This window comes from Bradyrhizobium sp. CCBAU 45394 (assembly GCF_028128655.1).
GTDB lineage: Bacteria > Pseudomonadota > Alphaproteobacteria > Rhizobiales > Xanthobacteraceae > Bradyrhizobium > Bradyrhizobium diazoefficiens.
Genome location: NZ_LBIX01000017.1, coordinates 224,514 through 436,373, shown reverse-complemented (window position 1 = coordinate 436,373; position 211,860 = coordinate 224,514). Strand labels below are relative to the sequence as shown.

Sequence of the window (211,860 nt, the reverse complement as noted above, 5' to 3'; positions counted from 1 at the left end):
TGTTCCAGGAAGAGAAGCCGCACCTGCGGCCGCTGCCTGTCGCTCCCTTCCGCATCTTCACTGAAATCGTCCGGACCGTCTGCGACGACACCACCGTACGCGTCGACAACAGCTATTACGCCGCGCGGCCCGCGCCCATCGGCAGCCAGGTTGTCGTGCGCATCTACACCACCACGATCGAGATCCGTGATCGCCACACCCGTGCGCTGCTGCGTGTTCATTCCCGGATGGCGCACCCCGGTTCTGTCGTCCTGCTGACCAGCGAACGGCCGTTCAACCCGTCGCGGCAAACCGCCGTGCTGCTGGCGAGCGCCGAGCGCATCGGACCGCAGACCAGGGCCTTGTGCCAGCAGGTGTTCGACACCGAAGGGCGCCCCGGACAGCGTGCGATGTGGGGCATTGTCGGGCTGGGCCGGAAGTATCCGGCGCGGCTGGTCGAGCAGGCCTGCGCGCACGCCATCGACAACCGCATCTACCGCTACAAGCACGTGCGTGCGACCGTCGAGCGGTTGTTCGAACAGGCGATTGAGCAGGTTGGAGTGACGTCACAGCCGGCATCGCCGCTCACGCAGGATCATCCGCTGATTCGTACCCCCGCGGAATACGGCGACCTCTTCAGCCGCGCTGTGCGGCGCGACGCCGACGATAGTGGTCGGCAGGCCGAGGCTCACGACGATCACGCCACGGCAATCCGCGCTCGTGTCGCCTGCGCAACCCCGGCCAGCTCCGGCGCCACGAGCGCTCCCGCTGCACCTTCTCACCCTAAACTGGAGACCCAGCCACATGATGACCATGCCGGAAATTGAGCGTTGCCTGCGACAGCTGCGCCTGTCGGGCGTCCGCGACACGCTGCAGACGCGCGTGCTGCAGGCGCAGGGCGCCAACCAGCCCTTCCTCGAGACCTTCTCCCTGATCCTGCAGGATGAACTGGACCGTCGTCAGTCCCGTCTTATCGAGCGGCGATACCAGCAATCCGGGCTCGACGAAAAGCTGACGCTCGCAGAGTTCGACTGGTCCTTCAATCCCAAACTGCCACGTCAGACCTGCTTCCAGCTCCACACCCTGGCGTTCATTGCCGCTGGCGAGAACGCCCTGCTTGTCGGCAAACCTGGCACCGGGAAGTCGCACATCGCCAAGGCGATTGCCTATCAGGCGATCCTGCAAAGCCACAAGGTCCAGTATCTTGAGACCGACAACTTCTTCCATCGCAACGCCCTGAACTCCCCGGCACAACGCGAGGTCCGGCTGCGAACCATCATCGACTGCGATCTCCTCGTGCTGGACGATCTGTTCCTCGCACGCGCCATCCCCGACGACGCCGGCGCCTTGCTGCAGACCCTGATCCATCAGCGCTACAAACTGCGTCGCAGCGTCATCGTCACCTCCAATCGTATCGTGCAGGATTGGGGGGCATACCTGGGGGACAACACCATGAGCACGACGATCCTCGATCGCCTTATGCATCATTGCCATCTGCTTGAGTTCGACGGACGCAGCTATCGGCTCAAAGAAGCCGCTGAAGCTCTTGCCCGGGAAACAAAGGCAAACTAACAATCACCTTGTCCTGCCTCGCGGGTGGAGGAATTTGACTGACCGCACCCGGAGGAATTTGAAGTGACCCGCGGGGGTTTTGGCCCTAAAGCATTCGTCGCAAGTACAATGGCTCGACGACAGCTGAAGGCACGCTTGAACGTCTTTGGCGCAATTGCGGGGGCGAAAGTCGATCCGCTTGTCATTCGTCGCACGGGTAGCGCCACGGCCGCTTCCATCTATAGCGCCTTTATAGGACGATCTATCGGGGGTAGCGGCGTGGTGGGCGAGATCAGCCCTCCCATCTCCGCAAGCCCCTGCAGATGAAGATCGGCGCCACCAAACTGCAGATCCAGCATCGTCGTCCGCTTGAAGTAGTGCCCGATCTTGCAATCCATGGTCATGCCGATGCCACCATGGAGCTGGATGGCCTGCTGGCCGACAAAACGGCTCGATCGGCCGAGTTGAATCTTGGCGGCTGACATCGCCCGACGGCGCTCCGTCAAATCCTTCTCGCCGAGCATCATGGTCGCAAACATCGTCATGCTCCTGGCTTGCTCCAGCGCCATCAGCATGTCGGCGGCGCGATGCTGGAGCACCTGAAACTTGCTCAACGGCGCGCCGAACTGAATACGCGCCTTGAGAAATTCGACCGTCTGTTCCTGCATCTCCTCCATGGCGCCGACCATCTCGGCGCAGATGGCCGCAATGGCCTGGTGGGCAACCTCCTCGATCAGCGGGAAAGCCGCGCCGGCGGTCCCGATCAGTGCGTCAGAATTGACATGAACGCCCGTTAATGACACAGACGCTGCCCGCAATCCATCCTGAGTCTGGTACCCTCTCCGGCTGACGCCGGGCGCGTCGGCATCAACCAAGAATAGACTTAGGCCTTCCTTGTCGTACTGATCTTCGCCGCCAGATCGGGCCGAGACCAATAGCTTGTCTGCGACGTCGCCGTGGAGAACGACGCACTTTTCACCGTCCAATCTCCACTGTGAGCCCTCGCGTCTGGCTCTGGCGGCGACGTTTGCCAAGTCATGTCGCGAATGCCGCTCCGTATGGGCAAATGCGAGCAAGAGCTTTCCTCCTGCCAACGCCGGTAACAGCAACGCTTTTTGCGTTTCGCTGGCAGCCAGCGTGAGAAAGGTTCCTCCAAGCACCACCGTCGCAAAAAAGGGTTCTAAAAGGAGGCCGCGGCCGAAAGCGTTCATGATGATCATAGCTTCGACCGGGCCTCCGCCAGTGCCGCCGTAGCGTTCCGGGAGCAAGACGCCCAAGATTCCCAAGTCAGCAAGCCGTGCCCATGTTGCGCGGCTCCACCCGTCTCTTTCCAATTGGTAGTGCTTGCGCCGATCAAATGGATACAGTTCGGCAATAAGCCGGCTTAAGGTATCCTTCAGCAAGCGCTGCTCGTCTGTAAGCCGGAAATCCATGATTATCCGCCCTGTCCACCAAAAAGTCCCCTCGCGAGGACGTTGCGTTGAATCTCGTCGGAGCCTCCATAGATCGACATCTTTCGCCAATGAAAGTAAGTCGGCGCCGCTCGAGCTGCCCACTCTGGGGTAACAAAAGGACCATTCCAGCCGTCGCCGGCGAGCTCCCGCCTCTCTTCGTCAACGAACGGCACGGCAAAGTAGCCCGCAAGCTCCATCAGCAGCTCTGTCGTCGCCTGTTGAATCTCCGCACCCTTGATCTTTAACAGCGAAGCTGTGGCATCGGACGCGCCTGTCCTACCTTCGTCTTCCTCGCCGGCCACGAGACGCAACTGCGTCATCTCAAGTGCCTTGAGTTCGACCTCTACTGCGGCCAGTTTCTCGCGAAACCTACGGTCCTCGATTATCGGCTGGCCCATGCGATACTCCGAAGCCGCAAGCTCCTTAATTCGACGTATTCGGGCTTTTGATACACCTACTCGTGCGATGGTCGCTCGTTCGTTTCTGAGCAGGAATTTTGCATAGTCCCACCCACGATCCTGCGCTCCGACGAGCTGGGCGGCGGGAACCCGCACATCATCAAAGAACACTTCATTCACCTCGTGATCGCCCTCCATTGTGATGATAGGGCGAACGGTAATTCCCTTAGATTTCATGTCCACCAGGAGGAGTGAAATTCCATTCTGCTTTTTCTCCCCGCGGGTCGTTCGGACCAGGCAGAACATCCAGTCGGCATAGTGCGCCATGGTCGTCCAGATTTTCTGCCCGTTCAGGACGTATTCATTGCCGTCGAGACGGGCCGCTGTCTTCAGCGCAGCGAGATCGGATCCCGCACCGGGTTCGGAGAACCCCTGGCACCACCAGTCATCCAGGTTTGCAATGCGCGGGAGAAATTTCCGCTTTTGCTCATCTGATCCATGAGCAATAAGTACGGGGCCTATCATGTCGGCGGCAAAGTCCAGGGGGGGAGGGGCTGGAAACGCTTGCATTTCCTCACGAAAAATATAGCGCTCCACTGCAGTCCAGTTGGTGCCACCCCACTCCACCGGCCAGTGCGGGACGGCCCATCCCTTGGCATTAAGTATCCGTTGCCACCGTACGATATCGTCCTTCAAGAGTTGGCGGTCGTTTAGGAGCTTCTGGCTAATGTCCCTCGGCACCGAACTCGAGAGAAAGGCGCGCACTTCGTCGCGGAACGTCAGCTCTTTTGGCGTCAGCTGAAGGTACATTACACGTAAACCTCGGCTCTTGGACATCCAGCCCGCCGCAACTGGTCAGCAGGCCCCGGGTTCGGGCAGACTCCGCCAGCGCTCGAAATTCGCCGAGCGCCTTAGTTTTCGACCCTCATGGATTTCCCGAGATGCTGCCGCATGGTCGGAGACAACGAGCAGGGGCGGCTTGTGGCCTTGTCGAATAGAACAACGGCACATTTGGCCGTCGCGACACAGCGATCCTCTTGGAACATGGCCTGTTCGAGTTCGACAGAGCTGTCTGCAATCTCGCGGACGCGGGTGCCGATCTTGACCTCTCCGGGCCATACCGTTTCGCCGACGAGCTCGATAGCCAGTCGAGAAATCCTGAACAGGCTTTGCCCTTCAATCTTGGGAGCGCGGTCGCCGTACAGCAGCTCAACATAACCTGTCTCGAACAGCATGGCGAATACGGTATTGTTGATATGCCCCAAACGGTCCGTATCCGCGTAACGAAGCTTTTCATCGCTTATCAGCGGATAGCTCTCGCTGCTCGACTGCTGATCCATTTTGATATCCTTTCCCTGTCGTCATATCGATATCTACTTGTACTCGGCTAGAATGAGGCGCCATCAACTGGTCGACACGAGCGGGAGGAGAGCGGCCCGCGTCTCGTCGGGTATGGGGGCGCCGCCCTGCGCGGTTGCATCGACATAAACCCATACGATCGACGCCGACACGCTGGGATCCTCACCGAGGCTGTCTCCGTCACGGTCGATTCGGCCATCGAAGAGCAGGCTGCTCTTTCCAACACGAGCGACTGTGACACTCACATGGAGCAAGTCATCGATTGCGAGGGGGCGGTGAAACGTTAGCTCGACCCGCCGCACGACCCACGCAAAGACACCTGGCTGCGGCTTAAAGAAACCCAGGACGCCTGCGCGACGAAGCATGTCGTTAGCGGCGGACTCGAAATACGCGACGTAGGTTCCGGTATGCACCAATCCCCGCATATCGATGTCTCGATGGTAGACACGGAAACTGCAGTCCGCGATCCGCTCTCTAACCTCTTGATCCATAGCTATTCTCCAGGCGTTTCACTCGTTTGCTATGCGGAGCGCGAACTCGGGCGTCATGCTTCGTGCTCTGCCCACGCCCTTGCAGATTACAAACGTGCAAACAGGAAGCTGAGTACAAGCGTCGGCCCCGCATTCGTCGTCATACTCGATGCTAGCGTGTCGTTGCAAACCGATCTCGCGGTTTTCGGACACGATCAATCAAAGCGACCGAACAGAGCGCGTGGACGTCTATGACCGTTCCGTCTTTGACCCGGTGATACCTGTAGCTTCAGACAGGCGTAATTCAGATTGCGATGTGCTCTTGTCGTGTCGAAATCAATGACGCCAGCTACAAAAAGCTCTTGAGCGAAGAACATAACCACGCACCAGAGATGATACGAGGAGAGACGAATGCAGCATGTGAGCGACGAGCTCGAGTCGAGCGTCCGCTACTATTGCCGATCATTTCCGACGGATTTCTCGCGCGCACGTGGTTCCCATATGTGGGATACGAGCGGACGTCAGTATATCGACCTGTTCTCGGGGGCGGGAGCGCTCAACTATGGGCATAACCCCCAGGAAATCAAACAGCAGTTGTTGGACTATCTTGCCGCCGACGGGATCGTGCATGGGCTTGATCTCCGCACGGAAGCAAAGAACAGCTTTCTGTCCGACTTCAGCAGCTTGATCCTTCATCCGAAGCAGCTTGACTATAGGCTGATGTTCCCAGGGCCGACGGGGACAAATGCTGTCGAGGCGGCTTTGAAGCTTGCGCGCAAGGTGACCGGGAGGGCCAACGTTGCGTGCTTCACAAATGGTTTCCATGGCATGTCCCTGGGTGCGCTCGCCGCCACGGGCTCTACGCGCAAGCGTCGTGGTGCCGGTATTCCCCTTCCCCTCGGAGATCGCTACCCGTATTGCAACTATTTCGGCGCTAAAGTCGACACGATCGATCTGATCTCTACCCTTCTGAGTGACCCCAGCAGCGGATTCGACCCGCCCGCGGCGTTTCTCGTCGAGACCGTTCAGGGCGAGGGAGGCGTGAATGCTGCGGACAATGAGTGGTTGAGACGCCTCGCTGGTCTCGCGAGGAAGCACGGCAGTCTGTTGATCGTGGATGATATCCAGGCGGGGTGTGGTCGAACGGGAAGCTTCTTGAGCTTTGAGCCGGCGGGCATTTATCCAGACATCGTTTGCCTTTCGAAATCAATCAGTGGCTACGGGCTGCCAATGTCCTTGTTGCTGATCAAGCCGAGCCACGATGTGTTCGATCCGGGTGAGCATAACGGAACGTTTCGGGGGCACAACCTTGCGTTCGTCGCGGGCCGAGCGGCGCTCGCATACTGGCGACAGTCGGACTTCTTACAGGGGCTGGATCGCAACATCGCCATCTTGGATGAGTGGCTTTCCGCTGTCATCGAGCGCCTGCCCCCCAGCGCGGCGGAAGCCCGTGGCCGCGGATTGCTGCGAGGCTTGGCATTCGCTAACGAAGGCCTCGCCACTATCGTCGCCAAAAAAGCCTTCCAACACGATGTCATCATTGAGGTGAGCGGTGGTCGGGACCACGTCCTAAAATTCCTGCCGGCGCTCAACATTCCATCAGCGACGCTAACCGAGGCTCTTGGCCGGTTGGAGGAGATTATAGAGCTGGAGTGTCTGGCGAACGTTGGTGCTGCAGAGCCGTTACGCCGGCGGGCCAGCTAGCGTTCGGTCCTTCGGGTCGACAGCAGAACCGACGGACTTGGGTGGGAAATAATGCAGTCGCCGCGTCGACCGACGTCGTGTTGGCCGACCGCGCCGGCAGCCCAGAGGAAAACCTCCAGATGACCAGACAACAAGCAGACCTTCACGATCTTGTTGGGATCGGTTTCGGTCCGGCGAACATCGGTTTGGCCGTCGCCTTAGATGAGATCGGATGGGATGGATCCGCATTGTTTTTGGAACGTCGCACAACGCCAGACTGGCAACCTGGAATGTTGCTCGACGGAGCCGACATACAGCACAACCCGCTGCGGGACTTCGTGACGCCGCGGAACCCTTCGAGCCGGTTTAGTTTTCTCAATTTTCTCAAGTCCGAGAACCGTCTCTTTCAGTTTCTCAATCTGCCTACAGCCTTTCCGCTGCGAAAGGATTATGCGGCTTACGTCAAATGGGTTGCCAATCACTTCACCCATTGCGTGTCGTATCAGTCCGACGTGGTGGATGTTTCGCTGGAGAGCGCCTCCCAGCAGCGGGAAACGCCCGTTGCGGCAGTGCAATTGGCCGACGGTCGTACCATCCGCGCACGAGCGATATCATTCGCGCCGGGCCGAACTCCAGCGATTCCAGATGTGTTTTCTCCGCACCTCGGGGATCGGGTTGTCCACTTTACAGACTATCTCCCCGCTCGGGAGCGATGGCGGCGACAGGGCGCAGTTAGGTCGGTCTGCGTCGTCGGCGGCAGCCAAAGTGCGGTCGAGATCACACTCGATCTGGCGAGCCTCACGCCGCAGATACAGATACTCAACTTGCACCGGGGCTTCGGCTATCAGCTAAAGGATACCAGTCCGTTTACCGAAGAGATCTACTTCCCGGAATTCGTCGATGCATTCTACCACTCCAGCGATTTAAGGCGTCGCGAGCTCTGGGCAGAGTTACGCCGCAGCAATTACGGGTCAGCGGACCAGGACGTTATCGATCAGCTCTACTGCAAGCTCTACGAGCACAACCTGGATGGCCAGCATCAAATATCGCTCCGCACAAACTGCGACATCGTCGCCGTAGGCCAGGCGAACAATGGTGCTTTCAGCTTGACGTTGGAGGATCGTGGAAGCTTCGAGCGGACCAGTCTGTCGGTCGATGCGGTCGTGCTTGCAACAGGCTTTCGAAATCTCGGCTTGCGGGAAAACGAAGAACGATTCCCGCCTCTCTTGCGACAGGTCGCTGCGTCCCTCGGCGATCAGCACGCCGTGCTCTCGTTGTCGCGCGACTATCGAATGATGGATGGATCCCGGCCCCTGCCGATCTTTATCAATGGGCTCTGCGAGTCGAGCCACGGTTTCGGCGATGCCGGCTCATTCAGCCTTCTTTCTCTGCGCTCTCAAATGATTGCCGGCTCGCTCATGGAATATCTGTCTTCGCACGTCCATCCAACGAGTTCTCGCCAACTGCCTGCGGTAGTCGCTGTCGGCTAAAGAGGAGAAAGTCAGGTGTCTGAAAAGAACGGCGTCGAGCGGCTCGTGCGTCGAGGCGCGTCCAGCACTTATACCAACGAGTACAACTGCAATATCCGTCGCCTGTTTCCCTGGACGGAGGTCGCCAATACCAAGCGTCCCCTGACCGAGTTTGGTTGCATGATCGTCACCCTGGAGCCCGGCAAGCAGGTCGATCTCCACGATCACGATGAAGAGGAAACCTTCATCGTCATTGGCGGAAGCGCAACCTTGGAAGTCGATGGCAATACGACGGAACTCTATCCGACCGACGTGGCCTACATCCCAAGAGCGGCCAAACACTCCCTGCGCAACGTGGGGTCGGATCCGTTCGTGATGGTGGATATATACTGGGATCTCGGCGGTAGCGGACAGTAAAATATTGATCAGAGAAAGGGGAAGAAGCGATGCACAACAACGATTGGATCGTCACCGTTCCACCGCCCACGCCAAATGGCGGCCTTCATGTGGGTCACCTCAGCGGTCCCTATCTTGCCGCGGACGCATTCGTGAAGCAGCTGAAACTGCGTGGTGGGAGTTATGCCTATACGACGTTCAGCGACGTGAACCAGTCGTATGTCCGTGTTACCGCAGAGCGCCAGAAGGTGCAGCCGGCCCAGCTCGCGCAACAATGCTCGGACGATATTCACGGGACCATGGCACTGTATCAAGTCGACGTAAGCGAATTCGCGATACCCGATGCCGCTGAATGCGAGCAAGTGCGCCAGTTCTTCCTTGAGCTCTACCGGCGAGGCGTTCTCGTACGAAAGGAGTTTCCGACTTTCTTCTCGCCCGATCGAGGCATGGCTTTGGACGAAGCGGGAGTCTCGGGTTACTGTCCGAAGTGCCTTGACGAGTGCAAATGTGGTATCTGCGAGTCATGCGGCTTCTTATGCGATCCCAATAGTCTCATCGCGCCGCGCGATACTGTAACTGGTAGCCGTCGGTTGCAAGTGCGGATGGTGCCCCTGCTCGTATTCGAGATGGACCGATATCGCGAAAAGATTCGCGAGTTCTACCGGGGTAACGGGCGTTACCGTCCCCGTTTCGGATGGCTCGTGGTCGATGCGCTTGCTGCGCGGCTGCCTGATTTTCCCGTTACGGTTGAAGCTAGTTGGGGCATCCCGATACGGCATGACGAATTCCCCGGCCAAGCCATCAACGCCTGGCCAGAACTGGTCGTTCATCAGTTGCTGGATCACAAGCGTCGCTCGCGGGGTAAAGATGCCTCACCAAAAGTGGTGAACTTCTTGGGGTTCGACAACACCTATTTCTACGCCATCGTTCACGCCGCGCTACTTATCGCTAGCGGAGAGCAAGAATGGTTACCATACGGGTCCATCACAAACGAGTTCTACAATCTCGACCACAGCAAGTTCTCGACGAGTCGAAACCACGTCATTTGGGCGCGCGATCTTGCAACCCGCCACTCGACTGACCTGATCAGGTTTCATACGCTGCTCAATTCTCCTGGGTTCGAAAGAGCTAACTTCAATGAAGCGGAAATGGTTGCGCAGACAGACGCTGCGCTATCACAGCCGTGGCAAGAGGTTTACCAAGCGTATGGCAGGGTTCTGGAAGGTGGCCGCCGAAATGGCGGGGTCTCCATCGAAGTACGTCACGCGGCATCGGCGGCGGTCACCCGAATCCTTGACAGCCTTTCACTGGACCGCTTTCACCTACGGCAAGCGGCCGAAGATCTCCTGCACTTCCTTGGGTACATTCGGGCAGAGCTTTGTGCACCAGGCTCCAGTGCAGATGATCTAGCTTTCGCGCTGAAAGCGTTTGCTCAAGCGGCCTTCCCTATGATGCCAATCGACGCTCAGCGATTGTTCTGGGCGCTTACGGGCAAGGATTTGAATCACTTGGATTTGGCGCCCGAGAGCCACCCCAGACCCATCCCCATTGGACTTTTCCAAGTCCGAGAGACCGAGAATTCAGCGCATCCACGGACGGAGGCTCGCTGCGTCGTCGGCGCGTAGGGGCCGCCGGACGGTTCGCACGAATGAGAGCGGAGAGGGCAGTGACATTCGATTTGGAAGGCGACGCCACCATGGTGCATGAGCCAGCCGAAGCGCAAGTGGTCACCGGTCCTCTCCTCGCCGTCTGCGGCACTGCTGGGCCGCACGCGGCAGACCTCCAAGTTGCTATCGAGCTTGGGCTTCGTGATGAAAACACCTCTGCTCGCACCTTCTACTACAACGACCAGCGCTCCGAGAAACGCGCCCGGGAGGTTGCGAATGAAATTGCGGCCTGCGGGACCAAATACGTTGTTGGTCACTTCAGCACACCAGCCGCGCTTGCTGCCAGTCGCATCTACGGCGATCGGGGGATAGTGTTTTTAGCACCGGGAACATCCGCCCCCGACCTTTGCACGTCAACATCGGCAACGACCGTACAGTTATTCGGAACCGACGACGAGCAGTTGGAGTGCCTCGCGCGGGCAGCGATTGAACTCGGCCGATCAATCCTGCTGCTCAGCCAAGCAGGCACCTATGGAGCTCGCCTGGCAGCGAGCCTCGTGCCGCGGCTCGCGCCATGTTGCCGAAGGGTCACCGCCTTGTACTTCAATGAAGAACCTCCCGGCCGGCTACCCGTGGCTGTCGAGGCGAGTGATGTGTTGGTGATTCTCGGACCGCACGACTTCGCGGCGCGACTGCTTACTGGCGCCCTTAGCGCAGTCGCGCTCGGTGAGATCCTAATGTCCGACGACTGCTTCACGCCCTCTCTGTTCCGGGAGAGTGATCTTGTTTCTCGCTGTTCGGTCGCCTTCCTCGAGAAGCAGTGCGGTATGCTCAGGGATCGGCAAGTAAACGATTTGCGTTACCGAGCACGGTGCCTGCTCGGAAGATCAGCCGGCCCGTACTTCGAGACTAGCTATCTTGCTGCTCGAGCACTCGCCGTTGCTTGGCGAGAAGTCGGGTTTGATGACCCCTTCGCGGTTCTTCGACACATTCTTGGGAACGCTTGGCAGTCGCCCTTTGGACTACTCAGCCTTTCCGAGGAACGGCGCCTTCAAGGGTATCGTTGGAAGATGATTCCCGCCCACGCAATCGGCGAGCCATAAGTCAGTCTCGCGACGGCGATGTCGTCTAGTCGATTGACGGCTGTGATGGCATTCGACACACCAGGAAACAAAACTCAGATGGGTTCAATTCGCTCTTAGGGTGCGTATTTATAAGTTGACAACCTGCGGACACATTTCGCTCGTAAGTATGAGGCGGTGGTGGCGATACACGCGCGTGCAGGTCGGCGACACAAAACGGCGGCGACCGAACGAGCGATATAGGCGTCAAGGTGCGGGAATGAGTTGGAACATTTCGTCGGCCCTGGAAGATATTTGGGACATGATCCCGTTGGAAAGTACGATCGACGAGCTTCGTGGTGTCGCAGTCCAAATCACGAGAAACCTGGGCTTTCAATGGTTCGCTTATCTGCGCATAAGCGGGGGAAACACCGAACTTGTTTCGTCTTATCCAGACTCGCTCGCGCAGCTTTACGTCAGAGACAAGCTCAGTGATGTGGATCCTATTGTTCGACATGCCCGCACCGCGCGCATGCCATTTTTCTGGGGTGACTTGGCCGAAGACTCATGCCGACTGACTCCCGACGATCGATTTACACAAGAAGTTGCTCGGCATGGAATTCGGAACGGTCTCGCCGTCCCTGTCTATGTTGGATACAGCAAATTCGCAGCCATGATCTTTGCCGAAAAAACTGCTGACCGTCCGACTCGATCCGAAATTCAAACCGCGCTTGCTGCCATCCACCTGACTGCATTCCAACTTCACGCGCGGTTCACAATGAGCTCGAGCAGACACAATTCGGCTGCGGGACGTCCACTGACCTTTAGGCAACGGCAGTGTCTGACATGGTCGGCCCGGGGAAAGACAATGTCGGAAACTGGAACGATATTGGGAATATCGGAGCGCACGGTATTATATCATCTCCAAGATGCTCGCTTGCGCTTAGGTGCACAGACCATCACCCAGGCGGTCGTTGAAGCCATGCGGTTTAACCAAATTTCCGATGTATGACGTTCCACTGTGAGTTAGAGTCTCCTCTCTCAAGGCGCGCCATCGCGCGCACGGCCTCAAACGTCGGTGCTGGCGCCTGCGCCAGTCTGCACTTAAGAAAACATCGCGCGTAAACACGCCGAAGATCATGTGGCGTTCACTCGCGCAATTCTCGCCGGCAGGCGGCCGCCGCCTACGATGTACACACCAGCAGAAACGATGGCGATGGATATCCAGTCTGCCATGGAGGGCCATTCGCCGAGCGCGGGGATCGAAAGTATCGCGGTGGCCACTGGCGTCAAAGCGACAAACGCAGCGGCGCGGGTGGCGCCAAGAATGCTCACGGTTCGCCCGTATAGCAGCAGAGCAACGATGGCCGTCAGAACGCCCTGCACTATAGCCTGGAGCGTCAACTCTGCCGCCGGCGCCGACAAGGCCCTCAGCCCGTTGAAGTACAGATAGGGGGGCAGGTAGAGGACCAATGATACGACCGCTGCAATAGCGGCGGCGTGCAAGCCATCAAGCTGCGCCCTGCGCATCGCGATCGTATAGCCGCCCCAGACGAATGCTGCGGCGAGGAAGAGCCCCTGGCCAAGGTTCTGCTGCGTTCCGATGGTGCCGCCATTCCCAAGCACGAGGCAGAGCGCGCCAAGGACGATTAGAGACAGCCCGATCGCCTTGGAAGGGGATGGTGTCTCGCCAAGAAAAACGATCGCAAGCACTGCCACCATTAGAGGAGTTCCGCCGGGATAAAGTGCGCCCGCATGAGCGGCTGGGGCGAACAACAGCCCCACATTGACAAGCAGAACGCAGGGAGCTCCGCATCCGACGACGATCACGGCCAAGCCAGTCCAGCCGAGCCGCTCAAGCGCAAGTCCTCTGCGGATGAGGTACGGCAACAGAATGGCCCCGGCCACAGCAAATCGGATCGCAACGATATCCCAAGGGGTTAAGTGTGTCCGCACGCCAAAACGGGACGCGATAATAAAAGCAGACCAGATAAAGACAGCTGCCAGACCACACAAGATCCCGTAGGCGTTCTCCGATCGCATGAGGCGCTTGTTCTCCTGTCAGAGCCACCGGCTTTTCCGTCGATTTACCCTTTCCCTCTTAACGGCTGGCGCCAGGTACTTCTGGCGGTTTTCGGACGTGATCATGCTTGCAGGGCAAGGGATTGCCTCGCCGGAACGGCCGGTCGTTGCCCTTGGCGGGCTAGTCGCTGACCTGGTGGCGGTCGCCGAACCCACCATTCAGCGCTGTAGCAAAGACACAATTCCACGCGAGCTGCTTGTTGAACGACGATAAGCGTGGTCAAAAGTGTGATCTGATCATAGCGTGCGCGCTGCACGATCGCGGACCGATTGCCGATCGGCAATGCAATCCCGTTCGAAGGAAGCAATCATCAAACGTCTTTCAAGGCTGTCCGAAGTCGTGACAAGGCATGACCGAGCCGTTCGCCCTCCAGCCCAAAGCAAATCCGGATATGTCCCTCGCCAGCCGGACCGAAGGCGCTCCCCGGGGCAACGGCAATGCCATGCTTCTCGACCAACTTCAGCGCGAGTTCGAGGCTGTTTTGAATGCCATCGATGCGGATGAAGGCAAAGAAGCTCCCATCGGGAACAAAGTAGCTTATCCGATCCAGTCCCGAGAACGCTTTCGCCGTTAGCGACCGGCCTGTCGCACAATGCTCAACAAACCCACGCACGAAGGGGTGGTCGGCGATTGCGGCTAGTGCGCCACGCTGGGAGAATGGAGCCACGCCAGAATGGATCACCTCTACTGCGTTCGAGACAGGATCTCGAAGGCCTTTCGGCAAGACCAGCCAACCCACGCGCCATCCCGTCATTGCCCACGTCTTGCTAAAGCTGTTACACACAATGACGCGGTCTTCATCCGAAACGATATCCAGAAGCGACGGCGCCGCGCGTGCGTCGGAATAGACCAGGCGCGAATACACCTCGTCGGAAATCAGCCACACACCGTCGCGCCGGCAAAGTGCAAGGATATCCTCGAGTTCCTCTCGCGTAGCCGTCCATCCGGTAGGATTGTTTGGCGAATTCAAGATGAATGCGCGGTGCCCGGGCAAGGCCGAGGAAAGTTCATCCATATCGAGTGTAAATTTGCCGGACCCGTTCCCACGAAGCGCGATTTGCGTCACCTCTGTTTGCCGCAGTCGAGCTGCATTCAGAATATTGGGCCATACCGGGCCATGTACGAGGACGCGATCGCCAGGGCGGGCCGTAACCGCCAACGCAACGGATATTGCCGCCATTCCTGAAGCGACAACTTGTATCTGCCCTTCCGATACCGCTCGCGCGTGAAGATCCGTCAAATACGAGGCTATCGCATCGCGAAGCTCGGGGAGTCCGCGGACATCGGGATATCGGGTTTCCCCTTCATCGAGCGCACGCTTGAGTGCCGCTCGAGCCGATGCGGGACTGCTGACGTCGCTCTCACCAAAGCAGAGAAACGCGATGTCACGATGCTTCGCCGCAGCTCTGGCAATCTGTATGATTTGTGATCCAGGCACTGAAACGATATCCATCATCGAATCTCCCGTCGTGGTCATCGCAGCAGTTTTGTGGTCACCGGAGCCGCGCATAGTCTGCGCCAGGCACGGAGCCGTGTTCGTCCGAAGCCCTGCAGATCAAGGCTCTACGGCGCCTCGAGCGCTTGCCGAAGGTCGCCTATGATGGTCTCCGGGTCCTCGATACCGACGGAGAGCCGAAGTAATCCGTCCGTGATCTCGTGCGCCTCCCTCTGCTCTCTGGGCACCTTGACGTGAGTCATTGTTGCTGGATGCTGTATCAAGGTGTCCATCGCGCCCAGTGTTGCTGTGACCGTGCAATGGCGCACGTTTCTCAGGACGCGCACCGCCGCTTCGAGACCCCCGGCCACCTCAAGGCTAAGCACGCCGCCGAATGCTCGCATTTGACGCGCGGCGACCTTATGGTCGGGGTGCTCCTCCAGACCAAGGTATCGTACACGACGTATTGCGCTGTGGCCTTCCAGGGCCGTGGCGACGCGCATGGCGTTGTTGCAATGCTGCTCCATGCGCAGGGGGAGCGTCTTGAGCCCCATGTTGAGCAACCAGGCATCAAAAGAACCGGCGCAGCCACCAAGCAGCTTGCGCATCTTCCATACTTCCGTCTTGACGAACGCTCCGTCGCGCCCGATGACGACGCCCGTAAGGGAGTTCGAGTGGCCATTGAGAAATTTCGTCGCGGAATGAACGACGAAATCCGCTCCATGCGCAAACGGTTGTTGGAGATAGGGTGTCCCCAAAGTGCCATCCACCGCGCATTTTGCACCGTACGTATGTGCAATCCGAGCGAGCTGCGCAATGTCGTAACACCGGGCCGTCGCGTTTGTCGGCGTCTCGAGGTAAATGAGACGAACCGGGGAATGCGTCCGAAGCTGCTTTTCGACCCATTCCATGTCGTGTAGGTCGCCGTAGATGATCCGGACGCCGATCGGCGCGAGCATGGCATCCAAGAACTCGGTTGTGGTCCCGTAAATGTTTCCCTGTGTCACGATGTGATCACCGGGTGTCAGGCCCAACGACAGGAATAGTGACGAAACCGCGGCCATTCCGGAACTGAACAGGACCGCCTCCAGTTGCAACGGCTTCCCGTTCTCTGAAAGACCATGGCTTTCGAGCGCCGCGAGCTTTTGTTCAACGAGGGCGGTATTCGGCGTCCCCCAGCGATTGTAGAGATGCGGCCGCTCCTTTAACTCGGCGAATATTTCCATCGCCTCTTCGGGAGGTGGATAGACAAACGTCGATGTCGCATAGATCGGCTGCACATGAGGGGTTGATGTTCGGCTCCCCGGCGCCTGATCCACGCAACATATCGATTGAAAATCGCTCTGCGTCTCGGCCTTCATCTAGCTGTTCCTCCTCACGCTGCCGTCCCGCCTGGCGCCTATGTCCGACAATTCTCACTTGCGATCTCCCAACAACGGCACCGGGAGACAATCTAGCCTAGCGCAACTGACGAGCGAACCGGTCCTGTTGGATTGTACAGGTAGGCAACGAGCGATTGTGCTGCGAAAACGATGCAAAGAGCATCTCAGCGCTCTCGGGTCGGTGTCGCGGTTCGCGAGCAAGGCCCGCGCATCGGAACGGATACACCGGAGGTCGAGATGGACGCTGCGCCTAATCAACAGCGTGTGGATCTAGTTTGCGTGGGCTTCGGCCCCTCCGGCATAGCGATTGCCGCCGCGATCGAAGAATGCGTAGACGAGGCTCATCCCACCCGACTGTCGTCGAGATTCTTCGAGGCAAGAACATCCAGTGCTTGGCACCCGAATTTCATTCTGGCTGGCAGTGACATAAACCATCACTTCCTGCGCGATCTCGCTACGCCGCGCGATCCCCGTAGTCGCTTCACGTTCGTGAATTATTTGAAGGCCAAGGGCCGACTCTATGATTTCGGCCGATTAGGCCGGGCACCAAGCCGTCGGGAATGGTCAGACTACGTCCAGTGGGCGGCTGCGCAGCTGGCGGCATACGTCAGCTATGACGACGCCATCGGAGACGTGAGCCCGCGGTTCGAGGGCAACGAACTAGCCGAGTTCACGGTCGGCGCCCGCTCTGGACGCGTTTCGACGACCAACGTCGTTGTATCGGTCGGTGCAGAGCCGACGATCCCGGCGCCGTTTAAGGCGCTTCTCGGAGATCGCGTGTTCCACACGTCAGAGTACGAGCGGCGTGTCGCCCGCTTACCGCAGACGGTTGGATCCATTGTGGTCATTGGTGCTGGCCAGAGCGCAGGCGAAGCGATCTTTGATTTGCGTCAGCGGTTCCCAAACGCATCGATAGCTGGCATTCAGCGGTCTTCGGGCTTCAAACTCTACGACCTCAGCCAATTCAGCAATGGGGTCTACTGTCCGCCGGAAACAGACTACTTCTTTGGCTTGCCGCCAGAACGAAAAGCTGCCGCGTTCGCCGAGACATTGCGGACCAACTATTCTGGTCTTGATGCTGAAATCTGCTCAGCCCTGTACCAGCAGATCTACGAGGATGCCGTCGCTCAGGCACCGCGCATCACGCTTCTCACGAGACATGCCGTTTCCGAAGTGCGCAGGACGCAATGCGGCATAGACCTGTCGGTAAGGGAAGTGAATAGCGATGCTACCGACGTGATAACGGGCGAGGTAGTCGTCTTGGCGACCGGTTTCCATGTGAATCCCCTACCGGGATTCCTACAGAACGTGCACTCGTTGGTTCGAATGAACGATTGCGGACAGCCCGTCGTGAATCGAGACTATAGTCTCGCGTTGACCAGACCGTCTCGCGCACGAATATATCTGAATGGGCTTTGCGAGCACTCGCACGGAATCGGCGATGGTCAGAGTTTCAGCATGGTCGCCCTTCGAGCCGAGGCGATCGTGAAGTCTGTTCTCGGCGGATCGCAGGTGTCCGAGATTCAGCCCGTTCGTTCAAGTGCACCAAGACTCGTTTCTCTCTGACTCAGCCGCGGCAGCGCAGAAAATGACGTACTCCGGTGCGGTGGGCCGGACCCCTGATCCTGCCTGGCGCGCGGACTAATGATGCGGAGCAATAACGATGGAACAACCCGAATACACGGTCTATGGCCATCACGACTCTGGACACTCGTACAAGGTCTGTCTCTTCCTCGAGCTAGCGCGGCTCCGCTATCAGTACAAGATGATCGACGTCTTTGCGGAGCCGTCGAGCCGTCCCGCTGAATTCCGACGCATCAGCCGATACGGTGAGGTGCCGGTGTTGGTTCATGAAGGCCTGTGCATTAGCCAGTCGAACGCAATCCTATCTTATTTGGCTGAGCAAACGGCCTCATTCGGCGGGACGGACCAGCGGAGCCGCGCAGCGATCAACGAATGGCTATTTTGGGAGATGAGCCGATTGAACCTTGGTGTTGCCAACTTGCGATTTGCCCTTCGGTTCGAAACCGATCCTCCGTCAGATGTGGTGTCGCTCTACAGACGGCGGGCAGAGGATGCGTTGGGGCAGCTCAATATCCACTTGGAGCGTGCCGAATTCCTCGTGGGCTCTTCCTTGACGATTGCCGACATATCCTGCGCGGGCTATCTATTTTGGGCGGACCAGGCGAAGCTAGATCTCTCGGAGTACGCCAACGTCGCGCGTTGGTTGGCGGATATCCGGAGGATCGATCGCTGGCAGCCGCCGGAAGCGATACTGACGTCGGTACCGGCTGAGGCCGGAGCTCGGGCGGATGCAGTATAAGCAATTTGTCCAGGATGCGACGCCCGCTCCGCTATGGTGGACAGGACGACCGCGCATCGAGCAGCTGGATTGCGATCTTGCCCGGAACGTTGACGTCGTCGTGGTAGGGTCGGGCTACACGGGTCTTGCTGCGGCGATAACGTTAGCCCGGCGGGGGCGCCATGTGATCGTGCTGGAAGCGCGCCAAATTGGATTTGGCGCCAGCACACGCAACTCCGGCATGCTTGGACCAAGCTTTCCAAAACCTGGCTTGTCAGGGCTCATCGATGCTTATGGAAACACAGCGGCCCAAGCCCTCATGGATGAGAGTTTGAAGGCCTTGGCGTATACGAGACGATTTATTGAGGATGAAGGAATTGAATGTGGTCTTGCCGAGGTGGGCCGGCTTGTAGCTGCTCTGAGGTCGAAAGACTACGACGACCTGGGATATCAAGCAGCAGTTCTCAAAGAGCGTTTTGGCATTGCGGCGCGCATGATACCCCGTGACGAACAACGCTCGGAGATTGGAAGCGACCTCTATTGCGGGGGCATGCTCCTCGAGCGCGATAGCTCTCTCAATCCCGCCTTGTACCATGACGGATTGGTGAACGTCGCTCTGAAATCTGGCGTATCCTTCGCGCCAGATACGCCCGTGCTTGATATCTCCGCTATGGGCGATACACACCTCGTGACCACGTCTCGTGGGCAAATTCGATCGAGGAATGCAATTATCGCGACGAACGGCTACACCGGTCAAGTGAGCCAATATCTTCGCCGGCGTATCGTGCCGATCAGCAGCGCCTTGATTGCTACAGAACCACTTCCAAGCGGCCAAATGCGCCGTTTGATGCCGGGGCAGCGGCTCATAGAAGAGAAGCGCCGCGTGCTCTATTACTATCGAACGTCACCGGATGGAGCACGCCTCATTTTTGGCGGTCGCGCGGTAAGGCCAGGAGATGGGGCTATCGCGAATAGCCTTGGTCTTTACGCCGCAATGCTGAGGGTATTTCCAGAACTCGCTGGCGTGAGAGCGGAATTCGCTTGGTCGGGCCTCATAGCGTATACCTTTGACCTGTTGCCTCACCTGGGAGAGGTGGCAGGCGTTCACTATGCCCTTGGCTGTTGCGGTTCCGGAATAGGTCGGTCCACCTGGCTTGGCCACAAGATTGCTCTGAAGGTTCTGCAGGATCCGGAAGGGCACACGGCCTACGACAATCTCGAATTCCAGACGCGCCCACTCTACTATGGCGACCCCTGGTTTCTGCGTCCGGCCGTCGCGTGGCAGCGCCTTCGCGACGCGATAGGCATCTAAGAACGGAACGCCCAGGCGGCCCGGACATGTGATACGCCAAGTGGGCCACCTCTCGCCCTTTGATGGATTGAACGGCTGTTACTGAACCGCAGTGATTCTTTGAGCTGCAAGCTCGCGCAACTTCGTGCGCTGCACCTTGGTGCCATTCGGGCCCGAAGTTACAGGGAATGCGTCGATGCAGACAAATGATCGCGGCACCTTGAATTTGGCCAGCCTTTGACTGCAAAAATCCCGCAACGCAGTAGCGCTAAAGCTCTCATCGGGCCGCAGCGTTACGAACGCGACTGCGATCGTGCCGGACGGTCCGGCCACGTCCACCACCTGGCACGCGTCAACCGATGGGTGCTGCTGAACATAAGATTCTATCTCTGCCGGCGCTACGAGATATCCCCCCAAGCGAAGAACGTCTTTCATTCGCCCCATAAATACGACGCCTCCGCCCGGCAAAACTCGACCAAGGTCGCCGGTACGGAAGTAGCCATCCGGCGAAAACGCCTGCTCGGTTGCCTGCTCATCGCCAAAATAGCCAAGCATCAGGCTCGGCCCTTTCACTTCGAGCTCCCCTGGAGTACCAGGTCCCACCAATTTCCCCGTCGAGATGTCGCGGACGCGAACCTGAGCGGTGGGGGCAACCAAAAGGCCGCCAGCCACAGCCCTCGCAGGCAGTTCGGCCCGTATCGGCTGATGCGTGAAGATGGCCTGCATCTCGCTTGATCCATAAATGCCAACGAGACGTACTCCCCTTCGTGAGAGCTGCGATGGGAGATCCGACAGCTCGGGGGAAAAGCTTCCAAAGCCGGCCCACTGAAGCGAGGGGAATGGAATTTGCGCCGCCGATTCTGCGAAGAGACGTGCCAGCATTTCATCCGAGGCGCAGAGTGTCGCGATCTTGTTCGCCCGAATTAGGTCTGCTGCGCCCCTTGCGTCGAAACTTGCCTGCATCACTAAACAAGAACCCGATGCTAAGGCAGCCATTGCTTGGACAAATCCAAAGATTCCGCATAGGGGTAAACACAGCAATTGGACGCTTTCGGGGGAATATGCGGCGGCCTTGGCAACCCACCTTGCATGTGTGACGATCGCCTGTTGGCTATGGAGGACGAACTTTGGAGCGCTGGTCGTACCGGACGTCGTGAAGATATTGGAGCCAAGGGCTGAGCTTCCCAGGTCGGCTGTAACCGGAGGCGCCTTTACAAGTTCGGCGTAAAGCACCGCACGCTTGCCCAGGCTCTCGCGGGCCAGAGATGCGTCGGCCTCACCGTAGAGCACCACCGTCTCGAGAGGCTCTAGTAGGTCGCGATCGATTTCGTGCAGCGTGCTGATGAAATCGAGGCCTCTGAAATCGGGCCATATCACAAGGAGTTTAGAGCCCGATCGCGCGATAATGTCTCCAATTTCGTGACTGCGGAATCGCGGATTGATAGCCACGAGGATTGCGCCAAGCATTGCCGATGCGAAGTGAAGTGCGAGCCATGCCGGCGCGTTGGGCATCCAGATGGCCATCCGGTCGCCCGATCGTACGCCGAGAGCGGATAGGCCGTTTGCAACGCAGGCGCTCTCGTGCAGCAAATCGGCAAAACTCAGCGTTTGACCATTCCACACGACAGCAGGCCGCGAAGCGTATGATTCCACCGCTTGTACAAGGAAATCTCCTAAGGTTATGGAATTGACATCATGTTCGTTCGAGGCGGAGGCGGCGTCGATCATAACCCAATCCCCATGGCCGACGGTCGTCGACGTCAGATGATGCATGCTCGTCGAAGTGCCTATGGCGCTAGTGCTTCGGAGCAGTTATCCGAGCGTGAGCACACAATAGCCATCTCGTTCGATTGCTGCTCGCGCTATTCGGACGCCAAAGTGATTTTGAAATCGCTCAGCTCGGACAGAGTAATTCTGTCGGGAGGTACCATGGTTCAAGGTCAAGCGAGTCAGTCTTCCGTCACTGCGAGCACGCTCAAAGCGAGCGTGTATCGAAAGTGTCCCACGGGGGGCATGGCGGAGTGGCTAGCCGAGAGACATGTGGCGCTTCATGCACACCGACGGAGGTCTGTTAAGAAGCCGCGAGGTTGGCCGTCGCATCAATCGAGGACCGAACGGTCCGCCGCTCTGCCTCGGGAAAGTTTTGCGCGTACCATAGGTACTGCGCAGCATAGGCCCGCCACGGCCGCCAGGACTCGCTACAGGTCGACATCTCCCGGATCGAAATACGCTCTTGGTCAAACGCTAGCGTGTGCTGATTGGCCGTTGGTGGAAATGCATCCGGCTCCCGAAACTGCCGCATTGCGATGTATTCTGCTGTCGCTTCACCAACTTCCGGGATTTCGCGAAGTTGAGCAACCACATCTTCGAGACTTTGCCCCGTCCTAAATGGGTCCCTGCTGCTCGATGCCATCCTCGCCAGCGCTGCAATTGCGGTCGCCTTGGCGCTGGGAATACCGAGCTCGGTAAGTTCGGCCGTCGCAAGTACTTTTGGACGCGGAAATGCTCTTGTCAGGCTCTCTTTGCCCGGTCCGGTCACAGCCAGCGAGGCTCCGTAAGCGTTCACGATCCTTCGGATGTCGGTCCTCGCCCTGGAAGCCGTATTCCCGTCGCCGAGGATCGTCCTAACCGCGAACTCGAACCCGTCCCATGCGCCCGCAACCCGCAGTCCCGGCCATGCCGCCACGAGAGGCGCAAGCAGCGCATCTTGCGCCAGGTGACGCGTGATTGGCTCAGGGTCGGCAGAAAGGTCGAATACGCGCCGCAGGCGCGTGAGGATGGCTGGCAGCGCTGCAAGCCGCGGGAATTGCACGACGGCTTCCAACGCGTGGTCGGCCGACGGCCGAACGGTGATAGATCCGGTTGCCCCATCCAAGTCGATGGTGCGGCAATAGGCAAGCCCGTCAACCAGTTCGATCTCGGGAATTGCGAAGGCCTTTAGATAGCAGAGAAGCGCGGACCAGTCATATGGCGGTCGATAGCTAAGGCGAAGTTTGATTTCAGTGGAGGGCGTAGCCGCCGACGTCGGTGATCTGGTCCGACGCAGAGAGTTAGGAGGGCGCCCGTAGAGCCGCTGAAACACCTCATTAAACTGGCGGACGCTACCGAATCCGGAAGCTAAGGCGACGTCTGTCATCGAAAGCTGCGTGTCATGAATGAGCTGCTTCGCGAGCAAAACTCTTCGCGTTTGCGCGACGGCGATTGGCGATGCTCCGAGGTGCTTGTCGAATAGCCGTCGAAGTTGGCGCTCGCCTACCCCAAGCCGGCTCGCAAGATCGCTCATGCTTGCATGGTCGAGTGCCCCGCCTTCAATCAGTGATAAGGCACGTGAGACCGTGTTCGCAGTTCCCCGCCAAGCGCCGAAGTCCGGGGCAGTTTCAGGGCGACACCGCAGGCACGGACGGAATTTGGCTTCCTGTGCCTCCGCCGCCGAACGAAAGAACGCAACGTTTTCAATCTTGGGGGTACGCGCGGGACAGATGGGCCGACAATATATCCCGGTGGTTCGCACTCCAATAAATAGCCGACCGTCAAACCGGACGTCTCTGGTCGCGAGTGCACGGTAGGATGCGGCGTGATCGAGATCCATAATGCCGCGAATATTGCACGGAACGCAACTCTCGTCTCGCTGTTTTCGGACACTATCAAAAGTGTTACGAAGCTCCTGAATTGCCAATCTCGGAAGACAGTATCGTCGCCTGGCGCCGGTCCGGGGCCGCGCGATCACATTTGAGACAATCGGGTTTGGTTCGAAGCATGGCGGCGAGCACGATCTCGCTGTTCCAAAAGCCCACGTGGAAGGCTTGAAGATGGTTCGGCGCCGCCCTCCCACGAAGCGCCCACCGCGCGTGATCTCAACGACGTCCGGCCAGAAACGCACAGATCGCAACCCCCTGCATAAGTGCTGCGACGGCGTAAAGGTTGGGGGCCGCGCCAAGGGCCCAGTCTGTTCCAGCCGGAAGAAATTCCCGTATCATCCCGAACGTTGCTGGCGCGAACGAGTAGGTGCCCTGCGAAAGGGCCACGATCAGCGCAACTATTCGCGGCACGTCTTCCCGCGCAAACTCAACCTGCGCAATGAGCGGTGGCAAGAATGTGCCATTGCCAAAACCGAGGCCAAATAAAACGACGCCTACAATCAGCAATGGAACGTTTGTACCTTCTGCAATGAGGAAAGCGGTCGAACCGACGATTTGCACGGCGTAGCTGCCACCTGCGACTAGTCGCCTATCGACGTGGACGGGCATCAGCCAGCCGAGCAAGGTTCGACCGAGAATCGCCATGGCTGTAACTAATCCCACCGCCGGCCCCGCATATTGTGTGCCAAGTGGAGGCAGAAGCAGCGAATACAAGTGCGCCGTCAAACCGATCTGCGCGAACAGGCCGACGCTCATGCCGACGGCGAGCGTCAAGAATCTACGATCTCGCCACAGACGCGCCCCGGGTAACGGTTGGGTAGCTTGAACTGGTGCACACCCCGCGGTCTCAACAGGATTGGCTTCGTCTGGCAAGGATACCGCTTGTTGCGGTGCGCGAGACAACACAAGATCAGCAAGAGTCCACGCTGTCAGCACCATGATCAGGCCAATAGCGGTAGCTGCAATCGGGAACCCCACCACGCCGATCGCACCTGCCCACAACGGCGAGAAGATGATTCCGCCGGCGTTCGCGCCGTTGTACGCGGTAGCAAGTGCAGCGGGACGTCGACGAACGAACCAGGGCGAGACCATAGCGTTGACCGCCACTATGCCCATGGTTACCCACCCCGCACCACTTAACACGGTTGCGCTAAAGAGTTGCCATGGTGCTGCCGCTACGGACCATCCAACGACACCAAGACCGAGCGCGAGGGCACCGACCTTCGTTACTGTCGCGATCCCAAAGCGTCGATAGAGCGAAGGTAGATTGGCCGTGACGACGGCTCCAATTAGAAAATGCATCGTAATGGCCACGGACACGAGAGATACGGGCCAGCCGTTTCTTTCGCGTACGGCGTCCAAGAACACCGGCGGACCATAGAAGCCGAAGCCCAGCCCGAATGCGGCGAGCACGAAAGCCGCGCTAACGACGCGCCATCCATGGAAGGTGTCGGAGCGCATTTTGCCAGTTTTCTGATTTCGACTTTGGCCCCATGGACCTTACCTCGAACGCTCCGAGATCGTTAGTCGGTACGAAACTGGCAAGGTTTCGCTTTCGGTCGAAGTATGAAGGTACGCGTCCGGTGACGGCCCTGGTTAGGTCATCTTGAACGGATGGCTGACCGCGCTTATGCGGCCTGAGCGACGTTTTGAGGTCGCCAATTCCAGGGCATGAGTTCGTGGATGCGCTTGGCGGGATGATCCGGTAGGCGCGCCAGCACGTCGGCGAGCCAAGCCTGTGGATCGATGTCGTTGAGCTTGGCGGTTTATGCCGCCCGCCGAACTATGCCGAGTCGGATCGTTTTCCCCAGATTTCTCGCTGACCGGCGTTTGGTCGGTTCGGCATAGTTCGTTCTGTGCCTCCGCTTTCAACAGCGGAGAACAGGAAGATGGAAGTTGAAGAGTACTTGGGCAGAAGCCGGCTGTACCGGCGTCTCAGAAGCGGGCCGCACAGACAGTTTGTCGAGCGCTACGCCACTCGTCTCGTCGAAGAGAGGCTCGTTCGGCACGGCACATGGCGTTGCCTCAACGTGGTTGGCGGGCTCCTGAGTTGGATCGCGGGCCGTCGCTACAAGCTGGTCGATCTCGATGAGCAGGTCGTTGAGCGGTACCTCCGACATCGAGGCGGGAGGCAGTCTATCCAACCCGGTGACCGAGCTGCGCTCAAGCGATGGTTGTCGGTGCTGCGCGAGGAAGGCGCGATCGCGCCGTTGGTGTTACCGCCTCTCACCCCGCACGAACGGATCTTTAAGGAGTTCGATGCCTACCTGCGATCAGAGCGCGGCTTGGCCCCGAGGTCCATCGTCCGCCATCTCCCGGTCATCCGCAGGTTTTTGCACGAGGTGTGCTCCGGCGGCGCCGCCGGCGCCCTGAGCAAGATCAGCCAAGAGGACGTGATCCGCTACGTTGAGCGCCACGCCCAGGATTGGAGCGCGGGAACAGGCAAGGCGATGTGCTGGTCGTTGCGTGCCTTTCTCCGTTGCCTCCACCATCGGGGGCTGAACTCGCGCCCGTTGGCGGATTGCGTTCCATCGATGCGCCGATGGAAGCTCGCAACTCTACCGACCTTTCTGCCTGCCGCTCAGGTGCGGAAGGCTCTCGACAGTTGCGACCGAGAGACGGTGATGGGACGGCGCGACTACGCCATTCTGTTGTTGCTGGCCAAGCTCGGCCTGCGGGCCGACGAGGTCGCGACGCTCACCCTCGACGATATCGACTGGCGCGCCAGCGAGATACTCGTTCGCGCCAAGGGCCGACAGCGGGCACGAATGCCGATACCGCCAGACATTGGCGCGGCTATCGTTGCATATCTGCGCAATGGTCGCCCAAAGTCGTCGTGCCGACGGCTGTTCGTCCGCACACTCGCGCCACACGTCGGCTTTGCTTCCGGATGCGCGATCACCATGATCGCCAAGGCCGCTCTCGATCGCGTTGGAATCGAAGGGTGCGCCCACCGCGGCGCCCATATCTTCCGACACAGTCTCGCTACCGAGCTTCTCCGATCTGGCGCGACCTTGTCGGAGATCGGACAGCTGCTGCGGCACGAGAACCACGACACCACCCGGATTTACGCGAAGGTCGACATCGACGCGCTGAGAACATTGAGCCTGCCCTGGCCGGGAGGCGTGCAATGAGCAATCTGCGCGCCGCACTCGATAAGTACCTGAGCATGCGCAAGGGGTTGGGATACAAGTACGCGCACCAGACCCGTCGGCTCGCCGACTTCGTCGCCTTCATGGAGAAGCGCAAAGCCAGGATCATCACGACGAGGCTGGCAATGGAATGGGCAACGCTGCCGCCCGATCGTCATGCATCCTGGGCGCTGCGATTGAGCGACGTGCGAGGGTTCGCGCGCCATGTCGCCAACTTCGATCCGAGAACGGAGGTACCGGCCGTCGGCATGCTGCCCGGGTGGAAGCGCGCCAAGCCCTATGTCTACAGCGACGCGGAGATCGATGCTTTGCTGGCAGCGGCGCTGGCTCTGCCGCCAGCGGGCGGGCTGCGCCGATGGACCTACCATACCCTGTTCGGGCTGATCGCGGTGACGGGCATGCGTATATCCGAGGCGATGGGCCTGGAGCGTGATGACGTCGAACTCGACGCCGGCGTGCTGACGGTGCGGCTGACCAAGTTCGGCAAGTCGCGGCTCGTGCCATTGCATCCGACGACGAGAACCGCGTTGCGCGACTACGCCCACCGGCGCGACGCACTGCTCGGATCACGCTGCGGCTCGACCTTCTTCGTTGCCGAACAAGGAGGCCGCTTGCTGCACCAGTACGTTCATCGTGTCTTCTGGCGATTGTCCAGAGAGATCGGGCTGCGGCGCCCAGGTGATCGTACCGGGCCACGCGTGCACGACTTCCGTCATCGCTTCGCCATCCGGACGCTGCTCGACTGGTATCGCGAAGGCAAGGACGTCGAGCAACAACTCCCAGTGCTCTCCACTTACCTCGGCCACGCCTGCGTGCGCGATACTTACTGGTATCTCTCGGCTTGCCCCGAGTTGATGGAAGAAGCGGCGCGGCGTCTCGATCGGCGATGGGAGGTGACGCCATGAAGCCCGCCTGCAATGTCGCCACGTTGATCGAGCGCTTCTTCACCGAGCGCCTCATGCGCCAGCGCAATGTTAGCGGCAACACGATCGCCTCCTACAGGGACACGTTCCGGCTGCTGTTCATGTTCGCACAGGTGCGGCTGCGGAAGTCCCCATCCGCCCTGACGCTCGCCGATCTGGATGCAACGTTCATCGGCGCGTTCCTCACCGATCTGGAGGTAACGCGCGGCGCCAGCGCGAAGACGCGTAACCTGCGTCTGACCGCCATCCGATCCTTCTTCAGGTTCGTGTCCTTCGAGGAACCGGCACACAATGCGCTGATCCAGCGCGTGCTCGCCATACCGAGCAAACGCCATGACAAGCGACAGGTGCACTTCCTGACGCGCCCCGAGATCGAGGCGGTTCTCGCCGCGCCCGATCGAACGACGTGGCTTGGTCGCCGCGATCACACCTTGCTGCTGGTCGCGGCCCAGACGGGCTTGCGCCTCTCAGAGCTGACTGGCCTTGACCGGGATGCCGTCCACCTCGGGTCCGGTGCACACGTACGATGCGTCGGTAAAGGGCGGAAGGAGCGGACCACTCCGCTGACCACTCTCGCTCGGTGTGCGCTCCAGGCATGGCTCAAGGAGCCGTTGCGGAAAGGAGCAACAGCGTTGTTCCCGAACGTGCACGGGGGCCGGCTCAGTGCCGATAGCGTGCAGTCCCTGCTGGGAAAGCATGTTCGTGTCGCTCACAAGAGTTGCCCGTCTTTGAAGGCCAAGAGCGTGTCGCCGCACGTGCTGAGGCACAGCGCTGCGATGGAACTGCTGCAAGCCGGCGTCGACTGCTCCGTGATCGCGCTGTGGCTCGGTCATGAATCGGTCGAGACGACGCAGACGTACCTGCATGCCCACCTCGCCCTCAAGGAAGCTGCCTTGGCGAAGCTCAAGCCATATGAGCGCGGCAAGCGAACCCGCTTCCAGCCGAACGACCGCCTGCTCGCCTTCCTCGAGGCGCTCTGAATGACCAGACTATGCCGAATGGAATGGGGCTGCCCTGCACGCGATCGACGGTGCCGGCGTGACAACGGCGTGCCATACCAAATCCGTTCGGCATAGTTCGGCGGGCGGCATAAACCTGTCTATGCCGAGTGCGGCATAGGGCTGTGGCGATAAGGGTGTAGATCGCAGCCGCACGCCGGCCGCCCTCATCGGAGCCGGCGAAGGTCCAATTTCTTCTGCCCACGGCGACCGCTCGTAGCTCGCGCTCGGCAGCATTGTTCGACATGCAAAGCCGTCCGTCATCAAGGAAGCGGCTAAATGCATCCCAGCGGCTGAGGCAGTAATTGATCGCTTTGGTCGTGTCGTTGTTCCTGGAGAGCTTGGCGCGCTGCTCGCGCAACCACGCCTCCAGCTCGACGATCAGGGGGCGGCTACGCTCCTGGCGCACACGCAAACGCTCCTGCGCAGTGATACCGTTGATCTCGCGTTCGATGGCGAACAGAACATCGATGCGCTTGACCGCCTCGGCCGCGATCGGCGCCTTGCTGAGCCGCGCGAGATCAAAGAACTTGCGCCTGCCGTGCGCCCAGCATGCGGCTTCGATGATCGGGCCGCCCTTGCGATTGGCCTCGTAGAGCCTGCCAAAGCCGGCGTAGGCGTCGGCCTGCATCAGTCCGGCATAGCCCGCCAGATGCTGCTCTGGATGCGCACCGCCACGGTCGGGCGAGTAGAAGAACACGGCTCCCGGCGGATCTGGGCCGGCAAACGGACGGTCGTCGCGCACATAGGTCCAGAGCCGGCCGGTCCGGGTCTTGCCCTTGGCCAGGACCGGCACCGTGGTGTCATCCGCGTGGATGCGCGCGGCTGCGAAGACATGGCTCCGGATCGCATCGACCAAAGGCATCAGGGTTGCCGCGGAGGCACCTACCCAGTCCGCGAGCGTCGATACGTCGAGGTCGATGCCTTCACGCTGGTAGACATCGCTCTGACGATGAAGCGGCAGGTGCAGGCCGTACTTGGCGAACAGGACATGGGCCAGCAGCTTGGACCCTGCACGCCCGCGCGCAATCGGATGCGAGGGGGCCGGCGGTTGGCTGATCGCTTCGCAGGCCCGGCAGACGAGCTTCTCGCGCACGTGCTGGATCACCTTCCATTGGCGCGGAACGAGCTCCAGCGTCTCGGTCACGTCCTCGCCGATCTTGCGCAATCGGCTGTCGCCGCAGCATGGGCAGGTCGCAGCCACCGGATAGACAATGCGCTCCCGCGGCAAATGCTCCGGCAGCGGCCGGCGCGCCGGCTTGCGGCGCTCGAACGATGGCACCGCAATCTTCTCGGCTGCCATCTGCGCCGCGGTCTCAGCTTGAGCCGCGTTCTCCTCAAGGTCAGCGAGCTGTAGCTCGAGCTGGTCCAGCAATGCGCCTCGCTCGGAGGACTGTCCGAACTGCTCGTGCCGGAGCTTCTTGATCGTGAGCTTGAGCTTCTCGATCAGCAAGGTCCCCGCCTGGGCCTCGGCTTCCGCGGCCAACCGGGCCGCTCGCTCGGCGCGCAGCATCGTCTGCAGCGTGGTCACATCGTCGGGAAGAGAATCATTGGCGCCCATCGCCGACCAGAGAATCACAAGGCGCGGTCTCTGTCCGGACCGCTGATCGTGCCACCGATTCAAATCCCAGCGATCAGCCAGCCGCCTGCGGTCGCCAGGTCTGTTGTGGCATCCGCCAGTCGATACCCTCCAGCAGGTAGCCAAGCTGGGCTGGGGTGATTGTCACCACGCCATCAGCCGACGACGGCCACAAGAAGCGGCCGCGCTCCAGCCGCTTTGCATAAAGCGACAGGCCCAGTCCATCGTGCCAAAGGATCTTGATCAGCTTGCCGCTCCTGCCACGGAACACATATAGGTCGCCGCCGTGCGGGTCTCGCTTGAAGGGCTTCCTGCACCAGCAAGCCCAGCGAGTTCATGCCGCGGCGCATATCGGTGTGGCCGGTCGCAATCCACACCCGCACGCCCGACGCAATCGGGATCACCGTGGCCGTCCATCTGCCAGTGCCGCCACCGCGGCCTTCAGCGCCGCCGCATCGACCGTGCCAGTGATCCGCATCCGAGCCCCAGCCGCAAACTCGATCTCGATCAACCCGCCGCTGGGCGGCGCGACTGGACAAGGCATCGGCCCTGATTCCGCGACCACTACCGCCGGCACGAAGCCAGGTTGATCGGCGGCATCCTTCGGCTCGGGGCGAAACGACCGTCGCCATCGCAGCAGCAATGAGCGCGAAACGCCATACCGCCGCGCTGTTGCCGCGACCTGGCGCGGCGACTGTAAGCTCTCCAGGACGATCTTGAGCTTCTCATCCTCGGACCAGCGCCGTCGCCGCCCCGTGTCCACCACCTCAAGCCGTTCGACTTGGGCACTGCGCCTATCACTGTTCATAAGGACAGTTCTCAACAACACGCCTCATTCCGCAAGGCGGCCTTCACCGGCTTTCAATTACCCATAACTTTGACCACTCGAGTTGATCCGCTGATCGACGAAATCTTGAATCGAAAGAATCACTTGTGATTCCTTGCTGAGCACCTGATTCGCGAGGGGGTGCTCTATGAGGCTGACATTGAGGGATCGATCGACAAAAGGCTGTTTGCGGTCCTTGGACGGAGAATGTTGGATTGATCGAGAGAGTAGTGGATGCGAGTTTAGGGACGCGCGGCTCGGCGACAGATTCCGCAAACTGCTCACGCAGATTGGAAGCGCCATGGGACAAAGCATTCCGCTCGTCTGCCAGGATTGGGCGAATACCAAGGCAGCCTACCGCTTCTTCTCTAACGACCGGGTCAGCGAAGCGGACATTCTGGCCGGCCATTTCCAATCAACACATGATCGTGCCGCCGCCACTGGAGATCTCGTTCTTGTGCTGCACGATACAACCGAGTTCAGCTATCAACGCGAGAAGTCAGAAGCCATCGGCATCACCAAGAGCATAAACAGTGGACGGGATAAGGCAGGTCGCCTCAGATCGCACACGGTTTGCGGCATCCTGATGCATTCGAGCCTCGCGGTTACAATCGAGGGGGTGCCGCTGGGGTTGGCGGCCGTTAAGTTCTGGACACGGAAGAAATTCAAGGGGACGGCAGCGCTTAAAAAGAAGATCAATCCGACCCGGATTCCCATCGAGAAAAAGGAAAGCGTCCGGTGGTTGGAAAATCTGAGGCAGTCTACGCAACTCTTGGATCATCCGGGACGATGCATCCATATTGGTGATCGTGAGAGTGACATCTACGAACTCTTCTGCGCAGCACAGGAGATCGGAACCCATTTCCTAATCAGGACTTGCGTCGACCGCTTGGCTGGAGACGGGGATCACACCATCGCCGACGAAATGGACGAGGTCGCCGTCAAAGGGCTCCATCGCATCGAAGTCAGAGACAGCAACGGCGATCCCGACCAAGCCGTTCTTGAGATCAGGTATCGCAAGATTCGAGTTCTGCCGCCGATCGGAAAGCAGAAGCGCTATCCCGCTCTGACCCTGACAGTGATCCATGCCGAAGAGCGCGGGGCGCCGAAAAACAGAAAGAAGATCGACTGGAAGCTGATCACTGACCTGCCTGTTGGTTCCCGCACCGACGTCATTGAGAAGCTCGAATGGTATGGTTTGAGGTGGAAGATCGAGGTGTTCCACAAGATCCTCAAATCGGGCTGCAAAGCTGAGGAGTCGAAGCTTAGGACCGCCCAGCGTCTGACCAACCTGATCTCGCTCTTTTGCATCCTGAGTTGGCGGGTCTTCTGGATGACGACGCTCAACCGTTCCGCCCCAGACGCACCACCAACCCTCGCGTTGACTGCGACTGAAATCGGCGTGCTCGATCGCCTCGTCAACGACAAACCAAGAGCAAGACCGAAAACGCTCTCGCACTATCTGATCAAGATTGCCCGGCTCGGCGGTTATCTCGCCCGCGCCAGCGATCCGCCGCCCGGCAATACGGTCATGTGGCGCGGGCTGTCACGCCTCACCGACATCGCGCTCGGCGCCATGGTCGGAGGAGAATTTGTGGGTAATTGAAAGCTTCACCGGACGGATACGTATGAAGTGCATCGTGCCAACGTGTTCTGCAAGGTGCACTTCCGATCTGGAAGCGTGGCTTGATCGCATCGGAGCCGCTCATCGCTATTGATAGCAACCTACCGATTTTCTTTGTCGACGCCGCCGCGCGTCACGTAATGTCGGGCTCGCCTGTTGCAGGTTTTGGTCGAGAATTGGCTAATACCGCGGGGTATCCCCCCAGACGCCACCAACATATCCCGAGCCGTGGTTGCTCAGCCCGTATGCTGGGCGACGCGGTTCATCGCCCGAGGAAACGGAGATGTCTTTCGCCCGCGTATGGCACCGCCGGCTGTTAGATCAAATCTTCCTCAAGCGTAACCTCTACCGCTTGCGCGGAGTTTTGTCTATTTCGCAGCTCTACCGCTTCCCTTTATGGCGTAGTTCGGTCCGAAAGAGGAGCTAGAATGCTGTCGATTGATCCACGGCGTACGTACCGCTTCGAACGTGTCGCTTCAGCTCTCGTACAAGAAGGCTTGGCCTCAGCTGCAATTTCGGTCTATGCGGCCATCGACATACCCGTTGATTGGTCAACGGCGTGAGCCGAGCATGTGGTCTCCTCGACCTTCGCGCTCTCGATCCACCGGACCAACGAAGGATCTCGTTCTACCGCGACACTATGAGCAGCCAACTCCGAAATTCTTTGCTGTTGGCTCCTCAGGTGATCCCTTAGCAACCGATCGCGGGTAATGTACCCGGCATTTACGCCCGGAAGCGAGTGGTTCATCAAAAGATGGATGTCGAGTTCCGAAACACCCGCTGCTTGCGCGAGCGTGCGATAGCTCTGCCGCAAGTCGTTACCCCATTTGGATAGCACATTTCGCTCCTCCTTATGCTCCACGAGATGTCCTTCCTTACTGTCGGCTGGAAATAACCACGACTTCGCTTGCTCGGAATACATGATCCGGCCCCATCGGATCGCGCGGATGATGCATCGGATCATCGGCCGCGATAGCGGAATGTCAAATGCCTTCTCCTTTCCACCTTTGGGCTTCGGGATGCGGATCATCCTCTGTCGCAAATCGATGTGTTCCAACCGGATTTTTTTTAGGGCGGTTGGTCGTGATCCACTCAAGAGCGTCAGAAGGTGAAATTCCCGCCTTACCGGGTTATCCATTGCGTAAAGCTCCTTGAGCCAACCGCTAATATCTTTGGAGCCCATCCCCGTGTTGCGTCGATGCTCCTTATTCCAGTCGATCGCGGAAACCGGGTTCACGGCCGGCAGATCGGTATTGCTTTTCCGCGCGTGGTTGTACACTGCCCGCAGACTGCGCATTGACCCATTGGCAATATAGGAACCGTTTTCCTTCGTTATTTTGTCGTGACGGTCAACAACGAGGTGCGGTTGTCGCCCAAGCCGAGCGAGCGGATTGTCGAGCCAATCCTTGAACAGCCGCTCCATGTGATCTCGATAGTTTTCAATGGTTCCTGAGCTTCGGCCCTTACGTTTCATGTGAGCATCCCGATAGCGCTCCCACGCTTGCCTAAGCGTTATCGAGCCTGGCTTGATCTTCGGAGCCTCACCAGGACGTTCGCCTTTCGCTATCGATCCAAGCGCCTCCTTGGCTTTGCCACGTGCCTGGCGCGTGGTCATGTCACCAAATTCGCCGAGTTTTACCTGCGCGGTGAATTCGCGAACGCCATCACGCCAGAACTCGCCTTGGGCCATGAACGTTTTCCGGCGCTTGCCGATGAGCACAAAAAAGCCCGGTAGTTCGCTATCGCGCACCTTGTATTGCGTCTCCCCCGCACAAAGAAGCGCAATGGTCTTGTCGTTGAGAACCTGCCGCTGATCAGCCACAAATGCCTCCGCACTTTTTTAGTCTGGGTTTAGTCTGGGGAAGTCTCTGATGAGAGTTATCCCGGTGGGACCACGCTGCGGCGCGCTACAGCGCGAAATATCACCATTGATCAATAGCTTGTAGAGAGGGCGGGAGTATGGCAACGTGTCTGAGAAAGCGGTTGAAAAGTCCCGATTCCAGACTACGAATCTGAGGGTCGGACGTTCGAATCGTTCCGGGCGCGCCATTTTCCCACCATTCAGTACAGAACCGCGAACTCTTGCAGAGCTCTCGTATGGATCGGTGCCTATTTGATACCCGATCGGCATCTGAGGTTGGCGCCGACGCCTCAGCGGATCATAGTCTTCCGCTCCGCTCCGTCTCGCCTGGGCACCAGTTCGACCGCCAAAAGGGTTGGCTGGAGCAGGACGGCGAACTCTTCGAGCGGTAGCGGCGGAGAAAAAATATAACCTTGCGCCATGGTGGCGCCGTTTTCGGCCGCGAACCGAAGGTCTTCGGCCGTTTCGACGCCTTCAACGACCGTTTCGAACCCCAATTCGTCCGCAAGTCCGAGCGCCAGGCGAAGAATCGTCTGCTTTTCGCGGTCTCCCGCGACACCCGCCACGAGCGTGCGATCGAGCTTCACGGCGTCGAAGGGGAGCCTCGCCATCGTCGAAAGATTCGAATAGCCGGCTCCGAAATCGTCCATTGCGAAGCGTATGCCCAATTGCCTGAGCAGGCTTATTCTCTCGCGCACGACATCAGGATTGCGCATCGCGACCGACTCTGTGATCTCGATCTCGAGGTTTGGCGGCGGGAAGTCGGCCTCGCGAACGGTCGTGATGATATCCCTGATGAACAGCGGGTCTTCGATTTCCGTCGCCGCGACATTTACGGCGAGCACGAGGTTCGAGCCGGCCCGGATCAAGCCCCCGATTTCGGCGAGCGCGCGCCTGAGCACGAAGCGGTCGATCTCCATGATGAGGCCGATCTCTTCCGCGATCTTGATGAAGCGCTGAGGAGGAATGTCGCCCTCCTTCGGGTGATGCCAGCGCGCCAGCGCCTCCACCCCTAGGATGCGGCCATTCGCGCAGGACACCTTGGGCTGGTAGTGGACGACGAGCTCTTCATTGCGGATCGCCAGGGCGAGATCGGTTTCGAGCGCATGGCGGGCACGCGCGACCTCTGCGAGATCCGGAGTGAAGAACGCGTAGGTATTGCGTCCCGAGCTCTTCGCGACGTACATCGCAAGGTCGGCGCGGATCAGGAGATCGTCATAGGTTGTGCCATGGGTGGGACAGATCGCGATGCCGATGCTGACGCCGATCGTTGCATGGTTGCTCTGGAGCTTGAAGGAAACCTGCAGCGTCTCGATCATCTCGCGGGCACTGAGGCTCGCGGCCTCGACCGTCTGCACCCCAGCGATGATGGCGACGAACTCGTCGCCCCCGACCCGGGCGAGCAGACATTTGCCGGCAGCGCCCTTGGACGTCAGCAAATTGCTCAAGCGCTCGGCCACCATCCTGAGCAGCTCGTCGCCAGCCTTGTGCCCGAAAGTGTCGTTGATGGATTTGAAGCCATCCAGGTCGAGGAAGAACAGCGCTGCGCCCTCTTCCGCGCCGATGAGCGCCGGCGCATCGACGCGCATCTTCTCCCGATTGGGAAGGCGGCTCACCGTGTCGTAGAAAGCGAGCTGGCGAATTCTTTGAGTGCTGGCCCGCAAATGCGTCAGCATTCGCTCGAATGCGAGGCCGAGGCCGCGGACCTCTCCGATGCCCGTTGCGCGGAATTGAACGTCGAGATTGCCACCCGCGATTTCCTGGGCGGTCTTGGCGAGCGCTGAAAGTCCTTTCGTGAGGTGCCTCACGGCGGCCAATAGCGCGACGACCAAGGCACCGAGCGCCAGCGCCGCGGATGCCAGGAACTGCCACATCAGCGAACGCGTATGGGATGCGCCGATCTGGAACATCTGATCGCGTGTCGTCGTCACCAGCGATGCGCTCGCGAACGTACACACCTTGAGCGTCGCCTCGTAATCGACACAGCGCGCGACGTAGTTGCCGTCATCCGAGCGCTGCAGCCCGGTCAAACGCGTCCTGGCGCCGCTGAATCTCACCCCTTCAGGCCCCGCGGAAGACACGATCTCGTTGTCACCCGTGATGATGACCACGCCGGCATTGGCTAGCGAAGTGAAGTTCTCGAGAGTCCGTTCCGTGCGGCCGAGCGGTCGGATGGCGGCAAGCGCGCCGATGAGGTCGCCGAAGTCGTCGAACACGGGCTCGGTCGCGGTGTGCGCTATGGTGTGGCGCTGCGGCAGGCCGAGCGCCGACAATTCACGCAATTTGAACTCATTGATGCCTTCCTCACCCCGCGGGTGCGAGCGGCTATTGTCCTTGAGGATCGCGTTGAGATTGACAGAGAGAGCGGTACTCTCGAGCGCCCGGTTGAGCGCGAGGAGGTCGAGGGGCGTGTTGGCGCCGATCACGCGACCGGTTTCGTCGAAGGCGATCAGCCTTTCGAAGCCGGAGGTCGAAGCAACGATGCTGAGCAGCTCGCGGATAGTCACATCGTTGTTCGAGGCGACCGCCTTGGCGACATCGGCGCGCTGAGCGATCTGACGCAGGCGAGATGCGGTTTCCGCGCCCAGGACCTCGATTCGCGCTCGCGCCAACTGCGCCTCGCCGTCGAGGCGATGAGCGAGCTGGTCTTCTGAGAGTTCACCCAGTGCCCCAGCCTGATGCCTCAGTTGCTGCTGCAGGCGTAGCGCCGTCAAGCCGCCGATGAGGCCGAGCCCGAGGACGCCGGTCGCGAGCACGACGGCAACAAGGCGCATGGCGATAGACGAGGGGAAACTCGGAATCCCGGACGGAACGGCCCAACGACGCCAGCGGGGCGGCGCCCTCGATGCCTCTGCCATATCCGGGTCAGTCGCCACCACCGCCAGCACCCTGAACTTATGGGGGCCGGTCAATGTCGCTCATTGAGGCCCCTTCCAGGCACCAACCTTAGGCGAGTGGAATACCCAAAATCGTCAATTTGATCGTCTATTTGTGGCCGGTTAATTAGCAAATGGTTTTTTTAAACCGTCAGATTTTGTGCTTTTCACTTTCTGTCCGCCACGGATGATTCCAAAAGGCACGGCGTTGCGACAACAGATGGTTTAGGTTTCTTTGCCAGATTGCGCACCTCGTGCTTCGAAGGGGTTTGCCATGGCATTTTCGAGGATAACGGCGGCAATTTTGGGCCTCTGCCTTGCGGGGGTGAATGCCGCTAGCGCCGAAACACGCAGGCTCGACATCGTCGGGACCGGAGACGGCATCGATGTCCTGCGCGTCATCGCCGCGAGCTTCATGCAGCAGGAAGGATCGCCACAGATCGAGGTCCCGCCGAGCATCGGTTCTGGCGGAGGCATCGCGGCCGTGGGGTCCGGCAAGGCGATCTTAGGGCGCGTCGCACGCCGCCTGACCGACGCCGAAGCGGCTTCCGGCATCGTCTACAAGGAGATCGCCCGCCTGCCCTCGGCTTTCATCGTCCATCCCGGCTGTGGAGTGAGTGCCGTCACAAGCGATCAGCTCGTTGCGATCTATTCGGGCCGCCTCGCGAATTGGAAGGAGCTTGGCGGCGCCGATATGCGCATCCGCGTCGTGCGGCGCGAGGACCAGGACAGCACTCTCACCGTGCTACGGGCCAGCATGCCCGGCTGGCATGATCTCGAGATCACCGAGAAATCGAAGACGGCGACGACCACACAGGAAGCGATCGAGACGGTTCGCGATGTTCAAGGCGCGATCGGCTTCGGCCCCTTCTCGCGGCCGTTGGAACAGGGGCTCACAGTGCTTCGCGTGGACGGCCACTATCCGACCGACGCGGATTATCCCTCGAGCGCGGTGCTGGCGCTGATCTATTTAAGCACGTTGCAGGATCCGGACGCCTTGGCCTTTCTACGCTTTGCCGATACCCAGAAGGCGGCCGACGTCATCACCAGCCTCGGTAGTCTGCCCGTCAAGCCGTGAGCCGCCGGCGCTGCTAAGCTCGGCATCGGCTCACAGACCGGGGCGATGAGGCTGCTCCCGGCTTCGCCATAGACGGGTGATCTTGTCCATCAGCGATGGGGTTTGAGAGCTCGGCAGGAAAGGATCGGCGTAGCATTGCGCATTGGCCGAGCGTGCCTTGTTCTTCACGATATCGACGAGACCAACGGGGCCGGCGACGTAGACCGTATCCTCCAGCCCGAGCAGGGGCAGGTAGTGCGATGGGCGCCCAGGCCTGATCGGTAGGGTAGATCCGACCTCCGTCGTCGCAATGACGTCGCGGACACCGTCGTCGATCAGCCACTGCAACGAGGGAAGCATATAGAGGTTATCGGCATCCCGGCTGCCGGCGACGACCGCCATCTCGCGGTTGCGCTGGGTCGAGCGCGCCGAGCGGGCCAGCGCCCAGATCGGGGCCCAGCCTGCTCCGCCGGCGACCAGCACCAGCGGCCCCTGGCCCTGTCGTAGATAGGCCTGTCCGAAGGGGCCTTGCACATGTGCCGCATGGCCGGGCCTGATGGCCTTGCCGATCTGCCCCGACACCGTGCCGTCAGGCAGGCGCCGGATGTGGAAGACGAGTTCGACTTGCTTGAAGGAGCCATCGAGTCTGAAGGTCGGGCTGAACTCGCGCGCAGGATAGCCGGAAAACTTGACGCGCACATATTGGCCCGGCCGAAACTCGAGCGGCGCTGAGGTCGTCAGCACGACTTCGGCGATCTCTGGCGAGAGCTCGTTGATCTCGGTAACGGCGCACGCCCGCTTCATCGGTAGCGGCAATTCTTCGAATTCGATCTCCGCATCGCCTGCGACCGCGGCCTGGCAGGCGAGCACAGTGCGGCCATGGCCCGAGCCGCCGTCATCGACCGAGCCCGAAACGACCGTCACCCGGCAGCTCTGACATTGTCCCGATCTGCAGTCGTGTGGAATGAGGATCGAGCCGCCGAGCGCCGCGTCGATCAGGCTTTCGCCGGCGCGGGCTTCGACGAGCTTGCCGTTGAGGACGAGCCGACAATGAGTCTTCATCGCGAGGCCTCTGGGCGTCGCGAATTTCTGCGAGCAGGCCGCTGCTCGCCGCGCCGGAATGCGATGCGCGGTTGAGGGCGAAGCGATGCTTCAGCGCAGCCGCGCCGTAGTGGCCTCCGGTCGAGCACATCGCTCCCCATGAGACGCCTAGTTCTGCGTGACGACACGCACCGGGCGGTTATGGCTCGCATGCCGCGTCTGTGCATGGTCGAAGACAGCGACCCACATGTAGAGATCGTGGGCTGGCACGAAGGCTTTGTCATATCTGCCATCGCTTTTCATGTTGCGCGTCAGCTCGAGCGTCCAATGTCCGTTGCTCCATTTTGAAACCCCGGTGACATTGGCCCGCTCTCCTTCGTTGTCGCCGGCAATAATCACGCCGGGCAGGATCGTGCCAACGGGAATCCTCGCGTCGGCCTCTGGAGTGTAGGGTTCGCTCTCCCCGTCGAACATGTACCAGCGGCCGTTCTCGTCGTCGCTGCTGTCGGGATTAAGATCGAATTTGCTGAGGGCTGCGACCTGCGCCTTCCAATCCTTGGGAAGCCGCAGAACCGTGACGGGCCCCTTGTCGTTCCTGTGGATGAACTTGAAGTTATACGAATAAAGAGCGCGACCAGGCTTGTTCCAATAGCCGCCTTGGTAGCGGGCATCGTAATTTTGCTCGTCCAAGGTCGGGGCGTAGGGCGGGCCGATATATTGGCTGTCGACACGCCCGAGCATGCCCCCGCGCGACGCCTTCCACTGCCACATGTCTATGTAGCTGGCATCCGTCGTGTAGTGGAAGCCCCGGCCGTTGATCGGCATCGGCTTGCCGGGCAGCGGATTGGCGCCCAGATCCGTCGCGCCTGCGCCGCCGAGCGATGGATTATCCGAGAAAATGACCGCCAGTTTATCCTCGTAGAAGTCGACGGCGTCTTGCAGGCCCGCACGCTCGTCGAGGACGTGCCAGCCGTCCTCTTTCTTGATGATCGGAATGCGGCGCAGGGAGCGCGTGGGATCCTCCCAGCGGAAGGCGAAATAGATCTTCTGCCCGTCGTGCAGGGCGCGCACCTCCACGAGCGATTCGCCCGATCCGCCGAGATTGGCACCCTGCTGCGTGCGGATGAAGACGGGGCGCGCGCGCGACCAGGCGGGATCGCCCATGGCGCCGTCCAGCTTGGGCGCGTCGCTCACCCGCGCGACGACGAGCGTATCGCGCGTCGCCCAGTCGAGCCCGGCGACGCCGCACGCGACTGCCACCCCGATTGCAGCGGCGACGAGAAGAGGCCTCGGCCGCACGGCCTTCGTGATCGCGAGCGGCGCCGGCCGAAACACGCGGAAAATCTGCTGCCAGCCGCCATAGAGAAAATGCGCGACGACATGCGCGAAGATATAGACGAGCGCGACGAAGGCGGCGGTCGAGTGGAGATAGGCCAACCAGCCGCCATAGCCGAGATACATCATCACGCCCGTCCCCGTGAGGAAGATCACGAGCGCATAGACGAACCAGTGCAGGATGATGTTGACGGCTCCCCATTTGAGGCGAGCCGGAGCGCGCATCGCGAGGATCCGCGTCTTCTTGGGGCTGTTGCGCTCGACGAGGCCGCTGCGCGCGAGGTAGGCGACGTAGGCCGTCCCGCAGAAGAAGACGGCGAGTCCCGCGAGGAAGTGCCAGGAAAAGATCTCGCCCTGCGGCAGGACCGGAGCGAGCCATTTCGAGAAGGGGGCGCGCAGCGCGTCCGCTGCGATGCGTATGCCGGTAACGAGGCTTACGACGAATGCGAGCGCGGTCGCCCAATGGAGCGTTATCGTGCCGACATCCGTGCGTGGCGGGCTTTCGCCAGTCTTTGTTTGAGCGAGGCTTCTCTCGGTCAAGGCGTCGGCGTTCGTTCGAGCGGTGACATTGTTCAATTGCATAAAGCTTACCCACGCTAAACCGGCAAAGCTACAGCGTCCGCTTTTCGCTTCCCAGAAAAGCGGGCAGCTGCGAACAAGCTACCTCCGCGATATCATAAGCAAGTTATCAAGTCTGGCGAGATTGCTCGTTTCGCGACAATTCGTCCCCGGTCGGCCGTCCCTTGGACATTCGAGAAGGCGTGAGCATCACGAGGTTTCTGCTGGTGGGCAGTTTTGCTCCCCCTCGGTGACACCCTGCTGGTCGAAGGCGATCAGGCGGCTGTTGGCGATGGCAACGCGGTGGGTGTAGCGCGACAGATCGGCGAGCATGGCCTCGGGCCCGCCGAACGGCCGCTTTGCGTGGACGACCCACTCCGCTTGCGCAGTGGCGCCAGAAAGGCTGCGAGGCATTGAGATTTGGCGAGATGGGCGTGGTCGCCGGCGGATCGCTAAACCACGTCCGTCATAAACTCGGCGGAAGCCGTTGGGGGGCGTAGGTAGCCTCAGTGAGTCGATCCTCCCCAGTAGCTTGAATTTATATAACAATTTCAATTATATACGAGCTCGCGGTTTTGTTCTGAATGGCGCGCCATTTGCGGTGGTAAGTTGTCCCATGCGTCCTATCGATCGTCTGTTCTCCTGCCTCGCCCTGTTCCTTGCAATCGCAGCCGTTCCGGTCGCTCCCGTGCGCGCGGCCGAAACCTGCCCGTTCATCAGCGCCCAGGAGCTCGCCCGTGCGATGCCGGCGCTCAAATGGTCACTGATTTCAAATCAGGACGGTCGCGGCTGCATCTACCAGGCCGGGCGCGGTGACACGATGATGCTGACCGTGTTCCGCAATCCCGACAAGGACCGCGCCGGGGAATTGTACGCGACCTTCGTCAAGACGCTCGGCGAGCGCATGCCGCTGAACGCAGTCGCCGGGATCGGCGACGAAGGCCAGGGCGGAACGAGCGCCGCCGGCGCGCAGCGCCAGGAGGCCTCGGTCGTCGCCTTGTCCGGCGACTACATCCTGCAGATCAGCGTCTATCCGATCGGCCGGCGTGCCGACGATGCGCTACTCGGACCGATCACCGAAGCCGCGCGCGTTGCCATCGGGAATGTAAGCAAGAGCAGCGAGCGGTTCGGCAATTGCGAGTGGCTCACGGCCGCGGATGCCGACGGCTTTCTCGACAAGGGCACGCTGACGGTCCAGCGGACCGGCGCGGGCAGCTGCATGATGTTCGATCGCGAGGCCAACACCATGACCGTCGCGGTAATCGCGATCTCGCGCGACACCGTCGTCAGCATGATGAAGCGCACGGGCCCGTGCAAACACGTGGCGATACCCGAGCTCGGCAGTGAAGCGTTCGGCGAGCATTCCTGCACCAAGGGCAACGGCAACGCCGTCAACATCTATGTCTGGAAGAACGGCAGGCAGGCTTCGATCCTGTTCGCGCCGGTCAAGCCGCATCCTGAGTCCGGCACGGTCGAGCGCCTGAAGGCGGTCGCCGGGCGAGTCTATGGAAAACTGTAACGGCGCCGCGCGACAGCGCCGGCGCCCGCGCCTGTGGCTCGGCTGGATAGAGCGTCAGACTGCGCACAGTGGCACAGCGAAACAACAGTGCCCATCTTCATCGGCCGTGGCGCGCCATTCCGCTTCGTTTGCGATGCCGCCAATCAATTGTGGCCTTTGCTGCGCTTGCCTTGGCCTACGGGATCCTTGCCACAACGTTGGGCCGGTTTTTCTCGAGCCAGGCGACGGCCTCGGGTCCATCGACGACGCACTCGAAGGTTTCCCAGGTCGGGTCCTCCAGGGATTCCGATTGCAGTCGCTTCGCCGCATACTCAACGAGGTCGTGCAAGCCTTCGTATCCACGTCGGTGCTCGAGGGATTCTGCAATCGCCGTGCTGGTCCATCCTCGTCGAGCCAAATCGATGATGCTCGGAGCATCAGCCTCGTTGAACCACGGTGTGGCATCGAACTCGATACAGCGGACATTGTCGGCGGTATGGCACGTGGCGTGAATCATTGGATTCCTCCCTCTAGGCTTTGACCAGGTCCCCCAGCAAGTTCGCGGCCACCATGAGCTTGGCGAGCGTCAGGCCGCCGGCGGCAATCTCCTCGACCGCGCGGCGGATGCGCGTCGCCTCGGGATGAGCCGCAAGCCAGGTCTCCACAGCCTGCTGACCGGATTGGCCGGTTGCCAGCATATCCGCGGTCAGGCGTCTTTCGGCTGCCGCGATCAGTTCGACGGCGCGGTCGATGGCCAGGCGTTCGAAATGATCGCTGACCGGCACGCTGCGCGCGGCGGCGATGATGCGGTCGAGACGGAAATTGGCCTCGGTGGCAAAGAACGTCGCAGTGGCATCGCGGATGCTGCGGCCAGTGCGCTCGGCGACCGTCACGATGTCAGGCGCCGAGACCAGGGCGTCGAGGTCCGCCAATTCGCCGGCGAGGCCGGTCGGGACGCCGGCATCGGTCAGCTCCTGCCGGCGCCTGCCGCGCGCGGCTTGCAGGTCCGGCGGCAGGGCGTCGTCGAGGGAGGCTGCGATCTCGCGGACGGCAGGGCCAAACCGGGCGTTGATCGCGCTCAGCCCATCCTTGAAATCGACATTGCGCACGTACCAGACCATGCGGGAGAGCAGGAGATCCTGGATCGTCGCGTAGAGGCTGAGCTGCAACTGCCCGTCGATACGTGTGTCGAGCGCGTCGATCGCGTCGTTGAGTCGCCTGAGCTCGTAGATCGCGTCCACCGCCACCTGCGCCATGACGATGGTCGAGATATCGGCGTCGGTCTCGTCGGTCAGGCGCACGATGCAGGCCGGGCCCCCGCGGTTGATCACGGCATTGACGAGACTGGTCGCGATGATCTCGCGTCGGAGGCGATGGTGCTCGACCGCGGTCGGGAATTTCTCGAGAACCTCGCGCGGAAAATACAGGGACAGTCTGCGGGCGAGATAAGGATCATCCGGCACGCCGGTGAGGAGCAGGTCTTCGTAGAGTGTCAGCTTGGCGTAGGCGAGCAATACGGCGAGCTCCGGCCGTGTCAGGGCCTGGCCGCGCCTCGTGCGCTCGGCGATCGCTGCATCGTCGGGCAGGAATTCCACGGCACGGCTGAGCAGGTGACGCTGCTCGAGCGACTGCATCAGGCGGGTGAGGAAGCCGGTCTCGGCCACGCCCTTGCGTTCGGCAAGCGAGAGCGCCAGCGTCTGGAGGTAGTTGTTGCGCAGCACCAGCGTGCCGACTTCATCGGTCATCGCGGCGAGCAGGGTGTTGCGGTCAGCCGGGCTGAGGCGTCCCTCGCGCTCGGGGCGCGCCAATGCAATCTTGATGTTGACCTCGACGTCGGAGGTATTCACGCCGGCGGAATTGTCGATCGCGTCGGTGTTGAGCTTGACGCCCGTCTGCGCCGCTTCGATGCGGCCGCGCTGGGTGACGCCGAGATTGGCGCCTTCGCCGATCACCCTGGCGCGAACCTCGGTCCCGGTGATGCGGATCGGATCATTGGCGCGGTCGCCGGCCTGATCGTCGCTCTCCGCCGACGCCCGGATGTAGGTGCCGATGCCGCCGAACCACAGCAAGTCCGCGCGCGCCTTCAGGATCGCCGTCATCACCTCGAACGGTGTGGCCTGCTCCTTGTCGAGATCGAGCAGGGTGCGCACTTCCGGTGCCAGTGGGATCGCCTTGAGCGTGCGCGAGAACACGCCGCCGCCCTGCGAGATCAGCGTCTTGTTGTAGTCCTGCCAGCTCGATCGCGGCAGGTCGAACAGGCGCTTGCGTTCGGCGAAGCTGATCGCGGGATCAGGCGAGGGATCGATGAAGATGTCGCGGTGATCGAATGCCGCCACCAGCTTTGTCGCCGGCGAGAGCAGCATGCCATTGCCGAAAACGTCGCCGGACATGTCGCCGACGCCGACCACGGTGAAAGGCATGGTCTGAATGTCGGTGCCGAGCTCGCGGAAGTGGCGCTTGACCGCTTCCCAGGCGCCGCGCGCCGTGATCCCCATCTTCTTGTGGTCGTAGCCCTGGCTGCCGCCGGAGGCGAAGGCATCGCCGAGCCAATGGTTCTTCTCGGCCGAAATCGCATTGGCGATGTCGGAGAAGGTGGCGGTGCCCTTGTCGGCGGCGACGACGAGGTAGGGGTCGTCGCCGTCATGCCGCACGGTCAAGTCGGGCGGCACGACGACGTCGCCGTCGAGATTGTCGGTGAGTTCGAGCAGCGAGCGAACGAAGATGCGATAGGCTTCGGTGCCCTCCGCGAGCCACGCCTCGCGATCGGAGGGCGGCGGCAGCCGCTTGGGCACGAAGCCGCCCTTGGCGCCGACCGGCACGATCACGGCGTTCTTGACCTGCTGCGCTTTCACCAGGCCGAGGATCTCGGTGCGGAAATCCTGCGGCCGATCGGACCAGCGCAAGCCACCGCGCGCAACCTTGCCGAAGCGCAGGTGAATGCCTTCGACGCGGGTTGAATAGACAAAAATCTCATAGAGTGGTCGGGGAGGGGGCAGGTCCTCGATCTTGCGCGCGTCGAACTTGAAGGAGATCACCGGACGCGGATGTCCGTCCCGGCCGACCTGCCATAAATTGGTGCGGATGGTCGACTGCACCAGATTGGTGAAGCGGCGCAGGATGCGGTCTTCATCGAGCGAGGCGACGGATTTGAGCTGCTCCTCGATCTCGGCAAGCAGAGTTGTCTCGCGCGCCGAACGCTCGCGATCGGTCAGGACGAGGCGCGGATCGCGGCGGGCCTGGAACAGCGCGACGAGGTTGGCTGTGATCGCGGCGTTCTTGCGCAAGGTCTCCCACATATAGTCCTGGGTGAACGGAGCGCGGATCTGGTGCAAATAGCGCGACAGCGCCCGGATGGTCGAGACTTCCCGCCAGCCCAGGGCCGTGCGCAGGATCAGGGCGTTGTATCCGTCGGATTCGGCGCGATCGGTGACCACCGCCATGATTGAGGCTTCCAGGCGATGGCTGAATTCCCGGTTGATCTCGATCGGCTGGCCGTCGCTGGTCTCGATCGTCATGTCGTGCAGCCATACCGGCTCGGGCCTGTTGCCGGGCACGATCTGATAGGTGCGTTCGTCGACCACGCGCAGGCCGTGATTTTCGATCACCGGCACGCGATAGGACAGCGACAGCGGCGCGGCATCCGAGAACACCTTCAGGCCGAAGCGCCTGGGATCGTCCTCCTCGAAGCGGTGAACCGAAATCGTCACCGGGCGGGCCGGGGTGAGCTTCTCGATGGTGGCGATATCGGCGATCGCCTGTTCCGCCGTGGACACCTCGGTATAGCCGCCGGTAAAGGCCTGGGCATAGCGATTGGCGAGCATGCGCGCCCGCATGCCATCGGTCGACGCAGCCAGCGCGGCCTTCAGCTTGTCGGCCCAGGTCGCGGCAATGGCGCTGATCCCGGCTTCCAGCGCGGCGCGCTCGACGGCGGGAGTCTTACCTTCATAACGTCCGATGATGTAGTGGACGCGCGCCAATGCTCCTTCGGGGAAGGATACGTAGGAGGCCGACAGCGTCCCCCGGTAGGCCTGCGCCAGGAAGTTGGCGACGCGCGTGCGCACGTCGGTGTCGTATTTGTCGCGTGGAATGAAGACCAGGATGGAGACGAAGCGATCGAACTTGTCGACCCGGGCCAGCGCCCGGACGCGGGGGCGCTCATAGAGGATCAAAATCTCCATGACGAAATTGAAGAGGGTGTCGACATCGACCTGGAATAGCTCGTCGCGCGGATATTCCTCGAGCATATGCATCAAGGCCTTGCCCGAATGGCTGTTCGGGTCGAAGCCGGCGCGCTGGAGCACCCGTGTCACCTTGTGGCGGATATAGGGGATCTGTCGTGCCGAGCGCGTATACGCGCCCGAGGTGAACAGGCCGACGACACGCAATTCGCCCTCGAGCCGGCCGTCGGGCGCATAGAGCTTGATGCCGACATAATCCATCCGGATGCGGCGATGAACCCGGCTGTTCACATTGGCCTTGATGACGATCAGCAGGGTCGGCTCGCGCATGAACTCGCGAATTTCCGATGTCATCACCACCATTTCGTTGCCGCGGCGCAGGACCTTCGCATCGGGATCGCGCAGGATGCCGAGGCCCTCGGCGGTCGTGATGTCGTCCGACCCATCGCTGTCGGGCGAGAAGCGATATTCGCGCACGCCGAGAAAGGTGAAATTGTCGGCGCATAGCCATTGCAGGAACTGGTTGGCCTCGGCGACCTCGTCGATCGGCAGCGGCGGCGGATTGGACGAGAAAGTCTTGATCGCGTCCTCGACCCGGTCGCGCATGGCGCGCCAGTCGACGACGCAGGCGCGCACGTCGCTCAACGTCCTGGTGAGGCCGTCAATCAGCCTGTCGCGGTCGGCGTCGGCGTCCAGGCGGGTGATGTGGAGGTGAATCAGGCTCTCTCGCGCGCCCTTTGCTCCCTCCGGGAGGGCTTCACCGTAGAAGTGCAGCAGCTTGCCCTGGTCATCGCGCTCCACCGCGATGATGGGATGAGCGACGAGGGTGACTTCGATGCCCTGCTCGGCGATTTCCGCCATAGTGGAATCGAACAGGAAGGGCATGTTGTCGTTGAGAATTTCGAGCACGGAAATCTCGCGCCCATCCGGCATCATCGGATTGACGATGCGGATATCGGCACGACCGGCCGTGCGCCGCTGCACGTGCTCCCAGGCTTGCTCCGCCAGGAGGGCAAGCGAGGAGGCATCGTAGTTGGCGAGATCCTCGCTATTGGTGTAGCCGAACAGAAGCTCGGCAAAGGTCCGGGGCGCCTTGCCCGGCTGCACGCTTTGCGCCGCGTCGTGGATCAGAGTTGCCCGGGCCTTGTCGTCGCGCCATGCCATAGCGTCCTCCATATCCCGGCCGACGAACCGCAAGTGCGGTCAAGCGTTGTTTTTGGAGTGCGTCTCTTCGCGCGCCATCGTCTCGACCGTATTTCAATCGCGTCGGTCTTGCGGCCTTCACGATACTAGCATCCCGAAGCCGCCATGGCGCGCAGAGTTATGAGGCGTGCTTAAGGCCGAAATCGGCGGCGAGCATCGCTGCGCTGCGAGCGCTTGCAAAATCACAAGGAGTTTCAATTGTGTAGGAGTTCGTGGCTTGGTTCTGGATGGCGCGGTCGCCCAGTACTCATCTGCGAACCCGGCCTCGTTTCGGCTGGCCAACACCGCCTTTTCGAGCAAATCTCTACTGCCCGTGATCCCGATCGAGGTGTCGTCGATTCGTCGGAGATCGGGTGGTCGGCTGACGGCAGGCCGGCGGAGCCGACCTGCCGAAACCGAGAAGCCCGCCGCGGCGGTGTTGCCGCCGCGAGAACGGGCGCGATCCTTATTACTTTTTGTCGCCCATGTGGTGCGGCGACGAAGCGGGGCCGCCCGTGTAGTGATGGCCACCGGACGCGCCGTCCTTCGAAACGCCGACCGTCTCCTTCTTGCCCATGTGGTGGGGGACCTCGGTCTTCGGACCACCGCTGTAATGATGGCCGTTCTTTTCCTTGTCGGTGGTCTGCGCCATCGCCGGCACCGCCAACAGGGAAACGATGCCGATCGCAGCCAAGAGCTTCTTCGTGATCATGTCCATTCTCCCGGATTATGGAAACTCCATCATGAAGCCTAGCCGGGCTTTCCGCTTTGAGGAATCGCAAGCAATGAACACTTGATAATCCTGTCGCGACCGCGGCTTTGGTTGACCTGAATCAACTCGCATCAGGCGGCGATCGTCACAATCCATCTAAACGCCAGATCTCAGGAGGACTAACGATGCGAAGCCCCCCGCTTGCGGCAGCTTTGCTGCTCACGATCCTCGGCAATCCCTCGTTCGCGCAATCGCCTGCCGAGCACCAGGGGCATCATCCTGACCAGAAGGAGGCGCCGGCAGCCAAGGCGCCCGCGGCTCCGGAGCCGCCGCGCGGCACCGGACCGTCCCAGGGCATGACCAGCGGCGGCATGATGAACATGATGGGCGGCAACATGCCGATGTCGGACATGATGCGGATGATGGGCATGATGCGACAGTCCGGCGACGGCATGGAGATGATCGATCGCGTGGAGGGGCGGATCGCTTTCCTCCGGACCGAGCTCAAGATCACGGACGCCCAGGCGCCGGCCTGGAACGCGTTTGCAGACGCGCTGCGCGCGAATGCCAAGGCCCTCGGCGAGCTGCGGACCTCGATGATGTCACAGGCCGGCTCCGAGCCTTTGGTAGACCGGCTGACCTGGCAGGAGAAATGGCTGTCCGCGCGGCTCGAAGCTACCCGCGCGATGAAATCCGCGTTGACCAATCTCGTCGGCAGCTTTTCCGATGAGCAGAAGAAGACCGCCGACGAGCTGCTCGCGCCGCAGATGGGCATGATGCCGGCGATGCGGGGCGGAGGCATGATGGGCATGGGAATGCAGCCCGGCAAGCCGATGCAGTGAGGCCCTGCGGGACTCGTGCCGTTGATCTGCGTCAACAATGATGGCAGCCGCGCCTCTAAGCTATCAAGCGCCATAGGAGCGTGCAGATGTCGGTGCAGGATCATTCCGGGTATCGAGAGCGCCCTCGAGAGGGCTTGTCGGTCAAGGCCAAGGCCGGCCTGGTCCTGGTGGGATTTCTGGTCATCGCGGGCGCACTCCTGTTCACCGAGCACAGGGCCCACGTGCTCGGATTGTTGATCTGGCTTCCGCTTCTCGCCTGTCCGCTGATGCACCTCTTCATGCATGGCGGACACGGTCACCACCATGGCGGCGGCCGCCCCAACGATCCAAGGAGCGCGTGATGCACGACACCGCGCCCGCCTACGGTCTCTGGAGCCTCGTCATCGTCAATTCGGTGGTCTTCATCCTGTTCGCCTACAGCTTCTTCAAGCCGCAGACCGCCCGCGACTGGCGCTCCTTCGGCGCCTTCAGCGCATTTTTGGTGGCGCTGTTCGTGGAGATGTACGGCTTCCCGCTCACCATTTACTTCCTTTCGGGATGGCTGCAGTCGCACTACCCGAACGTCGATTGGTTCTCCCATGACGCCGGGCACCTGCTCGAGATGATGTTCGGCTGGAAGACCAATCCGCACGCCGGACCGTTCCACATCCTGAGCTTCATCTTCATCGGCGCGGGCTTCGTCCTGATTTCCGCGGCCTGGAGGGTGCTGTACGATGCCCAGCAGACCCGAAGCCTCGCCACAAGCGGGCCTTACAGCTACGTTCGCCACCCCCAATACGTCGGCTTCATCATGGTGATGTTCGGCTTCCTGCTGCAATGGCCGACGATCCTGACGCTCGCGATGTTCCCGGTGCTGACTGTGATGTACGTCAGGCTGGCTCACACGGAGGAGCAGGATGCCCGAGCAGAATTCGGAGACGCCTATGTCAGATATGCGGCCGATGTGCCGGGATTCATTCCGAAGTTGAGCCGGGTCTTTGGCACTGAGTCCACTGGAGGATATCGGCATGGTTAGCCGGCGGGCGGTCGGCGCTCTGCTCGGAGGCCTCTGGCTGGCCGGTTGCTTGATCGGCATAGCGACCGCTGCGGACACCGACCTCTCAAAAACGGCAGGAGGAGTGACGGTCTACCTGGGCATCGTGCCGGCCGAGATCGTGAAGGGCCTCCCGTCGGGCTCCACCACCGAACGACCGATGCACGGGCGCACCCCAAAGGGGCCGCATGAATATCACGTCGTTGCCGCCGTCTTTGATGCAGCAAGCGGCGCGCGTATTTCTGATGCCGTCGTGACTGCGGAAGTATCAGGATTGGGCTTGTCCGGCGCCAAGAAGAAGCTTGAGCCAATGCAGATCTCGGGCACCACGACCTATGGCGGCTTCTTCGACCTTCCCGGATTTGATCTCTACACCGTGAAGCTCACTGTCGAGCGCACCGGCGCGAGTCCGGCTGCCCTGCAATTCAAGTACGACCATCGCCGGTAGACCGGTCCTTATAGTGCGGAAAAGGGCTGACCGCCTCTGTTTCGATTGGTTACACCGATGTTTGATCTTGTCCTTTCGCAGCTTGACAATCGCGATGACGTGGAGGTCGTCGAGCGCAAGGGAGCCGGTCACCCGGACACGATCTGCGATGCCCTTGCCGAGACGCTGTCCCGCAATCTCTGTCGCGAGTACCTGGGCAGATTCGGCCATGTGCTGCACTACAATGTCGACAAAGCGCTACTGTGCGGCGGCAGGGCAATGCCTACCTTCAACGGCGGAAAGGTGACCGATCCGATCAGAATCCTCCTGGCAGGATGGGCCGTTACCAACGTCGGAAACGAAGCGATTCCAGTCGAGGACATTGCCATCGAGGGCTCAAGGGCCTGGCTGAAGGCCAATCTCCATGCGCTGGACGCCGATCGTCACGTCCGTATCGAGGCCCTGGTTCATCAGGGCTCGCAGGACCTGCAATCGCTGTTCTCTCGGGGGAGCGCAAGGCAAATTCCGCTTGCCAACGATACGTCTTTCGGAGTTGGTCACGCACCGCTCAGTGCGCTCGAACGCCTCGTGCTCGCAATCGAACAGGGAATTCACGGCCGCGATCGCGCGCGTGACCATCCGGCTTGGGGTGAAGACATCAAAATCATGGCTGTCCGAAGCGGAGAGGGCGTCAAGCTGACAATCGCCTGCGCCATGATCGGGCGGTTTCTTAACGACATGGACAGCTATCTGCAACAAAAGGCGGCGCTCGCCGAGTACGTCCGTGAACGCGCAAGCGAGCACGGATTTAGGGATTGCGAGGTGGCCGTCAACGCTGCTGATGATGCGGCGTCCGATAGCATCTATCTGACCGTGACCGGCACCTCAGCGGAGGCTGGCGACGACGGGCAGGTCGGTCGGGGCAATCGCGTCAATGGCCTGATCACACCTTGGCGGCCGATGAGCTTGGAGGCTGCCGCCGGCAAGAACCCCGTTAGCCACGTCGGCAAGATCTACAACATCTTGGCAAAGCGAGTAGCTGAGACATTGGTCAGCGCCATTCCGGAGGTCTCCGCAGCGCAGTGCCTCATCGTCAGCCGGATCGGTGCGCCGGTGTCCATGCCGGATCTCGTTCATCTCAGGCTGGCGACGAAGGACGGCGTTCCCCCGGAGGAGCTAAGAGAGCGAGGTGCGGAGATTGTATCGGATCACCTTGGCAGGATCCCGGAACTGGTCGGCGAGCTCGTCGCCGGAGCAACTCATGTCTACTGAGCGTCTGTTTTGAGAAAACCGAGCGAATTCAGCGAGCTGCCTGATCTAAATCAATCCAGGGGAGCCTCAAAGGCGGAGAGTGACTGCTCACACTGTTTGAGACGCAATGACCCAATCCGTCTTCACAGCCACGGCTCTGACCAAGACCTACGTCTCCGGCGAGGTGGCGGTCCACGCCCTCAACAATGTCGATCTTGAGATCGCTGAGCGAGAAGTTGTCGTGCTGCTCGGCCCCTCCGGCAGCGGCAAGACGACCCTGCTCAACATCATGGGCGGTCTCGACCGGCCGACCAGCGGCAGGCTGTTCTTCCGGGATATCGACCTGACCGATCTCGAAGACCGCGAGCTCACAAAGTATCGCCGCGACCACGTCGGTTTCGTCTTCCAGTTCTACAATCTGGTGCCAAGCCTCACCGCCTACGAAAACGTGGCGTTGGTCACCGAGGTGGCCAAAAATCCGATGCGGCCGGCCGACGCCCTCGCTCTGGTCGGGCTCGAGGAGCGGATGCATCACTTTCCGGCGCAGCTATCCGGCGGCGAGCAGCAGCGCGTGGCTATCGCCCGTGCGATCGCCAAACGCCCGGCGGTGCTGCTCTGCGACGAGCCGACCGGGGCGCTGGATTCGAAGACCGGCATTCGCGTGATCGAAGCGCTGCTCGGCGTCAACCGACAGCTCGGCACCACGACAATTATCATCACGCACAACGCCAGCATCCAGCAAGTCGCCGACAGGGTGCTGTTCTTCGCCGACGGCCGCATCTCCAGGATCCAGAGGAACGAGACCCGTCGCGAAGCGGCCGAACTCATCTGGTGACCGCATGAAGGCACTCGACATCAAGCTGTTCCGGGACGTCAGGCGGATGTGGGCGCAGGTCCTCGCCATCGCGCTGGTCGTCGGAGGCGGCGTCGCCACACTGGTGCTCGCGGTCGGCTCGCATCGTTCTCTGGAAGAGACGCGGATCGCGTACTACGAACGCTACGGCTTCGGCGACGTGTTCGCCCAGGCGAAGCGCGCACCCAGGGCGCTCGCCGACACAATCGCGGACATTCCCGGTGTCGCCGCCGTCGACACGCGCATCGCGAAGCTCGCGCTGCTCGACATCCCCGGATTCTCCGAACCGGCCAGCGGGCAGTTCGTATCCCTACCTGACAACGCCGAGCCGCACCTCAATCGGCTGTACATCCGTTCTGGACGGCTTCCGGAGCCGGGGCGGACAGAGGAGGTCGTCGTCAACGAGCCGTTCGCGCGGGCGCATGGGTTCTCCGAAGGGGCGCGGTTCTCGGCCATTCTGAACGGCAAGAAGCGTGAGCTCGTCATCGTCGGCACGGCCCTGTCCCCCGAGTTCGTTTACACCGTCGGCCCGGGCGACCTGATGCCGGACGACCGCCGCTTCGCCATCGTCTGGATGTCGGAGAAGGCGCTCGCAGGCGTCTACGATCTCGACGGCGCCTTTTCGGCAGTTTCGGTCAAGCTGCAGCCCGGCGCCGCCGAGCGCGAGGTAATCTTGCAGCTGGATGCCTTGCTCGATCCCTACGGCGGCCAGGCGGCCCACGGGCGGAAGGACCAGACCTCGCACGCCTGGCTCGATCATGAACTCGACATGCTCAACAACATGAGCCGCACGCTGCCGCCGATCTTCCTTCTGGTCTCCGCGTTCCTGGTCAATCTCACCCTCAGCCGGCTGGTCGCTCTGGAGCGCGAGCAGATCGGCCTCCTGAAGGCATTGGGCTACACGGACGGCAGCATCGTTCTGCACTATTTCAAGTTCGTCGCCATGATCGTGGCGGCGGGAATCGTCCTGGGCAGCATCGTCGGGACCTTGCTGGGACTGCGCGTCACGGGGCTGTTCGGCGACTTCTTCCACTTCCCGTTCCTGGTGTTCGCGAAGGCGCCGGATCTGTATGTGATCGCCGGCGCGCTCAGCGCGGCCGCTGCGGCAATCGGCGCGTTGCGGGCGCTGCGCGAAGTCGTGAGGCTGGCGCCAGCAGTCGCCATGCAACCGCCGGCCCCTCCGCTGTACCGGCGGCTGCTCCCGGCGAGCATTCAGCTCGACGAAGTCGTGTCGCAGCCGACGCTGATGATGATCCGCAACATCGCGCGACACCCGGTCCGGGCCGCGTTCACGGCGCTTGGGATGGCGCTGGCCACCGCGATCCTGGTCGTCTCGCTGTTTACCCGGGACACGATGGAGCAACTGATCGACGTGACCTACTTCCTCGCCGACCGGCAGGACGCGACCATCGGCTTCGTCGAGAAGCGGGTCGAGAATGTCGTGGAGCAGGTGAACCGGCTGCCCGGCGTTCTCGCCGCCGAGCCGTTCCGCGAGGTGCCCGTCCGGATCCGCCATGGCAACGTCGAGCGCCGGATCACGATCAGCGGCCGGCTCGCCGGTGTCGACCTGAGGCGCATCATCGACGTCGACCTCCGGCCGGTCGCGCTTCCGGAGACCGGCCTCGCGATCTCCGGCATGCTCGGCCACATCCTTGGGGTCGCGGCCGGCGATACCGTCGAGCTCGATCTGCTCGAAGGCGCCCGACGTACCGTCACGATGCCGATCGTGGCGACCGTCGAGGACTATTTCGGCATCAGGGGCATGATGGATATCGACGCACTTCGGCAGGTCATGCGCGAGGCCCCGGTCGTCACCAGCGTCAACCTCAGCCTCGACGAGAACCGGAAGGAGGACTTCTACGCGGCCGTGAAGTCCATGCCGACGGTCGCCGGTGTGGCGCTGCAGCGCGTCTCGCTCGCGAACTTCCGCAAGACCGTCGCGCTACTCATCACCACGATGGCGAGCATCTACACCGGGCTCGCCGCCGTGATCGCGTTCGGCGTCGTCTACAACAACGCCCGGATCTCGCTGTCGGAGCGGGCGCGGGAATTGGCGAGCCTGCGCGTCCTCGGCTTCACGCGCGGCGAGGTTCTGCGCATCCTCCTGCTTGAGCTCGCCATCCTGACGCTGATCGCACAACCGCCCGGATGGGCGATGGGTTACGGGCTCGCGTGGGTCATGAAGACGAACCTGGCCGGAGAACTGATGCGCGTCCGCCTTGTCGTCGAGCATTCGACCTACGTCTTCGCCACGTCCGTGGTGGTGCTGGCCGCTGTCGCCTCCGCGGTGGTCATCCGCGAACGCATCGATAAACTGGACCTCGTGGCGGTCCTCAAGACGCGAGACTAGCCATGTCGGCAAACTGGACCAAACGTATCATCGGTGCTGCGGCTCTGGCCGGGATCGCGGGCGGACTGGCGTGGTTCGCTTGGCCCCGGCCGGTTCTGGTCGATCTCGCGACCGTCGCGAAAGGCCCGATCGAAGTCACGGCGGACGACGACGGCAAGACGCGCGTCCGCCACGTCTACACCGTCTCGGCGCCCATCGCAGGCAAGGTCCTGAGGATTTCGCATCCGTTCGGCGAGCAGGGGCCGTCGCTTCACGTCGGCGACGAGGTCGTCGCCAACCAGACCGTCATCGCCTTGATGCAGCCGACACTGCCGGGCTTCATCGACGTGCGCTCCCGCGACCAGCTTCAGGCGGAAGTTGCGGCCGCGGACGCAGCCATCCAGCAACAGGAAGCCGAGGTACAGCGGATCGGAGCGGCGCTGGACTTTTCCAGGACCGAGTTCCAGCGGGCGCAGACGCTGTTGCGGACGCAGTCCACCTCGGCCCAGGCCTTCGATAAGGCGAAGTTCGACGTGGCCACGAACGAGGCCGCCTTGGCGAGCGCCAAGGCTCAGGTCGACATGCGGCGTGCGGTACGCACCAGCCTGGCTGCCCGGTTGATGGATCCAGCCAACGCTGCCCCGTCGGCGGAGCCGACCTGTTGCGTCCGGGTACTCGCGCCGGCGAGCGGACGGGTGCTGAAGATCGTCCAGGACAGCGAGGCGACGGTCCTGCCAGGGACGCCGCTGGTCGATATCGGCAACCCGCTCGATCTGGAGGTCGTGGCCGACCTGCTCTCGACCGACGCCGTGCAGATCAAGGTTGGCGCGCCCGTCCGGATCGACGGCTGGGGCGGGGCCCCGATCAAGGGCAAGGTCGTGCGCGTGGACCCCGCGGGCTTCCTGAAGGTGTCGGCGCTAGGCATTGAGGAGCAGCGGGTACGGGTGACGATCGATTTCGTGGATCCGCCCGAAGTGTGGTCCCAGCTTGGCCACGACTACCGGGTGGTCGTCCATGTGACCACCTGGAGCGCCACCGATGCATTGACCATCCCGGTGAGCGCCTTGTTCCGAAAAGGTGACCAGTGGGCCGTTTTTGCCGACGAGAATGGGCATGCCCGGCTCGAGCCGGTCCAGATCGGTCACCGCAATAAACACGTGGCTGAGGTGATCTCTGGACTGGCTGTCGGCGATCGGGTCGTAGTGCATCCGAGCGATCGGATTGTGAGTGGCGGGAGAATCGGACAGCGGGAGGTGCCCTGAGCTCGTGCCTTGATACCTCGTGTGGCCGCAGCCGAGCAGTCTCCGTGCTGCAGAAGGCTGGCGCCATCTGCAGTGGGTCGTGTTTGGGTGCGCCATAAGTTGTATGGTCACTTCAATAACATACGAGTTCGCAGTCTTATTCTGGATGGCGCGCCGTTCATCATCAGGCAATCATGCGCTCTTCGGCCGAAACGCGACGACGGATCCGGCCGGCTCTTCCTCGCCCATCGCCGCCTCGATCGCCTTCGCAAGTGCGGCCTGGTCGAACGGCTTTGCCAGGCGCGGCAGGCTGGATCGCGTGTCGCTCGGGAGGTCCGCGTATCCCGTGCTGAGGAGGATGACCGTCTCCGGGCGCTCCGCAGCGATGGCGTTGGCAAGCTGCAGGCCGGTCATGCCGGGCATGGCATAGTCGGTCACGACCAGGTCGATGGTGCGCGTGCGGCGGAGCAAGGCCAGCGCCTCATCGCCCGAGCGCGCCTCGACCACGACGTGCCCGAGATCCTCCAGCATCGCTGCCGTGTTCTCGAGCACCAGGAGGTCGTCGTCGACGACGAGCACGGAAAGCTGCCGGCTGGGCCGGGCTACGGCTGCCGGAGCCGCTATGCGCAGGTCCGGCACCGCGGTCTCCTCGGCGATCGGCAGCCAGATGTCGGCCGTCGTGCCCTCTCCGGGACGGCTCTTCAAGACGAGCCTGCCGCCGGACTGCTCGGCAAGTCCGTGGACCATCGACAGGCCGAGCCCGGTGCCCTTGCCGACGCCCTTGGTCGTGAAGAACGGCTCCTGGGCGTGCTTGAGGATCTCGTCGCTCATGCCGCAGCCCGTGTCGCTCACCGAGAGCGCGACATAGCCGCTGCTCGAAAGGCCGCCTTCGCCCTGCTCCTCGCGTGCGGCGATGGTGATCTGGCCGCCGTCCGGCATCGCATCGCGCGCGTTGACCGCCAGGTTGAGGATCGCCAGTTCGAGCTGGTTCGCGTCGACCTTCACCTTCGGCAGATGCATCGGGAACCGCGTCTCGACACCAATCCCGGCCTCGAATTTCAGCAATGACGTCATGCCGCGCACCAACTCGCGGACATCGACGACCGCCGGCCTGAGATCCTGCTTGCGCGCGAAAGCGAGCATGCGCTGGGTCAGGGAGGCGCCGCGCACCGCGCCCTGCATCGCGTTCTCCACCAGGCGCAGGATCTTCGGATCGTCCGTCGGCAGGCGCTTCTTCAGCAGTTCGAGGCTGCCGAGAACGGCCGCGAGCAGGTTGTTGAAGTCGTGGGCCACGCCGCCGGTGAGCTGGCCGATGGTCTCCATCTTCTGCGACATCATCAGTGCTTCGCGCGCGCGGTCCAGCGCTTCCTGCGCCCGTCTCCGTTCGCTGACGTCGCGCACGATCTTCGCAAAGCCGGCGATTGCGCCGCTGTCGTTCCGGACCGCGACGATCGTTGCCTCCGCCCAGAAGCGGCTGCGGTCCTTGCGCACCCGCCAGCCTTCGATGGCGGACTTCCCCTCCCGCTCGGCTTCAACGAGCGCGCGCGCGGGCGCCCCGGCCGCGCAATCTTCCTCGGTGTGAAAAATGGTGTAGCTCGTCCCGACGATGTCGTCGCCATAGCCCATCAGCCGGCGCGCGCCGAGATTCCAGTTGCCCACGCGCCCGTCCGGATCGAGCATGAAGATCGCGTGGTCTGCGATGCCTTCGACAAGCAGCCGAAAGCGTTCTTCGCTGCGCCTCAGTGCGGCGGCCTCGCGTTGGGCGCGCTCCGCCGATGCCCTGTCATAGACGGCCGCCGCGATGCCGATGCTCAGGATCATGATGGTGATGCCGGCGAGCAGGAACGCGAGCGGCGCCTGACCGACGCCGAGATGGCCTGCCGGCCGGGCCATGGCGCTGGTCGGCAGGAACATGGCGCCTTCCATCGCGGCATAGTGCATGCCGGAGATCGCAAGGCCCATCACCAGGCCCGCGAACAGCCGCTGCACCGCGTTGGTGTTGCGAAAGGCGAGCCAGAGCGCCACGATCGAGGCGCTGATCGCGATCAGGATCGAGAGCACGACCCATCGGGGATCGTATTGGATGAGGGCCGCCATCCGCATCGCGGCCATGCCGGTATAGTGCATGCCGGAGATGCCAAGTCCCATCGCGAAGCCGGATGCGAGCAGCGCCTGCGGGCGTCGTCCGACAACGGCAAAGGCGGCAGCGGCGACGACGATCGGAATGACGAGCGAGAGCAGAGTCAGGAATGGATCGTAGGAGATTTCGATTCCAGGCAGGCTGAAGGCCAGCATGCCGACGAAGTGCATCGACCAGATCCCGCCGCCCATGGCGATCGCCGCGGCGACCAGCCAGGATCGGCGGGCCCTTCCCGAAGCAGCTCGCATTCGGGTCGCCAGGTCCAGCGCCGTATAGGAGGCGAGGGCCGCGATCAGAATCGATAGCGCGACCAGAACGGGATCGTGAGAAGCCGCATGATGATGCATTTCGGCCAACGCTAGCCGAAGTTGCGTTCGGGCTTACGCATGAGGTCCTCCCCGACACCGAAATCGTCAGCGGCACCAAGATGGGCGCCGCAGGCGTCCACGACGTTCGAATCGGCCGCCATGGTGCACGCAATCCTGCGGTGCCGCCACTCTCATGGTGTCATCGCCCCGGCCCGCGGGAACCATCCGTCAGGCCGGCAGCAGACCGGCCGCGCGGTAGCTGTCGATCAAGGTGTCGTAGAGCGACAGATCCGAGCGGCTCCGCGCCAGGAGCTGGGCGCCGCCGATCGCGGCGAAGATCGCCCGGGCGCGCCGCTCGCTCTCCCCGGAACTGCTCGGAGCCGCAGCGGACAGGACCTTGCTCAGCCAGGCGACATTCACGTCGGCAAAGGCCTGCACCTCCCGCTTCACCGCGTCCGGCAGGTCGTCATGCTCGGCAGCCATGAAGCTGCACAGGCACATGCGGTTGCCGTTCTCGAGCGCCTTGCGAAAGACGTCGGGATATCGGTGCAGGCAGCGCAGGGGATCCGGGGTTTCGGCCAGCATGGCTTCGAGCGCCGCCGCGGTGTCCTCCCAGTAGCGTCTTGCGACCGCTGCGCCGAGATCGGCCTTGCTCGGGAAATGATAGTGGATGCTGGCGGCCTTGATGCCGACTTCAGCGGCGAGATCGCGGAAGTTCAGGCCGCCATAGCCGTGCGCCTGTGCGGTGCGTTTGGCGGCCGCCAGGATGGCTTCCCGCGCACTGGAACTCATGTCGGCGCCTCACCGCTTCGTTATCTACCAAGTGACAGATAGGCTTTGACCGCAAGGTTTTGAAGGCTATAGTTGCCTACCAAGTGGCAGGTAGACAAAAACGAAGAGGTTTATCGATGAAGATCCATGATTGGGCCACCGGCCCTTACCCGGCCCGCATCCGCATCGCCATCGCCGAGAAGAATCTGCGGCCGCGCGTCACGTTCGTGTCGGTCAACCTGTGGAAGGGCGAGCACAAGAAACCCGAGTTCCTCGCCAAGAACTACTCGGGCACGCTGCCGGTGCTCGAGCTCGACGACGGAACCTTCATCGGCGAATGCACCGCCATCACCGAATATCTCGACGCGCTCGACGGCGCTCCCGTGCTCACCGGCAGGACGCCGCGCGAAAAGGGCGTGATCCACATGATGAGCAAGCGCGCCGAGCTGGAGCTGCTCGACGCGATCAGCGTGTACTTTCATCACGCAACGCCGGGGCTTGGGCCCGAGGTCGAGATCTATCAGAATGCCGAGTGGGGCCTGCGTCAGCGCGACAAGGCCATCAGAGGCATGCATTACCTCAACGGCATTCTGAAGCAGCAGCCATTCGTCGCCGGCGAGGCCTTCTCGATGGCCGACATCACGGTCATCGGCGGCTTGATCTTTGCGGAGCTCCTGAAGCTGCCGGTGCCTGCGGAGTGCGAGGCACTTCGCGCCTGGTACGCCCGGATGCAAGAGCGCCCCAGCGTCAAGAACCGGGTGACGATGTCGGAGCCGGCCGAAGCGTCCGCCTGACATCGGGTCCGCGCTACCCGCGAATGCCTGCAGAAGCAGGCGGGTCTGAACTTGTCCCATCGATGAAGCTCTCAGTGAAGCGGAGGAATCCCTCGATCCTTGACCGGCTGACGCCGGCCGTGCGCATCTGCACATTGTGGATGGGGCTGCCGCACCATCATTGATCTGAAACAACGATCACCTGCAGCACAGATGCTAGGGTGATTCGCAGGTCACGTCGCAAGGCTCCCCAGGCCGGTCAAGACAATCTCAGCGCGTGATGGAATCCGAGGACTTGATGGGACGACTACTGAATATCGTGACGCCACTGCATACTGCGACCAAGCGCGACTACATGGGGCGCATGAACGACGACAAGATCGGCTGCTCGCTGAAGGCGCGGGAATACGAGGCCGATTATTGGGATGGCGACCGCCGTTTCGGCTATGGCGGCTACCGCTTCATCGACGGGCGCTGGGCTCCGGTCGCCAAGGCGCTGATCGAGACCTATGGCCTGAAGGATGGGTCCAGCGTGCTCGACGTCGGCTGCGGCAAGGGCTTCCTGCTGTACGAGATGCAAAAGATCCTGCCGGGCTTGAAGGTCGTCGGCTTCGATATCTCCAAGCATGGTCTTGCAAATTCGCATGAGCAGGTGAGGCCGTATTTGTTCAACTATCGCGCCCAGGACGTCTATCCCTATGGCGACGACAGTTTCGACCTCGTCATCTCGCTCGGCACTCTGCACAATCTCAGGCTCTACGAGCTCGATGCGGCGCTCAAGGAGATCGAGCGGGTCGGCAAGAACAAATACGTCATGGTCGAGGGCTACCGGACCGTTGCCGAGTTGCACAACCTCGAATGCTGGGCGCTGACGGCGGAGTCCATCCTGCACACCTCCGAATGGATCTGGCTCTACGGGAAGCTCGGTTACACCGGCGATTACGAATTCATCTATTTCGAGTGACCGGGCTCAGCTCATGGACATCAAGACTGCCAAGGCAGCGATTCTCGTCGAGTCCGGCAAGCCGCTGATCGTCGACGAGTTCACCTTGCCCGATACGCTCGAACACGGCCAGGTGCTCGCGCACGTGCACACCTCGAGCATCTGCGGCGCACAGATCAACGAGATCGACGCCGTCAAGGGCGTCGACAAGTTCCTGCCGCACCTTTTGGGGCACGAAGCGCTGGCGACCATCATCGAAACCGGACCCGGCGTCGTCTCGTGCAAGCAGGGCGACACCGTCGTCATGCATTGGCGGCCGGGCAAGGGCATCCAGTCCAATACGCCGGTCTATTCCTGGCACGGCAAGCGCCTCAACGCGGGCTGGGTCACCACCTTCAACGAATATGCCGTGGTGTCGGAAAATCGCGTCACGCCTGTTCCCTCCTCGATCGATCGCACGAGCGCGCCGCTGCTCGGCTGCGCGGTGACGACCGCGCTCGGCGTCGTCAACAACGACGCGCAGGTCGCCATCGGCGAAGCCGTCGTCGTGTTCGGCGTCGGCGGCGTCGGGCTGAACATCGTGCAATTCGCCGCGATGGTCGGCGCCCATCCGGTCGTTGCGATCGACCGCCTCGACAACAAGCTGGAGATGGCGAGGCAGTTCGGCGCCACCCACACCATCAACTCCGAGACGGTGAAGGATGTCGCCGCCGAGGTTCGGTCCATCACGGGGGCTGACGGGCCCGACAAGGTCGTCGAGACCACCGGCGTCAGCCGTTTGATCGAGCTCGCCTACGAGGTCACCGCGAAGAAGGGCCGCTGTATCCTTGTCGGTGTTCCCCGCGACAAGGTCGAGATCTACACGCTGCCGCTACACTTCGAGAAGGTGCTGAAGGGTTCGGAAGGCGGGCAGTGCCAGCCGGCGCGCGACATCCCGCGTCTCGTCCGGCTCGACGAAGCCGGCAAGGTCAGTTACCGCGGGATCGTGACCCACGAGTTCGCGCTCGATGACATCAACGATGCGCTGGATTTGATGCGCAGCGGCACGTCAGGGCGGATCTTGCTAAACATCAGCTGAACGCCGCGGCCGATGTCGATCACACCAACGACTGGTCCTACCCGGTCATCTGGTGGCGAGGCGCGGATGGCGTTGACAAGGTCGTGGCGAGCGCGGGTTGCACCGGCCGCCGGCCGATCATCAGCGACAGCACGGCCGCGACGATCCCCGTTGCGCCCGCGATCATGAAGGCCTGCAGATAGTCTCCCTGCGCCGAGCGCGTGAAGCCGGCGAAGAAGTCGGCGCGTCCATCGGGAAGTCCACGATGCGCCGCAAGTGCACGCTCTTACGCGGCCGTACTGTCGATCGAACGGCGGATCTCCCGCTGCACTTCCGCGCTCGATAGAAACAGATCGTGATTGATGATGCTCCAGCCTTCCTGGGAAGCATCGACCACGCGCACGCCGAGTCGCTGGATGACAGCCTTCTCGGCGGCGCCGACCCTGGTCATTCCACCCGCGATTTGTCCCGACAGAGCCAGAGCGCGATCGTTCGTCGCGGCGATCACGGTGATCTTGCCGGCAAGCGGACCGATGCGGTGGATCGCCGACGTGAACACGTCCATGTCGATATCGGGTGCGGCAAACACGACCGTCCCGATCCTGCTCGTGACGGTGTCGCCGTATCGCGCATAGAGCTGACGCAGGCTCTCGAGCGTCAGCATGGTCCCCATGCTGTGCGCAACGATGTGCACGCGGCCGCCGCCTGACGTCGACACGAGGGAAGAGAGCACGCGTTCGAAATCGTCGCGGGACCACATCGCACTGTCCCGGTCATAGGCATAGTCGAACAATCCTGCCTTGGAGGGCCAGGAGAACACCATAGTCCGGCCGCGGAATTTGATCCCATCGGAGAGATGGGCGGCGTCGAGCGCGGCCGTCTCGAATGTCTGCTTGAAGCCGTGCACATAGATCAGCACGTCTCCTCCCGCGCCGGCCTGCGCAAGGAGATCGCCAATTTCGGCTTGCACCGGTTCGACCTGATCTAGGCGCCAATCGCCCAGTCCGACCGAGGCGAGGGAAAGTCGGCTCTCGTCCGGCGCCACCAGCCTTGCCCGCGCGACCGTCATTGCGGTCGCCCGCTCCGGCCCGAACCAGGGTTTCGTGCGGCCGCCCTTCACGGGCTTTCGTGTGGTGGCGACGAGCAGTGTGGGATCAACGGAAAGGGACGACGCGTCGTAGCGCGCGCCGGTCGCGCCCAAGCCTGCGCATCCGCCCAGCGCGAGAGTGCTGCCTGCCGAGACAAGCCCGCGCAGGAGCGCGCGGCGCGAAAGGGAATGATGAGAGTCGCGTTGTAGAAGATGTCGGACGATCACGCGGAACCTTTGGGAACTATGCCCACCATAGCGCCGCCCCGCCTAGCTCCCTGAACGACAATGGGGGCGAGAAGACGGCGGAGCAGCGTCCTGGCAGGTCGCGTGTCATGGCGTCCGTTCGCCGGTCTGCGAGCGATGCGACGAAGTTCCAACGCCTGGGTGGCGGTTGCCCATCAATGATGAGCCGACACGCCCCTGACGCATTGGGTCAACAGATCAACGGTGGCGAATTGGCCGACATGCGATGCACGGCTTTCGCCAGATCTCTCAGCGCCAGCCGAGCGCAGGCGCAACGTGCGTCAGGATCGCCTCGATCGCATGCGCGCAGTAGGCCACGCCCAGCTGGTTCGGGATCGTCAGCAGCAAGGTGTCAGCCTCCGCGATCGCCTCATCCTGCCGCAGCTGCTCGATCAGCACATCCGGCTCCGCCGCATAGGAGCGGCCGAAGATCGCCCGCGTCTGCGGGTCGATGAAGCCGATCTGGTCTTCGCCTCCGCGCTCCCCGCCGAAATAGGCGCGGTCGCGATCGTTCATCAGCGCGAAGATGCTGCGGCTGACGGACACGCGCGGCTCGCGGGCGTGGCCGGCTTCCTTCCACGCGGCACGATAGGCGCGGATTTGCGCGGCCTGCTGCACATGGAAGGCCTCGCCGGTCTCGTCGTTCTTCAGCGTCGAGCTTTGCAAATTCATGCCGAGCTTCGCCGCCCACACGGCGGTCGCGTTGGAGCCGGCGCCCCACCAGATCCGTTCGCGCAGGCCGGCGGCATGCGGCTCGAGGCGCAGCAGCCCCGGCGGGTTCGGAAACATCGGCTGCGGATTGGGCTCGGCAAAGCCTTCGCCGCGGAGCAGGTCGAGAAAGACCTCGGCATGGCGGCGGCCCATGTCGGCATCGCTCTGGCCGTCGGCCGGCCGGTATCCGAAATAGCGCCAGCCGTCGATCACCTGCTCGGGCGAGCCGCGGCTGATGCCGAGCTGCAGCCGGCCGCCGGCGATGAGATCGGCGGAGCTCGCGTCCTCCACCATGTAGAGCGGGTTCTCGTAGCGCATGTCGATCACGGCGGTGCCGATCTCGATTGTGCTGGTCCTGGCGCCGACCGCGGCAAGCAGCGGAAAGGGCGAGGCCAGCTGGCGCGCGAAGTGATGCACACGGAAATAGGCACCGTCCGCGCCGAGCTGCTCGGCCGCAACCGCAAGCTCGATCGATTGCAGCAGCGTGTCCGCCGCCGAGCGCGTCTGCGACTGCGGCGAGGGCGTCCAGTGTCCGAAGGACAGAAATCCGATCTTTTTCATGGGGGCAACATATGGATGATCGGAAGAGTTTGCGAGACGTCGATCGGAGGAAAGATGGCAATACGGGGTGTGCACCCGTAAGCCCCCTTTGGGGAAACTGATTAGGCGCGGTCTGGACTGCTGCCCGATAGCGGGCCACGAACTCGGATCGCTCAACTTCAATCGGCCACCCGAGAAGCGTCCTCAGATGTCGCAACCGGTCAAATTCAATGCCTTGCGCAAGCCACCAAACGCCTTGAGCCGACAGGGCTCCGCATTGCTTGCGGCCTTTGAGCGCTGGAAGTTGGCAGTTCGCTTGACAGCGGTTGCCTTCGGCTTGGGACGTTCAGCGGTCGCGATCTTTTTCGGATTGTGCCGATGACGGACGATCGGCTCCGGCTCGGACGAGCCAATATGGGCGTCTTCTGGCGGAGCAACGCGGTCTTCCACCGAAGCAGTCTGTGTCGGCGTCGCGCTGCTCACAGCGGCAACGTCGAGGCGGTCAGCCTTCGCAAGGGCGTCGTGTGAAGCAGAAGTGCCCGCGTCCTGCTCGGCAAGCGGCTGCACGATCGCGGCCGCGCGACGCGGTGGCGCTCTCAGCTCCATTGCCGACAGCATTCCTACACTCAACAGGATGAGGAGGCCCAACAACGCCATTCTCAGCATAATGCGCCTCTGACCCAGATTCGTGCCGCTGAAAATTCTCCGCGCCAATGAGGCAACTTGTCGACGGCTGCCGACTCGCGACAAATCATTTGCCGACAGGGTTAACGTCGGTGATGCTCCCGCATGTGCCGGTAATGCCGCCGCTCACGTCGGCTTCCGCGAGCAGTCCGTACTTAGTCACGCGAAAATGGTCTGTCAGTGGCCCCGAGCCGAGCGCCACATGAGCGATCGTCATGTCTGCGGTTTGAGGGAGGCCGGACACCGCCTGACAGATTGGACGACCGCTGCTTTTGACCCGAACCGGACTTCGGTCGGTTTCAACGCGGCGCGAACTCCGGGGGATCACGGCTCCCACGGCGTCCCATAACGGCCGAAATGTGGCGCTTGCCGTGCCCACTCGCCTATTTCTTTCCCCTTCTGCGCCCAGCTTAGAGCGCGTTTCGTATCCACGATTGCCGCAAGCGCTCTTTGTGCTGAAGAGAGTTCGTTGCGTCCGGTGGAGCAAGCGATGCGTACCGAATCGTGCTTTCAGCGCAAGCTGCGCCGCATGCTTGTTGCTGTCGCCATCGTTGGCCCCGTGGCGCTGACGCCCGAAATGAGTGCGGCCGAAGGCTTGCTTGATTTCTTTTTCGGTGGCGGCCAGAAGCAACAGCAGCAGACCTCGTCTTTTGATCCGCAATCACCACCGCCGCGGCCGGTCGTCGTAAGCGCGGGACCTGCCTTCTGCGTGCGCAGTTGCGACGGCAAATATTTTCCGCTGATGCGCGGCGCGGCCTCGCCGGCGCAGATGTGTAAGGCCTTCTGTCCGGCAAGCCCGACCAAAGTTTTCTTCGGCTCCAGCATTGACAGAGCCTATGCCGCAACCGGCGAACGCTACGCCGATAGCGAAAACGCCTTTGCCTATCGGAAGGCGCTGCGCGCCGATTGCACTTGCAACGGCCAAAGCCCCGCCGGTCTTGCATCAGTCGATCTCGCGATGGACGGCTCGTTACGCTCGGGCGACGCGGTCGCCACCGCTGACGGGCTCGTCGCTTATTCCGGCATACGGGTCGGTAACGACCAGAACCCGGATTTCACGCCGCTTCCGGCGGCGACCATCACGCGGAAGCCGGTGCCCGCGCGCGACTAGCGCGTAGATGCGGATTGATGTTGCAATCAATGTCCGACGATCACCTCTTGCAGAGCTTCTTCCGTTGTTGGCCCTTTGCCGACTCGCAGGAGCGTACTGGCCATGTCTGGTTTTGAAGGCAGAACGGACACCGCCTCATTCGCGGGCTAAGGGATCATGTCTGCACGTCCCGGCGGGTCCCGGCTTTCCATGAATGCGCGCCGTGTCGACGAAGCGTGACGTCTCAGGCGTATGCCACCCAGCCGCGGAAGGTGAATCCGGCGTAGAACAGGGTCGGCTCGGAGAAGCCAGCGTTCCGCAGAATTGCCTCATCCTGCGCGGGCGTGAGGATCTCCAGATGGTTGGTGACGGCGTCGCGCGCGGCAGCCGCCTTGTCCGGCTCGACGCCGGATGCGGCCAGGAACGCCGAATATCGCGATAGCCACAGCGGCCGCTCATCGTCGCGATCAGGGATGCTGAAATGAGCGATCACGAAGGGCGCGCCCGGCTTGAGGCGGCGGCGGATTTCGGCGGCAATGCGACGCCGTTCCGCGGCATCGACGAAGTGCAGGGTCAACAGGCACGTGGCGCCGTCGAACGGCCCCTCCGGGGCAGCGTCGACATAGCCCCGGTGGAGATGCGCGCGCGAAGCGAGCGGGCCCAACGTTTGCCGCGCGAGATCGAGCATCGCCGCCGAGGGGTCCACACCGTCGAAGGTCCAGCGCGGCTGCGCCTGCGCAAAGGCTCTCAACTCCAGGCCGCCACCAGCGCCGAGGGCGAGGATTCGCGCGTCTTCACGCGCGCGCTCGGCCAGCAGGATCGCCGCCATGGACAGCATGGAATTGTAGCCGGGAACGAACCGCGGCGGCCCTTCCGTGTATTTCGCCACTGCTTGCGGATCGGAGAACATGGCTTGAATGTCGGTCATGAGGTTGCCTTGCTGAACGGAGCCGATCACGCGTGATGCGCGCTGATGTCGCGGACCTTGCGGGCCCCGAGCCGCTTGCGCAGATCATCGCCCAGCATCGCCAGCGTCACTGCACCGAGGCGCGACAGCAGCAGCGCCTCGGCATCTTGAAAGGTCCGATCCAGGGCGGCATTGACGGCCTGCTCGACGAGACAGCCCGGCGCCTCGGTCCGGTTGCCCATTGCCAGAAGCGGGGGATTGCCGAGCGCGGTGTAGACGTCGCGCAGCGTCACCTTCGACAGGTCGCAGGCCAGCGTCCAGCCGCCGCCATGCCCCTTCTCGGAGCGGACGTAGCCGAGGTCCCTGAGGCCCGCCATGATGCGCCGGATCACCACCGGGTTGGTGTCCATCGCCTTCGCCAGGGTCTCGGACGTGAAGGGGCCAGGCTGCTGCGCCATGTGGAGAAGGACATGGAGCACGCCGGATAGACGGCTGTCTCGTTTCATGTAACTTCATATGTTGCATGATGGCGCCGAGGTCAAGGGGTCTCGGTGTGTGCGGTACGGAGCGAGCGCTCATCGCCCGGCGTGTAGATTGGATTCCAATCGATGGACTGGTTCGACTATCGTTTGGAGCATGATCCGCACAGCGCGTCGAACAGGCGCGAAAAAGCTCGCGCGCGGGACGCTGTGTGAAGCTTGACGATATCGATACGGAGTGGCGCCGGAGGCTTGCTCATCCCAGGCGCCCGACGATGCCATCCTGCTCCTGTCTTGCCCGACGGGTCAACGTCGGCGCAAAGCGCGTAAGCCATTGATCCCGCTCATGCAGGCTACTGTGCATGGGGTTGTTTTCTACATTTTTGTTTTGGGAGTACGAAAGCGCCAGGCCGAACCGGATCTCATCCGGCTCTTGCCTACTTCATCACCCGCAGACCCTTGGTCGTGAACCGCTGCGTCTTGCCGCCGGGGCGCACGGGCCGCCTTGTGCCGGCGGCCTTGCCGGTGCCGGGCGGCTGGTGTGCTGGCACGAGCTGGTCGGGGCGGGAGCCGATCAGGTCGGCGCGGCCCATCGCCTTCAGCGCCTCGCGCAGCACGGGCCAGTTGTCGGGGTCGTGATAGCGCAGGAACGCCTTGTGCAGGCGGCGCTGGCGCAGGCCCTTGATGGCCTCGACCTTGCCGCTGCCGCCATGACGCACGCCGCGCAGCGGATTGACGCCGGTGTGATACATCGCGGTCGCGGTCGCCATCGGTGAGGGCAGGAAGGTCTGCACCTGGTCGGCGCGATAGCGGTTCTTCTTGAGCCAGAGCGCGAGGTTCATCATGTCCTCGTCGGTCGTGCCCGGATGCGCCGCGATGAAATACGGGATCAGGTAATATTTCTTGCCGGCCTGCTCGGCCGCGGCATCGAACATCCGCTTGAACTGGTTGTAGGCGCCGATGCCCGGCTTCATCATCTTGTCGAGCGGGCCGCGCTCGGTATGCTCCGGCGCGATCTTCAGGTAGCCGCCGACGTGATGGGTGACGAGCTCCTTGATGTATTCCGGGCTCTCCACCGCGAGGTCGTAGCGCACGCCGGAGGCGACCATCACCTTCTTGATGCCCTTGGTCTCGCGCACCTTGCGATAGAGCCGGATCAAATCGTCATGCGACGTGTTGAGGTTCGGGCAGATCTCCGGGAAGACGCAGGACGGCCGCCGGCACGCCGCCTCGACCTTCGGGTCCTTGCATGCCATCCGGTACATGTTGGCGGTGGGGCCGCCGATGTCGGAGATCACGCCGGTGAAGCCCGGCGTCTTGTCGCGGATCTTCTCGATCTCGCGCAGAATAGAACCCTCGGAGCGATTCTGGATGATGCGGCCCTCATGCTCGGTGATCGAACAGAAGGTGCAGCCGCCGAAACAGCCGCGCATGATCGTCACGGAGAACTTGATCATGTCCCACGCCGGGATCTTGGCATCGCCGTAGGACGGATGCGGCGCGCGCGCGTAAGGAAGATCGTAGACCGCGTCCATCTCGTCGCTGGTCAGCGGGATCGGCGGCGGATTGAGCCAGAGATCGCGGTCGCCATGACGCTGCACCAGCGGCCGCGCATTGCCGGGATTGCTCTCCCGGTGCAGCACGCGTGACGCACGCGCATAGGCTTCCTTGTCCTGCTCGACCTGCTCCAGCGCCGGCAGGCGAATGACGGTCGCGCCCTTCTGGCGGGTTGCGCCTTCGTCGGCGGAGTCGAGATCGTCGGCGTGCAGCTCGGAATAGTCTTCGGGCACGCGGCGGAACAGTGCGACGCCCCTGATATCGTCGAGCTCGCGCGGTGCCTCGCCGGCGGCAAGACGGTTCGCCACTTCGACGACGGCGCGCTCGGCATTGCCGTAGAGCAGCAGATCTGCCTTGGCGTCGGCCAGCACCGAGCGGCGCACCTTGTCGGACCAGTAGTCGTAGTGCGCGATCCGGCGCAGCGATGCCTCGATGCCGCCGAGCACGACCGGGACGTCCTTGAACGCCTCGCGGCAGCGCTGGGCGTAGACGATGGTGCAGCGGTCCGGCCGCTTGCCGCCTTCGCCGCCTGCCGTGTAGGCATCGTCATGGCGCAGGCGGCGGTCCGCGGTGTAGCGGTTCACCATGGAGTCCATGTTGCCGCCGGTCACGCCGAAAAAGACTTTCGGCTTGCCGAGCGCCTTGAACGGCTCGGCCGAATGCCAGTCCGGCTGCGCGATGATGCCGACCCGGAAGCCTTGCGCCTCCAGCAGCCGGCCGATGATCGCCATGCCGAAACTCGGATGGTCGACATAGGCATCGCCCGTCACCAGCACGATGTCGCAGGCATCCCAGCCGAGCGCGTCCATCTCGGCGCGGCTCATCGGGAGAAACGGCGCCGGCTTGCGCGGGCGGGCCTGGGCCATCAGAGGCTTTTCGGCGGCGATGATCTGGGTGTCCATGGCGCATACGCATAGGACTCCGGAGGCGCGAATACAACCGATCGCTGGGCTGTCTTCGACGATTCCGGTTCCCGCGTGGCGCGCAATTCGGCAACGCCAGTCGCGCGGGCAGCGTCAGCGGACTGTGATGGAGCAATCGCAGATCCGATGCCGGCCGCGGTGAGAACCCGGACGACGGATCGCTCATATGATGGGCAAGGAAGCTTCTGACGGCGGTCAGCTGGCGCCGACTGTTCCGTCGGCCCCGCGTTGCGGTTCATTTGCAGGAACCAACCGCCCCCGCGAACATTCTGATGAAGGCACCGGCGCGAGCTCTGCTCGCGCGCGCCGCGACGATCCCGGCGCCAGTGCCCGCAACCGGATTTTTGCCTTGATGCTCGATTCGGGGCGATGGGGGACTTGTGAGTACGGTCATAGAGAACTTGCTGGCGCGGAAGCAGAAGCTCGTAGAGGAGCTCGAGACGGCGCAAACCATCGAGGACCGCGACAGGATCGAGCATCAGCTCGAGCAGATCAACACCGCGCTGGATTTCCTGGACAGGCCTGGTCCGAAGGACGGGCGGTAGAACCGCTCAATCCACTTTCAGCGCCTCCACCTTCAGAGCCTTGGCGTAGACCACGCCCGAATTGGTGATGTGCGTGGTCATCAGCGCTTCGAAAGCCGCAAACGCGCCGCGCGCGAACAGGTCCAGCAACTTGCGGTGCTCGTCGAAGGACGTGCGGGTGCGCACGTCGATCGGCGAGGTCAGATTGGTGCGCAGCGCCGCGACGCGGCCGGAGACGAGCTGGTAGGATTCGACGAGGTAGCGGTTGCCGCAATGGGTGAACAGCGCCTCGTGGAACGCGGCATCGGCGCGGCCATAGGCGATGTTGTCGCGGGCCGAGACCGCCGGCTCCATCGCCGCGATCGCCTCGCTCATCGTCGCGACCGCACCGTCGCGATCGTGGCGGAAGGCGAGTTCTGCGGCCTTGGGCTCCAGCGCGATCCTGAAAGTGCAGAGCGCGGCGATGTCGTCCGCGCTCGGGGTGAAGACAAAACTGCCGACCTGCGGGCGGATCACCACGAGTCCCTGCGCCTGCAACTGGCCCATCGCCTCGCGCACCGGCGTCCGGCTGACGCCGAAGGAATTCGCCACCATCTCCTCGGAGATCGCAGCGCCGAGCGCGAACTCGCCGTCGATGATCGCCTGCCGCAGCCGCTGCATCACCCGCTGCGACAGCGATTTCGGCGTATCGAGCTTCAATGATCTCATCGGCGCTCCCATCACTGTGCAGTCGGTCAGATCACCTTGCCGGGATTGAGCAGATGATCGGGATCGAGCGCGGCCTTCAGCGTCCGCATCAGCGCGATCTCCGCCTCGCTCCTGGCATGGCCCAGCCATTTCTTCTTCAGCGTGCCGATGCCGTGCTCGGCGGAGACGCTGCCGCCCATCTCGCGCACGAGACCGTAGATGATCGCGTCCATCTCCTCTTTCGGCTGCTGCTCGACGGAAAGCCCGGTGACCCAGGACACCAGGTGCAGATTGCCGTCGCCGATATGGCCGTAATAGACGCTCTCGCAGCCCTTGATGCCATTGGCGAGCGCGGCCTTGCAGCGCGTGACGAACTCGTCCATCTGCGCCACCGCAAGGCCGATGTCGTAGGAGATGTGCGGGCCCAGCACCTGGCCGAACTCGGCGCAGATGTCGCGCACCCGCCAGAAGGCTTGCGTCTGCGCCAGCGATTGCGCGACGGCGGCATCGGCCAAGAGCCCGCGCTTCATCAATTCCTCGAGCCAGCTCTGGAAGCGCGGCGCATCCAGGCTTTCGTCGGTGCCTTGCGCTTCCACCAGCACGTAGAGTCCGTGGCCTGCGGCGACCGGCGGCTTCACGCCGGCGCGCGTCGTGATCACGTCCCAATAATCCGGCCACATCACCTCGAACGCCGACAGCAGCGGGCCGAGCCCGCTGCGCGCGGCGTCCAGCAGTGCGATCACCGCCGCATAATCCTTCAGCGCGCAGAGCGCCGCCATGGTCGAGCGCGGCTTCGGGAACAGTTTCAGCACCGCGCGGGTGATGATGCCGAGCGTGCCTTCCGAGCCGATGAACAGATGCTTCAGGTCGTAGCCCGCATTGTTCTTCATCAGCTTGTTGAGATTGGTGATGATGGTGCCATCAGGCAGCACCACCTCCAGGCCGAGCACCAGCTCGCGCGTCATGCCGTAGCGGATCACGCGGTTGCCGCCGGCATTGGTGGAGAGGTTGCCGCCGATCGCGCACGAGCCGCGCGAGCCGAGGTCGAGCGGAAAGAAGAAGCCGGCCTCGTCCGCGGCCTTCTGGATCGTCTCCAGCGGCGTGCCCGCCTTCACCGTCATCGTCATCGACGCGCGATCGATCTCCTCGATGCCGGTCATGCGCTCCAGCGAAATCGCGACCCAGCCCGCTTCAGGCGAGGCACCGCGGCACAGCCCGGTCAATCCGCCCTGCGGTACGAACGGCAGATGCGCCTTGCGGCAGGTCAGAATCGCATCGGCAACGCCCTGCGCATCGAGCGGACGGATCACCGCCCGCGGCGCTTGCGGCAGGCTCGCGCTCCAGTCGTTGCAATTGCGCGCAGGCACATCGGTGCCGGTCAGCACGGCGGCCGCGCCGAGCTTGTCGCGCAAGGCCGCGAGCAATTGGTCGGGACGCTCCACAGGGGTCACCATGTCCATGCAAGACCTCCTCAAAATCTGGCCGCGTCTGTCGCGCGCCTGCTGCGCGACGGGGATTTGCGTCTGTCTTGTATGTAAGGTACAAGGTGAAAAGTAAAGCAAAAACAAGTCTCCGCTGAGCCCGGAAGATCGTTATGGATCAGAGGCTTAGTCCGAGACCGCAGCAAAGGGTGGTGTGATGATGGAGGCAATTCGCGGGTTCTGGGTGGCGTCGGCGACGCCGCTGGCGACCGACGGTGGCGTGGATCACGCCCGGCTCGCCGCCCACGCCAAGCAACTCTTCAGCAAAGGCGTCGACGGTGTCGTGCTGTTCGGCACCACCGGCGAGGGTACCTCCTTCAACGTCGCCGAACGCGTCGCGACCATCGAAGCCATGCTCAAGGCCGGCGTCGCGCCGGCGCGCATCGGAATCGGCGGTGGATTTCCCGCCATCAGCGACAGCATCGCGCTGACGCGCGCCGTGCTCGGCCTCGGCCTGCGGCACGTGCTGCTGTTGCCGCCTTACTTCGACCGCAGCGTCACGCCCGAGGGTATCGAGGATGCCTTCGCTGCGATCATCGATGGCGTTGCCGACGATCGCCTGCGTGCCTCGCTCTATCACATCCCGCAGATCTCCGGCGTTGCGATTCCGACCACGGTCGCCGCAAGCTTGCGCAAGCGTTACGGCAAGCTGGTTGCAGGCTTGAAAGACTCCAGCGGCGACTTCAAGCAGTTTCAGGCGTTCCGCGCCGCCGCGCCCGAGCTCGCCATCACCGTCGGCAACGAAGCCGACATCGCCCGCGCCATCGCCGCCGGCGGCGCCGGCACCATCTGCGGCATGGCGAATGTTGCGCCGGAGCTGGTCAAGGCGATGATCGACGGCAAGGATGTCGAAGCACGCATGCAGGCCGCGATCGACGTCGTGGTGAAGACGCCATCCTTCCTCGCAACGCTGAAGGCGATCCTTGCGGCGCAGACGGGCGATGCAGCGTGGCTGCGCGTGCGCCCGCCGCTCCTGGCCTTGTCGGACGGCACTGCGTCCAAGCGGAAGCTCGACGAACTGATGGCTCCTGCCGTCGTGTGAAATCCCGCAACGTTGCGACAAGCCGCCGCGGATTTCGCGCGCAGCGTGTCGCGATCGGCGCGAGAGCAATCCTTGATTGCTGTTCCGCGTCCATCCGCGCTTAGAACCATTCAACACTAGAGGGATTCAAGCCCGCCTACGGTTCTCTTCATTCGCAACGGCTGTTAGACGCGCCAGCTTCAATGCTGTGTCTGACTTGGAAGTGAATCGAAAGTGCGTGCTCATCTGGGTGGCCGCGTCAGCGGTCATCGAATTCGTGCCGGCGGGAGCCGTGCAGGTCTTCTCATCGGAGCAGCCGTGCTGCTCGCCGAATATCCCTCCAACACGACGAGCGCGCAGGCGCAATCGGCCCTGCCGCCGGTGACGGTGGAGGCGCCGGCACAGCGGCCGAAGCCGGCGCGTGCATCGGAGGAGACTTCACGCCGCACCCAGACCGCCGCGCGCCAACGCAATCGCAATGCCGCGCCGGCAGCGCCGGCAATATCCGAGCGCGCGGCCGCGGAGGCCGCCGCGCAGCAAGCCGCCAAGCTCGGCTACCGTGCGATGCCGAGTGCGACCACGCTGCGCAGCGGCGCCTCGCCGCTCGATACCTCGCAGGCTGTCAACATCGTTCCCGAGCAGGTGTTGAAGGACCAGCTCCCGCGCAACATCGACGACGCGCTGATCAATATCAGCGGCATCACCCAGACTAACACGCTCGCCGGCAGCCAGGACGCGGTGATCCGCCGCGGCTTCGGAGACAATCGCGACGGCTCGATCATGCGCAATGGCATGCCGCTGGTGCAGGGCCGCAGTTTCAACTCCGCGGTCGAAAGCGTCGAGGTGCTGAAAGGGCCCGCCTCGCTGCTCTACGGCATCATGGACCCCGGCGGCATCGTCAACACCATCAGCAAGCGCCCCGAGCTCTATCAACACGGCTCGGTGACGCTGCTCGGCTCGGCCTTCAGTGCCTCCAAGACCGGCGCCGACGGCCTGCTCGACGTCACCGGTCCGATCGGCGACCAGGGCCTTGCCTATCGCTTCATTGGCTACGGCGTCAGCGAGGATTACTGGCGCAATTTCGGCCGTCACCGCGAGATGCTGGTCGCGCCGTCGCTGGCCTGGTACGGCCAGGACACCACGGTCCAGCTCAACTACGAGCATCGCGAGTTCATCTATCCGTTCGATCGCGGCACCGCATTCAATCCGGTGACGAAAGCGCCGCTGGCAGTTCCAGCCGACCGCCGGCTCGACGAGCCCTTCAACAACACATGGGGCACCTCCGACCTGATGCAGGCGTCGGTCGAGCACCGCTTCAACCAGGATTGGAAGCTCTACGCAGGCTATAGCTACAACACCGAAACCTTCAGCGCCAACCAGCTCCGCATCACCGGCATCAACTTCACGACGGGTGCCGAGACGCGCAGCAATGACGGCACAGGGAGCTCGCTCAGCAATGTCAGCTACGGAACGTCCTACATCTCCGGTGGCTTCTGGCTCGGCAACATGCGCAATGACGTGGTGTTCGGCGGCGACGGCCAGTATCGCACTATCTACCGCGACGTTCTGATCCGGCAGGCAACTCCCGCCTTCAATGTCTACAATCCCGTCTACGGGCTGATCGGGCCGGGGACGACGGCCTCGAACAGCGACAGCGCCCAGACCGACAAGCTCGGCCAATGGTCGTTATTCTTCCAGGACACGCTGCATCTGACCGAACGGTTCGCGCTGGTCGGCGGCGTGCGCTACATGGACTACGACCAGATCGCCGGCCGTGGAAAGCCGTTCGTCACCAACACCAACGTGTCCCAGGACAAGGTGCTTCCGCTCGGCGGCGCCATTTTCAAGCTGACCGACCAGGTCTCGCTTTATGCGAGCTATACCGAGTCACTGAAGCCGAACTCGACCATTGCCCCGATCGGCGTCACGATCGACTCCAACGTCGCGCCAGAAGAAGGCGTGTCATACGAGACTGGCGTGAAGTTCGATCTGAACAAGCGCATCTCCGGTACGCTTGCGCTCTACGATCTCGACAAGAAGAACGTGCAGACGACGAAGACGAACAGCGCTGGCGTGGTGGAGCTCCACACCGTCGGCCGTGCCCACTCGCGCGGCATCGAGTTGGACGTCACCGGCAGGCTCACCGACAGCTGGGCCTTGATCGGCAGCTATGGCTACACCGATGCGCGGGTGACGGCGTCCGAAGATCCGACGCTCTACGGCAAGAAGCTGCAGAACGTCGCGCTGAACACGGCCTCGCTCTATCTGGTCTATGATTTTGGCACAGCCTTGCCGGGTCAGCTCCGGCTCGGTGGCGGCGCGCGCTATGTCGGCGACCGTCCCGGCGATTCGACCAACGCCTTCTTCCTGCCGTCCTATGTCGTCGCGGACATTTTCGCGACTTACGAGACCAAGTACGAGCAGTTCCCGGTCGTCTATCAGTTCAACGTCAAGAACCTGTTCGACACCGTCTACTATCCTTCCGCCGTCAACAATCTGAACGTCGCCATTGGCGATGCTCGCCGTGTCTCTCTGTCCGCGACGGTGAAGTTCTAGCGATGGCAGCGCGGTTGGGGCACACCATCAAGGCCGTCCTGCGCCAGGTCCACTCCATTGCGGGCCTGGCTCTCGCGCTGCTGCTGTCCCTGATCGCGCTGACCGGCGCGATCATGAGTTTTGAGGACGAGATCGTCGACCATCTGAACGCCGGCATCATGCAGGTCTTGCCGCGGTCCACGCCGGCGCTGATGCCGGACGAACTGGTCGCGCGGCTGAAGGCGGCGCAGGCTTTCGGCAAGGTCTCGGCCGTCACTCTGTCGAGCGATCCGGCCGCGGCGGTGCATGTCCGCTTTGGCCGCGATGAGCAGGGCGGGCGGCCGGCTTCGCTCTATCTCGACCCCTACGACGCGCGCGTGCTGGGTTCGCCGCGGGGCGAGGAATTTTTCGCGACCGTGCGCAGGCTGCATCGCTGGTTGCTCATCCCCGGCGATGCCAAAGGCTGGGGGCGCCAGGTCACCGGCGTGGCCGCGCTCGGCCTGATCGTCATGCTGGTTTCGGGTCTCGTGCTGCGCTGGCCGCGCCGTGCCGGCAGCGTGAAGATGTGGCTGAAGCCCAATCTCGGACTCAGCGGACGCGGTCTGCACCGAACGCTGCATGCGGTGATCGGCACCTGGGTTCTTCCGATCTATCTGGTGATGACGCTCACCGGGCTCTGGTACTCGTTCGATTGGTACAAGGACGGCGTCGCCTGGCTGCTGTCACGCCCGCATGTGGCAGCCGCGAAGATGCAGCCCAAGATGCCTGCAAAGGCGCCGCGCGTGGCGGCCGTTTCCGAGCCGGCCCGGCCGATCGGATTCGACCAGGCATGGACTACGTTCCAGCGCGAGGAGGGCGACCGCTTCTCCAGGGCCCTGCTGACGCTGCCCGCCGGCCCCGGCACGGCGATACGGATCCGGTCGTGGGGCAAGGATTCGACGCTCGAGGCCACGCGCGACGAATTCCGCGTTGATGCCGCTACCGGTCAATTGGTCGCCGCGGATCGCTACGCCGACAAGACCTTCGGCGAGAAGATCATCGCGGCCGTGTACGACATCCATCGTGGTGCGATCCTGGGGTGGCCGGGCAAGCTCGCGTTCATGATTGCCGCGGCCTTGATGCCGCTGTTCGCGATCACCGGTCTCCTGCTCTACCTGTCGCGCCGCAGGTTGCGGCGTCCTGCGCAGCCGCCGCTCGGGCGCCTCGTTCCCGGCGAGTGAGCTGCGCCGGAAAGACTAGCCAACTCGCCTGCGATCGTTCAAAAGCCCATGGCCTGTCCTCTCAAGGTTCACGCCATGAAGCTTTCGACCGTCACCCCCGCCGATATCCGCCGCGCGCTGCTGCTGCGCGAGGAGATCGCGCTGCTCGATCTCAGATACGAGGCCGCCTTCGCCACCGGCCATCCGCTGTTCGCGGCCAACATGGCCGCGGACCGGATCGCGATTGAGGCCGAGGTGAGACTGCCGCGCAAGGACCTTGCGGTTGTGCTCTATGATGACGGTGAGGGTTTGGTCGCGGCGGGCGCAGAGCGCCTTGCGGCGCTCGGCTACAGCAATGTCCGTGCGCTCGATGGCGGGCTGAGGGCCTGGCGCGATGCGGGCTATCAGGTGTTCGAGGACGTCAATTCCTATTCGAAAGCGTTCGGCGAGCTGGTCGACGCGCGACGTCACACGCCGTCGTTCAGTGCCGACGAAGTGGCAAAACTGATCGCGGACAAGGCCAACATCGCGATCCTCGACGTCCGCCGCTTCGACGAATATGCGACCATGAACATTCCGGGCTCGGTCAGCGTGCCCGGCGCGGAACTTGTGCTGCGGGCAGGCCAGGCCGCGCCCGATCCCGACACCACCATCATCGTCAATTGTGCCGGCCGCACCCGTTCGATCATCGGCACCCAGTCGCTGATCAATGCCGGCGTGCCCAACAAGGTGCGGGCGTTGCGCAACGGCACCATCGGCTGGACGCTGGCGCGGCATGCGCTCAACCACGGCGCCGACCGGCGCGGCGCGATCGGGCCGTTCGAGGGCGGCCTGGCCAATGCCCGCGACGTCGCCTATCGCGCCGGCGTCCGCCACATCGGCGCAGGCGAGGCGGCGACGCTCGCGGCGCAGACCGATCGCACGCTCTACCGCTTCGACGTGCGCGATGCGGAGGAATACGCGGCCGGCCACCTTCCGGGCTTCCGCCATTATCCCGGCGGCCAGCTTGTCCAGGAGACCGACATGGCCGCACCGGTGCGTGGCGCACGCATCCTCCTGACCGACGACAAGGGCGTCCGCGCTGACATGACGGCATCCTGGCTCGCGCAGATGGGCTGGGAGGTGTACGTGCTCGAAGGCGGCTATGACGGCGCGCTGGAGGTCGGTCCGCCGCTCGTGCTGCCGAAGCCGGATCCGGCGCACCGCTATCGCCGTCCCTATGAGGGGACCGATGTCGCGGAAGGTGCGATGCAGGCCTATCTCGACTGGGAGTATGGCCTCGTCGAACAACTCCGCCGCGATGGAACGCACGGGTTTTATGTGATTTGAGGCGCAGCGGCCGCAAGTGCTTCTCGACGCGAGTGATCCTCTCTCACCGTCACCCTGAGGTGGCCGCTTCTTAGCGGCCCTTGAAGCGCGACGGCCGGGCTGCATCCGGGCCGTTCATCCTTCGAGGCTCGCCCTGCGGTGCATCCGCACCACAGGCCTCGCACCTCAGGATGATGGGGCTGGTAGCGAAATTGCCTCTCCCGCTCCCGCCATCTTCTCCCCGTATCCAACCCCTATTGTGCTGTGCACCGTCCGCGGTTTATGAGCTGCGGCAAAGCCGCCATTCATGGAGATTCTATGCCAGCCCCAGGCCAAAGCCCTGAGCGGAGCGCGAAGGCGCTGCTGCTCGAAGGCGTCAATGACAGTGCCGTGGACCTGTTCCGGAGCGCGGGCTTTGCCAATGTCGAGCGGCTGACCAAGGCGCTGGACGGCGAGGCGCTGCGCCAGGCGCTCAAGGGCGTGTCGTTGCTCGGCATCCGCTCGCGCACCCAGATTACCGACGACGTGCTGGCGGCCGCCGATCAGCTCCTTGCGGTCGGCTGCTTCAGCGTCGGCACCAACCAGGTCGATCTGCTGGCGGCGCGCAAGCGCGGTATTCCCGTCTTCAACGCCCCGTTCTCCAACACGCGCAGCGTCGCCGAACTCGTGATCGGCGAGATCGTGATGCTGCTGCGGCAGATTTTCCCGCGCTCGGTCTCGGCCCATGACGGCGGCTGGGACAAGTCCGCGACCGGCAGCCGCGAGGTGCGCGGCCGCACCCTCGGCATCATCGGCTACGGCAATATCGGCTCGCAGCTCTCGACCCTGGCCGAGGCCATGGGCATGCGGGTGATCTATTACGACCGCACCGACAAGCTCCGCCACGGCAACACCGAGCCGGTCGAGAAGCTCGAGGAGCTGCTGGCGCAGAGCGACGTCGTCAGCCTGCACGTGCCGGAGACGCCGGAGACATCAGGCATGATCGGCGAGAAGGAGCTGCGGGCGATGAAGCCGGGCTCCTTCCTGATCAACAACAGCCGCGGCACCGTGGTCGATCTCGATGCGCTGGCGCGCGCCTTGCGCGACGGTCACATCGCCGGTGCCGCCATCGACGTGTTTCCGGTCGAGCCGTCGTCGAATTCCGATCGTTTCAAGAGCCCGGTGCAGGGCCTCGGCAACGTCATCCTTACCCCGCATATCGGCGGCTCGACCGAGGAGGCGCAGGAGCGCATCGGCGGCGAGGTCGCGCGCAAGCTGGTCGACTATTTCATCACCGGCTCGACCATGGGTGCGGTGAACTTCCCGGAGGTGCAGTTGCATCTGCGTCCCTCCGGCGCGCGCTTCAGCCATGTCCATCGCAACGTGCCGGGCATGCTGCGGCGGCTCAACGAGGTCTTCCTCCAGCGCGACATCAACATCGCGGCGCAATATCTGGAGACCGCCGGCGACCTCGGCTACGTCGTGCTCGATGCCGATCTCGGCGGCCAGGATTCGGGCGAATTGCTCCAGCAGATCCGCGCTCTCGACGGCACGGTCGGCGCAAGGCTGGTATTCGAGCACTAAACGGCCCCACGTTCCGGTTGCATCTTTTGGCAACTGCTCTCACACTGCGCTCGAATTCGACGTGGTCAAAAATCGCGTCGAATTTGAGCTTCAGTTGCGTGAGTGTCCGCCATGGAACGGGACGCCGTACTGATTGATCTCGCGCTTCAGGGCGGCGGTTCGCACGGCGCCTTCGCTTGGGGCGTGCTCGACCGCCTGCTGGAAGAGAGATGGCTCACGATCGCCGCGATCTCCGGAACCTCCGCAGGCGCGATGAATGCGGCGGTGCTGGCGGATGGCTGGACGGCCGGCGGCGCCGAGGGCGCGCGCGAGGCGCTCGAACAATACTGGCGCCGCGTCTCCAGGGCCGCTGCCTTCAGTCCGCTGCAACGCTCGCCGCTCGACCGGCTGATGGGACGCTGGACCCTCGATACGTCGCCCTTCTACATCCTCACCGATCTGATGTCGCGCGTGCTGTCGCCCTACGACCTCAATCCAACCGGCTACAATCCGCTGCGCGCGGTGCTGGCCGAGAGCATCGATTTCGAACGCCTCGTGCGTTCGCCGATCCAGCTGTTCATCACCGCGACGCGGGTGCGCACCGGACGCGGCCGCATCTTCCGCAACGCGGAGATCACGGCGGATGTGCTGCTGGCATCGGCCTGCCTGCCGACCATGTTCCGTGCCATCGAGATCGACGGCGAGCCCTATTGGGACGGCGGCTTCGCCGGCAATCCGACAATCACGCCGCTGGTTCGCGAGAGCGACGCGCACGACACCATCCTCGTCCAGATCAATCCGACCGAGCGGCCGGAGGAACCGCGGACAGCGGCTGAAATCCTCAACAGGCTGAACGAAATCTCGTTCAACTCGCCGCTGATGAAGGAACTGCGGATGATCGCGCTGCTGCGCCAGGCGGCCGACCCCGGCAGCGGCGAAGGCGCGCGCTGGGCGAAGATGCGGACGCACCGGATCAAGAGCGACATGCTGACGAAGTTCGGCGCGTCGTCGAAACTCAACGCGGAATGGGAATTCGTCTCGATGCTGCGCGCCGAAGGGCGCATGGCCGCGGACGCGTTTCTCGCCGAGCATGGGGCCGACATCGGCCGGCAATCGACCGCCGATCTCGACGTCCTCCTGGCGGAGTGCTGAGGCATGGGTCTTCTCGGCCTCCTCGTCGGGCTCGGCCTGCTTGTCCTGTTTGCCTTTCGCGGCTGGAGCGTGCTTCTGCTCGCGCCGTTCGCGGCACTCGTTGCTGCCCTGTTCGGCGGCGAACCGTTGCTTGCGAACCTGACGCAAGTCTTCATGGTGAATGCTGCGGGATTTCTGGCGCAGTTCTTCCCGATCTTTCTGCTTGGTGCCGTCTTCGGCAAGTTGATGGATGACAGCGGCGCGGTGACGTCGGTCGCCGGCTTCATGGCGGAGCGCCTTGGCGAGCGGCGCGTGATCCTGGCGGTCGTTCTCGCCGGCGCGCTGGTCACCTATGGCGGCGTCAGCCTGTTCGTCGCGTTCTTCGTCATCGTTCCCATGGCCCGCTCGCTGTTTCGCGCGGCTTCGATTCCGCGTCGCCTGATCCCGGCCGCGATCGTGCTGGGAACGTCGACCTTCACGATGTCGGCCCTGCCAGGCACGCCGTCGATCCAGAATGCGATCCCGATGCCGTTCTTCGGGACGACGCCGTTCGCCGCACCGGGCCTCGGCATCACCGCCTCCCTCATCATGCTTGGCGCGGGATTGTGGTGGCTGCATCGCGCCGAGGCAGCAGCCCGCCGCGCCGGAGAAGGCTATGGCGACGATGCCGACGGCTTGATCGAGCAGGCCGCCGCCGACGAACTCGTGCGCGAGCGCGCAACGACCGCGCGCGAGTTCGATCCGGCTGAACTACAACACGGTCATCGCAGCGACCGGCCTTCGCCCGTGCTGAACGCCATCGCGCCGCTGGTCGTCGTCGTCACCGTGAATCTGGTGATGTCGCTGGTGGTGCTGCCGCGGCTCGATGTCAGCTATCTCGCCGAGCAGCGTTTTGGCGAAACGTCGCTCGCGGCCGTCGCGGGCGTGTGGTCGGTCGCGGTGGCGCTGGCGACGGCCATCGTCACCACCATCGCACTGAACCGTGCCCGCCTGCCGGCGCTTCGCCGGACCATGGACGCCGGGGCCAATGCGTCGGTGCTGCCTGCGTTCAGTGTCGCCAGCCTCGTCGGATTCGGTGCCGTCGTCGCCTCGCTGCCGGCGTTCACGATCGTGCGCGACTGGGTGCTCGCGATCGAAGGTGGTCCGCTGGTCTCGCTCGCCGTCGCGACCAACATCCTGGCCGCGCTGACCGGGTCGGCATCGGGCGGGCTGACCATCGCGCTCGAAGCGCTCGGCCCGACCTATGTCGAGCTCGCCGCACGCACCGGGATCGAGCTCTCGCTGATGCATCGAGTCGCGGTGATCGGCTCGGGGACGCTGGACATCCTGCCGCACAATGGCGCGGTGGTCAGCCTGCTCGCGATCTGCGGCCTGACGCACCGTGACAGCTATTTCGACATCGTCATGGTCGGCATCGTGACGTCGCTGCTGGCGCTGGTCGCCGTGATCGCGCTGGGCAGCGCGTTCGGATCGTTCTGATCAAAATGCGAACGTGAGCGATTGACGGAACGTTGAAGGTTGCATTCAATGCGGCCAACTGGCCAAATCCAACAAACAGCGAACGCCGGGTGGAAACGATGACGCGAAAGAGAGCGAAGCTGTGCGCATGGCTCGTGGGCGCGGCGGCGGCAATGGGCGCGAGCGGCGCGTCGGCGGTAACGTTGGTGGAGGATGCCGACACGGTCTGCAAGGGGCTCGTCGGCGGCGTCGATGCCGTGAAGATCGATTCTGCGACGTTGCAGGCGCCGTCGCAACTCGCTGTTGCGGAGCGCGGCCCGACACCATCGGGGCGCATCACGCCGGCCAATCCCGGCTTCTGCAAGGTGCTCGGCCATATCGATCCCGTCGATCCCAAGGCGCCGCCGATCAAGTTTCAGGTCAACCTGCCGGTGGAATGGAACGGCCGCTCGGTGCAATATGGCGGCGGCGGCTTCAACGGCGTGTTGATCACCGGCCTTTCGCTGCCGCCGGCCTATCCGTTCGACAAGCCCTCGCCGCTCGCGCGCGGCTTCGTCACCTACGGTACCGATTCCGGCCATGAGTCCAGGCCGGGCGAGCCGCCGCAGGTGTTCGCGCTCAACGACGAAGCCTTCGAGAACTTCGCCCATCGTGCCTACAAAAAGGTTCGCGACGTTGCCGTCGCGCTGATGCAGCGCGCCTACGGCAGGACGCCCGAGAAGATGTACTTCATGGGCTCGTCCGAGGGCGGTCGCGAAGGCCTCACCATGGCGCAGCGCTACCCCGATGATTTCGACGGGATCTTTGCCCGCGTGCCTGTCATCAACTGGGTCGGCCTCCAGCATGCCGGCACGCGTTCGGGCCTCGTGACCATGGGCGACGGCTGGATCAACCCGGCGCAAGTCAAGCTCGTCGGCGATGCCGTGCGCGCGGCGTGCGACAAGGCCGACGGTTCCGTCGATGCGCTGGTGCAGGATCCCGTATCCTGTAAGGCGGCGTTCAAGGTCGAGACGCTGCGCTGTGAGGCCGGCAAGAGCGGCGATCAGTGTCTCACCGATGCGCAGATCAAGGCGGTCAACACGCTGCATGCGACCTACAAATTCCCGTTCGCGCTCGCCAACGGCCTCGACGACTATCCGGGCTGGGGCGTGTCGGGTGAGGACACGCCGGCTGCCGGTCCGACCGGCGGCTGGATCGCGTGGTGGCTCGGCACCGCGCCGCCGGCGCAGCCGCCCGCGCCCAACAACGGCATCGCCTGGATCTACGGCGCCGGCGGCATCCGGTATGTGTTCGCGCGAGATCCCAATCTCGACGTCACGACCTACAAGCCGGAGGCGCACAAGGCGCGGTTGCTCGAGGTCTCCAGCCTGATGGACTCGACCGACCCCGATCTCAGCCGCTTCCGCGCCCGCGGCGGCCGGCTGATCATGCTCGAGCACATGGCCGATTATGCGCAGAATCCCTATGCCGGCATCCGCTATTTCGAAAGCGTCGAGCGCCTGATGGGCTCGGCGACGACAGAGTTGTTCGCAAGGCTCTACACCGCGCCTGGCGTCGACCATGTTGGTTCCGGCGCGCCGGCCAATGTCGACATGCTGAGCGTGCTGGTCGACTGGGTCGAGAACGGCAAGGCGCCCGGCGACCTGGAGGTCACCGAGCAAAAGGTCGAAGGGCCGTTGTTCGCGGTGACGCGGGCGCTGCCGCTGTGCCGCTGGCCGGCCTGGCCGCATTACAAGGCGGGTGCGGTGACGGAGGCGTCGAGCTATTTCTGCGCGCAGTGAGATCAGCGCAAATCCCGCGAGGCCGCTGCGCCTTGGCGGCCTCGCGCCGATGCCTGGGGGTCAGGCCGCCTTGACCTCGATCTTCTTGGCGGGCTTCTGCGCTTCCGCCGTCTTCGGCAGCGTCACTTTAAGCACGCCGTTTCTGAACGACGCTTCGATCTTGTCGGCTTCGACATCCTTGGGGAGGCCGAAGTGGCGTTCAAAGGAACCATAGCGTCGCTCGGAGACGTAATAGTCCTTCTGCTTCTCCTCCCTCTCGAATTTCTTCTCGCCCTTGATGGTGAGCCCGTCATTGGCGACGTTCACCTCGATGTCCTTCTCGTCCATTCCGGGCAATTCGGCCGTGATCTCATAGGCCTTGTCGCTTTCGGTGACATCGACGGCCGGTGTGCTCACGAGCTTCTGTGCCAAATTGCGCTCGAAGCCGGCGAGCGAATGGAACGGGCGGCGCCAGAAATCGTCAGTGCCGAAATCCTCGAACAGCCGATCGACTTCCTTGCGGAGCGCCTCGAACGGTCGCCACGTTTCGCCGCCAAATGCGGGTTCGTTGGTTTTCTTGGTGACGGGGAGCTTGGTTTCGTTTGCCATGATCTCTCTCCTTCAGAGATAGAGCTCGCTCAATGCGCCAAACCTCCATCGGTGCTTACAGCCTGTCCTTGATTTGTCTCAAATTCGGAAGCGCGGCCGCAGTGGCCAGGATGCGAGCTCGGGCATGCAGACATCGGTAAGTATTGCGGACCGTTTTTCGGCGACTGACTCGCATTGATTTGAGTTAACCTCGTCGGCAAACGAGAGTTTGAATGTTCGGCTGGCAACGCCGGAGCATCGATATGAGGCTGCTGAACATCCCTCACAACGCGCTCGTGTTTGTTGGCGACGGCCGCAAGGCCCTGTTCCTGCGCAACGACGGCAATCCGTTGCATCCAAGCCTGAAGATGGAGCAAGTGCACGAGGATGAGAATCCGCCCACGCGTGAGCAGGGCACCGATCGTCCGGGCCGCTTGAATAGCCCAATGGGACAGAGAACCGCGGTCGAGGCCGCCGACTGGCACCATCTCGAGCAGCATCGCTTCGCGCGGCGCGTGGCAGGCGCAATGGAACAGCTCGTTCGCGAGCGCGACGTGAAGGCGCTTGTTGTCGTAGCCCCCCCGCGAACGCTGGCCGATCTGCGCGAAGCCCTTCATGCCGACGTCAAGGCGCGCATCATCGCCGAGGTCCACAAGGATCTCACCAGGCATCCGATCGACGAGATCGCGCAGCATCTGACGGCAGAGCACTGAGGATGTCAACGGAACGGCTCAATGCGCCGGTCCACCCGCCGCCTTCACCCGCCGCGTCAGCAGGACCGCGATCGCGGCGAGCACCAGCACGACGCCGATCACCGCAAAGGTGTCGGAATAGCCCATCACCAGCGCCTGGCGCTTCACGGTCTTGCCGAGCGCGATGATGGCCTGCTCGCGCGCGGCATGGGGGTCTGGCACGCCGTGCGCGATGAAGTAGTCCGTCATCTGCGCGATGCGGCTGCGGACCTCCTCGCGGCCGAGCGTGACCGACTGGCCGATGATGTTGGAGTGGAATTGCTCGCGCTTGGTGATGATGGTGGCAAGCGTCGCCGTGCCGATAGCGCCGCCGAGGTTGCGGAACATGTTGCTGATGCCGGAGGCTGCGGCCGCATCCTGCGGTGCGATGCCGCCCGTCAGCACCGAGGTCAGCGGCGTCAGTACCATCGCCTGCCCCACGGCGCGCACGATGTTCGGGATCCAGAGCTGGTCGCCGGCATAGTCCGGCGACATCGCCGTGTTCATGAAGCAGCTGTAGGCGAAGATCAGAAGGCCGGTGATCGCGATGTAGCGCGTGTCGAAGCGCTGCATCAGTTTCGGGATCAGCGGGATCAGCACGAGCTGCGGCAGGCCGGTCCAGGCCAGCACGTTGCCGATCTGCTCGGCGTTATAGCCCTGCGCCTGGCCGAGATAGGCGGGCAGAATGTAGACCGAGCCGAACAGCGCGAAGCCGACCATGGTCATCGCGAGCGTGCCGAAGCCGAAATTGCGCTGAGCGAGGAGGCGCAGCCGGATCAGCGGCTTTTCGATCGTGAGCTCGATCGTGATGAACAGCGTCAGGCTGACGGCCGCGATCACCGCGAGCTTGACGATGAAGGGCGAGGAGAACCAGTCGTCCTTGTTGCCTTCCTCCAGCACCGCTTGCAGCGCCGACAGTCCGATCGCCATGGTGACGATGCCGGCCCAGTCGCCCTCCTTCAGGAGGCCGAGCTGCATCTTCTGCTTCTCCAGCGTCAGATAGAGCGCCGCCACCATCACCGCGGTCGGGATCACGTTGACGAAGAAGATGGTGCGCCAGCCGTAGGTTTCGGTGAGATAGCCGCCGATGGTCGGGCCGATCGCCGGGGCGAAGGTCACGGACAGCGCAAAGATCGCGAGCCCCACCGGCTGCTGCGGCTTCGGCAGCTTGGTCAGCACCAGCGTGAACGCCATCGGGATCAGCACGCCGCCGGCAAAGCCTTGCAGGCCGCGCATCGCGATCATCGACGGCAGATCGTGCGTGAAGGCGCAGGCGACGGAGAAGGCGGCGAACAGCGACGCGCTCGCCAGCATGTAGCGGCGGAACGAGAACACGCGGCTCAAATAGTCGGTCAGCGGGATCACGATGATCTCGCCGATCAGATACGACGTCGAGATCCAGGAGCCGTTGTCCGCGCCGGTGCCGATGCCACCCTCGATGTTGAGCAGCGAGGCGTTGGTGATCTGGATGTTCAGGATCGCCATGAACGAGCCGATCATGGCGGCGAGCACGGCGATCCAGGTCGCGGCGCTCGCGCGGGCAGGATCGGCGACGGCGCGATCAGGCGTCGCGGCCGGTGCTGCTTGCGTCGAAATTGAAAGGCTGTTTGACATGGCACGACCCTCCGGAGACGAGCTTCGCTTTGGGCGCGGCGGCCGCATTCGCGGCCGGCGCGGTCGAACGTGTTGCAATGGTCGGGATCACGGACATGCCGGGCCGGAGCGCAATCGCGGGTCCATGCGCGGCGTCGAGCGCGATCCTGACCGGGATGCGCTGCACCACCTTGGTGAAATTGCCGGTGGCGTTGTCGGGCGGCAGCAGCGCGAATTCCTGGCCGCTGGCGGGTGCGATGGAATCGACGCGGCCGTGCACGATCTGGCCCGGGAACATGTCGACCTCGATGTCGACGGCCTGTCCCGCCTGCACGTGGGTGAGCTGCGTCTCCTTGAAATTGGCCACGACATAGGCGCCATCAGTCGGCACGATCGACATCAGCTGCGTTCCCGCCTGCACGAACTGGCCGACGCGCAAGGAGCGGTTGCCGACGACGCCGTCGATCGGCGAGATCACGGTGGTGTAGCCGAGGTTCAGCTCGGCCTGGTGCTGCACGGCTTCCGCGCGCGCGGCCGCCGCCTTGGCCTGCACGATCTCGGCCTTGAGCAGGTCGACCTGCTTGAGAGCGGAGGCGAGGTTGGCGGTGTCGCGTTCGAGCGTCGCTTGCGCCGAGGCGATGCGCGATTGCGCCTGCTGCGCATTCTGCACGCTGCCGGAGCCGGTCGCGGCGAGATCGGTGTAGCGCTTGTTGTCCTGAGCGGCGAAGGTGAGGGCGGCCTGGTCGACGTCGAGCGTGGCGCGCGCGGCCTTGATCACCGCCTGCTGAACCTCGAGCTGCGCTTCCTTGCTGGCGATCGTCGCGTTCGCCGCCTGCACATCGGCCCTGGCCTGGTCAAGCGCGACGCGGAAGTCGCGGTCGTCGATCCGGGCCAGCACCTGACCGGCCTTCACATGCTCGTTATCGGCGACCAGGACCCGGTTGAGATAGCCGCTGACCTTCGGCGCGATCGTGGTGTTGTCGGCCTTCACATAGGCGTCATCGGTGGAGACGAGGTACTGGCCGACGGTCCAGTAGTCGTAGCCGTACCAGCTGGCGCCGGCCAGCGCGACGGCTGCGGCTCCCATCAGCAACAGCTTGCGAAAATTGAGCTTTTTCCGGCTTGCCTGGACCGGCGCGGCGGGCAGGACCCCCTCCAGGGCGGTCGTTGGAAGGGCGGTCTGGGCGGCAGCAGTCGGGGTGGTGTGGACGGTCATGGCCGGCTCCCCTGAATTAGGAAACTTGATAATTTCCAAAATGCGACTAGCTTTGGAATTGTCAATGGAATGACAGGCATCATTTAAAGACATGGCTCAGGCAAAATCGGAAAACGAATGCCGCCCCCGCGGGCGGCCGCAACTGCGCAGCGACGCAGAGACGAAGGGAATCGTTCTCGAGGCCGCACGGCAGGCCTTTGCCGGTGACGGCTATGCGGCGACCAGCACCGAGGAGCTGGCGCGCCGCGCCGGCATCTCCACCAAGACGCTCTATCGTCTGTTTCCCGGCAAGGCTGCTTTGTTCGAGGCGATGTGCGCCGACAGGCTCGAGCGGCTGCTCTCCGCGGTCGATCTCCAGGCGAGCGACGAGGTCGACATCGAAAAGGGCCTGCGCGCCGCGCTGCTGGCCTGCGCGGACCTCGCGCTCGATCCGGAAGTCGTGGCGTTGCAGCGCATGGTGCTGCAGGAATCGGCCGCATTCCCGGAGCTTGCAGCCCATTTCTACAAGAACGGCATCTCCCGCACCGTCACGGCGCTTGCCGGCTGGCTGCGTGCCCAGGTGAAGAAGAAGCGCATCGCGCTCGATGACGTCGAGGAGGCCGCCGGGATGCTGATCGGCATGGTCGCGTCGGCGCCGCAGCGTGCGGCGATCTATGGCGGGTTGGCGCTGCCGTCACGCAAGGACATCGAGCGGCGCGTCAAGACCTGCGCGGCACTGTTTCTGGACGGCTGTCGCGCTGCCTAGTCCCGGCAGCCGCCCCTTTGACAATCCGGTCGGCCTCGGCTATCTATTTCGCATGCGAAATAAAGACGCCGCAACGAGGCATCACCGGCTGATCTACCTGCTCAACGTCGCACAACGCCGGTTGCAGCGCTGGATGGCCGCGCAGCCCGAGAGCGAGGTGACGCCGGCGCAGGCGGGGCTGTTGTTCATCCTCGGCAGGCAGGACGGCGTCCTGATGGGAGAGGCAGGCGCGGCGCTCGATATGGGGCCGGCCGGTATTTCGGGCCTCGTCGACCGCACCGCAGCCGCAAGGCTGATCGAGCGGCGGGCCGATCGCGAGGACGGGCGCGCCTGGCGCGTGTGGCTGACGCCGAAGGGGCGTACCGTGCTGGCACAGGCGAAAACCTCGGCCGCGGAGATCAACGCGGCGCTGACGGACGGATTTACCAGCGCCGAGATCGACATCGTCGCGCGCTGGCTGACGAGCATTCAGGACAAGTTTCCAAGAGACCCTTCACGAGACCCTGCAAGAGATCCAGAGGAATAAGAGGAGAGCCCAATGACCGAGCACGTCCGGATCGAGAACAACGGTGGAATTCTCACGCTCACGCTGGCGCGCCCCGACAAGAAGAACGCGCTGACCGATGCGATGTACGGCAAGCTCGCCGATGCAATCGAGTCCGCCGAAATCGATCCGTCCGCCCGCGTGATCCTGATCCGCGGCGAGGGCGACATGTTCACCGCCGGCAACGATGTCGGAGAGTTCGCGGCCGTCGCATCCGGAAAGTCGGAAGGCAGCCGCAACGTCATACGCTTCATCCAGTCGCTGGCGCGCTGCACGCGGCCGCTGGTTGCGGCCGTGCAGGGCCGCGCCGTCGGCGTCGGCACCACGATGCTGCTGCATTGCGATCTCGTCGTGCTCGCCGACAACGCGCAATTGTCCACGCCCTTCGTCAGCCTCGCGCTGGTGCCGGAAGCCGCCTCCAGCCTGCTGATGCCGGCGCGCATCGGCTATGCCCGCGCCTACGAGATGTTTGCGCTGGGTGAGACGGTGCCGGCGAAGGCTGCGCTGGAATGGGGGCTCGCCAACCGCGTTGTGCCGCTCGACAAGCTCGACGCCGAGACCCTCGCGCTGGCGCAGCGTCTCGCCCTCCAGCCGGCCGGCGCGCTCACCGCCACCAAGAAGCTGATGCGTAACGGCGAGGCGCTGGTCGCGCAGATGCAGGCGGAGGGCGAGCAGTTCGCGCAGCGCCTGCGCACCGCGGAGGCGCGTGAGGCGTTCACGGCGTTTGCCGAGCGCCGGGCGCCCGATTTTACGAAAGTCGCGTAAGGAGCGGCGGGCCGCCCGAATGGGTGCAGGCGGAGCCGGCTCAAATCGACTAAAACCTTAACGAAACATTGGCAGGTTGCGATGCAAGGTGGCCACTCGTTGAAGAGTAGGCCCCTTGACCTCATGGCAATGTTTAAGAAATCGGTAAGCTCGCTTCTTCTGACCTTGATGGCCCTGCTTGCGGCCGGCGCGCTGGCCAGCACGGCGATCCAGATGGTCGGGGCCTTCGGCCGTTACAGCGACAGTCTCGAAACCGCGCGGCTTGCCGCCGCCGACAAGACCATCTTCCACGGCGTGCTGTCGCTGCGCAACAATCGCGGCGACGCCCAGAGCGCGCTGCTCGGCGAGGACGAGCCGCGCGCCAAGTTGGGAGCCGCGGAGAAGGCCGAGCAGGCCGGCTATGAATCCATCGCTTCGGCGCTCTCCACGATCGAATTCGACCGGCGCGACGAGCTCGCGAATACGCTGAAGCAGCGCTGGAACGAAGCCGCGCCGCAGTTCGAGTTGTTCTACGACGAAGCCAAGCGTCCGCGGGCCGAGCGCAAGATGGAGCGTACCAATGTCTGGTACGATGCCGTCACCAAGGTCATCGACATCGCGAACCTCGCCTCCACCGCGGTGTCAAACCGCGCCTGGATGAACGATCCCTACATCGCCCGCATGATTCAGGTTCGCCGCTTTGCCTGGCAGGTGCGCGACCGTTATGGGGTCCATTGTTCGTCGCTGCGCTCGAACGTCAACAGCAGCAAGCCGCTCGACGACGTTCAGAAGCGGTCGGTGGCGCAATGGGATGGCACGATCGCCTCTGGCTGGGCGGGGATGGCCGAGTTGCTGGCTGCGCCCGAGGTGACGGCGGAGCTGGTTACGGCAGCGTCGGACGCGAAGGCCAAGACCGACGGCGTCCTGAAGCAGATCGGAGAGCTCACCAGGAATTTTGACGGCAGCGGCAAGCCCGCGATGCCCGCCTCGGAATGGAATGCGCTGTGCCAGTCGCCGTTCGCGTCGATCGTCGCGGTCGCGAACAAGGCGCTGGACCAGTCGATCGCGCGCGCCGAGGCCGTTCAGGCCAAGGCCCTCACCAATCTCGTCGTGCAGTCGCTCGCCTTCCTTGTGGCGCTCGCGGTGACCTTGGCCGGCGTCTATGTGGTGCGCACGCGCCTCATGCGTCCAGTGCGCGCCATTCTGGATGCCATCGCCCGCATCGGCGCGCGAGATTATGCGACACCGGTTCCGCAATCCCGGTATCCCGACGAGTTCGGCACCATGGCGGCTGCGCTCGAGAGCCTGCGCGAGAGCGCCGCGACCGCGGAGCGTCTCGGTCAGGAACGCGAATCGCAGCAGGCGCTCCAGCTTGCCCGCTCCGGCACCGTCGATGCCGCCTGCCGCAGCTTCGACGACACCGTGCAGGCCGTCATTCACGGCGTTGCCGCGTCGGCGCGGGAGCTCGATGCGACGGCGACCGATGTGCGTACGCCGGTCTCGGAATCCAGCAGCCAGACCGCGGCGGTCGCCTCCTCTGCCGAGCAGGCCACCAACAATCTCGAGACCATCGCCGCCGCGACCGAGGAGCTCTCGGCCTCCGTCGGCGAGATTTCGGCGCAGGTGCAGTCGAGCGCGCGCGAGGCCCGCGAAGCCGTGTCGCAGGCCGAGCGGACCAACGCCACGGTCGAGATCCTCGACCAGACCGCAAGCCGCATCGGCGAGGTCGTGAAGATGATCAACGCCATTGCCGGCCAGACCAATCTGCTGGCGCTGAACGCCACCATCGAGGCCGCACGCGCGGGCGAGGCCGGCCGCGGCTTTGCCGTGGTCGCCGGCGAGGTCAAGAGTCTCGCCGCGCAGACCGCGACGGCCACCGAAGAGATCTCCCGCCAGGTCGAGGAGATCCAGGGCGCGACCGGTCAGGCGGTAACCGCCATCCGTTCCATCGGCGGCGCCATCAGCGGCATCGACGAGAAGATGACCGCGATTGCGGCCGCCGTCGAACAGCAGCGGGCGGCCACCACCGAGATCTCGCGCAACTTCCAGCAGGCCGCGCAAGGCACCCGTGAGGTGACCGACACCATCGGCAGCGTCGCCAAGCTCAATCAGGAAACCGGCAACGCCGGCACGGTGCTGTCGGAATCCGTGAAGAAGATGTCGGCAGACGCCGATCGCCTCCGCGTCGCGGTCGAAGGTTTCCTCGGCGCGGTGAAGACCGCGTAACTTTCACATCCCTGTTCCAACGGAACGCGGATCGGCATTGCCGCCGATCCGCGCCCCGAGTACATCTGTCGTGCCGCGCGAGTGCGGCGCTAGATGTGCAGGAATATCAGGGATGGAGAGTTCGATGCCGGTTACGCCCCACCACAAGGCCCAGCGCCCCTATCGCGGCGTGTTCCCGGTCGCGCCCACCATCTTCGACGAGCGCGGCGAGCTCGACCTCGAGGGCCAGCGCCGCTGCATCGATTTCATGATCGATGCAGGCTCGAATGGCCTCTGCATCCTCGCCAATTTCTCCGAGCAGTTCGTGCTCACCGACGCCGAGCGCGAAACCGTGATGCATGCGGTGCTGGAGCATGTCGCGGGCCGGGTTCCCGTCATCGTCACCACGACCCATTTCAGCTCGGCCGTCTGTGCGGCGCGCAGCAAGCAGGCCGAAGCGGCCGGTGCCGCCATGGTGATGGTCATGCCGCCCTATCACGGCGCGACGTTTCGCGTGCCGGAGAAGGGCATCGTCGAATTCTTCAAGGTGCTCTCCGGCGCGATCAATATTCCCATCATGATCCAGGACGCGCCGGTGGCCGGCACGCCGCTGTCGGTCGAGCTGCTCGCCCGGCTGTCGCGCGACTTCGCCAACATCCGCTATTTCAAGATCGAGGTGCCGGGCGCCGCCGCAAAGCTCCGCAGCCTGATCGAGGCGGGCGGCAAGGATATCGAAGGCCCGTGGGACGGCGAGGAGGCGATCACGCTGCTCGCCGATCTTGACGCCGGCGCCACCGGCGCCATAACCGGCGGCGGCTATCCCGACGGCATCCGCCAGATCATCGATCCCTATTTCGCCGGCAAGCGCGAGGAAGCGAAAGCCGCCTATGAGCGCTGGCTGCCGCTGATCAACTACGAGAACCGCCAATGCGGCCTGATCGCCTGCAAGGCCATGATGCAGGCCGGCGGCGTGATCAAATCGGACGCCGTGCGCCATCCGCTCCAGCCGCTGCATCCCGCGACGCGCGCGGGGCTGCTGGAGCTGGCGAAGGAGCGGGATGCCCTGGCGCTGCGGTGGGGGAAGTAGCGGCCAATTCCCCAGTCGTCGTCCCGGCGAAGGCCGGGACCCATACCGCGTGATCTATCGGTGAACGCAGGTGTTGGTACCGCGGGAAGACTTTTACTACTAGCCTTCGCCAAACCCCTCCCTGGGGGTATGGGTCCCGGCCTTCGCCGGGACGACACCGAGTGTGAGGGGCCCTGGCCTGATCCCGCCGGCTTCCATTTGGCGGAAGGCGTCGAATTGGCGCGGCTCGGGCCGTTTCCCGCAGCCCGGCGATGACATATTGTAGGCTCGCCAACGAAGCCCGCGGAGCAGCTCAAGACATCGCGCACCAGTTCTTCAATATGCCGCTGTCCCGAGCCAGGTTGGCGCGAACCGACAGAACAGGGAGGCAGTGCCATGACGATGAGGCCGGATCCCACCTTTCACGCATCGCCCAAGCTTGCGATGGAAGCACCTGCGGAGAACTTTGCCTATACGTTGCTGCTCAGTCCGGATTTCTCAAAGCCGGATGCTCTTGCGGTCATCGACGTCAACCCGGGATCGCCGACCTATGGCCAGATCGTCCACACCGTGACGATGCCCAACAAAGGCGACGAGTTTCATCACTTCGGCTGGAATGCCTGCTCTTCCGCCTTGTCGCCGCTCGCCGGACACGCCTTCATCGAGCGGCGCTATCTCATCATCCCCGGGCTGCGCTCGTCGCGGATCTACATCATCGATACCAAGCCCGATCCGACCAAAGCCAAGATCCACAAGATCATCGAACCAGAGGAAGTCTTCAAGAAGACCGGCTACTCGCGCCCGCACACCATCCATTGCGGGCCGGACGGCATCTATGTCAGCACGCTGGGCGGCGGCGGCAAGGACGGCACCAACGGACCTCCGGGCGTCTTCATCATGGATTGCGAGACGTTCGAGGTCCTTGGACGATGGGAGATCGACCGCGGCCCGCAAACGCTGCATTATGATTTCTGGTGGAATCTGCCGCGCGACTACATGGTGACGAGCGAATGGGCGTTGCCGCCGCAGTTCGAGAACGGGATCGTTCCGGAAGATCTGCTGTCGAACAAATATGGCCATCGTCTCCACTTCTGGGACCTTCGCGCCCGGCGCAATGTGCAAACCATCGACCTCGGCGCCAATCATCAGATGGCGCTGGAGGTGCGGCCCGCGCACGATCCGGTTCGCGAATACGGCTTCGTTGGCGTTGTGGTCGACACCACCAACCTCGAAGCATCGATCTGGACCTGGTGGCGCGAAGGCGGAAAATTCCATGCCGAGAAGACGGCGACGATCCCTCCCGAACCCGCGCCAAAGGAGAAGCTCCCGCCGCTGCTGCAGGGATTTGGCGCCGTGCCGCCGCTGGTGACCGACATCGACCTGTCGATGGATGACCGGTTCCTCTATGTCTCGTGCTGGGGCACGGGTGAAATGCGCCAGTACGATGTGAGTGATCCGCGAAAGCCGAAGCTTGCGGGCTCGGTCCACATCGGCGGCATCGCGCGCCGCACCCCCCATCCGAACGGCAAGGCATTTGCGGCCGGTCCGCAGATGGTCGAGATCAGCCGCGACGGCAGGCGCGTGTACTGGACCAATTCGCTCTATTCCACCTGGGACGATCAGTTCTATCCCGACGGGGTTCCGGGCGTGGAAGTCATGGCCAATGTCGGCGGCAACGGCGGCCTCGAGCTCGACAAGGACTATTTCGTGAGCTTCCCCGACGGATATCGTGCGCACCAGATCAGGCTCGAGGGCGGCGATTGTTCGACGGATTCCTTTTGCTACCCGTCGGTCTAGATGGGGCGCACGCGAGCCCGGCGCTTGGCTGGCTTTGGCTCGCTCTTGTTGCGAGCGGTCTCTACCACGGGGTCAACCCGGGAATGGGATGGCCGCTCGCTGTTTCGGCCGGGCTCATGGACAAGAACCCACGCGCGCTGTTCCGTGCGTTGTGGGCCCTGGCGGCCGGACATCTCCTGGCAACACTTTTCGTGCTGCTGCCATTCGCGTTCCTGCTCGTGCTGGCCGAGTGGCAGCGTTCGATCCAGATCAGTGCGAGCCTTCTCGTCATCGGCTTCGGTGTCTATCGGCTGATCGAGCGGCGCCATCCCCGCGCGCTGGCACGAATTCCGCCAACGCAATTGGCGCTCTGGTCATTCGCCGTTGCCATTGCCCACGGCGCGGCCTTGATGCTCGTGCCGATCTATCTCGGGCTCTGCCAGGCCCTCGAGCTCGATGCCGGCCATGAGGCGGCGGGCGCGCTGATGAAGGCAAGTCTCGGGATGGCGGTGTTGGTGTCCCTGGTGCACGTTGCCGCCATGGTCAGCGCCGGCGGATCTCTGGCGTGGCTGGTCTACCGCTATCTGGGATTGAAGTTCGTCTCGCGCAGCTGGTTCAATCTGGATGCAGTCTGGGCGACCAGCCTCGTTCTGGTTGGCGCGGTGGCGCTCGCCTTCAATCTTGCGAGCTGGCGCTGAGGTCTATCGCGCCAAAGCCCACTCGCCGATGATGCGGAAGCGCGCCTTGGTCTCGGCCTGCCTGAACAGGGCGAGGCGGTCGATCGCCAGCGTGTCGAGACGAAGCGACGCGAACCGCGTCCGCAACATCTCCAGGATCGGTCCGCGGCGCTCTGCATCCAGCCGCCCAGTCAGGGTCATGTGGAAGCGAAATTCTTCCATGACGTAGGGGTAACCCCAGCGGTCGAGATAATCGCGCTGCCGCTCGGTGAGTTTGTCGGGCTTCCGGCGTGCGCGGTCTTCCGCGGTGAGAGCGGCGCGGAAGGAATCGAACTCGCGCGCGCAATCGGCGGCGAGCTGCTGGAGCGCATCGACCGGCTCGGCCGGGATGACGGCGATGAAGCCGCTGATGGTGTCGACGATCGGGCGGATGGCCGGGATCGGCCGCGCCGTTTCGGCGAATGTCGCGCAGGCTGCCATAAGCTCCGCCTCGGTGCTGCCGGGCGTCAGCGCCATCGGCGCCTTCAGCGTGGCGTGGAAGCCGTATTTGCGGGGATCGGCAGAGACGTCACGCCAGTCCGGTGCAACGTGCAGCGCCTCGGGCGGAAACGGCACCTCGTCGCCGGTGTAGGCATCGTAGCCGAGCAGCTTGGCGCCGAAGCGGGTCAGCGCGCTGTCGGCGCCGGCGGCAAAATAGATCGCGTAGCGGGGAAAACCTGTCATCGCCTCAGCATAGCCAATTTATGCCGCGACGACAGCCTCGCGCGGCGCCGCCGCCGCGCTGAGCAGTCGCGTCGCATCGGTGAGATGCACGAGCTTTCCGCCCGATATCACCGCGACGAGCCGCGGCCGCAGCGGCACGGTGTCGTCGACGAGGAGGATGTCGGCGCGGCGTCCTTCGGCGAGGATGCCGCGGTCGGCAAGGCCGGTCGCGCGCGCAGGCTCCGCGGAGACCAGGCTCCAGGCCTCCGTCAGCGGCAACACGCCATCGGCGGCGAGGCGGAACGCGGCGAGCAGTTGCGCGGGATAGTAATAGTCCGACGCCAGCACCGAGCAGAGCCCCTTTGCGATCATGTCGGATGCCCGGGTCCAGCCGGTGTGGCTGCCGCCGCGCACGACGTTCGGCGCGCCGTACACGATGGCATCTCCGTGGCTCGCCGCCGCCCGCGCCGTCTCCTCGTTGATCGGAAACTCGGCGATGTCAGCGCCGAGCTCACGAAATTCCCGGCGCATCGCGGGTGTCGCATCGTCATGCGAGAGCATCCGCACGTCTGCCGCGCGGGCAGAAGCAGCGAGCCGCGACACGGAGGCCGGCACGTCGGCGGCGCGCGCGATCACGCGGTCGACCAGCCCGTCAAAATCCTCGCTGGACAAGCCAGTGCGCTCCACCATGCGGTCGCGCTTGCGCGGCTTGGCCATGTCGGCGACGGTGCCATCCATGTGGTCGTTGAAGGCGAACAGGTCGACGCGGCCCTCGGCGAGCCACTGGCTGATCTCGGCCTCGGCATCGAGATTGTAGGTCTCGTGCCGCAGATGGAAGCGGGTGTCGGCAGCGAATTGCGGACGCTGCCGCTCGATCGCCTCCATCAGGCCGCGCGCATTGTCGGCGCTGCGCAGGCCCGGTTCCCACGAGCAGGTCGTGGCGTGAAACACCGTGGTGATACCGTTGCTGATCGCCTGGCGGTCGCTGTCCGCGAGCGCGACGTCGATCGGGAAGTCCACGCCGGCGCGCGGCATCATCTGCCGCTCGAAGGCATCGCCATGCAGATCGACGATTCCCGGCAACACCAGCAGATTGCGCGCATCGATCGCGAGCCGAGCCCGGCCACGGGCGGCATCGACCCGTGCGATGTCCGTTCCGGCCACGCTGAGTGACGTCTCGACCAACTCGGTGCCGATCAGGGCCCGGCCGCCCTCAAGGAAAATGTCTGTCACGCGACCGCGCTTCGTTTGCTGGCAGGGGAGTGTGCCCGTGCTTCATACGTGGAGAGAAAATCTTCAATCCCGAGCCTGCGGAAATCGGGCAGGGCTTCACGCAATTTGTCGTGATCCCAGTCCCACCAGGCGAGCCGCGCAAGCCGTCCGGCGATCTCTTCCGAGAAGCGCCGCCTTACGATCCGCGCGGGATTGCCGGCGACGATGGTGTAGGCGGGCACGTCCTTGGTGACGATGGCGCCGGCCGCGATCACCGCGCCGGTGCCGATGTTGCGGCCGGGCAGCACGATCGCGCCATGGCCGATCCAGGCGTCGTGGCCGATATGGACGTGATGCTGGCGCCGCCAGTCGAAGAACTCCGTGTCGTCGCTCTCGCCGGGGAAGTAGGCGCTGGAACGATAGGTGAAGTGCGCCTGCGTCGCGCGATGCATCGGATGATTGCCGGGGTTGATACGCGTCATCGCCGCGATCGAGCAGAATTTCCCGATCGTGGTGTAGGTGATCTGCGAATCGTTCACGACATAGGAGTAATCGCCCATCGTCACTTCATGCAGGATCGTGCGCGCGCCGACCTCGGTATAGGCGCCGAGCCGGGTCTCGTGCAGCTTGGCCGAGGGATCGATGGTCGGTTGGACTGAAAGGGCTTTGCCGGCCATGTCGTATCCGAAGCGTGAGGGCGGGCGTTCCTCTTCGAGCGGCTCGATGACAATGTCATGACGCAGCGATGACAGGGGATGAGGTGTGTTGGATCGCCGCACCGCAACGTGCATGTCACACAAGTGTCAAGCGTCGGCGTTAGCGGTGGGTCCCAGCTACTCTGGAGCCCTGCATGCTGGTGGTTGAAGGTCTGACGTGCCGCTTTGGCGCAAAAGCCGCGGTGGACGACGCTTCGTTTCAAATTTCCCCCGGCGGATTCGTCGGCGTGATCGGACGATCCGGCGCCGGCAAGTCCACGCTGCTGCGGACCATCAACCGCCTGGTGACGCCGACGCAGGGCCGCATCCTGTTCGACGGCACCGACGTCACAGCGCTGCGCGGCAAGGAGCTGCGGCAGTGGCGGGCGCGCTCGGCGATGATCTTCCAGCAGTTCAACCTCGTCGGCCGGCTCGATGTTCTCACCAACGTCCTGATGGGGCGCCTCGCGACGATGCCGGCCTGGCGCTCGCTGTCGCAGACCTGGCCCGAACACGACAAGGCGCTGGCAATGTCCGCGCTCGAACAGTTCGATATCGCCGCGCTCGCCGCGCAGCGCGCCGACCAGCTCTCCGGCGGCCAGCAGCAGCGCGTCGCGATCGCCCGCGCGCTGGTGCAGCAGCCCGACATCATTCTCGCCGACGAGCCGATCGCTTCGCTCGACCCGCGCAACACCAAGATCGTGATGGATGCGCTGCTGCGCATCAACAAGCATTTCGGCATCACCGTGCTCTGCAACCTGCATTCGCTCGACTTGGCGCGCAGCTATTGCGACCGCCTGATCGGCATGGCGCAGGGCCGTGTGGTGTTCGACGGCGCACCGTCTGCGCTGACCGATCACGTCGCGCGCGAGCTCTACGATCTCGAAGCCACCGACGTCATGGGCGGCTCGCCCGTGCCGGCGCCCGAGGGCATTCCGGCGCTTGGAACGGCGGCCGCCGCCTGAGCCGCATCGCTTCTGTCGTTGCCAATTTTTGCGTCAACCGACCCCAACCGATGAAGAGGGTATCATGATCACTCGCAGATTAGTTCTTGCCGGCGCCGCCGCGCTCGCATTCATGACCTCGGCCTCCGCCGACGACTGGAAAGCCAAATATCCCGAGCTGACCTTCGCGGTCATTCCGGCGGAAAACGCCTCGGGCGTGACCGAGCGCTGGGCGCCGTTCATGAGCTATCTCTCCAAGGAATTGGGCGTGAAGGTCACGCTGCGCATCGCCAATGACTACGCCGCCGTCATCGAAGGCCAGCGCGCCGGCAACATCCATATCGCCAGCTACGGCTCGGCCTCGTTCGCCCGCGCCCGCCTGACCGGCGTCAAGACCGACGCCTTTGCCAACGATATCAACGCCGACGGCTCGACCGGCTACTATTCGGTGTTCTTCGTCAAGGCGAGCAGCCCCTACAAGAGCATCGACCAGCTCAAGGGCAAGAACCTCGGCCTCGTCGACCCGAACTCGACGTCCGGCAACAACGTGCCGCGCTTCGAGCTCGACAAGATGGGAATCGCGGACGCCGACACCTATTTCAGCAAGGTCGTCTTCACCGGCAGCCATGAGAACGCGATCCTGGCGCTGGCGCAGGGCACGGTCGATGTCGCGGCCAACCAGTGGACCAGCGACGACGATTCGACGCTGGCGCAGATGCTGACCAAGGGCATGCTGAAGAATGCCGACGGCTCGCCGATGAAGAAGGACGATTTCCGCATCATCCACAAGTCGGCGCCGATCATCAACGGCCCCTATGCCTACAACTCCGACCTGCCGGAAGAGGCGAAGGCGGCGATCGCGAAGGCGTTCTTCGACGCTCCGGCCAAGGACAAGGCGGCCTTCGATCGCCTCCAGGACGGCCAGAAGAAGGGTTTTCATCCCGCCACCACCAAGGATTGGGATGGCACGATCGAGCTGATCAAGTTCGTCGATGCACTGCGTAAGAAGAAGGCGTCCTGAGTTTCGGGACGAGCTACTCGAGCCGGGTCGATGGACCCGGCTCTTTCTCTTTGATCGGCCACCTTTCCTGAACAGATGACCCTCGCGGTTTCGATCCTGCCCGAGCAGCAACTGGCTGCGCTGAACACCGCTTACAATCAGGCGGTCGCGCGCAGGCGGCTCCGTCTCTTGCTCGGGGTTGTGGTGTTCGCCGCCGCGCTGCTTCTCGCCGCGATCGGCGCCGAAGTGAACCTGCGCACCTTCTTCACCTATTTCGGCAACTTCGTCAGCTATTTCGATCGCATCCTCACGCTCGACAACGGCCAGCGGGTCTGGACCGATGTCGGCGAGTGGCTTTGGGGCTGGCGCAAATGGTTGAAGATGCTCGGTGAGACGCTGCTGATCAGCTATGTCGGCACGCTGACCGGTGCGACCCTCGCCTTTGTCCTGAACTTCTTCGCGGCGGAAAACACCTCGCCCGCGCCCTGGCTGCGCTTTACGGTGCGGCGTCTGCTCGAATTTGCACGCACCGTCCCGGGCATCGTCTTCGCGCTGATCTTCGTGATCGCCTTCGGGCTCGGGCCGATGGCTGGCGTGCTCGCGATCGCGATCCATTCCACCGGCGCGCTCGGAAAATTGTTCTCGGAGATCGTCGAGAATGCCGACATGAAGCCGGTCGATGGCATCCGCTCCACCGGCGCGAGCTGGCTCTCCTGCATGCGCTTTGCCGTCGTGCCGCAGGTGACCGCGGGCTATGCCAGCTACGCGCTGTTGCGCTTCGAGATCAACGTCCGCGAAGCCTCGGTGATGGGCTTTGTCGGTGCCGGCGGCATCGGCCAGGAGCTCGTCGTCGCCATCCGCAAATTCTATTATTCGGACGTCAGCGCGATCCTGCTCACCATCATCGTCACCGTCTTCGTCATCGACATCAGCACCGGCTGGCTGCGCGGCCGCCTGTTCGGCAGGGAGGCGCGGACGTGACGCGGCGGCAAGAGGTCGACACGCGAGAGCTTCGCGCGCGCTACCCTGACGTGTTCGACCGGCCCGCCTCGGCGCGGCTCGCGATGCCGGCGATGATCGTCGCGGCGTTCGCGGTCCTGGTGTACGGCCTCGTCGATCTCGACTTCTCGCCGTCGCGCTTCGTCGCAGGCCTCAGCCAGCTCGGCTGGATCAGCCTGATGATGATCCCCCCCGATCCCGGCTCCTCGCTGCCGATCTATCTGAAGGCGCTCGGCGAGACGCTGTCGATCGCCCTACTCGGCACGACGCTCGCCGCATTGTTCGCGCTGCCAGTCAGCCTGCTCGCCGCCCGCAACGTGGTGCCGTCAAACATCCTGCGCTTCCCGATCCGCCGTTTCCTCGACTCGATCCGCGGCGTCGATACGCTGATCTGGGCGCTTGTTTGGATCAATGTCGTCGGCCTGGGCCCCTTCGCCGGCGTGCTCGCCATCGCCGTGTCCGATTTCGGCGCCTTCGGCAAGTTGTTCTCGGAGGCGATCGAGGGCGCCGACCAGAAGCAGGTCGAGGGCATCCGCGCCTCCGGCGGCAGCGCACTGCACGAGATCCGCTTCGGCCTGTTGCCGCAGGTCCTGCCCGTGATCGCCGGCCAGGTGCTCTATTTCATCGAGTCCAACACCCGCTCGGCCACCATCATCGGCATCGTCGGCGCCGGCGGCATCGGCCTCCAGCTCGCCGAGCAGATCCGTGTGCTGGAATGGCAGAAGGTGTCGTTCCTGATCCTGATGATCTTGGTCGCGGTCGCCGCGATCGATTTCATCTCGGGCAAGCTCCGTTTCGCGATCATCGGCCGGCGCGCGGTGGCTTAGGTTGTTCGCCTCCCTTCGCCCCTTGTGGGGGGAGGGCGCACTCTCGATGCTGCGCGAGAAGTCTACTCCATCCCCGCGCGCCGCAATCCTTCCAGATAATGCTCGCGGTCCTGCTCCAGCAGCATCGGCAGCTCGCTTGTGATCCAGGCGAGCGAGATGCCCGGCTGGGCGCGGCGCAAGCCTTCCAGCGCGGACGCGGCAAGGGCCGGATCACCCAGCATGCCGGCGGCCGCCGTCAGCACGCGATGTGCGCCGACGAAATCGGCGCGCTGCCGCATCGATTCCCGCGCCATCTGCAAGCTTGCCTCGTAATTGCGGCCGATGAACTGGGCATAGGCGGCGACCCCGCAATAGATCGCCGCGAGCGGATCGCGCGGGCTCAGCCGCAGCGCGCGGCGCGCGGCGGCATCGCCGTCCTGCCATCGTCCCGCGTAGCACAGCGTCACGCCGTAGAAGGCGTGCGCCATCGCGAAATTCGGATTGAGCCTCAAGGTCAGCTCGAACTCCGCCAGCGCGTCGTCGAAGCGGCGGCGGAACAGGTAGGTATAGGCGAGGCCGTGATGAGCCCAGGCGTCCTCGCGATCGGCCTCCACCGCCGCAAGCGCCGCGCGTTCGGCGACCGGCACGGTCGCGGCCATGTCGGCCCAGCCCATATGCGCGCCGAAGATATGGCTGGTCGCGAGCAGGCCCAGCGCCTTGCCATAGGCGGGATCGATCGCGACGGCCTTCTCGAGCAGCCCTTGCGCGGCCGCATTGTCCTCGCGGGTGATGCGCCAGTAATGCGACAATGCGCGCATGACGAGGTCCCAGGCATCCAGGCTGCCCGGCGGCTTCTGCCCGGCGCGAAAGCTCTCGGCCGTATAGAGCTGCGGCTCGATCGCGGCGACGATCGCCTCGGTGATGTCGTCCTGCACGGCGAAGATGTCGGCAAGCTCGCGGTCGTAGCGTTCGGCCCAGAGATGGCTGCCGGTCGAGACGTCGTTGAGCTGGGCCGAGATGCGCACGCGCTCGCCGCTTCGCCGCACGCTGCCTTCGACCACGTAGCGCACGCCGAGCTCGCGCGCGACCTCGTGCATGTGCACGGCGCGGCCCTTGTAGACGAAGGAGGAGTTGCGCGCGACGACGAAGAACCAGCGCAGCTTCGACAGCGCGGTGATGATGTCCTCGCTGATGCCGTCGGAGAAATAGTCCTGCTCGCGGTCACCGCTCATATTGGTGAAGGGCAGCACGGCGATGGCGGGCCGGTCGGGCAGTGCGAGTGCCGTCTGCGGCGCCTGTATCCACCGGCCGGGTTCCGGCGCGGCCGCGGCGAGCTTGGTCTCGACGTCGCCGACGAAACGAAAACCCTTGCGCGCGATGGTTCGGATCAGCGCCTGGCTCGCGCCGTTGTCGCCGACCGCCTTGCGTGCCGCATTGATCCGGCTGGTCAGGGTGGATTCGGAGACGCTGCGCCCGTGCCAGATCTTGTCGATCAGCTCGTCCTTGCTGACCACCCGGTCGCGATTTTCCATGAGATGGACGACGAGGTCGAAAACCTGCGGTTCCACGGAAACGGGAACCTGCTCGCGGCTCAGCTCGCGCCGGTCGGTGTCCAGAAGGTGATCCCGGAACAGAAACTGCACGTCGAAAACTCAGACCTCACGACGACATCGGGGCAATGACAAAGCAAAACGGATTCCGGCCTAAGTCTGTGAGTCCACCGGGAGGCCGCTTGGTTCATCGCGATCGCAAGATGGCTGCCATGCCATTTGCGGGGAGGAATGCGGCCTCGACTGGAATGTGGCGGCTGGGGTCGGCTGTCGCAGGCCAGGTACTCAATCTGATATCGCCGACCGCGCATCCCGTCACCCTGAGGTGGCCGCTTCTTCAGCGGCCCTCGAAGGGCGACGGCCCGCATCCCGGCCTGCCATCCTTCGAGGCTCTCCACGCGACGCGTCGCGTCGCATGGTTCGCACCTCCAGCGACAACCGCTTCGCGGTTGCGCGGGGATGACGGAGCCGATGGTTTGACGCGCGGCGGCGAGACCAATGCAAGACTCCGAATGTGTGATGACCCGGCATTGTCCATTGCCGAACGGCGCGGCCTGCGTAAGCTGCTTCCACACAAAACACCAACCATAAAGAAACGCCCATGCCCGCTCTCCACGCCTCGACCACCGTGCTCGACTCCATGCTGTTCCGCGACGCCTTCGGCACGCCTGAGATGCGCGAGGTGTTTTCCGATGTCGCGCTGGTTGCGCGCTATGCCGAGGTCGAGGTGGCGCTGGCGAAGGCGGAGGCCAAATGCGGCGTGATCCCGCAGGATGCCGCCGACCAGATCGCGGCGCGGACCGACGTTGCCGCGCTCGATTTCGACCTGCTCAGGCAGGAGACCGACATCGTCGGCTATCCGATCCTGCCCTTGGTGCACCAGATGGTGAAGCAATGCGGCGATGCCGGCCGTTACGTGCATTGGGGCGCGACCACGCAGGACATCATGGATACCGCCGTAGTGCTGCAATTGCGTGCCGCGCTCGAGATCGTCGAGCGCGACATCGCGGAGCTGCGAAAGATTCTCGCCGACCTCTCCAGGCGCCATCGCGATACGCCGATGGCGGGGCGCACTCATCTCCAGCAGGCGCTGCCGGTGACCTTCGGCTACAAGACCGCGATCTGGCTAGCGATGTTCGATCGCCACGCCGAGCGTCTGGCGCAATTGAAGCCGCGGGTCCTGGTGGGCCAGTTCGCCGGCGCCGCCGGCACGCTGGCCTCGCTCGGCGACAAGGGCTTTGAGGTGCAGGAGGCGCTGTGCGACGAGCTGAAGCTCGGCGTTCCCGCCTCGACCTGGCACGTCGCGCGCGACGGCTTTGCCGAGGCCGTGAACTTCCTCGCGCTCGTCACCGGCTCGCTCGGCAAGATCGCGCTCGACATCATGATCATGGCCTCGACCGAGTTCGCCGAGGTCTACGAGCCCTTCGTCAAGGGCCGCGGCGCCTCCTCGACCATGCCGCAGAAGCGCAACCCGATCTCCTCGGAACTGATGCTGGCGGCGTCCAAGGCGGTGCGCCAGCATGCGGGCCTGATGCTGGACGCGATGGTGCAGGATTTCGAGCGCGCCACCGGCCCCTGGCACGCCGAGTGGATGGCAATCCCCGAAAGCTTCGTGCTGGCCGCCGGGGCGCTGCACCAGGCGAGGTTCGCGCTCGCGGGACTCATCGTCGACGAGGCGAAGATGAACGACAATCTCGCCATCAGCCGGGGCCTGATTGTGGCCGAAGCGGTCATGATGGGGCTCGCGCCCCAGATCGGGCGGCAGGAGGCGCATGACGTGGTCTATGACGCCTGCCGGCTCGCCAACGAGAAAGGTTTGACGCTGGCGGACGCGCTCTCGTCCGACTCGCGCGTCTCTGCCAGAATCGACCGCGCCACGATCGATGCGCTCACTTCACCGAAAAATTACCTCGGCCTTGCTCCCGCCATGGTCGACCGGGTGCTGAAATCGGCAACGCGTTGAAAACCAAGATGCGTGAAACTGCGTATCTTTCGTCGCCCCCAATACGCTCGTATACTTGTGTCTCGCGATGCTAGACTTAGATTGAGCGAGAGACTTTCGGCAGAGGACCCGGCATGACCGATCAACGCATCACCTCCACTCCTATCGATCCTGCGAAACTCGACCGGCTGGCCGAGGTGGCGGTGAAGGTGGGCCTGGGCTTGCGGCCGGGACAGGATCTGCTCCTGACGGCGCCGGCGATCGCGCTGCCGCTGGTACGCCGGATCGCCGTTCATGCCTACAAGGCCGGCGCCGGTATCGTGACGCCGATCCTGTCGGACGAGGAGATGACGCTGGCGCGTTACCGCCACGGTCACGACAACAGTTTCGATCGCGCCGCCGGCTGGCTCTATGAGGGCATGGCCAAGGCATTCTCCGACAACACCGCGCGGCTCGCCATCGTCGGCGACAATCCGATGCTGCTGTCGGGCGAGGATCCGTCGAAGGTCGCGCGCGCCAGCAAGGCCAACTCGATGGCCTATCAGCCGGCACTGGAAAAGATCGTCAATTTCGACACCAACTGGAACATCATCGCCTATCCGAGCCCATCATGGGCCAAGCAGGTGTTCCCCAACGATCCCGAGGACGTCGCGATCGGCAAGCTCGCGGACGCGATCTTCGCGGCCTCCCGCGTCGATCGCGAGGACGCGATGGCCAATTGGGCGAGCCACAATGCGGTGCTGCGTGAGCGCACCAACTGGCTCAACGGCCAGCGTTTCCGCGCGTTGCAGTACTCAGGCCCGGGCACCGATCTCACCATCGGCCTTGCCGACGGCCATGAATGGGAAGGCGGCGCCTCCCTGTCCAAGAACGGTATCAGCTGCAACGCCAACATCCCGACCGAAGAGGTCTTCACCACGCCGCATTGCCGCCGCGTCTATGGTCATGTCGTGAGCTCGAAGCCGCTGTCCTACCAGGGCACGCTGATCGACAACATCGCGGTGCGCTTCGAGGACGGCAGGATCGTCGACGCGAAGGCCTCGCGCGGCGCCGAGGTGCTGAACAAGGTGCTCGACACCGACGAGGGCGCGCGCCGTCTCGGCGAGGTGGCGCTGGTGCCACATTCCTCGCCGATCTCGCAGAGCGGGCTGTTGTTCTACAACACGCTGTTCGACGAGAACGCGGCCTCGCACATCGCGCTCGGCCAGTGCTATTCGAAATGCTTCGTCAACGGCGCCCAGCTCACGCCGCAGCAGATCGCCGCGCAAGGCGGCAACCAGAGCCTGATCCATATCGACTGGATGATCGGCTCGGCCGAGACCGACATCGACGGCATCCTCGCCGACGGCAGCAAGGTACCCGTGTTCCGCAAGGGCGAGTGGGCGAAGTAAGCCGCTTCACCTCTCCCCGCTGGGGAGAGGTGAACGTCCTCGCAACAGTCTCTCCTGCCCTCATGCCGCCGCGTTGCGCAGCATCGGGTTGTTGTCGATGCTGAAGCGGTTGAACAGCGTCGTGAACGGGCTGCCGTCGGTGGCCCGCACGATGGCGTCGGAAGCAGCCACCGCCTCGTAGAGCGCACCGACCGGATCGTCCGGCTCGGGCAGGTCGAGGCCCTTGCGGATCTGCTCGCGGGCCTCGTTGACCTCATCCTCGTCGTCGAGGGTCGCCTCCAGTGCATCCGCCGCGCGCCGCATTTCCGCGAGGTCGCCGCCCGCGGAGAATTTGAGAATGTCGAGCCAGTAGGGCCGGACGACGACGAGCTGGATAAAGGCCTCGAACGTACCAGCGATAATTCCTGCGCGGCCCTCCGATGAGACGTAGAGCACATTCTGCGACGGCAGCAGCACGAACGCGCCGCCTGAGCCGTCGCTGCCGACCTGCCGGGGGCTTTCGATGCCGTCGATGGTAAACCAGGACTCATCATCCGGCGTGAAGGAGATATCAAGGCTCCCGAGCCGGGCGACGACCTGGCTGTTGGCTGTCAGAACCTCGGGCGTGAGGGGCATCAGCACGGCTCCTTTCAGGTCACTTCGCGCATTTTGTCGCACCCCGGAAAAGATGGGTTCATGTGCGCGAATTTGCAGGGAAATCGCGGCGTTAGCTGCTTCGCACATGCAACTTGCGGCTGATTGTCGAGGCCTGCGTAAGAAAGAATTAAAAGCCGATCACTAGCGTTGCGTACATCATTGGAAACAATCCGGGCCCCGACCCGGCCAAAAACCTATTCTATCCCCTGGGGAAACAGATGTCGCGCGCATTGATTGAAATTAGTAGTTGCAATGTGGATCTCGAGCTGCGGCCGATCGAGCCGTCCTGGATCATCGAGGGCAATCCGGTGTCGCGCTCGCACATCCTGTCCACCAGTGCGGACGGCACCGCCTCGACCATCATCTGGTCCTGCACCGAAGGGCGCTTCAACTGGTACTACGACATCGACGAGACGATCATGATCATGGAAGGATCGATCGTGCTCGAAAGCGACGGCATGCCGCCGAAGCGCTACGGTCCCGGCGACGTCATCTTCTTCCGCGACGGCGCGCATGCCAAATGGCATGTCGAAGGCCACGTCAAGAAGATCGCTTTCTGCCGCAAGACCAATCCGGTGATGATCGGTTTCCTGATCCGCGTCGTCAACAAGCTCAAGCGGATGTTCGTCTCCACCGGCGAGCGCCGTCCCGCCTCGCTGATGGGCGCCGGCTAGCGCACGCCCGGACCAAGACTTTTCGAGGACGCTTCCCAGCGGCTACGACGGAAGAGGGGTCGGGACCAACATCCCGGCCCCTCTCTCGTCATGACGGCAAGTGGAGCCGGTAGATATCGGTCGCGGTCTGCGAGAACAGTGCCGTCTTCTCGGCCTCGCCCAGTGGCGCCGCGATACGCTTGAAGGCGTTGAAGATCACCTGATAGCTGCACTGGCCCTTGTCCGGCGGGAAATTGCTCTCGAACATCGCGCGCCTTGCGCCGAACGCCTCGATGCAGGTCTCGATATAGGGCCGCCAGGCCGCGGCAAGCTCCTCGGAGGACGGTGGGCTCTCGCGCAGATGGAAATCGTAGCCCAGCAGGCACATCGCGAGGCCGCCGAGCTTCACCACCACGTTCTCGCATTTGGCGATCTCGCGGATCGAGGCGCGCCATTGCGGAAACACCTCCTCGCGCCGCCCGGCAAAGCGGCCGACGCCGGCCGGACCGCCGCAATGGTCGAGCACGATCCTGGTGTCGGGGAAGGCGCGCGCGAGCTCGGTCAGCTCGCCGATCTGCGGATGGAACAGCCAGGCATCGAAGCTGAGGTTCAGCGGCGCCAGGCAGGCAAAGCCTTTGCGGAAGGTCGGATCCTGCAACAGTCCCTTCGGCCGGTTGGCGTACATGCCCGCGACGACAGGATCTTGGTCCCAGGCCGAGGAATGCCGGATGCCGCGGAAACGGCCGTTGCCCGCCGCGATCTCGGCTTCCAGCACCGGCTTGGCGGCGTCGCCCAGCAGCAGGTTCACATGGCTGACGATGCCAGCGCAGATCGCGGCCGTGCCGTAAGCACCGCTTGCGCTCATTGCGGCGACGCCGTTGGCGAACTCGACTTCGCCGACCGGCCGGAACGCCTCGGGCCCGTGCGCGCGATACATCGAGCGGCAGTCGACATAGACGGTGGCGACGATGTTGTGGCCGGAGCCGATATCCGCCGCCATCTCCTCGATCAGGTAGCGGTGCCCGCGATTCCACAGGTGATGATGGGGATCGACGATCGGCCGCGAGGGATCGATGATCTCCTCCTGATGCAGCGCGAGCCAGTCCTCGCGCGGCTCGACGAATAGCCCGCTCGTGTTGGCGGGTAGACCGCTTGCAGCCATCGGCGTTCGCTCCCTCTATGTTTTTTGTGGCGGGAGCCTAGCATCTCGTCCTTGCGCCCGGCAGCGCGCGTTGCTCAGAGCACCATAGCAACGGCGGAGGAGGTGCGCTCCCTCTCCCGCTTGCGGGGGAGGGTTGGGGTGGGGGTGTCTCCACAGAGAGATTCCCAGTGTGGAGAGAGCCCCCACCCGCGCCTTCGGCGCGACCTCCCCCGCAAGCGGGAGAGGTTGCAGCGAACCCGTGGCCCGATCGATTCAGTCAAAATCCATTCGACTTAACCCTTGCGTCGCCTCGCCCTCACATCGACCACAAGTCGCCAATCGGCTGCGGGAGCCGGCTTGACCTCGCCGAGCCAATGGAAGGAGTCGTCCGCGATCTCCGTAAAGCTCCAGCGCGTCAGGTCGCCCGCGTCGGTCTTGCCTTCCTGCACGATGTCATCGCCGCGCGGACGGCCGATCTGCTGACGGAACACGCTGCGGCCGGGATCGAACCAGGAGATCCGCCACGCATCGATGGTCGGATCGTAGACCCGCAGCGTCGTGCCGTACCAGTTGCCGGCGATCGGAAAGGCGGGGCTGCCGCTGGGACGGGGAATGATCCAGACGTCCTGGACGGCGCGTCCCTCCAGCACCCAGCCGAAATGGATTTCGCCGGGCACGGTGTGTTTCGTTCCATCAGGGCCGCGGGCGGAGATCTCGGCATCCCAGTCGCCGACGAAGCGGCCGTAAAGCCGGAGCGCCGCGGCGTGCTCCAAGTTCGGTCCATCCGCGTGCAACAATCTTGCAAAGTCCGTCATGTCGATCTCCTGTTGCGGGGAGATCAGCACCAATGGGCGGCAGCCGGCTTGGAGAAAATTGCGCCTCAGACGCCGTCGAGGATGATCACCGTCGGCTTCGACGGCAGCGCATCGCGCGACATGCGGAAGGAGCGCTCGAGGCGCCGGTCGATCTCGAACTGCTGGCCGATCCGGCGCATGAAGTCGTCGAGCGGGGTGGCGAAACGGTGCATCGGCAACACCACGGAGGCGCGCAGCCGCTTGGTGATCTCGGAGATGCCGTCCAGCGACATGGTGTAGGTGCCGTCGATCGGCACCATCACGATGTCGAGCCGCCCGATCTGGGCGAAATGGCTGTCGTCGAGCTTGTGGTGAAGGTGGCCGAGATGGCCGATGCAGAGGCCGGCGACCTCGAAGATGAAGATCGAGTTGCCGTCGCGGATCATGTCGGTGCCGGCATCGTCGCCGAAGTAGCGGCGGATGTCGGTCGTGACGTTGCGGATGAAGGTGTCGCCGATGCGCTCCGACACGATGGCCGGCTTGCCGTTCTCGCCCCAGCCGTGCAGCACATGGGGAATGCGCTTGTCCGGGTATAAGGAGTAATGCGTGCTGTGCGCCCGGTTCATGGTGACGACGTCGGGCAACCGTCCGACCTGATAGGCGCCGCTATAGTCGGTGGCGATGCGCAGGCCGCCGGGCGTGTCGATGAAATAGGTGGAATGGCCGGCATAGGTGATCTCGACCTCGGCCGCGGCTGTCGCCTGCCGGAAGGCGACCGGCATGGCGCGGGGCGCGGTGTTGGCCATCGCCAGGCATTCGCTGCGCTGGGGCTGCTGCTGAGCGAGGGCAGGCGAGAGGAGCGCGCCGAACAGCGCCAGAGCGGCCGAAACAAGTCGCCACATATCCGTCCCCGATGACTTCAGGAGAAAGTCTAACGCGCAATGCAGCGCGGGGCCAATGGGCTTCGATCAACAGCGCGTCAGTATCGCAGCTGTCATCCGCGCCGCTTATTCGCGTCTTGGGCTGAATTTCCAGGTGATGGCGACGAGGCTCGCGGTGATCAGGCCGCTGACGAGGCCGGCGAGGGGGAGAGCGAGCAGCAGCGCAGCGGTGGCGGCCCAGCCGATCGAGGAGAAGGCCTCGGCAAAGGTCGCAAGCCGGGAAGAGGTCTGGCGGCGGCGGAATTGGCTGCGCCGGGCCTGCACCCGGAACCAGAGCTGGATCGCGGTCGCGGAGGCCGCGCTGATGATGATCGCACCGGCACTGACCGCGGCCTGGATCGGCGAGGCAAACGCCAGCGCCGCGACCAGCGGGCAGAAGATGACCGCGATCGCGATCAGCACCACCTCGATCTTGGCGCGGATGACGCTGGACGGTGTCAGCGGCGCGGTCGCGACGAGGTCGGGAGCGTCCTCGCCCGAGATCGTCAGCCAGGCCAGCCCGCCGGCAAGCTGTCCCGCCGCCATCACGATCACGGGCGTGATCAGCGTCAGTGCGGCAGAACTGTCGGCAAAGCTGCGCCAGAGCAGCAGCGCCGGCGGCACCAGATAGAGCAGCTGCATCAGGGTCTGCGAGATCAGCCAGGGATCGCGCCAGAGCAGCGAGAATTCCTTGCGCCGCAGCGCCTGCTGCCGCGATCCGCCGCGGAACGGGCGTTGCTTCGCGCTGCGGCGGCCGGATGTGCCGTATGCCGCGGCATCGATCGCGGTGTCGGCAAAGCGGCCCGAGAAGATCGCCATGACGCCGCCGAGCAGCACCAGCCCGAGCGCGAGAAGCAGCAACAGCGGCTCGCTGTCGCCCAGGGCGGCCCGCGCCGGCCACCACCAGATGCTGTCGACGTCGGGGGCGTGTTCGGCAAAGGTGCCGGAGGTCAGGATGGTGATGCGCGACAGCGTGCCGTAGGACATGATCGCGGCGACCTGGAGCGCGATCACGAAGCCGGCGCCGATGATGGCGGCGAGGATCTGGGCCACGAAGCGCGTCCGCGCCGGACCGATCAAGCGGAACAGCAGGATGGTGACGGCAATCGCGATCGCCGCGGCTGACAGGCCCATCGCGACCACGACGCCGAACGCCGCAAGCCAGCGCGGTCCGCCGCCGATCACCAGCACGTCGATGAAGGGTGTCGAGAACAACAGCGCCAGCACCGTGACGACGAGCGCGATCGCGGCAATGCGCACCGAGAACAGATTGGCCAGCGTCGCCGGCGAGGACATGATCAGATCGAGATCGGCGCGGGCATAAAATACCCGCGTCACCGATTCGATCGCCTGCGACAGCATCAAGGTCCAGGCCAGAAAGATCGTCGCGGTGATCACGATCAGCGAGGATTTGTCGAGCGGCAGGTCGGCGACGCGGCCGATCACGGCCCAGGCCGGCACGTGCAGGAGCGCTGCGAACAGAAGCAGGCCGATGACGGCGACGCGCGTCCGCCTGCGCCGGCCGCCGGTCATCATGGCGAGCCATTCGCGCCAGGCGAGCCGGAGCTCGTGGCGGGCAAACCAGGTCAGCGCGGTCGCCGAGCTCATGCGGCTTCCTGGAGCGTCACCAGCGCGATGAAGAGATCTTCCAGGCTGGTGTCGGCATGGCCGTTCTGCTGGCGCAGCTCAGTGAGCGTGCCTTCGGCGACCAGGCGGCCCGAGGCGATCACGCCGATGCGGTCGGCCATGCGCTCGGCGACCTCGAGGATGTGCGTGGTCATGATCACGGTGCAGCCGGCGTGGACGCGCTCGCTCAACAGCCCCTTCACATGGCGGGCGGAGACGGCGTCCAGCCCCGTCAGCGGCTCGTCGAGGATGATGAGGCGGGGATCGTGCACCAGCGCGCCGGCCAGCGCCACCTTCTGGCGCATGCCCTTGGAAAAGCCCTCGCAGCGCTCGTGCCGGTGCGGCTCGAGCCCGAGCGAGCTGAGCAGCCCCTCGGCGACCGGTTCCGAGGCGGATGGCGCGATGCCCCACAGCCCGGCGACGAATTCGAGGTACTCCAGCGGCGTCAGCTTGTCGTAGATCATGGGCTCGTCGGAGACCCACGCCATCACCTGCTTGGCGGCGACCGGATTTTGGAGCGCATCGATGCCGAAGATCGAGACCGCGCCGGCGTCGGGCCGCAAGAGGCCCGCAACCATGCGCAAAGTGGTGGTCTTGCCAGCGCCGTTGGGGCCGACCAGGGCGTAGAATTCACCGGCGCGAACTGTGAGGTCGAGGCCGTCGACCGCCGGACGGTCAAAACGCTTCGTTAACCCTCGGACTTCGAGCGCCGAGCTGTCCGGCTTCATGACGGCCACACCATCCGGTTTTGCATCGCCCGCGACCATGACCCGAAGATGTTTCGGCGCGGTGAATCGCACTGCCGCAAATTCCGTCATCCGTCTTGGACTAAAGGCAAGTCACCGTTTGTTGACAGCGCTTGGCGGTTCAGGCTGAATTGGTACCGGGACAAATGGCGCTGACGCAGCGAAACGACTGCGTAGCGACTGGACACAAGATGCGACGAGGCGATCGAAGAACCGCCGGTTGCGTCAGGAGGAAGCGCGGCGATGCTGGATTTCGTTCAGCAGCTGGTCAGCGGTGTTGCGCTCGGCTGCGTCTACGGCCTGATCGCGCTCGGCTTCGTGCTGGTCTACAAGGCGACCGAGGTCGTCAACTTCGCCCAGGGCGACCTGATGATGCTGGGCGGCTTCTTCGCCTTCACCTTCATCGGCATGATGGGCCTGAACTACTGGATCGGCTTTGCCGGTGCGGTGGCCGCGATGGCGCTGTTCGGCATGCTGGCCGAACGCGTGGTGGTGCGGCCGATCCTCGGCTATCCGCAATTCTCCATCATCATGGCGACCATTGGGCTCGGCTACTTCCTGCGCTCGATCGCCGGCATGATCTGGGGCACCGATGATCTGAAGATCGAGACGCCGTTCAGCCAGGGCGTGCTGCGGATCGGCTCGCTGGTGCTCGCCTACGACAAGCTCTCGGTGATCGCGGCGACGATGATCCTGTGCACGCTGCTCTGGCTCTTCTTCAACAAGACCACGCTCGGCACCGCGATGCGCGCCAGTTCCGAGAACATGCTGGCGGCCTATTACATGGGCATCCCGGTCAAGCGCGTGGTGTCGATCGTCTGGGCGATCAGCGCGGCGGTCGCGACCTGCGCCGGCGTGCTGCTGGCGCCGATCACCTTCATTCACTCCAATGTCGGCCTCGTGCTCGGCCTCAAGGCATTCCCCGCCGCGGTCCTCGGCGGCTTCGGCTCGATCCCCGGCGCGGTGGTCGGCGGCGTCCTGATCGGCGTGATCGAGAGCATGGCCGGCTTCTATCTGGCCGAGGGCTGGAAGGACGTCGCGCCCTACGTCGTGCTGCTCGCCGTGCTGCTGCTCAAGCCCGAAGGCCTGTTCGGCCTTCACGTCCGCAAGAAGGTCTGAACGCCATGCGCTTCCTGTTCAAGACCGACTACGAAGACGACATCAAGCTGTTCCCGCATTCGGGCTATTTCGTCTCCTACGGCATCCTGCTCGCGCTGCTGCTGGTCGCGCCTTACGTGCTCTCCAGCTATCTGATGAGCCAGCTCGTCTTCGTCTGCATCTATGCAACCGTCGGCGTGGCGCTGCTGATCCTGACCGGCTTTACGGGGCAGGCCTCGCTCGGGCATGCCGCGTTCCTCGCGATCGGCGCCTACACGGCAGCCTATTTGCAGAAATACAACGTGCCGTTCCCGGTCTACTTCCTCGCCGCTGGCCTTCTGACCGGCATCATCGGCGCGATGGTCGGCTTTCCCGCGCTGCGGCTCCAGGGCATCTATCTCGTCATCGCCACCATCTCCTTTGCCCTGATCGTCGAGGAGATCCTGGCGCGCTGGGAGAGCGTCACCAACGGCAACGAGGGCATGCGGGTCAAGACGCTGTCGCTGCTCGGCGTCGCGGTGCCGCGCGACAGCCCGACCTTCTATTTCCTGTGTCTCGCCGTGCTGGTGCTGACCATCGTCGGCACGCTCAATCTGCTGCGCTCGCCGACGGGCCGCGCCTTCGTCGCGATCCGCGACAGCGAGACCGCGGCGCGCAGCATGGGCGTCAACGTCGCGCTCTACAAGGTGAAGTCCTTTGCGATCTCGGCGGCGATCACCGGCTTTGCCGGCGTGCTGTTCGCGCACAAGCTCTCGTTCATCTCGCCGGAGATGTTCACGCTCCAGCTCTCGATCGAGTTCATCATCGTGATCCTGATCGGCGGCAGCTTCAGCCTGCACGGCGCCGTGCTGGGCGCGATCTTCATCGTGATGATCGACCCGTTCCTGACCTATTTGAAGGACGACATGCCCGGCATCATCGCCGGCATTGCCGCCGCTTTCGGCGCCGGCACCCAAGGAGGGGCCGACGTCCAGTCCAAGGTCGCGGCCTTCGCCTCGCTCAACGGTCTGAAGGGCGCGATCTACGGCATCATCATCGTGCTGTTCGTGCTGTTCGAGCCGCTCGGGCTCTACGGCCGCTGGCTCAAGATCAAGCTCTTCTTCCAGCTCTTCCCGCTCTACAAGCGCGCCACCTTCAAGCGGCAGAAGATCTACGTGAAGTCGGAGCGCAACCGATGAGCTATTTTCGCGCCGAGAACCTGTCGCTGCATTTCGGAGGCCTCAAGGCCGTCGATGCGGTGTCGTTCGCGGTGGAGAAGGGCGAGATCCTCTCGATCATCGGGCCCAACGGCGCCGGCAAGAGCTCGATCTTCAACCTGATCTCGCGCATCTACCGGCCGACCTCGGGCCGCATCTTCTTCGAGGACCAGGACATCACCGAGCAGCCGCCTTACGATATCGCAAGACTAGGCATCGCCCGCACCTTCCAGAACATCGAACTGTTCGAGAACGCGACGGTGCTGTCCAACCTCCTGGTCGGGCGCCACCGCCATTCCACCACGCAGCTCTGGCAGGAGCTGCTGTTCCTGCCGAGCGTGCGCGCCAACGAGAAGCTGCATCGCCGCCGGGTCGAGCAGGTGATCGAGTTCCTCGATCTCGAGCCCTACCGCGACAAGCTGATCTCGGGCCTGCCCTACGGCGTGCGCAAGGTGATCGAGCTGGCGCGGGCGCTGTGCTCTGAGCCGAAGCTGATCCTGCTCGACGAGCCGTCCTCCGGCCTCAATGTCGAGGAGACCGACGACATGTCGTTCTGGATCCGTGACATGAAGAACGAGCTTGGCGTCACCGTGCTGATGGTCGAGCACGACATGTCGCTGGTCAACCGCGTCTCCGACCGCGTCATCGCGCTGAACTATGGCCGGGTGCTGGCGATGGGCTCGCCGGCCGAGGTGCAGCAGCACCCTGATGTCGTCGCCGCGTATCTGGGAGCCTGACGCGATGGATGCCGCGGCGACACCGGACATCATCCTGAAGCTTTCCAACATCGAGAGCTATTACGGGCCGATCATGGCGATCCGCGGCATCTCGCTGGAGGTGCCGCGCGGCCGCATCGTCACGCTGCTCGGCGCCAACGGCGCCGGCAAGACCACCGTGCTGAAGACGATCTCCGGCATTCTCGATCCGCAGAAGGGCGCGATCGAGTTCATGGGCAAGCCGATCCAGCGCATGGAGGCCGACCGGATCGTGCGGCTCGGCCTCAGCCACGTGCCGGAGGGGCGGGAGGTGTTCCCGTTCCTGTCCGTGCGCGAGAACCTGATGATGGGCGCCTATCCGCGCAAGGACCGCAGCGGTGTCGCGGAGGATCTGGAGCGCGTCTACGGCTATTTCCCGCGGCTGAAGGAGCGCATCGACCAGCCGGCCGGCCAGCTCTCCGGCGGCGAGCAGCAGATGCTCGCGATCGGCCGCGCGCTGATGAACCGGCCGACCCTGCTGCTGCTCGACGAGCCCTCGCTCGGCCTGTCGCCGCTGCTGGTGAAGGAGATCTTCACCATCATCCGCCGCGTCAACGAGGAGCAGGGCATGTCGATCCTGCTGGTCGAGCAGAACGCCAAGGTGGCGCTGGAAACGGCACATTACGGCTATGTGCTGGAGATCGGCCGTATCGTGATGAACGACACCTGCGACCGCTTGATGCATTCCCAGGACATCCAGGAATTCTACCTTGGCGCCAAGGAAGCGGGCGCTCGGGGCGAACGGCGCTGGAAAAAGAAGAAGACGTGGCGTTAAGGCAAGACTTGGCGTTAGATGGGGTGCCCGTCCGCAAGACATAGACCGCCGGCAAGGCAGGCAGCGGAGGGGAAGCGACAAGGAGGAGACGCGCATGGCCCGACCGGCGGTGCTGACGGTCGCTGATACGATCGCGAAAAGCTTCTTGCGCGCCGCAGAAACGCGGGGCGACAGGCCGGCGATCCGCGAGAAGAAGTTCGGCATCTGGCAGCCGACGAGCTGGCGCGAGTGGCTGGAGATCTCGAAGGAGATCGCCTACGCGCTTCGCGCGATCGGCTTCATGCCCGGCGACGTCGCCTCCATCATCGCCAATGCCGTGCCGGAATGGGTCCATGCCGACATGGGCATCCTGTGCACCGGCGGCGTCTCGTCCGGAATCTATCCGACCGATGCCTCGTCCCAGGTCCAGTATCTCGTCAACGATTCCGGCACGAAGGTGATCTTCGCCGAGGACGAGGAGCAGCTCGACAAGATCCTCACCTGCCGCACACGCTGCCCATCCCTGCAAAGGATCGTCGTGTTCGACATGGAGGGCCTCAGCGGCTTCTCCGACGACATGGTGATGTCGCTCGACGAGTTTCGCGCGCTCGGGCGCAACCATATGGTCGGGCGCGAAGCACTGTGGCAGGAGATGATCGACAGCCGCGGCCCTGAAGATCTCGCGGTGCTCGTCTATACCTCCGGCACGACCGGCCCGCCCAAGGGCGCGATGCACGCCAACCGCAGCGTCACGCACCAGATGCGGCATGCCAACGACTTCATCCCGGCGCGGGAGAACGAAGACCGGCTGATCTTCCTGCCGCTCTGCCATGTCGCCGAGCGCATCGGCGGTTACTACATCTCGGTCGCGCTCGGCTCGGTGATGAATTTTGCCGAAAGCACGGAGACGGTGCCGGACAATCTGCGCGAGGTGCAGCCGACCATCTTCCTTGCGGTGCCGCGCATCTGGGAAAAATTCTATTCCGCCATCACCATCGCGCTGAAGGATGCGACGCCGCTCCAGCAATGGGTCTACCGCCGCGCCATCGGGATCGGCTATCGCATGGTCGATTGCCGGATCGAGGGCAGGGCGCCGCCGCTGTCGCTGCGCCTCGCCAACCAGCTCGCCTACCGGCTCGCCTTCCGCAACATCCGCCGCATGATCGGGCTCGATCGCTGCCGCATCGCCCTCACCGGCGCGGCGCCGATCGCGCCGGAGCTGATCCGCTGGTATCTCGCGCTCGGCATCGACATGCACGAGGTCTACGGCCAGACCGAGAATTGCGGTGTCGCCACCATGATGCCGGCGACGCGGATCAAGCTCGGCTCGGTCGGCACCGCCGTGTCCTGGGGCGAGGTCGCGCTGTCGCCCGACGGCGAGATCCTGATCAAGGGCGACTTCCTGTTCATGGGCTATCTGAACCAGCCGGAGAAGACGGCGGAGGCCATCGATCCGCGCGGCTGGCTGCACACCGGCGACGTCGGCACCATCGACAATGAGGGCTTCGTCCGCATCACCGACCGGATGAAGGACATCATCATCACCTCCGGCGGCAAGAACGTCACGCCGTCCGAGATCGAGAACCAGCTCAAATTCTCGCCCTACATCTCGGATGCGGTGGTGATCGGCGACAAGCGGCCGTACCTCACCTGCCTCGTCATGATCGATCAGGAGAACGTCGAGAAGTTCGCCCAGGACCACGACATCCCCTTCACCAATTATGCGAGCCTGTGCCGGGCGACGGAGATCCAGGACCTGATCTGGCGCGAGATCGAGCAGGTCAACGTCAATTTCGCCCGCGTCGAGACCATCAAGAGGTTTTTCCTGATCGAACGCCAGCTCACCCCGGAGGACGAGGAGTTGACGCCGACCATGAAGCTGAAGCGCAGCTTCGTGAACAAGCGCTACGCCGCCGAGATCGACGCCATGTATCGCGAACGCGCGGTGGCGTGAGGCGCACGGCCGGAAGGCCGTGCGCAAGGAGACGCTGAAATCAGCGAAGGAGCGATGGCCAACCCTTCGCGCAACACGGGCCAGGGAGAGGAGACGTCAATGTCGAAATCGTTCAGGGCGTTCGGCCTTGCGGTGAGCGCGGTGGTGCTCACGCATCTGCCGGCCGCAGCACAGACCAAGGTCACCAATGAAGGGATCTCGGCGACCGAGATCGTGATCGGCACCCACCAGGATCTGTCGGGGCCGATCAAGGGCTGGGGCGTGCCGGTCTCCAACGGCATGAAGATGGCGGTCGAGGAGGTCAACGCCGCCGGCGGCGTCAACGGCCGCAAGATCCGACTGGTGGTCGAGGACAGCGGCTACGATCCGAAGAAGGCCGTGCTGGCGTCGCAAAAATTGATCGAGCGCGACAAGATCTTCGCGATGGTGGGACCAATGGGATCGCCGACCGTGCTCGCGGCGCAGGACATCCTGCTCGACGCCGGGGTGCTTCAGCTCTTCCCGCTGACGGCGGCGGAGTTCACCTTCAAGTTCGATCCGGCCAAGCCGCAGGAGCGGCTGAAGTTCAACAACCTCCTGCCCTATGTGGAGAGCACGCGCGCCGCGCTCAAATACATGATGGAGTGGAAGAGCTTCCAGAAGCCCTGCATCATGCACCAGGACGACGAGTACGGAAAGAACGTGCTTGACGGATTCAACCAGCAACTGGCTGTGATGAAGGTGCAGCCGGCCTCGATCACGAGCTACAAGCGCGGCGCCTCCGACTTCAGCGCCCAGGTCGCGAAGATGAAGTCCGACGGCTGCGACCTCGTCGTGCTCGGCGCGGTGCTGCGCGAGCCCATCGGCGCCATGACCGAGGCCAGGAAGCTCGGCTGGGACGTCACCTTCCTCGGTGCGACGCCCGTGAACGTGATGGAAGTGCCCATGCTCGGCAAGGAAGCAGTGGAAGGCCTCTATGCCGCGTCGGGCTTCGAGATCCCGTATGAGGACACCGCCAAGGGCAAGGTCCACGACTGGCTCGTCAACTACAAGAAGATGTTCAACACCGACGCCAACACGCAGGCGATCATCGGCTACAACGCGGTGATGACCTTCGCCTTCTATGCGCAGAAGGCGGGCAAGGACCTCACGGGACAGAAGATGCTGGACTCGCTCGAGTCGGGCGAGAAGTTCCTCGACATCTTCAACTCGCCCCCGACGAAGTTCTCCAAGACCGACCACCTCGCCAACACCATCACCCAGGTGCAGCAGGTCAAGGGCGGCCGCTGGGTTCTGGTGAAGGATAACCTGATGTTTTGATGCGTCTTCGCCTCTCCCCGCGTGCGGGGAGAGGCCGGAATTTGCGGGAGCAAATTCCGGGTGAGGGGGAGTCTCCGCGAGTCCATCTTTCACCGTCCTTGCGGAAGCTGCCCTCACCCCGACCCTCTCAGCGCGAGCGGAGCTCGTCGCGGCCCCGCGAAGAGCGGGGAGAGGGAGAAGAAAGACCTACGATCCGCCGCCCGCGGTCCCCGAATTCACCGGTGCCAGCTCGTCTTCACGGCAGCGCCAGCCGTCGCCGGCTTTGACGAAGGCGAAGGTGCGCTGGATCCTGAGGCGGCGCGTGACGTTGAAGGCATCCGCGGAGCGCTCCTTGTTGCCGGCAGCTCCCGGCTGCGGACGACCCGTCCTGGCGTCCCAGCAGGTGCCGGTGCAGGTGGAGGCGACCTTGCTGCATGTGGCGAAGGGCGCCAGCACGACCATTTCGATCTCGCCCGTGACCTGCGCCTCCTGGTCGCTCACCTGGCTGTCGACGGCGTAGACGCGGTTGATGCGCAGGAAATTTCCGCAGGAATTGGCCGCGTGAATCCGCGCGGCGCAGAAGTCGACGGCGTCGGTGTCGGGCGACCGGGCCGCGACCTGCCGGCCGAACACCTTTTTGGGATCGCTCTTGGCGGCGCGGATCTCGTCGGTCTTGTGTGCGAGGTAATCGGCGAGGCAGCTCTCCGCCGATTCGAGCTCTTGCAGTGGCACGTTCTCCTTGCCGACCAGATTGCATCTGCGGTCGCGCTCTCGCGTCCACCGGCCGTATTCAGCGAAGGCAAAGCGGGCCGCAGTCGGGTCCAGCTTGCCGATCAGCCCGAGCACCTGGCCATTGAGCTCCGTTTCGGCGAGCGCCAGCGAGGGGTCCGCGCAGATCAGTGCGCCCGCGGCCGTATTGGCGGCGAGACAGTCGAAATCGGGATCACGCAGGATCGTGGCGCGCTCCTCGGTCACCTTGAGGAGACACGCCTTCACCCGGTCGAAATCGTCGGCGCGGATCCGGGTCTCGCCGACGATGCCGCAGCCGAGATTGCGCTGGCGGCCCCAGATGGCGTTCTCCTCGATGGCCGGCAGGCGGTCGGGCAGGCGGGCGAGCCGCGCTTCGATCGCCGTGCCCAGCTTCTCGGCGGCGGCGGCAAGCTCGGCGTCACCGCAGATCAATTGATTGCCGGGGTCGCGAATCTGCTGGCAGTTGTTCCTGGCGAACAGCGGCAGCTTGTCGGCGATGGAGCGGTCGGATGGGCCGGATTGCGCGAACAGGGGTGCGGCGGGCGCCAGCAGCGCAAGCACAATCAGCCCGATGAACCGCATTCCAGTCGCCCCCGCCTTGCCGGAGGCATGCTAGCGCCCCGGATCGCGCGGTGGAATGAATTTGTGGGGCGGCGCTTTGCGCCGACCCGTTGGCTCTATCCGGCTACAAGCTAGCTCAATGCGCCTCGGCCGTGGCCATCGAGAACCGCACCGGCTCGTCGGCATATTTCAGCACGGCCGACTGGTACAGCACGAACAGCGGCTGGTAGCCCCGCGAGTCGTCGTCCTCGACCATCGCCATGCGGCGGTTGTCCAGCATCAGCCAGTGTCCGTCGAGCTTTGCCGCGGCAACCGCATGCTCCTCGCCGGCGCGGATGTCGCGCACCACGACGACGCGGAGGTCCTCATTGGCAACGCCGGCGAGCCGCAGCGCGGCCAGCTTGGCGATGGCATAGTCTTCGCAGTCGCCGGCGCCGCGCTCGAAGGTCGCAAGCGGCGAGCTCCAGACGTCGTCGGCGCCGTCATTGGCAGCGCGGATGGCGAGGTTGATGGCGCGATTGGTCTCGCCCAGCCGGGCGCGGCCGTCGCGGGCGCGGGCCTGGTCGACGATGGCGAGCAGCTTGAGCGCCGCAGGCGATGCGCAATTGTCGCGGTCGCCGTCGCACAGCGCGAGCTGCACCATGTCGTCGTCGAGCCTGGATTTCAGCGCGGACCATTTCTGCTGGAGGCTGCCGGACGAGATGGCAAAGGCGAACACGCCGAACGGTTCGGCGGATTTGCGCACGAGGACGCCGGCGCCCGGCGACAGCAGCGTGCCGGCGCGGAGCTCTGCGGCCGATCCGAGCAGGACCAATCCGCACAGGACAAGGATTGCGCGCCAGGCGCGCGAGCGAGCAGCGGTCTCCATCTGACATCCCCTTCCGGCTTCGCCAGGTCCCCCTCGACCTGTACGTGCCGGGCTTTGTTGCTTTCGCGGAGATAGTGCGAGACGGGCCGTTTTGTTCTGCTTAATGCGCCCGGCAGGGGCCCCAAAACCGTGGGACAGGCTGAAACGGCTCTGCCCAAATTGCGTAAAATTTTACGAATCGGGGACTAGGAGGTGTCCGGTCGCCGCGAAATGGAAACAATTGCAGGCAGAAGTTGCAGGTAGGCTGATTCTGGCGCCTATGGCTAACGACCCGCTATTTCACGGGTTCTGTTAGTTGGGTCACAGATTTAGTTCCGTATTTCCCGCAGGATGCCCCGGGGTTCCACGAAGAAAAGATGACATGAGTATCTGCCGCTTGATCTATACGGCAGTTTACTTTGGATGACTGAGAATGTGCGAAAACAGGCCGACTTCAACTTCAGAATACTGCAAGAAATACTTTGTCCTCACCATGAGCGCACTGCTCTTCGAGGGCTCCGATCGTCAAGTGACGCGAAATCACACAAGCAATAGATGGTTTCGCTAAGGATTTAGTAATGCTATGCAAGCTTAGGCGGTTGATACTTACTTAAATTTTAACCCTTTTTACGGTGCCCGGTTGAATTACGCTGGCAAATTTGACGCCGCGATCTTCTTGGACGGCCAGGGTTCCCACTCGCCCGCCGATGTCCATGTCGATTCCTTTACCGCCAAGCCCTTCATCGCGAAGGCGCACGGTCACGTGCCTGATGGCGCGTTCGTGGTTCCCGAACCGAACCTGATCTTCAACGGCGAGTTCAAGCGCGCCGGTCTCGACCTCGTGCTGTCCCATGACGGACACGAGTTCGTCGTTCACGATTATTTCAGGGGCGACAAGCGCGCCGCGATCGCCTCGCCCGATGGCGCCCACCTCACCGGCGACGTCGTCAACGCGCTCACGGGCCATGTGCAATATGCGCAGGCCGCGCCCGGTACTGCCGCAGCCCAGGTCATCGGCCACGTCACCAAACTCTCCGGCAGCGCGACCGCGGTCCGCAACGGCGTTTCGGTCATCCTGAACAACGGCGACAATGTCGAGAAGGGCGACGTGGTCTCGACCGGCGCGGATTCGACGCTCGGTATCACCTTCATCGACGGCACCGTGTTCGGCCTGTCCTCCAATGCGCGGATGGTGCTGAACGAGATGGTCTACGACCCCAACGGGTCGAACAACTCCTCGCTGCTCAGCCTGGTCGCCGGCACGATCACCTTCGTCGCCGGCGAGACCGCCAAGCACGGCGACATGAAGATCGACACGCCGGTCGCCACCATGGGCATCCGCGGCACCGCGGTGCTGACCCAGATCAACTTCGTCGTTCCCGCCGGCGGCGGCGATCCGCAGCCGCAGGCGAGCTTCCAGGTGCTGGTCGAGCCGAACGGCACGACGGGCTCCTACATCCTGTTCGACAAGGTCACGCTGCTGCCGATCGCGACGGTCAATCAGGCCGGCCAGATGATCCAGATCAGCGGCGGCAACGTCTCGATCACCAACGCGCTGATGTCGCCGGACATCCAGAAGCTGATCACGGACGTGTTCACGCTGAAGTTCACCGACAACAACACCAACACCAAGCTGACCACGAACTTCACCGACACGATCACGCAGACCGGCAATATTGTCGTGATCAAGACGGACACCGGTGCCACCGCGACCGCGACCTTCACGAATCTCAATCAGCCGGGTTCGGAGGGGGCGGGCCATAATCCGGCGACCAGCACCCGCATCCCCGGGCCGCCCCTGCGTCAAAGCCTCGATCTCGACGGCAACGTGAAGACGGCGTTCGCGCTGACCGAGCACGCGAACGCGACCGGCGATACGACGCCCGATACGATCTCCGGCCGGATCACCTTCGTCGACCAGAACCTGGGCGATCAGCCGACGGTGAGCATTAGCCTCAGCGACGCGCCGAACTACGTCTACAAGAGCGCCGGCCAGCAGGATGTCACCGGCACGCTCTCTGCGCTCCAGAAGCAGGACATCGCGGCGACGCAGATCGATATCCAGGTCGCCGCCGCCGCCGGCAACAACAATAACGGCTCGGCGGTCTGGACCTATACGATCCCCGACCACGTCTTCGACTTCCTGGCGGCGGGAGAAACGCTGACGCTCACCTACAAGGTCCGCGTCGACAACAATTTCTCGGTCAACCCCGAAGCTTCGTTCATCGACATCACCATCACGATCACCGGCACCAACGACAAGCCGGTGATCACCACCAGCGTTCCGACCATCACCTTCGAAGGCGGCACCAGCAAGCCGGGCGGTCCGCTCACCAGCGATGTGCCGACGTCGGGTACGCTGAGCTTCGACGACGTCGATCTCACCGACAAGCATACGGTGTCGGTGGCGCTGACCAGCGCGACCCTGCCTGATGGCAGCACCGTTCCGCCGGGTCCGCTCGCCGCGTTCCAGAGCGCGATGTCGGTCGCGATCGCGGCGGGTGCCGACAGCACCGGGGACGGCACCGGCACCATCAACTGGTCGCTGGCCGACCTTCCCGTCTACCTCGCCGACTTCATTCCGAAGGGCGAGGTGCTGACGCTGACCTACACCGTGACGCTCAAGGATTCGCAGGGCGCCACCTCGCAGCAGACCATCACCGTCACGATCAAGGGCACCGATGCGCCCGCGGTGGTGTGGATCGCGACCGACCACGCGGGCGCGCCTTCCGGCGGTTTCTGGAAGGACGCGGCGAACTGGGAAACCGGCACCGTCCCGACCATCAATGACGACGTCATCGTCATCACCGATCAGCTGCACGGCCTGACGCCGTCCTATCCGGTGACGATCGACGTCGCCGCCTATGCCAGGTCGGTGACGATGAACGATTTCGGCGGCCCGCCGCCGAAACTGATCAACCAGAGCTCGCTGACGATATCGGGCGCGCTCAACATGGGCGCGGACTCGATCCTCATCAACGCCGTGACCGGCACGATGTCGGTCGGCGGCAAGGCCAAGATCCTCGACACGAGCGTGCTTACCAATGCCGGCTATCTGACGCTCCAGGGCGGCGGTGATTTCGCCAGCGGCACCACGATCACCAATAGCGGCACGATCGAGCTGTCGGGCGGCACGTTGAACATACTGGCCACGATCCACAATGCCGGCGGCACGCTGAAGGCCGATGCCGGCACGATGCTGATCGTCGATACCGCGACGGTCGACGGCGGCACCGTCACCATTCTGGGCACGCTGGAGCTCGACGGCACCAGCCTGATCGAGCACGGCGCGCTGAACAATTCCGGCACGGTCAACGTCAAGGGTACGGCCGAGTTCGCCCACGAGAGCGTCTCCAACACCTCCACCGGGACGATCAAGGTGCTGGCGAATGGCTGGCTCACCGTCGACCAGGGCACCAGCGTCGCCAACGCCGGCCACATTACCGTCGATGCCAGCGGCAAGCTGACCGTCAACGGCGCGACGATCAGCGGAGCGGGGCCGGTTATCGGCGGCGGTGACGATGAGGATGGCCCCGTCCTCAACGCCGGCATCCGCGGCACAGGCGTGATCACCGGCAACGGTGAAATCGACCTGACCGGCAACGCCGTCCTGAGCGACGGCATCCTGAACAACAATGCTGTCCTCAACGTCAGCGGCAGCGGCAATGCGCTGAGCAATGAGGGCGTCAACAATGCCGGCACGATCGAGGTGCTGACGAACGGCGCCCTGGCCATCGACCAGGGCTCGACCGTCAACAATTCGAGCGGCAACGTTATCGTCGATGCCAATGCCGCGTTGACCCTGGACCACGCCACGCTCAGCGGCGGCGCCATCAAGGGCGGCGGCACCATCGACGTCACCGGTGCCAGCAAGATCGACGGCGTTGCCATACTCAGCGTCACTGCGGTCACCGCGGCTGCCGCGCTGACGCTGGATGGCGTCACCGTGTCCGGGACTGATATCACCGACAATTCCAGCATCGAGCTCGACAACACCGTCAAGCTCAAGGACGGCGCCAGGATCCAGGGCGGAGCGGTCGCCAACACCGGCACGCTCGAGATCGCCGGCGCCGCGACGCTGCTCAACGATATCCTGACCAACACCAGCCATGTCATCAAGATCGACGATGGCCAGACGCTGACGCTGTCCGGTACCGAGATCACCGGCGGCACGATCGACAATTATAGCGGTGCGCAGGGCGGCGCGATCGACGTCACCGGCAACAGCAAGATCGACGGCAACGCAACCCTGAACAAAGGCACGGTCACGGTCGAAAACGGCGTCACGCTGACGCTCGACGATGCCACCATTGCGGGAGCCACGATCGGCAATGGCGGCACCGTCAAGGTCGATCCCGGCAAGAAGCTGACCCTGGCGGGTGCGAGCCTGACCGGCGGCGCACTCTCCGTTTCGGGCACGCTGGATTCGTCCGGGGCGACCACGATCACCGATGCTGCCATCACCAGCAACGGCCTGATCGAGGCGGTTGGCGGCCTGTTGACGCTTGCCACGATGACTTCGGCCACCATCGCCAACGCCGGCACGCTTCAGGCCAATGGCGCCGAGCTCGACATCGACCACGAGGCCGTCACCAACACCGGCACGCTGGCCGCGATCAATGACGGCACGCTGAAGCTGATCGCGATGACGGTGACCAACGGCACCGGCGCGGTTTCGGTCACATCAGGCTCGACGCTCGATCTCGTCGGTGCAGTGATCGATGGCGGCACGTTGACGATCGCGGGGACGCTGGAATCGACCGGCACGAGCGCGATCCACAACACCGATATCACCAATACCGGCACGATCGCCGTCACCGGCGGCACGCTGACGGTCGATCCCGGCGTCCTTCACGCGATCACCAATCACGATCTGATCGAGGTGGTGAACGGCGCCACGCTGAAGCTGATAACCGCCACCGTGGCCAACGCCGGCGGAACGATCTCGATCGACGCCGCGTCAAAACTCTATCTGTCCGACGTTTCGATCAATGGCGGCAGCCTGAGCAATTCTGGCAATCTCTACGGGGTCACCGGTCTCAACACGATCTCGGCGGCGGTCACCAACACCGGCACCATCGAGGTCCAGGCCGGAACGTTGAACCTCTCCGGTGGCCTCAGCGGCGTCGGCGCGGTGATCATCGACAACGGCGCGATGCTCGAGCTCGGCGGTGCGGACGCGCAGACGGTCCTCTTCGCGGGCGGCTCCAACACGCTCAAGTTCGACGATACAAGCCACGCCTTCAGCGGTACCATCAGCGGTCAGGCGTCAACGGGAGGCACCTTCACCATCACCGGTGATGCCAACATTGAGGCATTAAGTGGTGATGCGGTCGACTTCACCGCCTCGGGTGGGTCGCCCGGTAGCCATGGTGACATCATTCTCACGCCCTCCGGTGCACTGACCGGTGCGGCCAATGGCGTCGTCGTCACGCAGAATGGCACAGGCGACGTCTCGCTGACGGCGACCGGCAACATTGCCGGCAGTGCCGGCAACGGCATCACGTTGCGCGAGAGCCAAACGGGCTCCGGTGCCATCACGGTCAACAATCTCACCGGCAAGGCGACCGGCTCCGGCGCGAATTCGGTCGGTGTGCTGGTCGAGAACCTGAACACCGCCAACGGCGGCGACATTTCGATTACCCAGCTTGGCGGCGCCGCGGGCGGCGCTTACGGCATCGATGCGCACACTGAGGGTGGCGGCGACATTACCATCGACGCCGGCGGCACCATCACGGGGAACTCGATCTACGGCATCCGCTCGCGCAGCTATGGCTCAGGCAGCACGACCGTCAGGACGGAGGCCGGCAGCGTCGTCACGTCGGGAAGCTCCGGCGTCGTCGCAGTCAATCGCGCGAGCACGCTCCTGGCCTCGGATCACAGCTCGATCATCGTCACCAACTACGGCACCGTCAACTCTGGTGCGAGCCTCAATCTGAGCGGCAACGCGCCGGCTGGCCTCGAGGCCGGCTACCTCGGCGCGGCGACTGGCTTTGGCGCCAACGCCAACGTCTATGGCAACGTCGTCGTCAACAACTACGGCAATGTCACCGCCGCGGGCGGCTACGGCATCCACGCCTACAATTACGGCAATGGCGACGTCACGGTGAACGACGGCGCCGGCACCACCGTCATCGGTGCCGAGATAGGTATCCGCGCCCAGGCGCTGAACGGCGGTAGCGGCAACGTGACCGTCACGCTCGGTGCCAGTGCCTCGGTGAAGGGCACGACCAGCTACGGCATTCTCGCCTATAGCATCGACCAGGGCGACATCAGCGTTACCCTGGCGAGCGGCGATAGCGTCATCTCGGGCAGCTCCGGCATCGTGGCGGTCAACTACGCTGCGGCGATCGCAAGCGGCGTACACAGCACGATCTCAGTCGTGGCGCACGGCACCATCCATTCCGGCTCGGCGTTGAACGGCGATACCACCACGCCGGGCGCAATCATCGCGGGCTACAAGCCGGGTGGCAGCGGCGTCTTCTCGAACGCCGTCAGCGGCGACGTCACCGTCACCAGCGATGCGACCATCATTGCGGATGCCGGCTACGGCATCGAGGCGTTCACCTGGGGCGTCGGCAAGGTCACGGTCACGACCGGCGCGGGCTCGTCGATCACCGCGGCGGGCACCGCGATCGGTGTCTTCGATCATGGGGGCGGTGACGTCAGCGTCACCAACAACGGCTCCGCCACCGGCGCGGTCGGCCTGTCCGCTTTTGCCGCGGGCGCAGGCGCTGTCACCATTGTCAATAACGGCCATATCATCGGCACCAGCAGCGTCGGCATCAGTGTCAATCAGAACGCCGTCGCTCCGGGCGATCCGGCCGCGACCGGCTCGATGCACATCACCAACACCGGCTCGGTCGTGGGCGCGACCGGCCATGCGGCGATCTTCATCCAGGAGAACGCGAACGGCCTCGCGACGATCGACAATTCCGGCACGATCGGGCCGGCCGTCGCCTCCACCGTGACCTCCGCGACTTATGCGATCGTCGAGACCGGCGGCGCCGTCATCATCAACAACACCGGCCACATCAACGGCAACATCTCGGTCGCGAGCGCGACCTTCAACAACAATGCAGGCGGCATCTGGACCGTCGGCGGCAGCAGCGTCTTCGGCAACGTGTCCTCGATCGTCAACGCCGGCGAAATCGATCTGCTCAATGGCGCCTCGATTTCGGTGAACGGAACCGGCATCAGCAATTCCGGCGACATCGACAGCTGGGGCGCGGCGTCGATCACGGGCACCATCGTCAACAGCCATCTCATCGAGGTCCACACCGGAACGCTGACGCTGTTCGGCTCGCTGACCGGCGCAGGCTCGGTCACGATCGACGCCAATGCGACGCTCGAGATCAAGAACCTGGTGTCGCAGACCGTCACCTTCGCCGGCGCCGGCGGCGAGCTCGAGATCGACACGACGACCTTCGGCGGTTCGATCGCCGGCTTCGCCGCCAACGAGAAGATCGACCTGTCGACCATCACCTGGGACGGCGGGACCACGGCGACCTATGACGCCCTCTCCGGCAATCTCGTCGTGAGCGATACGCATAACCACAGCATCACGCTCAAGCTCATCGGCAGCTACAGCGACACGCATTTCATCACGAGCAGCGACGGAAACGGCGGCACCATCGTCGAGATCGCCCCGGTCGATGAATGGACCAATCCTGCCGGCGGCGACTGGAACACGGCGTCGAACTGGAGCCTGGGCGTGCCGGGGGCCAGCTACGACGTGAAGCTGCTCGCCGGAGGCGAACCCTGCACCGTCGACAGCGCGGCCAACGTCACGATCCACGACCTCACCGTCGCCTCCGGCGTGACGCTGCTGACCGAGCCCGGCACCGTGTTCACGGTGAAGGGCGACGTCGTCGACAATGGCCTGATCGAGGCCGGCCCGTTCTCCGGGAATGACATTTCGACGATCGACATCAAGGGCAATGTCAGCGGCACCGGAGCGATCGAGATTTCCAACAAGGCCGTCGTGGAGATCGAGGGCTCGGTTTCGGGGATCGTCGTCTACTACGACAACGGCCTGGGCACCCTTGTCCTGGACCATGCCAAGGATTTCCACGGGCTCATCTCGGGCTCTCCGGCCGGAGCTCCGCTCTCGTCCGGCAATCTGATCGACATGAAGGATCTCGCCTGGACATCCTCGATGTCGGCGCAGGCCCAGTACAATTCGGACACGAACGTCACGACCGTCGACTTCTACAACGGCGCGACCACCGTCACCCTGCAGTTTCTCGGCAGGGACCTGAATTGGACCCTTCAGAGCGACGGTCATGGCGGCACCACCGTTTATGATCCGCCCGCCGACACGCCCATGACGATCGAGACCGGCGCGGTGCTGAACCTCAGAGAGGCTTCCGCACAGAGCGTGACCTTTGCCAACGGGACCGGTACCACCGGCACCTTCGCGATCGAACACGCCGCCGATTTCACCGGCGTCATCAACGGCTTTGCGGGTGACGGCACGGCCGCCAATTCGGATCTCCTCGACCTCAAGGACATCGGCTTCTCGAGCCTGACCGGGGTGACCTACACCGAAAACGCCGACCATCTGGGCGGCGTGCTGACGCTGTCCGACGGGACCGACACCGCGACCATCAGGTTTGCCGGGAGCTACAGCATCGACAGCTTCCATTTCGCAAACGACGGCAACGGCGGCACGCTGGTCGTCGATCCGCCCACGGGACCCACCCTGGTCGGAACCGACGGGCAGGACCAGTTCTCCTTTACGAATTCGACGCTTCCGGTTCAGAGCACGATCGTCGATTTCGAGCTGGGCCAGGACAAGATCGACCTGCAGAAGTTTGCCAACATCCACTCCTTCAGCGATCTCGGCATCACGCAACAGGGAGCCGACACGCTGGTCACGCTCGACGATCACCAGTCGATCCGCCTGAAGAATCTCGTGGCGAGCAGCCTGCATGCCGGTGATTTCATCGTCGCGAACCATGCCTGACGGTCATTCCCCGGTTCGGCTACGGCGCCTCGTTCGCGGCGGATTCCGGTATCAAAGATGTAGCTGATTGCGTATTGTCGCCCGAACATCGGACGAAGAAGAGCTGCGGGAAATTCAGGCGATATGAAACGTCTCAAGATCCTCCGGCGGTGGTTTGCGCGGAAGCTTGGCCTTGCGCGGCTGATGTGCCTGGCGCTGCTGGTCGTCTTCGCCGGCGCCCGGCTCTGGGATCCGCCGCCGATCCAGGAATTGCGGCTGCGCACCTTCGACATGTTTCAGCTGATCGATCCGCGCCACAAGACGGCGCGGCCGGTCACCATCGTCGACATCGACGACAAGAGCCTCGCCAGGCTCGGGCAGTGGCCGTGGCCGCGGACGCGGATCGCCGATTTGATCCAGAACCTCACCAGCAACGGCGCGGTCGCGATCGGTTTCGACGTGGTGTTCTCGGAAGCCGACCGGCTCAACCCGGATCTGGTCGCGAGCCAGATGCGCTATCTGGACGATGCCACCCGCGCCAAGCTGCGCGAGCTGCCGACCAATGACCAGATCCTTGCCGATGCTATCAAGCGCTCGCGCGTGGTGCTGGGCGAGACCGGGCAGCGGGCGATCTCGTCGGAGATCGACAAGGAGCTCCCCTTCACCGGCGTCGCGACGGTCGGCGAGGACGGTGCCGAACGCTTTCTGTTCGAATTCCCGGGCCTGCTGCGCAACGTGCCCGTCATCGAGAAGGTTGCGGCGGGCCGTGGCCTGTTTTCGATCAAGACCGAGCGCGACGGATTGATCCGCCGCGTGCCGATGATCATGCGCGCGCAGGGCATGGTCATGCCCTCGCTCAGCCTCGAGATCCTGCGCGTCATCACGGGAACGCCGACGCTGCTGGTCCGGACCGACAAGACCGGCGTGCGGGGCGTGCGCCTCAAGGGCGTCGAGATCCCGACCGACAGAAACGGCCAGCTCTGGGTGCATTACGCTCGCCAGGATCCCTCGATCTACGTCTCGGCGGCCGACGTGCTCGACAACACCGTGCCGCCCGCCAAGATCGCCGGCAAGCTGGTGCTGGTCGGCACCTCCGCGGTCGGGCTCAACGACATCAAGACCACGCCGGTGTCCTCGACCATGCCGGGCGTCGAGATCCATGCCCAGGTGCTGGAGAGCGTGCTGAGCGGCGCGGTGATCTCCCAGCCGAACTACGCGCTCGGCGTCGAATTGATCGCCGCGCTCGTCATCGGCCTGCTCGTCATCATCTTCACGCCGAATCTCGGCCCGGTACGCCTCGTGCTTGCGGGCGCGATGTTCGCCGCCATCCTGGTCGGCGTGTCCTGGTTCTTCTACGCGCAGTACCGCTACCTCATCGACTTCACCTACCCGCTGCTGTCGACCACCGCGATCTACCTGACGCTGATCTTCGCCAGCTTCGTGCGCGAGCAGCGTCAGCGCGTGCAGATCCGGGGCATGTTCGCGCAGTACATGTCGCCGGTTCTGGTCGAACAGCTGGCGCAATCGCCGGAAAAGCTCGTGCTCGGCGGCGAGGAGCGCGAGATGACGATCATGTTCTCCGACGTGCGCGGCTTCACCACGATCTCGGAGAGCTACAAGCACGATCCGCAAGGCCTCATCACGCTGATGAACCGCTTCCTGACGCCGCTGACTGACGTGATCATCGATCAGAAGGGTTATATCGACAAGTACATGGGCGACGCCATCATGGCGTTCTGGAACGCGCCGCTCGACGATGCCGAGCACGAGGTCAACGCCTGCGAGGCCGCGATCCAGATGCTGGAGCGGATCGACGCGGTCAACAAGGAGCGCGAGGAGGAAGCCGCCGACGGCGGCCACGTCTACATCCCGCTCAATGTCGGCATCGGCCTCAACACCGGCATCGGCGTGGTCGGCAACATGGGCTCCGACCTGAAGAAGAACTATTCGGTGCTCGGCGACAGCGTGAACCTGGCCTCGCGCCTGGAGGGACAGTCGAAGGAATACGGTTTCCCGATCATCGTCGGCTCCAGGACCGCGCTCGCCGCCAAGGACAAGTTCGCGATCCTCGAGCTCGACTTCATCATGGTCAAGGGCAAGACCGAGCCGGAGGTGATCTACGCCGTCGCCGGCCGCGAGGACGTGATGCATTCAGGCTCCTTCCAGCGCCTGCGCAACGTCACCATCGAGATGCTCGGCTGCTACCGCAACCGCGACTGGCAGGGCGCGCTGGACGCCATCGAGCGCGGCCGTCGCAGCGAGGACGCCGACACGCTGGAAAAGCTGTTCAAGCTTTATGAAATCCGCATCAAGGAATTCCAGCTCAATCCGCCGGCGGAAGGCTGGAACGGGGCATACGCGCTGCTGACGAAGTAGGGGGCACACATTCGCTGTCGTCCCGGACAAGCGCGCCTCAAGCGCGCGCCGATCCGGGACCCATAATCCCAGGGAGGAGTTGCGGCGCGAGATCGGCAACCGCGAGTCTTCGCCAAACATCTCCCTGTGGCTATGGGGCCCGGGTCTGCGCTGACGCTTGCCCGGGACGACAGGGGTGTTTGACGCGGTAGATTGCCCTCACTCCACCCCGATCGTCGTCAGGTCCTGGAACCAGTGCTGCGCCTGCACGAACTGCTTGATCTTAGGCGACAGCGCATGCGGGTTGGTGTCGTGGACGACCCAGACCAGCGCGGCGTCATCGACGATCAGCGCGTGCGCCTGGGCGAGCAACTCATCCTGCTTGGCGCTGTCGAAGGTCTGCTTGGCCTCGTCGATCAGCGCGTCGACCTTCGGGTTCTTGTAGCCGCCCCAGTTGACGCCGACCGGCGCGATCTGGCCGGAATGGAAGAAGCGGACGATGGCGTAGAGCGGGTCGGAGGTGACATAGGCGATGTTGTTGGCGGTGATGCCGGCGTTCATCTCGTCGGCCGCGCCCTTGCGCCAATGCGTGTAGAGCGTCTCGAGCTCGACGACCTTGAAGTCGATGTCGATGCCGATCTCCTTGAAGCTCTGCTGCAAGAACTCGTTCATCGGCAGCGACAGCATCTGGCCGGTGCCGCCCTGCGCGATGATGAAGGTGGTCTTCAGCGGCTTGGCCTTGGAGTAGCCGGCTTCCTCGACCAGCTTCTTCGCTGCCGCAAGGTCGTATTTCAGCTCGAAGGTCGGCTTGCCGAACCACGGGCTCGACGGATCGACCTGGCCCTTGGCGGGTTTTGCCAGGCCGTTCATCAGGCCCACGACCGCCTCACGATCGATCGCAAGGTTCAGCGCCTTGCGCAGCCGGATATCGGTCCAGGGCGAGCCCGGCAGCACGCTGAGATGATAATTCCAGACATGCGGTGTGACGTTGTCGACGAGCTTCATGCCGGCCGCCTTCAACTGCGGCACGGCGTCCGGCGCCGGCGTCTCGATCAGGTCAACTTGCCCGGCGAGCAGCGCGTTGGTGCGCGTCAGCGCTTCGGGCATCGGCACCAGCACCAGCTTGTCGACCTTGGGGATGCGCTTCTTGTTCCAGTAGTCCGGATTCTTGGTCAGCTCCGCAAGCTCGCGCGGCACCAGCTTGGTCAATTTGAACGGGCCGGTGCCGGAGGGCTCGCTGGCGAACTTGTCCCAGTCCTTGCCGAGCTTCTCGTACTGCGCCGGGCTCGAGACCAGGAACCACAGCATCTGATAGGGAAAGAAGGAATCAACCGTCTTGGTGGTGATCTCCACCGTGGAATCGTCGATCTTGGCGTAGCTCGCGACGGACGGCAGGCGGGTCTTCACCTGCGCGCTCTGCCGCTTGTCGAATTGCGGCGCCTTGTCGTTGAGCACCTTGTCGAGATTCCAGATCACGGCGTCGGCGTTGAACTCGCTGCCGTCGTGAAACTTCACACCCTTGCGAAGCGTGAAGCGCCATTTGGTCTTGTCGGCATCGTCCACCTTCCATTCGGTCGCGAGGCCCGGCACCAGCTTGCCGGGACGATCGGCGACGTCCATCTCCCAGGCGACGAGCGGATCGTAGATCGTGTAGGCCGTGAACTGATAGGCGCCGGCGCCGCGATCGGGCTGGCCGGTCGTCAGCGGAATGTCCGCCATCGAGATGCCGTAGCGCACCACCGTTTCGGCGCGCGCCGAGATCGCGGAAATCGCCAGCGCAAGCACGGCGAAACAGGTCGTCAGTCGGATACGCATGGCCCAAAGCTCCCAGGAGATTTCGGGGCCAAACTTGCAATCTTGATGCCAGAATAGGCAGCGACGTGCCTCCGCAGACGTGCGATCACAAAGACTTGTCGTCGCAGGGGCAATTTGCAGAAAAAGTTTCCCCATTGGCACAGCCATTGCATACGATTGCATCAAAATTAGTCACTGAAAGCCGGAAGAGGACTGAGACGATGCTGATCAAGAACAACAAGACCCGCGCGGCGCTGATCGCGTTGCTGGCGCTCGGCAGTGCCGCCGCATGGCCGCGTGTGGCCAGCGCGGAAACGGTGCTGCGCATCGGCATGACCGCTGCCGATATTCCGCGCACGCTGGGCCAGCCCGATCAGGGCTTTGAAGGCAACCGCTTCACCGGCCTCACCATGTATGACGCGCTGACCGGCTGGGACCTGTCCTCCGCCGATAAGCCGAGCGTGGTGATCCCCGGCCTTGCCACCGAGTGGAAGGTCGACGATGCCGACAAGACCAAATGGACCTTCAAGCTGCGCCCCGGCGTCACCTTCCATGACGGCTCGCCGTTCAATGCGGACGCCGTGGTGTGGAACGTCGAGAAGGTGCTGAAGCAGGATGCGCCGCAGTTCGACGCCAGCCAGGTCGGCGTCACCGCCTCGCGCATGCCGACGCTCGCCTCGGCGAAGAAGATCGACGACATGACGGTCGAGCTCACCACCAAGGAGCCCGACAGCTTCCTGCCGATCAATCTCACCAACCTCTTCATGGCGAGCCCGGCGAAGTGGCAGCATTTCTATGACAAGGCGGAAGGCGCCGACGCCAAGGCCAAGTCGCAGGCTGCGTGGACTGCCTTTGCGAAGGATGCCGCGGGCACCGGCCCCTGGAAGATGGCGAGCTTCACCCCGCGCGAGCGGCTCGAGCTGGTCAAGAACGCGAGCTATTGGGACAAGGCGCGCGTGCCCAAGGTCGACAAGATGGTGCTGTTGCCGATGCCGGAGGCGAACGCCCGCACCGCGGCGCTGCTCTCCGGACAGGTCGATTGGGTCGAGGCGCCGGCGCCGGATGCGCTGCCTGAGCTCAAGCAGCGCGGCTTCAAGCTCTATGCGAACGAGCAGCCGCATGTCTGGCCGTGGCAGTTCTCGCGCATCGAAGGCTCGCCCTGGAACGATATCCGCGTGCGCAAGGCGGCCAACCTCTGCGTCGATCGCGAAGGCCTCAAGGACGGCCTGCTCGCCGGCCTGATGGTGCCTGCGACCGGCACCTTCGAGCCCGGCCATCCCTGGCGCGGCAAGCCGGCTTTCGAGATCAAGTACGACAAGGCGGCCGCGCAGAAGCTGATGCAGGAGGCCGGCTTCGGCCCGAACAAGAAGCTCGAGGTGAAGATCCAGACCTCGGCCTCCGGCTCGGGCCAGATGCAGCCGCTGCCGATGAACGAATATCTCCAGCAGGCGCTCGCCGAATGCTATTTCGACGTGAAGCTCGACGTCATCGAGTGGAACACGCTGTTCACCAACTGGCGCCGCGGCGCCAAGGATCCCTCGGCCAACGGCTCCAACGCGACCAACGTCACCTATGCAGCGATGGACCCGTTCTTCGCACTGGTGCGCTTCCTGCAATCGGGCATGGCGCCGCCGGTCTCGAACAATTGGGGTTTCATCAACAATCCCAAGTTCGACGAGCTGGTCAAGAAGGCGCGCCAGACCTTCGATCCCGCCGCGCGTGACGCCGCGCTCGCCGAGCTGCACGCGGCTTCCGTCGACGACGCCGCCTTCCTCTACGTCGCCCACGACGTCGGCCCCCGCGCCATCAGCCCGAAGGTCACAGGCGTCGTGCAGCCGAAGAGCTGGTTCATCGACTTCTCGCTGGTGTCGATGCAGTAGTTCGCGCCACACGCACGCTGTACCCTCTCCCCTTGTGGGAGAGGGTGGCTTCGCGATAGCGAAGCCGGGTGAGGGGTCTCTCTCCGCGAGTGACCCTCTCTCTCACTCGATAATGCTGTAACCGCGGATAGAACCCCTCATCCGGCGCTTCGCGCCACCTTCTCCCACAAGGGGAGAAGGGAAGAAAGAATCCGACGTGCTCGCCTATACCGCCAGACGCATCGTCTATGTCGTCCCGATCGTCATCAGCGTCGCGCTGGTGTGCTTTCTGCTCGTGCACATCACGCCGGGCGATCCGCTCGTCGCCGTGCTGCCGGCCGACGCTTCGCAGGAGCTCGCGGCGCAGCTGCGCGCCGCCTACGGCTTCGACCGGCCGCTGCCGGTGCAGTTCGGACTTTGGCTGCTCCGTGCCCTTCATGGCGATCTCGGCAATTCCATCGCGACGGGGCGCCCCGTGCTGGCCGAGGTCATGCGCGCGGTCGGCAACACCGTCACGCTCGCGATTGCCGCCGCCATCATCGGCTTCACCATGGGCATCCTGCTCGGCCTGATCGCGGGCTATTTCCGCGAGACCTGGATCGACAAGGTCGCGACCTCCTTTGCCATCGCCGGCGTCTCGGTGCCGCATTACTGGCTCGGCATGGTGCTGGTCATCATCTTCTCGGTGCAGCTGAACTGGCTGCCCGCGGTCGGCGCCGGACCGAACGGCTCCAACTCCTGGGCGTGGGACTGGGCGCACCTGAAATATCTCGTGCTGCCGGCGATCACCACGTCGGTGATTCCGATGGGCATCGTCACCCGCACCGTGCGCGCGCTGACCGGCGACATCCTCAGCCAGGACTTCGTCGAGGCCCTGCGCGCAAAAGGCCTGCACGAAACCGGCGTGTTCCGTCACGTCATCAAGAACGCCGCGCCCACCGCGCTTGCGGTGATGGGGCTTCAGCTCGGCTACATGCTCGGCGGCTCGATCCTGATCGAGACCGTGTTCTCCTGGCCGGGCTCGGGCTTCCTGCTCAACTCGGCGATCTTCCAGCGCGACCTGCCGCTGCTCCAGGGCACGATCCTGATCCTCGCGCTGTTCTTCGTCTTCCTCAATCTGCTGGTCGATATCGCGCAAGCCGCGATCGACCCGCGCATCAAGCGGGGCTAGCCGATGAGCGAGCTTCCGTTGTCCGCCACTGCCGATGCCGCGCTGCAGGCCGCGCCCGCCACCAAGGCGCGCGGCTATTGGGCCACCGTCGGCCGCCGCATCGTGCGCGACAAGGTCAGCATGGCCTGCGCGCTGGTGCTGCTGCTGATCTTCCTGTCCGCGATCCTGGCGCCGTGGCTCGGTCTGGAAGACCCCTACAAGGGCTCGATGATCCGTCGCCTTCGGCATATCGGCACGGTCGGCTATCCGCTCGGCACCGACGAACTCGGCCGCGACATGCTGGCGCGGCTGATCTATGGCGGGCGGCTGTCGCTGGTCATCGGCATCCTGCCCGTGATCCTTGCCTTCTGCATCGGCACCTCGCTTGGCATCATTGCCGGCTATGTCGGCGGCAAGCTCAACACCGCGATCATGCGCACCGTGGACGTGTTCTACGCTTTCCCGTCGGTGCTGCTCGCGATCGCGATCTCCGGCGCGCTCGGCGCCGGCATCCTCAACTCCATCGTGGCATTGACCATCGTGTTCGTGCCGCAGATCACCCGCGTCGCCGAGAGCGTCACCACCGGCGTGCGCAACATGGATTTCGTCGAGGCCGCGCGCGCCTCCGGTGCCGGAGCCTTCACCATCATGCGCGTGCACATCCTCGGCAACGTGCTGGGCGCGATCTTTGTCTATGCCACCAGCCTGATCTCGGTCTCGATGATCCTGGCCGCCGGCCTCTCCTTCCTTGGCCTCGGCACCAAGCCGCCGGAGCCGGAATGGGGGCTGATGCTGAACACGCTGCGCACCGCGATCTACGTCAATCCCTGGGTTGCGGCGCTTCCCGGCGCGATGATCTTCGCGGTCTCGATCTGCTTCAACCTTCTCTCGGACGGCCTGCGCAGCGCCATGGACATCAGGAATTAGGCCATGAGCGAAACCAACGATTCCGTCGCCATGCTTGAGCCGATCGAAGATCTTGGCGGCGTCGCGCAGCCGCTGCTCCAGGTCAACGGCCTGACCAAGCATTTCCCCGTCCGCGGCGGATTGTTCGCCGCGAAACGCACCGTGCGCGCGGTGGACAACGTCTCCTTCTCCGTCGCCAAGGGCGAGACCGTCGGCATCGTCGGCGAATCCGGCTGCGGCAAGTCGACCACCGCGCGCCTCCTGATGCATCTGATGCCGCGCGATACCGGCGACATCATCTATGACGGCATGACCGTCGGTCAGGCGCTGTCGCTGCGTGAGCTGCGTCGCGGCATGCAGATGGTATTCCAGGACTCCTATGCCTCGCTCAATCCGCGCCTCACCATCGAGGAATCCATCGCCTTCGGCCCGAAAGTCCACGGCATGGCCGATGGCACGGCACGGGCGCTGGCGCGCGAGCTGCTCGGCAAGGTCGGCCTGCGCCCGGAAAACTTCGCCAACCGCTATCCGCACGAGATTTCCGGCGGCCAGCGCCAGCGCGTCAATATCGCGCGGGCGCTGGCGCTGTCGCCGCGGTTGGTGATTTTGGACGAAGCCGTCTCCGCGCTCGACAAATCCGTCGAGGCGCAGGTGCTCAACCTGCTCGCCGACCTCAAGCGCGAGTTCGGCCTGACCTATCTTTTCATCAGCTACGATCTCAACGTCGTGCGCTACATCAGCGATCGTGTGCTGGTGATGTATCTCGGCGAGGTCGTCGAGCTCGGCCCGGTCGACCAGGTCTGGGACCAGCCGGCGCATCCCTATACGCGCGCGCTGCTGGCGGCGATGCCGTCCTCCGATCCTGACAGGCGTACCGAAAAGCCGCCGATCACCGGCGATCCGCCCAATCCGATCGATCCGCCGTCGGGCTGCCGCTTCCACACGCGCTGCGCATTTGCGGAGCCGCTCTGCGCAAATGCAGCACCAAAGCTCACGGCGGTCGATACAATGGGCCACGAGGCCGCGTGCTACATGGCCATTCCGGGGTCAGGCCATAGCCGCGCGCCGGCAGGGGAAATCGCATGACGAGACCGACACCAAAAGAGATCAAGCCGATCGCGCTAGTTGCCGGCGTTGCCGTGGATGACGAGATCGCAACACGCATCTCCAATTCCATCGGGCCGGCCTTCGAAGGCTTTGCCGCCATCGCCGGCACGCTGCCATTCGACCTCGAGCCGGCTTCTTACGTGCTGGCGCAGACGGCGAAGGTGTCGAAATGAGCACCGAACCGGCATTGATGACGCTCACCGAGGTCGCGCGTGCGATCGCGATGAAGCAGGTGTCCTCGCGTGAGGTGACGCGCGCGCTGCTGCACCGCATCGCGCAGTGGCAGCCGCATCTCAACGCCTTCATGTCGATCGAGGCGGAGGCGGCGCTGAAAGCAGCCGAGGCCGCCGATGCCGAGCTGGCCAAGGGCGAAGTGCGCGGTCCGCTGCATGGCGTGCCGCTCGCGCACAAGGACATGTATTACGATGCCGGCAAGGTCTCGACCTGCGGCTCGCTGATCCGCCGCGATTTCGTTGCGACGACGACCTCCACCGCCTTGCAGCGGCTGAAGGATGCGGGCCAGGTCCGGCTCGGCACGCTGCATCTCGCCGAATTCGCCTATGGACCGACCGGCCACAACGCCCATTACGGTCCGGTGCGCAATCCCTGGAACGTCGCGCATATCACCGGCGGCTCGTCGTCGGGCTCCGGCTCGGCGGTCGCCGCGCGGCTGACCTTTGCGGCGCTGGGCTCCGATACCGGCGGTTCAATCCGCATGCCCGCACATTTCTGCGGCGTCACCGGCCTCAAGACCACCTGGAGCCGCGTCAGCCGCGCCGGCGCGATGCCGCTGTCGCAATCGCTCGACACGGTCGGGCCGCTCGCCCGCACCGCCGAGGACTGCGCGCTGCTGCTGGCGCTAATGGCCGGTCCCGATCCCGAGGATTCGACCGCGAGCCATGAGCCGCTGTCCGACTATGTCGGCGCGACCAAGGGTTCGCTGAAAGGCCTCAAGATCGGCGTGCCCGCGTCGTTCTACGTCGACGATCTCGACAGCGAGGTCGCGCGCGTGCTGGACGAGACCATCGCGGTGCTCAAGCGCGAGGGCGCCGACATCGTCAAGGTCGAGCTGCCGGACCAGCGGCAATTGTCTTCGGCGAGCCAGCTCGTGCTCGCGGCGGAAGCCGCCGCCTTCCACAAGCGCTGGATGATCGAGCGTCCGCAGGATTATGGACCGCAGGTCTTGATGCGGCTGCAGAACGGTCTCGCCGTTCCCGCCATCACCTATCTCGAAGCGATGCGCTGGCGCGGTCCCGCGCTTGCCGCCCACAACGCCGCGACCGCTGGTGTCGACGCGATCATCGCGCCGGCCTCGCCGGTGCCGGCGCCGACCATCGAGGAGAGCGATGTCGGCGGCGGCCCGAATGCGCCGGCCATGGTGCAGCGGCTGACGCTGTTCACCCGCCCGGTGAATTTTCTCGGCCTGCCGTCGCTGACCGTACCGTCCGGCTTCACCAAAAGCGGGCTGCCTGTTGGCATACAGTTGATCGGCCGCTCCTTCGATGAAGCGACCCTGCTCACCATCGGCGCGGCGTTCCAGCGCGTCACCGACTATCACGACCGGGTACCCAAACTGCCGTCATGACAAAGCTCGTCGAGATCTCAGGCCTCAACATCCGCTTCACCGGGGAGCGCACGGTCTATGCCGTGAACGATCTCAGCCTCTCGCTGGGAGACGGCGAGGTGCTGGGCCTGCTCGGCGAATCCGGTTCCGGCAAGAGCGTGACCCTGCGTGCGCTGATGCGGCTGCTGCCGAAGAAGCGCACGCAGATCACGGGCAAGGTCAACGTGATGGGCCGCGACGTGCTCGCGATGAACGACGAGGAGCTCTCGTCGTTCCGCGGCCAGACCGTCTCGATGATCTTTCAGGAGCCGGCGCTCGCGCTCGATCCGGTCTACACCATTGGCGCGCAGATCGCCGAAAGCGTGGTGCGCCACGAAGGCAAGTCTTATGCGGAGGGCAGGGCACGCGCGCTCGAAATGCTCGAGGTCGTGCGCATTCCTTCTGCAAAACGGCGGCTCGATGCCTATCCGCACGAAATGTCCGGCGGCATGCGTCAGCGCGCGATGATCGCGCTGGCGCTCGCCTGCCGGCCAAAAATCCTGCTCGCGGACGAGCCGACCACCGCGCTCGATGCCACCGTGCAGATCCAGATCCTGCTGCTGCTGCGCGAGCTGCAGCGCGAGTTCGGCATGTCCGTCATCTTCGTCACCCACGACATCGGCGTCGCCATAGAGATCTGCGACCGCGTCGCGGTGATGTATGCCGGCCAGATCGTGGAGCAGGGAACCTTGCGCGACATCGTTCGCACGCCGGTGCACCCCTATGCCAAGGGCCTGCTCGCCTCCACAATCCACGGCGCCAAGCGGGGGCAGCGCCTCGAAACCATCCCCGGCACCCCGCCGTCGCTGGCCGAAAAGCCCCATAATTGCTCCTTCGCCCCCCGCTGCGCCGCCGCCCAGCCGCGCTGCCTGGAGCAACTGCCTGCGAATGTGGAGGTGGGACCGGGCCGGGCGGCAAGGTGCGTGCTGGCGGAGCCGGTGGTCGCGACATAGCCGGTGCGCTCCCTCGCCCCGCGCTTGCGGGGAGAGGGTTGGGGTGAGGGGCCTCTCTCCGCGCATGACCATGTCGAGAGACCTGTACCCCCTCACCCGGATCGCATCTTGCGATGCGATCCGACCTCTCCCCGCAAGCGGGCAGAGGTGAAAGGCCGCCCGGGCCCGCGGCTACCCCTCTCCCTGCCCCTCGCCCGCAAGGGGGGAGGGAATGAGAGAGTTTGCGTCCCTCACTTTCCAAACGCGCGCCACTTCGGAATTCCTCTGCGGCAACACCGGCTTGTCACAATTCACCGAGCGCGCTCGGCCAAGGTCCGTTCTACTGTGCATGGGGTTGTTTTCGAGTTTTTTTGTTTAGACGCCCCACCGAGGGCGAGCCGACCAGCATTCAGACCCCATTCATCCCGGTTCCGGTTCCATGGCCCCGTTCACGGAGAGGGACCTCACTTATGTACATTTCCAATGAAGGCCTGCTCGTCATCCTGTTCGTCGGCCTGGTCGCCGGCTGGCTGGCCGGCAAGGTGGTGCGGGGCGCCGGTTTCGGCATCATCGGCGACATCGTGATCGGCATCGCCGGCGCGTTTGTGGCCAGCTTCCTGTTCCCGAAGCTCGGCATTCGTATCGGCACCGGGCTCGTGTCGGAAATCGTCTATTCCGCCATCGGCGCGGTTATCCTGCTGCTCGTGGTGCGGCTGGTACGCGGCGGCGGCCGGTTCTAGCGGCGCCTTGACCTAACTTTCGACCTCTCCCCGCCCGGGGAGAGGTGAGATGTCTGCAAGAAAAAGCCGCAAGACTGTGAGATTCCGGACTTGCGCGCCAGGCCATCAGGGGGTGATGTGCCCCCACAGGGGATCGGGTTGATTCAGCCGCGTTGGACGAGGGGCGAAAACGCGATGTTAATCCGGATCAAATACTCCTGAAATTGCCTTTGAAATCAGGGGCTTTGCCCCTTACCCGAAAGAGACCAGACTGATGGCAGCCATGCCTGGCGTTCGCCGTTCAGAGCTCGCTGACGCGCTGCGCGCTTGTCGCACGGCATTCGTCGGCGTTGGCCTGATGAGCTGCATGATCAACCTGCTCTATCTGACCGGGTCGATCTTCATGCTGGAAGTCTACGACCGGGTGCTGCCGAGCCGCAGCATTCCGACGCTGGTCGGCCTGATCATCATCGCCAGCTTCCTCTACGCGGCGCAGGGCGTGCTCGACATGATCCGCAACCGGATCCTGGGGCGGATCGGCACCGCGCTCGACGAGGCCCTGAACAAGCGCGTGTTCGACACCGTCGTGCGCCTGCCGCTGCTGATCGGCAGCCGCAACGAGGGCCTCCAGCCGCTGCGCGACCTCGACAATGTCCGCTCCTTCCTCGGCGGCATGGGACCGAGCGCGTTCTTCGATCTGCCCTGGCTGCCGCTCTATCTCGCCATCTGCTTCGCCTTCCACGTCATGATCGGCGTGACCGCGCTGGTCGGCGCCATCATCCTGGTCGGCCTGACGGTGGTCACCGAATTCATGTCCCGCCAGCCGGCGAAGGAGGCGATGGGGCTTGCGGCCCAGCGCAACGATCTCGCCGCCTCCAGCCGTCGCAATGCCGAAGTGATGGTGTCGATGGGCATGACCAGCCGGATGAACCAGCGCTGGAGCGAGGCCAACGAAAAATATCTCGTCGGCAATCAGCGTGCGAGCGACGTCGCCGGCGGCCTCGGCGCGGTCGCCAAGGTGCTGCGCATGATGCTGCAATCCGCCGTGCTCGCGGTCGGCGCCTATCTCGTCATCCACCAGGAGGCGACCGCCGGCATCATCATCGCGGGCTCGATCCTGTCGGCCCGCGCGCTGGCGCCGGTCGATCTCGCCATCGCGCACTGGAAATCCTTCGTCGCGGCCCGCCAGAGCTGGCAGCGCTTGACCCGCCTGCTGGAGCAGATGCCGGCGCAGACGATGCCGACCCAGTTGCAGGCGCCCACCAGCCGGCTCTCGGTCGAGGGCGTCGCCATGGTTCCGCCGGGCGATCAGCGCCTCATCGTGCAGGACATCACCTTCGCGCTCGCCGCCGGCAACGGTCTCGGCGTGATCGGGCCGAGCGGCTCCGGCAAATCCTCGCTGATCCGCGCGCTGGTCGGCGTCTGGCAGCCGGTGCGCGGCAAGGTGCGGCTCGACGGCGCGGCGCTCGACCAATGGTCATCGGACATGCTCGGCCGGCACATCGGCTATCTGCCGCAGGACGTGGAACTGTTCGGCGGCACTATCGCGCAGAACATCAGCCGCTTCGACCCCGAGGCCACCTCCGACGGCATCATCGCCGCGGCCAAGGAGGCCGGCGTGCACGAGATGATCATCAAGATGCGCGAGGGCTACAACACGCAGGTCGGCGAGCAGGGTGGCGCGCTGTCCGCGGGCCAGGCGCAGCGCGTGGCGCTGGCGCGCGCGCTCTACGGCAATCCGTTCCTGATCGTGCTCGATGAGCCCAATTCCAATCTCGACACCGAAGGCGACGAGGCGTTGACCCGCGCCATCCGCGCCGCCCGCGAGCGCGGCGCCATCGTCGTCGTGGTGGCGCATCGGCCGATCGGCGTCGAGGCGGTCGACCAGATCCTGGTGCTGCGCGACGGCCGCATGCAGGCCTTCGGCCCGAAGGAGCAGGTGCTCGCCCAGGTGCTCCAGCCGCGCGTGACGCCGCCGGCACCGATCAAGGTCGTCAGTGAGGGCGGAGTGGCCAAGTCATGAGTACAAAGTCATGAGTACGATGGCGATCGGTGGCGGCAAGCCCGCCGCCAAGAAGACCGTGCGGGATTCCATCAAGTTTCACTTGATGCTCGGGCTCGGGATCGTGCTGGTCCTGGTCGTCGGCCTCGGCGGCTGGGCGGCCACGGTGCAGATCTCGGGGGCGCTGATCGCGCCGGGCCAGGTCGTGGTCGAATCCAACGTCAAGAAGGTGCAGCACCCGACCGGCGGCGTGGTCGGCGAGCTGCGCGCCCGCGACGGCGACGTGGTCAAGGCCGGCGACGTGGTGGTGCGGCTCGACGACACCGTCACCAAGGCGAACCTCGCCATCGTCACCAAGAATCTCGACGCCGCGCTGGCGCGCGCGGCACGGCTCCAGGCCGAGCAGCGCGGTATCGACAGGATCGACTTCCCGCAATCGCTGCTCGATCGCGGCAACGATTACGACGTCAAGACGCTGCTCTCCGCCGAAACCAAGCTGTTCGACGTCCGCGTCAACGGCCGTGCCGGCCAGAAGGCGCAGCTCCGCGAGCGCATCCAGCAGCTCAACGAGGAGATCGAGGGTCTCTCCGCGCAGGAGCGGGCCAAGGACAAGGAAATCTCGCTGGTGCAGCAGGAGCTCACCGGCGTGCGCGATCTCTACGAGAAGCATCTCGTGCAGATCTCGCGCCTGACCACGCTCGAGCGCGACAGCGCTCGCCTCAACGGCGAGCGGGCGCAGTACATCGCCTCGCGGGCGCAGGCCAAGGGCAAGATCACCGAGACCGAGCTTCAGATCATCCAGGTCGACAAGGACATGGTGAGCGAGGTCTCCAAGGATTTGCGCGAGACCAACGACAAGATCGGCGAGCTGATCGAGCGCAAGGTCGCCGCCGAGGACCAGCTCCGCCGCGTCGACATCCGCGCGCCGCAGGACGGCATGGTGCTGCAATCGACCGTGCACACCGTCGGCGGCGTCGTCACCGCCGGTGATGCGCTGATGCTGATCGTGCCGCAGGCCGACGATCTCCAGGTCGAGGCCAAGGTCAATCCGGTCGATATCGACAAGCTCCAGATCGGCCAGAAGACGCTGCTGCGCCTGTCCGCATTCAACCAGCGCACCACGCCCGAGCTCAACGGCGTCGTCAGCCGCGTCTCGCCCGACGTCACCACCGACCAGCGTACCGGCCAGAGCTACTACACCATCCGCGTCTCGCTGCCGGCCGAAGAGGTCGTCCGGCTCGGCGATTCCAAGCTGATCCCCGGCATGCCCGTGGAAGCCTTCGTCCAGACCGGCGACCGCACCATGCTGTCCTATCTGATGAAGCCGCTGCACGACCAGTTGATGCGAGCCTTCCGGGAGAAGTGACGCGCGGCGGCGCGTCACCCCCAACTCGTCATTGCGCTCGCAATGACGGCTTGGCTGCGTCTTGCTATAGTTCGACTCAAGCCCCACGAACCCGGCGTTCGAACCATGCAGACCCCGCCCTCCATCGCCACCGAATCCTTCTCCGACGCGTCCGCGGCCGTCGCACGGCTCGAAGAGATCTACGAACGCAATACGAAATTCCTGCGCGACCGGTTCGAGGCCTATGTCGGCGGCGAAGCGATCACGACACGGGCGCGGGCCTACTACCCCTTCGTCCGCCTCACCACCGCGACATATGCGCGGCTGGATTCGCGTCTCTCCTACGGCTTCGTCGCCGGCCCCGGCGTGCACGAGACCAGCGTAACGCGACCGGATCTGTTCCGCAGCTATCTCACCGAGCAGATCGGCCTGTTGATCCAGAACCACGGCGTACCCGTCGAGATCGGCGAGTCGGCGGAGCCGATCCCGATCCACTTCGCCTATCGCCGCGACATCAACATCGAAGCCGCCATCACCACCGGCGAGAATTCCCTTGTGACGCGATCGCTGCGCGACGCGTTCGATGTGCCCGATCTCGCCACCATGGACGATTCGATTGCGGACGGCACCTTCGAGCTCCAGCCCGGCGCGCCGGAGCCGCTGTCCCTGTTTCGGGCCGCCCGGGTCGATTACTCGCTGCGCCGGCTCTATCACTACACCGGCACCGATCCCGAGCACTTCCAGAACTTCGTGATCTTCACCAACTACCAGTTCTATGTCGATGCCTTCGCGCAGCTCTGCCAGCAGCGGCTTCAGTCCGGCGAGGCCGGCCTCGACGCCTTCGTCGCGCCCGGCAACGTGATCACGCGGAGCGGGGGCGCGACGAGCGGGGACGCGCCGACACGCATGCCGCAGATGCCGGCCTTCCATCTGGTCGAGCCCGGCTATCGCGGCATCAGCCTGATCAACATCGGCACCGGCCCGTCCAATGCGCGCAACGTCACCGACCACGTCGCGGTGCTGCGCCCGCACGCCTGGCTGATGCTCGGCCATTGCGCGGGCCTGCGCAACACGCAGCGGCTCGGCGACTATGTCCTCGCCCATGGTTACGTGCGCGAGGACCATGTGCTCGACCGCGAGTTGCCGCTCTGGGTGCCGATCCCGGCGCTCGCCGAGATGCAGGTCGCGCTCGAGGAGGCGGTCGAGGACGTCACGGGCCTCGAAGGCTTCGAGCTCAAGCGCCTGATGCGCACCGGCACGGTCGCGAGCGTCGACAACCGCAACTGGGAGATCTCAGGCCCTGAGATGATCCGCCGCCTGTCGCAATCGCGCGCGGTCGCACTCGACATGGAATCGGCCGCGATCGCCGCCAACGGCTATCGCTTCCGCGTCCCCTACGGCACGCTGCTCTGCGTCTCCGACAAGCCGCTGCACGGCGAGATCAAGCTCGCGGGCATGGCCAGCGAATTCTACCGCCACCGCGTCGGCCAGCATCTCGAGATCGGCCTGAAGGCGCTGGAGCGGCTCAAGCAGCAGGAGTCGGAGCGCCTGCATTCGCGAAAGCTGAGAAGCTTTGCCGAAGTGGCATTCCAGTAAAGGACAACAGAACTGTCGTACGAACGCTGACGTCTCCGTGAACACAGCACCTGGAATATCGCTGCCGAGGCAGGGTTATCAATTCGTCCGGGGCCGCTTGAAGCAGGACAGGAGACGGAGATGTTCACTGGGATGATCAGGCTCGTCACACTCGGCACATTTGCTGCAGCCCTGTTGAGTTCGCCGGCGCTCGCCGCGGGCGGGGGCGGCGGTGGTGGAGGCGGCGGCAGCATCAGTTCTACCGATCCCTACGCCGGCGCCTATTCGGATCAGAAGCCGCAGCCAACCTATCCGAAGCGGCCGGGCACCAGGGCGACCCAGAAGGGCAAGAAGCAAGGCAACCAGTCCAGCATAGGCGATCCCGCTTTCGCTGCCGGTTACCGCGTGGCCTATGACACCATCTACGAGCGTAACGACTATGCGACCGCGATCGCGCAGTTGAAGTCGCTCGGCCATGACGACCATCCGAACGTCGCCAACCTCATCGGCTACTCCTACCGCAAGCTCGGCGACTACGAGCAGTCGCAGGTCTGGTACGAGCGCGCCTTGCGGGCAGATCCGAACCACGTGCTGACGTGGCAATATTACGGACTGTGGCAGCTCGAGCGGGGCAACCGCGAGCAGGCGCTCTATCACCTCGGCCGGATCGCATCCATCTGCGGGACGGATTGCGATGAGTACAGATCGCTGGCCGCGGCACTGAACAAGCCGTCCGGTACGGCGCTCGTCTACTGACGCCGGAGCGTGGCCGACTGACGGGAGCGCGCTGTTGAAGAGCGTCGTATGACGGCCATGCACCCCGGCGCGGGTGGTGACAACGCGTCAGATTTTCAGCATTGTCCGGTTCGGGGGCGCGAACGGGACAGTTGGATGCCGCTGACGCGCGACAGGATTATCGGCCACGACCTCGAACGTCTGGCCTTTCGCTTCACCATGCTGAACGATGGCGAGGTCGTGCACTGCCAGATCTCCGACGCCGCGATGGACGAACTTGCAGGCATGCAGGGCACCGAGAGCAGCGCGCGGCAGGCGCAATTCCTGTCCCTGCGCGAGACCATCGAACGCATCGCATCGGACCTTTACGACGAAGCGCCGCGGTTCAAGGGGTATGTGGTGCGGATCTTCATGCGGCATTTGGGGCGGTAGGCACCGTGCCTCCCCAACGTCGTCCTGGCGAAAGCCAGGACCCATTACCACCATCGAATGTTGTTGGAAGAAGCTGTGGCCCCGCCGACCGCAACATTGCCATTCGGGGTTATGGGTCCTGGCTTTCGCCAGGACGACACCGAACGTAAGGCGGCGCCGCTCTGTCGTTCGCAGACAATGATGCTGCTATTCCGATAGCTTCCTCAGCAGCAGCTTCAGCGCCGTCGTCGCAAACACTTGCATATTCGCAAGCCGGTCATTGCCGCCCGTCTCCAGCGTGATCACTTCCGCCGCCGGCCCCGCGACCGCCATGCAGCTATGGCCGGCGGCGTCGCCGTAGCGGTTGCCGGTGGGGCCGGCGGCGCCGGTCTCGGACAGGCCCCAGTCGCAATTGAAGCGGCTGCGCATCTGCTCGGCCAACAGCTTTGCGTATGGCTCCGACGAGGAGCGGAAGCCCTTCATTCCTTCGTCCGAAATATCCATCAGCACGCGCCTGGCATCGCGGGTGTAGACCACCGCGCCACCGAGGAAATAGGCGGATGCACCGGGCACCGCGAGCAGGCCGGCCGAAATCAGGCCGCCGGTCGAGGATTCCGCGACCGCAATGGTCTGTTTGCGCGCGATCAGTTTCGCCGCAACCTGTTCAGCAATGCCGACGAGCTCTTTCATCCCTTTGACCTCTCATTCCCTCGCAACCGAGCTCAGCCTTCCTAGCATAAGCTGGCTGCCTTGGCCGAGTTGCGGGCGACGGTCAGGCCTGCTTGAATGGCGCACACAAGGCGGAGCGGCCAAGCCGACCGCGAGAAGACGTGACGAGGAAACGTGAAGGAGACGTGATGGCGTCCCTGATCGCCGGCGGGGTGGATTGCGACGTGCATCCGGCCGTGCCGCATCTGACCAGCCTGCTGCCGTACCTGAACGACTATTGGCGCGATCAGGTGACGACGCGCGGCATGATGGACCTCGTCTCGCAATCCTACCCGCAGAACTCGCCGATCGTGGCGCGCCCCGATTGGCGTCCCGAGAGCGGCAAGCCGGGCGCGAGCCTGGAAGACATGCAGCGCCATGTGCTCGATCCTTTTCAGGTCAGCCATGCCATCTGCAATCCGCTCTACGCCGTGCAGATGGTGTTTTCCGAGGACATGCAGGCCGCCTTCTGCCGTGCGCTGAACGACTGGCTGGTGAAGGAATGGCTCGATCGTGACAAGCGGCTGCGCGGCTCGATCGTGATCCCCACGCAAAGCGTCGAGAAGGCCGTCGCCGAGATCGAACGCTGCGCGCACGACCGCCGTTTCGTACAGGTGTTGATGCTGGTGATGGGCGACGTGCCGCTCGGCAAGCGCGCGCTGTGGCCGATCTACGAGGCCGCGGAGCGGCTGGACCTCGCGGTCGGCATTCATGCCGGTTCCGCCTATCACAATCCGCCGACCGCGGTGGGCTGGGGTTCCTATCACATCGAGGATTATGTCGGTCAGGCCCAGGCGTTCCAGACCCAGCTCACCAGCGTGATCGTCGAGGGCGTGTTCGCCAAATATCCGCGGCTGAAAATGGTGATGCTGGAGTCCGGCGTGTCCTGGATCTCCCCCTTTCTCTGGCGGCTTCACAAATTCTGGCGCGGGGTGCGGATGGAGACGCCCTGGGTCGATCGCGCGCCGCTGGAACTTGTGCGCAGCAACATCCGCTTCTCGTTACAGCCATTTGATGCGCCGCCGGAACCCGAGACATTAATTCGCCTGTTTGATCATATGCAGTCGGATGAATTGGTCCTATTCTCCACGGACTATCCACACTGGCAGTTCGACGGCCAGGACGCGCTCCCCCAGGGCCTCACCCCCGATCTCGTGCGCAAGATCATGATCGACAATCCGCATGCGACCTATCCCCGCCTGACTTAGCCGCTGCAAAAGGAGGCAAGGCGATGAATATTCAATTCCGCGAGAGCACCGAAGCCGCTTCCCCCCTGACGACCAAGACCGCGATCGCGGATTGTGACATCCATCCGGCCCGCGCGACCCGCACCGAGCTCTATCCCTATCTCGCCAAACGCTGGCAGCATCATCTCGAAGTCTATGGCGTGCACGCCTATCAGGGCATGATGGAAGGCCCGCCCTATCCGAAGGCCCAGCCCAACGCCTCGCGCCGCGACGCCTATCCGCCGGAAGGCGGGCCGCAGGGCTCCTCGCTCTCCTTCATGCAGAAGCAGCTGCTCGACCCCAACAATGTGCAGCTGGGCGTGCTCAATCCGCTCAATGCCGGGCAGGGCATCCGCAATCACGAGCTCTCGGCCGCTTTGTGCTCGGCGATCAACGACTGGCAGATCGACAAATGGACCAGCAAGGACAAACGGCTGAAAGCGTCCATCGTCGTCGGCAATGAGGACGGCCTGTCGGCGGCCGCCGAAATCCGCGAGCGCGCCGGCGACAAGAATTTCGTTCAGGTGTTGCTGCTCAGCCGCAACGTCGAGCCGCTCGGCCAGCGTCGCTACTGGCCGATCTATCAGGCCGCGGAAGAGGCCGGCCTTCCCGTCGGCGTCCACGCCTTCGGCTTCGGTGGCAACCCGATCACGCCGTCGGGCTGGCCTTCCTATTACATCGAGGAGATGGTGGGACATTCGCAGTGCCAGCAATCGGCGCTGGCCAGCCTCGTACTTGAAGGCGTGTTCGAACGCTTCCCGAAGCTGAAGATGGTGATGATCGAGGCCGGCTTCGGCTGGGCGCCGTCGCTTGCGTGGCGATTGGACAAGGCCTGGCAGCGGCTCAGGAGCGAAGTGCCGCATGTGAAGCGTCCGCCGTCGGAATATATCCGCGAGCAGGTGTGGTGGACGACGCAGCCGATGGAGGATCCGGAGCGGCGCGAGGATCTGTTCGACGTCATCAAGTGGATCGGCTGGGACCGCCTGCTGTTCGCGACCGATTATCCGCACTGGGACTACGACGAGCCGTCGCGCGTCTTGCCGGCGGGCGTCAGCGATACCAACCGCGAGGCGTTTTACCTGGGCAATGCCCGGAAGCTCTACGGAATCAATTGATGGCGCGTCACGTGATCGCGCCAGTGGACGAGCTTCCGCCAGGCACGCGAAAATTTCTGGAGATCGAGGGACGGCCGATCGCGGTCTTCAACATCAAGGGCGAGTATTTCGGCCTGATGAACCGCTGCCCGCATCAGGGCGCGGCGCTGTGCGAGGGCCCGCTGATCGGGCTCGCGCAATCGAGCGATCCCGGCGAGATCGAATACACCAGGCTTGGCGAGATCATTCGTTGCCCCTGGCACGGCTGGGAGTTCGACATCCGCACCGGCCAGTCCTATTGCGACCCCCGCCGCTTCCGCGTGAAAGCCTATCCGGCCCATGTCACGCCTGGCGCGAGCGTCGTGAAGGGGCCGTACGTCGCCGAGACGATCCCGGTGAAGGTCGAGAGCGACTACGTGGTGGTGGAGCTGTAGCCCCACTGTCATTCCGGGACAGCCCGCAGGGCTGAACCCGGAATCATCGTGCGTCTGGAATGCTGGGAGAAATGGATTCCGGGCTCGCCTCTTCGAGGCGCCCCGGAATGACCGTCAACGCCCCGCAACCGGCTCCGCCACCGCATCATAGGTCGGCACCGCCTTGCCGCCGCCGCGATACACGGTCGAGGCCGCGATGATGCCGAGCAGGGCGGCGAACATCAGCCAGAAGCCGGGCGAGGCCTTGTCGCCGGTCCGCTCGATCAACCAGGTCGAGGCGAACGGCGTGAAGGTGCCGAACAGCGCGGCTGCGAGCGCGAAGGCGAGCGAGAAGCAGGTGGTGCGGACATGCGCCGGCACGATCTCGACGAGGGCGCCGAGCATGGTGCCGCTGTAGACGCCGAAATAGAACGAGAACATCATCTCGACCGCGAGCAGCTTGCCGAAGGTCGGCGCCGCCACCAGCCAGTGCAGCGCGGGGTAGGCGGTGACGAGCGACAGGCAGGCGATGGTGATCAGCACCGGCTTGCGGCCGATGCGGTCGGACAGCGCGCCGCCGACCGGATTCCAGAAGAAGTTGGTTACGGCGACCAGCAGCGTCACCAGCAGCGCGTCCTGCGTCGACAGCTTCAGCACGGTCTTGCCGAACGTCGGCGTGTACACGGTGACGAAGTAGAACGTCGTCGTGGTCAGGATCGCGATCATCATGCCGAGGATGACGATGCGCCAGTTGGCGAGCGCGGAGGCGAACACCTCGCTCGCCGTCGGATGCTTCTTCATGGCGAGGAAGGCCGGCGTTTCCTGGAGCGTGCGCCGCAGGAAGAAGATCAGGGGGATGATCAGGCAGCCGACGAAGAAGGGAATACGCCAGCCCCAGGCGGCCACCGTGTCGGCGGGCATCACCTCGGAGAGAAGATAGCCGAGGATCGAGGCCACGAAGATCGCGACCTGCTGGCTCGACGACTGGAACGAGGTGTAGAAGCCGCGGTTGCCGGGCGTCGAGATCTCGGCGAGATAGACCGACACGCCGCCGAGCTCGACGCCGGCGGAGAAGCCCTGCAGCAGGCGGCCGATCAGCACGATGACGGGTGCTGCGATGCCGATGGTCGCGTAGCTCGGGCAGAACGCGATCACGACCGTGCCGATGGCCATGATGCCGAGCGTGACGATCAGGCCCTGGCGGCGGCCGATGCGGTCGATGTAGGCCCCGAGCACGATCGCGCCGACGGGCCGCATCAGGGCGCCGAGCCAGAACACGCCGAACGTGTTGAGCAGCGAGGCCGTCTCGTTGGTGGAGGGGAAGAACGCCTTGCCGATGGCGGCGGCGTAGAAGCCGAACAGGAAGAAGTCGAACTGCTCGAGGAAATTGCCGGATGTGGCGCGCAGGATCGCGCCGATGCGCGACTTGATCTCGGGCGGATTGGTTGAGGTGGCTGGTCCAGCCATGACGTTACTCCCCTTCAAGTGTGGCCGGACCGGAACTCACTTCTCGGCAGGCGACAGGTTGTGTTGCTGCGACAATCTGTCCTACCCCTTCCCGCGCAGGGCGCGGCGAGTCAATCGGTTTTCCAGAGGAAGCTGATGATTTTTCAGGCTTTATTTTGCGTTGCAGCGACGATCCATTGACGGAACGCGGCGAGCTTTGGCGCCTCGCGGCGACCCTCCGGCGCGACCAGGTAGAAGCCCGCATCGGCCGGCAGCGCGATCTTGAAGGGGACGACGAGGCGGCCCTTGGCGATGTCGTCCTGCACGTAGGATGTCCGCCCCATCGCCACGCCGATGCCGTCGATCGCGGCCTGGATGGTCATGAAGATCATGTCGAAGGTGATGCCGGGCTGCTTGGCGATATCGGCCGGCAGGCCTGCCGCCGTCAGCCACAGCCGCCAGTCGTCGCTGTTGGCGTTGGAGGTGTGCAGCAGCGGATGATTTCGCAGATCCTCCGGACGCTGCAGCGGCTTGTCACCGCGCAGCAGTGACGGACTGCACACCGGAAACAGCTCGTCCGCCATCAGCCAGTCGGCACGCAGGCCCGGCCACTGGCCGCGGCCGTAGCGGATTGCGGCATCGACATCGTCGCGCTGGAAGTCGACGAGGCTGGTCGACGTGGTGATCCGCACGTCGATGCCGGGATGCTGCTCCTGGAAATCCGTCAGCCGCGGCAGCAGCCATTTTGCGGCAAGCGAGGCCAGCGTCGAGAGCGTCAGCACCTTGTCGTCGTCCCTGCGCAGCAGGCGGTCGGTGGCGAGGCGGAGGTCGTTGAAGGCGGCGCGGACGCCCGGCAGATAGTCGCGCGCTTCCGGCGTCAGCGCCAGCGCGCGGTTCTGCCGGATGAACAGGCGGATGCCGAGCTCCTCCTCCAATCGCCGGATCTGATGGCTGATCGCGGTCTGCGTCACGTTCAGCTCGCTCGCCGCCAGCGTGAAGCTGAGATGGCGCGCGGCCGCCTCGAACGCCCGCAATCCGTTCAGGGAGGGCAATCTGGCAGTCATCTGGCAGCAGGATACATGACGTTATTTCATGCGAAGAGGTACAAATTGTCGTTTGTCGCAGTGCGATCGAGCGCAGATATTAGCGGTCAACTTAGCTCCAGGAGCTGAAAATGTCTACCTTGACCCAGAATTCGATGACAAATCATCATGCGCCCGGCCTGATCCAGCAGATCGGCGAGACGCTTCATGTCTGGCACGAGCGCTACCGGACCCGCCGCGAGCTGACCAACTGGACCGCCCGCGACCTGCACGACGTCGGCCTGTCCTGGTCCGACATCGCCTATGAGGCCGACAAACCCTTCTGGCGGGCCTGATTGGCCGCCAGGCCGGCGCCGCCTGATTACAGGGGCGCCGGCGGTCCCTCTTTCTCAGGGCATGTGTCATGAGCACTCTTCGCCTGGAAGATCTGAAGCAATATTCGGACGCCCTGCGCACCCGGCAGGGCGAGGCGATCAACGTTCGCTTCGTCGAGCCGCGCGACACCGAGGAGCTTCAGCACTATTTCCGTTCGCTCTCGACCCGCTCCCGCTACAACCGTTTCTTCGGCGCGATCAGCGAATTGCCGAAGGGCCTGCTACACGACTTCCTCCAGGTGGGCGAGCGCGAGCGCTTCACCGTTGTCGCGACCAAGATGGTCGACGGCTTCGAGACCATCGTCGCCGAGGCGCGCTACGCGCTGCATGCGGAAACCGCGACGCTCGAGTTCGGCCTGTCGGTCGACGATCGCTGGCAGGGCCACGGCATCGCCACTGCGCTCATGAAAAATCTTGAGTGCCGCGCCGCCGCGCTCGGCGCCGAGCACATGTTCGGCGATACGCTGCGCTCCAACGAGACCATGATCTCGCTCGCCCGCAAATCCGGATTTGCCTTCGTCAATCACCCCGATGACTGGAAGCTGGTGCGCTTCGACAAGGAGATCGCGCTCGCGCCGAAGGACATTCCCTGCGCGAGCTGGCGTCTCACCGCCCTTTCCCGTCAGGCCGACAGCCCCTCAGCCTCGGCCTGACACGACTGCAAGCCCGGCCCAGGTCAACCTGAGCCGGGCATTTTTTTGCCTTAAGCAGTCGTCGTCGCGTAGATCTTCCCAAGCCGTCATTCCGGGGCGCGCGTAGCGCGAACCCGGAATCCATTCCACTGCGTGTTTTGCGGCCCAATGGATTCCGGGCTCGATGCTGCGCATCGCCCCGGAATGAGGGCTCGCTGCACCATCCAGGTTCGATTCCTGACTGTGAAGGGCCTGTTACTTCCCCGTGAACACCGCCTTGCGCTTCTCGATGAAGGCCTGCACCGCTTCCTTGTGATCGGCGGTCGCGGTGAGGCGGATCAGTCGTTCGGCCTCGTGGTCGCGGGCGGTCTCGAAATCGAACTGGATGGCTTCGTCGAGATTGTCCTTCATGTAGCGCAGCGCGAGGCGCGGGCCTTCGGCGAGCGACTTTGCCAGCGCGAAGGCTTCGGCTTGTAGCTTGTCGTCAGGCACGACGCGGTTGACGAGGCCGATGGCCTCACAACGCGCGGCATCGACCCTGTCGCCGGTGAACATCAGCTCGCGCGCCCGGGCGGTGCCGACGAGGCGGGTGAGCAGCCAGGCGATGCCGTAATCGCCACTGAGTGCGATGCGGGCATAGCCGGTGGCGACGAAGGCGGATTGCGCGGCGATGCGGATGTCGCAGGCCATGGCGATCGCAAGCCCTGCGCCGACCGCGGGACCGGGGAGCGCGGCGATCGTCGGCTTGCGCACCGAGACCAGCGCGCCGGTGAGCAGCCGCTGCCGCTCCTGGAGATCGGCGACCCGATCTTCCAGCGACATCTCCAGCTTCTTCGGATCGCGATGCGCGCCCATGCCCTTGACGTTGCCGCCGGCGCAGAACGCTTCGCCCGCGCCGGTGATCAGCAGCGCGCCGACATCGGGGCTCTCGCCGCAGGTGCGGATCATCGTCCGCAGCGCCGGCGTCAGGCTGTCCGACAGCGAATTGCGCGCCTCCGGCCGGTTCAGCGTGATCACTGCGACGCGGTCGCGGATGACGCAGAGGAGTTCGCTGGTGCCCGTATCGACGGTGGTTTCGGTGGTCATGTCGCTTCCCGTTCATTGTTGTCATTCCGGGGCGATGCGAAGCATCGAACCCGGAATCTCGAGATTCTCAGGTGCGCAAATGCGCACCATAGTTCGGCTCTTCGAGCCGCCCCGGAAAGACAAACTCAACTAAAACTTCTCCACCCACGGCCGCAGCTCCAGCTCCCAGCTCCAGGCGCTGCGCGGCTGCTGCAGCACGTTCCAGTAGCTCTGTGCGATCGCATCAGGATCGAGCATGGAGTCCGGCTTGTCTTCCGGCTCCGTCCGCGCCGCGCTCCTGATGCCGCCATCGATCACGAAATGCGCGACATGGATGCCTTGCGGCGACAGCTCGCGCGCCAGGCTCTGGGCGAGCCCGCGCAGCGCGAACTTGCCCATCGCGAAGGAAGCGGACTGCGCATAGCCCTTGACGCTGGCCGAGGCGCCGGTGAACAGGATCGCGCCGTGCTTGTTCGGCAGCATGCGCTTGGCCGCCTGCTGCGCCACCAGGAAGCCGCCATAGGCGCTGACCGCGATGGCCTGCGCGACATCGGCCGGAACGAGATCGACGAACGGCCCGCGCGTGCGGCCGCTGGCATTGTAGACGACGAGGTCGGGCGTGCCGATCTCGCGCTCGACGAGGCCGAACAGGCGCTCGACCTCATCCGGCTCGGTGGCGTTGCAGGCATAGGCTTTGGCACCGGTCTCGGTGCAGAGCGCGCCCAGCTTCTCGATCTTCCGCGCGGCAAGCGCCACGCGAATGCCTTGTGTGGACAGCAGCCGCGCCAGCGAGGCGCTCAAGCCTTCGCCGGCGCCGACGATGAGCGCGATCTTGTATTTCGGATGTTCCATGGCGTGATCTCTTAGGACGGGAAGCCGCTGATCTATGCATCCGCCACCCGGACAACCAGCCGGGGTGCAGGCCCGGTCGGTCATAATTCCGCAGAGCGAATTGCTCCTTCACGGCGATCATGCCTCCCTGACAATTTGCGGCTTTATCCGCATCCGCGGCTGGAGCATGATCGACATCATCCAAAGCGGCAAGCGCTAAGAATTGCCGTCGGGCGGAAACGAAGAGGACGATCATGCACAAGCCGGTTACAGCGCAGCCGAAAAATGCCGCGGCCGCACCATCCGGCCTGCTGGCGCCCGATACGTCAGGCATAAATTTCTACCGCGCCGACCAGGCGCTGACGGATCTCTTGCGCATCCATCTGCCGGAGACGCTGTTCCGTCACATCGAGCCGCATCTCGATCGCCTCGGCGAGCTCGCCGGCGGCACCCTCGACGAATGTGCGCGGCTGGCCGACCGCCACACGCCGGTGCTGCACCAGCGCGACAAGTTCGGCCGCGACGTGCAGTGGATCGAATACCACCCGGCCTATCGCGAGCTGGAGAAGGCGGCGTTCGGCGAGTTCGGCATCCACGCGCTGTCGATCCGCAAGGGCATCATGGGCTGGCCGGACAAATATCCTGTCGTGGCAAAGCACGCCTTCACCTTCCTGTTCAACCAGACCGAATTCGGTATGGGCTGTCCGATCAACGTCACCGACGGCTGCGCAAAACTCCTGGCGAATTTCGGCAGCGAGGCGCTGAAGGCGAAATATCTCGATGGTCTCACCCAGACCGACATGACCAAGCTGACCCAGGGCGGCCAGTTCATGACCGAGAAGGAGGGCGGCTCCGACGTCGGCACGCTCACGACGCGCGCCGTGCAGGAGGGCGATCATTGGCGCCTGTACGGCGAAAAATGGTTCTGCTCGAACGCCGATGCGAAAGTCGTGATGCTGCTGGCGCGCCCCGAAGGCGCCGGCCCCGGCACCCGCGGCGTCGGCCTGTTCCTGATGCCGCGCTTCCTCGACGACGGGTCGCAGAACCACTACCGGATCGTGCGTCTGAAGGACAAGCTCGGCACGCGCTCGATGGCCTCGGGCGAGATCAAGCTCGAAGGCGCGATCGCCTACGCGGTCGGCAAGCTCGACCGCGGCTTCGTGCAGATGGCCGAGATGGTGAACTCGTCGCGGCTCTCCAACGGCGTGAAATCCACCGCGCTGATGCGCCGCGCCTACCATGACGCCATGACGGTCGCGAAGAACCGCGTGGTGTTCGGCAGCCGCATCATCGACCTGCCGCTCGGCCGGCGACAGATGCTGAAGATCATGCTGCCGGTCGAGCAGGCGCTGTCGATGAGCTTCCTCACGGCCGATGCGCTCGATCGCGCCGAGGCCGGCAGCCAGGACGCGGCGGCGCTGCTGCGCATCCTCACCCCGACATTGAAATTCCGCGCCACGCGCGATGCACGGAAAGTCTGCGGCGATGCGCTCGAGATGCGCGGCGGCATCGGCTATATCGAGGAATTCGCCACCGCACGGCTGCTGCGCGACGCCCATCTCGGCTCGGTCTGGGAAGGCACCGGCAATATCGTCGCGATCGATGCGCTGAGGCGCGCGGTCGGTCGCCATGGCGCGGAATCCGCGCTGGCCGCGGATCTGCACGCCCGGCTCGATGACAGCGCCTCGGTGCCGCAGGCCTGGCGCGACCGTTTGCACACGCTCACCGATCGCGCGGTCGGCTTCGCGCGCGAGGTTGCGGGCAAGGCCGAGAACGAGGCCGACGCGCGCCGCGCGACGAGCCTGCTCTATCATGTCGCCAGCGCCGTCGCGCTCGCCTGGGAGGCGCATCGCATCCACGCCATGCGCGGCGATGCGCGCCGGTTGCTGCTGTCGCGGCTCGTGATCGATCACCGGGTCGCGCCAAGCGATCCGTTCCGGCTGACGGAAAATGCCACGCAAGCGAAGATCGCCGCGCTGCTGCTCGGCGAGCGCGATGCCGGCATGAGCGAGGTTGGCGAACTGGTTCTGGCAGCGTAGGCTGCGCCCGCGTTCAAAGCAAAAAAAACGACAGGGAGTGCTCGATGAAGGCCGCCGTCCTCTATGAAGTCAACAAGCCTCTGGTCATCGAGGATGTCAGCCTGCCGAAGCCGGGCCCGCGCGAGGTCCTGATCCGCACATCGGTCGCCGGCCTCTGCCACTCCGACCTGCACTTCATGGAAGGCCTTTATCCGCATCCGCTGCCCGCTGTGCTCGGGCATGAATCCGCCGGCGTGGTCGAGCAGGTCGGCTCCGACGTCACCTATGTGAAGCCGGGCGATCACGTCGTCACTTGCCTGTCCGTGTTCTGCGGCACCTGCGACAATTGCACCACGGGCCGCACGGTGCTCTGCACCGACACCACGGTGAAGCTGCTGCCGGGCGTCTCCGACCGCATGCAATGGTCTCGCTCCGAAAAGCTGCACCAGTTCCTCAACCTCTCGTCCTTTGCCGAGCAGATGCTGGTGCACGAGAACGCGATCGTCAAAATCAGGAAGGAGATGCCGCTCGATCTCGCCGCGTTGATCGGTTGCGGCGTCATCACCGGCTACGGCGCGGTGGTGAATACGGCGAAGGTGACGGCCGGCGAGACCGTCGCGGTGATCGGCTGCGGCGGCGTCGGCATGGCCGCGATCAACGGCGCGCAGATTGCCGGCGCCGGCCGCATCATTGCCATCGACACCAATCCCGCAAAACTCCAGCTCGCGACCAAGCTGGGTGCGACCGATATCATCAACCCCGCCGACGGCGACGTGGTGAAGCAGGTGCGCGATCTCACCAATGGCGGCGTGCATCACTCCTTCGAGGTGCTCGGCCGCAAGGAGACCGCGGAGCAGGCCTTCGCCATGCTCGCCTCCGGCGGCACCGCCACCATCGTCGGCATGATCCCGTTCGGCCAGAAGATCGAGCTGCACGGCTTCGACTTCCTGCGCGAACGCAAGATCCAGGGCTCGTCCATGGGCTCCAACCATTTCCGCGTCGACATGCCGCGCCTGGTCGACTTCTATCTGCGAGGGCGGCTGCACCTGGAGGACTGGATCTCGGCCAAGCTGAAGCTGTCGGAGATCAACGAGGGCTTTGCCAACATGAAGGCCGGCAAGACGCTGCGGAGCGTGATCGTATTCGATAGTTGATCCACATTGATGCTGTCATCGCCCGCGAAGGCGGGCGATCCAGTACTCCGCAGCGGGAGTTGTGTGAGCCAACTGTCGCCGCGGAGTACTGGATGCCCCGGTCAAGCCGGGGCATGACAGCGGAGTGTGAGGATGGTTTGCCCGCCTCACCGGGACACGTGCGCCGACACCGCGAGCCATCTGCCGTTCTTCTTCGCCCAGCAATCGGTGTAGCGGCCCGTCGCCTGCTGGCCGTCTCCCGTGGTGTAGCTTGTCCCCGCATGGATAATGGCGAAGTCGCCCATGATGCGGATGATGACGTCGTGCTCCCTGAGATTCCGGATCGCGATCGGCCGTGCCGTCTGCTCCAGGAAGGCGGCGCGGTCGACCAGCGTCTTGTCGGGATTGGAGCAATAGAACTCCGGCGCCAGGATCTGGTCGAACCGCTTGACGTCGCAGTTCTGCACGGAGGCAACGTAGTCGCGGTTGAGCGCGGTGAGCTCTTCCATGTCCTGGCTCATGACGTTCTCTCCCCGGTGGTCGTTGACGACAGGACTAATCATCGAACAATGGCGGCGGTGTGAAGCCGCCGAACTCGCGCTCGATCAGTTCGGCGAGCTTGAGCGGCGTGCGGTCCTCCAGGAAGGGGCCGACGATCTGGACGCCGACGGGCAAGCCGTCTTTCGACAGGCCGAGCGGAACGGCCGTCGCCGGCAGGCCCGGAAGCGTCGCGACGCCCGGCCAGGCGAGCTGGTCGGAATAAGGGTAGTCCTTGCCGTCGATGCTGATGCGTCGCAGGCTCTGCTCCGGCGAATGATCGTGCGGAAAGGCCGGCGTCGGCATGATCGGGCAGATCACCGCGTCGAAGCTCTTGAACAGCGCGCGCCATTGCGCCCGCAGGCCGGCGCGGCTACCTGCGTCGAGCACCCAGGCGCGGTGGCTTGCAATCGTGCCGCGCAGCCGCTCCGCTTCGAGGCTTCGGTCCTCCGGCGACAACTGGCTCGCCCGAGCCTGCGAATCCGCCAGCTCGTCGGGCAGGAAGAACGCGCCGAGGAAGCCCAGCAGCATGCGCATGTAAAGCCGCGACGTCTCCGCGAAGTCCGGAAGCAGCGGGCTCTCGCGCGCGACCGTCACGCCGGCCTTCGCAAGATCGGTGGCGAGCTTGTCGATCGCGTCGCGCACGTCCCGGTCAGTCGGCAGCAGCGGATGGCTCTCGATCACCAGGACACGAAAATCGCGCAGCGACTGATGCCGCGCAACAGGCAAATCGAGTTTGTAGGCGACGCCGGCATCGAGCGGATCCGGTCCGGCCATGACGTCGAGCAGCAAGGAGAGATCCGCGGCGGTGCGCGCCATCGGACCGATGACGGCGAGGTCGCCTTCGCGCGGAATGGCCGGAAATGGCGGCGGAGTCTCGCCGCGCGCTGCGCAGAGATTGATGGTCGGCTTGTGAGCGAAGATGCCGCAATGAAATGCCGGCACACGCAGGGAGCCGCCGATGTCGGAGCCGGTGGCGAGCGCGCAATAGCCTGCGGCGAGGGCTGCCGAAGATCCCCCGGATGATCCACCCGGCGTGCGGCCGAGATCATAGGGGTTGTTCGTGGTGCCGTAGATGTCGTTGTAGCTCTGCCAGTCGCTGAGACCGACCGGCACGTTGGTCTTGCCGAGGATCACACCGCCGGCCTGCTTGATGCGTGCGACCGGCAGCGCGTCTTCGACAGGCTTGAAATCCTTCTGCGGGACGAAGCCCCAGGTCGTCGGCAGGCCGGCGATGTTAAAGGATTCCTTGATCGTCAGGGGCAGGCCGAGCAGCGGCTTGCGCTCGCCGCGGACCAATGCAGCGTCCGCCTCGCGCGCGGCGCCGAGCGCGCGATCGAAATCCCGCACGCAGATCGCGTTGATCTTGCCGTCGTGACGCTCGATACGGCCAATCGCGTCCTGCGTGAGCTCGACCGCCGAGACCTTCTTCGCGCTCAATGCGGCCGACAGCTCGACTGCGCTCTTGAAACTCCATTCCGATTTGGCCACGGCGCTTCTCCCGCTCTGGTTGTCTGCGGATGATGAGCAGTTTAGCCGAACGCTGCAACCGCTGTTTGATCGCGATTGATATGTGGATGAGGCTCGTCGGGCAGTGCCAAAAAGTCGGTGTCATCGCCCGCTTTCGCGGGCGATGACACCGAGATTGCGGCTACTACGCCGCTCCGATCAATATCCCCACCGCCAGCACGATGGCGCCGCCGAGCACGATCTGGAAAACGGCCTGGAGGAACGGCGTGTCCATGTAGCGCGAGCGGATGAAGGCGATTGCCCATAGCTCGAAGAACACGACGACTCCGGCGATCGCCGTCGCGATCCAGAACGCGTTGGCCCAGCTGTCGGGCACCAGATAGGGCGCGGTGTGGCCGAGCCCGCCGAGCGTCGTCATCAAGCCGCAGGTGAGACCGCGCAGCCATGGCGAGCCGCGCCCCGTGAGCGATCCGTCGTCGGACAGCGCTTCCGCAAATCCCATGCTGATGCCGGCGCCGATCGAGGCGGCGAGGCCGACAAGAAACGTCTGCCAGTTCTGGTGGGTGGCGAACGCGGCGGCAAACAGCGGTGCCAGCGTCGAGACCGATCCGTCCATCAGGCCGGCAAGGCCCGGCTGCACATATTGCAGCACGAACATGCGGCGGTTGGTGCGATCTTCCTCCGCGCGCACATCCGGGCTCAGGATCTGGTCCGAGAGCTTTGCGGCCATCTCTTCGTGGCCTTTCTCGGCTTCGGCGAGATCGCCGAGCAAACGGCGCACGCCGACATCCTGCGCCTGTTCGGCGGCCTTCACGTAAAAGCGCTCGGCCTGCAGTTCCATGGTCTCGACTTCCCTGCGGATGGTGTCGAGCGACAGGTTCTTGGTGAGCCAGACCGGGCGGCGACGCAGGAAGCCCTTGACGTCCTCGCGGCGGATGGGAGGCAGGTGCGGACCGAACCGCTGCTCGTACGTCTCCAGCAGCATGTGGCGATGTCCGCGCTCTTCCTCGGCCATCTGTTCGAAGATCTTGGCTGAGTCCGGGTAACGCTCTCTCAGATCTTCGGCGAAGGTCATGTAGATGCGGCTGTCCTCCTCCTCGGAGGAGATCGCGACCGCAAGCACCTCGCGCTCGGTCAGATCGGCAAAATTCTTCACGACGGCCCTGTCCCACTAGTTTAGAATGATTCTAAATTATATAGGCCGCCGTGGTTCCTGGGTCAAATCAGCCGGCGCGGGACTTAGTCAGGAAGTCTTGGCCAGGAAGTCGAGCAGCAACCGGCTCACCTCGGCCGGCTGCTCCTGCTGCACCCAATGGCCGGCGCCGTCGACGAGATGGCAGCCGAGCATCTTGGTGCACGCGCTTTTCTGCATCGCCTCGAACACGCCAGGGCGCTGATAGGTGCCCCAATCCTGCCTGCCGGAGATGAAGCAGGAGGGCACGTCGATGCTGCGGCCGGAGAACAGCTGCATCTCGTCGTTGAGCATGCCCGACGTACCGTAGCGATACCATTGCAGCCCGCCCTGAAATCCGGTGCGGCCGTATTCGGCGCTGTAGTAGGCGAGGTCGCTGTCCGGCAGCCATTGGTTGGCGGCGATCGCGGCGGGCGAGGGCATCTCCTTCGCGACCGTCTCGGCCATGGTCTCGCCGGCGTCCATCACGTAATAGGTTGGCAGCTTTGCCAGTTCGTCTGCCGACCACGCCTTGAGCGGATAGGGTTTGTTGTCGGTCCAGTCCGCGCTCTTGTGATGATAATAGGCGCGCAGGAAATCGTGCACGCCCTGCGGCGCGTGCTGAATGTCCGCGTTGGCTTCGCGTGTCGCGTAGTACCATTGATAGTGCTTGCGCGGACGCGGCAGCGCGGCAAGCTCGCGATGAACGGGGTCTTCGACCGCAGGCTTTGCGGGACGATCAACTGTGTTGAATGGCAGCGGCGGCGCGCCGCCAAACGGCGCGCTCATCAGCGTCACCGAACGAAACACGTCGGGCCGGATCAGCGCACACCAGGCCGCGACCGGGCTGCCGAAATCGTGCCCGGCGAGATCGACCTGCCTGTAGCCGAACGCCGACACCAGGGCGAGCGCATCGCGCACCAGGTTGAGGAGCGAGAACGGCGCGAGATCGCCATCGTAGTCGGCAGTCCATCCCGTGGTGCGCCCGTAGCCGCGCTGGTCGGGGGCGATCACGTGATAACCGGCGGCGGCGAGCGCCGGCATCACCTTGCGCCAGGAGAAGGCCAGCTCGGGAAAGCCGTGCAGCAACAGGATGCAGGAGCGGCCCTTTGACCCGAAGCCGGCCTCCAGCACATGCATGCGCAAGCCGTTGATGCCGTCGACATAACGCGAGCGGATTCCGGCGGGCAGGGGGATGTCGGGGAGTGCTGTCATTGCTTTCTCCACACGGGAGGAATCGTAGGGTGGGCAAAGCGGAGCGTGCCCACCATAAGGAGTGGTGGGCACGGCGCGCGAAGCGCGCGCCTTTGCCCACCCTACGGCATCTCGCTAAACCGCCGCACACACGAACGCGTTGCCCTTGCGCTTGATCTTCCCGACCGACGGGGAGGGGAAATGCGCGGTGCAGCACAGCGTGTCGGTGTCGCAATAGCGCTCCAGGAAGTTGCGGCGTGTCGTTGCGGCCCTGGCCGGGTCGACGTCGAACTTGATCGACAGCTCCGGATAGAGCGTCTGCAGCGGCGAATGCATGAGATCGCCGGAGAACACCGCGTCGTCCTTGCCGCGGCCCACCGTGATTGCGATATGCCCCGGCGTGTGACCGGGCGTCGGCAGGATCCGGACGTGATCGCCGATCTGGTGGTCGTTGCCGACGAGCTCGTGGCGCTGGGCCTCGACCACCGGCAGCACGCTGTCCACGAAAGGCGGGATCTCCGTCTTCGCGTTCTGAGCCGACCAATGGTCGAACTCCTGCCTGGCGAAGACGTAGCGCGCCTTGGGGAAGGTCGGCACCCAGCGGCCGTTTTCGAGCCGTGTGTTCCAGCCGACGTGGTCGACGTGCAGATGCGTGCACATCACGAAGTCGATGTCGCCAGGCGAGAATCCGGCGGCGCCAAGTGCACCCAAGTACGTGTCGTCGGTCTTCATGTTCCATTTCGGCCGATTGGGGCGCGGCTTGTCATTGCCGATGCAGCTGTCGATCAAAATGGTGTGGTGCGGCGTCTTCACCACATAGGACTGGAAGCACAAGAGCAGCACGTCGTTGTCGTCGAGTGCCTTGGCCTGCCGCATCCATGCCCGGTTCTCGGCCAGCACCTCGGGTGTCAGTCCCGGCAGCATCTCCAGCGCCGGGACGAACGAGGTTTCCTGCTCGATGACGCGATGGATGGTGAGATCGCCGACCGAGTATTTCAGGCTCATGGACACTCCTAGCGGGTTACGCCGCCGGCGGCACCGAGATCTTGACCGAGGGCCGCTCCAGCATCTTCTGATGGAACGCGTCGAGCTTCGGATAGGCCTTGCGCCAGCCGCAATCGGCGAAGCGGAAGTCGGCATAGCCGAGCACGCAGACGAGGCCGATCTGCGAAATGTCGAACGGGCCGTTCAGGACATCGGGCATGTTCTCGAAGCGCGCCATGCCGGTCCAGGCCCGGTTCCAGTGGTCGTCCGACCACGCCTGCCATTGCAGGCCTTGCGGCCGCACCATTCTCTCGTAGCGGCACAGCAGCATGGAATCGAGCATGCCGTTGATCAGGGAGTGATTGGTCTTGGCCTTCCATCGCCGCGGACCGTAATCCGGGATCAGGCTGCCGCCGGCCATCTCGTTGAGATATTCGACGATGACGTAGGAATCGAGGATGACGTCGCCGTCATTGGTGATCAGCACCGGCAGCTTCTTCAGCGGCGTGATGCGCGAATAGTCCTCATTGGCCTGCCCCGGGGCGACGGTTGCCGGCGTGAACTCGATCTTGTCGATCAGCCCAAGCTCGATCGCGGCGATGCGCACCTTGCGGGCGAAGGGCGAGGCGGCGGAGAAGGTGAGCTTCATTTTGGATCCTTGTTGTCATTCCGGGGCGATGCGAAGCATCGAACCCGGAATCTCGAGATTCCGGGTCTGGCGCTCTCGCGCCATCCCGGAATGACGAAGGAGGTGATTGCCGCTTACGCCGCCACGATCTCCTGGCGCTGCTCGCCGAGGCCCTCGATGCCCAGCGTCACGACGTCGCCGACATTGAGGAAGGTCGGCGGCTTCATGCCGAGGCCGACGCCGGGCGGGGTGCCCGTGGTGATGATGTCGCCCGGCAGCAGCGTCATGAACTGCGAGACATAGGAGATGCACTTGGCCATGGAGAAAATCATGGTCTTGGTCGAGCCGGTCTGGCGGCGCTGACCGTTGACGTCGAGCCACATCGACAGGTTCTGCACGTCCTTGATCTCGTCCTTGGTGGCGAGCCACGGGCCGACCGGGCCGAAGGTGTCGTGCGACTTGCCCTTGGTCCACTGGCCGAGGCGCTCGGTCTGGAAGTTGCGCTCGGAGACGTCGTTGCAGACGCAATAGCCGGCGACGTAGTTCAGCGCGTCGGCTTCGGAGACGTACTTGGCGCGGGTGCCGATGATGGCGGCGATCTCGACTTCCCAGTCGAGCTTGGTCGAGCCGCGCGGCTTCTCGACCGCGTCGTTCGGGCCGGACAGCGAGGTGTTCGCCTTCATGAAGATGATCGGCTCGGTCGGGATCGCGGCTCCCGTTTCCTTGGCGTGGTCGCTGTAGTTGAGGCCGATGGCGACGAATTTCGAGATGCCGGTGACGGGCGCGCCGAACCGCGGCTTGCCGGAAACGGCGGGCAGCGAGGCGGGGTCGAGCGCGGCGAGCTTCTTCAGGCTTTCCGGCGAATAGGCCTCGCCGGTCAGGTCCTTCACATGCGCCGACAGGTCGCGCAACTGGCCGGATTTGTCGATCAGGCCGGGCTTTTCCGCACCCTTTTCGCCGTAACGAACAAGCTTCATTCTCGTTTCTCCCTGGAGATGGACCGATCGGTTAAATAGCTTCATGGAACAGGGCGGCGGGAAATTCAACCGCTCAAAACGGGGCGCATTGCAGCCCCTCCTTTGTAGGGTGGGCAAAGGTGCGGAGCGCCGTGCCCACCAATTCTTTTCCTTGCCCGGGAGGGTGGACACGCCGCGCTGTGCCCACCCTACGATTGCGTCTCATCCCAGCGCCACGAACCTGAACGCGTCCCCATCCCGCCTGATGTGTCCGGCCGAGTAATGCCCGCCGATCACCAGCGTCGGGGTGTCGGCAAAGCGCGAGAACACCTTGTGCCGCGTTGCCGCCGATTGGGCGGGATCGGTATCGATGACCGAGCACCAGTGGAGATGCGACATCTGGCAGGGATGATGGGCAACGTCGCCGGTGAGCAGCCCCTGCTCACCGCCGGACTCGATCAGGACGCTCATGTGACCGGGGCTATGGCCGGGGGTCGGGATCACGCTGATCTCCTCGCAGAGCCGGTGATCGCCAGGGATCAACTCGACCTGGCCGGCATCGGCGACCGGTTTCACGGAATCGTTGAACACCGCGACCTTGTCCGGCTCGGCCGTATAATCGCGCCAATACTCGTATTCGGTCTCGCCGAACAGGTAGCGCGCCTTCGGGAAGGTCGGCACCCATTTGCCGTCGACCAGTTTCGTATTCCAGCCGACATGGTCGACATGAAGATGTGTGCACAGCACGGTGTCGATGCTGTCAGGGGGAAAGCCCGCCGCCGCCATGGTCTCCAGAAACGGCGTGCTGCGGTTGTTCCAGGCGGGGACGCCGCGGCCCTGCTTGTCGTTGCCGAGACCGGTGTCGACCACGATGCGGCGCGTCGGCGTCTCGACCACCAGCGAGTGGATCGACATTTTCAGTCGGCCCTCTTCGGTGGCGAAATGCGGGATCAGCCAGGGCAGCTTCCGGATTTCATCGTTGGTCGCGGCCGGCAGGATGAAGCGGGTCGAGCCGACTGTCTCCATCTCGACGAGTTTCGTGATCTTGACCTTGCCCACCTTCCACGACATCCGGCGCATCCCCATGTTCTTGCTTTGCGCCTCGCTGTCATTCCGGGGCGATGCGCAAGCATCGAACCCGGAATCTCGAGATCGTTGCGTGAGAGTCCGGGTTCGCGACGACGTCGCGCCCCGGAATGACGAGAGAGAACGCTTTGGCGCCGAAACATGCGGGTTTCCGCCATGAAGCGCAATGGATCATCTGGTGGCGCGCCGCGTTATCGCTGGAACCCAGGAAAAACCAGAGAAGAGCGAGAGGGGAAGACGATGCCAGAGCTTGCAATTTCCGCCGAGAAGGTCGCTTTCATCATCGAGAAGGCCCGCGAATTCGACGTCAAGGAAGCAGCATCCGATCCGGACTCGGGCTCGAACCCCTCGGACGATGACGGGATCGACGTTCTGGAGGACACGGCGTCCGATCCGGTCGCAAGCGAGTTGACCGGCTTCATCGGGGCGCTGAACGAGGACGAGCAGCTCGACCTCGTGACGCTGATGTGGATTGGCCGCGGCGACGGCTCCGTCGACGAGTGGGACGATCTGCGCGCCCGCGCCGCCGAGGCCCGCGCCGAATACAAGGCGCCCCGGCGTGAAGCTGTGCAATATCTGCTGGGCGAGCCGATGCTGGGCGATCTGTTGGCCGACGGTCTCGACGAACTCGGCATCGACTGGACCGATGAGCGCCTCACTGCCGAATCCTCCGGTCCCAGCGAACGGGACGAGGATGAGCCGACGAAACGGCGATGAGTAGCCGGGCTCGCAGTGAGCCGGAAATGATTGGGCTCTGACGCCTCCACATCATCATGCCCGGGGCAAGCCCGGGCATGATGGTCTTTCGTGGATTGCGCCGTCTCAGGCGCGATGGCTCACAGCGTGCCCGGGAACGCGCCACCGTCGAGCAGGATGTTCTGCCCGGTGATGAAGCCGGCCTTGGCGCCGCAGAGAAAAGCGCAGGCATAGCCGAACTCGTCCGGCTGGCCGAAGCGGCCGGCGGGATTGAGCTTGGCGCGCTCGGCCAGGATCTGCTCCGGCGTTGTGCCGCGCTTGTCGGCCTCGGCCTTGGCGGTGCCGGTCAGGCGGTCGGTCTCGAACGGGCCCGGCAGGAGGCCGTTGATGGTGACGTTGTTGATCACGGTCTTGCGCGACAGGCCGGCGATGAAGCCGGTGAGGCCGGCGCGCGCGCCGTTGGAGAGGCCGAGGATGTCGATCGGCGCCTTCACCGCGGCCGAGGTGATGTTGACGATGCGGCCGAACTTGCGCGCCATCATGCCGTCCACGGTCGCCTTGATCAGCTCGATCGGGGTCAGCATGTTGGCGTCGATCGCCTTGATCCAGTCGTCGCGGGTCCAGTTGCGGAAATCGCCGGGCGGCGGGCCGCCGGCATTGTTGATCAGGATATCCGGCTCCGGGCAGGCCTTCAGCACGGCCTCGCGGCCCGCCGGCGTCGTGATGTCGCCGACGATCTCGGTGACCGTGATGGCCGGATAGAGTTTGCGGATGTCGTCGGCGGTCTTCTTCAGGGCCTCGGCGCCGCGCGCGGTCAGCGTGACGTGAACGCCGGCTTCGGCCAGCGAGATGGCGCAGGCGCGGCCGAGGCCCTTGCTGGATGCGCAGACGATGGCGCGGCGACCTTTGATCCCAAGATCCACTGTTTCACTCCCGTAATGTCAGGCAGGTTTTGGACGGGCGGCACTCTAGCCAATCGTGGTGCCGCTGATAAGGGACGGGCTCGCACCAAAATGCATGCGCCTCCGCGCGGCGATGCAAATGCGCCTGATCAGATGTGCCGCTCCTGCTTGAGGCGGTCGATCGCGGCAGCGGCTTCCGGCGGCAGCGACTTGAAGCCCATCTGCCCGGCCGCCGAGAACAGCGGCCGCAGATGCGAGCCGGCCAGGAAGGGCGGCTGGCGGTTGGCCGGCACGATCTGGTCGAACACCAGCACCAGCGTGGTGGCGACGAGGCCGACCCTGATGGCGCCGAGCGCGGCGCCGCCAAGGCGGTCGCCGATCCCGGCCTCACGGACCGTGTCGTTCACCGCGAGGCGGCCGATATGTCCGAACAACATGCCGACGACGAGAAAGATGCCGAAGAACCAGATCCAGTTCTGGAGCAGCGGCGCGTTCGGATTGCTTGCGACCTGCGGCACGATCAGCGGCATCAGCGCGACCGCGATGGGCGCGGCGAGCAGATAGGCGAGGATGGTCATGGCGCTGCGCAGCAGGCCGGTCCTGAATCCGAAGCCGATGGCGATGGCGAGCGCCGCATAGACCGCGAGATCGAAACTGTTCATGAGCAGAGCCCTGCCTCGGTGGAACGAATGAACGCCGAACCGATCATTCTGGTTTCAGACCGCTAAAATCGTCTGTATTTTTGGCTCCGGAAGCTCAAGGGTTACGCCCAAGGAAATCGTCATGTCAGGCCTATTCGACGTCAGTAAAGAAACCATCCTCGTCACCGGCGCGAGCCAGGGGCTGGGGCGGCAGTTTGCCCGGCTGCTGGCGGCGCATGGCGCGGCCGTCGCGCTCGCGGCACGGCAAACGGACAAGTTGAAGAATCTGGAACAGGAGATCCGCGGCAACGGCGGCCGCGCCGCCGCCGTCGCGCTCGACGTCACCGACATCGCCTCGATCGCGAAGGCCGTCGATGCCACGGAAGCCGCGCTCGGTCCCGTCACGGTGCTGATCAACAATGCCGGCATCGCCATCGAGAAGCTGGCGACCGAGCAGACCGAGGCCGATTGGGACACGGTGATCGGCGCCAATCTCAAGGGCGCCTATTTCCTCGCGACGGAAGTCGCGCGGCGCATGATCGCGCGCAAGCAGGAAGGCAACATCGTCAACATCGCCTCGGTGCTCGGCACCGGCGTCTTGAAAGCGGTGTCGCCCTACGCGATCTCCAAGGCCGGCATCATCCAGGCGACGAAGGCGATGGCGCTGGAGCTTGCGGGGCAGAACATCCGCATCAACGCGCTGGCGCCCGGCTATATCGACACCGAGATGAACCACGCCTTCTGGTCGACGCCGGCAGGCGAGCGCCTGGCAAAACGCATCCCCCAGCGCCGCGTCGGCGCCGAGTCCGATCTCGACGGCGCGATCCTGCTGCTGGCCTCGAAGGCCTCGCGCTACATGACGGGGAGCGTGGTGACGGTGGACGGCGGGTTCTTGTTGAATTGATTGCTTCCGTCGTCCCGGCCCCCATGCGCAATTGCGCACTAGGCCGGGACGACAGTGGAGAGTGACGCGACAGCGTCGCTAATTCGCCCGCACTTCCGCCCTGATCATATCCGCCGCCTTCTCCCCGATCATGATCGTCGGCGCATTGGTGTTACCGCCGATCAGCGTCGGCATGATCGAGGCATCGACGACGCGCAAGGTCTCGACGCCGTGCACCTTCAATTGCGGATCGACCACGGCCATCGCGTCCGTGCCCATCTTGCAGGTGCCGACGGGGTGATAGACGGTGTCGACGCGATTGCGCAGGATGGCGCGGATGTCGTCGTCCGTCTTCACATCGGACGTGAACATGTCCTTCTTCTGCAACGCGCGCATCGCAGGCGTCTCCATCAGCCGTCGCGTGGTCTTGAAGCCTGCGACCATCGTCTCGAGATCCTCCGCCTCGCCCAAGAAGTTCGGATCGATCATGGGGGCTGCGAGCGGATCGGCGCTCTTCAGCCAGACGCTGCCGCGGCTCTTCGGTCTGAGCAGGCAGACATGGCACGAGAAGCCCGCTTCCTTGTGCTTCTTGCGGCCGTGGTCGTCGAGCATCGCGATGATGAAGTGCAGTTGAATGTCCGGCACGTCGAGGTGGGCCTGCGTCTTCAGGAAGCCGCCACACTCGGCGAAATTGGTGGTCATCAGGCCGCGTCGCTCGCGGCGGTACCGCTGGATCGCGCGCAGCAGGGATGGCAGCCGGCCGAGTGACGCGTGAACGAAGTGCGGATAGTCGGAGGCGTAGACGAACACGAAATCCGGATGGTCCTGCAGATTGCGCCCGACGCCCGGCAAATGATGCACGACGCCGATGCCGTGCGCGGCAAGCGCATCGCCGTCGCCGACGCCCGACAGCATCAGCAACTGCGGCGACTGGAAGGCGCCGGAGGCGAGGATCACCTCGCGGCGGGCGCGGAGCTGCTTCAGCTCCTTGCCCTGCCGGTACTCGACGCCCGCTGCGCGCCCACCTTCGAACAGGATGCGCGTGGCATGCGCTTGCGTCTCGACGCGCAGATTCGCCCGCTTGCCCATGTGGGGATCCACATAGGCGCGCGCCGCGCTCCAGCGCTCGCCACCGTGCTGCGTCACCTGGTAGCTGCCGAGCCCTTCATGGTCGTCGGCATTGAAGTCCTCGCGGATGCGGAACTGCGCCTCGCGCGCAGCCTGATGGAAGACGTCATGGATCGGATTGTCCGAGCGCAGCTTGTTGACATGCAGCGGGCCGCCCTTGCCATGATATTCGCCGTCGAAATCGGCGTTGTTCTCCGAGCGCTTGAAGTAGGGCAGCACATCCGCATACGACCAGCCGGCATTGCCGAGCGCGGCCCAGTGGTCGTAGTCCCATTTGTTGCCGCGGATGTAGACCATCGCGTTGATCGCCGAGGAACCGCCGAGGCCCTTGCCGCGCGGTTGATAGCCGATGCGGCCGTTCAATCCCTTCTGCGGCACAGTGTCGAACGCCCAGTTGGCCGCGCGGTATGGCAAAGCGAGCCCGAATGGCGTGGTGATCCGCCAACTGTCGTTCCGCCCGCCCGCATCGAGCAGCGCCACTGATGTCGCCGCATCCTCCGACAGCCGCCCCGCAACGGTGCAGCCGCCGGAGCCCGCGCCCACGACGACAAAATCGAATGTGTCAGACAATGTTGTTTCTCCCCTTATCGTCATTCCGGGGCGCGCGTAGCGCGAACCCGGAATCTCGAGGTTCCGGGTTCGCTTCGCGCCCCGGAACGACTGCCCCTACGACATGAACCGCATCATCTTCTCCAGCCGCGCGATCTTGCCGCCATAGGGCGGGTAGAGATCGGCGAGGCGGTTGAATTTCGAGCGGTAGAACACCGGCTTCAGCTTGCTGAACGTGCGAAAACCCCATTCGCCGTGATAGGCGCCGGTGCCGGATGCGCCGACGCCGCCCATCGGCTGGTTCACCTGCGCGAAGTGGAACAGGCAGTCGTTGACGGTGACGCCGCCGGAGACGGTGCGCGACAGCACCGCGTCGCGCGCGTCGCGGTCCTTGCCGAACCAGTAGAGCGCAAGCGGCCGGTCGCGGCGGTTGACGAAGGCGATGGCATCCGCCGGCTCGCGATAGCCCAGCACCGGCAGCACCGGCCCAAATATCTCCTCCTGCATCACCGCCATGTCTTCGGTGGCGCCAAGGATCAGCGTCGGCGGGAATTTGCGGTGCGCCTTCCAGTTGGGATCGTCGGCCCTTGCCGGTTGCAGGATTCTTGCGCCGCGCTCTACGGCATCCGCGACGAGACCTTCGAGCCGCGCGTAGTGCCGGTCGGAGATGACGGAGGTGTAGTCCTTGTTCGCGGGATCGGTGCCGAACATGCGCCGCATCTGCGTGCGCAGCTTCTCGGCGAAGGCCTGCAGCGAGCGCTCCGGCACCAGCACGTAATCCGGCGCGATGCAGGTCTGCCCGGCATTGAGCAGCTTGCCGTAGGCGATGCGCTCGGCCGCCTCATCGAGATCGGCGGAGGCGTCGATGATAGCAGGCGACTTGCCGCCGAGTTCGAGCGTCACAGGCGTCAGATTGCGCCCCGCGGCCTCCGCGACCAGCCGTCCGACCCGGGTCGAGCCGGTGAACACCAGATGATCGAAGGGGAGCGACGCGAAGGCCTTGGCGATCTCGTCCTCGACGCCGGTGACGAGCAGCTCGGTCGCGTCGAACCTTGCGGCAACCGTCTCTTTCAGCAGGCCTGCGAAATGCGGGACGAGCTCGCTCGGCTTGATCATGACCAGGTTGCCGGCGGCAATCGCGCCGATCGCGGGCGCCAGCGTCAGCTGGAGCGGATAATTCCAGGGCGCGATGATGCCGACGACGCCGAGCGGCTGCGGCATCAGCCGGTTGCGCGCCGGCAGGAATTGCAGCGCGGTGGCGATGCGCTGCGGCGCCATCCAGCTCTTCAGGTGTTTTGTCGCATGCCGGATCTCGCTGTAGACCATCATGGTCTCGGCAATGGTGGTCTCGACCGCCGAGCGGTGGCCGAAATCGGCCGAGATCGCCTGGCGGAAGCGCTCTTCATTGTCGGCGACGACGGCGCGCAGCCGCGCCAGCCGGTCGAGCCGCTCGGCCAGATCAGCGGCCGGCTCCGCCCGCGACCGCGCGACCATGGCGTGGAAGGCGTCGTCGAGGGCCCGCAGCGGGGCGCTCGTCAGGGATCGGTCCAAAGATCGGTCCAAGATCTGGTCCCGGATATGGTCCATGGCGTTGCTCCCTAAACTGGCGTTTCGCCCTTGGTTTTGTTGCGGCAAGCTGGCCCTTTGCGGAACTTCTGGCAAGGGCGCGGCTGGCGGGCCGGAATCCGGTCCATCCACCTGTCATAAAGTCGAAAAAAACGTCCTCGCAGCCCTTTCCAAAGGCAGCCCGGGTTGGTACATACCCCCCGCACCCGACGGGCTTTGCCCCGGGGTTGCCTTCCAAGGAAGCCTTTGGGACGGAAGAAGCAAGCCACGCGAACAGCGCCGGCCCTCATCCCCCGTCCCCGGCATTTTAACGAAGGCGCGCAACGGTTTAACGCGGGGTGGAGCAGCCCGGTAGCTCGTCAGGCTCATAACCTGAAGGTCATAGGTTCAAATCCTATCCCCGCAACCAAATTCGGACTTCACCGGTTCCGATACGAAAATGGCCCGCATCGCGCGGGCCATTTTTGTTTTGCCATTTTTGTTTTGCCATGGGCGCTTCAATCGTCCGAAAGGCTACGACGGCTGATCCGGATCGGCGGACGATCAGACCGTCAGATCGACGCCAGTCGTTCGGTGGTCTGGACGCTTCCGTCGCTGGCCTGACCGGAGCCGCTCGATGAGACCGGCGCACTGCCGGCGGATGACGTCGTGCCGGCATTCGCTCGCTTTGCCGATGAAGCGTCTTGCAAATACGCGTAGGCATTCGCGCCCGAGATATTCATTGTCCGATCCTCGTTCGTCTGCACGACGAGGAATTGCACGATCCGTACCAATCCTGCGCGCTGCGATTGTTGATTGATGGATCGAGACAAGTCCGACGCTTCGTCGCTCGCGAGGCCGCAGGCCCGATCAACCGCCGGACCATTCTGCCGACTGTCGGCAATTCTTTCCGCTTCCCGTTGAAGCGAGCATCGACGGTTCGCGTGACTGTGCCGTCTCTGCATCACCGTCCGTCGGAATCCGCGCGTGAGACACACGGCACATCACGGCGGCGGGCGACCTGTTACGGATTTTCGCGCCGCCGCCCAGCACTGATCGCGGGCGGCCTCCTCCTTGATGTCGCAGATGATGATGAACAACAGGTCCTTGCCGCTTTCTCCCGATGAGATCGACCCGTCGCGCGACCGGCATCGCTCCGGTCCGCGCACGACGGCGCCTTCGCGATGCGCCGGCCTTGGATGGCTGTTGCGCAGGGCTCTGCTTGCGAGCGTCGGTGTTCTTGTCGGCCTTGCGGCGCAAATGATGCCGGCGCATGCGCAACTGGTCGGCGGCAACGGCGGCACTGGCGGCGCCTACTCCGACAGTGTCCCCGGAGCCGGCGGCGCCGGTGGTCTGGCGGGCGACGGGAATGCAGCGGGGAATGGCTCAAGCGGCGGTGGCCCGGACACTGCGGGAAGCGGTCCGTACGGGGGGGCAGCCGGAAACAGCGTTGCGCCAGGCGGAGGAACCGGCGGCGCGGGTTATTCAGGCGGCGGTGGCGGCGGCAGCGGCAGCGGAGGCGGCGGTGGACGCCAGGCGGGCGTCAACGCCGGGGGCGGCGGCGGGGGTGGTGGCCGGGCCGCGACCGTCAGCGGCAACTACACCGCGGTGGTCAACCTGACCGGCGGAAATGGCGGAGCAGGCGGTCTTGGCCCCTACAACGGGTCGGCCGGCGGGGGCGGTGGCGGCGGCGATGGCTTGTACCTGTCCGGCGGCGATCTGCAGGTCAATGCCGGCGTCTTGATCAGGGGTGGTTCGGGCGGCGATGCAGGCACAACTTCCGCCGATGGCAATGGCGGCGCCGGTGGAGGTGGAAAGGGTGTCGTCGTCGGCACCACTGCAACCGTGACCAATGCCGGTTCGATCACGGGAGGAAGCGGCGGTTCTGGCGGCGGAAGCGCAATCGGTTCTGGAAGCGGCGGCGGCGGCGGCGATGGTCTTGTTCTCGCGGCCGGGGGCACCGTCATCAATACCGGCATGATTTCGGGAGGCACCGGTGGCCCCCAAGGTGATCCCAGATATCCGACCTTTTTTCCGCCCGTCGCCGGCGGCGCGGGAATCAGCGGCGCCGGCCTCGTCGTGCAGAATGCGGGGATCATCAGCGGCGGGCTCGGAAATGCCGGCACGGGGGCCCGTGCCAACGCCATCACATTCACCGGCGGCGTCAACAGTCTGGAGCTTCAGGCCGGGTCGACCATCACCGGCAACGTCATGGCCTTCAGCTCCGCCGACACGCTCCGGCTGGGCGGAGCCGCCAACAGCTCGTTCGACCTATCGACGCTCGGCGACTCCGCCCAGTACCGCGGCTTCGGCAGCTTCGTGAAGGCCGGCAGCAGCAACTGGACGCTGACGGGATCGAGTTCATTCACAGGCGCGGTCAGCGTCGATGCCGGCATTCTCTCCGTCAACGGCTCGCTCGCCTCGGCGTCGCTGACCGCCGTCAACAGCGGCGGCACGCTCGGCGGCAACGGCACGGTCGGCAACACCACGATCAATGGCGGCGTGCTGGCGCCGGGCAATTCGATCGGCCTTTTGACCGTGAACGGCAATCTCGTCTTCACGGCGCCGTCGACTTACGTGGTCGAGGTCTCGCCCGCCAATGCCGATCGCGTCAACGTGACCGGCACCGCGACCCTGGGCGGGGCCACCGTCAGTGCCGTGTTCGCGGCCGGCAGCTACGTGGCGAAGCAATACACGATCGTCAATGCCGGCGGCGGGGTGACCGGCACGTTCGGCGCGCTGGTCGATACCAACCTGCCGGCCACCTTTCACACCAGCCTGAGCTATGATGCCAACAATGCCTATCTCGATCTGGCGCTGAACTTTTCCATTCCCGGCGGGCTCAACGTCAATCAGCAGAATGTCGGAAATGCGTTGTCGACTTTCTTCAACCTCACCGGCGGCATTCCCGCCGTGTACGGCACGCTGTCGCAAGCGGGCCTGACGCAGGCCTCCGGCGAAACCGCCACCGGGTCGCAGCAGACCACGTTCGACGCGATGACGCAGTTCATCGGCGTCCTCACCGATCCGTTCATGGCCGGCCGGGGCGATGGCGGATCGTCGCCGGCCGGTGCGTCGCAATTCGCCGACGAGGATGGCTCCCGTGCCTACGCCTCCACCGGTCGCGGACGTTCCGCCGCGGAGCGCGACGCCTATGCCGCGCTCTCCCGCAAGGCCCCGGCGGCGTCCGACATCGTAATGCAACGCTGGGGCGTATGGGCCGCGGGCTATGGCGGTTCGCAGACCACCGACGGCAATGCCACGACGGGATCGAATACGGCGATCAGTCGCATCGCCGGCACGGCGGTCGGCGCCGATTATCGCTTTTCACCCGACACCGTCGCCGGCTTCGCGCTGGCCGGCGGCGGCACGAGCTTTGGCGTCGCCAACGGCGGCAGCGGCCGGTCGGATTTGTTTCAGGCCGGCGCCTTCCTTCGCCACGGCGTCGGCGCGGCCTACGTCTCCGCCGCGCTGGCGTATGGCTGGCAGGACATTACCACCACCCGCACCGTCACCATCGCCGGCAGCGATCAGTTGCGAGCCCGCTTCAACGCCAACGCCTATTCCGGCCGCGTCGAGGCCGGCTATCGCTTCGTGACGCCGTGGATGGGGCTCACGCCTTACGCCGCCGGCCAGTCGACCGTCTTCGATCTGCCGGCCTATGCCGAACAGATGCTCTCGGGCAGCAATGCCTTCGCCCTGAGTTACGGTTCGCGGAGCGTCACCGACACGCGCAGCGAGCTCGGTCTGCGCGCGGACAGGTCGTTTGCGCTGAGCGATGCCGTCCTGGTCTTGCGCGGCCGCGCCGCCTGGGCGCACGACTTCGATCCCGATCGCGCTATCGCGTCCACCTTCCAGGCGCTCCCGGGCGCATCATTCGTGGTCAACGGCGCGGCGCAGGCGCGCGACTCCGCGCTCGTCACGGCCTCGGCCGAGGTGAAATGGCGCGGCGGCGTCTCGTTCGGCGCTACCTTCGAGGGCGAATTTTCGAACGTCACAAGCAGCTACGCCGGCAAGGGTATCATCCGCTATGCCTGGTAGTGGCGACACTCAGTCCGGAAAGCTCAGGATCATTTTCAACAGTTTTGGAAATCGCGCATTGATGTCCTCTTCGCGCACGACATTGCGGTGCTGGACACCTTGCTTTGACGTCCGGATCAGGCCGGCCTCCCGCAGAATGCGAAAATGGTTCGACAGGGTCGATTTCGCCATGTCAGGGCAAGGCGCCGCCTCGGTACACGACATGCAAGCGTTCTGCGCGACCAGGCTTTTGACGATCCGCAGCCGCATGGGATCCGCGAGGGCTCCGAGCACTCCGGCCAGCGTAATCTCGTCCCGCGATGGGTGAACGAACTGCACCATGCCCAAAATATAGCATGCCCCTTGAACTCATTCAATAGTTCACTAGTATTGAACTATTGAATATCGGCATCCCGCCGAACAACGGAAGACATGCGATGACCAAGAGACTCGAAGGCAAAGTTGCGCTCGTGACCGGCGCATCCAAAGGCATTGGTGCCGAAATCTCCGCCCGGCTTGCGGCTGAGGGTGCGGCGGTTGCCGTCAATTACAGCTCCAGCAAGCAGGCCGCTGACCGCGTGGTCGCCGCCATCATCGCCAAGGGGGGCAAAGCCGTCGCGGTCCATGGCAACTTGGCCGACGCCAAGGACGTGAAGAGCGTCGTCGCGGAGACCGTGAAGGCGTTCGGTGCGATCGACATCCTCGTCAACAACGCGGGCGTCTACGAGTTCGCCCCGCTCGAGGCCATCACGCCCGAGCATTTCCACAAGCATTTCGACCTCAACGTGCTTGGCCTGCTGCTGGTCTCGGGTGAAGCGGCGAAGCACTTCAACGCCAATGGCGGAAGCATCATCAACATCAGCTCCGGGGTATCGACCATCGCGCCGGCGAACACCGCCGTCTACACTGCGACCAAAGCCTCGGTGGATGCGATCTCCTCCGTGCTGTCGAAGGAGCTCGCGCCGCGCAAGATTCGCGTCAACGCTGTCAATCCAGGCATGATCGCCACCGAAGGCGTCGTGTCGGCCGGCCTGCACGAGGGCGACATGCGCACCTGGATCGAATCCACCACCCCGCTTGGCCGCATCGGCAAGGTCGAGGAGATCGCTGCCGCGGTGGCCTTCTTCGCATCGGACGACGCGTCCTACGTCACCGGCGAGACACTTCACGTCACCGGCGGCCTTCGCTAACGAGCAGGTGCTCTGGCGGTCCGACGTCGCTGAAGGCCAAGTTCGGACTTCGCAGCTTTGGATGAGAAAATGGCCCGCGCGACGCGGGCCATTTTTGTTTGGCGACAGACAAGCGTCAGAAATGGAGGATGGGCTTGTTGTCCGCCCCGACCAGGCTCGACGGCGCCTCGCCGAACACCAGCCCTTCCGGCTGAAACTTGATCACCTTCCCGCCCTCGACGAACTCGGCGAAATTCCGCGGCGTCGCCGAGTGAACGCCGTTGGTCAGGAAGTCGTCGATCTCGTAGCAGGTGTCCGGCTTGCCGCCTGATCCTTCACCCAGGAATTTCTGGAAGTTCTGGCTGGTCACCTTGGCCTTCTTGCGCGCCGACCAGTTGGTATAGCGGCGGTAGAGCTTTGGCAGGATCACCGGGCCCGTGTCGGTCGCGAGCACGTCGGTCTCGTTCTTCTTGGGCTCGCGCAGGTCGAAGTCGAAGGCCGGAACGGTTTTGGCGAGATGTTTCCAGACCGGCAGTTTCTTCGTCCGCGCGGCCTTGGCGAGCACGAGGAAGGCCTTGATCTCGTCGTCGTTCATCGAGGAGTAGAACGTCGGATAGGCAAAGCCCTGCTCGACCAGCCAGTGGTTGATGTCGACCGTCTGCTTCGCGACCGTCACCTCGATGTCGCCGACGAGCCGTCCATAGGTGTCGAACACGTCGTTCGGCGCATCGACACGGGTGAATACCCGGCAGGCCAGCGTCGCCCCGCCGGCACGGCTGAGGAAGTCATGCAGCGCCTTGCTCGACGTCGCGCCGAGGAATTGCCGGTAGGGGTGCGTGACCTCGTGATAGGCCTGCCGCTTGGCATCCGTCAGGCCCTTCTTCTCGGCGGGCGACAGCGGCGACGGCTGGTAATGCAGCTCCGGCGCGTCGATGCCCTGAAGGCGCACGGTCAGCTTGCCGTTCTTGATCGGTGCCGTGTTGGTCCGGCCCTTGACCTTGGCGTTGTCGAAGACATGGGTCGGCTGGAACGGCGAGGTGTCGTTCTTGCGGAAGCGGATCGCATCGGGCGCGACGTTCACCACGACCTTGGTGGTGTCGGCGTCAGACCTCCCCTCCGGCCAGAACTGGCTGACCTCGATCGTGCCTTCGACCTCCAGCAGTCCCACCGGCATCGGCCGCTCCTGTCAATGGACGCGACGGTTGCCTCAAGCAGGCGGCTCGCACGCGCACAGCTGGAGCGGATCATTTTCGTGCGACAGGCCCATGACGGGGCGGCAGCGAGACAGTGCGCCGCGGCCTTCGGGCCGAGCGGGCGGGGCATGATTGGTCCGTCGCGCAACGTATGCTGTGGCGACGACGGACCACCTTCGATTGGTGCGGAAGCCTCCGCGCTGCTCCCGCTCGGAATCAGGGTCGGTACGGACAGACCATCGTCAGGTGGAGCAACGTCGGCGCCTGGTCCTCACCATTGTCGTACTCCCACTCCAGCCGGATTTCGTGCCGGTCGGCATAGGCGTCGCTCGCCGCGTGGGTGATGATATTCGTCTTCATCGGGATCGGCGGCTCGGAATTGAAGCATTTCCGCACGCAGGCATCGAGCAGCGCGCATCGCGTCAGCGGGATCACGCCGGGCTCGTCCTTGGACAGCGGGACCGTATTCAGCTGCGTGGTGAGGTCGACGCGAGCCCGGCCCTTCTCCTTGTGCCAGTACGCCGCACTCCCGTCCGGCCATTTGTCCGCCGGCGTCAGGATCAGGTGGTACTGGCCGTACTCCAGGGTTGGTAGATGGATGTCCGGCGACGCCTTGAGGATGTCCACGCTCCTCTGCATGTTTTCCGGAGGGAAATAATTGTCGTTCATCAAATCTTTGAATGAAGCCCCGGTGTAAGTTCTCGACCCCATCGTCTTTTCCCTCAATATGTCCTTGGCTTTGCGAAAATACATACAGCTCCACGACGCCGGTTAGTTTTGCCAACCCGGCCTCGCCGATATATGCCCCATCTTTGCTGGGATTTGCGTACGCTACCACTCAGGACTGTGTTTCGTCCAGATCGCCAACCGCACCGTGCCCCGCTAAACAGCGATGGGCAAGTCCGATTGCTAAGCGGTTCTTGATAGGTATTCTTACCACGAGTTGCTCGCGGGCGCTGGACGACAGCGACGCCGCGATCCTTGAAGGCGCAGGAATGCATTGCTTCGCGTGTCAGTCGGCGATTGATCCCGACGATAGCTGGTGCTCCAAGTGTGGGGCGGCGGTACGTCGGCGTGCTGATCCCGACAGCGAGCGGCGGTTTGTGACAATTCTCCGAGCCGACGTCATCGACTCCACAGGGCTTGTTGCCGAACTGGAGCCGGAGGAGGCCGTCTCACGCCTGGAGCCTGCGCTGGCGGCCATGAGGGGCGCGGTACGCCAGTTCGGCGGCATCGTCAGCAAGGAGTTGGGGGACGGCTTGGCCGCTGTCTTTGGTGCCCCGATCGCCGACGACAACCATGCGCCGCTGGCCTGCCATGCTGCCATCGAGCTTGTCCGGCGCGTTGGCCGTCTTGGCGATCCCGGACTTCAGGTTCGGGTCGGCCTCCATTCGGGGCACGTCGTCGCCTATATGGTCGCCAGCGAGTTTTCCAAGGTCTACGAGATCGGAGGCGCCGCTCAGCATCTTGCCGCGCGGCTGGAGGCAGCGGCCGAGGCCAATCAGATCTACGTGTCGGAAGCCTGCCAGAAACTCGCGGATGGACATGTCCGATTCGAATCCCTGGGCCTCAAGGTGCTGCGCGGCTTCAACGAGCCGCTGCCGGTCTACCGTGTCGTCGGAGCGAGCGACCTTTCAAGCTGGCGGGTGCGACGTGCGCGGAGCGTTTCGCGGTTTGTCGATCGAACGACCGAGCGGGCCCTGTTGGGACGCGCCGCGGAGAGGTCCAGTGCAAGCCGGCAGACGGTCCTTCTGATCGGCGATGCAGGCATCGGAAAATCGCGGCTCGCACATGAGTTCGCCCAGGAGCTCAAGGCCGATGGCTGGCGGTTGATCGACGCCGAGTGCAGCCCGAACCTTCAGGGCGTGCCGTTCAGCGCGCTCAAGCGCATTATACTTTCGATCTCCGAAGTTACCGCCAGAGATTCGGATAGTCTGGTCGACATCCGACAGGAGTTGCAGGCAATCCATCAACTCGCGATCGATTCCATATTGGATATTCCGGTCGAGGATCCTCGCTGGAGCGAGTTGGAGCCTTACGCGCGCGCGCGCGCCATTTCCGATGCAAGTTGCGCCATCGTTCAAGGCTTGGCCTTCCAGCAGCGCACCGTTCTTCTCATCGAGGACCTGCACTGGATCGACCGAGCCAGCGATGCGGTTGTTGCAGCAATCGCGTCGTTGCAGAGCCCCAACTTGATGGTTTTTCTCACGAGCAGGCCGAACGGCATGCCTGAGTGGATCGCGCGCTGCCACGCGGAAGTGATTGCAATGCGCCCCCTGGATGACGATTCGGGATTGGCCATGTTGGCCGATATGCTCGGACCGTCGGCGACGAACACCGATTTGAAGAACCGTATCATCTCTCATACGGCCAACGTTCCCCTGTTTCTCGAGGAAGTCTGCCGCGGACTGAAAGATAGTGGCACGCTTCGCGGTCAGTGGGGTGACCTTGCGCTCGTTCGACCCATTGATGAGCTCGGCATCCCCACCAGCATTCAGGGCGTGATTGCGGCGCGGCTCGATCGCATTTCAAGGCAGGAGCGCTCGGTTCTCCAAATAGCGGCGGCGCTGGGGCCGCGCTCAAGCGTGATGATGCTGCGGAACGTCGCGGCGCTGCCCGAAGACGTTTTCCAGGATTGCCTTGGAGCGCTCGACCGAGCCGAGCTCCTCGTCAGGATCGATAGTGAACTTGAGGACTCGATCGAGTTCCAGCACGAGATGGTCCGCCAAGTGACCTACGAGTCGATGGTCGAAAAGGTGCGCGAAAATATACATGCGCGAATTCTTGCGGCCTTCGAAAGCGACGAGACATGGAGCGACGGTCCTGACACGCTTTGCTACCACGCAATGCGCGCGAAGGATTGGCTGAAAGCGTTCGGGTACGGGAGGGGGGCCGCGCGGAAATGTCTTGTGCGCTCGGCATATGCCGATGCGGTCGACTATTTCGGGATCGCGATGAGTTCGCTCGACAAAACACCGATGACTCCTTCGCGGGAGGCAGATGCAATTGACCTCCGGATGGAGGCGCGAATGGCATTCATCTGGTCCGGTCAGGTTGCCGAGTGGATCGATCTCGGAAAAGAGGCCGAACGCCGGGCCAGTGGAATTGACGACATCGGAAGAAAGGTCGCCGCCATGACCGTCATGGCGGGTGGACAGAATTTCTACGGAACGCCAACTGAAGCGGTTGCGCTCGGCCGGGAGGTCGTTGGCCTCGCCGAGAAGTCAGGCAACCCGGGTTGGCGCAACCTTGCACAATACAATCTGGGACAGGCCTATTTTCTCGCCGGTCGATATCGCGAAGCGGAGCAGACGTTGGCGCGAGGCCGCGCTAATCTCATGGGACCGGAGGCAAGCGCGCCCTTCGGTACGCCCCCAAAATACACGCTCCTCCTCTGCTGCATGATGAAGAGCTTCACCCACACCGTGATGGGCGAGCTCGATGCCGCCGAACAGCTCCAGCAGCAGGCCGCGGCGATTGCGGAGGAGACCGGCCGTCCCTATGACCGCGTCGCGGCGGCCTATAGCGGCGGGTGGCTGAAGCTCGGCCGCAACGATCCGGCGGCGGCCGCCGCCATCCTCGAAGAGGGTTTCGTCCTCGCGCAGAAGCATGGCATTCGGCTGTTCGTGCCGGTGCTCGCCTGCCACCTCGGCATCGCCTATCTCGAGCAGGGTCTGTTCGACCGGGCGCGCGGCATGCTCGGCGAGGCGCGGGAGGAGGCGAAGGCGGTCGGCTATACCTCGGCGGTGCTGCGCAGCTCGATCTACCTGGCGCTGGCAACCTGCCGGCTCGGCGACGTCCAGGCCGCGCAGAACATGCTGCGCGAGGCGCGCAACACCGCGCGGCAGCAGGGGTTTGCCGGCCTCGAGGCCGAAGCCCTGTTCGGCGAAGCCGTGGTGACGCCGCCCTCCAGCGAGGAGAACAAGGCCGCGATCCTTGCCGCCCTGCGCGCGGCGATCGCGATCGCCTCCGACAGCGGCGCGCTGCCGCTGAAGCAGAAGGCCGAGGCGATGCTGACCGAGATGCTCGCCCGGGGCGACGAGCTCGCCTGACCCCTGCCTCTCAATCCGCCTGCCGTGCGATCGTACCGCCGGGGTGACCTTCTTGCCCGACATATCGTTTTTATTTCGTAGTAATCACAATGGCTTATCGTGCCACTTCTACTGTGCATGGGGTTGTTTTCGATGTTTTAGTGGGATGGCCGCCGGTTCGGCGCGGCCCGGCGGTGGTCCCCGCCGCCCGTGATGACGAAGTCCCTTGCGCGGGCACCTGGGTCGGCTACCGTTGGCGGGAAGCTAGCCGCAGGGCCAGGTGATCTTTTGATTCGCGTTTTTTAGCATTCCATTTTGTCGGCGCCGCCACGGCGCGACGCCCACCGGAAGAGGCGGGGCCATGATCACACGGGACCAGTCAGCACTGTTGGCGCCGGTCGAGCGCGACCTGCGGCTCGATCTCTTCCGCGGCATCGGCCTGTGGATGATCTTCCTCGACCACATCCCGCACGACGTCGTGGCCTGGCTGACGCTGCGCAATTACGGCTTCAGCGACGCCGCCGAGTTCTTCGTCTTCATCTCCGGCTATCTGGTCGGCTGGATCTACGGGCCGATCATCGCGGGCGGCTGGTTTCTCGCCGCGCTCAAGCGGCTGTGGCGTCGCGCGGCCGAGATGTACGTCGCCCACATCATGTTGTTCCTGCTGTTCACGGCGCAGATCGCGCGCACCGCGCGCCGGTTCGACAATCCGATGTACGAGCACGAGTTCAACGTGTTCAACTTCCTGTCGCATCCGGACGAATTGATCGGGCAGGCGATCGTCCTGAAATACAAGCCGGTCAATCTCGACGTGCTGCCGCTCTACATCGCGCTGGTGTTCGCCTCGCCCTTCATCGTCTGGTGCCTGGTGCGGCGGCCGAACCTGACCCTCGCCGCCTCCGTGGTGCTCTATGTGCTGTCGCGCTGGTTCGACTGGAACGTCGCCTCCTATCCGCCCGGCACGAAATGGTACTTCAACCCGTTCTGCTGGCAGCTGATGTTCGTGTTCGCGGCCTGGTGCGGCATCGGCCAGATCGGGAAGATCGCGAAATGGGTGTGGTCGAAGGCGGCGATGACGCTCGCGGCGGCTTGGCTCGCCTTCGCGCTCCTGATCGTGATGACCTGGCACGTTCCCGCGCTCGAGGCCCTGATCCCGAAATGGATGATCAAGGCGATCTACCCGATCGACAAGACCGATCTCGACATGCTGCGCTTCACGCATTTCCTGGCGCTGGCGATCTGGGTCACCCATTTCATCTCGCGCAAATGGCGGTCGCTGCACACACCCTGGCTGCGCCCGGTCATCCTCTGCGGCCAGCATTCGCTGCCGATCTTCTGCCTCGGGGTGTTCCTGTCGTTCTCCGCGCACTGGATCCTGACGCAATACACCAAGGGCGTCTGGGAGCAGCTCGCCGTCTCCGTCGTCGGCATCGTCATCATGATCGGCGCCGCCTGGCTGCTCGATCGTGCCGAACGCGTGCCCAGCCTGTTCGTGAAGGTGACGGAGGTCGAGGATTCCGAGCCCGAAAGCGCTCCGGCCGCGGCCGGGGCGCCCGCGAGCCGTTGAAAGCATCGTGGCGCCAGCCCGCCTTCTCACGGAGAGGTTCATGTCCAGACGTTTGTTGACGATCGCCGGCACGCTCCTGTTCCTGGTCTGCGGCGCGTCGGCGCAAGCGCCACCGCCGGAGGCGATGAATGCGGCGCGCAAGCTCGTCGTCACGCTGAAGATTGCGGACCAGTATCGTGCGCTGCTGCCGCAGCTCCTGCTCAAGCTCAGGCCCGTGGTCGCCCAGGACAGGCCGGAGATCGAGCGCGACTATGATGCGCTGACGGCGCCCGGCGCCGAGATCTATGCTCCGTTCGTCGCCTCGATGATCGATCAGATCGCGGCTCTCTACGCCGCCAGCTTCACCGTCGATGAGCTGCGCCAGATCGAGGCGTTCTACGCCCAGCCCGTGGGACGAAAATTCCTGGAGAAGTCGGATGCGCTGGCGCAGGCGAGCATGCAGATCGGCCAGGACGTCGGTCAGAAGGCGGCCGACGAGCTGAAGCAGCGCCTGATCGAGGCGCTGCGGCAGAAGGGGCACAAGCTTTGAGGCCGGGCAATATGCTCGGGCCGCGCGTCGTGCCTAGGCCAGAAACGCGCGAAACCGGCGCTGCGCGATCAGGAAGAAGACGACGCCGATCAGCGTGAGCGCGACGAGCTGTGGCCAGACGGCCTCCAGGCCCGCGCCGCGGAACAGGATCGCCTGCGCGAGCATCACGAAATGCGTGTTGGGCGCCGCCAGCATGATGTCCTGGACGAATTGCGGCATGCTCTCCCGCGGCGTCATGCTGCCCGACAGGGTTTGCAGCGGCAGCAGGATCATGATCAGCAGCAGCCCGAACTGCGGCATCGACCCGGCGACGGTGGCGAGGAAGATGCCCATGCTGGTGGTGGCGAAGAGCTGAAGCGCCGCGCCGACGAGGAACAGCGCCACCGAGCCGTCGATGGTAACCGCCAGCCACCCCTTGACCACGAAGATGATCGACAAGGCGGAGGCGATCAGCACCACCGCTCCCATCGACCAGATCTTGCTCACCATGATTTCCAATGGCGTGACCGGCATCACCAGCAGGTGCTCGATCGTGCCGTGCTCGCGCTCGCGGATCAGCGCTGCGCCGGTCAGGATGATCGAGAGCATGGTGATCGAGGTGATCACGTGATCGATGGCGCCGAACCAGGACTTCTTCAGTTCCGGGTTGAACCGCGCCCGCAGCGCCAGCTCGATCGGTGCGGCCTGTGCATTGCGCGTGTGCGCCAGAAATTCCGCGATCTCCGCGCTGACGATCTGCTCGACATAGCCGCCGCCGTTGAAGGCCTGCGAGATCCGCGTCGCATCGACGTTGAGCTGGATCGCGGGCGATCTCCGTGCCAGCAGGTCGCGCTGGAAGTCCGGCGGTATGTCGAGTGCGAAGGTGTCGAGACCCGCGTCCATCCGCCGGTCCATCTCGTATTGCGAGATCAGGCGCGGCTCGGAAAAGTAGGGTGGCGTGAACGCCATCTCGATGCGGGTCGATATCGGCGAATGGTCTTCGTCGACGATGGCGATCGCGGCGCGGTTCAACGTTTCCGGCAGTGCCCTGGCGCCTGCATAGACCGCCAGCGTGAAGGAGTAGACGATGAGCACGAGCAGCATCGGGTCGCGCACGAGGCCGCGCAATTCCTTGATGCCGAGCTGAAGCACGTTGTCGATGCGCATGGTCAGCGGGCCTGTTTCTTCAGCAGCATTGTGCCGGCTGCCACCAGCACCGGGATCATGACGGCGAGCGCCAGGAGATCGTTGTGGAGAGTCTCGAAACCGAGGCCCTTGGAGAAGGTGCCGCGCGAGATCGTGACGAAATAGGTGGTGGGATAGAGCCGCCCGACCAGTGCGCCCAGGCCCTGGAGCGATGAAACCGGATCGATCAGCCCGGAATACTGGATGGCCGGGATCAGCGTGATCAGCACCGTGCCGAACAGCGCCGCGATCTGGCTGTTCATGAAGGCCGAGATCACCAGCCCCATGCCGGTCGTGGCGGTGACATAGAGCAGGGCGGCGAGCGCATAGGTCGGAAAGCTGCCGGTGAAGGGCACGCCGAAGACGGCGAGCGCGAAGCCGACGAGGAGCAGGAAGTTGCCGAATGCGAGCACGACATAGGGCAGTTGCGTGCCGAGCAGGAATTCCAGCCGCGTCACCGGCGTCACGTAGAAATTGACGATCGAGCCGAGCTCTTTCTCTCGCACCACCGCGAGCGCGGCGAGCACCGCCGGAATCATGATCAGGAGCAGCGGAATGATTCCGGGCGCCATGGCGACGACGCTTCTGACGTCGGGATTGTAGCGGTAGCGGAGCTCGAGCCTGTAGGAGCCGGCGATCGCCGCCTCGCCATAGAGCTCGCGGCCCTTCTGCGCGAGCCAGGTGGCGTGGATCGCCTGGGCGTAGGAGCGCAGCGTCTCGGCGCGGGTGGGGTTGGCGCCGTCGACCCAGGCGCCGATCTCGACATGGCGACCGCGGCTGACGTCGCGGCCGAAGCCGGGCGGCAGCTCGATGGCGAGGCCAATCTCGCCGGCGCGCATCCGGCGGTCGAGATCGGCGTAATCCGTGATCGGAGGCTTTTCAGTGAAGTAGCGCGACCCCGCGATCTGCAGGCTGTAGTCGCGGCTGATGGCGCTGTCGTCGCGGTCGAGCACGGCGAAGGTCAGGTTCTCGACGTCCATGCTGATGCCGTAGCCGAGCACGAACAGCAGCAGCACGCTGCCGAGGATCGCGAGCGTCGCGCGGATCGGGTCGCGGCGCAGCTCGAGCGCCTCGCGCCGGGAATAGGCCAGCATGCGGATCGGATTGAACGTCGCGCTGCTGCGCTTGCGCGGCGGCGTAGCGGTCGCAGCCGGCGCGGGCGATGCGGCCGCAGGCGGGCCGGCTGCATCCGCCGTGTCAGCGATCGCCTCTTCGAGGCAGGCGATGAAGGCCTGCTCCAGCGTGGCGGTGCCGCGCGCGGCCACGATCGCGGCAGGCGTGTCCGACGTCAGCACCTTGCCCGCGTGCATCAGCGAGATCCGGTCGCAGCGCTCGGCCTCGTTCATGAAATGGGTCGAGACGAAGATGGTGACGTTGTCCTTGCGCGAGAGCTCGGCGAGAATCTGCCAGAAGCGGTCGCGGGCGACGGGATCGACGCCGGAGGTCGGCTCGTCGAGAATGAGGATGTCCGGCGCATGGATCATGGCGACCGCCAGCGACAGCCGCTGCCGCAGGCCGAGCGGCAGCGCGTCGGGCAGGGCGTCGGACACCTCCGCAAGATCGAACCGGGTGATCATCTCTTGGATGCGCGCGGCGATGGTCTCCGCCGACAGCCCGAACAGCCGCGCATGCAGATCGAGATTCTGGGCGACCGTCAGCTCCGAATAGAGCGAGAAGCCCTGCGACATGTAGCCGATGCGGCGGCGCACGGACATATCGCCAGCATCGATCGCATTGCCGAACAGTCGCGCATTGCCCTCGCTCACGGGCAACAGGCCGGTGAGCATCTTCATGGTCGTCGTCTTGCCGCATCCGTTCGAACCGAGGAAGCCGAAGATCTCGCCCTTCCTGATGCGGAAGCTGACATCGTCGACAGCGACGAAGTCATTGAAGCGCCGGGTCAGGTGGTCCGCCTCGATCGCGATCTCGTCATGGTCCGCGCTGCGCGGCGGGATGACGACGCCGGTGTGATTGCCGCGATCGGCCTCCGGCAAGAGACGGATGAAGGCGTCGTCGAGCGTGTCGGCGCCGGTCTGACGCTTGAGCGCGGCAGGCGTTCCCGTCGCCAGCACGCGGCCGGCGTTCATCGCGATCAGGAAGTCGAACTGCGCGGCCTCCTCCATATAGGCGGTTGAGACGATCACGCTCATGCCGGGCCGGCTGCTCCGGATCGAGGCGATCAGCTCCCAGAACTGGCGCCGCGACAAGGGATCGACGCCGGTGGTCGGCTCGTCCAGGATCAGCAACTCGGGATCGTGGATCAGGGCGCAGCACAGGCCCACCTTCTGCTTCATGCCGCCGGAGAGCTTTGCGGCCGGGCGGTCGGCGAAGGGGGTGAGCCCGGTGTCGCGCAAAAGGCCAGCGATCCGTCTGCTTCGTTCCGCCTTGTCGTGTCCGAACAAGCGGCCGAAGAAGTCGATGTTCTCGAACACCGACAACGTTGGATACAGATTCTTGCCCAGCCCCTGCGGCATATAGGCGATATCAGGGCAGACCGTACGGCGATGGCGCGAGCTCGCCATGTCGCCGCCAAGCACATGGATGCGTCCCTCTTGGATCTCGCGAGCGCTGGCGATCAGCGCGAGCAGGCTGGATTTGCCGACGCCGTCGGGTCCGATCAATCCGATCATGCAGCCGGACGGCAGGTCGAGGGTAATGCCATCCAGCGCGCGGGTCTTGCCGTAGCTCAGGCCTACGCCTTCGAGATGCACCACGCTGCCGGGCCCGGCCGGTGCGTCGGCTGCGGCAGTCGCGCTCATCGGGTCACTTTGATCTTGAGATTGTCGGGCCATTGCGCGGCCGGATCGAGCTGCACATAGGCCATGCCGGGCAGGCCGGTCTTCACATGTTCGATGTGCTGGCGCAGCAGCTCGGGCGCGATATGCGCCTTGATGCGGAACATCAGCTTCTGGCGTTCCTCCTCGGTCTCGACGGTCTTGGGCGTGAATTGCGCGACGTCGGCGACGAAGGTGGCCTTGGCCGGGATCACGTATTGCGGGATGGCGTCGAGCACGAGGCGGACCTCGGAGCCGATCGCGACGCGGCCGGCATCCGCGGTCGGCAGGAAGAATGTCATGTAGACGTCGCCGAGATCGACCATGTTGAGGACGCGGCCGCCGGCCGCGAGCACCTCGCCCGGCTGCGACACGCGATACTGGACGCGGCCTTCGCGCGGCGCCTTCAGCACACTGTCGTTGAGGTCGGCGTTGATGCTTTCGATCGCGGCCTTGGCGGCGTCGACCGAGGCGCCGGCATCGATCACCATGGCGCGGGCGGAGCTGATCGCGGCCTCGGACGCTGCGACCTGGGCCTGGGAGGCGGCAAGCGCTGCCTTCGCCGTGGCGTTGGCCGAGCGGTCGTCGTCCAGCACCTGCTGCGACACCGCATTCGTCCTGATCAATTGCTCGGAGCGATCGAGCTTGCGGCTGGCGGTGTCGAGCTGGGCGATGCGCTGGTCGACCACGGCCTCCGCAGCCCTGCGTTCGGCCTCGCGCTGGTTCACCAGGCTCTTCGCGGTCTCGACATTGATGGATGCGCGCTGGAGCTGCGCTTCGGCCTGACGGCGCTGCGCCTGCAATTGCTCGGTGTCCATCCGCGCCAGAACCTGGCCGGCGTTCACGAAATCACCTTCGTTGACCAGGATTTCGCGAATCCGGCCCGGCGTCTTGGTGGCAATGTCGATCTCGACCGCTTCGATGCGGCCGTTGCCGCGGGCAAAGCCTGCCGGCAGCGTGTTGGAATCGCGGTGCTGCCAGTAGTAATAGCCGCCGCCTGCAAGCAGGATGGCGATCGCGGCGATGACGCGGCCCGGAGTGAAGTTCATCTGTTCATAACGCCGCGCCGCGGCGCCCACATGTTGAGACACAAAGGTCCGGCCGCTACGGATATCTCCGAGGTGGAAGCCGCGCAGCCGAAGCTGGTCCAACATTGCCGCGATTTTTGCAGCGCAACTTGATGCAGATCAGATTGCGCGACCGTTGCCTCTGCCCAAGGTTCAGGCAGTCGGCTGGCCCCGAGCGCTCTGGCGACGCCTAGTGGATCGCCGCGTACATGATCCTTTCCTCCGTCGCGTCCAGCGCGGAGAATTCCTCCACGACCTTGCCCTGGCGTGAGACCAGGATGCGGTCGGAGAGCGCCATGATCTCGGGCAAATAGGACGAGATGACCACGACGGCCTTGCCCTCGTCGGCCAGCTGGTTGATCAGCTCGTGGATCTCGACGATGGCGCCGACGTCGACGCCGCGGGTCGGCTCGTCGAAGATGATCAGGTCGGGCTCCTGCACCAGCGATTTGGCGATCACGACCTTCTGCTGATTGCCGCCGGACAGCTCGACCACCTTGCCGTGGTCGCCGATGGCGCGAACCCCGAGCTTCTCGATCCAGGTCTTGCCGATGGTCGCGGTTTCCCGCCGCGACAGCATCATGCGGCCCTTGGGAAACTTCGACAGAAGCCCGAGATAGATGTTGCGCGCGATCGAGGACGTCTCGAAGAAGCCCTCGACCTTGCGATCCTCGGTGACATAGGCGATGCCGGCCTTGACCGCCGGTGCCGGCACCCGGTAGCGCACCGGCTTGTCGTGCAGCAGGATCTCGCCGCCGTGGAAGAAGTCGCGCTTCAGCACGCCGGAGACGATCTTGAACGTCTCGGTGCGGCCGGCCCCGACGAGGCCGAATACGCCGGTGATCTGCCCTGCGAACACCGACAGCGAATTGTTCTTCACCATCGGCGCCATCTTCAAATTCTGCACCGTGAGCACGCGCGCGCCGGCCGGCCGCACGCCGCGCTTGCGTGCGCCGTAGAGCGTGTTCGACAGGTCGCGGCCGACCATGGCCTGTACGATCGCGGCGCGGTCGAACCTGGCGGCGTCGTCGGTCACGACATGCTTGCCGTCGCGCAGGACCGTGATGCGGTCGGCGAGCAGCAGGGCCTCTTCCAGGGCATGTGAGATGAAGACGATCGAGACCCCGCGCTTCCTGAGGTCGCGGACGAGGTCGAAGAAGTATTTCTTCTCCTCCGGCGTCAGCGACGCGGTCGGCTCGTCGAAGATGATGACCTTGGCGCGGTGCAGAACCGCGCGCGCGATCTCAACCATCTGCTTCTTGGCCGCGCCGAGACCGCTGACCGTGGCGGTCGGCGTGACGTCGAAATTGAGCGATTGCAGAAACTGCTGCGCGGCGATGTAGATTCCGCGCAAGCGGTTATAAAACTTCTCCTGCCCGAGGAATAAATTCTGCGCCACCGTCATGGTCGGCACCAGGCTGTTCTCCTGGAACACCATGGCGATGCCGAGATTGCGTGCCTCCAGCGGCGTCCTCGGTGCGACGTCCGCGCCGTCGACCGTCATGGCGCCCGAGGTCAGCGTCACCACGCCGGCCATGACCTTGGTGAGCGTCGACTTGCCGGCACCGTTCTCGCCGACCAGCGCGTGGATCTCGCCGCGGCGCAGGTCGAAGTCGACCCCGTCGATGGCGGGAACGCCGGCGTAGAGTTTTGTCGCCTTGCGCAGCGAGAGCATGATGTCGCTCATTGGCAAAACTCCTCGGCAAGGCCGGCCAGCGGCAGTCGCAGGACACGGCCAGGTCCCTTGGCGATCAGGACGAGGTCGTCGCCCATCTCGATGGCCGCAACGATTCCGTGATTGACGCCGTCAACCCGGCTGTGCAGCGAATAGAGCGGCTGGCCATCGGGGTTGAGACGGATGACGAGTCCGTAGGATCGCGGCGGCGCCCACGGCTTGATGACGCCCATGGTCTTGATGTGCGCGCCCTGCATCGGCTCCTTGAACGAGAGGCCTGAGCGCAGGCGCGGGGCAACCCAATACGCCGGATCGATCTCCGTCATCATGCGGCGGCGATAGGCCGGCTCACGCAGCACGAACTCGATGAGCTGGGTGCGCGCGGTGAAGGCGGTGAGCCAGTAGCCGCCGCCCGCGGCTCTTGTCAGTCGCGACGGATAGACGGGCAGGTGGGCGAGCACGATCCGGGGCGATGCGCCCGGCGTCACCAGAACGAGGCGGTGGCGCCAGCTCTCGCTGACCAGCACGCCGTTGCCATGCGCGCAGGCGCCGAAGGCATGGCCGAGCCCCTGGGCCAGCGCCGTCACGGATTTGCTGCCGGGATCCAGCCTGAACACGCGGCCGCTCCGGTTGAGCTCCATCAGGTCGCGCGCCCAGTCGTCGACGCCGCATGTCGCCGAGCCGTCCGTCGCAATCAGCGTGTTGTCGCCCGCTGGCGCGAGCGCGTTGACGGCATTGAAGGCGGCGTCGGTGAACGTCACGCTTGGCTGTTCGGCCGAAGGGCTTGCATAGAGACGCACCTCGCGTCCCCCGAGCGCCACGGCAAGGCCGCCTTCGGGAAGGACACACAACGCCGAGATCGGCCGATCGAAGGTGCGGATCTCCGAGGGCGAGCCGCCATTCAGGCACATCAGTCGCGGACCGTCCGCAATGAAGAGGTTGCGGCCATCGGTGGCGAGGTCCTCCGGCGCCTGGCACGTCAGCAAGGTGTCGGCGGCTTCCAGCTTCTGGTTGGGCTTCAAGGCACCGTCGAAGGACGGCACCGTGATGGTGGCTTCGCCGCGCCCGAGAAAGCGGTTGGCGAATTCCCTGACGGCTGCGATCACGACAGCTTCCCCCACCGCTTGTCATACTGGACGAAGTCGGGATCGGCGTTGTCGAGCTTGTAGCGGCCGATCCGGTTGTTGGCGATGCCGCCGAGATAGAGGTAGCCGCGATGCTCGCGCATCGAGGTGATCATCGGATGGTTTTCACCGCGCAGGTCCCAGAACGATTCGAGGATCTTGCCCTGCTCGTTGAACTTGACCACGCAGCCCGTGTTGATGTTGGGGAACAGCCACTCGTCGACCGGCACACGCTTGGCCATGCGACGCCGAAAGCCGGGCATCTTCCAGGCGAGGTCGAGCGAAGGGCTGCGCATGCCGACCAGCGCCAGCCAGTAATTGCCGTCGGAGGCGAGGTTGATGTTGTCGGGGTAGCCGGGGAGGTTGTCCATCACCACCTCGACCGCGCCCTTCTTCGGTCCTGCGAACCAATAGCGCTTGATCGAGCAGCCAAAGGTCTCGGCGAACAGGATCGACTGGCCGTCGCTGGCCACGCAGATGCCGTTGGGAAATTTGAGGCCGCGCAATTCCGTCCGTGTCGCGCCGGTCCTGGTGTGGTAACAGATGATGCGGCCGTTGCCCCGCGCCTCGAGGCCATCGATCGGCCACTCGTCCATCTCGTAGCGCACGGTCGCCTCGGAGAAGAAGATGAGGCCGTCGTCGGTGATGTCGAGGTCGTCGGCGAGCCGAAGGCGGCTGTCGTCGTTGACTGAACGCATGCTGCGGTTGGTCTCGTCGGTCGCCTTTTCCACGGTGCCATCGGGCTTGATGCGATAGAGCCCCATGCCGCCGATGCAGATGTAGAGATTGTCCTCGCGATCGAAGGCCATGCCGAGCGGCTGGCCGCCGATATGGGCGAATACTTCCATCTTCTGATAGTCGGGCGCGAGGAAGCGGACGATGTCGCCGTGGCGCGAGCCCGCATAGAGGTTGTCGTGGCGATCGAGGATGACGTCCTCCGGCGCCTCGATGCGGCCAAGGCCGATCAATTCGACGTCGCGCAGCTTGTCGTTCTGCTCGAACGGGCCGCCCTGCCCGATCTCGGTCGGGGGAGGCGGCGGCAGCGCGTGGTAGGTCGGGGCGACGTAGACCTTGCTGATGATGCGCGTCCGATTCTTCTGCCAGCGGATGTCGACCATCGCGGCGACGAGCAGGATGCCGGCGAGCGCCATCCGGTTGACGCCGCCGCGCGCGTTCATGGTCGTGAGACCATTGGTGATCAGGAGCACGATCAGGACCCCGACCGCGGATTTGGCGACCGAGCCCTTGCCGCCGCCGAGCGTGATGCCGCCCAGCACCGTCGCGGTCAGCACGATCACCTCGAGGCCGACGCCGATGTCGCCGCCGACGGTGCCGAGCCGGGAGGCGAAGAACAGCGCGCCGATGCTGGTCAGCACGCCGCTTGCGACGTAGCAGAGCGCGATCGTGCGACGGACGGGAATGCCGGAATTGTACGCCGAGCGGCGCGAGCCGCCGATCGCGGTGATATGCCAGCCCGGCCGCAGCCGCGTCATGAAGATATGGCCGAAGATGGCGATGACGATATAGACCAGCGCTACGGTCGGGATGCCGAAGATGCTGCCGCCGCCGATGAAGTCCCAGGACGGGATGTCTGGGAAGGCCGAAGCGATGGCGTTGGAGTAGCGCTGGATCAGGAGGTCGTAGGCCGAGCGGTAGATGATCAGGGTGATCAGCGTGGTGATGAAGGCGCGCAGCCGCAGATAACCGATCAGGACGCCGTTGACGGCGCCGAGCAGCGCACCGCAGAGCAGCGTGGCGGCCACCACCGCCGGGACCGGCCAGCCCAGCACGTCGAGCAGATAGAGCGCGCAGAAATCCGTCAGTGCGAAGATCGAACCGACGGACAGATCGATGCCGCCGACGATGACGACCAGCGCCAGCCCGAGCGCGATGAAGCCGATCTCTCCGGCCTGGCGCGCGGTGTCGGCAAGGCTCGCCGGCGACAGGAAATTGTCGATGGACCGGCTGAGCGCGAGGCCGACGATCAGCAGCAGGATGACCGGGATGGCCGTCTCGGTCCATCGCTTGGACAGGATTTCGCCGAGCAGATGATCGGGCCAGTAGCGGTAACGCAGGCTTGTCAGGGTGTCGCGCATCGGCATTCCGGCGGGGCATGGAAGATGTTGGGAGCGAGGCCCCCGAGACCGCAACGGCCCAGGGGACCTCGAGCGTCAGCGTCGAACTATTTCTTGAGGTCGCTGAGATTCCAGCAGGCGGTCTGGCTGTCGGCGTTCTCCTTGGTGATCGGAATCAGCGTGGTGTATTCCGAGCCCTTGACGGAGCCGGGCTTGACGCCCGACGACAGCAGCCATTTGATCGTGCCTGCCATCTGTGCCGCCTGGGTCGGCACGTCGTAGCTCATGTTGAGATCGAACGCGCCCGACTTCACCAGTTCGCACGCGCCCTTGCGTTCGCCGCCGCCCGAGGTGGCCAGGAATACCTTGCCGGTGAGCCCGGCTTCCTTCACGGCCGCCGCGGTGCCGATATCCATGCCGTCCCAGAAGCCGACGATGCCGCAGAGATCGGGGTTCTGCTTCAGCACCGTTTGCGTGATCGCCTTGGCCTTGGCGGCGTCCCAATCGGCGGCCTGGCTCGACACCACCTTGATCTCGGGATGCTTGGCGAGCACGTTCTCGACGCCTTTGAGCGTATAGGCGCTGGCGGCCGCCGACAGCGCGCCCTGGATGATCGCGATCTTGTTCGATTTGCCTTCGCAGGCCTTGACCACGCCTTCGGTCTGGCGTTCGCCGATCTCGACCCAGTTGGCACCGACGAAGGCGGAGCTCCGATAGGCAGAGCCCATGTTGATCTGGATGACGTAGATGCCTTCGTTCTCGGCGCGCTGGAGCAGTTTGGCATAGGTCTGCACGTCCGGATTATGCACCACCATCACCGCCGGCTTCTCCGAGATCAGCGAGGTGACGGCCTGCGCGCCGGCATTGGTGTTCCAGTTGGCGTCGCGGATCACGAACTTGACGCCGAGCGGCTCGAGCTCCTTCTTCAGGCCGGCATACCAGCCCTCGGTGAGGTCGAAGTTCATCGCGACCGGAACATAGGCCACGGTCTTGCCGGCCAGCGCTTCCTTGAACGGCTTCTGGAACGGCTCGTCCAGGCCCTGCTGGGCCAAAGCCGGTGCGGTCATGGCCGCAAGGCCCAGTGCTGCAACGATGGCCCTTGTCGGGCTGCCGAGATGCTTCATTGCTTCCTCCTTGGTTGTGGTTGTCGTTATCTCGTTGGGTCGGTCAGATGTCGCCCTGCTGCGCCGTCTCCTCGTTGCGCGGATTGAGGAAGGAATCGGTGATGACGGCGAGCAGCAGAACCACGCCCTTGATGAGATTCTGCCCGGCGTAGGAGATGTCCATGATGGTCATGCCGTTGAGCATCGTGCCGATCAGGAGCGTGCCGATCACGACGTTCAGGACGCCGCCGCGGCCGCCCGATAGCCCGATGCCGCCGAGCACGACGACCAGAATGACATCGTAGATGAGCGTGGAGTTGAAGATGCGGGTCGGCATCGAGTTGACGGATGCCGCCAACACGAGGCCGGCGAAGCAGCCGATCAGGGCGGCGATCACATATTGCAGGACGATGATCGGGCGGGAGGGAATGCCGGTGACGCGCGCGGCGAAAGGGTTGTCGCCGATCGCATAGATATAGGCGCCCCAGCGCGTCTGGCGCAGCAGGAAAGCCACCACGATGCAGGCGATCGCGAACATGATGATCGACGTCGGGATGCCGAGGATCGTGCCCTGTCCGAGCCGCTCGAAGCCGTCCATGCCGGGGCTCCACTGCACGACGTCGAGCTGGAACAATGCGGCCTGCCCGAGACCGGCGAGGAGCAGGCCGGTCGCGAGCGTCGCGAACAACGAAGGAACCTCGGCGTAGGCGATCAGCCAGCCATTGACGAGTCCGAAGGCGATCGTCAGCAGCACGGCGGTCAGGAGCGAGGCCGGCAGCGAGTGGCCGTTCTGCACCATCTGCAAGACCAGCCCCGGCGGCACGGCGAGCGCGGCGATCAGCGAGATGTCGATGCCGCGCCCGATCACGACGATCGCCATGGCAAGGCCGAGGATGCCGAGCACGGAGACGTTCTGGAGCAGCGTCAGCATGTTCTCCGGGGTGAGAAAGCCGCGCAGGAAGATCGAGAATACCAGGAACAGCAGCGCGAAGACGGCGAAGACGATCTCTTGCTGATTGAACCGGAAACGCTTCATCGCCTGGCCCTTCCTGCGGACTATGGGTGCGCCATCTGCTTTGGCCGCGAGCGTGCCCTGGCGGACGTGCGCGCGTTGGCGCGGGTGCCACTCGACAAGGCGGCGCTCACGAAGTTGCCGACGCCATCGATGTATCCGTCGATCGACGTGCCGCGTTTGCGGTACTTGGCGCGCTTGACGTACCAGTCCTGCAGCAGCGGCTTGATCAACGACGCCGTGAGCCCGACATGGTCGATCGTGAAGGCGCCGCTGGCGACGCCCTGCCTGAGGACGTCGGCGATGATCTTCTCGGTCATGGCTTCCATGTCGATCGCGCGCTGACGTTCCGCCGGCGGAAAGGACTTCGCCTCCATGAAGGCGAAGACGAACCAGGGCTGCATCGCCTCGCTCATGCGGATATGGGTCGCGATGATCCAGTCGAGGTGCCTGTGGGCGTCATTCCTGACGTCGTCGGGAGGCGCCGTCAGAACCTCGGTCGCCGTTGCCGCGACCTCGCCGAGGATCATCGACAGGAGCCTGGGCTTGCTGTCGATATACGTATAGAGGCCGCCCATGCTGAGGCCGGAGGCCTCCGCGAGCTGGCGCAGCGTCGTGGCGTGAAAGCCCTGCTTGTTGGAGAGGGTGAGGGTTGCGCCGATGATACGCGCGAGATTTGCGACGGCAAGACGTGGCTTCTGGACGCGGATTGAGTCGCGGTGACGTTCCAGAATGCGCGTGCACAGCGCTTCCGTCGAGAACGCGTTCGTCCAAGGTCGTCGGCGCGCGAGATTCACGCTGCCTCCCCAAATTTCTTCCCGGGTCTTTTGGCGTTGTTGTTGATCCAGGCGTGGGCTTTACACCCTTGTCGTCATTCCTAGCGCAGAGAGTGGCCGTCGGGAAAGGGGGCGGACCAGAATTTTCTGAGAGAGCGCTCGCTCGTTTTTTCCGTGCAATGCAATGCCGTGGACCCGCCCCGCGACGGAAGGCAGGTCCCCGATGCGCGCAAAGCGCTACTTCAGCAGCGGGCAGCCGCCGTCCTTCAGCGGCCGGAAGGCCTGATCGGCCGGGACTTCGGCGAGCAGCTTGTAATAGTCCCACGGACCCCTGGATTCCTCGGGCTTCTTCACCTGGAACAGGTACATGCTGTGGACCATGCGGCCGTCCTCGCGCAAGCTGCCGTTGTCGGTGAAGGCATCCCTCACCGGCAGCTCGCGCATCTTGGCCATCACGGTCTTGGTGTCCCTGGTGCCGGCGGCCTGCACGGCCTTGAGGTAATGCAGCGTCGCGCTGTAGGTCGCGGCCTGGTTCATCGTCGGCATCCGCTTGACGCGCTCCAGGAAGCGCTTGCCGAAGGCACGGGTCTTGTCGTTGAGGTCCCAGTAATAGGCCTCGGTGATGATCAGCCCCTGCGCGAGCTTCAGCCCCAGGCTGTGCACGTCGGAGATGAACATCACGATCGCCGCCAGGTTCTGGCCGCCGGCGACGATGCCGAACTCGCCGGCCTGCTTGATCGCGTTGATGGTGTCGCCGCCGCCATTGGCAAGCCCGATGATCTTGGCCTTGGAGGCCTGGGCCTGGAGCAGGAAGGACGAGAAGTCGGCGGTGTTGAGCGGATGCTTGACGTTGCCGAGCACCTTGCCGCCGGCGGCCTTCACCACGTCGCCGGTGTCGCGCTCGACCGAATGGCCGAACACGTAGTCGGCGGTGAGGAAGAACCAGGTGTCGCCGCCGTTCTTGACGATGGCGCTGCCGACGGTGTGGGCGTTGGCATAGGTGTCGTAGGTCCAGTGCGCGGTGTAGGGCGAGCAGGATTTTCCGGTGATGTCGGAGCTCGCCGCATCCGTCACGATCATGATCTTCTCGTACTGCTTCGACAGCTCCATCACGGCGAGCGCCGTGGCCGAGGTCGGCAGGTCGATGATCATGTCGACGCCCTCGGTCTCCCACCATTTGCGGGCGATGGTGGAGGCGACGTCGGGCTTGTTGAGCACGTCGGCCGAGACCATGTCGATCGGCTTGCCGAACATCTGCCCGCCAAAATCCTCGATGGCCATCCTGGTGGCCTCGACGTTCCCCATACCGCCGATGTCGGAATAGACCGAGGAGAAGTCGGAGAGCACGCCGATCTTGAGCGGGGTCTGCTGGGCGGGCGACGGATTGATGAAAAGCGCAGACAACAGCCCGGCCGCAAGGGCGGCGCGTGCGATCCGATACATGACATTTCCCCCGATCTTTGTAGTTGGCGCGCCAGATTAGATTGCCCCGGCGAAGGGGCAATTCTTGCGTCATGACGCCGGCGCGCAGGCAATTTGACGCAGTCGACAGCGCCGACTACGCTTCGCGCAAATTGCAAATCTTGGGGAATGGAAATGTCCAGCGACACCGCAGCCACCATCTCGAAAGCGCGCGAGCATTCCATCGGCGATCTCCTGCGCCGTTCGGCGGGCCGCGATCCGGGTAAGCTCGCGATAAGCTGCGGCGGCGTGAGCTGGACGTTCGCCGAGATGGACGCGATCTGCAACCGGCTCGGCCGCGGCCTGCTCGGCCTCGGCGTCAAAAAGGGCGATCGTCTCGCCGTGCTCTCGCGCAACTCCCATGCCTTTGCCGCGCTCCGCTTCGCAGTGGCGCGGATCGGCGCGGTGCTGGTGCCGATCAACTTCATGCTCAATCCGGATGAGATCAATTTCATCCTGAAGAGCTCCGGCGCAAAGCTGCTTGCGACCGGGCCTGATTTCGTCGAGCCCGCGCGCGCGGCAAGTGCGAAGGACTCTGCGGTCGAGAAGATGATCTGGCTCCCGGGAGAGGATCCCGCCACCGCGCCCGCCGGCCTCACCGCCTTCGACGATCTGCTTCATGCCGACGGCTCGTTCCTGGAGGCGTCCGTCGACGGCCGCGACCTCGCGCAGATCGTCTACACCAGCGGTACGGAGTCGCTGCCAAAGGGGGCGATGCTGACCCATGAAGCGGTGATGTGGCAGTATGTCAGCTGCATCATCGACGGCGGCATGAGTGTGGACGATAAATTCCTGCACGCGCTTCCGCTCTATCATTGCGCCCAGCTCGACGTGTTCCTTGGTCCGCAAGTCTATCTCGGCGCCTCCGGCGTGATCACGGGAAAGCCGACCGCCGACAACATCCTTGCGCTGATCCAGGCGCACAGGATCACGTCGTTCTTCGCGCCGCCAACGATCTGGATCGCGATGCTGCGCTCACCCAGTTTCGACAAGACCGACCTGTCGACCTTGCAGAAGGGCTATTACGGCGCCTCGATCATGCCGGTGGAAGTCTTGCTCGAGCTTCAGCGCCGTCTGCCCGCCGTTAAATTCTGGAACTTCTACGGCCAGACCGAGATCGCGCCGCTCGCGACCGTGCTGCGGCCCGAGGACCAGCTGCGCAAGGCCGGCTCGGCCGGCAAGCCGGTGCTGAACGTCGAGACGCGCGTGGTCAATACGGCGATGGAGGACGTCAAGGTCGGCGAGGTCGGCGAGATCGTGCACCGCTCGCCGCACCTGTTGTCCGGCTATTACAACGATCCCGTCAAGACGGCGGCCGCGTTCTCCGGCGGCTGGTTTCACTCCGGCGATCTCGCTACCGTCGATGGCGAGGGTCACATCACCGTGGTCGACCGCGTCAAGGACATGATCAAGACCGGCGGCGAGAACGTCGCGAGCCGCGAGGTCGAGGAGATGGTGTATCGTATCCCGGCGGTGTCGGAGGTTGCCGTCGTCGGGCTGCCCGATCCGCGCTGGATCGAGGCGGTCACCGCGATCGTCGTGGTCAAGAGCGGCGAGACGCTCGACGAAGAATCCGTCATCAAGCACTGCGCCGGCCAGATGGCGCATTTCAAGGTGCCCAAGCGGGTCATCTTCGTGGACGCGCTGCCCAAGAATCCGAGCGGCAAGCTGCTCAAGCGCGAGCTGCGCCAGCGCTTCGTCGGCGGCGAGACCCTCGACAAGGCGATCCAGAAGAATTTCGGGACGTGAGGGGGCTTCGCCTTTCCCGCTTGCAGGGTTCTTGCCGTCGTCGATCTCCCGTCCATATTTGAAGCGTGACATCCTGGATCACGAGCCATGTCCCTCTGGACCTGCGAAACCTGCGGCGCGCAATTCCCGGCCAGCGAAAGACCTCCTGCGTCCTGTCCGATCTGCGAGGACGAACGGCAATTCGTGAACTGGAAAGGGCAGACCTTCCTCACCCGCGAGGCGTTGGCGGAAAGCCATCGCATGATCTGTCGCGACGATCTCGGCCTGACCGGTCTTGCACTCGAGCCGAGCTTCGCCATCGGCCAGCGCGCCTTGCTCGTGCCGCTCGCAGACGGCTGCGTGATGTGGGACTGCGTGCCGCTGGCAACGCCGGAGGCGATCGCGCAGGTCCGCTCGCTCGGTGGACTGCAGGCGATCGCGATCTCGCATCCGCATTATTATGGCGCGCTCGCCGACTGGAGCGACGCGTTCGGCGGCATCCCGGTTTATCTGCACGCGGATGACCGCCAATGGGTGACGCGGCCGCATGCCTCGATCGTGCACTGGACCGGCGACAGCCATCGCATCTCCGACGACGTGGTGCTGCTGCGCAGCGGCGGCCATTTCGCCGGCGCCACCATGCTGCACTGGCGGCAGGGCGCGGACGGCAGGGGCGCGCTGCTCACCGGCGACATCGCGCAGGTGACGATGGACCGCCGCTTCGTCAGCTTCATGTATTCCTATCCGAACTACATGCCGCTCAATGCCACCGCGGTGCGGCGGATCGCCGGCGTTGTCGAGCCGTTCGCCTTCGACCGCATTTATGGCGCCTGGTGGGGGCGCAACATCGCCGCGGGGGCCAAGGCCGCATTCGCGGCGTCGGTCGCGCGCTATCTGGCGGCCATCGCTTGAGCCGGGGAACCGACCAGATTCATCTTGCCACCTGCTAATATATGTACTATTCGTACAGTTATTAAGCGTGACGCAATGATGCGTGAGCGGCCCGGCATGATCGATGCATCGCCATTTCAGCGGCGCGTTCTGCGACCGCGTGAGCGGAGTTGAACGCATGACGGCGCAGCGCGACTATGAGACCTTCGAGGCCGGCGACGTCACACTCCAGTCCGGGGCCATCTTCCCCTCGATGACGCTCGCCTACAAGACGTACGGCACGCTGAGCCCGGCCAAAGACAACGTCATCCTCTACCCGACCTCGTTCAGCGCGCAGCATTGCGACACCGAATGGCTGATCGGGGCCGGCGGCGTGCTCGATCCCGAACGCTACTTCATCGTCATCCCGAATCTGTTCGGCAACGGCCTGTCGTCCTCGCCCTCGAACACGGCTGGCCCGTTCCCTGAGCTGACCTACCACGACGCCATCGCGGTCCAGCATCGCCTTCTCACCGGGCGCTTCGGCATCTCGAAGCTCGCGCTGGTCTATGGCTGGTCGATGGGCGGCATGCAGGTCTATCACTGGGCGGCCTCTCACCCTGATATGGTCGAGCGCGCCGCGGTGGTCTGCGGCAGCGCGCGTTGCTCGCCTTATAATTATGTCTTCCTCGAAAGCGTGAAGGCCGCGCTGACCGGCGATCCCGCCTTCCGTAACGGCCGTTTCGTCGAGAGGCCCACCGTCGGCTACCGCGCGATGGGGCGCGTCTATGCCGGCTGGGCGATGTCGCACGGCTTCTATCGCGACGAGCTCTGGCGCGAGGCCGGTTTCAGCTCGCTTGAGGACTATCTCGTCCGTAGCTGGGACGCGACGTTTGCGCGGCGCGATGCCAACGACCTGCTGGCGCAGATTGGCATCTGGCAGAGCGGCGATATCAGCCGCTGCGCCGCATTAGGCGACGATCTCGATCGGGCGCTCGCCGCGATCAAGGCGCACATGCTGCTGATGCCGGGCGCCACCGATCGCTATTTCGACGTCCGCGACAACGAGGACGAACTCGGTCGGCTGGTCAACGCAAAGTCGGCGGTGCTGCATCCGATCCCGTCGCTGCACGGCCATCGCGCCGGCAACCCCGTGAACAATCCACCCGACCAGGCCTTCATCAAGGCCGAGATCGCACAGCTCCTCAGCAAGTAAGACAGGCATCCGATCATGACTGACGCAACCGTTTCAGAGCCGGGCCACCGCCTGAAGCCGCTCACGCCGGCGATGCTGCGTGAATTGTCAGTGCGCTCCGATCTCAGGGGCGCCGCGAAAAGCCTCAGCCATTACGGCCTGGTCGTGCTGGTCGGCGCGCTGGTTTGGAAGGTCTCTTCGGCCTGGGGCGTGTTATGGGCCCTGCCGCTAATGGCGGTGCAGGGCTATTTCGTCGCCTTCCTGTTCATGGCGTTGCACGAGACCGCGCACAAGACCGCGTTCAGGAGCCGTGGCCTCAACCTTGCGGTCGGCTATCCTTCGGGCTTCATCATCGGACAACCTTACGAATATTACTGCCTGTTTCACTGGGACCATCACCGCTACACCCAGGATCCTGAGAAGGACCCGGAGCTGATCGTCGGCGTGAAGCCGAAATCCGATACGCAGCTGGCGCTCGCTTATAGCGGCCTGCTCCAGGTCGCCGGCCGCCTCTGGCTGATGCTCGGCCACGCCGTGACCGGCAAGGTCACGGTGCCCTGGATTCCCGAAAACAAGCGCGCCATCATCGTGCGCGAGGCGCGCGCCTATGCTGCGCTCTATGCGCTGCTGCTCGCGCTCTCGCTGTGGTTCTCCTCGGCGCTGCTGCTCTGGGTCTGGATCGTGCCGCTTGTCATCGGGCAGTTCTTCCTGCGGCCCTATCTCTATGCCGAGCACACCGGCTGCGACCGCACCCGCAGCGCCTTCCAGAACACGCGCACCACCTACACCGGCGCGCTCGTCAAATGGTTCGCGTGGAACATGCCTTACCACGTCGAGCATCACGCCTATCCCTCCATACCCTTCCACGCGCTGCCGAAGCTGAACGAGATCGTCGACGGCGAGATCGTCCATCGCGGCCGCGGCTATATCGCGACGACGCGCGAGACCTGGGCCTGGTTTCGCCGGCACCGGCAGGCCGGCTAGGCAAATGCAAAACCCCGATCGCGGAGCGATCGGGGCTTTGTCGACGGCGCGAGATATCAGTAGATTCCGTAGGCGCAGACATTCACGACGCGGACGCGCAGTCCGTGGCGGGTCTGGACGACGCGCTCCTGGTAGCAGTTGTTGACGCCGGTGTTGACGTAGATTCCGCCAAAGCCCCAGCCGGGACCCCAGTGATGGTGGAAGCCGTGGGCCGAAGCGGCGGTGGGGGCGAGAGCGGCAACGCCGAGCGAGCCGGCAGCGATCAGACCGAGTGCAAGCTTACGAAACATCTTCATTCTCCAGTTGGCGCGAGGCCGTTGTTGTGTCCCTGCATCTCGGTCGGGTCGAAACGCGAATGCGTTCACGGGGCGAGGGGAGAATCGTGTTTCAGGATTGTTTCGTCGACTGCGGCGAGGCGCGCCGCCGTCATGCTTTCCGCGCCGCGCGATAGCGCGCGGCCATGGCCTGCGTCAGCTCGGCCATCTTCTCGCGGAGATCGGCAGGCTCCAGCACCTCGGCCTCGGGACCGAGCCGCAGCAATTCGGCCGCGGCGTGCCATGACGTCTTGCCGGTCGGCACTCTGGCGATGCGCCAGCCGTCCGCGTCGGCAGCGTCCTCGATCTGCGTGCGCGCCCGGACGTAAGGCTGGCTCAGCGCGTCGAGCAGTTTCACGCCGAACGGCGACAGCCGCACGATCGCGACATTCGGATGCATCTCGGCCTCGAGGCGCAGCGTGGCGGCCTGCCAATAGGCGGCGAGATCGAAATCGGCGGGACGATCGAAGCGCTCGTCGAGCGCCGTGCAATCGAGCACGCGCGCGACACGATAGGTGCGCACGCTGCCGTCGACCTGCCCTGCGAGATACCAGCCGCCGCCCTTCAGCACGAGCCCGAGCGGCGCCACGCGGCGCTGCTTTTCGGCGCGCCAGCTCTGGTAGCGGATCTTGATCAGCGTCCCGCGCAGGGCCGCACCGGCAATCGTGCGCAGGTGCTTTGGTTCTTCCGCCTCGCCGAACCAGCCGGGAGCGTCCAGGTGAAAACGCTCCTGCATCCGCCCGGCGTCCGCGCGCAGGTTGGCGGGCAGTGCCGCCATCAGCTTGTTCTGCGCGGCGATCATTGCCGCATCCAGCCCGAGTGCTGCCGCCGGCCCCGGCAAACCGGTCAGGAACAGCGCTTCCGCCTCGTTCTGCGACAGGCCGTTCAGCCGCACGCGATAGCCGTCGAGCAGGCGGTAGCCGCCCTCCGCGCCGCGGTCGGCATAAACAGGGACGCCCGATGCCGCGAGCGCGTCGATGTCGCGATAGATCGTGCGCACCGACACCTCGCAGGCTTGCGCGAGCTCGGGCGCGGTGACTTGCCCCCTGGCCTGGAGGGTGGTGAGGATCGACAGCATCCGGCTCGCGCGCATGACCCCTTAAACCATACCTGACACAGGATGTCAGGTATGGTCCGCTACAAGGTGCGCATCGCCAGACGGCGCCCGAGGAGACCTGCCATGACCGATCCGAACCGCATCACGCTGTATTACTCGCCGCAAAGCCGCGCCACCGGCACGCGCGTGCTGCTGGAGGAGTTGGGGGCGCCCTACGATCTCCATGTCCTCAACATGAAGGCCGGCGAGCAGCGGCAGGGCGCCTATCTCGCGATCAACCCGCTCGGCAAGGTGCCGGCGATCCGCCACGGCGATGCGCTGGTGACCGAGCAGGTCGCCATCACCATTTATCTCGGCGACCTGTTTCCGCAGGCGGGATTGACGCCCGCGCTGGACGATCCGCTGCGCGGCCCCTATCTGCGCTGGATCGCCTATTACGGCGCATCGTTCGAGCCGGCTTTAATCGACAAGTTCATGCAGCGCGAGCCGGCACCGATCACGCAATCGCCCTATGCCGATTACGACACCATGCTGGGTGCGCTCGAGGC

172 protein-coding genes, 2 tRNA genes and 4 pseudogenes (1 of these 178 cut by a window edge) are annotated in these 211,860 nt (G+C 64.0%); 95 read left to right on the top strand and 83 right to left on the bottom strand.

Annotated elements, in window-relative coordinates:
• Together WN73_RS11460 and istB are read left to right on the top strand one after the other, a co-directional pair.
• On the top strand, positions 1–806 hold an 806-nt coding region (locus WN73_RS11460), incomplete at its 5' end, for a Mu transposase domain-containing protein (RefSeq protein ID WP_442870063.1).
• Entirely contained in the window at positions 784–1,551 is a 768-nt protein-coding gene (istB, locus tag WN73_RS11455) for an IS21-like element IS1631 family helper ATPase IstB (protein ID WP_271552794.1), read from the top strand. The genes WN73_RS11460 and istB, both read left to right, overlap by 23 nt.
• A gap of 218 nt (positions 1,552–1,769) precedes the next feature.
• On the opposite strand, the gene WN73_RS11450 is transcribed toward istB, so the two are convergent.
• The 4 genes from WN73_RS11450 to WN73_RS11435 form a co-directional block, all read right to left on the bottom strand.
• Positions 1,770–2,963 carry an acyl-CoA dehydrogenase family protein gene (locus tag WN73_RS11450; RefSeq protein ID WP_271552793.1) on the bottom strand — a complete coding sequence of 398 codons (1,194 nt, stop codon included), beginning with the start codon at positions 2,961–2,963 and terminating at the stop codon, positions 1,770–1,772.
• Between the two features lie 2 nt (positions 2,964–2,965).
• Positions 2,966–4,192 (bottom strand): acyl-CoA dehydrogenase family protein, encoded by a 1,227-nt coding sequence (locus WN73_RS11445; RefSeq protein WP_271552791.1) that lies wholly within the window; start codon positions 4,190–4,192, stop codon positions 2,966–2,968.
• A gap of 101 nt (positions 4,193–4,293) precedes the next feature.
• Positions 4,294–4,722 carry an acyl-CoA thioesterase gene (locus WN73_RS11440; RefSeq protein ID WP_271552790.1) on the bottom strand — a complete coding sequence of 143 codons (429 nt, stop codon included), beginning with the start codon at positions 4,720–4,722 and terminating at the stop codon, positions 4,294–4,296.
• Between the two features lie 63 nt (positions 4,723–4,785).
• Entirely contained in the window at positions 4,786–5,232 is a 447-nt protein-coding gene (locus WN73_RS11435) for an acyl-CoA thioesterase (RefSeq protein WP_271552789.1), read from the bottom strand.
• 390 nt (positions 5,233–5,622) lie between these two features.
• On the opposite strand from WN73_RS11435, the gene ectB reads away from it, so the two are divergent.
• The 6 genes from ectB to WN73_RS11405 all read left to right on the top strand — a co-directional run bounded on the left by ectB (position 5,623) and on the right by WN73_RS11405 (position 12,439).
• Positions 5,623–6,915 (top strand): diaminobutyrate--2-oxoglutarate transaminase, encoded by a 1,293-nt coding sequence (gene ectB, locus WN73_RS11430; protein ID WP_271552788.1) that lies wholly within the window; start codon positions 5,623–5,625, stop codon positions 6,913–6,915.
• A 119-nt stretch (positions 6,916–7,034) separates the two neighbouring features.
• Positions 7,035–8,384, top strand: a complete 1,350-nt coding sequence (locus WN73_RS11425; protein ID WP_271552786.1) for a SidA/IucD/PvdA family monooxygenase — start codon at positions 7,035–7,037, stop codon at positions 8,382–8,384.
• Positions 8,385–8,399: 15 nt separating this feature from the next.
• On the top strand, positions 8,400–8,780 hold the full coding sequence (locus tag WN73_RS11420; RefSeq protein WP_271552784.1) for a cupin domain-containing protein: 381 nt from the start codon (positions 8,400–8,402) through the stop codon (positions 8,778–8,780).
• A 29-nt stretch (positions 8,781–8,809) separates the two neighbouring features.
• A complete protein-coding gene (locus WN73_RS11415; RefSeq protein ID WP_271552782.1) occupies positions 8,810–10,384 on the top strand; it encodes a class I tRNA ligase family protein in 1,575 nt (524 codons plus the stop codon).
• 41 nt (positions 10,385–10,425) lie between these two features.
• A complete protein-coding gene (locus WN73_RS11410; protein WP_271552780.1) occupies positions 10,426–11,469 on the top strand; it encodes a hypothetical protein in 1,044 nt (347 codons plus the stop codon).
• 238 nt (positions 11,470–11,707) lie between these two features.
• Positions 11,708–12,439: a helix-turn-helix transcriptional regulator gene (locus WN73_RS11405; RefSeq protein WP_271552778.1), complete on the top strand. Its 732-nt coding sequence runs from the start codon at positions 11,708–11,710 to the stop codon at positions 12,437–12,439.
• Between the two features lie 125 nt (positions 12,440–12,564).
• Here the strand turns inward: WN73_RS11405 and WN73_RS11400 are convergent, their stop codons facing one another.
• From WN73_RS11400 to WN73_RS11390, 3 genes are all read right to left on the bottom strand, one after another.
• Positions 12,565–13,470, bottom strand: coding sequence for a DMT family transporter (locus WN73_RS11400; protein WP_271552777.1), 906 nt, complete (start codon positions 13,468–13,470; stop codon positions 12,565–12,567).
• Between the two features lie 350 nt (positions 13,471–13,820).
• Positions 13,821–14,966 carry an aminotransferase class I/II-fold pyridoxal phosphate-dependent enzyme gene (locus WN73_RS11395; protein WP_271552775.1) on the bottom strand — a complete coding sequence of 382 codons (1,146 nt, stop codon included), beginning with the start codon at positions 14,964–14,966 and terminating at the stop codon, positions 13,821–13,823.
• Between the two features lie 107 nt (positions 14,967–15,073).
• A complete protein-coding gene (locus tag WN73_RS11390; RefSeq protein WP_271552772.1) occupies positions 15,074–16,306 on the bottom strand; it encodes a trans-sulfuration enzyme family protein in 1,233 nt (410 codons plus the stop codon).
• Between the two features lie 258 nt (positions 16,307–16,564).
• Here WN73_RS11390 and WN73_RS11385 point away from each other — a divergent pair, with 258 nt between their 5' ends.
• The 3 genes from WN73_RS11385 (at position 16,565) to WN73_RS11375 (ending at position 19,941) form a co-directional block, all read left to right on the top strand.
• Positions 16,565–17,893 (top strand): SidA/IucD/PvdA family monooxygenase, encoded by a 1,329-nt coding sequence (locus WN73_RS11385; RefSeq protein WP_271552771.1) that lies wholly within the window; start codon positions 16,565–16,567, stop codon positions 17,891–17,893.
• A gap of 97 nt (positions 17,894–17,990) precedes the next feature.
• Positions 17,991–18,650: a glutathione S-transferase family protein gene (locus WN73_RS11380; protein ID WP_271552769.1), complete on the top strand. Its 660-nt coding sequence runs from the start codon at positions 17,991–17,993 to the stop codon at positions 18,648–18,650.
• Complete coding sequence (locus WN73_RS11375; RefSeq protein WP_271552767.1) at positions 18,640–19,941, top strand: NAD(P)/FAD-dependent oxidoreductase; 1,302 nt, start codon at positions 18,640–18,642, stop codon at positions 19,939–19,941. Before WN73_RS11380 ends, WN73_RS11375 begins: the two co-directional genes overlap by 11 nt.
• Positions 19,942–20,019: 78 nt before the next feature.
• On the opposite strand, the gene WN73_RS11370 is transcribed toward WN73_RS11375, so the two are convergent.
• From WN73_RS11370 to WN73_RS11350, 5 genes and pseudogenes are all read right to left on the bottom strand, one after another.
• Positions 20,020–21,648, bottom strand: a complete 1,629-nt coding sequence (locus WN73_RS11370) for an AMP-binding protein (RefSeq protein WP_271552766.1) — start codon at positions 21,646–21,648, stop codon at positions 20,020–20,022.
• Positions 21,649–21,991: 343 nt separating this feature from the next.
• Positions 21,992–23,203, bottom strand: coding sequence for a DNA-3-methyladenine glycosylase 2 (locus WN73_RS11365; protein ID WP_271552800.1), 1,212 nt, complete (start codon positions 23,201–23,203; stop codon positions 21,992–21,994).
• Positions 23,204–23,308: 105 nt separating this feature from the next.
• Positions 23,309–23,509: pseudogene (locus tag WN73_RS11360) on the bottom strand (Ada metal-binding domain-containing protein); the annotation flags it as partial.
• A gap of 265 nt (positions 23,510–23,774) precedes the next feature.
• Positions 23,775–25,019 carry an MFS transporter gene (locus WN73_RS11355; RefSeq protein ID WP_271552765.1) on the bottom strand — a complete coding sequence of 415 codons (1,245 nt, stop codon included), beginning with the start codon at positions 25,017–25,019 and terminating at the stop codon, positions 23,775–23,777.
• Positions 25,020–25,186: 167 nt separating this feature from the next.
• Positions 25,187–25,324 (bottom strand): annotated as a pseudogene (locus WN73_RS11350) (transposase domain-containing protein); the annotation flags it as partial.
• A gap of 123 nt (positions 25,325–25,447) precedes the next feature.
• Between WN73_RS11350 and WN73_RS11345 the strand changes: the two are divergent.
• The 3 genes from WN73_RS11345 to WN73_RS11335 are packed head-to-tail and all read left to right on the top strand — an operon-like array spanning position 25,448 to position 28,613.
• Complete coding sequence (locus WN73_RS11345) at positions 25,448–26,692, top strand: tyrosine-type recombinase/integrase (protein WP_271552764.1); 1,245 nt, start codon at positions 25,448–25,450, stop codon at positions 26,690–26,692.
• Positions 26,689–27,615 (top strand): tyrosine-type recombinase/integrase, encoded by a 927-nt coding sequence (locus tag WN73_RS11340; RefSeq protein WP_271552763.1) that lies wholly within the window; start codon positions 26,689–26,691, stop codon positions 27,613–27,615. The genes WN73_RS11345 and WN73_RS11340 overlap by 4 nt, the downstream gene beginning before the upstream one ends.
• Positions 27,612–28,613 carry a tyrosine-type recombinase/integrase gene (locus WN73_RS11335; RefSeq protein ID WP_271552761.1) on the top strand — a complete coding sequence of 334 codons (1,002 nt, stop codon included), beginning with the start codon at positions 27,612–27,614 and terminating at the stop codon, positions 28,611–28,613. The genes WN73_RS11340 and WN73_RS11335 overlap by 4 nt, the downstream gene beginning before the upstream one ends.
• A 103-nt stretch (positions 28,614–28,716) precedes the next feature.
• Here the strand turns inward: WN73_RS11335 and tnpC are convergent.
• The 3 genes and pseudogenes from tnpC to tnpA all read right to left on the bottom strand — a co-directional run.
• Positions 28,717–30,192: pseudogene (gene tnpC / locus WN73_RS11330) on the bottom strand (IS66 family transposase); the annotation flags it as partial.
• Between the two features lie 73 nt (positions 30,193–30,265).
• Positions 30,266–30,481 carry an IS66 family insertion sequence element accessory protein TnpB gene (gene tnpB / locus WN73_RS44550; protein ID WP_442870061.1) on the bottom strand — a complete coding sequence of 72 codons (216 nt, stop codon included), beginning with the start codon at positions 30,479–30,481 and terminating at the stop codon, positions 30,266–30,268.
• A 129-nt stretch (positions 30,482–30,610) separates the two neighbouring features.
• On the bottom strand, positions 30,611–31,018 hold the full coding sequence (gene tnpA / locus WN73_RS11320) for an IS66-like element accessory protein TnpA (RefSeq protein WP_271552757.1): 408 nt from the start codon (positions 31,016–31,018) through the stop codon (positions 30,611–30,613).
• A gap of 166 nt (positions 31,019–31,184) precedes the next feature.
• Here tnpA and WN73_RS11315 point away from each other — a divergent pair, with 166 nt between their 5' ends.
• Positions 31,185–32,642 (top strand): IS4 family transposase, encoded by a 1,458-nt coding sequence (locus tag WN73_RS11315; RefSeq protein ID WP_271552755.1) that lies wholly within the window; start codon positions 31,185–31,187, stop codon positions 32,640–32,642.
• Between the two features lie 538 nt (positions 32,643–33,180).
• On the opposite strand, the gene WN73_RS11310 is transcribed toward WN73_RS11315, so the two are convergent.
• Positions 33,181–34,482 (bottom strand): integrase family protein, encoded by a 1,302-nt coding sequence (locus WN73_RS11310; RefSeq protein WP_271552754.1) that lies wholly within the window; start codon positions 34,480–34,482, stop codon positions 33,181–33,183.
• 145 nt (positions 34,483–34,627) lie between these two features.
• Between WN73_RS11310 and WN73_RS11305 the strand changes: the two genes are divergently transcribed.
• Positions 34,628–34,709 (top strand) — tRNA-Arg (locus WN73_RS11305).
• A gap of 102 nt (positions 34,710–34,811) precedes the next feature.
• On the opposite strand, the gene WN73_RS11300 is transcribed toward WN73_RS11305, so the two are convergent.
• Positions 34,812–37,409 (bottom strand): bifunctional diguanylate cyclase/phosphodiesterase, encoded by a 2,598-nt coding sequence (locus WN73_RS11300; protein WP_271552753.1) that lies wholly within the window; start codon positions 37,407–37,409, stop codon positions 34,812–34,814.
• A 262-nt stretch (positions 37,410–37,671) separates the two neighbouring features.
• Between WN73_RS11300 and WN73_RS11295 the strand changes: the two genes are divergently transcribed.
• Complete coding sequence (locus tag WN73_RS11295; protein WP_028175476.1) at positions 37,672–38,475, top strand: PstS family phosphate ABC transporter substrate-binding protein; 804 nt, start codon at positions 37,672–37,674, stop codon at positions 38,473–38,475.
• A 30-nt stretch (positions 38,476–38,505) separates the two neighbouring features.
• Here the strand turns inward: WN73_RS11295 and WN73_RS11290 are convergent, their stop codons facing one another.
• The 3 genes and pseudogenes from WN73_RS11290 to WN73_RS11280 all read right to left on the bottom strand — a co-directional run.
• The gene (locus WN73_RS11290) at positions 38,506–39,516 is read right to left on the bottom strand and encodes a 2Fe-2S iron-sulfur cluster-binding protein (protein ID WP_028175477.1); all 1,011 of its coding nucleotides are present in this window, start codon (positions 39,514–39,516) and stop codon (positions 38,506–38,508) included.
• 147 nt (positions 39,517–39,663) lie between these two features.
• On the bottom strand, positions 39,664–41,370 hold the full coding sequence (locus WN73_RS11285) for an ethylbenzene dehydrogenase-related protein (protein WP_271552752.1): 1,707 nt from the start codon (positions 41,368–41,370) through the stop codon (positions 39,664–39,666).
• Between the two features lie 267 nt (positions 41,371–41,637).
• Positions 41,638–41,831 (bottom strand): annotated as a pseudogene (locus WN73_RS11280) (transposase); the annotation flags it as partial.
• A gap of 173 nt (positions 41,832–42,004) precedes the next feature.
• Here WN73_RS11280 and WN73_RS11275 point away from each other — a divergent pair.
• Complete coding sequence (locus WN73_RS11275) at positions 42,005–42,907, top strand: hypothetical protein (protein WP_038966084.1); 903 nt, start codon at positions 42,005–42,007, stop codon at positions 42,905–42,907.
• A 175-nt stretch (positions 42,908–43,082) separates the two neighbouring features.
• On the opposite strand, the gene WN73_RS11270 is transcribed toward WN73_RS11275, so the two are convergent.
• The 3 genes from WN73_RS11270 to WN73_RS11260 all read right to left on the bottom strand — a co-directional run bounded on the left by WN73_RS11270 (position 43,083) and on the right by WN73_RS11260 (position 48,958).
• Entirely contained in the window at positions 43,083–43,403 is a 321-nt protein-coding gene (locus WN73_RS11270; protein ID WP_038966087.1) for a hypothetical protein, read from the bottom strand.
• 13 nt (positions 43,404–43,416) lie between these two features.
• The gene (locus WN73_RS11265) at positions 43,417–48,240 is read right to left on the bottom strand and encodes an NAD-glutamate dehydrogenase (protein ID WP_271552750.1); all 4,824 of its coding nucleotides are present in this window, start codon (positions 48,238–48,240) and stop codon (positions 43,417–43,419) included.
• Positions 48,241–48,715: 475 nt separating this feature from the next.
• Positions 48,716–48,958, bottom strand: a complete 243-nt coding sequence (locus WN73_RS11260) for a hypothetical protein (RefSeq protein ID WP_028175482.1) — start codon at positions 48,956–48,958, stop codon at positions 48,716–48,718.
• 185 nt (positions 48,959–49,143) lie between these two features.
• Here WN73_RS11260 and WN73_RS11255 point away from each other — a divergent pair, with 185 nt between their 5' ends.
• The 8 genes from WN73_RS11255 to WN73_RS11220 all read left to right on the top strand — a co-directional run bounded on the left by WN73_RS11255 (position 49,144) and on the right by WN73_RS11220 (position 56,955).
• Positions 49,144–49,800: a Spy/CpxP family protein refolding chaperone gene (locus WN73_RS11255; RefSeq protein WP_060908970.1), complete on the top strand. Its 657-nt coding sequence runs from the start codon at positions 49,144–49,146 to the stop codon at positions 49,798–49,800.
• A gap of 86 nt (positions 49,801–49,886) precedes the next feature.
• Entirely contained in the window at positions 49,887–50,141 is a 255-nt protein-coding gene (locus WN73_RS11250) for a DUF2933 domain-containing protein (protein ID WP_060908969.1), read from the top strand.
• Complete coding sequence (locus WN73_RS11245; RefSeq protein ID WP_060908968.1) at positions 50,141–50,815, top strand: methyltransferase family protein; 675 nt, start codon at positions 50,141–50,143, stop codon at positions 50,813–50,815. The genes WN73_RS11250 and WN73_RS11245 overlap by 1 nt, the downstream gene beginning before the upstream one ends.
• Before the next feature lie 49 nt (positions 50,816–50,864).
• On the top strand, positions 50,865–51,281 hold the full coding sequence (locus WN73_RS11240; RefSeq protein ID WP_236842151.1) for a hypothetical protein: 417 nt from the start codon (positions 50,865–50,867) through the stop codon (positions 51,279–51,281).
• Positions 51,282–51,338: 57 nt separating this feature from the next.
• The gene (locus WN73_RS11235) at positions 51,339–52,532 is read left to right on the top strand and encodes a methionine adenosyltransferase (RefSeq protein WP_271552746.1); all 1,194 of its coding nucleotides are present in this window, start codon (positions 51,339–51,341) and stop codon (positions 52,530–52,532) included.
• A gap of 106 nt (positions 52,533–52,638) precedes the next feature.
• On the top strand, positions 52,639–53,346 hold the full coding sequence (locus WN73_RS11230; RefSeq protein ID WP_271552744.1) for an ABC transporter ATP-binding protein: 708 nt from the start codon (positions 52,639–52,641) through the stop codon (positions 53,344–53,346).
• A 4-nt stretch (positions 53,347–53,350) separates the two neighbouring features.
• Entirely contained in the window at positions 53,351–55,714 is a 2,364-nt protein-coding gene (locus WN73_RS11225; protein ID WP_271552743.1) for an ABC transporter permease, read from the top strand.
• Positions 55,715–55,716: 2 nt separating this feature from the next.
• Positions 55,717–56,955 carry an efflux RND transporter periplasmic adaptor subunit gene (locus tag WN73_RS11220; protein WP_271552741.1) on the top strand — a complete coding sequence of 413 codons (1,239 nt, stop codon included), beginning with the start codon at positions 55,717–55,719 and terminating at the stop codon, positions 56,953–56,955.
• 171 nt (positions 56,956–57,126) lie between these two features.
• On the opposite strand, the gene WN73_RS11215 is transcribed toward WN73_RS11220, so the two are convergent.
• Positions 57,127–59,421 (bottom strand): MHYT domain-containing protein, encoded by a 2,295-nt coding sequence (locus WN73_RS11215; RefSeq protein ID WP_271552739.1) that lies wholly within the window; start codon positions 59,419–59,421, stop codon positions 57,127–57,129.
• 189 nt (positions 59,422–59,610) lie between these two features.
• The gene (locus WN73_RS11210; protein ID WP_271552737.1) at positions 59,611–60,174 is read right to left on the bottom strand and encodes a TetR/AcrR family transcriptional regulator; all 564 of its coding nucleotides are present in this window, start codon (positions 60,172–60,174) and stop codon (positions 59,611–59,613) included.
• A gap of 116 nt (positions 60,175–60,290) precedes the next feature.
• Between WN73_RS11210 and WN73_RS11205 the strand changes: the two genes are divergently transcribed.
• The 3 genes from WN73_RS11205 to WN73_RS11195 all read left to right on the top strand — a co-directional run bounded on the left by WN73_RS11205 (position 60,291) and on the right by WN73_RS11195 (position 62,947).
• Entirely contained in the window at positions 60,291–60,947 is a 657-nt protein-coding gene (locus tag WN73_RS11205) for a glutathione S-transferase (RefSeq protein WP_271552736.1), read from the top strand.
• A gap of 277 nt (positions 60,948–61,224) precedes the next feature.
• The gene (locus WN73_RS11200; protein WP_028175493.1) at positions 61,225–61,890 is read left to right on the top strand and encodes a class I SAM-dependent methyltransferase; all 666 of its coding nucleotides are present in this window, start codon (positions 61,225–61,227) and stop codon (positions 61,888–61,890) included.
• Positions 61,891–61,903: 13 nt separating this feature from the next.
• Positions 61,904–62,947, top strand: coding sequence for a zinc-binding dehydrogenase (locus WN73_RS11195; protein ID WP_161532415.1), 1,044 nt, complete (start codon positions 61,904–61,906; stop codon positions 62,945–62,947).
• Between the two features lie 37 nt (positions 62,948–62,984).
• Here the strand turns inward: WN73_RS11195 and WN73_RS11190 are convergent, their stop codons facing one another.
• From WN73_RS11190 to WN73_RS11175, 4 genes are all read right to left on the bottom strand, one after another.
• The gene (locus tag WN73_RS11190) at positions 62,985–63,113 is read right to left on the bottom strand and encodes a hypothetical protein (protein WP_256380410.1); all 129 of its coding nucleotides are present in this window, start codon (positions 63,111–63,113) and stop codon (positions 62,985–62,987) included.
• 99 nt (positions 63,114–63,212) lie between these two features.
• Positions 63,213–64,241 carry an alpha/beta hydrolase gene (locus WN73_RS11185; protein WP_202633090.1) on the bottom strand — a complete coding sequence of 343 codons (1,029 nt, stop codon included), beginning with the start codon at positions 64,239–64,241 and terminating at the stop codon, positions 63,213–63,215.
• Between the two features lie 267 nt (positions 64,242–64,508).
• On the bottom strand, positions 64,509–65,531 hold the full coding sequence (locus WN73_RS11180; RefSeq protein WP_028175496.1) for an LLM class flavin-dependent oxidoreductase: 1,023 nt from the start codon (positions 65,529–65,531) through the stop codon (positions 64,509–64,511).
• Between the two features lie 183 nt (positions 65,532–65,714).
• Positions 65,715–66,176 carry a hypothetical protein gene (locus WN73_RS11175; protein ID WP_028175497.1) on the bottom strand — a complete coding sequence of 154 codons (462 nt, stop codon included), beginning with the start codon at positions 66,174–66,176 and terminating at the stop codon, positions 65,715–65,717.
• 496 nt (positions 66,177–66,672) lie between these two features.
• Here WN73_RS11175 and WN73_RS11170 point away from each other — a divergent pair, with 496 nt between their 5' ends.
• Positions 66,673–67,305 carry a DUF2865 domain-containing protein gene (locus WN73_RS11170; protein ID WP_028175498.1) on the top strand — a complete coding sequence of 211 codons (633 nt, stop codon included), beginning with the start codon at positions 66,673–66,675 and terminating at the stop codon, positions 67,303–67,305.
• 223 nt (positions 67,306–67,528) lie between these two features.
• On the opposite strand, the gene WN73_RS11165 is transcribed toward WN73_RS11170, so the two are convergent.
• The 3 genes from WN73_RS11165 to WN73_RS11155 all read right to left on the bottom strand — a co-directional run bounded on the left by WN73_RS11165 (position 67,529) and on the right by WN73_RS11155 (position 71,129).
• Positions 67,529–68,194 carry a class I SAM-dependent methyltransferase gene (locus WN73_RS11165; protein ID WP_370139264.1) on the bottom strand — a complete coding sequence of 222 codons (666 nt, stop codon included), beginning with the start codon at positions 68,192–68,194 and terminating at the stop codon, positions 67,529–67,531.
• Between the two features lie 44 nt (positions 68,195–68,238).
• Positions 68,239–68,697, bottom strand: coding sequence for an Rrf2 family transcriptional regulator (locus WN73_RS11160; protein WP_011090697.1), 459 nt, complete (start codon positions 68,695–68,697; stop codon positions 68,239–68,241).
• 410 nt (positions 68,698–69,107) lie between these two features.
• Positions 69,108–71,129, bottom strand: a complete 2,022-nt coding sequence (locus tag WN73_RS11155; protein WP_028175500.1) for a YgiQ family radical SAM protein — start codon at positions 71,127–71,129, stop codon at positions 69,108–69,110.
• 401 nt (positions 71,130–71,530) lie between these two features.
• Here WN73_RS11155 and WN73_RS11150 point away from each other — a divergent pair, with 401 nt between their 5' ends.
• The gene (locus WN73_RS11150; RefSeq protein ID WP_165448180.1) at positions 71,531–71,695 is read left to right on the top strand and encodes a hypothetical protein; all 165 of its coding nucleotides are present in this window, start codon (positions 71,531–71,533) and stop codon (positions 71,693–71,695) included.
• A gap of 6 nt (positions 71,696–71,701) precedes the next feature.
• Here WN73_RS11150 and WN73_RS11145 read toward each other — a convergent pair whose 3' ends face one another.
• Both WN73_RS11145 and WN73_RS11140 read right to left on the bottom strand, forming a co-directional pair.
• Positions 71,702–72,382 carry a GntR family transcriptional regulator gene (locus WN73_RS11145; protein WP_028175501.1) on the bottom strand — a complete coding sequence of 227 codons (681 nt, stop codon included), beginning with the start codon at positions 72,380–72,382 and terminating at the stop codon, positions 71,702–71,704.
• A 26-nt stretch (positions 72,383–72,408) separates the two neighbouring features.
• A complete protein-coding gene (locus tag WN73_RS11140; protein WP_028175502.1) occupies positions 72,409–73,821 on the bottom strand; it encodes an FAD-binding oxidoreductase in 1,413 nt (470 codons plus the stop codon).
• A 178-nt stretch (positions 73,822–73,999) separates the two neighbouring features.
• On the opposite strand from WN73_RS11140, the gene WN73_RS11135 reads away from it, so the two are divergent.
• The 8 genes from WN73_RS11135 to WN73_RS11100 all read left to right on the top strand — a co-directional run bounded on the left by WN73_RS11135 (position 74,000) and on the right by WN73_RS11100 (position 85,817).
• Positions 74,000–74,884 (top strand): dihydrodipicolinate synthase family protein, encoded by an 885-nt coding sequence (locus tag WN73_RS11135; RefSeq protein ID WP_028175503.1) that lies wholly within the window; start codon positions 74,000–74,002, stop codon positions 74,882–74,884.
• A 213-nt stretch (positions 74,885–75,097) separates the two neighbouring features.
• Positions 75,098–77,419 (top strand): TonB-dependent siderophore receptor, encoded by a 2,322-nt coding sequence (locus WN73_RS11130; protein ID WP_271552731.1) that lies wholly within the window; start codon positions 75,098–75,100, stop codon positions 77,417–77,419.
• A gap of 2 nt (positions 77,420–77,421) precedes the next feature.
• Complete coding sequence (locus WN73_RS11125; protein ID WP_271552730.1) at positions 77,422–78,618, top strand: PepSY-associated TM helix domain-containing protein; 1,197 nt, start codon at positions 77,422–77,424, stop codon at positions 78,616–78,618.
• Positions 78,619–78,693: 75 nt separating this feature from the next.
• Positions 78,694–79,926, top strand: coding sequence for a rhodanese-like domain-containing protein (locus tag WN73_RS11120; RefSeq protein WP_271552729.1), 1,233 nt, complete (start codon positions 78,694–78,696; stop codon positions 79,924–79,926).
• 297 nt (positions 79,927–80,223) lie between these two features.
• Complete coding sequence (serA, locus tag WN73_RS11115) at positions 80,224–81,468, top strand: phosphoglycerate dehydrogenase (protein ID WP_028175507.1); 1,245 nt, start codon at positions 80,224–80,226, stop codon at positions 81,466–81,468.
• A 111-nt stretch (positions 81,469–81,579) separates the two neighbouring features.
• Complete coding sequence (locus WN73_RS11110) at positions 81,580–82,599, top strand: patatin-like phospholipase family protein (protein ID WP_028175508.1); 1,020 nt, start codon at positions 81,580–81,582, stop codon at positions 82,597–82,599.
• A 3-nt stretch (positions 82,600–82,602) separates the two neighbouring features.
• Positions 82,603–84,057, top strand: a complete 1,455-nt coding sequence (locus tag WN73_RS11105) for a GntP family permease (RefSeq protein WP_028175509.1) — start codon at positions 82,603–82,605, stop codon at positions 84,055–84,057.
• A 98-nt stretch (positions 84,058–84,155) separates the two neighbouring features.
• The gene (locus WN73_RS11100; protein ID WP_271552728.1) at positions 84,156–85,817 is read left to right on the top strand and encodes a tannase/feruloyl esterase family alpha/beta hydrolase; all 1,662 of its coding nucleotides are present in this window, start codon (positions 84,156–84,158) and stop codon (positions 85,815–85,817) included.
• Between the two features lie 60 nt (positions 85,818–85,877).
• Here WN73_RS11100 and WN73_RS11095 read toward each other — a convergent pair whose 3' ends face one another.
• On the bottom strand, positions 85,878–86,405 hold the full coding sequence (locus WN73_RS11095; RefSeq protein WP_271552727.1) for an Hsp20/alpha crystallin family protein: 528 nt from the start codon (positions 86,403–86,405) through the stop codon (positions 85,878–85,880).
• Positions 86,406–86,617: 212 nt separating this feature from the next.
• On the opposite strand from WN73_RS11095, the gene WN73_RS11090 reads away from it, so the two are divergent.
• Positions 86,618–87,097 carry a baeRF12 domain-containing protein gene (locus WN73_RS11090; protein ID WP_074077605.1) on the top strand — a complete coding sequence of 160 codons (480 nt, stop codon included), beginning with the start codon at positions 86,618–86,620 and terminating at the stop codon, positions 87,095–87,097.
• A gap of 18 nt (positions 87,098–87,115) precedes the next feature.
• Here WN73_RS11090 and WN73_RS11085 read toward each other — a convergent pair whose 3' ends face one another.
• Positions 87,116–88,729, bottom strand: coding sequence for an MDR family MFS transporter (locus tag WN73_RS11085; protein ID WP_271552726.1), 1,614 nt, complete (start codon positions 88,727–88,729; stop codon positions 87,116–87,118).
• Complete coding sequence (locus WN73_RS11080) at positions 88,677–89,924, bottom strand: HlyD family secretion protein (RefSeq protein ID WP_039187204.1); 1,248 nt, start codon at positions 89,922–89,924, stop codon at positions 88,677–88,679. The genes WN73_RS11085 and WN73_RS11080 overlap by 53 nt, the downstream gene beginning before the upstream one ends.
• Positions 89,925–90,015: 91 nt before the next feature.
• On the opposite strand from WN73_RS11080, the gene WN73_RS11075 reads away from it, so the two are divergent.
• The 7 genes from WN73_RS11075 to WN73_RS11045 all read left to right on the top strand — a co-directional run bounded on the left by WN73_RS11075 (position 90,016) and on the right by WN73_RS11045 (position 97,702).
• Positions 90,016–90,669: a TetR/AcrR family transcriptional regulator gene (locus WN73_RS11075; protein WP_060908949.1), complete on the top strand. Its 654-nt coding sequence runs from the start codon at positions 90,016–90,018 to the stop codon at positions 90,667–90,669.
• 52 nt (positions 90,670–90,721) lie between these two features.
• Complete coding sequence (locus WN73_RS11070) at positions 90,722–91,195, top strand: MarR family winged helix-turn-helix transcriptional regulator (protein ID WP_271552725.1); 474 nt, start codon at positions 90,722–90,724, stop codon at positions 91,193–91,195.
• Positions 91,196–91,207: 12 nt separating this feature from the next.
• Positions 91,208–91,978, top strand: coding sequence for an enoyl-CoA hydratase (locus WN73_RS11065; RefSeq protein WP_271552724.1), 771 nt, complete (start codon positions 91,208–91,210; stop codon positions 91,976–91,978).
• Between the two features lie 123 nt (positions 91,979–92,101).
• Positions 92,102–94,183: a methyl-accepting chemotaxis protein gene (locus WN73_RS11060; protein WP_271552721.1), complete on the top strand. Its 2,082-nt coding sequence runs from the start codon at positions 92,102–92,104 to the stop codon at positions 94,181–94,183.
• A 124-nt stretch (positions 94,184–94,307) separates the two neighbouring features.
• On the top strand, positions 94,308–95,249 hold the full coding sequence (locus WN73_RS11055; RefSeq protein WP_271552720.1) for a dihydrodipicolinate synthase family protein: 942 nt from the start codon (positions 94,308–94,310) through the stop codon (positions 95,247–95,249).
• Between the two features lie 375 nt (positions 95,250–95,624).
• Positions 95,625–97,025, top strand: a complete 1,401-nt coding sequence (locus WN73_RS11050) for a selenium-binding protein SBP56-related protein (protein ID WP_028175520.1) — start codon at positions 95,625–95,627, stop codon at positions 97,023–97,025.
• A gap of 83 nt (positions 97,026–97,108) precedes the next feature.
• Positions 97,109–97,702: a hypothetical protein gene (locus WN73_RS11045; RefSeq protein ID WP_074077602.1), complete on the top strand. Its 594-nt coding sequence runs from the start codon at positions 97,109–97,111 to the stop codon at positions 97,700–97,702.
• Between the two features lie 3 nt (positions 97,703–97,705).
• Here the strand turns inward: WN73_RS11045 and WN73_RS11040 are convergent, their stop codons facing one another.
• Genes WN73_RS11040 through WN73_RS11030 form a run of 3 tightly spaced genes read right to left on the bottom strand, consistent with a single transcriptional unit; the run spans position 97,706 to position 100,272 of the window.
• Positions 97,706–98,404: a DUF1045 domain-containing protein gene (locus WN73_RS11040; RefSeq protein WP_028175522.1), complete on the bottom strand. Its 699-nt coding sequence runs from the start codon at positions 98,402–98,404 to the stop codon at positions 97,706–97,708.
• Positions 98,405–98,422: 18 nt separating this feature from the next.
• Positions 98,423–99,616, bottom strand: a complete 1,194-nt coding sequence (locus WN73_RS11035; RefSeq protein WP_028175523.1) for an alpha-D-ribose 1-methylphosphonate 5-triphosphate diphosphatase — start codon at positions 99,614–99,616, stop codon at positions 98,423–98,425.
• A complete protein-coding gene (locus WN73_RS11030; RefSeq protein WP_028175524.1) occupies positions 99,613–100,272 on the bottom strand; it encodes a chloramphenicol acetyltransferase in 660 nt (219 codons plus the stop codon). The genes WN73_RS11035 and WN73_RS11030 overlap by 4 nt, the downstream gene beginning before the upstream one ends.
• Before the next feature lie 173 nt (positions 100,273–100,445).
• Between WN73_RS11030 and phnC the strand changes: the two genes are divergently transcribed.
• From phnC to phnE (WN73_RS11010), 4 genes are all read left to right on the top strand, one after another.
• Positions 100,446–101,255 carry a phosphonate ABC transporter ATP-binding protein gene (gene phnC, locus WN73_RS11025; protein WP_011090670.1) on the top strand — a complete coding sequence of 270 codons (810 nt, stop codon included), beginning with the start codon at positions 100,446–100,448 and terminating at the stop codon, positions 101,253–101,255.
• Positions 101,256–101,319: 64 nt separating this feature from the next.
• The gene (gene phnD, locus WN73_RS11020; RefSeq protein WP_271552717.1) at positions 101,320–102,255 is read left to right on the top strand and encodes a phosphonate ABC transporter substrate-binding protein; all 936 of its coding nucleotides are present in this window, start codon (positions 101,320–101,322) and stop codon (positions 102,253–102,255) included.
• A gap of 75 nt (positions 102,256–102,330) precedes the next feature.
• Complete coding sequence (gene phnE, locus WN73_RS11015; RefSeq protein ID WP_271552716.1) at positions 102,331–103,215, top strand: phosphonate ABC transporter, permease protein PhnE; 885 nt, start codon at positions 102,331–102,333, stop codon at positions 103,213–103,215.
• The gene (gene phnE / locus WN73_RS11010) at positions 103,212–104,060 is read left to right on the top strand and encodes a phosphonate ABC transporter, permease protein PhnE (protein WP_060908939.1); all 849 of its coding nucleotides are present in this window, start codon (positions 103,212–103,214) and stop codon (positions 104,058–104,060) included. Before phnE (WN73_RS11015) ends, phnE (WN73_RS11010) begins: the two co-directional genes overlap by 4 nt.
• Before the next feature lie 62 nt (positions 104,061–104,122).
• On the opposite strand, the gene WN73_RS11005 is transcribed toward phnE (WN73_RS11010), so the two are convergent.
• Positions 104,123–105,682, bottom strand: a complete 1,560-nt coding sequence (locus WN73_RS11005; RefSeq protein WP_271552714.1) for a winged helix-turn-helix domain-containing tetratricopeptide repeat protein — start codon at positions 105,680–105,682, stop codon at positions 104,123–104,125.
• A 508-nt stretch (positions 105,683–106,190) separates the two neighbouring features.
• Here WN73_RS11005 and pcaB point away from each other — a divergent pair.
• Complete coding sequence (gene pcaB / locus WN73_RS11000; protein ID WP_028175528.1) at positions 106,191–107,552, top strand: 3-carboxy-cis,cis-muconate cycloisomerase; 1,362 nt, start codon at positions 106,191–106,193, stop codon at positions 107,550–107,552.
• A gap of 113 nt (positions 107,553–107,665) precedes the next feature.
• Positions 107,666–108,922: an aminopeptidase gene (locus WN73_RS10995; RefSeq protein ID WP_011090664.1), complete on the top strand. Its 1,257-nt coding sequence runs from the start codon at positions 107,666–107,668 to the stop codon at positions 108,920–108,922.
• 60 nt (positions 108,923–108,982) lie between these two features.
• On the opposite strand, the gene WN73_RS10990 is transcribed toward WN73_RS10995, so the two are convergent.
• Positions 108,983–109,537: a hypothetical protein gene (locus WN73_RS10990; RefSeq protein ID WP_271552713.1), complete on the bottom strand. Its 555-nt coding sequence runs from the start codon at positions 109,535–109,537 to the stop codon at positions 108,983–108,985.
• Between the two features lie 239 nt (positions 109,538–109,776).
• Between WN73_RS10990 and WN73_RS10985 the strand changes: the two genes are divergently transcribed.
• Positions 109,777–110,232 (top strand): cupin domain-containing protein, encoded by a 456-nt coding sequence (locus tag WN73_RS10985; RefSeq protein WP_038966115.1) that lies wholly within the window; start codon positions 109,777–109,779, stop codon positions 110,230–110,232.
• Positions 110,233–110,320: 88 nt separating this feature from the next.
• On the opposite strand, the gene WN73_RS10980 is transcribed toward WN73_RS10985, so the two are convergent.
• The 5 genes from WN73_RS10980 to WN73_RS10960 all read right to left on the bottom strand — a co-directional run bounded on the left by WN73_RS10980 (position 110,321) and on the right by WN73_RS10960 (position 115,420).
• A complete protein-coding gene (locus WN73_RS10980; RefSeq protein WP_271552712.1) occupies positions 110,321–111,373 on the bottom strand; it encodes an amidohydrolase family protein in 1,053 nt (350 codons plus the stop codon).
• Positions 111,374–111,645: 272 nt separating this feature from the next.
• Entirely contained in the window at positions 111,646–112,167 is a 522-nt protein-coding gene (locus WN73_RS10975) for a hypothetical protein (RefSeq protein ID WP_271552711.1), read from the bottom strand.
• A 65-nt stretch (positions 112,168–112,232) separates the two neighbouring features.
• Positions 112,233–113,048 (bottom strand): MBL fold metallo-hydrolase, encoded by an 816-nt coding sequence (locus WN73_RS10970; RefSeq protein WP_271552710.1) that lies wholly within the window; start codon positions 113,046–113,048, stop codon positions 112,233–112,235.
• Positions 113,049–113,153: 105 nt separating this feature from the next.
• Positions 113,154–114,674: a permease gene (locus tag WN73_RS10965; protein ID WP_271552708.1), complete on the bottom strand. Its 1,521-nt coding sequence runs from the start codon at positions 114,672–114,674 to the stop codon at positions 113,154–113,156.
• The gene (locus WN73_RS10960) at positions 114,671–115,420 is read right to left on the bottom strand and encodes an ABC transporter ATP-binding protein (protein WP_271552706.1); all 750 of its coding nucleotides are present in this window, start codon (positions 115,418–115,420) and stop codon (positions 114,671–114,673) included. Before WN73_RS10960 ends, WN73_RS10965 begins: the two co-directional genes overlap by 4 nt.
• 261 nt (positions 115,421–115,681) lie before the next feature.
• On the opposite strand from WN73_RS10960, the gene WN73_RS10955 reads away from it, so the two are divergent.
• The 6 genes from WN73_RS10955 (at position 115,682) to WN73_RS10930 (ending at position 122,494) form a co-directional block, all read left to right on the top strand.
• A complete protein-coding gene (locus WN73_RS10955) occupies positions 115,682–116,557 on the top strand; it encodes a branched-chain amino acid ABC transporter permease (protein ID WP_028173717.1) in 876 nt (291 codons plus the stop codon).
• Positions 116,558–116,562: 5 nt separating this feature from the next.
• Entirely contained in the window at positions 116,563–117,714 is a 1,152-nt protein-coding gene (locus WN73_RS10950) for a branched-chain amino acid ABC transporter permease (protein WP_271552703.1), read from the top strand.
• A complete protein-coding gene (locus tag WN73_RS10945; protein ID WP_011090654.1) occupies positions 117,711–118,469 on the top strand; it encodes an ABC transporter ATP-binding protein in 759 nt (252 codons plus the stop codon). The genes WN73_RS10950 and WN73_RS10945 overlap by 4 nt, the downstream gene beginning before the upstream one ends.
• Positions 118,470–118,473: 4 nt before the next feature.
• The gene (locus WN73_RS10940) at positions 118,474–119,262 is read left to right on the top strand and encodes an ABC transporter ATP-binding protein (protein ID WP_271552798.1); all 789 of its coding nucleotides are present in this window, start codon (positions 118,474–118,476) and stop codon (positions 119,260–119,262) included.
• A gap of 94 nt (positions 119,263–119,356) precedes the next feature.
• Entirely contained in the window at positions 119,357–121,195 is a 1,839-nt protein-coding gene (locus tag WN73_RS10935; RefSeq protein WP_271552701.1) for an AMP-dependent synthetase/ligase, read from the top strand.
• Positions 121,196–121,294: 99 nt separating this feature from the next.
• Positions 121,295–122,494, top strand: a complete 1,200-nt coding sequence (locus WN73_RS10930; protein ID WP_038966119.1) for an ABC transporter substrate-binding protein — start codon at positions 121,295–121,297, stop codon at positions 122,492–122,494.
• A gap of 186 nt (positions 122,495–122,680) precedes the next feature.
• On the opposite strand, the gene WN73_RS10925 is transcribed toward WN73_RS10930, so the two are convergent.
• Both WN73_RS10925 and WN73_RS10920 read right to left on the bottom strand, forming a co-directional pair.
• Complete coding sequence (locus WN73_RS10925) at positions 122,681–123,805, bottom strand: lysozyme inhibitor LprI family protein (protein ID WP_161532388.1); 1,125 nt, start codon at positions 123,803–123,805, stop codon at positions 122,681–122,683.
• A 115-nt stretch (positions 123,806–123,920) separates the two neighbouring features.
• A complete protein-coding gene (locus WN73_RS10920; protein WP_271552699.1) occupies positions 123,921–124,652 on the bottom strand; it encodes a transglutaminase-like cysteine peptidase in 732 nt (243 codons plus the stop codon).
• 742 nt (positions 124,653–125,394) lie between these two features.
• On the opposite strand from WN73_RS10920, the gene WN73_RS10915 reads away from it, so the two are divergent.
• A complete protein-coding gene (locus WN73_RS10915; RefSeq protein WP_442870064.1) occupies positions 125,395–133,599 on the top strand; it encodes a FecR domain-containing protein in 8,205 nt (2,734 codons plus the stop codon).
• Positions 133,600–133,722: 123 nt separating this feature from the next.
• A complete protein-coding gene (locus WN73_RS10910; protein ID WP_011090647.1) occupies positions 133,723–135,954 on the top strand; it encodes a CHASE2 domain-containing protein in 2,232 nt (743 codons plus the stop codon).
• Between the two features lie 198 nt (positions 135,955–136,152).
• Here the strand turns inward: WN73_RS10910 and WN73_RS10905 are convergent, their stop codons facing one another.
• Positions 136,153–137,748 (bottom strand): ABC transporter substrate-binding protein, encoded by a 1,596-nt coding sequence (locus WN73_RS10905; RefSeq protein ID WP_028173725.1) that lies wholly within the window; start codon positions 137,746–137,748, stop codon positions 136,153–136,155.
• A 200-nt stretch (positions 137,749–137,948) separates the two neighbouring features.
• Between WN73_RS10905 and WN73_RS10900 the strand changes: the two genes are divergently transcribed.
• The 13 genes from WN73_RS10900 to WN73_RS10840 all read left to right on the top strand — a co-directional run bounded on the left by WN73_RS10900 (position 137,949) and on the right by WN73_RS10840 (position 152,092).
• On the top strand, positions 137,949–139,607 hold the full coding sequence (locus WN73_RS10900) for an ABC transporter substrate-binding protein (RefSeq protein ID WP_028173726.1): 1,659 nt from the start codon (positions 137,949–137,951) through the stop codon (positions 139,605–139,607).
• Between the two features lie 196 nt (positions 139,608–139,803).
• Positions 139,804–140,757 carry an ABC transporter permease gene (locus tag WN73_RS10895; RefSeq protein WP_011090644.1) on the top strand — a complete coding sequence of 318 codons (954 nt, stop codon included), beginning with the start codon at positions 139,804–139,806 and terminating at the stop codon, positions 140,755–140,757.
• Between the two features lie 3 nt (positions 140,758–140,760).
• Positions 140,761–141,663 (top strand): ABC transporter permease, encoded by a 903-nt coding sequence (locus WN73_RS10890; RefSeq protein WP_011090643.1) that lies wholly within the window; start codon positions 140,761–140,763, stop codon positions 141,661–141,663.
• Positions 141,664–141,666: 3 nt separating this feature from the next.
• Positions 141,667–142,728 carry an ABC transporter ATP-binding protein gene (locus WN73_RS10885; RefSeq protein WP_271552697.1) on the top strand — a complete coding sequence of 354 codons (1,062 nt, stop codon included), beginning with the start codon at positions 141,667–141,669 and terminating at the stop codon, positions 142,726–142,728.
• On the top strand, positions 142,725–142,922 hold the full coding sequence (locus tag WN73_RS10880; RefSeq protein ID WP_028173728.1) for a hypothetical protein: 198 nt from the start codon (positions 142,725–142,727) through the stop codon (positions 142,920–142,922). The genes WN73_RS10885 and WN73_RS10880 overlap by 4 nt, the downstream gene beginning before the upstream one ends.
• Positions 142,919–144,334 (top strand): Asp-tRNA(Asn)/Glu-tRNA(Gln) amidotransferase GatCAB subunit A, encoded by a 1,416-nt coding sequence (locus WN73_RS10875; RefSeq protein ID WP_028173729.1) that lies wholly within the window; start codon positions 142,919–142,921, stop codon positions 144,332–144,334. Before WN73_RS10880 ends, WN73_RS10875 begins: the two co-directional genes overlap by 4 nt.
• Positions 144,331–145,305, top strand: a complete 975-nt coding sequence (locus tag WN73_RS10870; protein WP_028173730.1) for an ABC transporter ATP-binding protein — start codon at positions 144,331–144,333, stop codon at positions 145,303–145,305. The genes WN73_RS10875 and WN73_RS10870 overlap by 4 nt, the downstream gene beginning before the upstream one ends.
• A gap of 449 nt (positions 145,306–145,754) precedes the next feature.
• A complete protein-coding gene (locus tag WN73_RS10865; protein WP_011090639.1) occupies positions 145,755–146,024 on the top strand; it encodes a GlsB/YeaQ/YmgE family stress response membrane protein in 270 nt (89 codons plus the stop codon).
• A gap of 253 nt (positions 146,025–146,277) precedes the next feature.
• Complete coding sequence (locus tag WN73_RS10860; RefSeq protein WP_028173731.1) at positions 146,278–148,026, top strand: type I secretion system permease/ATPase; 1,749 nt, start codon at positions 146,278–146,280, stop codon at positions 148,024–148,026.
• A 10-nt stretch (positions 148,027–148,036) separates the two neighbouring features.
• Positions 148,037–149,371: an HlyD family type I secretion periplasmic adaptor subunit gene (locus tag WN73_RS10855; RefSeq protein ID WP_028173732.1), complete on the top strand. Its 1,335-nt coding sequence runs from the start codon at positions 148,037–148,039 to the stop codon at positions 149,369–149,371.
• 105 nt (positions 149,372–149,476) lie between these two features.
• Complete coding sequence (locus WN73_RS10850) at positions 149,477–150,946, top strand: AMP nucleosidase (protein ID WP_271552694.1); 1,470 nt, start codon at positions 149,477–149,479, stop codon at positions 150,944–150,946.
• Between the two features lie 120 nt (positions 150,947–151,066).
• A complete protein-coding gene (locus WN73_RS10845; protein ID WP_028173734.1) occupies positions 151,067–151,681 on the top strand; it encodes a tetratricopeptide repeat protein in 615 nt (204 codons plus the stop codon).
• A gap of 135 nt (positions 151,682–151,816) precedes the next feature.
• Positions 151,817–152,092: a DUF1488 family protein gene (locus WN73_RS10840; protein WP_028173735.1), complete on the top strand. Its 276-nt coding sequence runs from the start codon at positions 151,817–151,819 to the stop codon at positions 152,090–152,092.
• Positions 152,093–152,278: 186 nt separating this feature from the next.
• Here WN73_RS10840 and WN73_RS10835 read toward each other — a convergent pair whose 3' ends face one another.
• On the bottom strand, positions 152,279–152,761 hold the full coding sequence (locus tag WN73_RS10835) for a CinA family protein (RefSeq protein ID WP_011090633.1): 483 nt from the start codon (positions 152,759–152,761) through the stop codon (positions 152,279–152,281).
• 167 nt (positions 152,762–152,928) lie between these two features.
• On the opposite strand from WN73_RS10835, the gene WN73_RS10830 reads away from it, so the two are divergent.
• From WN73_RS10830 to WN73_RS10820, 3 genes are read left to right on the top strand one after another with little or no spacing between them, the layout of a single operon-like run.
• Positions 152,929–153,987 carry an amidohydrolase family protein gene (locus WN73_RS10830; RefSeq protein WP_038966124.1) on the top strand — a complete coding sequence of 353 codons (1,059 nt, stop codon included), beginning with the start codon at positions 152,929–152,931 and terminating at the stop codon, positions 153,985–153,987.
• A gap of 23 nt (positions 153,988–154,010) precedes the next feature.
• Positions 154,011–155,120, top strand: a complete 1,110-nt coding sequence (locus tag WN73_RS10825) for an amidohydrolase family protein (RefSeq protein WP_028173738.1) — start codon at positions 154,011–154,013, stop codon at positions 155,118–155,120.
• On the top strand, positions 155,120–155,533 hold the full coding sequence (locus WN73_RS10820) for a Rieske (2Fe-2S) protein (RefSeq protein ID WP_271552692.1): 414 nt from the start codon (positions 155,120–155,122) through the stop codon (positions 155,531–155,533). The genes WN73_RS10825 and WN73_RS10820 overlap by 1 nt, the downstream gene beginning before the upstream one ends.
• A 114-nt stretch (positions 155,534–155,647) precedes the next feature.
• On the opposite strand, the gene WN73_RS10815 is transcribed toward WN73_RS10820, so the two are convergent.
• A complete protein-coding gene (locus WN73_RS10815) occupies positions 155,648–156,979 on the bottom strand; it encodes an MFS transporter (RefSeq protein WP_271552691.1) in 1,332 nt (443 codons plus the stop codon).
• Positions 156,980–157,122: 143 nt separating this feature from the next.
• Positions 157,123–158,022 carry a transcriptional regulator GcvA gene (locus tag WN73_RS10810; protein WP_011090628.1) on the bottom strand — a complete coding sequence of 300 codons (900 nt, stop codon included), beginning with the start codon at positions 158,020–158,022 and terminating at the stop codon, positions 157,123–157,125.
• Positions 158,023–158,132: 110 nt separating this feature from the next.
• Between WN73_RS10810 and WN73_RS10805 the strand changes: the two genes are divergently transcribed.
• A complete protein-coding gene (locus tag WN73_RS10805; protein ID WP_027543408.1) occupies positions 158,133–158,336 on the top strand; it encodes a DUF1127 domain-containing protein in 204 nt (67 codons plus the stop codon).
• A 68-nt stretch (positions 158,337–158,404) separates the two neighbouring features.
• Entirely contained in the window at positions 158,405–159,028 is a 624-nt protein-coding gene (locus WN73_RS10800; protein WP_060908918.1) for a GNAT family N-acetyltransferase, read from the top strand.
• A gap of 234 nt (positions 159,029–159,262) precedes the next feature.
• Here WN73_RS10800 and WN73_RS10795 read toward each other — a convergent pair whose 3' ends face one another.
• Positions 159,263–160,093 carry an enoyl-CoA hydratase gene (locus tag WN73_RS10795; protein ID WP_011090625.1) on the bottom strand — a complete coding sequence of 277 codons (831 nt, stop codon included), beginning with the start codon at positions 160,091–160,093 and terminating at the stop codon, positions 159,263–159,265.
• Positions 160,094–160,222: 129 nt separating this feature from the next.
• Positions 160,223–160,924: an SDR family oxidoreductase gene (locus WN73_RS10790; RefSeq protein WP_011090624.1), complete on the bottom strand. Its 702-nt coding sequence runs from the start codon at positions 160,922–160,924 to the stop codon at positions 160,223–160,225.
• A gap of 233 nt (positions 160,925–161,157) precedes the next feature.
• Between WN73_RS10790 and WN73_RS10785 the strand changes: the two genes are divergently transcribed.
• A complete protein-coding gene (locus WN73_RS10785; protein WP_271552688.1) occupies positions 161,158–162,942 on the top strand; it encodes an acyl-CoA dehydrogenase family protein in 1,785 nt (594 codons plus the stop codon).
• A 44-nt stretch (positions 162,943–162,986) separates the two neighbouring features.
• Positions 162,987–164,075, top strand: coding sequence for a Zn-dependent alcohol dehydrogenase (locus WN73_RS10780; RefSeq protein ID WP_011090622.1), 1,089 nt, complete (start codon positions 162,987–162,989; stop codon positions 164,073–164,075).
• Positions 164,076–164,221: 146 nt separating this feature from the next.
• Here WN73_RS10780 and WN73_RS10775 read toward each other — a convergent pair whose 3' ends face one another.
• From WN73_RS10775 to WN73_RS10740, 8 genes are all read right to left on the bottom strand, one after another.
• Positions 164,222–164,575: a nuclear transport factor 2 family protein gene (locus WN73_RS10775; protein ID WP_028173745.1), complete on the bottom strand. Its 354-nt coding sequence runs from the start codon at positions 164,573–164,575 to the stop codon at positions 164,222–164,224.
• A 34-nt stretch (positions 164,576–164,609) separates the two neighbouring features.
• Entirely contained in the window at positions 164,610–166,082 is a 1,473-nt protein-coding gene (locus WN73_RS10770) for an amidase (RefSeq protein WP_271552686.1), read from the bottom strand.
• 163 nt (positions 166,083–166,245) lie between these two features.
• Positions 166,246–167,217: an iron exporter MbfA gene (gene mbfA / locus WN73_RS10765; RefSeq protein WP_011090619.1), complete on the bottom strand. Its 972-nt coding sequence runs from the start codon at positions 167,215–167,217 to the stop codon at positions 166,246–166,248.
• Between the two features lie 87 nt (positions 167,218–167,304).
• Positions 167,305–168,447: an alpha/beta hydrolase gene (locus WN73_RS10760; protein WP_271552682.1), complete on the bottom strand. Its 1,143-nt coding sequence runs from the start codon at positions 168,445–168,447 to the stop codon at positions 167,305–167,307.
• 114 nt (positions 168,448–168,561) lie between these two features.
• Positions 168,562–169,431 (bottom strand): MBL fold metallo-hydrolase, encoded by an 870-nt coding sequence (locus WN73_RS10755; RefSeq protein ID WP_271552680.1) that lies wholly within the window; start codon positions 169,429–169,431, stop codon positions 168,562–168,564.
• A gap of 16 nt (positions 169,432–169,447) precedes the next feature.
• Positions 169,448–170,059, bottom strand: coding sequence for a glutathione S-transferase family protein (locus WN73_RS10750; protein WP_028173749.1), 612 nt, complete (start codon positions 170,057–170,059; stop codon positions 169,448–169,450).
• Positions 170,060–170,172: 113 nt separating this feature from the next.
• Complete coding sequence (locus WN73_RS10745) at positions 170,173–171,015, bottom strand: fumarylacetoacetate hydrolase family protein (RefSeq protein ID WP_011090615.1); 843 nt, start codon at positions 171,013–171,015, stop codon at positions 170,173–170,175.
• A 201-nt stretch (positions 171,016–171,216) separates the two neighbouring features.
• Positions 171,217–172,065 (bottom strand): MBL fold metallo-hydrolase, encoded by an 849-nt coding sequence (locus WN73_RS10740; protein WP_271552679.1) that lies wholly within the window; start codon positions 172,063–172,065, stop codon positions 171,217–171,219.
• A 255-nt stretch (positions 172,066–172,320) separates the two neighbouring features.
• On the opposite strand from WN73_RS10740, the gene WN73_RS10735 reads away from it, so the two are divergent.
• A complete protein-coding gene (locus WN73_RS10735) occupies positions 172,321–172,797 on the top strand; it encodes a DUF3775 domain-containing protein (RefSeq protein WP_271552677.1) in 477 nt (158 codons plus the stop codon).
• Positions 172,798–172,916: 119 nt separating this feature from the next.
• Here the strand turns inward: WN73_RS10735 and WN73_RS10730 are convergent, their stop codons facing one another.
• Positions 172,917–173,699 (bottom strand): SDR family oxidoreductase, encoded by a 783-nt coding sequence (locus tag WN73_RS10730; RefSeq protein ID WP_271552675.1) that lies wholly within the window; start codon positions 173,697–173,699, stop codon positions 172,917–172,919.
• A gap of 128 nt (positions 173,700–173,827) precedes the next feature.
• Positions 173,828–174,340 carry a CvpA family protein gene (locus tag WN73_RS10725; RefSeq protein ID WP_011090611.1) on the bottom strand — a complete coding sequence of 171 codons (513 nt, stop codon included), beginning with the start codon at positions 174,338–174,340 and terminating at the stop codon, positions 173,828–173,830.
• Between the two features lie 121 nt (positions 174,341–174,461).
• Here WN73_RS10725 and WN73_RS10720 point away from each other — a divergent pair, with 121 nt between their 5' ends.
• Positions 174,462–175,223, top strand: a complete 762-nt coding sequence (locus tag WN73_RS10720) for an SDR family oxidoreductase (RefSeq protein WP_011090610.1) — start codon at positions 174,462–174,464, stop codon at positions 175,221–175,223.
• A 78-nt stretch (positions 175,224–175,301) separates the two neighbouring features.
• On the opposite strand, the gene WN73_RS10715 is transcribed toward WN73_RS10720, so the two are convergent.
• On the bottom strand, positions 175,302–176,900 hold the full coding sequence (locus tag WN73_RS10715; protein WP_271552672.1) for a GMC family oxidoreductase: 1,599 nt from the start codon (positions 176,898–176,900) through the stop codon (positions 175,302–175,304).
• Positions 176,901–176,996: 96 nt separating this feature from the next.
• Complete coding sequence (locus tag WN73_RS10710) at positions 176,997–178,466, bottom strand: coniferyl aldehyde dehydrogenase (RefSeq protein ID WP_161532367.1); 1,470 nt, start codon at positions 178,464–178,466, stop codon at positions 176,997–176,999.
• 311 nt (positions 178,467–178,777) lie between these two features.
• Between WN73_RS10710 and WN73_RS10705 the strand changes: the two genes are divergently transcribed.
• Positions 178,778–178,854 (top strand) — tRNA-Met (locus WN73_RS10705).
• Between the two features lie 142 nt (positions 178,855–178,996).
• On the opposite strand, the gene WN73_RS10700 is transcribed toward WN73_RS10705, so the two are convergent.
• Positions 178,997–179,257: a hypothetical protein gene (locus WN73_RS10700; RefSeq protein ID WP_271552670.1), complete on the bottom strand. Its 261-nt coding sequence runs from the start codon at positions 179,255–179,257 to the stop codon at positions 178,997–178,999.
• 244 nt (positions 179,258–179,501) lie between these two features.
• Here WN73_RS10700 and WN73_RS10695 point away from each other — a divergent pair, with 244 nt between their 5' ends.
• The gene (locus WN73_RS10695; RefSeq protein ID WP_442870060.1) at positions 179,502–182,465 is read left to right on the top strand and encodes an autotransporter outer membrane beta-barrel domain-containing protein; all 2,964 of its coding nucleotides are present in this window, start codon (positions 179,502–179,504) and stop codon (positions 182,463–182,465) included.
• A 9-nt stretch (positions 182,466–182,474) separates the two neighbouring features.
• On the opposite strand, the gene WN73_RS10690 is transcribed toward WN73_RS10695, so the two are convergent.
• Positions 182,475–182,786 carry an ArsR/SmtB family transcription factor gene (locus tag WN73_RS10690; protein ID WP_028173758.1) on the bottom strand — a complete coding sequence of 104 codons (312 nt, stop codon included), beginning with the start codon at positions 182,784–182,786 and terminating at the stop codon, positions 182,475–182,477.
• A 95-nt stretch (positions 182,787–182,881) separates the two neighbouring features.
• Here WN73_RS10690 and WN73_RS10685 point away from each other — a divergent pair, with 95 nt between their 5' ends.
• The gene (locus WN73_RS10685; RefSeq protein ID WP_271552666.1) at positions 182,882–183,634 is read left to right on the top strand and encodes an SDR family NAD(P)-dependent oxidoreductase; all 753 of its coding nucleotides are present in this window, start codon (positions 182,882–182,884) and stop codon (positions 183,632–183,634) included.
• Positions 183,635–183,749: 115 nt separating this feature from the next.
• Here WN73_RS10685 and WN73_RS10680 read toward each other — a convergent pair whose 3' ends face one another.
• Together WN73_RS10680 and WN73_RS10675 are read right to left on the bottom strand one after the other, a co-directional pair.
• Positions 183,750–184,787 (bottom strand): thermonuclease family protein, encoded by a 1,038-nt coding sequence (locus tag WN73_RS10680; RefSeq protein ID WP_271552664.1) that lies wholly within the window; start codon positions 184,785–184,787, stop codon positions 183,750–183,752.
• Positions 184,788–185,022: 235 nt separating this feature from the next.
• Positions 185,023–185,517 carry a hypothetical protein gene (locus tag WN73_RS10675; protein WP_442868819.1) on the bottom strand — a complete coding sequence of 165 codons (495 nt, stop codon included), beginning with the start codon at positions 185,515–185,517 and terminating at the stop codon, positions 185,023–185,025.
• Between the two features lie 284 nt (positions 185,518–185,801).
• On the opposite strand from WN73_RS10675, the gene WN73_RS10670 reads away from it, so the two are divergent.
• The 3 genes from WN73_RS10670 (at position 185,802) to WN73_RS10660 (ending at position 190,933) form a co-directional block, all read left to right on the top strand.
• Entirely contained in the window at positions 185,802–188,858 is a 3,057-nt protein-coding gene (locus WN73_RS10670) for an ATP-binding protein (RefSeq protein ID WP_271552797.1), read from the top strand.
• A 340-nt stretch (positions 188,859–189,198) separates the two neighbouring features.
• On the top strand, positions 189,199–190,404 hold the full coding sequence (locus tag WN73_RS10665) for an OpgC domain-containing protein (protein WP_161536864.1): 1,206 nt from the start codon (positions 189,199–189,201) through the stop codon (positions 190,402–190,404).
• A gap of 40 nt (positions 190,405–190,444) precedes the next feature.
• Entirely contained in the window at positions 190,445–190,933 is a 489-nt protein-coding gene (locus tag WN73_RS10660) for a DUF2059 domain-containing protein (RefSeq protein WP_028173764.1), read from the top strand.
• A 33-nt stretch (positions 190,934–190,966) separates the two neighbouring features.
• Here the strand turns inward: WN73_RS10660 and WN73_RS10655 are convergent, their stop codons facing one another.
• The 10 genes from WN73_RS10655 to WN73_RS10610 form a co-directional block, all read right to left on the bottom strand.
• Entirely contained in the window at positions 190,967–192,079 is a 1,113-nt protein-coding gene (locus WN73_RS10655; protein ID WP_271552659.1) for an ABC transporter permease, read from the bottom strand.
• Positions 192,080–192,081: 2 nt separating this feature from the next.
• A complete protein-coding gene (gene rbbA, locus WN73_RS10650) occupies positions 192,082–194,856 on the bottom strand; it encodes a ribosome-associated ATPase/putative transporter RbbA (protein ID WP_271552657.1) in 2,775 nt (924 codons plus the stop codon).
• On the bottom strand, positions 194,853–195,920 hold the full coding sequence (locus tag WN73_RS10645) for an HlyD family secretion protein (RefSeq protein WP_028173766.1): 1,068 nt from the start codon (positions 195,918–195,920) through the stop codon (positions 194,853–194,855). Before WN73_RS10645 ends, rbbA begins: the two co-directional genes overlap by 4 nt.
• A gap of 208 nt (positions 195,921–196,128) precedes the next feature.
• Entirely contained in the window at positions 196,129–197,625 is a 1,497-nt protein-coding gene (locus WN73_RS10640; RefSeq protein ID WP_028173767.1) for a sugar ABC transporter ATP-binding protein, read from the bottom strand.
• On the bottom strand, positions 197,622–198,719 hold the full coding sequence (locus WN73_RS10635) for a hypothetical protein (RefSeq protein WP_028173768.1): 1,098 nt from the start codon (positions 198,717–198,719) through the stop codon (positions 197,622–197,624). The genes WN73_RS10640 and WN73_RS10635 overlap by 4 nt, the downstream gene beginning before the upstream one ends.
• Positions 198,716–200,839 carry an ABC transporter permease gene (locus WN73_RS10630; protein ID WP_271552654.1) on the bottom strand — a complete coding sequence of 708 codons (2,124 nt, stop codon included), beginning with the start codon at positions 200,837–200,839 and terminating at the stop codon, positions 198,716–198,718. The genes WN73_RS10635 and WN73_RS10630 overlap by 4 nt, the downstream gene beginning before the upstream one ends.
• Positions 200,840–200,919: 80 nt before the next feature.
• Positions 200,920–201,936, bottom strand: coding sequence for a sugar ABC transporter substrate-binding protein (locus tag WN73_RS10625; RefSeq protein ID WP_028173770.1), 1,017 nt, complete (start codon positions 201,934–201,936; stop codon positions 200,920–200,922).
• A 43-nt stretch (positions 201,937–201,979) separates the two neighbouring features.
• Complete coding sequence (locus tag WN73_RS10620) at positions 201,980–202,951, bottom strand: ABC transporter permease (protein ID WP_011090591.1); 972 nt, start codon at positions 202,949–202,951, stop codon at positions 201,980–201,982.
• Positions 202,952–202,971: 20 nt separating this feature from the next.
• Positions 202,972–203,724 (bottom strand): TetR/AcrR family transcriptional regulator, encoded by a 753-nt coding sequence (locus WN73_RS10615; protein ID WP_028173771.1) that lies wholly within the window; start codon positions 203,722–203,724, stop codon positions 202,972–202,974.
• A 216-nt stretch (positions 203,725–203,940) separates the two neighbouring features.
• Positions 203,941–205,146, bottom strand: a complete 1,206-nt coding sequence (locus WN73_RS10610; RefSeq protein ID WP_271552651.1) for an ABC transporter substrate-binding protein — start codon at positions 205,144–205,146, stop codon at positions 203,941–203,943.
• Positions 205,147–205,299: 153 nt separating this feature from the next.
• Here WN73_RS10610 and WN73_RS10605 point away from each other — a divergent pair, with 153 nt between their 5' ends.
• From WN73_RS10605 to WN73_RS10590, 4 genes are all read left to right on the top strand, one after another.
• The gene (locus WN73_RS10605) at positions 205,300–206,913 is read left to right on the top strand and encodes an acyl-CoA synthetase (RefSeq protein WP_271552650.1); all 1,614 of its coding nucleotides are present in this window, start codon (positions 205,300–205,302) and stop codon (positions 206,911–206,913) included.
• An 87-nt stretch (positions 206,914–207,000) separates the two neighbouring features.
• Complete coding sequence (locus tag WN73_RS10600; RefSeq protein ID WP_271552649.1) at positions 207,001–207,804, top strand: MBL fold metallo-hydrolase; 804 nt, start codon at positions 207,001–207,003, stop codon at positions 207,802–207,804.
• A gap of 157 nt (positions 207,805–207,961) precedes the next feature.
• A complete protein-coding gene (locus tag WN73_RS10595) occupies positions 207,962–208,978 on the top strand; it encodes an alpha/beta fold hydrolase (RefSeq protein ID WP_271552648.1) in 1,017 nt (338 codons plus the stop codon).
• A gap of 15 nt (positions 208,979–208,993) precedes the next feature.
• Entirely contained in the window at positions 208,994–209,941 is a 948-nt protein-coding gene (locus WN73_RS10590) for a fatty acid desaturase (RefSeq protein WP_271552647.1), read from the top strand.
• 56 nt (positions 209,942–209,997) lie between these two features.
• Here the strand turns inward: WN73_RS10590 and WN73_RS10585 are convergent, their stop codons facing one another.
• Together WN73_RS10585 and WN73_RS10580 are read right to left on the bottom strand one after the other, a co-directional pair.
• Positions 209,998–210,231: a hypothetical protein gene (locus WN73_RS10585; RefSeq protein WP_027543365.1), complete on the bottom strand. Its 234-nt coding sequence runs from the start codon at positions 210,229–210,231 to the stop codon at positions 209,998–210,000.
• Positions 210,232–210,367: 136 nt separating this feature from the next.
• A complete protein-coding gene (locus WN73_RS10580; RefSeq protein WP_011090584.1) occupies positions 210,368–211,348 on the bottom strand; it encodes a helix-turn-helix transcriptional regulator in 981 nt (326 codons plus the stop codon).
• 87 nt (positions 211,349–211,435) lie between these two features.
• Here WN73_RS10580 and WN73_RS10575 point away from each other — a divergent pair, with 87 nt between their 5' ends.
• Positions 211,436–211,860 carry the 5' portion of a glutathione S-transferase family protein gene (locus WN73_RS10575; RefSeq protein ID WP_028173779.1) on the top strand. The gene runs 220 nt beyond the window's last position, so only the first 425 of its 645 coding nucleotides appear in the window; it begins with the start codon at positions 211,436–211,438; the stop codon falls past the right edge of the window.

Bases quoted from the DNA above. Each gene is read 5' to 3' on its own strand.
- WN73_RS10645 (WP_028173766.1), bottom strand. From the start codon at position 195,920: ATGAACTTCACTCCGGGCCGCGTCATCGCCGCGATCGCCATCCTGCTT.
- WN73_RS11180 (WP_028175496.1), bottom strand. From the start codon at position 65,531: ATGAAAAAGATCGGATTTCTGTCCTTCGGACACTGGACGCCCTCGCCG.
- WN73_RS10740 (WP_271552679.1), bottom strand. From the start codon at position 172,065: ATGTCGTGGAAGGTGGGCAAGGTCAAGATCACGAAACTCGTCGAGATG.
- WN73_RS11290 (WP_028175477.1), bottom strand. From the start codon at position 39,516: ATGAAGACTCATTGTCGGCTCGTCCTCAACGGCAAGCTCGTCGAAGCC.
- WN73_RS11370 (WP_271552766.1), bottom strand. From the start codon at position 21,648: ATGATCGACGCCGCCTCCGCCTCGAACGAACATGATGTCAATTCCATA.
- WN73_RS10980 (WP_271552712.1), bottom strand. From the start codon at position 111,373: ATGGCTGCAAGCGGTCTACCCGCCAACACGAGCGGGCTATTCGTCGAG.
- WN73_RS10815 (WP_271552691.1), bottom strand. From the start codon at position 156,979: ATGGCTGGACCAGCCACCTCAACCAATCCGCCCGAGATCAAGTCGCGC.
- WN73_RS10750 (WP_028173749.1), bottom strand. From the start codon at position 170,059: ATGAAGCTCACCTTCTCCGCCGCCTCGCCCTTCGCCCGCAAGGTGCGC.
- WN73_RS11445 (WP_271552791.1), bottom strand. From the start codon at position 4,192: ATGTACCTTCAGCTGACGCCAAAAGAGCTGACGTTCCGCGACGAAGTG.
- WN73_RS10680 (WP_271552664.1), bottom strand. From the start codon at position 184,787: ATGCCGGTGGGACTGCTGGAGGTCGAAGGCACGATCGAGGTCAGCCAG.
- WN73_RS10855 (WP_028173732.1), top strand. From the start codon at position 148,037: ATGAGTACGATGGCGATCGGTGGCGGCAAGCCCGCCGCCAAGAAGACC.
- WN73_RS11395 (WP_271552775.1), bottom strand. From the start codon at position 14,966: ATGATGGATATCGTTTCAGTGCCTGGATCACAAATCATACAGATTGCC.
- WN73_RS10590 (WP_271552647.1), top strand. From the start codon at position 208,994: ATGACTGACGCAACCGTTTCAGAGCCGGGCCACCGCCTGAAGCCGCTC.
- WN73_RS11315 (WP_271552755.1), top strand. From the start codon at position 31,185: ATGAGGCTGACATTGAGGGATCGATCGACAAAAGGCTGTTTGCGGTCC.
- WN73_RS10845 (WP_028173734.1), top strand. From the start codon at position 151,067: ATGTTCACTGGGATGATCAGGCTCGTCACACTCGGCACATTTGCTGCA.
- WN73_RS10995 (WP_011090664.1), top strand. From the start codon at position 107,666: ATGACCGATCAACGCATCACCTCCACTCCTATCGATCCTGCGAAACTC.
- WN73_RS10820 (WP_271552692.1), top strand. From the start codon at position 155,120: ATGGCGCGTCACGTGATCGCGCCAGTGGACGAGCTTCCGCCAGGCACG.
- WN73_RS11105 (WP_028175509.1), top strand. From the start codon at position 82,603: ATGGGTCTTCTCGGCCTCCTCGTCGGGCTCGGCCTGCTTGTCCTGTTT.
- WN73_RS10620 (WP_011090591.1), bottom strand. From the start codon at position 202,951: ATGAAGCGTTTCCGGTTCAATCAGCAAGAGATCGTCTTCGCCGTCTTC.
- WN73_RS10600 (WP_271552649.1), top strand. From the start codon at position 207,001: ATGTCCCTCTGGACCTGCGAAACCTGCGGCGCGCAATTCCCGGCCAGC.
- WN73_RS11205 (WP_271552736.1), top strand. From the start codon at position 60,291: ATGAAGATCCATGATTGGGCCACCGGCCCTTACCCGGCCCGCATCCGC.
- WN73_RS10860 (WP_028173731.1), top strand. From the start codon at position 146,278: ATGGCAGCCATGCCTGGCGTTCGCCGTTCAGAGCTCGCTGACGCGCTG.
- WN73_RS10685 (WP_271552666.1), top strand. From the start codon at position 182,882: ATGACCAAGAGACTCGAAGGCAAAGTTGCGCTCGTGACCGGCGCATCC.
- WN73_RS10625 (WP_028173770.1), bottom strand. From the start codon at position 201,936: ATGAAGCATCTCGGCAGCCCGACAAGGGCCATCGTTGCAGCACTGGGC.
- WN73_RS10585 (WP_027543365.1), bottom strand. From the start codon at position 210,231: ATGTTTCGTAAGCTTGCACTCGGTCTGATCGCTGCCGGCTCGCTCGGC.
- WN73_RS11405 (WP_271552778.1), top strand. From the start codon at position 11,708: ATGAGTTGGAACATTTCGTCGGCCCTGGAAGATATTTGGGACATGATC.
- WN73_RS11140 (WP_028175502.1), bottom strand. From the start codon at position 73,821: ATGGACATGGTGACCCCTGTGGAGCGTCCCGACCAATTGCTCGCGGCC.
- WN73_RS10675 (WP_442868819.1), bottom strand. From the start codon at position 185,517: ATGGGGTCGAGAACTTACACCGGGGCTTCATTCAAAGATTTGATGAAC.
- WN73_RS11085 (WP_271552726.1), bottom strand. From the start codon at position 88,729: ATGTCAAACAGCCTTTCAATTTCGACGCAAGCAGCACCGGCCGCGACG.
- WN73_RS11440 (WP_271552790.1), bottom strand. From the start codon at position 4,722: ATGGATCAGCAGTCGAGCAGCGAGAGCTATCCGCTGATAAGCGATGAA.
- WN73_RS10870 (WP_028173730.1), top strand. From the start codon at position 144,331: ATGACAAAGCTCGTCGAGATCTCAGGCCTCAACATCCGCTTCACCGGG.
- WN73_RS11275 (WP_038966084.1), top strand. From the start codon at position 42,005: ATGCGTCCTATCGATCGTCTGTTCTCCTGCCTCGCCCTGTTCCTTGCA.
- WN73_RS10940 (WP_271552798.1), top strand. From the start codon at position 118,474: ATGGATGCCGCGGCGACACCGGACATCATCCTGAAGCTTTCCAACATC.
- WN73_RS10920 (WP_271552699.1), bottom strand. From the start codon at position 124,652: ATGGAGACCGCTGCTCGCTCGCGCGCCTGGCGCGCAATCCTTGTCCTG.
- WN73_RS11255 (WP_060908970.1), top strand. From the start codon at position 49,144: ATGCGAAGCCCCCCGCTTGCGGCAGCTTTGCTGCTCACGATCCTCGGC.
- WN73_RS10785 (WP_271552688.1), top strand. From the start codon at position 161,158: ATGCACAAGCCGGTTACAGCGCAGCCGAAAAATGCCGCGGCCGCACCA.
- WN73_RS10795 (WP_011090625.1), bottom strand. From the start codon at position 160,093: ATGACCACCGAAACCACCGTCGATACGGGCACCAGCGAACTCCTCTGC.
- WN73_RS10695 (WP_442870060.1), top strand. From the start codon at position 179,502: ATGTCGCAGATGATGATGAACAACAGGTCCTTGCCGCTTTCTCCCGAT.
- WN73_RS11100 (WP_271552728.1), top strand. From the start codon at position 84,156: ATGACGCGAAAGAGAGCGAAGCTGTGCGCATGGCTCGTGGGCGCGGCG.
- WN73_RS11265 (WP_271552750.1), bottom strand. From the start codon at position 48,240: ATGGAGGACGCTATGGCATGGCGCGACGACAAGGCCCGGGCAACTCTG.
- WN73_RS11200 (WP_028175493.1), top strand. From the start codon at position 61,225: ATGGGACGACTACTGAATATCGTGACGCCACTGCATACTGCGACCAAG.
- WN73_RS10835 (WP_011090633.1), bottom strand. From the start codon at position 152,761: ATGAAAGAGCTCGTCGGCATTGCTGAACAGGTTGCGGCGAAACTGATC.
- WN73_RS11055 (WP_271552720.1), top strand. From the start codon at position 94,308: ATGCCGGTTACGCCCCACCACAAGGCCCAGCGCCCCTATCGCGGCGTG.
- WN73_RS10945 (WP_011090654.1), top strand. From the start codon at position 117,711: ATGAGCTATTTTCGCGCCGAGAACCTGTCGCTGCATTTCGGAGGCCTC.
- WN73_RS10800 (WP_060908918.1), top strand. From the start codon at position 158,405: ATGAGCACTCTTCGCCTGGAAGATCTGAAGCAATATTCGGACGCCCTG.
- WN73_RS10805 (WP_027543408.1), top strand. From the start codon at position 158,133: ATGTCTACCTTGACCCAGAATTCGATGACAAATCATCATGCGCCCGGC.
- WN73_RS10925 (WP_161532388.1), bottom strand. From the start codon at position 123,805: ATGCGGTTCATCGGGCTGATTGTGCTTGCGCTGCTGGCGCCCGCCGCA.
- WN73_RS11245 (WP_060908968.1), top strand. From the start codon at position 50,141: ATGCACGACACCGCGCCCGCCTACGGTCTCTGGAGCCTCGTCATCGTC.
- WN73_RS11050 (WP_028175520.1), top strand. From the start codon at position 95,625: ATGACGATGAGGCCGGATCCCACCTTTCACGCATCGCCCAAGCTTGCG.
- WN73_RS10760 (WP_271552682.1), bottom strand. From the start codon at position 168,447: ATGACAGCACTCCCCGACATCCCCCTGCCCGCCGGAATCCGCTCGCGT.
- WN73_RS10755 (WP_271552680.1), bottom strand. From the start codon at position 169,431: ATGAGCCTGAAATACTCGGTCGGCGATCTCACCATCCATCGCGTCATC.
- ectB (WP_271552788.1), top strand. From the start codon at position 5,623: ATGCAGCATGTGAGCGACGAGCTCGAGTCGAGCGTCCGCTACTATTGC.
- WN73_RS11260 (WP_028175482.1), bottom strand. From the start codon at position 48,958: ATGATCACGAAGAAGCTCTTGGCTGCGATCGGCATCGTTTCCCTGTTG.
- WN73_RS10710 (WP_161532367.1), bottom strand. From the start codon at position 178,466: ATGGACCATATCCGGGACCAGATCTTGGACCGATCTTTGGACCGATCC.
- WN73_RS11070 (WP_271552725.1), top strand. From the start codon at position 90,722: ATGCGAAATAAAGACGCCGCAACGAGGCATCACCGGCTGATCTACCTG.
- WN73_RS10905 (WP_028173725.1), bottom strand. From the start codon at position 137,748: ATGCGTATCCGACTGACGACCTGTTTCGCCGTGCTTGCGCTGGCGATT.
- WN73_RS10670 (WP_271552797.1), top strand. From the start codon at position 185,802: ATGCATTGCTTCGCGTGTCAGTCGGCGATTGATCCCGACGATAGCTGG.
- WN73_RS10580 (WP_011090584.1), bottom strand. From the start codon at position 211,348: ATGCGCGCGAGCCGGATGCTGTCGATCCTCACCACCCTCCAGGCCAGG.
- WN73_RS10885 (WP_271552697.1), top strand. From the start codon at position 141,667: ATGAGCGAAACCAACGATTCCGTCGCCATGCTTGAGCCGATCGAAGAT.
- WN73_RS11425 (WP_271552786.1), top strand. From the start codon at position 7,035: ATGACCAGACAACAAGCAGACCTTCACGATCTTGTTGGGATCGGTTTC.
- tnpA (WP_271552757.1), bottom strand. From the start codon at position 31,018: ATGAACAGTGATAGGCGCAGTGCCCAAGTCGAACGGCTTGAGGTGGTG.
- WN73_RS11175 (WP_028175497.1), bottom strand. From the start codon at position 66,176: ATGCTGAGAATGGCGTTGTTGGGCCTCCTCATCCTGTTGAGTGTAGGA.
- WN73_RS11355 (WP_271552765.1), bottom strand. From the start codon at position 25,019: ATGCGCTCCGACACCTTCCATGGATGGCGCGTCGTTAGCGCGGCTTTC.
- WN73_RS10910 (WP_011090647.1), top strand. From the start codon at position 133,723: ATGAAACGTCTCAAGATCCTCCGGCGGTGGTTTGCGCGGAAGCTTGGC.
- serA (WP_028175507.1), top strand. From the start codon at position 80,224: ATGCCAGCCCCAGGCCAAAGCCCTGAGCGGAGCGCGAAGGCGCTGCTG.
- WN73_RS11045 (WP_074077602.1), top strand. From the start codon at position 97,109: ATGGGATGGCCGCTCGCTGTTTCGGCCGGGCTCATGGACAAGAACCCA.
- WN73_RS11210 (WP_271552737.1), bottom strand. From the start codon at position 60,174: ATGAGTTCCAGTGCGCGGGAAGCCATCCTGGCGGCCGCCAAACGCACC.
- WN73_RS10690 (WP_028173758.1), bottom strand. From the start codon at position 182,786: ATGGTGCAGTTCGTTCACCCATCGCGGGACGAGATTACGCTGGCCGGA.
- WN73_RS11065 (WP_271552724.1), top strand. From the start codon at position 91,208: ATGACCGAGCACGTCCGGATCGAGAACAACGGTGGAATTCTCACGCTC.
- WN73_RS11340 (WP_271552763.1), top strand. From the start codon at position 26,689: ATGAGCAATCTGCGCGCCGCACTCGATAAGTACCTGAGCATGCGCAAG.
- WN73_RS11295 (WP_028175476.1), top strand. From the start codon at position 37,672: ATGGCATTTTCGAGGATAACGGCGGCAATTTTGGGCCTCTGCCTTGCG.
- WN73_RS10955 (WP_028173717.1), top strand. From the start codon at position 115,682: ATGCTGGATTTCGTTCAGCAGCTGGTCAGCGGTGTTGCGCTCGGCTGC.
- phnC (WP_011090670.1), top strand. From the start codon at position 100,446: ATGCTGGTGGTTGAAGGTCTGACGTGCCGCTTTGGCGCAAAAGCCGCG.
- WN73_RS11030 (WP_028175524.1), bottom strand. From the start codon at position 100,272: ATGGCCGGCAAAGCCCTTTCAGTCCAACCGACCATCGATCCCTCGGCC.
- WN73_RS10630 (WP_271552654.1), bottom strand. From the start codon at position 200,839: ATGCCGATGCGCGACACCCTGACAAGCCTGCGTTACCGCTACTGGCCC.
- WN73_RS11095 (WP_271552727.1), bottom strand. From the start codon at position 86,405: ATGGCAAACGAAACCAAGCTCCCCGTCACCAAGAAAACCAACGAACCC.
- WN73_RS10960 (WP_271552706.1), bottom strand. From the start codon at position 115,420: ATGAAGCCGGACAGCTCGGCGCTCGAAGTCCGAGGGTTAACGAAGCGT.
- WN73_RS11160 (WP_011090697.1), bottom strand. From the start codon at position 68,697: ATGAAACGAGACAGCCGTCTATCCGGCGTGCTCCATGTCCTTCTCCAC.
- WN73_RS10975 (WP_271552711.1), bottom strand. From the start codon at position 112,167: ATGACGGACTTTGCAAGATTGTTGCACGCGGATGGACCGAACTTGGAG.
- WN73_RS11435 (WP_271552789.1), bottom strand. From the start codon at position 5,232: ATGGATCAAGAGGTTAGAGAGCGGATCGCGGACTGCAGTTTCCGTGTC.
- WN73_RS10745 (WP_011090615.1), bottom strand. From the start codon at position 171,015: ATGAAGCTTGTTCGTTACGGCGAAAAGGGTGCGGAAAAGCCCGGCCTG.
- phnD (WP_271552717.1), top strand. From the start codon at position 101,320: ATGATCACTCGCAGATTAGTTCTTGCCGGCGCCGCCGCGCTCGCATTC.
- WN73_RS11335 (WP_271552761.1), top strand. From the start codon at position 27,612: ATGAAGCCCGCCTGCAATGTCGCCACGTTGATCGAGCGCTTCTTCACC.
- WN73_RS10880 (WP_028173728.1), top strand. From the start codon at position 142,725: ATGACGAGACCGACACCAAAAGAGATCAAGCCGATCGCGCTAGTTGCC.
- WN73_RS11145 (WP_028175501.1), bottom strand. From the start codon at position 72,382: ATGAGATCATTGAAGCTCGATACGCCGAAATCGCTGTCGCAGCGGGTG.
- WN73_RS11375 (WP_271552767.1), top strand. From the start codon at position 18,640: ATGCAGTATAAGCAATTTGTCCAGGATGCGACGCCCGCTCCGCTATGG.
- WN73_RS10865 (WP_011090639.1), top strand. From the start codon at position 145,755: ATGTACATTTCCAATGAAGGCCTGCTCGTCATCCTGTTCGTCGGCCTG.
- WN73_RS11345 (WP_271552764.1), top strand. From the start codon at position 25,448: ATGGAAGTTGAAGAGTACTTGGGCAGAAGCCGGCTGTACCGGCGTCTC.
- WN73_RS10595 (WP_271552648.1), top strand. From the start codon at position 207,962: ATGACGGCGCAGCGCGACTATGAGACCTTCGAGGCCGGCGACGTCACA.
- WN73_RS10890 (WP_011090643.1), top strand. From the start codon at position 140,761: ATGAGCGAGCTTCCGTTGTCCGCCACTGCCGATGCCGCGCTGCAGGCC.
- WN73_RS11080 (WP_039187204.1), bottom strand. From the start codon at position 89,924: ATGACCGTCCACACCACCCCGACTGCTGCCGCCCAGACCGCCCTTCCA.
- WN73_RS11385 (WP_271552771.1), top strand. From the start codon at position 16,565: ATGGACGCTGCGCCTAATCAACAGCGTGTGGATCTAGTTTGCGTGGGC.
- WN73_RS11155 (WP_028175500.1), bottom strand. From the start codon at position 71,129: ATGGACACCCAGATCATCGCCGCCGAAAAGCCTCTGATGGCCCAGGCC.
- WN73_RS11040 (WP_028175522.1), bottom strand. From the start codon at position 98,404: ATGACAGGTTTTCCCCGCTACGCGATCTATTTTGCCGCCGGCGCCGAC.
- WN73_RS11270 (WP_038966087.1), bottom strand. From the start codon at position 43,403: ATGATTCACGCCACGTGCCATACCGCCGACAATGTCCGCTGTATCGAG.
- WN73_RS11225 (WP_271552743.1), top strand. From the start codon at position 53,351: ATGAAGGCACTCGACATCAAGCTGTTCCGGGACGTCAGGCGGATGTGG.
- WN73_RS10985 (WP_038966115.1), top strand. From the start codon at position 109,777: ATGTCGCGCGCATTGATTGAAATTAGTAGTTGCAATGTGGATCTCGAG.
- WN73_RS11135 (WP_028175503.1), top strand. From the start codon at position 74,000: ATGATGGAGGCAATTCGCGGGTTCTGGGTGGCGTCGGCGACGCCGCTG.
- WN73_RS10640 (WP_028173767.1), bottom strand. From the start codon at position 197,625: ATGAGCGACATCATGCTCTCGCTGCGCAAGGCGACAAAACTCTACGCC.
- WN73_RS11230 (WP_271552744.1), top strand. From the start codon at position 52,639: ATGACCCAATCCGTCTTCACAGCCACGGCTCTGACCAAGACCTACGTC.
- WN73_RS10660 (WP_028173764.1), top strand. From the start codon at position 190,445: ATGTCCAGACGTTTGTTGACGATCGCCGGCACGCTCCTGTTCCTGGTC.
- WN73_RS11120 (WP_271552729.1), top strand. From the start codon at position 78,694: ATGAAGCTTTCGACCGTCACCCCCGCCGATATCCGCCGCGCGCTGCTG.
- WN73_RS11215 (WP_271552739.1), bottom strand. From the start codon at position 59,421: ATGCATCATCATGCGGCTTCTCACGATCCCGTTCTGGTCGCGCTATCG.
- phnE (WP_271552716.1), top strand. From the start codon at position 102,331: ATGACCCTCGCGGTTTCGATCCTGCCCGAGCAGCAACTGGCTGCGCTG.
- WN73_RS10825 (WP_028173738.1), top strand. From the start codon at position 154,011: ATGAATATTCAATTCCGCGAGAGCACCGAAGCCGCTTCCCCCCTGACG.
- WN73_RS11090 (WP_074077605.1), top strand. From the start codon at position 86,618: ATGTTCGGCTGGCAACGCCGGAGCATCGATATGAGGCTGCTGAACATC.
- WN73_RS10655 (WP_271552659.1), bottom strand. From the start codon at position 192,079: ATGCGCATCGACAACGTGCTTCAGCTCGGCATCAAGGAATTGCGCGGC.
- WN73_RS10775 (WP_028173745.1), bottom strand. From the start codon at position 164,575: ATGAGCCAGGACATGGAAGAGCTCACCGCGCTCAACCGCGACTACGTT.
- WN73_RS10720 (WP_011090610.1), top strand. From the start codon at position 174,462: ATGTCAGGCCTATTCGACGTCAGTAAAGAAACCATCCTCGTCACCGGC.
- WN73_RS10900 (WP_028173726.1), top strand. From the start codon at position 137,949: ATGCTGATCAAGAACAACAAGACCCGCGCGGCGCTGATCGCGTTGCTG.
- WN73_RS10875 (WP_028173729.1), top strand. From the start codon at position 142,919: ATGAGCACCGAACCGGCATTGATGACGCTCACCGAGGTCGCGCGTGCG.
- WN73_RS11190 (WP_256380410.1), bottom strand. From the start codon at position 63,113: ATGATCGCGGGCGCAACGGGGATCGTCGCGGCCGTGCTGTCGCTGATG.
- WN73_RS11195 (WP_161532415.1), top strand. From the start codon at position 61,904: ATGGACATCAAGACTGCCAAGGCAGCGATTCTCGTCGAGTCCGGCAAG.
- pcaB (WP_028175528.1), top strand. From the start codon at position 106,191: ATGCCCGCTCTCCACGCCTCGACCACCGTGCTCGACTCCATGCTGTTC.
- WN73_RS10970 (WP_271552710.1), bottom strand. From the start codon at position 113,048: ATGTGGCGACTTGTTTCGGCCGCTCTGGCGCTGTTCGGCGCGCTCCTC.
- WN73_RS11235 (WP_271552746.1), top strand. From the start codon at position 51,339: ATGTTTGATCTTGTCCTTTCGCAGCTTGACAATCGCGATGACGTGGAG.
- WN73_RS11450 (WP_271552793.1), bottom strand. From the start codon at position 2,963: ATGGATTTCCGGCTTACAGACGAGCAGCGCTTGCTGAAGGATACCTTA.
- WN73_RS10965 (WP_271552708.1), bottom strand. From the start codon at position 114,674: ATGAGCTCGGCGACCGCGCTGACCTGGTTTGCCCGCCACGAGCTCCGG.
- WN73_RS10950 (WP_271552703.1), top strand. From the start codon at position 116,563: ATGCGCTTCCTGTTCAAGACCGACTACGAAGACGACATCAAGCTGTTC.
- WN73_RS11250 (WP_060908969.1), top strand. From the start codon at position 49,887: ATGTCGGTGCAGGATCATTCCGGGTATCGAGAGCGCCCTCGAGAGGGC.
- WN73_RS11125 (WP_271552730.1), top strand. From the start codon at position 77,422: ATGGCAGCGCGGTTGGGGCACACCATCAAGGCCGTCCTGCGCCAGGTC.
- WN73_RS10935 (WP_271552701.1), top strand. From the start codon at position 119,357: ATGGCCCGACCGGCGGTGCTGACGGTCGCTGATACGATCGCGAAAAGC.
- rbbA (WP_271552657.1), bottom strand. From the start codon at position 194,856: ATGAGCGCGACTGCCGCAGCCGACGCACCGGCCGGGCCCGGCAGCGTG.
- WN73_RS10810 (WP_011090628.1), bottom strand. From the start codon at position 158,022: ATGACTGCCAGATTGCCCTCCCTGAACGGATTGCGGGCGTTCGAGGCG.
- WN73_RS10830 (WP_038966124.1), top strand. From the start codon at position 152,929: ATGGCGTCCCTGATCGCCGGCGGGGTGGATTGCGACGTGCATCCGGCC.
- WN73_RS10850 (WP_271552694.1), top strand. From the start codon at position 149,477: ATGCAGACCCCGCCCTCCATCGCCACCGAATCCTTCTCCGACGCGTCC.
- WN73_RS11220 (WP_271552741.1), top strand. From the start codon at position 55,717: ATGTCGGCAAACTGGACCAAACGTATCATCGGTGCTGCGGCTCTGGCC.
- istB (WP_271552794.1), top strand. From the start codon at position 784: ATGATGACCATGCCGGAAATTGAGCGTTGCCTGCGACAGCTGCGCCTG.
- WN73_RS11165 (WP_370139264.1), bottom strand. From the start codon at position 68,194: ATGTTCTCCGATCCGCAAGCAGTGGCGAAATACACGGAAGGGCCGCCG.
- WN73_RS10665 (WP_161536864.1), top strand. From the start codon at position 189,199: ATGATCACACGGGACCAGTCAGCACTGTTGGCGCCGGTCGAGCGCGAC.
- WN73_RS11415 (WP_271552782.1), top strand. From the start codon at position 8,810: ATGCACAACAACGATTGGATCGTCACCGTTCCACCGCCCACGCCAAAT.
- WN73_RS10790 (WP_011090624.1), bottom strand. From the start codon at position 160,924: ATGGAACATCCGAAATACAAGATCGCGCTCATCGTCGGCGCCGGCGAA.
- WN73_RS10605 (WP_271552650.1), top strand. From the start codon at position 205,300: ATGTCCAGCGACACCGCAGCCACCATCTCGAAAGCGCGCGAGCATTCC.
- WN73_RS11075 (WP_060908949.1), top strand. From the start codon at position 90,016: ATGGCTCAGGCAAAATCGGAAAACGAATGCCGCCCCCGCGGGCGGCCG.
- WN73_RS10725 (WP_011090611.1), bottom strand. From the start codon at position 174,340: ATGAACAGTTTCGATCTCGCGGTCTATGCGGCGCTCGCCATCGCCATC.
- WN73_RS10990 (WP_271552713.1), bottom strand. From the start codon at position 109,537: ATGCCCCTCACGCCCGAGGTTCTGACAGCCAACAGCCAGGTCGTCGCC.
- WN73_RS11110 (WP_028175508.1), top strand. From the start codon at position 81,580: ATGGAACGGGACGCCGTACTGATTGATCTCGCGCTTCAGGGCGGCGGT.
- WN73_RS11400 (WP_271552777.1), bottom strand. From the start codon at position 13,470: ATGCGATCGGAGAACGCCTACGGGATCTTGTGTGGTCTGGCAGCTGTC.
- WN73_RS10735 (WP_271552677.1), top strand. From the start codon at position 172,321: ATGCCAGAGCTTGCAATTTCCGCCGAGAAGGTCGCTTTCATCATCGAG.
- WN73_RS10780 (WP_011090622.1), top strand. From the start codon at position 162,987: ATGAAGGCCGCCGTCCTCTATGAAGTCAACAAGCCTCTGGTCATCGAG.
- WN73_RS10610 (WP_271552651.1), bottom strand. From the start codon at position 205,146: ATGTATCGGATCGCACGCGCCGCCCTTGCGGCCGGGCTGTTGTCTGCG.
- WN73_RS11390 (WP_271552772.1), bottom strand. From the start codon at position 16,306: ATGAAGGCCGAGACGCAGAGCGATTTTCAATCGATATGTTGCGTGGAT.
- WN73_RS10840 (WP_028173735.1), top strand. From the start codon at position 151,817: ATGCCGCTGACGCGCGACAGGATTATCGGCCACGACCTCGAACGTCTG.
- WN73_RS11060 (WP_271552721.1), top strand. From the start codon at position 92,102: ATGGCAATGTTTAAGAAATCGGTAAGCTCGCTTCTTCTGACCTTGATG.
- WN73_RS11380 (WP_271552769.1), top strand. From the start codon at position 17,991: ATGGAACAACCCGAATACACGGTCTATGGCCATCACGACTCTGGACAC.
- WN73_RS10930 (WP_038966119.1), top strand. From the start codon at position 121,295: ATGTCGAAATCGTTCAGGGCGTTCGGCCTTGCGGTGAGCGCGGTGGTG.
- WN73_RS11365 (WP_271552800.1), bottom strand. From the start codon at position 23,203: ATGAGCGATCTTGCGAGCCGGCTTGGGGTAGGCGAGCGCCAACTTCGA.